Annotated in this window: 198 protein-coding genes, 4 tRNA genes, 6 rRNA genes, 1 pseudogene and 1 riboswitch (2 of these 210 only partly in view); of the genes and pseudogenes, 83 read left to right on the top strand and 126 right to left on the bottom strand. The window is 46.1% G+C overall.

The window, feature by feature from the left end; translation table 11 throughout:
- A protein-coding gene (locus MKS89_RS14340; protein WP_072962368.1) for a YbcC family protein crosses the window boundary here: on the bottom strand, window positions 1–154 show its 5' portion. 2285 nt of this gene lie to the left of the window's left edge; the window shows 154 of its 2439 coding nt (coding positions 1–154); the start codon lies at window positions 152–154; the stop codon falls past the left edge of the window.
- On the bottom strand, window positions 151–1686 hold the full coding sequence (locus MKS89_RS14345; RefSeq protein ID WP_072962365.1) for an NADH-quinone oxidoreductase subunit L: 1536 nt from the start codon (window positions 1684–1686) through the stop codon (window positions 151–153). The genes MKS89_RS14340 and MKS89_RS14345 overlap by 4 nt, the downstream gene beginning before the upstream one ends.
- 114 nt (window positions 1687–1800) lie before the next feature.
- On the opposite strand from MKS89_RS14345, the gene MKS89_RS14350 reads away from it, so the two are divergent.
- The 5 genes from MKS89_RS14350 to purD all read left to right on the top strand — a co-directional run bounded on the left by MKS89_RS14350 (window position 1801) and on the right by purD (window position 9105).
- Entirely contained in the window at window positions 1801–2676 is an 876-nt protein-coding gene (locus tag MKS89_RS14350) for a LysR family transcriptional regulator (protein ID WP_072962363.1), read from the top strand.
- Between the two features lie 169 nt (window positions 2677–2845).
- Window positions 2846–4483, top strand: a complete 1638-nt coding sequence (locus tag MKS89_RS14355; protein WP_072962360.1) for a methyl-accepting chemotaxis protein — start codon at window positions 2846–2848, stop codon at window positions 4481–4483.
- Between the two features lie 217 nt (window positions 4484–4700).
- The gene (gene manA / locus MKS89_RS14360) at window positions 4701–5906 is read left to right on the top strand and encodes a mannose-6-phosphate isomerase, class I (protein WP_072962357.1); all 1206 of its coding nucleotides are present in this window, start codon (window positions 4701–4703) and stop codon (window positions 5904–5906) included.
- A 223-nt stretch (window positions 5907–6129) separates the two neighbouring features.
- Entirely contained in the window at window positions 6130–7722 is a 1593-nt protein-coding gene (purH, locus tag MKS89_RS14365; protein WP_072962354.1) for a bifunctional phosphoribosylaminoimidazolecarboxamide formyltransferase/IMP cyclohydrolase, read from the top strand.
- Window positions 7723–7818: 96 nt separating this feature from the next.
- Window positions 7819–9105 carry a phosphoribosylamine--glycine ligase gene (purD, locus tag MKS89_RS14370; RefSeq protein WP_072962351.1) on the top strand — a complete coding sequence of 429 codons (1287 nt, stop codon included), beginning with the start codon at window positions 7819–7821 and terminating at the stop codon, window positions 9103–9105.
- Window positions 9106–9222: 117 nt separating this feature from the next.
- Here the strand turns inward: purD and MKS89_RS14375 are convergent, their stop codons facing one another.
- Window positions 9223–10890 carry a methyl-accepting chemotaxis protein gene (locus MKS89_RS14375; protein WP_072962349.1) on the bottom strand — a complete coding sequence of 556 codons (1668 nt, stop codon included), beginning with the start codon at window positions 10888–10890 and terminating at the stop codon, window positions 9223–9225.
- A 305-nt stretch (window positions 10891–11195) separates the two neighbouring features.
- Between MKS89_RS14375 and greB the strand changes: the two genes are divergently transcribed.
- Both greB and MKS89_RS14385 read left to right on the top strand, forming a co-directional pair.
- Window positions 11196–11675, top strand: coding sequence for a transcription elongation factor GreB (gene greB / locus MKS89_RS14380; RefSeq protein WP_072962346.1), 480 nt, complete (start codon window positions 11196–11198; stop codon window positions 11673–11675).
- A 24-nt stretch (window positions 11676–11699) separates the two neighbouring features.
- Window positions 11700–14009, top strand: a complete 2310-nt coding sequence (locus MKS89_RS14385) for a Tex family protein (RefSeq protein ID WP_072962343.1) — start codon at window positions 11700–11702, stop codon at window positions 14007–14009.
- A 100-nt stretch (window positions 14010–14109) separates the two neighbouring features.
- Here the strand turns inward: MKS89_RS14385 and MKS89_RS14390 are convergent, their stop codons facing one another.
- Window positions 14110–14586 carry an ATP-dependent Lon protease gene (locus tag MKS89_RS14390; protein ID WP_072962442.1) on the bottom strand — a complete coding sequence of 159 codons (477 nt, stop codon included), beginning with the start codon at window positions 14584–14586 and terminating at the stop codon, window positions 14110–14112.
- A 150-nt stretch (window positions 14587–14736) separates the two neighbouring features.
- Window positions 14737–15501, bottom strand: a complete 765-nt coding sequence (gene bioH / locus MKS89_RS14395) for a pimeloyl-ACP methyl ester esterase BioH (RefSeq protein WP_072962340.1) — start codon at window positions 15499–15501, stop codon at window positions 14737–14739.
- Between the two features lie 90 nt (window positions 15502–15591).
- On the opposite strand from bioH, the gene MKS89_RS14400 reads away from it, so the two are divergent.
- The 4 genes from MKS89_RS14400 to cysQ all read left to right on the top strand — a co-directional run bounded on the left by MKS89_RS14400 (window position 15592) and on the right by cysQ (window position 18524).
- Entirely contained in the window at window positions 15592–16293 is a 702-nt protein-coding gene (locus tag MKS89_RS14400) for a phosphoribosyltransferase family protein (protein ID WP_072962337.1), read from the top strand.
- An 83-nt stretch (window positions 16294–16376) separates the two neighbouring features.
- Complete coding sequence (gene nfuA / locus MKS89_RS14405; protein ID WP_021021692.1) at window positions 16377–16964, top strand: Fe-S biogenesis protein NfuA; 588 nt, start codon at window positions 16377–16379, stop codon at window positions 16962–16964.
- A gap of 163 nt (window positions 16965–17127) precedes the next feature.
- Window positions 17128–17706 carry an ADP compounds hydrolase NudE gene (nudE, locus tag MKS89_RS14410; protein ID WP_072962334.1) on the top strand — a complete coding sequence of 193 codons (579 nt, stop codon included), beginning with the start codon at window positions 17128–17130 and terminating at the stop codon, window positions 17704–17706.
- Window positions 17703–18524, top strand: coding sequence for a 3'(2'),5'-bisphosphate nucleotidase CysQ (gene cysQ, locus MKS89_RS14415; RefSeq protein WP_072962331.1), 822 nt, complete (start codon window positions 17703–17705; stop codon window positions 18522–18524). Before nudE ends, cysQ begins: the two co-directional genes overlap by 4 nt.
- Before the next feature lie 66 nt (window positions 18525–18590).
- Here cysQ and MKS89_RS14420 read toward each other — a convergent pair whose 3' ends face one another.
- From MKS89_RS14420 to gspC, 12 genes are read right to left on the bottom strand one after another with little or no spacing between them, the layout of a single operon-like run.
- Complete coding sequence (locus tag MKS89_RS14420; RefSeq protein WP_131814939.1) at window positions 18591–19361, bottom strand: type II secretion system protein N; 771 nt, start codon at window positions 19359–19361, stop codon at window positions 18591–18593.
- A gap of 5 nt (window positions 19362–19366) precedes the next feature.
- Window positions 19367–19858 carry a type II secretion system protein M gene (locus MKS89_RS14425; RefSeq protein ID WP_072962439.1) on the bottom strand — a complete coding sequence of 164 codons (492 nt, stop codon included), beginning with the start codon at window positions 19856–19858 and terminating at the stop codon, window positions 19367–19369.
- 9 nt (window positions 19859–19867) lie between these two features.
- Complete coding sequence (gene gspL, locus MKS89_RS14430; RefSeq protein WP_072962327.1) at window positions 19868–21079, bottom strand: type II secretion system protein GspL; 1212 nt, start codon at window positions 21077–21079, stop codon at window positions 19868–19870.
- Window positions 21048–22076, bottom strand: coding sequence for a type II secretion system minor pseudopilin GspK (gene gspK, locus MKS89_RS14435; RefSeq protein ID WP_072962325.1), 1029 nt, complete (start codon window positions 22074–22076; stop codon window positions 21048–21050). Before gspK ends, gspL begins: the two co-directional genes overlap by 32 nt.
- Window positions 22063–22701, bottom strand: coding sequence for a type II secretion system minor pseudopilin GspJ (gspJ, locus tag MKS89_RS14440; protein WP_072962322.1), 639 nt, complete (start codon window positions 22699–22701; stop codon window positions 22063–22065). Before gspJ ends, gspK begins: the two co-directional genes overlap by 14 nt.
- Window positions 22679–23041 (bottom strand): type II secretion system minor pseudopilin GspI, encoded by a 363-nt coding sequence (gene gspI, locus MKS89_RS14445; RefSeq protein WP_072962319.1) that lies wholly within the window; start codon window positions 23039–23041, stop codon window positions 22679–22681. Before gspI ends, gspJ begins: the two co-directional genes overlap by 23 nt.
- Window positions 23028–23615, bottom strand: coding sequence for a type II secretion system minor pseudopilin GspH (gspH, locus tag MKS89_RS14450; RefSeq protein WP_072962318.1), 588 nt, complete (start codon window positions 23613–23615; stop codon window positions 23028–23030). The genes gspI and gspH overlap by 14 nt, the downstream gene beginning before the upstream one ends.
- Before the next feature lie 24 nt (window positions 23616–23639).
- Complete coding sequence (gspG, locus tag MKS89_RS14455) at window positions 23640–24089, bottom strand: type II secretion system major pseudopilin GspG (protein ID WP_072962315.1); 450 nt, start codon at window positions 24087–24089, stop codon at window positions 23640–23642.
- A 47-nt stretch (window positions 24090–24136) separates the two neighbouring features.
- Complete coding sequence (gene gspF / locus MKS89_RS14460; RefSeq protein ID WP_072962313.1) at window positions 24137–25360, bottom strand: type II secretion system inner membrane protein GspF; 1224 nt, start codon at window positions 25358–25360, stop codon at window positions 24137–24139.
- Window positions 25360–26832: a type II secretion system ATPase GspE gene (gene gspE / locus MKS89_RS14465; protein ID WP_077316251.1), complete on the bottom strand. Its 1473-nt coding sequence runs from the start codon at window positions 26830–26832 to the stop codon at window positions 25360–25362. The genes gspF and gspE overlap by 1 nt, the downstream gene beginning before the upstream one ends.
- Window positions 26833–26836: 4 nt before the next feature.
- A complete protein-coding gene (gspD, locus tag MKS89_RS14470; protein WP_072962309.1) occupies window positions 26837–28870 on the bottom strand; it encodes a type II secretion system secretin GspD in 2034 nt (677 codons plus the stop codon).
- A gap of 33 nt (window positions 28871–28903) precedes the next feature.
- Entirely contained in the window at window positions 28904–29848 is a 945-nt protein-coding gene (gene gspC / locus MKS89_RS14475; RefSeq protein WP_131814937.1) for a type II secretion system protein GspC, read from the bottom strand.
- 205 nt (window positions 29849–30053) lie between these two features.
- On the opposite strand from gspC, the gene hslR reads away from it, so the two are divergent.
- The 4 genes from hslR (at window position 30054) to MKS89_RS14495 (ending at window position 35362) form a co-directional block, all read left to right on the top strand.
- A complete protein-coding gene (gene hslR, locus MKS89_RS14480) occupies window positions 30054–30440 on the top strand; it encodes a ribosome-associated heat shock protein Hsp15 (RefSeq protein WP_072962304.1) in 387 nt (128 codons plus the stop codon).
- Window positions 30441–30463: 23 nt separating this feature from the next.
- Window positions 30464–31339 carry an Hsp33 family molecular chaperone HslO gene (gene hslO / locus MKS89_RS14485; protein WP_072962301.1) on the top strand — a complete coding sequence of 292 codons (876 nt, stop codon included), beginning with the start codon at window positions 30464–30466 and terminating at the stop codon, window positions 31337–31339.
- Between the two features lie 341 nt (window positions 31340–31680).
- Window positions 31681–33312 carry a phosphoenolpyruvate carboxykinase (ATP) gene (pckA, locus tag MKS89_RS14490; protein ID WP_072962299.1) on the top strand — a complete coding sequence of 544 codons (1632 nt, stop codon included), beginning with the start codon at window positions 31681–31683 and terminating at the stop codon, window positions 33310–33312.
- 121 nt (window positions 33313–33433) lie between these two features.
- A complete protein-coding gene (locus MKS89_RS14495) occupies window positions 33434–35362 on the top strand; it encodes an AsmA family protein (protein ID WP_072962297.1) in 1929 nt (642 codons plus the stop codon).
- Here the strand turns inward: MKS89_RS14495 and MKS89_RS14500 are convergent.
- From MKS89_RS14500 to typA, 4 genes are all read right to left on the bottom strand, one after another.
- Complete coding sequence (locus MKS89_RS14500) at window positions 35348–36265, bottom strand: bifunctional GNAT family N-acetyltransferase/hotdog fold thioesterase (protein WP_072962295.1); 918 nt, start codon at window positions 36263–36265, stop codon at window positions 35348–35350. The two genes, MKS89_RS14495 and MKS89_RS14500, sit on opposite strands and share 15 nt — an antisense overlap.
- 21 nt (window positions 36266–36286) lie before the next feature.
- Window positions 36287–36721, bottom strand: coding sequence for a D-aminoacyl-tRNA deacylase (gene dtd / locus MKS89_RS14505; RefSeq protein ID WP_072962293.1), 435 nt, complete (start codon window positions 36719–36721; stop codon window positions 36287–36289).
- Window positions 36693–37604 carry a virulence factor BrkB family protein gene (locus tag MKS89_RS14510; protein WP_072962437.1) on the bottom strand — a complete coding sequence of 304 codons (912 nt, stop codon included), beginning with the start codon at window positions 37602–37604 and terminating at the stop codon, window positions 36693–36695. The genes dtd and MKS89_RS14510 overlap by 29 nt, the downstream gene beginning before the upstream one ends.
- A 224-nt stretch (window positions 37605–37828) precedes the next feature.
- On the bottom strand, window positions 37829–39658 hold the full coding sequence (gene typA / locus MKS89_RS14515; protein WP_072962291.1) for a translational GTPase TypA: 1830 nt from the start codon (window positions 39656–39658) through the stop codon (window positions 37829–37831).
- Window positions 39659–40200: 542 nt separating this feature from the next.
- Between typA and glnA the strand changes: the two genes are divergently transcribed.
- The 3 genes from glnA to glnG all read left to right on the top strand — a co-directional run bounded on the left by glnA (window position 40201) and on the right by glnG (window position 44483).
- Window positions 40201–41610: a glutamate--ammonia ligase gene (glnA, locus tag MKS89_RS14520; protein ID WP_072962288.1), complete on the top strand. Its 1410-nt coding sequence runs from the start codon at window positions 40201–40203 to the stop codon at window positions 41608–41610.
- A gap of 314 nt (window positions 41611–41924) precedes the next feature.
- Window positions 41925–42974 carry a nitrogen regulation protein NR(II) gene (gene glnL, locus MKS89_RS14525; RefSeq protein WP_072962285.1) on the top strand — a complete coding sequence of 350 codons (1050 nt, stop codon included), beginning with the start codon at window positions 41925–41927 and terminating at the stop codon, window positions 42972–42974.
- A gap of 105 nt (window positions 42975–43079) precedes the next feature.
- Window positions 43080–44483: a nitrogen regulation protein NR(I) gene (glnG, locus tag MKS89_RS14530; protein ID WP_072962283.1), complete on the top strand. Its 1404-nt coding sequence runs from the start codon at window positions 43080–43082 to the stop codon at window positions 44481–44483.
- Between the two features lie 372 nt (window positions 44484–44855).
- On the opposite strand, the gene MKS89_RS14535 is transcribed toward glnG, so the two are convergent.
- From MKS89_RS14535 to MKS89_RS14585, 11 genes are all read right to left on the bottom strand, one after another.
- Window positions 44856–45882, bottom strand: a protein-coding gene (locus tag MKS89_RS14535) for an IS630 family transposase (RefSeq protein ID WP_252518332.1) whose coding sequence is annotated in 2 segments (ribosomal slippage) — window positions 44856–45431 and window positions 45433–45882 — 1026 coding nt in all. Because the reading frame shifts where the segments join, the coding sequence is not laid out codon by codon here.
- 117 nt (window positions 45883–45999) lie between these two features.
- Window positions 46000–46076 (bottom strand) — tRNA-Asp (locus MKS89_RS14540).
- A 28-nt stretch (window positions 46077–46104) separates the two neighbouring features.
- Window positions 46105–46220, bottom strand: a 5S ribosomal RNA gene (rrf, locus tag MKS89_RS14545).
- Window positions 46221–46302: 82 nt separating this feature from the next.
- Window positions 46303–49192, bottom strand: a 23S ribosomal RNA gene (locus MKS89_RS14550).
- A 299-nt stretch (window positions 49193–49491) separates the two neighbouring features.
- A tRNA-Ala gene (locus tag MKS89_RS14555) sits at window positions 49492–49567 on the bottom strand.
- 63 nt (window positions 49568–49630) lie between these two features.
- Window positions 49631–51172, bottom strand: a 16S ribosomal RNA gene (locus MKS89_RS14560).
- A 375-nt stretch (window positions 51173–51547) separates the two neighbouring features.
- Window positions 51548–51663: ribosomal RNA gene (gene rrf / locus MKS89_RS14565) — 5S ribosomal RNA — on the bottom strand.
- Window positions 51664–51745: 82 nt separating this feature from the next.
- Window positions 51746–54635, bottom strand: a 23S ribosomal RNA gene (locus MKS89_RS14570).
- Window positions 54636–54933: 298 nt separating this feature from the next.
- Window positions 54934–55009 (bottom strand) — tRNA-Ala (locus tag MKS89_RS14575).
- Window positions 55010–55104: 95 nt separating this feature from the next.
- Window positions 55105–55181 (bottom strand) — tRNA-Ile (locus MKS89_RS14580).
- A gap of 62 nt (window positions 55182–55243) precedes the next feature.
- Window positions 55244–56785 (bottom strand): 16S ribosomal RNA (locus MKS89_RS14585).
- Together the 16S, 23S and 5S rRNA genes with 4 tRNA genes alongside form the textbook arrangement of a ribosomal RNA operon.
- 603 nt (window positions 56786–57388) lie before the next feature.
- Here MKS89_RS14585 and MKS89_RS14590 point away from each other — a divergent pair.
- Entirely contained in the window at window positions 57389–57841 is a 453-nt protein-coding gene (locus MKS89_RS14590; RefSeq protein WP_072963565.1) for an RNA recognition motif domain-containing protein, read from the top strand.
- On the opposite strand, the gene murI is transcribed toward MKS89_RS14590, so the two are convergent.
- Window positions 57780–58643 (bottom strand): glutamate racemase, encoded by an 864-nt coding sequence (gene murI, locus MKS89_RS14595; RefSeq protein WP_077316562.1) that lies wholly within the window; start codon window positions 58641–58643, stop codon window positions 57780–57782. The genes MKS89_RS14590 and murI overlap by 62 nt on opposite strands.
- 72 nt (window positions 58644–58715) lie before the next feature.
- Window positions 58716–60542: a TonB-dependent receptor domain-containing protein gene (locus tag MKS89_RS14600; RefSeq protein ID WP_072963562.1), complete on the bottom strand. Its 1827-nt coding sequence runs from the start codon at window positions 60540–60542 to the stop codon at window positions 58716–58718.
- A gap of 40 nt (window positions 60543–60582) precedes the next feature.
- Window positions 60583–60805, bottom strand: a riboswitch (cobalamin riboswitch).
- A gap of 138 nt (window positions 60806–60943) precedes the next feature.
- Here MKS89_RS14600 and trmA point away from each other — a divergent pair.
- From trmA to MKS89_RS14645, 9 genes are all read left to right on the top strand, one after another.
- Window positions 60944–62053: a tRNA (uridine(54)-C5)-methyltransferase TrmA gene (gene trmA, locus MKS89_RS14605; protein WP_072963559.1), complete on the top strand. Its 1110-nt coding sequence runs from the start codon at window positions 60944–60946 to the stop codon at window positions 62051–62053.
- A gap of 687 nt (window positions 62054–62740) precedes the next feature.
- On the top strand, window positions 62741–64180 hold the full coding sequence (locus MKS89_RS14610; protein WP_072963556.1) for a 4-hydroxyphenylacetate 3-hydroxylase family protein: 1440 nt from the start codon (window positions 62741–62743) through the stop codon (window positions 64178–64180).
- A 105-nt stretch (window positions 64181–64285) separates the two neighbouring features.
- The gene (locus MKS89_RS14615) at window positions 64286–65491 is read left to right on the top strand and encodes a M24 family metallopeptidase (RefSeq protein ID WP_072963553.1); all 1206 of its coding nucleotides are present in this window, start codon (window positions 64286–64288) and stop codon (window positions 65489–65491) included.
- Between the two features lie 3 nt (window positions 65492–65494).
- The gene (locus MKS89_RS14620; protein WP_072963551.1) at window positions 65495–66526 is read left to right on the top strand and encodes a pyridoxal-phosphate dependent enzyme; all 1032 of its coding nucleotides are present in this window, start codon (window positions 65495–65497) and stop codon (window positions 66524–66526) included.
- Entirely contained in the window at window positions 66516–67559 is a 1044-nt protein-coding gene (locus MKS89_RS14625; RefSeq protein WP_072963547.1) for a quinone-dependent dihydroorotate dehydrogenase, read from the top strand. Before MKS89_RS14620 ends, MKS89_RS14625 begins: the two co-directional genes overlap by 11 nt.
- Window positions 67552–68199 (top strand): orotate phosphoribosyltransferase, encoded by a 648-nt coding sequence (gene pyrE, locus MKS89_RS14630; protein WP_021021881.1) that lies wholly within the window; start codon window positions 67552–67554, stop codon window positions 68197–68199. Before MKS89_RS14625 ends, pyrE begins: the two co-directional genes overlap by 8 nt.
- A gap of 124 nt (window positions 68200–68323) precedes the next feature.
- Window positions 68324–68776 carry a DMT family transporter gene (locus MKS89_RS14635; RefSeq protein WP_072963544.1) on the top strand — a complete coding sequence of 151 codons (453 nt, stop codon included), beginning with the start codon at window positions 68324–68326 and terminating at the stop codon, window positions 68774–68776.
- 110 nt (window positions 68777–68886) lie between these two features.
- Entirely contained in the window at window positions 68887–69471 is a 585-nt protein-coding gene (locus tag MKS89_RS14640; RefSeq protein WP_072963542.1) for an LOG family protein, read from the top strand.
- A gap of 56 nt (window positions 69472–69527) precedes the next feature.
- Complete coding sequence (locus MKS89_RS14645) at window positions 69528–69917, top strand: NUDIX hydrolase (RefSeq protein ID WP_072963539.1); 390 nt, start codon at window positions 69528–69530, stop codon at window positions 69915–69917.
- A 31-nt stretch (window positions 69918–69948) separates the two neighbouring features.
- Here MKS89_RS14645 and MKS89_RS14650 read toward each other — a convergent pair whose 3' ends face one another.
- The 6 genes from MKS89_RS14650 to MKS89_RS14675 all read right to left on the bottom strand — a co-directional run bounded on the left by MKS89_RS14650 (window position 69949) and on the right by MKS89_RS14675 (window position 75520).
- Window positions 69949–70950: a CobW family GTP-binding protein gene (locus MKS89_RS14650; protein ID WP_072963537.1), complete on the bottom strand. Its 1002-nt coding sequence runs from the start codon at window positions 70948–70950 to the stop codon at window positions 69949–69951.
- Between the two features lie 379 nt (window positions 70951–71329).
- On the bottom strand, window positions 71330–71809 hold the full coding sequence (locus MKS89_RS14655) for a Fur family transcriptional regulator (protein ID WP_072963534.1): 480 nt from the start codon (window positions 71807–71809) through the stop codon (window positions 71330–71332).
- 6 nt (window positions 71810–71815) lie between these two features.
- A complete protein-coding gene (locus MKS89_RS14660; protein WP_072963531.1) occupies window positions 71816–72484 on the bottom strand; it encodes a DUF1826 domain-containing protein in 669 nt (222 codons plus the stop codon).
- Window positions 72484–73686 (bottom strand): zinc metallochaperone GTPase ZigA, encoded by a 1203-nt coding sequence (gene zigA, locus MKS89_RS14665; protein ID WP_072963529.1) that lies wholly within the window; start codon window positions 73684–73686, stop codon window positions 72484–72486. Before zigA ends, MKS89_RS14660 begins: the two co-directional genes overlap by 1 nt.
- Window positions 73687–73986: 300 nt before the next feature.
- A complete protein-coding gene (locus tag MKS89_RS14670) occupies window positions 73987–74799 on the bottom strand; it encodes a metal ABC transporter permease (RefSeq protein ID WP_072963526.1) in 813 nt (270 codons plus the stop codon).
- Window positions 74789–75520, bottom strand: coding sequence for an ATP-binding cassette domain-containing protein (locus MKS89_RS14675; protein ID WP_072963523.1), 732 nt, complete (start codon window positions 75518–75520; stop codon window positions 74789–74791). The genes MKS89_RS14670 and MKS89_RS14675 overlap by 11 nt, the downstream gene beginning before the upstream one ends.
- 147 nt (window positions 75521–75667) lie before the next feature.
- Here MKS89_RS14675 and MKS89_RS14680 point away from each other — a divergent pair, with 147 nt between their 5' ends.
- From MKS89_RS14680 to MKS89_RS14720, 9 genes are all read left to right on the top strand, one after another.
- Window positions 75668–76612, top strand: coding sequence for a zinc ABC transporter substrate-binding protein (locus MKS89_RS14680; RefSeq protein WP_072963521.1), 945 nt, complete (start codon window positions 75668–75670; stop codon window positions 76610–76612).
- A gap of 342 nt (window positions 76613–76954) precedes the next feature.
- Window positions 76955–78577, top strand: coding sequence for an ATP-binding cassette domain-containing protein (locus tag MKS89_RS14685; protein WP_072963519.1), 1623 nt, complete (start codon window positions 76955–76957; stop codon window positions 78575–78577).
- A gap of 5 nt (window positions 78578–78582) precedes the next feature.
- On the top strand, window positions 78583–80187 hold the full coding sequence (locus MKS89_RS14690) for an ABC transporter ATP-binding protein (RefSeq protein WP_072963517.1): 1605 nt from the start codon (window positions 78583–78585) through the stop codon (window positions 80185–80187).
- Window positions 80188–80306: 119 nt separating this feature from the next.
- Window positions 80307–80930 (top strand): TetR/AcrR family transcriptional regulator, encoded by a 624-nt coding sequence (locus MKS89_RS14695; RefSeq protein ID WP_072963514.1) that lies wholly within the window; start codon window positions 80307–80309, stop codon window positions 80928–80930.
- Window positions 80931–81206: 276 nt separating this feature from the next.
- Window positions 81207–81725 carry an Hcp family type VI secretion system effector gene (locus MKS89_RS14700; protein ID WP_077316288.1) on the top strand — a complete coding sequence of 173 codons (519 nt, stop codon included), beginning with the start codon at window positions 81207–81209 and terminating at the stop codon, window positions 81723–81725.
- Window positions 81726–82161: 436 nt separating this feature from the next.
- Window positions 82162–84312, top strand: a complete 2151-nt coding sequence (locus MKS89_RS14705) for a type VI secretion system Vgr family protein (protein ID WP_072959555.1) — start codon at window positions 82162–82164, stop codon at window positions 84310–84312.
- A gap of 3 nt (window positions 84313–84315) precedes the next feature.
- Complete coding sequence (locus MKS89_RS14710; RefSeq protein ID WP_072959553.1) at window positions 84316–84882, top strand: DUF4123 domain-containing protein; 567 nt, start codon at window positions 84316–84318, stop codon at window positions 84880–84882.
- Window positions 84875–88927 carry a LysM peptidoglycan-binding domain-containing protein gene (locus MKS89_RS14715; RefSeq protein WP_072959551.1) on the top strand — a complete coding sequence of 1351 codons (4053 nt, stop codon included), beginning with the start codon at window positions 84875–84877 and terminating at the stop codon, window positions 88925–88927. The genes MKS89_RS14710 and MKS89_RS14715 overlap by 8 nt, the downstream gene beginning before the upstream one ends.
- A 3-nt stretch (window positions 88928–88930) precedes the next feature.
- Window positions 88931–90067, top strand: a complete 1137-nt coding sequence (locus tag MKS89_RS14720) for a tetratricopeptide repeat protein (protein WP_072959548.1) — start codon at window positions 88931–88933, stop codon at window positions 90065–90067.
- Window positions 90068–90113: 46 nt separating this feature from the next.
- Here the strand turns inward: MKS89_RS14720 and MKS89_RS14725 are convergent, their stop codons facing one another.
- Entirely contained in the window at window positions 90114–90299 is a 186-nt protein-coding gene (locus MKS89_RS14725; RefSeq protein ID WP_072959545.1) for a hypothetical protein, read from the bottom strand.
- 823 nt (window positions 90300–91122) lie between these two features.
- On the opposite strand from MKS89_RS14725, the gene MKS89_RS14730 reads away from it, so the two are divergent.
- On the top strand, window positions 91123–92286 hold the full coding sequence (locus MKS89_RS14730; protein WP_072959543.1) for a tetratricopeptide repeat protein: 1164 nt from the start codon (window positions 91123–91125) through the stop codon (window positions 92284–92286).
- A 45-nt stretch (window positions 92287–92331) separates the two neighbouring features.
- On the opposite strand, the gene MKS89_RS14735 is transcribed toward MKS89_RS14730, so the two are convergent.
- Window positions 92332–92508 carry a hypothetical protein gene (locus tag MKS89_RS14735; RefSeq protein ID WP_159439578.1) on the bottom strand — a complete coding sequence of 59 codons (177 nt, stop codon included), beginning with the start codon at window positions 92506–92508 and terminating at the stop codon, window positions 92332–92334.
- A gap of 820 nt (window positions 92509–93328) precedes the next feature.
- On the opposite strand from MKS89_RS14735, the gene MKS89_RS14740 reads away from it, so the two are divergent.
- Window positions 93329–94465 (top strand): tetratricopeptide repeat protein, encoded by a 1137-nt coding sequence (locus MKS89_RS14740; RefSeq protein WP_072959540.1) that lies wholly within the window; start codon window positions 93329–93331, stop codon window positions 94463–94465.
- Between the two features lie 44 nt (window positions 94466–94509).
- Here MKS89_RS14740 and MKS89_RS14745 read toward each other — a convergent pair whose 3' ends face one another.
- From MKS89_RS14745 to yihU, 9 genes are all read right to left on the bottom strand, one after another.
- Window positions 94510–94704, bottom strand: coding sequence for a hypothetical protein (locus MKS89_RS14745; RefSeq protein ID WP_072959538.1), 195 nt, complete (start codon window positions 94702–94704; stop codon window positions 94510–94512).
- An 804-nt stretch (window positions 94705–95508) separates the two neighbouring features.
- On the bottom strand, window positions 95509–95739 hold the full coding sequence (locus MKS89_RS14750) for a hypothetical protein (RefSeq protein ID WP_072959537.1): 231 nt from the start codon (window positions 95737–95739) through the stop codon (window positions 95509–95511).
- A 304-nt stretch (window positions 95740–96043) separates the two neighbouring features.
- Complete coding sequence (locus tag MKS89_RS14755; RefSeq protein WP_072959535.1) at window positions 96044–97426, bottom strand: carbohydrate porin; 1383 nt, start codon at window positions 97424–97426, stop codon at window positions 96044–96046.
- 300 nt (window positions 97427–97726) lie between these two features.
- Window positions 97727–98977: an AGE family epimerase/isomerase gene (locus MKS89_RS14760; protein WP_072959532.1), complete on the bottom strand. Its 1251-nt coding sequence runs from the start codon at window positions 98975–98977 to the stop codon at window positions 97727–97729.
- Between the two features lie 57 nt (window positions 98978–99034).
- The gene (locus MKS89_RS14765; RefSeq protein ID WP_021021123.1) at window positions 99035–99307 is read right to left on the bottom strand and encodes a PTS sugar transporter subunit IIB; all 273 of its coding nucleotides are present in this window, start codon (window positions 99305–99307) and stop codon (window positions 99035–99037) included.
- 48 nt (window positions 99308–99355) lie between these two features.
- Window positions 99356–100645, bottom strand: a complete 1290-nt coding sequence (locus MKS89_RS14770; protein ID WP_072959530.1) for a TRAP transporter large permease — start codon at window positions 100643–100645, stop codon at window positions 99356–99358.
- Window positions 100646–100661: 16 nt separating this feature from the next.
- Window positions 100662–101279: a TRAP transporter small permease gene (locus tag MKS89_RS14775; RefSeq protein ID WP_072959527.1), complete on the bottom strand. Its 618-nt coding sequence runs from the start codon at window positions 101277–101279 to the stop codon at window positions 100662–100664.
- Between the two features lie 76 nt (window positions 101280–101355).
- Window positions 101356–102219, bottom strand: coding sequence for a class II fructose-bisphosphate aldolase (locus MKS89_RS14780; protein WP_072959524.1), 864 nt, complete (start codon window positions 102217–102219; stop codon window positions 101356–101358).
- 536 nt (window positions 102220–102755) lie between these two features.
- Complete coding sequence (gene yihU / locus MKS89_RS14785; RefSeq protein WP_072959522.1) at window positions 102756–103649, bottom strand: sulfolactaldehyde 3-reductase; 894 nt, start codon at window positions 103647–103649, stop codon at window positions 102756–102758.
- A 209-nt stretch (window positions 103650–103858) separates the two neighbouring features.
- Here yihU and MKS89_RS14790 point away from each other — a divergent pair, with 209 nt between their 5' ends.
- The gene (locus MKS89_RS14790) at window positions 103859–104746 is read left to right on the top strand and encodes a PfkB family carbohydrate kinase (protein ID WP_072959519.1); all 888 of its coding nucleotides are present in this window, start codon (window positions 103859–103861) and stop codon (window positions 104744–104746) included.
- Between the two features lie 18 nt (window positions 104747–104764).
- Window positions 104765–105523 carry a DeoR/GlpR family DNA-binding transcription regulator gene (locus MKS89_RS14795; protein WP_021021129.1) on the top strand — a complete coding sequence of 253 codons (759 nt, stop codon included), beginning with the start codon at window positions 104765–104767 and terminating at the stop codon, window positions 105521–105523.
- Between the two features lie 219 nt (window positions 105524–105742).
- Here MKS89_RS14795 and MKS89_RS14800 read toward each other — a convergent pair whose 3' ends face one another.
- Window positions 105743–106804, bottom strand: a complete 1062-nt coding sequence (locus tag MKS89_RS14800; RefSeq protein WP_072959516.1) for an aldose epimerase family protein — start codon at window positions 106802–106804, stop codon at window positions 105743–105745.
- A gap of 270 nt (window positions 106805–107074) precedes the next feature.
- On the opposite strand from MKS89_RS14800, the gene MKS89_RS14805 reads away from it, so the two are divergent.
- Window positions 107075–107815 carry a sulfite exporter TauE/SafE family protein gene (locus tag MKS89_RS14805; protein ID WP_072959515.1) on the top strand — a complete coding sequence of 247 codons (741 nt, stop codon included), beginning with the start codon at window positions 107075–107077 and terminating at the stop codon, window positions 107813–107815.
- A 96-nt stretch (window positions 107816–107911) separates the two neighbouring features.
- Here the strand turns inward: MKS89_RS14805 and MKS89_RS14810 are convergent, their stop codons facing one another.
- The 4 genes from MKS89_RS14810 to MKS89_RS14825 all read right to left on the bottom strand — a co-directional run bounded on the left by MKS89_RS14810 (window position 107912) and on the right by MKS89_RS14825 (window position 113965).
- Window positions 107912–108994, bottom strand: coding sequence for a glycerol dehydrogenase (locus tag MKS89_RS14810; protein WP_072959512.1), 1083 nt, complete (start codon window positions 108992–108994; stop codon window positions 107912–107914).
- Window positions 108995–109052: 58 nt separating this feature from the next.
- On the bottom strand, window positions 109053–110690 hold the full coding sequence (locus tag MKS89_RS14815; protein WP_072959510.1) for a dihydroxyacetone kinase subunit DhaK: 1638 nt from the start codon (window positions 110688–110690) through the stop codon (window positions 109053–109055).
- A 122-nt stretch (window positions 110691–110812) separates the two neighbouring features.
- Window positions 110813–112819 (bottom strand): alpha-glucosidase, encoded by a 2007-nt coding sequence (locus MKS89_RS14820; protein ID WP_072959507.1) that lies wholly within the window; start codon window positions 112817–112819, stop codon window positions 110813–110815.
- A 96-nt stretch (window positions 112820–112915) separates the two neighbouring features.
- Window positions 112916–113965 carry a TRAP transporter substrate-binding protein gene (locus MKS89_RS14825; protein WP_072959504.1) on the bottom strand — a complete coding sequence of 350 codons (1050 nt, stop codon included), beginning with the start codon at window positions 113963–113965 and terminating at the stop codon, window positions 112916–112918.
- 617 nt (window positions 113966–114582) lie between these two features.
- On the opposite strand from MKS89_RS14825, the gene MKS89_RS14830 reads away from it, so the two are divergent.
- Complete coding sequence (locus MKS89_RS14830) at window positions 114583–115461, top strand: LysR family transcriptional regulator (protein ID WP_072959501.1); 879 nt, start codon at window positions 114583–114585, stop codon at window positions 115459–115461.
- A 157-nt stretch (window positions 115462–115618) separates the two neighbouring features.
- Here the strand turns inward: MKS89_RS14830 and MKS89_RS14835 are convergent, their stop codons facing one another.
- Together MKS89_RS14835 and fabR are read right to left on the bottom strand one after the other, a co-directional pair.
- Window positions 115619–115972, bottom strand: a complete 354-nt coding sequence (locus MKS89_RS14835) for a YijD family membrane protein (protein ID WP_072959499.1) — start codon at window positions 115970–115972, stop codon at window positions 115619–115621.
- Window positions 115972–116601 (bottom strand): HTH-type transcriptional repressor FabR, encoded by a 630-nt coding sequence (gene fabR, locus MKS89_RS14840; RefSeq protein WP_072959496.1) that lies wholly within the window; start codon window positions 116599–116601, stop codon window positions 115972–115974. The genes MKS89_RS14835 and fabR overlap by 1 nt, the downstream gene beginning before the upstream one ends.
- Window positions 116602–116851: 250 nt before the next feature.
- On the opposite strand from fabR, the gene sthA reads away from it, so the two are divergent.
- On the top strand, window positions 116852–118252 hold the full coding sequence (sthA, locus tag MKS89_RS14845) for a Si-specific NAD(P)(+) transhydrogenase (RefSeq protein ID WP_072959596.1): 1401 nt from the start codon (window positions 116852–116854) through the stop codon (window positions 118250–118252).
- 137 nt (window positions 118253–118389) lie between these two features.
- On the opposite strand, the gene MKS89_RS14850 is transcribed toward sthA, so the two are convergent.
- The 3 genes from MKS89_RS14850 to MKS89_RS14860 all read right to left on the bottom strand — a co-directional run bounded on the left by MKS89_RS14850 (window position 118390) and on the right by MKS89_RS14860 (window position 120404).
- Window positions 118390–119202 (bottom strand): class I SAM-dependent methyltransferase, encoded by an 813-nt coding sequence (locus MKS89_RS14850; protein WP_072959495.1) that lies wholly within the window; start codon window positions 119200–119202, stop codon window positions 118390–118392.
- Between the two features lie 123 nt (window positions 119203–119325).
- The gene (lexA, locus tag MKS89_RS14855) at window positions 119326–119949 is read right to left on the bottom strand and encodes a transcriptional repressor LexA (RefSeq protein WP_072959492.1); all 624 of its coding nucleotides are present in this window, start codon (window positions 119947–119949) and stop codon (window positions 119326–119328) included.
- 92 nt (window positions 119950–120041) lie between these two features.
- Window positions 120042–120404: a diacylglycerol kinase gene (locus MKS89_RS14860; protein WP_072959489.1), complete on the bottom strand. Its 363-nt coding sequence runs from the start codon at window positions 120402–120404 to the stop codon at window positions 120042–120044.
- Between the two features lie 229 nt (window positions 120405–120633).
- Here MKS89_RS14860 and plsB point away from each other — a divergent pair, with 229 nt between their 5' ends.
- Window positions 120634–123057: a glycerol-3-phosphate 1-O-acyltransferase PlsB gene (plsB, locus tag MKS89_RS14865; protein ID WP_072959487.1), complete on the top strand. Its 2424-nt coding sequence runs from the start codon at window positions 120634–120636 to the stop codon at window positions 123055–123057.
- A 120-nt stretch (window positions 123058–123177) separates the two neighbouring features.
- On the opposite strand, the gene ubiA is transcribed toward plsB, so the two are convergent.
- A complete protein-coding gene (ubiA, locus tag MKS89_RS14870; RefSeq protein ID WP_072959484.1) occupies window positions 123178–124038 on the bottom strand; it encodes a 4-hydroxybenzoate octaprenyltransferase in 861 nt (286 codons plus the stop codon).
- Window positions 124035–124616: a chorismate lyase gene (locus tag MKS89_RS14875; protein WP_306345690.1), complete on the bottom strand. Its 582-nt coding sequence runs from the start codon at window positions 124614–124616 to the stop codon at window positions 124035–124037. The genes ubiA and MKS89_RS14875 overlap by 4 nt, the downstream gene beginning before the upstream one ends.
- Before the next feature lie 131 nt (window positions 124617–124747).
- On the opposite strand from MKS89_RS14875, the gene MKS89_RS14880 reads away from it, so the two are divergent.
- Window positions 124748–125158, top strand: coding sequence for a flagellar basal body-associated protein FliL (locus MKS89_RS14880; RefSeq protein ID WP_072959482.1), 411 nt, complete (start codon window positions 124748–124750; stop codon window positions 125156–125158).
- 79 nt (window positions 125159–125237) lie between these two features.
- On the opposite strand, the gene glpG is transcribed toward MKS89_RS14880, so the two are convergent.
- The 6 genes from glpG to ftsY all read right to left on the bottom strand — a co-directional run bounded on the left by glpG (window position 125238) and on the right by ftsY (window position 130944).
- Window positions 125238–126074 carry a rhomboid family intramembrane serine protease GlpG gene (gene glpG / locus MKS89_RS14885; RefSeq protein WP_072959480.1) on the bottom strand — a complete coding sequence of 279 codons (837 nt, stop codon included), beginning with the start codon at window positions 126072–126074 and terminating at the stop codon, window positions 125238–125240.
- 92 nt (window positions 126075–126166) lie between these two features.
- Window positions 126167–126490 carry a thiosulfate sulfurtransferase GlpE gene (glpE, locus tag MKS89_RS14890; protein WP_072959478.1) on the bottom strand — a complete coding sequence of 108 codons (324 nt, stop codon included), beginning with the start codon at window positions 126488–126490 and terminating at the stop codon, window positions 126167–126169.
- 397 nt (window positions 126491–126887) lie between these two features.
- Window positions 126888–127742, bottom strand: a complete 855-nt coding sequence (gene rpoH, locus MKS89_RS14895; protein WP_072959476.1) for an RNA polymerase sigma factor RpoH — start codon at window positions 127740–127742, stop codon at window positions 126888–126890.
- A 171-nt stretch (window positions 127743–127913) separates the two neighbouring features.
- Window positions 127914–128894: a permease-like cell division protein FtsX gene (gene ftsX / locus MKS89_RS14900; RefSeq protein WP_072959474.1), complete on the bottom strand. Its 981-nt coding sequence runs from the start codon at window positions 128892–128894 to the stop codon at window positions 127914–127916.
- Window positions 128884–129558: a cell division ATP-binding protein FtsE gene (gene ftsE, locus MKS89_RS14905; RefSeq protein WP_021021152.1), complete on the bottom strand. Its 675-nt coding sequence runs from the start codon at window positions 129556–129558 to the stop codon at window positions 128884–128886. Before ftsE ends, ftsX begins: the two co-directional genes overlap by 11 nt.
- Before the next feature lie 153 nt (window positions 129559–129711).
- Window positions 129712–130944 (bottom strand): signal recognition particle-docking protein FtsY, encoded by a 1233-nt coding sequence (ftsY, locus tag MKS89_RS14910; protein ID WP_072959471.1) that lies wholly within the window; start codon window positions 130942–130944, stop codon window positions 129712–129714.
- Between the two features lie 242 nt (window positions 130945–131186).
- On the opposite strand from ftsY, the gene rsmD reads away from it, so the two are divergent.
- The gene (gene rsmD / locus MKS89_RS14915) at window positions 131187–131789 is read left to right on the top strand and encodes a 16S rRNA (guanine(966)-N(2))-methyltransferase RsmD (RefSeq protein WP_072959469.1); all 603 of its coding nucleotides are present in this window, start codon (window positions 131187–131189) and stop codon (window positions 131787–131789) included.
- Between the two features lie 35 nt (window positions 131790–131824).
- Here rsmD and MKS89_RS14920 read toward each other — a convergent pair whose 3' ends face one another.
- The 4 genes from MKS89_RS14920 to MKS89_RS14935 all read right to left on the bottom strand — a co-directional run bounded on the left by MKS89_RS14920 (window position 131825) and on the right by MKS89_RS14935 (window position 135432).
- On the bottom strand, window positions 131825–132412 hold the full coding sequence (locus MKS89_RS14920) for a YhgN family NAAT transporter (protein ID WP_072959466.1): 588 nt from the start codon (window positions 132410–132412) through the stop codon (window positions 131825–131827).
- Between the two features lie 133 nt (window positions 132413–132545).
- Window positions 132546–133139, bottom strand: a complete 594-nt coding sequence (locus tag MKS89_RS14925) for a lysoplasmalogenase family protein (RefSeq protein WP_072959464.1) — start codon at window positions 133137–133139, stop codon at window positions 132546–132548.
- 866 nt (window positions 133140–134005) lie between these two features.
- Window positions 134006–134377, bottom strand: coding sequence for a DUF4145 domain-containing protein (locus tag MKS89_RS14930; protein ID WP_072959462.1), 372 nt, complete (start codon window positions 134375–134377; stop codon window positions 134006–134008).
- A 50-nt stretch (window positions 134378–134427) separates the two neighbouring features.
- A complete protein-coding gene (locus tag MKS89_RS14935) occupies window positions 134428–135432 on the bottom strand; it encodes an acyltransferase (RefSeq protein WP_072959459.1) in 1005 nt (334 codons plus the stop codon).
- A 213-nt stretch (window positions 135433–135645) separates the two neighbouring features.
- Between MKS89_RS14935 and MKS89_RS14940 the strand changes: the two genes are divergently transcribed.
- A complete protein-coding gene (locus MKS89_RS14940) occupies window positions 135646–136116 on the top strand; it encodes a Dps family protein (protein WP_072959457.1) in 471 nt (156 codons plus the stop codon).
- Between the two features lie 66 nt (window positions 136117–136182).
- Here the strand turns inward: MKS89_RS14940 and MKS89_RS14945 are convergent, their stop codons facing one another.
- Together MKS89_RS14945 and rhtB are read right to left on the bottom strand one after the other, a co-directional pair.
- Window positions 136183–137409, bottom strand: coding sequence for an EAL and HDOD domain-containing protein (locus MKS89_RS14945; RefSeq protein ID WP_072959454.1), 1227 nt, complete (start codon window positions 137407–137409; stop codon window positions 136183–136185).
- A 9-nt stretch (window positions 137410–137418) separates the two neighbouring features.
- Window positions 137419–138036: a homoserine/homoserine lactone efflux protein gene (rhtB, locus tag MKS89_RS14950; RefSeq protein ID WP_072959452.1), complete on the bottom strand. Its 618-nt coding sequence runs from the start codon at window positions 138034–138036 to the stop codon at window positions 137419–137421.
- A 72-nt stretch (window positions 138037–138108) separates the two neighbouring features.
- Between rhtB and MKS89_RS14955 the strand changes: the two genes are divergently transcribed.
- Window positions 138109–139107, top strand: a complete 999-nt coding sequence (locus tag MKS89_RS14955; RefSeq protein WP_072959447.1) for an alpha/beta fold hydrolase — start codon at window positions 138109–138111, stop codon at window positions 139105–139107.
- A gap of 152 nt (window positions 139108–139259) precedes the next feature.
- Window positions 139260–140081 carry a Cof-type HAD-IIB family hydrolase gene (locus tag MKS89_RS14960; protein ID WP_072959445.1) on the top strand — a complete coding sequence of 274 codons (822 nt, stop codon included), beginning with the start codon at window positions 139260–139262 and terminating at the stop codon, window positions 140079–140081.
- A 122-nt stretch (window positions 140082–140203) separates the two neighbouring features.
- Here the strand turns inward: MKS89_RS14960 and MKS89_RS14965 are convergent, their stop codons facing one another.
- From MKS89_RS14965 to MKS89_RS14980, 4 genes are all read right to left on the bottom strand, one after another.
- Window positions 140204–143689 carry a non-ribosomal peptide synthetase gene (locus tag MKS89_RS14965; protein WP_072959443.1) on the bottom strand — a complete coding sequence of 1162 codons (3486 nt, stop codon included), beginning with the start codon at window positions 143687–143689 and terminating at the stop codon, window positions 140204–140206.
- 13 nt (window positions 143690–143702) lie between these two features.
- On the bottom strand, window positions 143703–143915 hold the full coding sequence (locus MKS89_RS14970) for an MbtH family protein (RefSeq protein WP_072959440.1): 213 nt from the start codon (window positions 143913–143915) through the stop codon (window positions 143703–143705).
- A gap of 51 nt (window positions 143916–143966) precedes the next feature.
- Entirely contained in the window at window positions 143967–144656 is a 690-nt protein-coding gene (locus tag MKS89_RS14975) for a 4'-phosphopantetheinyl transferase family protein (protein ID WP_072959437.1), read from the bottom strand.
- 421 nt (window positions 144657–145077) lie between these two features.
- Entirely contained in the window at window positions 145078–145530 is a 453-nt protein-coding gene (locus MKS89_RS14980) for an EVE domain-containing protein (protein WP_072959591.1), read from the bottom strand.
- A 55-nt stretch (window positions 145531–145585) separates the two neighbouring features.
- On the opposite strand from MKS89_RS14980, the gene MKS89_RS14985 reads away from it, so the two are divergent.
- Window positions 145586–146599, top strand: a complete 1014-nt coding sequence (locus MKS89_RS14985; RefSeq protein WP_072959435.1) for a COG3650 family protein — start codon at window positions 145586–145588, stop codon at window positions 146597–146599.
- Window positions 146596–147276, top strand: coding sequence for a tRNA-uridine aminocarboxypropyltransferase (locus MKS89_RS14990; protein WP_072959432.1), 681 nt, complete (start codon window positions 146596–146598; stop codon window positions 147274–147276). The genes MKS89_RS14985 and MKS89_RS14990 overlap by 4 nt, the downstream gene beginning before the upstream one ends.
- A 22-nt stretch (window positions 147277–147298) precedes the next feature.
- Here MKS89_RS14990 and yigB read toward each other — a convergent pair whose 3' ends face one another.
- The 6 genes from yigB to lptM are packed head-to-tail and all read right to left on the bottom strand — an operon-like array spanning window position 147299 to window position 151957.
- Window positions 147299–148015: a 5-amino-6-(5-phospho-D-ribitylamino)uracil phosphatase YigB gene (gene yigB / locus MKS89_RS14995; protein WP_072959429.1), complete on the bottom strand. Its 717-nt coding sequence runs from the start codon at window positions 148013–148015 to the stop codon at window positions 147299–147301.
- 3 nt (window positions 148016–148018) lie between these two features.
- Window positions 148019–148948, bottom strand: a complete 930-nt coding sequence (gene xerC / locus MKS89_RS15000) for a tyrosine recombinase XerC (protein ID WP_072959427.1) — start codon at window positions 148946–148948, stop codon at window positions 148019–148021.
- A gap of 37 nt (window positions 148949–148985) precedes the next feature.
- On the bottom strand, window positions 148986–149672 hold the full coding sequence (locus MKS89_RS15005; protein WP_072959424.1) for a DUF484 family protein: 687 nt from the start codon (window positions 149670–149672) through the stop codon (window positions 148986–148988).
- Window positions 149673–149714: 42 nt separating this feature from the next.
- Window positions 149715–150545, bottom strand: a complete 831-nt coding sequence (dapF, locus tag MKS89_RS15010) for a diaminopimelate epimerase (protein ID WP_072959421.1) — start codon at window positions 150543–150545, stop codon at window positions 149715–149717.
- Window positions 150546–150553: 8 nt separating this feature from the next.
- Window positions 150554–151807, bottom strand: a complete 1254-nt coding sequence (lysA, locus tag MKS89_RS15015) for a diaminopimelate decarboxylase (protein WP_072959419.1) — start codon at window positions 151805–151807, stop codon at window positions 150554–150556.
- Between the two features lie 30 nt (window positions 151808–151837).
- Entirely contained in the window at window positions 151838–151957 is a 120-nt protein-coding gene (gene lptM, locus MKS89_RS15020; protein WP_072959588.1) for an LPS translocon maturation chaperone LptM, read from the bottom strand.
- A 76-nt stretch (window positions 151958–152033) separates the two neighbouring features.
- Between lptM and cyaY the strand changes: the two genes are divergently transcribed.
- On the top strand, window positions 152034–152348 hold the full coding sequence (gene cyaY / locus MKS89_RS15025) for an iron donor protein CyaY (RefSeq protein ID WP_072959416.1): 315 nt from the start codon (window positions 152034–152036) through the stop codon (window positions 152346–152348).
- Window positions 152349–152479: 131 nt separating this feature from the next.
- On the opposite strand, the gene MKS89_RS15030 is transcribed toward cyaY, so the two are convergent.
- Window positions 152480–155014 (bottom strand): class I adenylate cyclase, encoded by a 2535-nt coding sequence (locus MKS89_RS15030; protein ID WP_072959413.1) that lies wholly within the window; start codon window positions 155012–155014, stop codon window positions 152480–152482.
- A gap of 405 nt (window positions 155015–155419) precedes the next feature.
- Here MKS89_RS15030 and hemC point away from each other — a divergent pair, with 405 nt between their 5' ends.
- The 4 genes from hemC to MKS89_RS15050 are packed head-to-tail and all read left to right on the top strand — an operon-like array spanning window position 155420 to window position 159448.
- A complete protein-coding gene (gene hemC, locus MKS89_RS15035) occupies window positions 155420–156358 on the top strand; it encodes a hydroxymethylbilane synthase (protein ID WP_072959410.1) in 939 nt (312 codons plus the stop codon).
- Between the two features lie 2 nt (window positions 156359–156360).
- Window positions 156361–157113, top strand: a complete 753-nt coding sequence (locus tag MKS89_RS15040; RefSeq protein WP_072959408.1) for a uroporphyrinogen-III synthase — start codon at window positions 156361–156363, stop codon at window positions 157111–157113.
- Entirely contained in the window at window positions 157110–158264 is a 1155-nt protein-coding gene (locus MKS89_RS15045; RefSeq protein ID WP_072959405.1) for a uroporphyrinogen-III C-methyltransferase, read from the top strand. Before MKS89_RS15040 ends, MKS89_RS15045 begins: the two co-directional genes overlap by 4 nt.
- Window positions 158264–159448 carry a heme biosynthesis HemY N-terminal domain-containing protein gene (locus tag MKS89_RS15050; RefSeq protein ID WP_072959402.1) on the top strand — a complete coding sequence of 395 codons (1185 nt, stop codon included), beginning with the start codon at window positions 158264–158266 and terminating at the stop codon, window positions 159446–159448. The genes MKS89_RS15045 and MKS89_RS15050 overlap by 1 nt, the downstream gene beginning before the upstream one ends.
- 143 nt (window positions 159449–159591) lie before the next feature.
- Here the strand turns inward: MKS89_RS15050 and hemN are convergent, their stop codons facing one another.
- The 4 genes from hemN to MKS89_RS15070 all read right to left on the bottom strand — a co-directional run bounded on the left by hemN (window position 159592) and on the right by MKS89_RS15070 (window position 162803).
- Window positions 159592–160977, bottom strand: coding sequence for an oxygen-independent coproporphyrinogen III oxidase (gene hemN / locus MKS89_RS15055; RefSeq protein WP_072959400.1), 1386 nt, complete (start codon window positions 160975–160977; stop codon window positions 159592–159594).
- Window positions 160978–161118: 141 nt separating this feature from the next.
- Window positions 161119–161607, bottom strand: coding sequence for a DUF2489 domain-containing protein (locus MKS89_RS15060; protein WP_072959397.1), 489 nt, complete (start codon window positions 161605–161607; stop codon window positions 161119–161121).
- Window positions 161608–161619: 12 nt separating this feature from the next.
- On the bottom strand, window positions 161620–162165 hold the full coding sequence (gene yihI, locus MKS89_RS15065; RefSeq protein WP_072959394.1) for a Der GTPase-activating protein YihI: 546 nt from the start codon (window positions 162163–162165) through the stop codon (window positions 161620–161622).
- Complete coding sequence (locus MKS89_RS15070; RefSeq protein WP_072959391.1) at window positions 162165–162803, bottom strand: class I SAM-dependent methyltransferase; 639 nt, start codon at window positions 162801–162803, stop codon at window positions 162165–162167. Before MKS89_RS15070 ends, yihI begins: the two co-directional genes overlap by 1 nt.
- On the opposite strand from MKS89_RS15070, the gene MKS89_RS15075 reads away from it, so the two are divergent.
- Both MKS89_RS15075 and yihA read left to right on the top strand, forming a co-directional pair.
- Window positions 162804–163124, top strand: a complete 321-nt coding sequence (locus MKS89_RS15075; RefSeq protein ID WP_072959389.1) for a hypothetical protein — start codon at window positions 162804–162806, stop codon at window positions 163122–163124.
- Window positions 163125–163661: 537 nt separating this feature from the next.
- A complete protein-coding gene (gene yihA / locus MKS89_RS15080; RefSeq protein WP_027694312.1) occupies window positions 163662–164315 on the top strand; it encodes a ribosome biogenesis GTP-binding protein YihA/YsxC in 654 nt (217 codons plus the stop codon).
- A 491-nt stretch (window positions 164316–164806) separates the two neighbouring features.
- Here the strand turns inward: yihA and spfP are convergent.
- From spfP to hemB, 3 genes and pseudogenes are all read right to left on the bottom strand, one after another.
- Window positions 164807–164851 (bottom strand): annotated as a pseudogene (gene spfP / locus MKS89_RS21070) (small protein SpfP); the annotation flags it as partial.
- A gap of 195 nt (window positions 164852–165046) precedes the next feature.
- The gene (gene polA / locus MKS89_RS15085) at window positions 165047–167818 is read right to left on the bottom strand and encodes a DNA polymerase I (protein WP_072959388.1); all 2772 of its coding nucleotides are present in this window, start codon (window positions 167816–167818) and stop codon (window positions 165047–165049) included.
- Between the two features lie 705 nt (window positions 167819–168523).
- Window positions 168524–169570, bottom strand: a complete 1047-nt coding sequence (hemB, locus tag MKS89_RS15090) for a porphobilinogen synthase (protein WP_072959385.1) — start codon at window positions 169568–169570, stop codon at window positions 168524–168526.
- Window positions 169571–169905: 335 nt separating this feature from the next.
- Between hemB and MKS89_RS15095 the strand changes: the two genes are divergently transcribed.
- Window positions 169906–170670, top strand: a complete 765-nt coding sequence (locus tag MKS89_RS15095) for a TatD family hydrolase (protein ID WP_072959382.1) — start codon at window positions 169906–169908, stop codon at window positions 170668–170670.
- A gap of 92 nt (window positions 170671–170762) precedes the next feature.
- On the opposite strand, the gene tatC is transcribed toward MKS89_RS15095, so the two are convergent.
- The 8 genes from tatC to MKS89_RS15135 all read right to left on the bottom strand — a co-directional run bounded on the left by tatC (window position 170763) and on the right by MKS89_RS15135 (window position 177268).
- Window positions 170763–171512 carry a twin-arginine translocase subunit TatC gene (tatC, locus tag MKS89_RS15100; RefSeq protein ID WP_072959379.1) on the bottom strand — a complete coding sequence of 250 codons (750 nt, stop codon included), beginning with the start codon at window positions 171510–171512 and terminating at the stop codon, window positions 170763–170765.
- A 99-nt stretch (window positions 171513–171611) separates the two neighbouring features.
- Window positions 171612–171935 (bottom strand): Sec-independent protein translocase protein TatB, encoded by a 324-nt coding sequence (tatB, locus tag MKS89_RS15105; protein ID WP_072959376.1) that lies wholly within the window; start codon window positions 171933–171935, stop codon window positions 171612–171614.
- Between the two features lie 6 nt (window positions 171936–171941).
- Entirely contained in the window at window positions 171942–172166 is a 225-nt protein-coding gene (gene tatA / locus MKS89_RS15110; RefSeq protein WP_072959374.1) for a twin-arginine translocase TatA/TatE family subunit, read from the bottom strand.
- Between the two features lie 44 nt (window positions 172167–172210).
- Window positions 172211–173848, bottom strand: coding sequence for a ubiquinone biosynthesis regulatory protein kinase UbiB (ubiB, locus tag MKS89_RS15115; protein WP_072959372.1), 1638 nt, complete (start codon window positions 173846–173848; stop codon window positions 172211–172213).
- Window positions 173845–174450 carry a ubiquinone biosynthesis accessory factor UbiJ gene (locus MKS89_RS15120; RefSeq protein ID WP_072959369.1) on the bottom strand — a complete coding sequence of 202 codons (606 nt, stop codon included), beginning with the start codon at window positions 174448–174450 and terminating at the stop codon, window positions 173845–173847. The genes ubiB and MKS89_RS15120 overlap by 4 nt, the downstream gene beginning before the upstream one ends.
- 13 nt (window positions 174451–174463) lie before the next feature.
- Window positions 174464–175216 (bottom strand): bifunctional demethylmenaquinone methyltransferase/2-methoxy-6-polyprenyl-1,4-benzoquinol methylase UbiE, encoded by a 753-nt coding sequence (gene ubiE, locus MKS89_RS15125; RefSeq protein WP_072959585.1) that lies wholly within the window; start codon window positions 175214–175216, stop codon window positions 174464–174466.
- 156 nt (window positions 175217–175372) lie between these two features.
- The gene (rmuC, locus tag MKS89_RS15130; RefSeq protein WP_072959366.1) at window positions 175373–176938 is read right to left on the bottom strand and encodes a DNA recombination protein RmuC; all 1566 of its coding nucleotides are present in this window, start codon (window positions 176936–176938) and stop codon (window positions 175373–175375) included.
- A 96-nt stretch (window positions 176939–177034) separates the two neighbouring features.
- Window positions 177035–177268 (bottom strand): hypothetical protein, encoded by a 234-nt coding sequence (locus tag MKS89_RS15135; RefSeq protein ID WP_072959363.1) that lies wholly within the window; start codon window positions 177266–177268, stop codon window positions 177035–177037.
- Window positions 177269–177527: 259 nt separating this feature from the next.
- On the opposite strand from MKS89_RS15135, the gene MKS89_RS15140 reads away from it, so the two are divergent.
- Window positions 177528–178436 carry a DMT family transporter gene (locus MKS89_RS15140; protein WP_072959583.1) on the top strand — a complete coding sequence of 303 codons (909 nt, stop codon included), beginning with the start codon at window positions 177528–177530 and terminating at the stop codon, window positions 178434–178436.
- A gap of 52 nt (window positions 178437–178488) precedes the next feature.
- On the opposite strand, the gene araC is transcribed toward MKS89_RS15140, so the two are convergent.
- From araC to MKS89_RS15165, 5 genes are all read right to left on the bottom strand, one after another.
- Complete coding sequence (gene araC, locus MKS89_RS15145) at window positions 178489–179325, bottom strand: arabinose operon transcriptional regulator AraC (protein WP_072959361.1); 837 nt, start codon at window positions 179323–179325, stop codon at window positions 178489–178491.
- Window positions 179326–179485: 160 nt separating this feature from the next.
- The gene (locus MKS89_RS15150) at window positions 179486–180010 is read right to left on the bottom strand and encodes a hypothetical protein (RefSeq protein ID WP_235862462.1); all 525 of its coding nucleotides are present in this window, start codon (window positions 180008–180010) and stop codon (window positions 179486–179488) included.
- Between the two features lie 45 nt (window positions 180011–180055).
- The gene (araA, locus tag MKS89_RS15155) at window positions 180056–181558 is read right to left on the bottom strand and encodes an L-arabinose isomerase (protein ID WP_072959359.1); all 1503 of its coding nucleotides are present in this window, start codon (window positions 181556–181558) and stop codon (window positions 180056–180058) included.
- 9 nt (window positions 181559–181567) lie between these two features.
- Window positions 181568–182269, bottom strand: coding sequence for an L-ribulose-5-phosphate 4-epimerase (locus MKS89_RS15160; RefSeq protein WP_106406967.1), 702 nt, complete (start codon window positions 182267–182269; stop codon window positions 181568–181570).
- 56 nt (window positions 182270–182325) lie between these two features.
- On the bottom strand, window positions 182326–184044 hold the full coding sequence (locus tag MKS89_RS15165; protein WP_072959353.1) for a ribulokinase: 1719 nt from the start codon (window positions 184042–184044) through the stop codon (window positions 182326–182328).
- A gap of 499 nt (window positions 184045–184543) precedes the next feature.
- Between MKS89_RS15165 and MKS89_RS15170 the strand changes: the two genes are divergently transcribed.
- From MKS89_RS15170 to araH, 3 genes are read left to right on the top strand one after another with little or no spacing between them, the layout of a single operon-like run.
- On the top strand, window positions 184544–185548 hold the full coding sequence (locus MKS89_RS15170) for an arabinose ABC transporter substrate-binding protein (RefSeq protein ID WP_072959350.1): 1005 nt from the start codon (window positions 184544–184546) through the stop codon (window positions 185546–185548).
- A 54-nt stretch (window positions 185549–185602) separates the two neighbouring features.
- On the top strand, window positions 185603–187120 hold the full coding sequence (gene araG, locus MKS89_RS15175; RefSeq protein ID WP_072959347.1) for an L-arabinose ABC transporter ATP-binding protein AraG: 1518 nt from the start codon (window positions 185603–185605) through the stop codon (window positions 187118–187120).
- A gap of 12 nt (window positions 187121–187132) precedes the next feature.
- Window positions 187133–188122 (top strand): L-arabinose ABC transporter permease AraH, encoded by a 990-nt coding sequence (araH, locus tag MKS89_RS15180; RefSeq protein ID WP_106406965.1) that lies wholly within the window; start codon window positions 187133–187135, stop codon window positions 188120–188122.
- Between the two features lie 21 nt (window positions 188123–188143).
- Here araH and MKS89_RS15185 read toward each other — a convergent pair whose 3' ends face one another.
- Entirely contained in the window at window positions 188144–188350 is a 207-nt protein-coding gene (locus tag MKS89_RS15185; RefSeq protein WP_072959345.1) for a hypothetical protein, read from the bottom strand.
- Between the two features lie 89 nt (window positions 188351–188439).
- On the opposite strand from MKS89_RS15185, the gene MKS89_RS15190 reads away from it, so the two are divergent.
- Window positions 188440–188787, top strand: a complete 348-nt coding sequence (locus MKS89_RS15190; protein ID WP_072959342.1) for a GFA family protein — start codon at window positions 188440–188442, stop codon at window positions 188785–188787.
- A gap of 94 nt (window positions 188788–188881) precedes the next feature.
- Here the strand turns inward: MKS89_RS15190 and MKS89_RS15195 are convergent, their stop codons facing one another.
- Window positions 188882–189157 (bottom strand): hypothetical protein, encoded by a 276-nt coding sequence (locus MKS89_RS15195; RefSeq protein WP_072959575.1) that lies wholly within the window; start codon window positions 189155–189157, stop codon window positions 188882–188884.
- 175 nt (window positions 189158–189332) lie between these two features.
- Between MKS89_RS15195 and MKS89_RS15200 the strand changes: the two genes are divergently transcribed.
- Together MKS89_RS15200 and catB are read left to right on the top strand one after the other, a co-directional pair.
- Window positions 189333–189653, top strand: coding sequence for an antibiotic biosynthesis monooxygenase family protein (locus tag MKS89_RS15200; RefSeq protein ID WP_072959340.1), 321 nt, complete (start codon window positions 189333–189335; stop codon window positions 189651–189653).
- 94 nt (window positions 189654–189747) lie between these two features.
- The gene (gene catB / locus MKS89_RS15205) at window positions 189748–190380 is read left to right on the top strand and encodes a type B chloramphenicol O-acetyltransferase (RefSeq protein WP_072959337.1); all 633 of its coding nucleotides are present in this window, start codon (window positions 189748–189750) and stop codon (window positions 190378–190380) included.
- A 337-nt stretch (window positions 190381–190717) separates the two neighbouring features.
- Here catB and MKS89_RS15210 read toward each other — a convergent pair whose 3' ends face one another.
- Complete coding sequence (locus MKS89_RS15210) at window positions 190718–191596, bottom strand: LysR family transcriptional regulator (RefSeq protein WP_072959335.1); 879 nt, start codon at window positions 191594–191596, stop codon at window positions 190718–190720.
- Between the two features lie 125 nt (window positions 191597–191721).
- Between MKS89_RS15210 and MKS89_RS15215 the strand changes: the two genes are divergently transcribed.
- The gene (locus tag MKS89_RS15215) at window positions 191722–192930 is read left to right on the top strand and encodes a tetratricopeptide repeat protein (protein WP_072959332.1); all 1209 of its coding nucleotides are present in this window, start codon (window positions 191722–191724) and stop codon (window positions 192928–192930) included.
- Window positions 192931–192936: 6 nt separating this feature from the next.
- Window positions 192937–193926 carry a DMT family transporter gene (locus tag MKS89_RS15220; RefSeq protein WP_077316239.1) on the top strand — a complete coding sequence of 330 codons (990 nt, stop codon included), beginning with the start codon at window positions 192937–192939 and terminating at the stop codon, window positions 193924–193926.
- Window positions 193927–194044: 118 nt separating this feature from the next.
- Here the strand turns inward: MKS89_RS15220 and MKS89_RS15225 are convergent, their stop codons facing one another.
- The 5 genes from MKS89_RS15225 to MKS89_RS15245 all read right to left on the bottom strand — a co-directional run bounded on the left by MKS89_RS15225 (window position 194045) and on the right by MKS89_RS15245 (window position 206926).
- Window positions 194045–202090 carry a non-ribosomal peptide synthetase gene (locus tag MKS89_RS15225; protein ID WP_072959330.1) on the bottom strand — a complete coding sequence of 2682 codons (8046 nt, stop codon included), beginning with the start codon at window positions 202088–202090 and terminating at the stop codon, window positions 194045–194047.
- 706 nt (window positions 202091–202796) lie between these two features.
- A complete protein-coding gene (locus tag MKS89_RS15230) occupies window positions 202797–204371 on the bottom strand; it encodes an acetolactate synthase large subunit (protein WP_205409108.1) in 1575 nt (524 codons plus the stop codon).
- A 264-nt stretch (window positions 204372–204635) separates the two neighbouring features.
- Window positions 204636–205457, bottom strand: coding sequence for an NADPH-dependent 7-cyano-7-deazaguanine reductase QueF (gene queF, locus MKS89_RS15235; protein ID WP_072959328.1), 822 nt, complete (start codon window positions 205455–205457; stop codon window positions 204636–204638).
- Window positions 205458–205479: 22 nt separating this feature from the next.
- Window positions 205480–206334: a queuosine precursor transporter gene (locus tag MKS89_RS15240; RefSeq protein ID WP_072959325.1), complete on the bottom strand. Its 855-nt coding sequence runs from the start codon at window positions 206332–206334 to the stop codon at window positions 205480–205482.
- Window positions 206324–206926, bottom strand: a complete 603-nt coding sequence (locus MKS89_RS15245) for a helix-turn-helix domain-containing protein (protein ID WP_072959568.1) — start codon at window positions 206924–206926, stop codon at window positions 206324–206326. Before MKS89_RS15245 ends, MKS89_RS15240 begins: the two co-directional genes overlap by 11 nt.
- A gap of 285 nt (window positions 206927–207211) precedes the next feature.
- Here MKS89_RS15245 and MKS89_RS15250 point away from each other — a divergent pair, with 285 nt between their 5' ends.
- Window positions 207212–207424, top strand: a complete 213-nt coding sequence (locus MKS89_RS15250) for a hypothetical protein (protein WP_072959323.1) — start codon at window positions 207212–207214, stop codon at window positions 207422–207424.
- A gap of 176 nt (window positions 207425–207600) precedes the next feature.
- On the opposite strand, the gene MKS89_RS15255 is transcribed toward MKS89_RS15250, so the two are convergent.
- The 4 genes from MKS89_RS15255 to MKS89_RS15270 form a co-directional block, all read right to left on the bottom strand.
- The gene (locus MKS89_RS15255) at window positions 207601–208776 is read right to left on the bottom strand and encodes a LysM peptidoglycan-binding domain-containing protein (RefSeq protein WP_072959320.1); all 1176 of its coding nucleotides are present in this window, start codon (window positions 208774–208776) and stop codon (window positions 207601–207603) included.
- A gap of 253 nt (window positions 208777–209029) precedes the next feature.
- The gene (locus MKS89_RS15260) at window positions 209030–209503 is read right to left on the bottom strand and encodes an EVE domain-containing protein (protein WP_072959317.1); all 474 of its coding nucleotides are present in this window, start codon (window positions 209501–209503) and stop codon (window positions 209030–209032) included.
- A complete protein-coding gene (locus tag MKS89_RS15265; RefSeq protein WP_072959314.1) occupies window positions 209500–209883 on the bottom strand; it encodes a VOC family protein in 384 nt (127 codons plus the stop codon). Before MKS89_RS15265 ends, MKS89_RS15260 begins: the two co-directional genes overlap by 4 nt.
- 106 nt (window positions 209884–209989) lie before the next feature.
- Complete coding sequence (locus tag MKS89_RS15270) at window positions 209990–210691, bottom strand: helix-turn-helix transcriptional regulator (RefSeq protein WP_072959312.1); 702 nt, start codon at window positions 210689–210691, stop codon at window positions 209990–209992.
- A gap of 314 nt (window positions 210692–211005) precedes the next feature.
- Between MKS89_RS15270 and MKS89_RS15275 the strand changes: the two genes are divergently transcribed.
- Window positions 211006–211656: a Rossmann-fold NAD(P)-binding domain-containing protein gene (locus MKS89_RS15275; protein WP_072959309.1), complete on the top strand. Its 651-nt coding sequence runs from the start codon at window positions 211006–211008 to the stop codon at window positions 211654–211656.
- An 87-nt stretch (window positions 211657–211743) separates the two neighbouring features.
- Here the strand turns inward: MKS89_RS15275 and MKS89_RS15280 are convergent, their stop codons facing one another.
- Complete coding sequence (locus MKS89_RS15280) at window positions 211744–212184, bottom strand: hypothetical protein (RefSeq protein ID WP_072959306.1); 441 nt, start codon at window positions 212182–212184, stop codon at window positions 211744–211746.
- 824 nt (window positions 212185–213008) lie between these two features.
- The gene (locus MKS89_RS15285) at window positions 213009–213725 is read right to left on the bottom strand and encodes a GntR family transcriptional regulator (RefSeq protein ID WP_072959304.1); all 717 of its coding nucleotides are present in this window, start codon (window positions 213723–213725) and stop codon (window positions 213009–213011) included.
- 251 nt (window positions 213726–213976) lie between these two features.
- On the opposite strand from MKS89_RS15285, the gene MKS89_RS15290 reads away from it, so the two are divergent.
- The 5 genes from MKS89_RS15290 to MKS89_RS15310 are packed head-to-tail and all read left to right on the top strand — an operon-like array spanning window position 213977 to window position 218374.
- Window positions 213977–215464 (top strand): FGGY-family carbohydrate kinase, encoded by a 1488-nt coding sequence (locus tag MKS89_RS15290; protein WP_072959301.1) that lies wholly within the window; start codon window positions 213977–213979, stop codon window positions 215462–215464.
- Entirely contained in the window at window positions 215464–216489 is a 1026-nt protein-coding gene (locus tag MKS89_RS15295; RefSeq protein ID WP_072959297.1) for a 2-hydroxyacid dehydrogenase, read from the top strand. Before MKS89_RS15290 ends, MKS89_RS15295 begins: the two co-directional genes overlap by 1 nt.
- 49 nt (window positions 216490–216538) lie before the next feature.
- A complete protein-coding gene (locus MKS89_RS15300) occupies window positions 216539–217189 on the top strand; it encodes an L-fuculose-phosphate aldolase (protein ID WP_205409132.1) in 651 nt (216 codons plus the stop codon).
- Window positions 217190–217249: 60 nt separating this feature from the next.
- Window positions 217250–217819: a PTS glucitol/sorbitol transporter subunit IIC gene (gene srlA / locus MKS89_RS15305; RefSeq protein WP_072959296.1), complete on the top strand. Its 570-nt coding sequence runs from the start codon at window positions 217250–217252 to the stop codon at window positions 217817–217819.
- Between the two features lie 12 nt (window positions 217820–217831).
- A complete protein-coding gene (locus MKS89_RS15310) occupies window positions 217832–218374 on the top strand; it encodes a PTS glucitol/sorbitol transporter subunit IIB (RefSeq protein ID WP_072959293.1) in 543 nt (180 codons plus the stop codon).
- A 154-nt stretch (window positions 218375–218528) separates the two neighbouring features.
- Here MKS89_RS15310 and MKS89_RS15315 read toward each other — a convergent pair whose 3' ends face one another.
- The 3 genes from MKS89_RS15315 to ftnA all read right to left on the bottom strand — a co-directional run bounded on the left by MKS89_RS15315 (window position 218529) and on the right by ftnA (window position 220787).
- Window positions 218529–219716 (bottom strand): BaiN/RdsA family NAD(P)/FAD-dependent oxidoreductase, encoded by a 1188-nt coding sequence (locus tag MKS89_RS15315; RefSeq protein WP_072959290.1) that lies wholly within the window; start codon window positions 219714–219716, stop codon window positions 218529–218531.
- Window positions 219717–219869: 153 nt separating this feature from the next.
- Complete coding sequence (gene uspB, locus MKS89_RS15320) at window positions 219870–220193, bottom strand: universal stress protein UspB (RefSeq protein ID WP_072959287.1); 324 nt, start codon at window positions 220191–220193, stop codon at window positions 219870–219872.
- Window positions 220194–220259: 66 nt separating this feature from the next.
- On the bottom strand, window positions 220260–220787 hold the full coding sequence (gene ftnA, locus MKS89_RS15325; protein WP_072959284.1) for a non-heme ferritin: 528 nt from the start codon (window positions 220785–220787) through the stop codon (window positions 220260–220262).
- Between the two features lie 158 nt (window positions 220788–220945).
- Between ftnA and uspA the strand changes: the two genes are divergently transcribed.
- Together uspA and MKS89_RS15335 are read left to right on the top strand one after the other, a co-directional pair.
- Complete coding sequence (uspA, locus tag MKS89_RS15330) at window positions 220946–221371, top strand: universal stress protein UspA (RefSeq protein WP_072959282.1); 426 nt, start codon at window positions 220946–220948, stop codon at window positions 221369–221371.
- A 58-nt stretch (window positions 221372–221429) separates the two neighbouring features.
- Window positions 221430–222302, top strand: coding sequence for a carboxylate/amino acid/amine transporter (locus MKS89_RS15335; protein ID WP_072959279.1), 873 nt, complete (start codon window positions 221430–221432; stop codon window positions 222300–222302).
- 84 nt (window positions 222303–222386) lie between these two features.
- Here the strand turns inward: MKS89_RS15335 and MKS89_RS15340 are convergent, their stop codons facing one another.
- The gene (locus tag MKS89_RS15340; RefSeq protein WP_077316327.1) at window positions 222387–222752 is read right to left on the bottom strand and encodes a hypothetical protein; all 366 of its coding nucleotides are present in this window, start codon (window positions 222750–222752) and stop codon (window positions 222387–222389) included.
- Between the two features lie 114 nt (window positions 222753–222866).
- The gene (locus MKS89_RS15345; RefSeq protein ID WP_072959563.1) at window positions 222867–223646 is read right to left on the bottom strand and encodes a class I SAM-dependent methyltransferase; all 780 of its coding nucleotides are present in this window, start codon (window positions 223644–223646) and stop codon (window positions 222867–222869) included.
- A 208-nt stretch (window positions 223647–223854) separates the two neighbouring features.
- Here MKS89_RS15345 and asnC point away from each other — a divergent pair, with 208 nt between their 5' ends.
- Complete coding sequence (asnC, locus tag MKS89_RS15350) at window positions 223855–224319, top strand: transcriptional regulator AsnC (protein WP_072959275.1); 465 nt, start codon at window positions 223855–223857, stop codon at window positions 224317–224319.
- A gap of 45 nt (window positions 224320–224364) precedes the next feature.
- Here the strand turns inward: asnC and tsrA are convergent, their stop codons facing one another.
- Window positions 224365–224649 (bottom strand): H-NS-like global regulator TsrA, encoded by a 285-nt coding sequence (gene tsrA, locus MKS89_RS15355; protein ID WP_021021251.1) that lies wholly within the window; start codon window positions 224647–224649, stop codon window positions 224365–224367.
- 251 nt (window positions 224650–224900) lie between these two features.
- Here tsrA and MKS89_RS15360 point away from each other — a divergent pair, with 251 nt between their 5' ends.
- The 4 genes from MKS89_RS15360 to betA form a co-directional block, all read left to right on the top strand.
- Window positions 224901–226697, top strand: a complete 1797-nt coding sequence (locus MKS89_RS15360) for an aminopeptidase P family protein (protein WP_072959273.1) — start codon at window positions 224901–224903, stop codon at window positions 226695–226697.
- A 265-nt stretch (window positions 226698–226962) separates the two neighbouring features.
- Window positions 226963–227577 (top strand): transcriptional regulator BetI, encoded by a 615-nt coding sequence (gene betI / locus MKS89_RS15365; RefSeq protein ID WP_072959269.1) that lies wholly within the window; start codon window positions 226963–226965, stop codon window positions 227575–227577.
- A complete protein-coding gene (betB, locus tag MKS89_RS15370; RefSeq protein ID WP_072959266.1) occupies window positions 227574–229058 on the top strand; it encodes a betaine-aldehyde dehydrogenase in 1485 nt (494 codons plus the stop codon). Before betI ends, betB begins: the two co-directional genes overlap by 4 nt.
- Window positions 229042–230686, top strand: the 5' portion of a protein-coding gene (gene betA, locus MKS89_RS15375) for a choline dehydrogenase (protein ID WP_072959264.1). 59 nt of this gene lie beyond the right edge of the window; only the first 1645 of its 1704 coding nucleotides appear in the window; the start codon lies at window positions 229042–229044; its stop codon lies off the right edge, out of view. Before betB ends, betA begins: the two co-directional genes overlap by 17 nt.

Raw genomic sequence — 230686 nt, forward strand, 5'->3', positions numbered from 1 at the left:
CCTCGGCAAAAGGGCGATCAATCCATGACCAATATGGGTTCACAGCAATCATCCGATCAAGCGGCCAGTTAGGCGCAATACTGTCACATGCCGCCTCAATTGCAGCATTCAGCAGCGTCGCGGTGTTGATATAATGGCGAGACAAGGCGGTCATACAGATTCTCCGGCAGTTGAATGATTGCGATTAACCTGCGTCTGAGCTTGCTCAAGCGTCAGTTTTGCCGGCCAGACTTTGAAAGTGAAACGGGTAAATGTCTCATCGAGATAAAATCCGTTATATGCCCAAGGATAGAGACGTTTCACCACCCTGTAGTGCGGGTAACAACGGATCCCCACTTGACCGAGATACAACAGGATAAACACCACGCAGACAAATCCGAGTAACCCGACCTGTTCCGGACCGGTTGAAGGAGCGATGTGCGCAAATGTACTGTGCCATAGCAGATACAGATGTAAGACCACACCACTTCGCAACACTCCGGTCACTAAACCCGAGCGTACGGCGTTTGTTGCACGCCAAAACAGCGGTGCACAGCCCAAGATCAGAATCACACTGGCGGAAAGCGGTAACGACAGGTTCACTAACCACTGCTGCCATAACATCGGCACGCCGAGAACCACGACGGCAGAGCACAATACCGAGCCGAACACCCCGTGAATTCGAACCGCTGGAGGGAAATAGTCCTGATGGATCGTCTGCGCAACGACCTCACCTGCACTCAGAAAGTGATACGCTTTGTACACGGAATGGGCTATCAGGTGAAGCAGCGCCAATTCGTATAGTCCAAGACCGATTTCCATCAGCATAAATCCCATTTGGGCGCAGGTTGACCACGCCAAACGCACTTTAATACTGATACGTGTCATCATCACCCATCCGGCCAGTAAAGCGGTGGTACTGCCGACAATCACCAAGACCGATTGTGCCAGGGGAGCAAGATTGAGCAGCGCTGCCAGTGAAATCATCACGAATCCGCCCATATTGACCACCCCGGCATGCAGTAACGCCGATACCGGAGTCGGTGCCTCCATCACCTGAATTAACCAACCATGCAATGGTAACTGTGCGGTTTTAAGAATCGCAGCAACCGCAAACAATAAAGCGGCAATATTTAATTCCGGTGAGAGGATGGTCATCTGCCCAAGTTGTTGATTGAGGACCGGCAACGAGAAGCTTCCCAGCGCTTGGTAAACCAGAAACAACGCAGTAATCAAACAGACATCTGCCATTCGGCTGACCAGAAATTTTTTATGCGCCACGATTCTAGCTGCTTTACGCTCCCGGTAATGGGTGAGCAGAAAATGAAGGCTGAGACTACTCACACTCCATGCCAGCATCATCACCAACAGATTGTCACTCTTCACCAGCAAGGCGACCAAACCGAGCGTAAACAGAATCGCACGGATAAACCGACGCTGACCCGGATCACCTTCCAGATAACGAGAGGCATAATCAATGATCACCCAACCGAGTAACGTAATCAGTAACCCCATCATGGTCGGTAACACAGGCGGCAACGTCGCGGTCAGCAATCCTGATCCCAAAGGAACAACAAGACTCACGAATAACGCAAGGCGTGACGTGAGACCAGCGATAGCCCACTCATAACTACGGGCAACAAGACAGAGTAAGAAACCGAGTCCATACAGGGCGGCAACATAATGACCTCCCAGCGTCAAATCCATCAAACAATCTCTCCTAAAAATGTGCATCAATTGGAGACGTATTGTTGCAGCAAGCCAAATGAGATGTAAAATAGATAGATATTCACAAAACGTTCTTTTAAAGTGAACAATAGAATGAGAAACCTCAACTTTCATCACCTGCGCTATTTCTGGACTGTCGCGAAAGAAGGACATCTGACCCGGGCAGCCCAAAAACTCAATGTCTCCCAATCAGCCCTCTCCTCCCAGATCAAACAGTTAGAAGAACAACTCGGTCATCACCTGTTCCATCGTCAAGGACGCTCATTATTGCTGACGGATGTCGGCCATCTGGTACTTGAATATGCGGAAGGTATTTTTAATCTCGGCAGTGAATTACTGTCGGTGATGGAAAGTGGTGAACACCATCATGTCCAACAGCTACGAATCGGGGCGGTAGCCACGTTATCCCGGAACTTTCAGGAGAACTTTCTGCTCCCGGTGATTGGTCAGGACAACGTCAAGCTAGCGCTGTGCTCTTCCAATTTTGACGATCTGCTTGAACAGCTTCGCGTGCATAAACTGGACTTAATTCTCTCCAATCGTCCGGTTGCCTCAGATTCAACAACCCCGTGGCGATGTAAGTTAATTGCCCAACAAGGGGTCTGTCTCGTCGGTCCCAATACGCGTGAATTCGAGACATTGCGTTTCCCACAAGATTTAACACGCACCAAATTATTGTTACCGGGGCCGGACAGTGAGATTCGCACCCAATTTGATTTATATTGCGAACAACATAGGTTGTCGGTGACCCCCTATGCAGAGGTCGATGATATGGCAATGTTGCGGCTGTTAACCCGGGATACCGGTGCTATCGCTGTACTCCCGGAGGTTGTCGTACAGGATGAAATTTCGGCCGGCACGCTGAAAAGTTATGCCAAATTAGATTCTGTCATTGAAAGCTTTTATGCCATTACAGCCAAACGACATGTGGAATTACCGATCCTGAAAAAGTTATTTAAAATTCTTTAAAGCGCCGCCGGTGATATCGCGATGAAGAGGTTAAATCAACTTAAATGTATCAAAGTGAATCAGTTAGCTACCTGCTTAACAAAAAAGCAATTCATTTACATTTATACAACAATTTTCTGATATACCTAAGTTGGAACACTATTTCTATAACTAGAGAGGAATTGTTGTTATGTTTTTCAGCCTACGTCAGACCAAAATAAGAACGCGCCTGTATCTACTGCTCCTCGCAAATATTTTATTAATCATGATGTTATTCACCAAACTATTAATAGAATATAAGCATGATCTCATGGAAGAGAAACAAATTAAGACACAGCATCTAATTGAAAGCACCTATAGCCTGCTCTCTTACTATCATCAATTAGAAACTGAGGGAACGCTAACCCGTCAAGGCGCACAACAACAAGCACAGCAAGCCATCAAACATCTTCGCTATGGCAAAAATGATTACTTCTGGATCAACGACCTCACTCCCACAATGATCATGCATCCCTTTAAACCGCAACTGGATGGCAAAAACCTTTCTAAGGTCAAAGATCCGACCGGAAAAGCGCTCTTTTTAGAGATGGTACAAGTTGCCAAGAATCAAGGCGGTGGCGTCGTCCATTACATGTGGTCCAAACCCGGTTCAGAGACCGATGTAGCAAAGGTTTCTTACGTAAAACTATTCAAACCTTGGGGATGGATCATTGGTTCAGGGATTTATGTGGATGATGTCGACCAACTGGTTGCAGAGAGAACAACAATGGCCTTATGGTCTGGATTGCTGATTGTGTTGATCCTGAGCGCATTATCAGCATTGATCATCCGCAGTATCACGCGCCCCTGCGATACAACCCGTCAAGCCCTGAATGATATTTCTCAGGGAGAAGGTGATTTAACCCGTCAGCTCCCCGTCAATGGCAAAGACGAGTTTGCCCAGATTGCAACCGCATTCAACCGCTTTACCGTTAAAATTTGCGACGCGATCCGAAACATTAAACCAATTTCTACCAATCTCACCCATTCCGCAAGAGACCTCAACGCGGTTGCCAAACAGTCTATCGAAAAATCGGAACAGCAATTACAAGCAGCCAATTCCGCGGCCTCTGCAATGAACCAGTTGCAGTCCAGCACACAAGATGTTGCAACAGCAGCCGATGAAGCAGCCCGCTCCGCTCAAATTTCCCATCAAAAGAGCCAAGATAGTAGTCAAGTTCTCATCAACGCCTCCCAATATATGACTTCCTTGTCTGAATTACTGACTGAAACCGAACAAGATACCCAATATCTGGCTAAAGATGCGGATAATGTCGGTGAAGTGTTGAATGTCATTCGTGGTGTCGCTGAACAGACCAATCTCCTAGCACTCAATGCTGCAATTGAAGCGGCTCGCGCAGGCGAACAAGGACGAGGATTTGCCGTCGTCGCAGACGAAGTGCGAACCCTTGCAACCCGAACGCAAAAGAGTACCGATGAAATTGAAGAAATCATTACAACCTTACAGGAACGAGCAAAACATTTAAGTTCGTCCATGGTTCAAACCAAACAACAGTCGCTCGAAACGCAACAAGCAACCTGTAAAGCCCAAGAGATGCTCAATGACATCAATGAGCAAATCCATACGATTCAAGCACTCAACGAAAATATTGCAACAGCCTGTCTGCAGCAATCTTCGGCAAGTCAGAATATCAGTCATAACATAACCGATTTAGCCGAGCACAGCCGACAAATCACAGAAAGCGCACGGGAGATTGGCAACACCAGCCAGAGACTGCTCCAAGACAGCCAATCCTTAAGTCAGAGCTTTAGTGTTTTCAGAACCTAACCATTCCCGGCGGTCAAGGGGCAAAACATTCAGTATTGAATCGGCCAATCATCAACTGAAACCGAGTACAATTGATGTGCTAATGGCCTGTTCTGATATCTCACACCCAAAATGTCTCTGCCACTGATTGGCATACATTTGATATAAGTACAAAGTCAGATACCATAAATATGATTCAATATTGATTATCTAACCGAATCGCATACGCAGGATGACCATGAACGATACAACCATACTCCCCTTCTATTTAATGCAAAATGTGATTCAACACTATGCGTGGGGAAGTACACAATCCATCAACAACCTATTTGATATTCCCAACCCTGAACATTTGCCTCAGGCTGAAATCTGGATGGGCGCGCATCCGGGCGGATGCTCTCAGCTCATCACCGATAATCAACATGATTCTCTTGCCGAGTTCATTCAGCGTCATCCGTCTTCATGTTTATCAGCCCAAACCCATCAGACGTATGGTGAGTTGCCATTTTTGTTTAAAGTGCTTGCGGCAGACAAAGCGCTGTCGATTCAGGTTCATCCATGTAAAGCCGATGCCGAAACAGGCTATGTCCGCGAAAATCAACTGCACATCCCACTCAATGCACCCGAGCGTAATTACAAAGATCCAAACCATAAACCCGAGCTGGTGTATGCTTTAACGCCTTATCATGCATTGAATGGGTTCCGTCCGTTAGATGACATCATCCAGACGTTGACGAAAATGAATCTTCAGCCGATTGAATCACTGGTCAATCAGCTTCGTGCAGACAAAACCGCCGCCGGATTCCAGTTATTCTTTATCCGTTTACTGTCTCTATCCGGAGAACAGAAATCACAAGCGATTCAGGCGTTACTGGCTTACGCACAACAGGCGCAGCAAGACGAGCCGCTCGCTCAGTTGATCCTCGATTTGGCGCAAGATTATCCCGAAGACATCGGGCTGTTTTCTGCGATTCTGCTGCATTATGTGGTTTTACAACCGGGCGAAGCGATGTATCTGGATGCCAAAACCCCTCACGCTTATCTGAAAGGCACCGGTTTAGAAGTGATGGCCAGCTCAGATAATGTCCTCAGAGCGGGACTGACGCCGAAACACATTGACGTTGAGGAATTGGCCAAATGTACATCATTCACGCCGAAACCATCAGAGACACTGCTGATTGCACCAGAAGAAGAAACCGAGGTTGCTTATCATTATCCAGTCCCGGTCAATGACTTTAAATTCTCAATCTATCCGGCGCCGGACGATGTCACCCTCACCGCCACCAGTGCTGAAATCGTTTTTGCGATTGATGCTGATGTCCATCTGCAACATAAAAGTGGTCTGACGCTCACTTTACACAAGGGTCAGTCTGCGTTTATTCCTGCCGCTGCCGATACCTATCAGCTCAATTCATCCGGTCGAGTTGCGCGAGTGTATAACTAGCCGGATCCACGTTTTTTCCTTATCTTTTCATGGCATCAATTGGTTTAAAATTCGATGCCATTGTTCAGATTCATTTCCAGAAAAAAGAACGAATTGATAATTAATTTGCTTATGCCAAACGATTGCGCGAGCTTTTTGGTGATTAATTCGCTAGAATGTGCGCCACAAAATTTAACATCTATTTCGTTCAATTAACTCTGTGAATTTGAGGAAGAAGGAAGCAATGAATAACGCTCGCCCTATTCGCCGTGCGCTTATCAGCGTATCAGACAAAACTGGTATTGTAGAGTTTGCCAAAGCATTGGCTGACCGTGGCGTTGACATTCTGTCAACCGGTGGCACTGCCCGCCTTTTAGCCGAACAAGGTATCTCTGTGACTGAAGTTTCCGACTACACCGGATTTCCTGAAATGATGGATGGTCGTGTCAAAACCCTTCACCCCAAAGTTCATGGCGGGGTTTTAGGGCGTCGGGGACAAGATGACGAGATCATGGCTCAACATGGTATCCAGCCAATCGATATGGTGGTGGTCAACCTGTATCCGTTTGCTGCCACGGTTGCCAAAGCAGACTGTTCACTGGCTGACGCAGTTGAAAATATTGATATCGGGGGCCCGACAATGGTGCGTTCCGCAGCGAAAAACCATAAAGATGTCAGCATTATCGTCAATGCCTCCGATTATCAACGCGTGCTCACAGAGATGGATACCAACAGTGGTTCACTCACGCTGGAAACTCGCTTTGATCTCGCAATTGCAGCTTTCGAGCATACCGCCGCTTACGACGGTATGATTGCCAACTACTTTGGCAAAATGGTTCCTTCTTATGGTGAAAACAAAGAAGGCGATGCCGATTCGAAGTTCCCTCGGACATTCAATATGCAGTTCGAGAAAAAACAAGACATGCGCTACGGTGAGAACAGTCACCAGTCTGCGGCTTTTTATGTAGAAAACCATCCTGAAGAAGCATCTGTCGCGACCGCGCGCCAGATTCAGGGCAAAGCGCTCTCTTACAATAATATTGCAGATACAGACGCTGCTTTAGAGTGTGTGAAAGAATTTTCCGAGCCCGCTTGTGTCATCGTCAAACACGCTAACCCATGTGGTGTCGCTTTAGGCGATTCGATCCTCGATGCTTATAACCGCGCTTATCAGACTGACCCAACCTCTGCTTTCGGCGGGATCATCGCATTCAACCGTGAACTGGATGCCGCCACGGCACAAGCAATTGTCGAACGTCAGTTTGTTGAAGTGATTATTGCCCCGACAGTGGCCGATGACGCGATTGAAGTTGTCGCCGCGAAGAAAAATGTCCGCTTGTTGGTTTGTGGTCAATGGCAAGATAAAACCACCGGTTATGATTTCAAACGCGTCAATGGTGGTCTGCTGGTTCAGGATCGTGATCAGGGCATGGTCAGTGTCGATGACCTGACGGTCGTTTCAAAACGCCAACCTTCTGAAGCTGAACTGAAAGATGCCCTATTCTGCTGGAAAGTCGCGAAGTACGTGAAATCAAATGCGATTGTCTACGCGAAAGGCGATATGACGATTGGTGTCGGTGCCGGTCAAATGAGCCGCGTTTACTCGGCGAAAATTGCAGGTATTAAGGCCGCGGACGAAAATCTGAAAGTCGAAGGAACCGTGATGGCTTCCGACGCATTTTTCCCATTCCGAGATGGTATTGATGCAGCGGCCGAAGCCGGTGTTACTTGTGTGATTCAACCGGGTGGTTCGATGCGTGATAATGAAGTCATTGCTGCCGCTGATGAACACGGCATGACCATGATTTTCACAGGTATGCGTCATTTCAGACACTAATCTGAGTAAGTGCCCGATATCAGGGCACTCAATCACATCTTCTCAACGTGCTGTCTCTGATGGAGACAAACAACTTGAATACAGGAATTCATCTTTATGAACGTACTTGTTATCGGTTCTGGTGGACGTGAACATGCACTCTCCTGGAAAATCGCGCAAAACCCACAAGTCAAAACGGTCTTTGTCGCTCCCGGTAATGCCGGAACGGCGCTGGAATACAAAGTCAAAAATGTCAGTATTGACGTTGAAGATATCGATGGCTTAGTCGCTTTCGCACAGCAAAATGCCATCGACTTAACCATTGTCGGTCCCGAAGCGCCGTTAGTGATTGGTGTCGTTGATGCATTCCGTGCTGCCGACCTGCCGATTTTTGGCCCAACGAAAGGCGCGGCACAGCTCGAAGGCTCAAAAGCGTTTACCAAAGACTTTCTGGCACGTCACCAGATTCCGACGGCTGATTATGCCAACTTTACCGACATCGAGCCGGCACTGGCCTATGTTCGGCAAAAAGGGGCACCAATCGTGGTTAAAGCGGATGGTCTCGCTGCCGGAAAAGGCGTCATCGTTGCAATGACACTGCAAGAAGCAGAAGATGCAATTCAAGATATGCTGGCTGGCAATGCATTTGGTCATGCCGGTAGCCGGGTTGTGATCGAAGAGTTTCTTGACGGTGAAGAAGCCAGTTTCATCGTGATGGTTGACGGTAAAAACGTCTTGCCAATGGCAACCAGTCAGGATCATAAACGTGTGGGTGATAAAGATACCGGGCCAAACACCGGTGGCATGGGAGCATACTCTCCGGCACCGGTTGTCACCCAAGAGCTCCATAACCGCATCATGGAGCAGGTGATTTATCCGACTGTAGAAGGAATGGCGGCAGAAGGTCACCCATACACTGGATTTCTGTATGCCGGTCTGATGATCGACAGTCAGGGAAATCCGAAAGTCATTGAGTACAACTGTCGCTTTGGTGATCCGGAAACGCAACCGATCATGATGCGTCTTCAGTCGGATTTAGTTGAACTGTGCCAAACCGCAATTGCTGGCAAGCTAGACCAAGCCGAATCCAAATGGGATCCACGCGCATCGATTGGGATTGTTTTAGCCGCCGGTGGCTACCCCGGTAATTACAACAAAGGGGATGTCATTTCAGGCTTGCCGCAAGCAGACACGGAAGGTGAGAAAGTCTTCCATGCCGGCACCGGCGAAAAAGACGGCCACGTCGTGACCAGCGGCGGACGCGTCCTTTGTGCCACGGCCTTAGGCAACACAGTCTCCGAAGCTCAGCAACGTGCTTATGCATTGGCTAAGCAAATTCAATGGGATGGTGTTTTCTACCGCAGCGACATCGGCTATCGAGCGATTGCCCGAGAGCAGAAATAGTCACGTTCGTATCGAGAAAACGACAACCACCGCCTTTAAGGCGGTGGTTTTGTTTAGGCACAAAAAAATCGGCCTGTTCAGCAGACCGATTGGGGTGATTTCGTATCTACCGGTGCACTAAACCGTAAATCGGTCCACCAGCGCTTTCAGTTCTTGCGTTTGCTCTTGTAAATCCCGACTGCCTTTACGGTTTTCATCCGTAACATCCGCCACTTGTAAGCTTTGCTCGGAAATAATCACAACACGTTCAGAAATATTTTGTCCCACCTGACTTTGCTCTTCAGTGGCCGTCGCAATCAGTGTGTTCATATCCATAATCATACTGACAGAATCGAGGATCTCTACCAATGCATCACTTGCTTGATGTGCTTTTGCCACGGTATCTTCACTTTGAGTACGACTATCCAGCATCGACTGAACTGCTTCTTGGGTCGCCCCTTTCAATTGTTCAATGATGTGCTGAATATCTCCGGTACTTTGTTGGGTCCGGCTGGCGAGTTTTCTGACTTCATCAGCAACAACCGCAAATCCGCGTCCCTGCTCACCGGCTCGGGCCGCTTCAATCGCAGCATTCAGCGCCAGTAAGTTAGTCTGTTCGGCAATATCCTGAATTACATTCAATGAAGAAGAGATGTTGCTGACATTGCTTTCGAGCTTATCCATCACCATGTTGGCAAATTCAATTTTCTTGGCTAAAACAGCAACAGAGTCAACTGCCGAATCAACCGTCGCCATCGCCTCTTTTGCTTTCTCATCAGCAGACTGTGCAGCCGCAGCAGCGCTCGAAGCATTCTGAGAAATATCATGTGCAGTCGCGGTCATTTCTGTCACCGCTGTCGCCACTTGTTCCGTTTCTTCCCGTTGTGTGTTCGATAACTGATCGACTTGATTAGAACGCTCCAGCATATGCCCGGTTTCATCACTAATCACATCACTGTTCGTTCTCAACTGGCGAATAATATTCTGCAGATTTTCGACAAAATTATTAAAGTTCCGGCTTAGAGAGGCATATTCAGGAATATGATAAGCTTCCATGCGAGCGGTTAAATCAGCGTCCCCAGTGGCAAACCGGGCAATCGACTGATCAAATCGTTGCAATGGCCTTAAGATGCCACGACTAAACAAGATCGTAAACACCGACACCAGGCACAACATGCCGACGCCAATCGACATCATCCACACAAAACTCCGCTTCATTTCATGCTCGGACTTCGTTGCCATCTGAGATGTAATCGCTTCAACGTCGTCAATATAAAAACCAATGCCGATGATCATGTCCCACTGAGATTCATAGATTGAATAACTGAGTTTTTCAGAGGCGACTTTCTCTCCGGGTTTCGGGAAAAAATAGCTCGAAAATCCACCACCATCCTTGCCCTGTTTAATTAAGTTCTGAATTAGAAAGTTACCTTTGCTATCTTTCAAATCCCAGAAATTTTTACCAATCCCCTTCCCGGTATCTCCCAGGAAAAGGCGGTTGCCTTTACTGTCATAACCGAAGACATAACCACTGTCACCAAAATGAATCTGGGAAAGCTTTTCAATCACATCTTGTCGGTCGGCGTTGCTCGCTTTCAAAGCGGTTAAAGAAGAATCAATAATATCGATATACGCTTTCAATTCGGAGCGTTTTTGTTCAGAAAGGTATTGGTGAATCAATTGTTGCTGGGTGTGATTCAAGTTAGACATTTGCGTATATGAGATGAAAATCATCCCAAAACTAATCAGTAACAAGGGGAGTATAGACAGTGCATAAACACGTGATTTAATGGTCAATTTTGACATGATGCTTTCCTCAGTATTATCGCTGACAAAAGCCGATGACGTTGGATATTATTTTATATTCAAATAATACTACACTAAATTTATGTCATGTATGAATATTTCTTCACCAATATCGCCCTTCAATCATGAGGGGAAACAACGCGTGAAAAGACATATCACCACAATTGCAATACATCTCTTTGGCGAGGAAAAACGCCAAGCGTGTAAAGCTTTCGTCATCCCAGAGAAACAACCATTAACCTTTCTGCTATTTTTCGCTAAGGTATAGCCCATAAATGCACATTATCTGCGATGAATAACCACTGATGAAAACCAACCTGATTACCCGGGAAGGCTATAATCGCCTCAAACAAGAGCTCGACTTTCTCTGGCTGCAAGAACGCCCAGAGGTCACCAAGAAAGTGACTTGGGCCGCGAGTCTCGGCGATCGTAGTGAAAATGCGGATTACCAGTACAACAAAAAGCGCCTGCGGGAAATTGACCGTCGTGTCCGTTACCTGCGTAAACGTATGGAACAAGTCAAGATCATTGATTACTCACCTCAGCAAGACGGGAAAGTCTTCTTCGGTGCGTGGGTCGAAATTGAAAATGACGAAGGTGAGACAAGATATTTTCGCATCGTCGGCCCGGATGAGATCTATGGAGATGCGAAAAACTACATTTCTATCGATTCACCCATGGCCCGCGCGCTGCTCAAAAAAGAACCCGATGATGAACTCACCGTTGAAACGCCTCAAGGGCCAAAAACGTGGTTCATTAACCGAATCGAATATAGACCAGACTAACGACATCGAGAGAGAAAAATACGGATGAGCCAAGCTATCTGTCATACGATTGCTTCAGAGCTGAATGTTCGCCCTGAACAAGTTATTGCCGCGGTAAACCTGATTGACGACGGCAGCACCGTTCCCTTTATTGCCCGTTACCGCAAAGAAGTCACGGGCGGGCTGGACGACACCCAATTACGGACGCTGGACTCACGTCTTTCCTATTTACGAGAGATGGATAGCCGTCGTCAGACGATTTTGAAATCGATTCAAGACCAAGGGAAACTGACTGCCGAGCTGGAACAGGAAATTCTTCAGGCTGACAGTAAAACCCGCCTGGAAGATCTCTATCTGCCTTACAAACCCAAACGTCGCACCAAAGGACAGATTGCCATTGAAGCCGGATTGACACCACTCGCAGATCAACTGTGGGAACAACCGCAAACCGAGCCAGAGCAGGCAGCACAAGCTTATCTTAATCCTGAGCAGGGGATTGCTGACATCAAAGCCGCTTTAGATGGTGCCCGTGCCATTATCATGGAGCGAATTGCTGAAGATGCCAACCTACTGGAAAAGCTGCGCCATTATCTGCTCAAACATGCCGTTCTTGTTTCGACAGTCATCGATGGAAAAGCGCAAGAAGGTGAAAAATTCAAAGACTATTTCGAGCACCAAGAACCGATCAGTAAAGTCCCTTCTCACCGTGCACTGGCGATGTTACGTGGCCGCAACGAGGGTATTTTGTCACTGGCACTCAATGCCGACCCGGAGCAAGAAGTCGGCCGTCGGGGTTCTTATTGCGAAACGTTGATCGCACAACACTACGGACTTCATCTGAGTGATGCACCGGCTGATGCATGGCGTCAGCAAGTCATCAGTTGGGCGTGGCGGATTAAAGTCTCTATGCATATGGAGACCGAACTGATGTCCGCGATGAAAGAACGGGCAGAGATTGAAGCCATTGATGTCTTCGCCACCAATTTGAAAGATCTGCTGATGGCAGCGCCCGCCGGACCACGAGCCACACTAGGGCTGGACCCCGGCTTGCGTACCGGTTGTAAAGTCGCAGTCGTCGATGCCACGGGTAAGGTACTGGCAACCGCGGTTATTTACCCGCATCCACCGCAAAAACAGTATGAAAAATCCATTGAGGTCATTGGCGGGCTGGTGCGCAAATTCAATGTAGATTTGATTGCGATCGGCAACGGCACCGCTTCTCGTGAGACCGATCTGTTTGCCGCAGATTTGATCAAACGGGGGAATCTGAAAACGCAAAAAATTGTCGTCAGTGAAGCGGGTGCATCGGTCTATTCGGCATCCGAGCTGGCGGCAAAAGAGTTTCCGGATATGGATGTATCACTGCGGGGCGCGGTTTCAATTGCCCGGCGTTTACAGGATCCGTTGGCAGAGTTGGTTAAAATTGATCCGAAATCGATCGGCGTTGGTCAATACCAGCATGATGTCAATCAGTCACTCCTTGCCAAACGTCTGGACGCTGTCGTAGAAGACTGTGTCAACGCGGTCGGTGTGGATGTGAATACCGCCTCTCCGGCACTCCTGACCCGCGTTGCCGGACTCTCGACAACGCTGGCAGATAATATTGTGGCTTTCCGTAATGAACATGGCCGCTTTGAAAGCCGCACCACCTTGAAGAAAGTCCCTCGTCTCGGGCCAAAAGCTTTTGAGCAGAGTGCCGGCTTTTTAAGAGTCATGGACGGCAAAAACCCGCTGGATGCTTCGGCTGTTCACCCGGAAGCCTATCCGGTGGTTTCTGCGATCGCAAAAAACAATCAGCAAGAGATGAAATCATTGATTGGTAATAGTGAATTTCTTAAAAGCCTGAATGCCAGAGATTACACTGACGATCACTTTGGCTTGCCAACGGTTACCGATATTATCAAAGAGCTCGATAAGCCGGGGCGCGATCCTCGTCCTGAATTTAAAACGGCCACGTTTGCCGACGATATCCACGAAATCTCGGATCTGGAACCCGGCATGATACTCGAAGGGGTGGTCTCCAATGTTGCCAATTTTGGTGCGTTTGTCGATATCGGCGTTCATCAAGACGGATTGGTTCATATTTCCGCGCTGACTGATCGATTTGTGTCGGATCCGAGAGAAGTGGTCAAAGCCGGTGATATCGTCAAAGTCAAAGTCATGGAAGTTGATGCCGCAAGGAAGAGAATCGGCCTCTCAATGCGCCTGTCTGATGAACCGGGTCAAGCCAATCGTCCCACAGCGCGTAACCAGACTTCACGTCCGGCTCAAAAGAAACCGCAACGTAATACTGCTGCCACCAATAACGCTATGGGTGGAGCATTTGCCGCGGCCTTTGCGAAAGCGAAAAAGTAATTCAGGCGCTCAACTCAATCCAGCCATAAAAAAAACCCTCACTTCAGTTGAAGTGAGGGAATTCCATAGCTGCAATATCTTTCCTCGGTAACGATGAGGTTTACAATATTGCGATGACCTCCGAAGGTGTGTTTGGTGCGATGGCATGTCCATAATGATATTTTATGACCGTTCGCCTTCGCGCCATTTGCCCTTCGGTTATCGCTGCATCAATGATGTGTTTTGGTAACCGGAACCGTATTGTATAACCTTTGCCCTGATCTTTACTGTAGGTCGATAAGGCTAACAATTTGAAAAGCCGCTCAAGCTCACTTGGTGTTTCTTCCTCATAGGAAGAAGCTATTTCCTGTTCCTGCTCAGAATCAATCTCATACTGAGGATGATCTGCTGCATCCCAAGACGCTCGCTTACGCTGCTTATCATCGGATTTCAACCGCCGCTCTGCGTTGGTTTTTTCCAGTTGCACGGTTGGTACGACAGGTGCTCTGACACGATTATCATGCTCTGCCTGTTCCGTCGGCACATTCACCGATGGGGCGATAAGTGGCACACTGATATTATTTGGTGACACAATCATTGCCGAAACCTCCTTCAGCATCGCCCAGCCCATTCAATGTTCAAACACTGATGAGTTAGAACCTATATCGACCCAACCGTTCAAATATTTAACAAAAAAAGCTGATATTTTAAACAATGTGACAAAAAACTGACAATCGTCAAACATCAACTACTGTGCAAACCCGCGCACCTGCTGGCAAAACAGTTCAATTTCGGTCATAAATGGCGCATGAGATGATTGCGTAAAAATATAACAATGGCTATCCGGGGCCATTTTGTCCAATTGCGCAGCAATCTGCACAGGCACTAAACCATCAAGCCGACCGTAAAGACGCAGCATCGGTACCGAGATCTGAGCAATATAATCACGAAAATCAACATTCGCGAGCATGTTTAATCCCGCCATCAAGGCTTGCGGCTGTGGTGCCGGACGAGAAAACACCATTTGTTTTAATTGCTTCACATCTTGTCGGGCTGTCGGACTACCCATCGCTTGAAGCGCCATAAAACGCTCAATGGTCAGTTGAAAATCATCGACCAGTTGCGCCGTAAACGCAGACAAAACCTGTGGCTGAATTCCCTTCCATCCCTTTTCGGCAGCAAACTTAGGAGAACTGGCGACCGTGATCAACTGACTGACATAATCAGCATGATGCAACGCCATATGCGTCGCGACCAATCCCCCGAGTGACCAACCGACCCAAACGGCATCTTTCGGTGCTTGCAGAATCAAGAGTTGAGCGATCTCTTCCAAAGTTTCCGCCTGAATATCGGCACTATGTCCATATCCGGGTAAATCAACAACATGCACCCGGAAGTTCTGTTTAAGCACTTCAACGGTATTATGCCAAACGCCCCCGTTCATCCCCCAGCCATGAACCAATACGAGATCTTTTCCGCGACCTTCAACTTGCCAATACAAAGATGCCACCATGTTCACGTTATCTCCTACAAAACTCATACTTTCGCCGCCTTGATCACCAATACAATATAACGCCTTCCTTGATAACCGGAGAAGCACCACATGTTATTGCAACGCATTCAACACTCTTTCCGTCACCATATTCCCCGATTATGCGCGCTCTGTGAGCTGCCGTTAACCAATCAGGAACACCACTGGTGTGCCAGTTGCCTGACCTATTTTCAATCAACCCCCCGTTGTACACGATGCGGCTTATCGATGCCATTCCCAACCGGCCGATGCGGAACTTGCCTTCAGTCACCGCCACTGTGGAACGCCCTCTATTGCCTTGGTGATTATGCCTATCCGCTGGCCCCCATGATTCACCAAATCAAATACGGACGCCAGTTCTGGCACATACCGCCTCTTGCCGCACTTTTGGCGCAGGTCATCCCTTCTCCTGCGCCACTGTTACTTCCGGTTCCCCTACACTGGCGACGATATCTTTATCGCGGGTTCAATCAGAGTGATTTACTGGCGCACCATCTCAGTCAGGCGCTGGCAGTCTCCTATCAAACCAAACTGCTGCAACGGACTCGTTCAACACCACCGCAAGAAGGTCTGCATAAAAATGAAAGAGAACAGAATCTGAGAAAAGCGTTTATGTTACGCAACCGCCCCTCGACCAATCATATTGCGATCGTTGATGATGTCGTGACAACAGGCAGTACCATCAGTCAATTATGCCAATTATTGCTTGAAGTCGGTGTCGAATACATTGATATTTATTGCTTATGCAGAACTCCTGAATATCACAACCAATAATTACCGTAAAAAGGATTGGATCTCTGATTTCTCAGGAGTAAAATGGTGAATTAATAGCCTACAAAATTACTCAGGTATTCGTCGTGTCAAATTCTATTACTATTACTGAATCCGCTCAGGAACATTTCGCAAAACTTCTCGATCAACAGCCGGAAGGGACTAACATTCGGGTTTTTGTTGTCAATCCAGGCACTCAGAACGCTGAGTGTGGCGTCTCTTACTGCCCGCCTGAAGCAGTAGAAAGTGCTGATACTAAAATCCCGTTTCAAGCGTTCTCTGCTTATGTTGATGAATTGAGCCTTCCCTTTCTCGAAGACGCTGTGATCGACTATGTAACCGATAAAATGGGCGCACAGCTTACACTCAAAGCACCCAACGCAAAAATGCGTAAAGTTGCGGATGATGCGCCGCTGCTCGAACGTGTCGAGTATGCCATTCAAACGCAAGTCAATCCTCAGTTAGCCAGTCACGGTGGTCATATTCAACTGCTGGAAATTACAGATGACGGTGTTGCCATTATCCAATTTGGTGGCGGGTGTAATGGTTGCTCGATGGTCGATGTCACACTGAAAGACGGCATCGAAAAAGAGCTGCTCGAGCAATTTTCCGGGGAGCTGAATGCGGTCAAAGACCTGACCGAGCATGATCGCGGAGAGCACTCATACTACTAAATGGGCCAACCCAAGTCTGTCAACAGAAGTCGATGTTCCTGCATCGACTTTCTATTACGTGACTCTTGTTGGTAAAACTATTGTGAATATCGTCAGACATGTGTTTTCATCCCCATCAGTTTTTTCATATAGTTAAGCTATAGATATCACGGAGGAGTTCAGCATGACGTCTAAACAAAACCCAGAGATCCTAAATATCACGACGGTTGCTCAATCGCGTCTTTTTACAGTGGAAGCTCTGGATTTGCGTTTTTCCAACGGTGAACAGCGCACGTATGAACGGATGCGCCCCAGTGGACGCCATGCTGTGATGATGGTTCCAGTGACCGCTCAGGGAGATATTCTGCTGGTTCGTGAATTTGCAGCAGGCACACAGCGCTACGAATTGGGCTTTCCGAAAGGATTGATTGACCCTGGAGAAAGTCCTGAAGAAGCCGCTGTACGCGAGCTCAAAGAAGAAGTGGGATTTGGTGCAAAGCAGCTCATTCATCTCAAAGATCTGATTCTTGCTCCCTCTTATTTTTCAGGACAAATGTCTCTGTTTATCGCTCAGGACCTATACCCGGAGCAACTCGTTGGCGATGAGCCCGAGCCCCTTGAAATCATTCGCTGGCCGTTAAATCAGGCAGAAGAACTGTTAACTCATCTCGATTTTGGTGAAGCCCGCAGTGTGGCAGCGCTTCTTCTCACCTTAAATTATATGAAGCAGCATCCGCTGCTACCAGAGGTGAATCCATTATGAAACAGGATCATTCACACCTGTTACCCCAACTGATTGGCATTGCCCGTTCAGCCGGGCAACTGATTTTGGACTATTACCAGACTAAATCCTACGAATCATTTACCAAATCAGATCAAACACCAGTGACGAGCGCTGATTTAGCAGCCCATAAACTCATTACCGAGATGCTCACCGCACTGACGCCCGACATTCCGGTCCTATCGGAGGAAGATGCCGATATCAGTCTGGAAAAACGTTCAGAATGGTCTCGCTACTGGTTAGTCGATCCCCTTGATGGTACGCAGGAGTTCATCGCACGCAGTGGAGATTTTGCGACAATCATCGCACTGGTAGAAGACAATCAACCCGTGATCGGGGTGGTTTACGGCCCAGTATCAGGCGTTACCTACTATGCCTGTCGTGGGAAAGGGGCTTGGAAGATCCCTGATTTATCGGACAGCTTACGGATTCATACCCACCAGCATGAATTTCCCGGTCAGTCGATTTCGATTGCCATCAGTCGCCGCCAAAATATCAACCTGATCACCAACCGGCTGAGTACAGAGTGGAATTACGATTTAGTGCCGCTCGGTTCTGCAGCACTGAAAGCTTGCTTGGTTGCCGAAGGTGCCGTTGACTGTTATTTGCGGCTGGGTCCAACCGGAGAATGGGACACTGCAGCAACGCAGTGTATTGTGGAAGAGGCCGGCGGAAAGCTCCTTAGTACGAAACTGTCACCGCTCTCTTATAATCTCAGAGAAACATTGGAAAACCCGAATTTTATCGTCATCGGTGATCCAACACTTCCCTGGCAAGAAATCCTTTCCCACAAAGGCTAACGCGCCTCACACAATCAGTTAGGCGCGCTATCGGTCAGGGGCACATCAATGTGTATGTGCATCTAGTCAGTTGGGGAGTGTCAGTGTACCGTTCGACTGAAATGAGTACCGTCCCTGAGCATCGGTCGATGCATAGGTCTGAATCCATTGGTTGAACATTTTAGGTAAACGTTCACCCGGTTTTACCCAACCTTGAACTTGATACTGATCCTGTGGTGTCAACACCATCGAATACTCACTTTGCAGTGCATCCGATAACTGTTGGCCTTTCAGACTAATCTGGCCATTTTCACAAGCGAGTCGGGCTGAGACTTTTTCTAATGGGACCGATTGAGAGAGCATCGAAATTTGTGCATTTGTCCAAGTAATTTCCCCTTCTCCCTCAGCACAAAATGGTGCCTGGTATCGATAATTATCAATAACCAGTCTGAATGCGCCATCAGCACTCACCGGAAGCGGTAAATGCATATTTTCGGCAACAAACCGAGCCGGTGCCGTCAGTGACAGGTTGCGAACATAGACCCCAGAAAAGTCGACACCGACCTCCCCCTTTCCTCGAAGAGCCACCTCATGACGTTTGCCTAAAGCAATATCGGCAGCGATCCGCCCCTTAAATAGAGAGAATGGACGCAAATTCCAAACCAGTGAGCCCAAATCATAATTCATCCATTTGGCAGACTGAACTTCACCGTGCCATATAGTCCCGCCAACCCCACCCAGCAATAGCTCTCGGGGCTGAGGAATAAATTTTAAAGCCATATTTGCAGGTAAGTGGACCAGCACACTGACCACAAACACAAAAAACAAACCAACGACGTACATAATTTTTTTCTTCACTTTATTTAACCTCGAACTAATTCCAGGCGTTTTATATCAATCATGCCATTTTTTTCAGCCTTATCGATATCCATCATCATCACCTGAATACCATACTGCTGCCGTAAAAAAGCCAACCAGTCGATAAACTGATTAAACGCTAGCGGTTCCACCCAAATTTGTAAGCCTTCACCTTTGGGTTGCATTCGAATTAATCGAACACCAAATTTGCCAGTAGAACCCGCAACAGCTTGGTTCATCGGCTCATTTGAAACGGGACCATCCCCATGCTTTCTAAGCTGAGTTAACGTATCGGCTTTTTCTGTGACCCATGCATATAAATTTTTCTCTGCGGTCAATCTATTCTGCGTCAGAACACGCTGTTCCTGAATAGGGCGAATAATACCACCATACAAGAGAGCCAAAACACTAAAACCGACGGTCACCAGTAACAATCGTTGCTCTCTGGAGGACAATGTCTTCCACCAAGTATAGCCACGATTCATCCATTGATTCATATCGTTCACCTACTGATTCTTTAAGATGAAAGACCCTGAGACCTGATTATTATCTCGGTTGAGAGGTCCTTGCTGTACATCAAACTTCTGGGACAGTTTCTTACGCGTTGCTTCAAATGCCTGAAAATCAGCACCTCGCACGTCGATACGAATATCACCTCGTGCTCTATCATAGTGAATACGTTGCAACTGTATGCCTGAAGTACTGCCAATCGTCTCCGCCAAAGACGTGAATAACGACAATGCAGAATCTTGACTTTCACCACCGGACAGCTTCTGAATCGCACTGGTAAACTGGCCTTTCAGATAACTGACTGTCGGGATTTTGTGCCGCTCCGGAAATATCGTTCTGAAAATATGTTCACTTTCTGTTCTCAGAGCTGTGGCCTCTTGAGACATCCGGCGAATATCAACCGCATGATGAATCAACAGCAAGGTGATCAACGCCACCAAAGCAATGAGACTGCCTCGCCAGGCCTGCCAGTACTTCATCACCGAAGAAGACTTCTTAAATGGGCCGGTCAATAACGTGATCGGACTACTTAATGCCCCGCGGTACAGCAACAAGTCTATAGAATCAACGAGCTTCTCGGTCCAGACTTGTGAACTCGAATCATTCAATTCCGGTGCCTGACTGTAAGACGTAATCTCAAGTGCCGGACTCTGCTCTTCATCTTCATTCATCTGGGTCAGTATGGGCAGCCACGAATGTTCAACACAAACACCACTGAATGGCCCCTGACGAATGAGCCATTCATGGCCCAATTGAACCGCCGTCGCATGCTCTTCCGTCGGTAATGCCAGCACATCCGGCAAAACATTTTCTACTTGGAGTCCACAGGCTTCGAACTGCTCCAGAATACAACTCAGCCAATTCCGATCCACCGCAACGGTATAAACCTGATCCTCTTGCTTCGCCAATACGGAAAAATGCAATCCATCCACATCCTGTGCGAGTTCATCTTCCACTAAGTACGGCAGCATTTTTTCATACTGACGGGCACCACCAGTCGGCAATGAAACGGTCTTCATCACCACATCAGCACCAGAAAGTAAGACGATCACAGATCGCCCCTCAGCATGAGGCACTAACTCATCTATATTGGTCCAGGATGCTATCTCTCCTGACTTTTCAATCGTTGTCGCATGCTCAGCACCGACCCACCAATGCCCTTTGGCTTGGGGTTGCTTACTCAGCCGGACGAGCAGATATTCGCTCACGCTCTCCTCCATAGCGACGGCGAATGACCGTCACAGTTTTTCTATCTTTACTAAACATTAGACTCCGAACCCTCACCCGGGCATCATCGACCATGACCTGAGCATCCAATTCAAAATAATTGCTATCAATCCCAAGAAAAGCGGTGGCGTCTGATTTGATAGTCTCATCAATCCCACTCAACTCACCTTGTGCCCAAAAATCATCGAGACTATCCCAACCGGAATAAGGTCGATCCTCAATCAACTGTACGGCTGCGGACGAACTGAGATAGGGATAGAACATCGCAACTAAAATATTTGCCTGTTTGACCGAAACGGTATTGATGTTCAAGCGCCATTCTTTGGTCGGCAGAGCACATAAACTCGGCATACTTTTCATCATGATTTCACCACTGACGCCCTGCACTGCCCGAATCTCTGAGGCATCGGCCAATAAACTGTCGGGCGCATCATAAGTCGGTGACATCGACTCATAAAAACTGTCTTCGACTCCACTGACCGAATTAATGGAACGATTCGAATCAATAAATTCCCAAATCGAATTAGCAGCGACTTCAGCCTGATAATTATCAATGTCTTCCGCTTCAAACAGATGCTGTAATACCTGGACTAAATAAGGCGTCCCGGTGTCTGCCGGATTCCAGTTAATTCCAGCCAATGCGTTGATATTCATGCAAGACTGCATGTCTTGAATATTCCCTTCCACCGTGCCGTAATCCAGTGGGTATTGTTTATCTTTTACCGCCCAAGGCTGACTCAAATTGACAGCATCATCATTATCTTCATAACTCTGTTTTATAGCCGATTTAGCCAGCGCTTCAACACCGAGGCTATACCAATATGCCTGTTGATATCTGAGTTGGTTTCCTGAGCGATGATACTGGGTAAACAAACGCTCTGACATTGTCGCCGCGATGGAAACCATCATTGCCAATATCAGCAGCACCAGAATCAGGGCAACGCCACGCTGTCTTTGCAACGGTCTACTTGGATACATTGGACACACTCAACTCACTACCAGAAACCAGATAAATCCGTTCAATCTCCCCATAATCTTTCAGTGTGAGTTTCACACTGATGGCTTCCGGCAGAACGCCTTTGTCTTCCCATCGGTCAACCCATTGATGATGACGATATAAACGAAAGCTGATTGACTCAACCTGTGTCAATAACGGCCGAACAATACCATTATCACCGGCAACCGTATCGGGATAACGCCACCATACTCTTTCCAGACGTTCTCCCGTTAAACGGTATCCGACTTTAATGATATCCCCTCGGGGGAACTGCATTTGCGGGTTGACCCAACCGTGTCGTGTAAAAAGAATGCCGACACTATCTGACGATAATAATCCGTCCTGCATCCATAACAATTGAGAGCCGGGGTCTTCTCCCTGATTACGGAACTGGCGGGACGCCATCTGGCGAAAATCACTATCCATAATCGCCAACGCCTTCTGAATTTCACCCAGCCGTTTTTCACTCTCCTGACTGACAACGTTACTCCGCTGAACTTGGTTCAGAACCTGATACGCAGCAATCGTCAGACTCGCCAGAATCGCCAGCGCAACCAACACTTCAATTAAAGTGAATCCCCGACTATGACGCTTCATTTGCAACATAACTTCTCACGATCACCACTGACGGGCCGGATTTACTTTGGGAAACGCTCACATCAAAGGCTTTCAGCACATCATTGCTTGTTTCAACCAAAGACACTTTCCAATACCAAGTCGTTCCAGCCATCTCTTCCGTTCCTTCTTGGTTAGACAAGGTCTCCGGCGCCAGCATGATTCGAGCCATTTGATTATCAACGACCATCGCAGCAAACATCTTCTCTTCGAGTGTGTGCACTGTATTGACATGTTGGCTGACCGCCTTAATCACACTGATCGATGCCGTTGCAAATATGGCCAATGCAATCAGCACCTCCAGTAATGTCATTCCCTTAATTTGCTTCATCGTCTTGATCCGAGGGAGTCCGAATATGCAGAATGCCGTCTTCGGAGGTTTCCACTAACCACAATGAATCCGGTGTAGAATCCGCCCAAAACTGGATAGAAAATGGTGTAATATCACCACTAGAGAGAATAAACACCTGCGGTGTCGGGATTGGCTTCTCATCTTCGTTTTGGTCAGGAAAATCCATATCTTCAAACAAAGATTCCTGACTGAACAAACGCTCCGGATTATTCCAAACCCCGCCGCCGAGTTCAAAACGGAAAGCCGTTCCTTCATCGGTCGTCAGCTCACCTTTGATGGATGACGCAGATTCAAGGTCTTTCCAGCCCTCATCCGATAACCTCAAAAAGCGAAACTCATGCTTTTTTTCATCGATATAAAGACCATAGGTCCGTCCACTGAAAATCGCATCCTCACTCAAAAGCTGTAAACGCTGATAAAGCCGTTCAGCCGTTTGTTGCACCTCATCCTGAGATCTGTCGGGCAGGGACATGACGACGACCATACTGCCCAGCGAAATCACCACCAGAACCAACATAATTTCCAGCAGTGTAAAACCACGGTGGTATTTCATGAGCAGTATTCATCCATTCCTCGATTACTGGAAGTCAAGCAAGTTCCAGTTACCGATGTCGCTGTTATTCCCTTCACCGCCTTCCTGACCATCAGCACCATAGCTAAAAACATCAATTTTACCTTTATCGCCAGGGCTCATATATTGATAGTCATTTCCCCAAGGGTCCTGTGGTAACCGCTTGATATAACCGCCTTCGCGATAGTTACGAGGTTCAGGATTGGACGGTTTGGTGACCAATGCTTCCAACCCTTGATCCGTGGTTGGATAAGCATTGTTATCTAATCGGTACATATCCAATGCATTTTCCAGAGAGACAATATCGGCAATCGCTTTCTTCTGATCGGCTTTCTCTTTATTGCCCAATAGATTCGGGACAACAAAGCTCGCCAAAAGCCCAAGGATGACAATCACGACCATCACTTCTAACAGCGTAAAACCACCTTGTTTGCTTACTTGATTTTTTATTTTCATTCCTACTCCACCAACATTCACGTTTCCTAACCAATGAACAGCTAAGACTAGCGCGTCATTAAATTGTTCATTTCTAAAATCGGCATCAGGGTTGCCATCACAATAAATAAAACCAACCCGGCCATTAATGCAATCAGCATGGGCGTAAACAGACCCAAAGCAATATTTACCGTTGCTTCAAACTGCTCATCCTGATTGTCTGCGGCACTAATGAGCATGTTCTCCAATTCACCACTTTGCTCACCACTGGCAATCATATGAAGCATCATCGGAGGAAAAAGCTTCGTTTGCTGCAAAGACTTACGAATGCTTGCCCCTTCACGGACGGATTCAGCCGCTTCCTGTACTTTCTGTTTCATGTATGTGTTTTCCACAACATCTTTGGCAACAAGCATTGCATCGAGAATCGGAATACTACTCGAAGAACATATCGCCAGTGTTCGTGCAAAACGAGAGGTATTCAAACCTCGAACAATTTTACCAATCATGGGCACTTTCATCAGTTGACGATGAAATGCAAAGCGGATATGTGGCCGTTTTAAAGCCGACTGGATGAATGCCCATCCACCTAACGCCAACAGTAGAACCAGCCAACCCCACTCCTGAACAAAATGGCTCATATTTAACAAAATCTGCGTTGATGTCGGCAGGGTTTGCCCCATTTGGATAAATTGACCCACAATTTTGGGTACTACGGCAGCTAAAAGAAAAGCGACAATCGTGATTGCAAAAACAACCAGAACAATGGGATAAATCAACGCCTGTAAAAGCTTTGAGCGCATCTTCTGTCGATTTTCGGTATAACTTGCCAATCGATTGAGAATCATATCCAAATGCCCGGACTTTTCACCGGCCGCAATCATAGAACGAAACAAACCATCAAAAATATGTGGGTAATCGGCCATACTATCAGCGAGGGAAAAACCTTCCGTCACTTTTGACCGAACACGGGTGAGAACACTGCGAATCCGTGGTTTTTCTGTCTGTTCAATCACCGCTTGCAGACATGCCTCCAGCGGCATTCCCGACTGGAGTAATGTCGACATTTGCCGAGTTAACAGTGCAAGGTCCGTTGCCCCAATTCCTCTTTTCCACGAACTGGTGCCGCCTTGTGTTTGATTATTTTTCTGGACTTGCGTGGCCTGAACAGCAATCGGAGTCAGTCCTTGCTCTTTCAAGCGTTGGCGAACATGACGGGCACTATCCCCCTCGATCACACCTTTTTTGCGTTTTCCTTTGAGATCAAGCGCCTGATATTCAAATGCAGCCATCAGACCTCCTCAGTGACCCGCAACACTTCTTCAAGTGTCGTGATCCCCGCCTGAACCTTACTCAGTCCATCCATACGAATGCTTGGGCATGACTCGCGAACTTGATGCTCAACGGCCTGCTCACCAGCTTCGGTATGGATCAGTGATTTGACTTTCTCATCAATCACTAATAACTCATGAATCCCTGTCCGTCCCCGGTAACCTTTGTAATGGCATTTCTCACACCCTTTCGGTGCATAAAGCGTCAGAGGCTCATCCTCTTGAATATCGAATAGCTCACGCTGTTCTTTATCGGCCTCAAATGGCTGCTTACAATCGGGACATAATGTCCGAACCAACCGCTGAGCCAGTACACCAACGAGAGAAGATGACACCAGAAAAGATTCAATCCCCATATCTCTCAAACGGGTGACCGCACCAATCGCGGTATTCGTATGCAGTGTCGAAAGAACCAAGTGCCCGGTGAGAGATGCTTGTACTGCAATTTGTGCCGTTTCCAAATCCCGGATTTCTCCGACCATCACGACATCGGGGTCCTGACGCAGAATCGCTCTCAACCCTCGGGCAAAAGTCATATCGACTTTTGGATTTACCTGTGTCTGACCAATACCGTCAATATCAAACTCAATCGGGTCTTCAACCGTCAGAATATTTTTCTCATTCCGATCCAATTCTTGTAAGCCGGCATAGAGCGTCGTTGATTTACCGGAACCAGTCGGCCCCGTCACCAATAAGATGCCATGTGGTCGCTGAAGCAGTTCTCGGAACCGAACGAAAATTGTCTCGGTCATTCCCAGACTGTAGAGATCCATCTGAGTCGCATTTTTATCCAAAATACGCATAACGACCCGCTCTCCATGAGAAGAAGGCATGGTAGAAACACGAACATCAACGGCCCGCCCACCGATTCTCAGCGAGATACGTCCATCTTGAGGTACCCGTTTTTCAGCAATATCCAGCTTTGCCATGACCTTCACACGCGAGACCAATAAAGGCGCAAGTTTACGGCTGGGCGATAAAACCTCACGAAGCATGCCATCGACCCGAAAACGGATCGATAAAGATGTTTCAAAGGTTTCAATATGGATATCGGAAGCTTCTTCTTTGATGGCTTCACTCAACATGGCGTTAATCAGCTTGATGATCGGTGCATCATCATCTGAGTCCAACAAATCTTGGTTATTCGGCAGTTCCTCTGCGAGGGCAAAGAAATCATCGTTATCTGCACCGAGATCTTCCATCAACTGGCGAGTTTCGGACGTATCACGCTGATAGACTTTCGTCAGCCTAGCATCGAACTCGGCTTCAGGAAGCGCCACCAGCTCAAATGACTTTTGCAACACCCGCTTGGCCTCAACCAAAGCCGTAATAGATACCGGCTCCACATAATAAAGATAGGGGGTCTCATCTTCATGTGAGGCGTCAAATACGAGCTTATACCGGTTTGCGAAACTAAAAGGTAAACGCTGCACAACGCTACTCCTGATCCTGGCCCTTAGGAATCTGCTCGATAAATGCCTGTAATTCTTCCGGATAATGGCCTTGTAAATTAAATGCGGGTATCACTGGCGTTTTCTTGTCACCCATCAATTTCAAGCCTTTCTCGGCTTTCACAAGCTGCTCAGCACGAATGAAGTTATACTTCCGCTGAGTCACACCATCCGCGGTCATACCATCACGAATGATCGTTGGCTTAATAAAGACCATTAGATTTCGTTTCTCAACTTTGGTACTGGTTGAACGGAATAGGTAACCTAGCAAAGGAATATCCCCAAGAATGGGAACTTTGGAGTCGCTCTCCTGAGTGCGTTCGTCGATCATACCGCCCAAGACTAGCATTTGACCATCTTTGACCATAACCGAGGTATTCAACTGTCGTTTGGCAAAACGAACATCGACAGCACCGTCAGCGGCCAGAACATTCGATACTTCCTGCTCGATCTTAAGCATCACCGAATCCCCTTCATTGATTTGGGGAACAACCTTTAACTTAATCCCAACTTCTTTCCGATCCACGGTTTGGAAAGGGTTATCATTCCCAGAGCTTGACGTCGCTCCAGTCAGTACGGGAACCTCTTCACCAACTACAAATGAGGCTTCACCGTTATCCATGACGGTAATACTCGGTGACGACAGAATATTTGAGCTGGAGTCTTTAGAAACCGCACTGATCAGAGATGTCCAATCGCCCATCACGATACTGACTGCAGCACCTTCTACACCACTCAATGCATCAGACAACGACTTATAGTCACCAGATTTTGAGGTCGTATAAGGCCGACGATTACCATTATTATCGGTGTAATATTCAGTGCTGACCTGATCTTTCGCTTCTTCCAGACCGACCATAACCTTACCGATAGAAGCACCGCTATTCCCAAACTGGATTTCCGATCCACTTTCAATCGAGCCCCATTGCACCCCGAGGTTAATCCCTTCACCTTCGGACATTTCGACAATCAGGGCTTCAATCAGTACCTGAGCCCGACGAATATCCAATTGGCTAATCACATCCAGTAAAGGTTTCATAATATCTTGTGGTGCACTGAGAATCAGAGAGTTGGTATCCTTGTGTGCGGCAATCGTGACGTCAGCCCGGCCCGAAGGAGCCGACTTTTGCTCACCTTGCTTTTCCGACTGAATATTATCAGAAACGCCTTTCAACACATCGACCAAATCTTCCGCTTTGGCATACTTCAGATAAACAACCCGATGGTTACTTTTGGTCGCCATTTCAATATCAAGCCGTTTAATTAACCGGACGATCCGTTTTCTGACTTTCGGATCACCAGAGATCAAAATTGAATTGGTCCGATCATCTGCAACCACTTGTGGCTGGAGAATCTGAGGCAGACTTCTCGTCTCTTTACTGGTATCGAGCGCACTGACAATCCGCACAATTTCCGGTGCCGAAGCATTATTCAGTGTCACGACATCAATGTCCGTGTTTCCTGCTTGGTCAACGCGATCAATAATCTGAGCCAGACGGTCAACGACCGCAGCACGTCCGGTCAACAAAATAATATTCGCAGGTTCATAATGAACCACGTTACCGGAACCCGCATTGTTCACTAACTGACGCAACAATGGAGATAATTCTTTAACGGAAACATTGTGAACAGAAACAACCCGGGTAATAACACTGTCAGCATTTGTGTGACCGGAAGAGTCCAATACAGGAATTGCCGAGGTTTTTGCATCTTTGGATTTAATGACTTTCAGAACACCGTTGTCCATTTCAACCACGGCAAACCCGTAGACTTCCAAAACATTCAGAAAGAAACCGTAGTACTGGTCATCACTGAGCGTGTCATAACTCCGTACATCAATTTTCCCTCGCACAGAAGGATCAACAATAATTGTTTTATGTAAGTTACGACCGACGATGTTAATAAATTCCTGAATATCAGTGCCTTTAAAATTGACGCTGTACTCGTTCGCCAAAGCTGCCGGAGAAAGCATCATACTTCCTAGTAACAACCACATGCTTTTTTTTAGCCAATACTTCACGTCTTCACTCCCTCAATGCCTAGCGACGCTGCATTAAAATTGAATATATATATCATGAGTCTGTCCATCTCTCTCTACTGTGATTTTTACATTCGAAAGGTCTGATAACACAGAGGCAATATCTGACATTGCACTTTCCTTCCTTAAATCGACATCATTCAATGCAACGGCAATATCACCACTCTTTAATCCGACAGATTGAAATAACTCCGGTGAACGTCCGGGACTCAAACGGTAACCGAGAATATCATTGTCACGTTTCATTTGAGATAAACGAACATACTGAAATAAAGTCTGCGGATTCTCCGCAATTTCATGTTTGATTTCAGTCAATCGTTCCTTCTGGGTACTGACTTCCCCGGTATCATAATTGACAAAGTCATCCGGAGATGGAGCCTTCAGCATGGAATGAGGCTGAGTCTTCATACTTCCCAGACGACTGTATTCCACATCTTCCAACATAAGCGTTTCACTTCTGCCGGCATTACGGATAATCACTCGATCATTCAGCACCGACTCCAGTGTCACTCGAGTCCCTGCAATTCGTTCCTTCAATCCATAAGTTGCCTGAACACCTTGATAATCAATAATGGCAAGATCTTCAGTATTGTTATCACTCACAACAACACCAACAAGCTTCAGATTTAATTTCGTTTTCGGGGCATTAACGACATGCTCTTGAACAACTGGCTTATCATTCTGCTTTTGTAACTGGCCAAAAAGTTGTTTTTCTTTCACAAATGCGCTGTCGAAGCTATTTGTTGAACCTCGCACTTCATTTGAAGCAGGGGGAGTCCATGACTGAATCTGCATCGTCTCAAATGGCGCCCAGACCAGCTGACCGAATATCCAAACAGCAACCAACCATATTCCTGCTGAAATAATGGTGCTGAACAATGATTGATAGTGAATGAAAGAACGCAATAAAGACATGAATAACGCAGGTACTGAGTTCTTTAGTGTGTCAACGTGTGGCAATCTCTAACCCTTTGAATTTATCCCTGATTAATCGGTGTAATTAGTTGTATCACACCATATTAAGACCCTGACTAATATAACATACCCATTTTACTATCCACTGTTTTATACTCAAATTTCATCATTTTCTTGAAAACCTAGGTATAAACCACCATTTATCCTTTTATTATTGAGTAAACCAACATATTCAGAGGACGATTTTGCGATGAGTTCTAGCGAAGAACCGGTACGGTTAGATAAATGGCTCTGGGCTGCGCGATTTTATAAAACCCGTTCGATTGCCAGAAATATGGTTGACGGTGGCAAAGTCCACTATAATGGGCAACGGTCTAAACCAAGTAAAGTCGTAGAAGTCGGAGCAACTGTCACGCTTAGACAAGGGCAAGAAGAAAAAGTTGTCATTATTGACAAAATATCGGGGCAACGCAGAGGTGCACCCGAAGCTCAGACCTTGTATACAGAAACAGCGGCAAGCATTCAAAAACGTGAAGCAAATGCGATGCAACGCAAATTGAATGCACATAACCCGAGTCCGGATAAGCGTCCCGATAAAAAGCAACGACGCGATATCATCAAATTTAAACATCAATAAAGAACAAAGCTGGAGTTTCCTTCATGGCAAGCAATATGTTAAATCGCTACCTGTTTGACGAGTTATCAGTACGTGGCGAACTGGTACAACTGGATGACGTCTACCAACAAGTCGTGTCCAGTCAGGAATATCCGGCACCGATTCAATCTCTGCTGGGAGAGTTACTTGTTGCAACCTCTCTTCTAACTGCAACCCTCAAATTTGAAGGCTCAATCACCTTGCAGATTCAGGGAAACGGCCCAGTCTCTCTCGCTGTTCTCAATGGCGATCACGAACAAAATGTCCGTGGCGTTGCCCGTTGGAAGGGTGACATCCCTGAGGATGCAACCCTGCATCAATTAATGGGAGATGGGCACTTAGTGATTACCATCGACCCAGACAAGGGGGAACGATATCAAGGGATTGTTGCTTTAGACGGTGATTGTTTAGCTAATGTTCTAGAAACTTATTTTGCACAGTCAGAACAGTTGAAAACCCGGTTATGGATCAAAACAGGACGATTAGAAGAGAAGCTCTGCGCGGCAGGAATGCTCCTACAAATTATGCCGGATGGCACCGGCTCACCAGACGATTTCGAACATCTTGAACAGTTAACAAACACGGTCACTGATGAGGAATTGTTCTCTCTGGAAGCAAATGAATTGCTCTACCGCCTATACAATCAGGAAACCGTGCGACTGTTTGAACCACAGCCGATTACTTTCCACTGCGGCTGCTCTCGCCAACGCTGTGGTGCAGCGATCATTACCCTTCCTGAAAATGAAGTACAGGAAATGCTCGCTGAAAACCCCACGATTTCTCTTCATTGTGAATACTGTGGCACCGACTACCAATTTGATGAAAATGATATCAAAGAGTTACGCTACAGCTCACTGGTACAAAACAAAACCATTCATTAATTTTCATTACTTATTAAGCGTTTTTCTCATACCTAAGGCCAGTTGAAATACTGGCCTTATTGCTTATCCTTCAACACAAAAAGCCATTTCTTTCATAAAAACCAACATTTTATCAACACTTAATTTGCATAAATTAATAATTTTCACCACCTAGTCTAAACTAGTCTCTATACGTTAGAATAACTTACCCTGATATGTGATGAGGCGCTTAAATACTCATGGGAAATGTGGGTGTTTTTTGAACCATCTCCCTGTTTTCGATGGTTCTCGTTGCTAGCATGGTGTACAGATTACATAAAAAATTCTTACAAAATCTCTACAATTCCTACGAAGGAGCACCTATGACCGTAATGGAACAAATAAAGGCTGCAAATATGGATCTAACCTCTTATGGCATCACCGATGTCACCGAAGTTATTCATAACCCAAGTTATGAGCAGTTATTCGACGAAGAGACCGCACCTCACTTAGAGGGTTATGAGAAAGGTATCATAACCGAACTAGGCGCCGTTGCTGTTGACACCGGTATTTTTACCGGTCGTTCGCCGAAAGATAAGTACATTGTGAAAGATGACACCACCAAAGATAATTTTTGGTGGACGTCAGACACAGTAAAAAATGATAACAAACCCATCACTCAGGCAGTTTGGGATGATCTGAAACAGCTCGTCACCAAACAGCTTTCTGGGAAACGGTTGTTTGTGGTCGATGGTTACTGTGGGGCCAATCCCGATACTCGTCTTTGTGTTCGTTTTATCACGGAAGTTGCTTGGCAGGCGCACTTCGTGAAAAACATGTTCATCCGTCCCAGTGATGAAGAGCTAGCAACATTCGAACCCAGTTTTGTGGTGATGAATGGTGCAAAATGTACCAATCCTGACTGGCAAGCGCATGGCCTGAACTCAGAAAACTTTACGGTCTTTAATCTGACAGAGAAAATGCAGCTGATTGGCGGTACTTGGTACGGTGGCGAAATGAAAAAAGGTATTTTCGCCATGATGAATTATTTCTTGCCACTCAAAGGCATTGCAGCAATGCACTGCTCTGCCAATAGAGGGAAAGATGGCGATGTCGCAGTTTTCTTCGGTCTATCCGGTACAGGGAAAACGACATTATCAACGGATCCTAAACGAGCACTGATTGGCGATGACGAACATGGCTGGGATGATGATGGTGTCTTCAACTTTGAAGGCGGATGTTATGCAAAAACCATCAAACTCTCCAAAGAAGCCGAACCTGATATTTACCATGCTATCCGTAGAGATGCATTGCTTGAAAACGTCACCGTGCGTGCTGATGGCACGGTTGATTTCGACGATGGTTCCAAAACCGAGAATACCCGTGTTTCTTATCCGATTTATCATATTGATAATATCGTTAAACCTGTATCAAAAGGCGGACATGCAAGCAAAGTCATCTTCCTGTCTGCTGATGCGTTCGGTGTCCTGCCTCCGGTTTCTAAACTAACGCCTGAGCAGACCAAATATCACTTCCTCTCCGGCTTTACCGCAAAATTAGCGGGAACAGAACAAGGCATCACGGAACCAACACCGACGTTCTCCGCTTGTTTCGGTGCGGCATTCCTGACATTGCATCCAACCAAATATGCGGAAGTGCTCGTCAAGCGTATGGAAGCAGCTGGTGCTGAAGCATACCTTGTCAATACAGGTTGGAATGGCACAGGAAAACGGATTTCAATCCAAGATACCCGGGCAATTATTGATGCTATCCTTGATGGTTCGATTGAAGATGCACCGACTAAAACTGTCCCGATCTTTAACCTTGAAGTCCCAACGTCATTACCGAACGTGAATCCTGAAATTCTCGATCCTCGGGATACATATGTCGATGAGCTGCAATGGGAAAGCAAAGCCAAAGACCTCGCTTCTCGTTTCGTGAAAAACTTTGATAAGTATACCGATAACGATGAAGGTAAAGCGCTCATTTCTGCCGGACCACAAATCGACGCATAAGCCGTTTAAAATATCAGTAAGCCCCTATTTCAGGGGCTTTTTTTTGATCGTACGAATTTAGTTGAAGCAAAGCGATTTTTGTTCCAATCTGTTAGACCGAATGAACCAATGGTCCTAAAAAATGAAAACAGGTATTATCCGGGTATTCCTTATATCTCTTCTACTCATCCTGATAGGGATCACCGCTGGAATCGTGATTGTCCAGTCTCGCTATATCACACCTGTTGCCCAATGGATGATTCAACAAATAGGGCTCCCTGAGTTCCATGCTCAGAAAATCAGCTACCAATATCCATTCCATCTAAAATTTGAACATGTCACTCTGTCTCAACAATTGGCACCGATCCAAACGGTGGATATTTGGCTCAACCCTTATCAAAGCACTCTCAATCAACTTATGTTCGATAGTGTGCTCATTGATGGTCTCACACTAGACAATGAGCAAGCATCTCTACCAACGCCATTAGAGACAGTAAAAATCAACCAGCTTGCTATTCGCAACCTTGCTGTGGAAACCACAGACAATCTAATGATTCACGGTCTCAATGTTCAAATTCAAAACCCGACTTGGAATGAGACAAGTACCTATCTGCCTTATGGTGACATTCAGCTTTACGCGTCTCAGGTCATGTGGCAAGGAGAAACACTCACCGATCTGCTCATCACTGGCAGTCATCAAGCACAACATAGTCAGATTAATAGCCTGACCGCAACATGGCGCGGCGCTTCATTTTCCTTGCAAGGCAAAACCGATGGACAACGCTGGTCAATAGAAAACCTAACCACAGACAAATTGAATTTGTCTCTGTCCCAGTTTCAGCAACTGTCTGATAAATTCAAAGATCTGATTGCACAACACATCGCGCAAATTGATCGACTAGATCTGTTAAACAGCCAGCTCAATATGCCGCATGTTCAGCTCAATAATTTTGATTTATCGCTCACTGATTTTCATCCGACCGCATCTGAATCGCTTTGGAAACAGGCTCATGCAGTACTCTCATTGGATGCGGAAAGTCTTGTCCTTGATGATATGATGTTGGTAGAACCCAGTATCAATCTCATCCTGACACCCGGTCAGTTAGATATAGATGACTTTAGCTCAACACTCATGGACGGCCAAATCCATGCGTCCGGCTCAATTACACCGGAGACGGTGACCATTCGGGATTTACAAATACAAAGCATGAAAATGTTTATCGAGTCAGGATCTGAACCAGACTTCACTTGGCTTGCATCACTCATACCATCATTCCGACAAGTAAATGTCGAACAGCTGAAAATTCGAAATAGCCAGATTATCCAACTCGCCCACCAGCCCTATTGGCAATTATCAGGGATCAATACAGATATCGATCATGCACAACTGATCGATGCTCAACGGTGGGGATTATGGCAAGGCACGGCAAGAATGTCCGTCAATAATCTCAGCTATGGTCAGTTCGTCGTATCCCAAGGATTAGTCGAAATGCACAGTCAAGAGAATAACTGGGTACTGGATCGACTCTTTCTTCCGTTCTCCAAAGGATACCTAGCTGCCAAAGGACAATGGCAATATGGCTTGAAAGGAGCCCCATGGCAATTTTCAATTGATGCGGATAGTCTCCCCCTGAACCTGTTCAAACACCTGCCACTCCAGATGAAAGGACTTGCTGACCTGTCAGGTTCAGCGCAGGGGCTTTCCGGGGATTCGGTGATTATCAATCACACGTTAAGTGGCTTATTGAATCTGGATATCAGAAATGGCCAACTTCAGCTCCCCGATAACCATGCTCAACCAAAAGATTTTATGCTGAACGCCATGGAAATCACCGGAGATCGGGGAAAAATCACCGTCCCTGAAATTCATCTCAAATCCAACGATCTCAATGCGACCATCAGTGGTCGTTGGGATTTGACTCAGTCTGATAAAGGCTCGCTAACTCTCTCGGTGACATCAGGGGAAAAGCAAACCCATTACAACTTACTGGAACCATCGCAAGCCGTGCCACCAGCCTCTCAGACTAAAACAGGCCCCATACAAGAAACACCGGATTCATCGGCCAATTAAAGACTTATAATTCGGGATCAACATGTATGTCCCGACAAACTGAACGGCAGGTTTATCACCACTTTTGATGGTCACATTGACGATGATCCGAGCTTTACGCCCAGATTCAAGACGATCCAGATCACCACTAATATCATCTAATGAGGTCACTGCAAGCGGGTTATCACAAATGGGCAGCCGATAACGAATGTGACTATCGGCCATCACAATATCTCCATAAAGATTGCGTTCCCGCATGAGTAACCATGCCATTCCCCACCCTGTCAATGTCGCCAAGGTGAAAGCGGAACCGGCAAACATTGTGTTATGCGGATTGATATTGGGATTCATCGGGGCGTAACACTCGAACTGATAACCAGTGTACTGATTAATCTTGATCCCCATTTTTTCACTGATCGGGATCTGGTTTTCCCAACGTTCCTGCAACTCTGAACACCACTGCGGCTTACGCTGAACATTCGCCATCGGATCCAGTGTTTTCACCATCTGTTGATGCCGGACAGGCCCGCGTTCATCACTCAGTTCACCGCGACGCTCAAACCCGTTTTTCTCATAAAAAGCAATGGCATCTTCTCTGGCATTACATACCAAGCGTTTCGCGCCTTCTTGACGGGCAAGCGATTCTAACGTCACCAAGAGCAGTGACCCCATTCCTCGACTCCGGCGATTGGCTTTTACCGCCATATAACGAATCTGTCCTTCACAATCAGGGGTAATGTACAATCGGCCGACTGCCATAGGGCGCCCCCGACTATCAACAATCATCCGATGATGACTCATTGGATCATATTCGTCCCGTTCTGATCCCAACGGTAAATGCCATGGTTCACGTAGCATTTGCCAGCGAAATAAATAGTATTTACTCAGCTGGTTCTCCGTCTGAGGACTAATAATCTTAAACATGAACTGTCCCTATCTTATTGATTAAACCTGTAACCAGAAGGTCACCGGCCCATCATTGACCAACGCCACTTTCATATCCGCGGCAAAGCGTCCTCTCTCCGTAGGAAGAACGCTTGTACATTGCTCAGCGAAATAATCGTACAAACGCTCAGCATCGGCTGGTGCCGCACCACGAGAAAACCCAGCGCGTGTTCCCTTTTTCGTATCTGCCGGTAATGTAAATTGTGAAACCACTAAAACTTTGCCCCCGATTTGTTGAACATTGAGATTCATTTTCCCCTGTTCATCTTCAAATACCCGGTAGGTCGTCACCCGTTCAACCAGACGTTTAGCCTTAGCTTCATCATCATCTTTTTCAACGCCCAGCAATACCAACAATCCTTGCCCAATATTTCCCACAACCGAGCCATCCACAGTGACGGATGCTTCACTTACTCTCTGAATCAGTGCGATCACAATGTCTTCCTTTTTCTCCACCATTATCAGCCGATTGTTCGGATTTTAGCATATCTGCTTGCCAAGATTCATATTCACCCAGCGCGGCTGTTACTTCCGCGCCCAATAAGACAATCAACCAAGAAAAATATACCCAGATAAAGAGAATCGGAATCGCGGCTAATGCCCCGTATATGAGCTGATAAGATGGAAAGTGTGTAATATAGGCAGCAAACCCCGCTTTACTGATTTCAAACAGTAACGCGGCAACCAGCGCCCCTGACAGAGCATGACCCAACTTCACTTTTTTATTCGGAACAAGGACGTACAACCCGGTAAATGCAGCAAACGAGAGTAAGAATGGCAGCCTTCTGAGTACCCACTGAGAAAATCCATGAAAGGTTTCATTGGAAACCAAGTTCAATGACGTAATGTAGGATGTCACAGCAAGACTCGCCCCAACCAGAAGCGGGCCTAACGTTAAAACCATCCAATACATTGAAAAAGAGAAAACCCAGCGACGCTTCTGATCAACCCGCCAGATGTAATTCAACATTTTATCAATATTAGAAATCAACGTTAGTGCAACGACAAATAGGAATAATCCCCCCAACGCTGTCATTTTGCTCGTATTCGATACAAAATCATGCAACGCCTGATTGACAGCTTCACCAGCAGCCGGCAAGAAATGAGTAATAACAAACGTTTGAATGACTTCCCCGGCATCATTAAAAGCAGAGAACGCAGATAAGACTGAGAGTAAAACCGCCACCATCGGAACGAAGGACAACAACGAGATATATGCCAGATATCCCGCATTGACCTGAATACGATCATGAATCACCCGACGCCATAAATATCGGGAAAAAACAACGCCAGTATCGATGATTTGTTTTGTATTCAACACAGAGACCTCATCAGCACGCGTAGTTTTATAGATAACAACATTGTTGTTTTAAAGATGATATATGAGTCAAAGGCATAATTTTATCCCTTTCTTATATCAATTGAGCAAGAATATGCATTTAGATTAGCAGGATATTCACTGAGTGACTATCTCATCGCACTGATAAAAAAGGCGGAAACAATGTTCCGCCTTTATTACATCATCAGTCTGTCTATAAAGACTTACTTTCCACCGCGATACGCTCTTTTACGATCATTTTCAGTAAGATGTCTCTTACGAATTCGGATGCTCGCAGGCGTCACTTCAACCAGCTCATCATCATCGATAAATTCTATCGCTTGCTCTAGTGTGAATTTAATCGCAGGAGATAGAACCTGCGCTTCATCAGTACCAGAAGCACGAACGTTGGTCAGTTGCTTACCTTTCAAACAGTTTACAGTTAAATCATTCGAACGGTTATGAATACCAATAATTTGCCCTTCATAAACTTCATCAGCGTGTTCAGCGAATAGACGTCCACGTTCCTGCAAGTTAAACAATGCGTAAGTAAGCGCTTTACCCGTCGCATTAGAGATCAACACGCCATTGTTACGTTGACCAATAGTGCCACCTTTGTGTGGACCATAATGATCAAAAGTATGGTAAAGCAGACCTGAACCGGAAGTCAGCGTCATAAACTCTGTTTGGAAACCGATTAAGCCACGAGAAGGCATCGCAAAGTCCATCCGAACACGACCTTTGCCGTCCGGAGACATATCTTTCAATTCACCTTTACGCATGCCAATATTTTCCATGATGCCACCTTGATGCTCTTCCATCACATCAATAGTCACCACTTCAAAAGGTTCAAGTAACTGGCCATTCTCTTCTTTCAGAATAACTTCAGGACGAGAAACCGCGAGTTCAAAGCCTTCACGACGCATATTTTCGATCAAAATCGATAGATGCAATTCACCACGACCGGACACTCTGAATTTGTCTGGATCGTCAGTTTGTTCAACGCGTAGTGCCACATTATGAACCAACTCTTTTTCCAGACGCTCCAAAATATTACGAGATGTAACATATTTCCCTTCTTTACCGGCAAACGGTGAAGTATTCACTTGGAAAGTCATCGTGACTGTCGGCTCATCAACCGAAAGTGCCGGCAATGCTTCCACGTTATTTACATCACAAATCGTGTCTGAAATTTTCAGCTCACCCAAACCAGTAATCGCAACGATGTCACCAGCAGTCGCCCGCTCAACTTCGTGTCGCTCAAGCCCTAGATACCCCAGAACCGTCCCGACTTTACCGTTTCTCTTCTTACCATCTGCACCAATAACACTCACTTGCTGGTTCGCTTTGACAGTTCCGCGAGAGACTCGGCCAACACCGATAACACCAACATAAGAGCTATAATCCAGCTGGGAAATTTGCATCTGCAACGCCCCATCAAGATCAACATTCGGAGAATCGACATTATCAACAATGGTTTGGAAAAGGGGTTCCATATTTTCGCCCGTTTCGCCTTCTTCTAGCGAAGCCCAACCATTCAGTGCCGATGCGTAAACCACTTGGAAGTCCAACTGCTCATCCGATGCACCTAGATTATCAAACAGGTCAAATACTTGATCCATTACCCAATCAGGGCGAGCGCCCGGTCGGTCAATCTTGTTGATAACCACAATCGGTTTCAAACCATGTGCAAAGGCTTTTTGAGTAACGAAACGAGTTTGTGGCATTGGGCCATCAACGGCATCAACAATAAGCAGAACAGAGTCAACCATAGACATAATACGTTCAACTTCACCACCGAAATCCGCGTGTCCGGGGGTGTCAACGATATTGATATGGTAATCGTGCCAGTTAATCGCTGTATTCTTAGCTAGGATTGTAATTCCACGCTCTTTCTCAATATCATTCGAGTCCATGACTCGTTCTTCAACTTCACCGCGAGACTGTAAAGTTCCGGATTGTTGTAATAGCTTATCAACCAAGGTCGTTTTACCGTGGTCAACGTGCGCAATGATCGCAATATTTCTTAGTTTATCAATCTGTGGTGTTGTCATGGATTCATCATCATTGTAAAAGTTCAATTCCCGTTCTTTGATGTAGCTGGATTTCGGGATAAAAAAAACGCTCAATAATGTACCAGATTTTGAAGAAATGCCCAGAAATATGTGATCTAAAACAGGCTTATTTCTTCTATTCGTACATTAAGTCACTCTTCTAGAGTTTAGTCTTTGGAATCCATCACGTTCAAAAATAGTGGTGATCACAACTTTTCACGACCAGAAAGCAGAAAAAACCATCAAATGCAGTTTGACAAATTGCCTATTCATAGGGCTGAATAGAGAGGCGGTTGACAACTATTGGTGCAACTGAAATCCAAACGCACCATATTAGTGCAATGCGCAAATCATTTTAGTGCAATGATTGATAACTGAAAGCTCATTATCTTATTAATGCATTGAATTAAAAGGATTTTTAATCATGGCACGATTTTGGCTAGTAAAGTTTTAGCTTTAGTTAACGTGATAAACACAAAGTTAATTGATGCTTAAACCAAGTCGAGCTTTTACCGATTTTTTAACACTGGAGGTTGTCCAAGATGTCAGTAGAAAATGTTCTATCGCTGATCCAAGAAAACGAAGTTAAGTTTGTTGATTTACGCTTTACAGATACAAAGGGTAAAGAGCAACACGTTTCTATTCCTGCTCACCAAATCGATGCTGACTTCTTCGAAGAAGGTAAAATGTTTGATGGTTCATCTATTGCCGGCTGGAAAGGAATTAACGAATCTGACATGGTCCTGATGCCAGATGCCTCAACTGCTGTTTTAGACCCATTTACAGAAGACTCCACATTAAATATCCGTTGTGACATTTTAGAGCCGGCAACCATGCAAGGCTACGACCGTGACCCACGTTCGATTGCACAACGCGCTGAAGAATACATGCGCTCTACAGGTATTGCGGACACCGTGCTATTCGGTCCTGAACCAGAATTCTTCCTGTTTGACGATGTAAAATACTCAACTAGCATGTCCGGTTCTTTCTACAAAATCGATGACATAGAAGCTGCATGGAACACGGGTTCAGAAATCGAAGGTGGAAACAAAGGTCACCGTCCGGGTATTAAAGGGGGTTACTTCCCTGTTGCTCCAGTTGACTCATCTCAGGATATCCGTAGTGCTATGTGTCTGATCATGGAAGAGATGGGACTGGTTGTTGAAGCACACCACCACGAAGTCGCAACCGCCGGTCAGAACGAAATCGCTTGTCGTTTCAACACCATGACACAGAAAGCAGATGAGATCCAAATCTATAAGTATGTTGTTCATAACGTTGCTCATGCATTTGGTAAGACTGCGACTTTCATGCCGAAACCGCTTGTCGGCGACAACGGTTCTGGTATGCACTGTCACCAATCTCTGGCAAAAGATGGTGTTAACCTATTTGCTGGTGATAAGTACGGCGGTTTGTCTGAAACAGCCTTGTTCTACATCGGTGGTATCATCAAACATGCTCGTGCAATCAACGCATTCGCGAATGCTTCAACAAACTCATACAAACGTTTGGTTCCAGGATTCGAAGCGCCAGTTATGCTTGCTTACTCTGCTCGTAACCGCAGTGCATCGATCCGTATTCCTGTTGTGCCAAGCCCTAAGGGACGTCGTATCGAAGTTCGATTCCCAGACCCAACAGCGAACCCATATCTGGCTTTTGCTGCGATGCTGATGGCTGGTCTAGACGGAATTAAGAACAAGATTCACCCTGGAGATTCAGCAGATAAAGACCTGTATGATCTGCCTGCAGAAGAAGCCGCACAAATCCCAACTGTTGCAGAGTCTTTCCAACAAGCATTGGAAGCTTTGGATGCGGATCGTGAATTCTTGACTGCGGGTGGTGTGTTCTCTGATGATTTCATCGATTCTTACATTACTCTGAAATCAGATGATGTAACTCGTATCAATATGACAACTCACCCACTTGAATTCGACATGTACTACTCTGTATAAGTTCACAATTCATATCTATATTATTAGGCCCGCCTCTGGCGGGCTTTTTTACACCAAGTGAAGATTACTTATTGAAATATCATCATAAATCTTTTCGCAAACCTCACAAACAAAGAGCATATCAGGCAAGATAATTGCATTCATATCTAATGTAATAAACCATGGCTACAGTTGTCGTGAAATTGGACCAAAGTGCTGTTGAACTGACTGATTTCAAAGAAGAGAGACTTGTATTTATCCCTTAGTTAGCCATACTCATTCTATTAACGCACCATTTGTGTGCAATGCGTCATTTTGGAACATGGTGACCACTCATGAGTAGTGAACTTAGTACAACAATATTGAACAATATTGTGACATCCACACTGATACTGGATGAGTCTTTATGTGTCCGCTATGCGAATCCTTCAGCAGAGCAGCTATTCTCACAAAGTGCCAAGCGGATTATTAATCAACCCTTATCCAACCTAATTCAACATGCATCTCTTGATCTCGCGCTCCTCTCACAACCATTGCAGAGCGGCCAAAGTATTACCGACAGTGACGTAACATTTGTAGTCGATGGTAAACCCCTGATGCTAGAGGTCACGGTTAGCCCGTTAACTTGGCAAAAAAAATTAATGTTGTTAGTTGAGATGAGGAAAATCGGTCAACAACGTCGTTTGAGTCAGGAATTAAACCAACATGCCCAACAACAGGCCGCAAAGTTACTCGTACGAGGATTGGCCCATGAGATTAAGAATCCACTGGGGGGATTACGAGGGGCTGCGCAATTATTAGAAAGGATGCTCCCAAATCAGAGTCTGACAGAATACACACAAATTATTATTGAACAGGCTGACCGACTTCGATCTTTGGTTGATCGGCTCCTTGGGCCTCAAAAACCAGGGAAAAAACAGTCTGAAAATTTGCACTTAATTCTAGAGAAAGTCCGTCAATTGATCGAACTCGATGCCCGTTCTCATCTTGTGATTGAACGCGATTATGACCCAAGTTTGCCCAATATCATAATGGATATGGATCAAATTGAGCAGGCACTACTGAATATTGTCAGTAATGCTGCACAAATTTTGTCATCACAACAACATGGAAAAATTACGCTTCGCACCAGAACAGTGCATCAAGCGAATATACATGGACAACGACACAAACTTGCGGCCCGAATTGAAATTATCGATAACGGACCGGGGATTCCAAACGAGTTGCAAGATACGCTTTTCTATCCAATGGTCAGCGGAAGAGAAGGGGGTAGCGGGCTGGGATTATCGATTTCTCAAAATTTAATTGATCAACATAATGGCAAGATCGAGGTTGAAAGCTGGCCGGGACGGACCATTTTTACCATCTATCTACCGATAAATTAATGATGATCCGTTCAATGATAGAACCAATGAACGAACCATTAACGGAACAAAAATTTTAACGCTTAGCGAACGTTAGTGACAGATGCTGTTTAAGGAATACTGATTATGAGTAAAGGATACGTATGGGTTGTCGATGACGATAGCTCTATTCGATGGGTGATGGAAAAAACCCTGTCTTCAGCCAACATTAAATGTGAAACTTTCTCCGATGCAGAGAGTGTTCTGATGGCTCTGGAAAGAGAATCTCCTGACGTATTAGTATCCGACATACGCATGCCTGGTATTGATGGTATCGAGCTATTACATCAAGTCCACTCTCGTTCACCAGAGCTCCCTGTAATCATTATGACGGCTCATTCTGATCTAGATGCCGCAGTAAACGCCTATCAAAAAGGCGCCTTTGAATACCTCCCCAAGCCTTTTGATGTTGATGAAACACTCACACTAGTTGAACGCGCCATTGCTCATGGTCAAGAGCAGCGAAAAGATCAGTCGGGTCATCTGATACATACAGATAATACCCCAGAGATTCTTGGAGAGGCACCGGCTATGCAAGAAGTCTTCAGGGCCATTGGACGTCTTTCACGTTCTTCAATTTCCGTATTAATCAATGGTGAATCAGGAACAGGGAAAGAGCTGGTCGCCCATGCTTTACATCGGCATAGTCCACGCGTGCAAAAGCCGTTTATTGCCTTAAATATGGCTGCCATTCCGAAAGACTTGATTGAGTCAGAGTTATTCGGGCATGAAAAGGGAGCATTTACCGGTGCAAACAATGTCAGACAAGGTCGATTTGAACAAGCGAATGGCGGAACGCTATTTCTAGATGAGATAGGTGACATGCCGCTCGATATTCAAACTCGATTGCTGCGCGTGCTGGCTGATGGGCAGTTTTATCGTGTTGGTGGGCATTCAGCAATCAAAGTAGATGTTCGAATCGTTGCTGCAACGCATCAGAACCTTGAGAAACTTGTCCATCAAGGTAAGTTCCGAGAAGATCTGTTTCACCGCTTAAACGTCATCAGAATTCAAATTCCTGCACTCAGAGAGCGTCGTCAGGACATCGAAAAGCTGGCTAAACATTTCTTAGCACTTGCGGCCAAGGAGCTCGGTGTTGAAATGAAAACACTGCATCCAAAATCATTGGAGATTCTCAATCGTCTTGATTGGCCGGGTAATGTACGGCAGTTAGAAAACATGTGTCGTTGGCTAACGGTCATGGCAAGTGGTACAGAAGTCCTTCCTAATGACTTACCCTCAGAACTGTTATCAGAAAAGAAAAATGTTGAATTCGATAATGATTCCAGCTGGCAGAAACAATTAGACGCGTGGGCAAGAACGGCACTGTCTGCCGGTGAAACGGATCTCTTATCCTATGCTTTACCTGAATTTGAGCGAATCCTTTTAGAAGCGGCATTAAACCATACCAATGGACATAAACAAGATGCAGCAAAAGTGTTAGGGTGGGGGCGAAATACATTGACTCGAAAATTAAAGGAACTCTACTAAACCTCACCTATTCTTGTTGAAAATAAAAAGTCTGCTTCAGTGGCTATATTGCTATTTCTCTATCCAATAGCAATATAGCCACTGTTTACCACAACTCAACGATGAGTCATATATTGCAAAAAGCGGTTTAGGACATCACTATATGCTTAAACGAAAGTACTGATTCGCTTATGTTGTAAGTTGTAAACAAGGCTATAACGGACAAAAGGGAGTTGGTGAAGTAGCTTTCTCTTCACGGATAAGCGGACGGGACTCGAACCCGCGATTGCCTCACGGCAGCGTGACAGGCCGCTGTTTTTAAAAAGAAAGGCTAACCCACTGAACGACCGCGCAACTCGGACTGTCGATGAAACGTAATACCAATCGCACTAATTAATTGGTCAACATGGTCCAATCTCTAAAGCAGAGTGAAATGACTCTGCTTTTGTCTGCACAAAAACGATTCCAAGCACTACACAGCTTGTCGACAATATCGTCATAACATTCAAAACACCTATTGGCTATTTCGTTCTGACGTAACCAACTCCATACCTGCTCTATTGGATTCAGTTCCGGTGAATAGGACGGTATATGAATGATAGTCACGTTCTTGAATGAATCGGCAAGATAACTTTGATGCCAACTGGCTTGATCCATGATGACGACAGCATGTTTGTCCGTGGGTGTTGATTGAGAAATGAGCCTGAGTTGCTCTTTCATTGCTTCCATGTTGCTCATCGGCACAACAATAGCTTCAGTTTCTCCGGTATTAACGCACACCGCTCCAAAGAGGTACGCATACTCAAATTGCTGTTGTTGTACCGCTCTGGGGCGAGTCCCTTTTTCTGCCCATATTCGGGTGGTTGTGTTGCGCTGGCCAAATCTGGCTTCATCTTGAAACCAGATTTGAACATCTTTTAAAGCCACATGTCCTGGGATCTTAAGGATCGTTTCGATTTGGAATTTTTTTAAAAGCTTCTTGCGCTTCTACAGATTGCTTTGGGTGCTTTGAACGCGTTGTTATCCAAACTAAATCAAGCTTTCTCAATATTTTATAGATACCTGATAAGCTGTACGATAGGCCAAATTCCTCATGTATGAATTCAATAATATCTGTTCCCTGTAGTCTTCCACCTTCAGGCTTAATCGCATTGGAAGTTATGTACAGCTTTAACTGAGATAGCTGGTCTTCAGTCAGTCGTGGAGGACGGCCTGTATGCTGCTTTTCTACTAAGCCTTCAACACCGTTCTTCAAATAAGTCACCACCCAGTTATTGACACTGGTACGACTGACTTTTAAATATTTGGCGATCTGAGTGCGGCTTTTTCCATCCACGAAATGAGATATAGCAAGAAGTCTCGTACGCATCCTAGCATCAGATGTTTCACGAATAAGTTTTGGGAAGTCAGAGGTCATCATATCAGCTCCTATTGAAGTTGACATTAGATCATAAAATTAGTGCGATTGGTATAAGAATGGGACTCTATCCGCCAGACACAAAAAACCCTGACATCGCTATCAGGGTTTCAAAATAAGTGGCGGAGCGGACGGGACTCGAACCCGCGACCCCCGGCGTGACAGGCCGGTATTCTAACCAACTGAACTACCGCTCCGCATTGGTTAGCTTGGTGCTAAATTAAAGCCTGGCGATGTCCTACTCTCACATGGGGAGACCCCACACTACCATCGGCGCTGTTTCGTTTCACGACTGAGTTCGGCATGGAGTCAGGTGGGTCCAAAATGCTATCGTCGCCAAGCAAATTCTTTCAATTCGAAAAGCTGATTCTCTCTCTACACAATCAAGTCTCTTAATGAGCCCTAAAACCCCTTCGGTGTTGTATGGTTAAGTCTCACGGGCAATTAGTACAGGTTAGCTCAACGCCTCACAGCGCTTACACACCCTGCCTATCAACGTTCTAGTCTCGAACAACCCTTCAGGACGCTTTAAGCGCCAGGGAGAACTCATCTCAAGGCTCGCTTCCCGCTTAGATGCTTTCAGCGGTTATCGATTCCGAACTTAGCTACCGGGCAATGCGATTGGCATCACAACCCGAACACCAGAGGTTCGTCCACTCCGGTCCTCTCGTACTAGGAGCAGCCCCTTTCAATTCTCCAACGCCCACGGCAGATAGGGACCGAACTGTCTCACGACGTTCTAAACCCAGCTCGCGTACCACTTTAAATGGCGAACAGCCATACCCTTGGGACCGACTTCAGCCCCAGGATGTGATGAGCCGACATCGAGGTGCCAAACACCGCCGTCGATATGAACTCTTGGGCGGTATCAGCCTGTTATCCCCGGAGTACCTTTTATCCGTTGAGCGATGGCCCTTCCATTCAGAACCACCGGATCACTATGACCTGCTTTCGCACCTGCTCGAGCCGTCACTCTCGCAGTTAAGCGGGCTTATGCCATTGCACTAACCTCACGATGTCCAACCGTGATTAGCCCACCTTCGTGCTCCTCCGTTACTCTTTGGGAGGAGACCGCCCCAGTCAAACTACCCACCAGGCACTGTCCTCACCCCAGATAATGGGGCCAAGTTAGAACATCAAACATACAAGGGTGGTATTTCAAGGTCGGCTCCACAATCACTAGCGTGACTGCTTCAAAGCCTCCCACCTATCCTACACATGTAGGCTCAATGTTCAGTGCCAAGCTGTAGTAAAGGTTCACGGGGTCTTTCCGTCTAGCCGCGGGTACACTGCATCTTCACAGCGATTTCAATTTCACTGAGTCTCGGGTGGAGACAGCGTGGCCATCATTACGCCATTCGTGCAGGTCGGAACTTACCCGACAAGGAATTTCGCTACCTTAGGACCGTTATAGTTACGGCCGCCGTTTACCGGGGCTTCGATCAAGAGCTTCGACCGTAGTCTAACCCCATCAATTAACCTTCCGGCACCGGGCAGGCGTCACACCGTATACGTCATCTTACGATTTTGCACAGTGCTGTGTTTTTAATAAACAGTTGCAGCCACCTGGTATCTGCGACTCTCATCAGCTCCATCCGCAAGGGACTTCACCGTCAAGAGCGTACCTTCTCCCGAAGTTACGGTACCATTTTGCCTAGTTCCTTCACCCGAGTTCTCTCAAGCGCCTTGGTATTCTCTACCCGACCACCTGTGTCGGTTTGGGGTACGATTTCTTGTGAACTGAAGCTTAGAGGCTTTTCCCGGAAGCATGGCATCAATGACTTCACATCCGTAGATGCTCGACATCGTGTCTCAGCCTATTGTAGAGCCGGATTTGCCTAACTCTACAGCCTACGCACTTGAACCTGGACGACCGTCGCCAGGCCCACCTAGCCTTCTCCGTCCCCCCATCGCATTCACAACAAGTACGGGAATATTAACCCGTTTCCCATCGACTACGCTTTTCAGCCTCGCCTTAGGGGTCGACTTACCCTGCCCCGATTAACGTTGGACAGGAACCCTTGGTCTTCCGGCGGGGAGGTTTTTCACCCCCCTTGTCGTTACTCATGTCAGCATTCGCACTTCTGATACCTCCAGCATGCTTTACAACACACCTTCAACGGCTTACAGAACGCTCCCCTACCCAATGCGATAAATCGCATTGCCGCAGCTTCGGTTTACAGCTTAGCCCCGTTACATCTTCCGCGCAGGCCGACTCGACTAGTGAGCTATTACGCTTTCTTTAAATGATGGCTGCTTCTAAGCCAACATCCTAGCTGTCTGAGCCTTCCCACATCGTTTCCCACTTAGCTGTAATTTGGGACCTTAGCTGGCGGTCTGGGTTGTTTCCCTCTCCACGACGGACGTTAGCACCCGCCGTGTGTCTCCCGGATAGTACTTACTGGTATTCGGAGTTTGCAAAGGGTTGGTAAGTCGGGATGACCCCCTAGCCTTAACAGTGCTCTACCCCCAGTAGTATTCGTCCGAGGCGCTACCTAAATAGCTTTCGGGGAGAACCAGCTATCTCCGAGTTTGATTGGCCTTTCACCCCTAGCCACAAGTCATCCGCTAATTTTTCAACATTAGTCGGTTCGGTCCTCCAGTTGATGTTACTCAACCTTCAACCTGCCCATGGCTAGATCACTCGGTTTCGGGTCTATATCCAGAGACTAAACGCGCAGTTAACACTCGCTTTCGCTACGGCTCCCCTAATCGGTTAACCTTGCCACTGAATATAAGTCGCTGACCCATTATACAAAAGGTACGCAGTCACACCACGAAGGTGCTCCTACTGCTTGTACGTACACGGTTTCAGGTTCTATTTCACTCCCCTCACAGGGGTTCTTTTCGCCTTTCCCTCACGGTACTGGTTCACTATCGGTCAGTCAGGAGTATTTAGCCTTGGAGGATGGTCCCCCCATCTTCAGACAGGATATCACGTGTCCCGCCTTACTCGTTTTCACTTCAACAACGCCTTCGGTTACGGGGCTATCACCCTCTATCGCGTGCCTTTCCAGACACTTCACCTAACGCTGTAAAAGCTTAAGGGCTACTCCGATTTCGCTCGCCGCTACTGTCGGAATCTCGGTTGATTTCTTTTCCTCGGGGTACTTAGATGTTTCAGTTCTCCCGGTTCGCCTCATCAGGCTATGTATTCACCTGATGATACATGCTGCTGCATGTGGGTTTCCCCATTCGGAAATCGTAGATTCAAGTGGCTCTTACTGCCTCATCTACGCTTATCGCAAGTTAGTACGTCCTTCATCGCCTCTGACTGCCAAGGCATCCACCGTGTACGCTTAGTCACTTAACCATACAACCCGAAGAAGTTTCGAGCTGCATTATCAGTAACCTAGGTGTCTCTCATTATTTTACATGAGCGAGAGACTGGTTTTGCCGGACTCAATTGAATAGACACTAAATTGTGTCATTCCAAGAACACTTGATTGTGTTGGTCTTTCTCTTTCGAGAAAGGATTGAGAACTTTTACAAATAATCGTCTGTTTCCAAAGAAACACACATTATTTTGTCAGCTTTCCAAATTGTTAAAGAGCAAAGATTTTGTATATTACAAAACCATTTTTAAAGATTCTGTCTAAAAACCCTTAAAGATGGTGGAGCTATGCGGGATCGAACCGCAGACCTCTTGCATGCCATGCAAGCGCTCTCCCAGCTGAGCTATAGCCCCATAACTCTCTTTGCTTATAAACCAAATCAATCTGTGTGGACACTCATCTAAAATATCTCTTCGTAAGGAGGTGATCCAGCGCCAGGTTCCCCTAGCGCTACCTTGTTACGACTTCACCCCAGTCATGAACCACAAAGTGGCAAGCGTCCTCCCGAAGGTTAAACTACCTGCTTCTTTTGCAGCCCACTCCCATGGTGTGACGGGCGGTGTGTACAAGGCCCGGGAACGTATTCACCGTGGCATTCTGATCCACGATTACTAGCGATTCCGACTTCATGGAGTCGAGTTGCAGACTCCAATCCGGACTACGACGTACTTTTTGGGATTCGCTCACTTTCGCAAGTTGGCAACCCTCTGTATACGCCATTGTAGCACGTGTGTAGCCCTACTCGTAAGGGCCATGATGACTTGACGTCGTCCCCACCTTCCTCCGGTTTATCACCGGCAGTCTCCCTGAAGTTCCCACCCGAAGTGCTGGCAATCAAGGATAAGGGTTGCGCTCGTTGCGGGACTTAACCCAACATTTCACAACACGAGCTGACGACAGCCATGCAGCACCTGTCTCTCAGTTCCCGAAGGCACAAGACTGTCTCCAGTCTCTTCTGAGGATGTCAAGAGTAGGTAAGGTTCTTCGCGTTGCATCGAATTAAACCACATGCTCCACCGCTTGTGCGGGCCCCCGTCAATTCATTTGAGTTTTAATCTTGCGACCGTACTCCCCAGGCGGTCTACTTAACGCGTTAGCTCCGAAAGCCACGGCTCAAGGCCACAACCTCCAAGTAGACATCGTTTACGGCGTGGACTACCAGGGTATCTAATCCTGTTTGCTCCCCACGCTTTCGCATCTGAGTGTCAGTATCTGTCCAGGGGGCCGCCTTCGCCACCGGTATTCCTTCAGATCTCTACGCATTTCACCGCTACACCTGAAATTCTACCCCCCTCTACAGTACTCTAGCCTCCCAGTTTCAAATGCAACTCCGGGGTTAAGCCCCGGGCTTTCACATCTGACTTAAAAAACCACCTGCATGCGCTTTACGCCCAGTAATTCCGATTAACGCTCGCACCCTCCGTATTACCGCGGCTGCTGGCACGGAGTTAGCCGGTGCTTCTTCTGCAGCTAACGTCAAAATATAACTCTATTAAAGCTATATCCTTCCTCACTGCTGAAAGTACTTTACAACCCGAAGGCCTTCTTCATACACGCGGCATGGCTGCATCAGGCTTGCGCCCATTGTGCAATATTCCCCACTGCTGCCTCCCGTAGGAGTCTGGACCGTGTCTCAGTTCCAGTGTGGCTGATCATCCTCTCAGACCAGCTAGAGATCGTCGCCTTGGTGAGCCTTTACCTCACCAACTAGCTAATCCCACCTGGGCATATCCCGACGCGAGAGGCCCGAAGGTCCCCCTCTTTGGTCCGTAGACATTATGCGGTATTAGCCATCGTTTCCAATGGTTATCCCCCACATCAGGGCAATTTCCCAGGCTTTACTCACCCGTCCGCCGCTCGTCAGCAAAGAAGCAAGCTTCTTTCTGTTACCGCTCGACTTGCATGTGTTAGGCCTGCCGCCAGCGTTCAATCTGAGCCATGATCAAACTCTTCAATTAAAGTTTTTGTGACACCGAAGTGTCGGCTCAATGAATACTGCTTTTCGTCTCCGCTTTTTTAAAAAAAAGCAGAAGCAAAAAGTCACATTACATATGTAATGTTGAATTGACTGTGCTCTTGTCAGATAACAGTAAACTGCTTTCCAACTTGATATTGGTCACTCGGTTCATTGATAAAATCTTATTGGATATTTATCGACGAGTGCCCACACAGATTGATTGGTCTATATTGTTAAAGAGCTTTGCTTTCAGTGCGTTAGCACTTAGGCAGGACGCGTATAATACGCCACCTACTTTGAAAGTCAACATAAAACTTTCATCTTCTGAAAAGCTTTATGGTGACTTGCTTCTGTTGAAGCAAGTAACAAAATTAAAGCCTGGCGATGTCCTACTCTCACATGGGGAGACCCCACACTACCATCGGCGCTGTTTCGTTTCACGACTGAGTTCGGCATGGGATCAGGTGGGTCCAAAACGCTATCGTCGCCAAGCAAATTCTTTCAATTCGAAAAGCTGATTCTCTCTCTACACAATCAAGTCTCTTACTGAGCCCTAAAACCCCTTCGGTGTTGTATGGTTAAGTCTCACGGGCAATTAGTACAGGTTAGCTCAACGCCTCACAGCGCTTACACACCCTGCCTATCAACGTTCTAGTCTCGAACAACCCTTCAGGACGCTTTAAGCGCCAGGGAGAACTCATCTCAAGGCTCGCTTCCCGCTTAGATGCTTTCAGCGGTTATCGATTCCGAACTTAGCTACCGGGCAATGCGATTGGCATCACAACCCGAACACCAGAGGTTCGTCCACTCCGGTCCTCTCGTACTAGGAGCAGCCCCTTTCAATTCTCCAACGCCCACGGCAGATAGGGACCGAACTGTCTCACGACGTTCTAAACCCAGCTCGCGTACCACTTTAAATGGCGAACAGCCATACCCTTGGGACCGACTTCAGCCCCAGGATGTGATGAGCCGACATCGAGGTGCCAAACACCGCCGTCGATATGAACTCTTGGGCGGTATCAGCCTGTTATCCCCGGAGTACCTTTTATCCGTTGAGCGATGGCCCTTCCATTCAGAACCACCGGATCACTATGACCTGCTTTCGCACCTGCTCGAGCCGTCACTCTCGCAGTTAAGCGGGCTTATGCCATTGCACTAACCTCACGATGTCCAACCGTGATTAGCCCACCTTCGTGCTCCTCCGTTACTCTTTGGGAGGAGACCGCCCCAGTCAAACTACCCACCAGGCACTGTCCTCACCCCAGATAATGGGGCCAAGTTAGAACATCAAACATACAAGGGTGGTATTTCAAGGTCGGCTCCACAATCACTAGCGTGACTGCTTCAAAGCCTCCCACCTATCCTACACATGTAGGCTCAATGTTCAGTGCCAAGCTGTAGTAAAGGTTCACGGGGTCTTTCCGTCTAGCCGCGGGTACACTGCATCTTCACAGCGATTTCAATTTCACTGAGTCTCGGGTGGAGACAGCGTGGCCATCATTACGCCATTCGTGCAGGTCGGAACTTACCCGACAAGGAATTTCGCTACCTTAGGACCGTTATAGTTACGGCCGCCGTTTACCGGGGCTTCGATCAAGAGCTTCGACCGTAGTCTAACCCCATCAATTAACCTTCCGGCACCGGGCAGGCGTCACACCGTATACGTCATCTTACGATTTTGCACAGTGCTGTGTTTTTAATAAACAGTTGCAGCCACCTGGTATCTGCGACTCTCATCAGCTCCATCCGCAAGGGACTTCACCGTCAAGAGCGTACCTTCTCCCGAAGTTACGGTACCATTTTGCCTAGTTCCTTCACCCGAGTTCTCTCAAGCGCCTTGGTATTCTCTACCCGACCACCTGTGTCGGTTTGGGGTACGATTTCTTGTGAACTGAAGCTTAGAGGCTTTTCCCGGAAGCATGGCATCAATGACTTCACATCCGTAGATGCTCGACATCGTGTCTCAGCCTATTGTAGAGCCGGATTTGCCTAACTCTACAGCCTACGCACTTGAACCTGGACGACCGTCGCCAGGCCCACCTAGCCTTCTCCGTCCCCCCATCGCATTCACAACAAGTACGGGAATATTAACCCGTTTCCCATCGACTACGCTTTTCAGCCTCGCCTTAGGGGTCGACTTACCCTGCCCCGATTAACGTTGGACAGGAACCCTTGGTCTTCCGGCGGGGAGGTTTTTCACCCCCCTTGTCGTTACTCATGTCAGCATTCGCACTTCTGATACCTCCAGCATGCTTTACAACACACCTTCAACGGCTTACAGAACGCTCCCCTACCCAATGCGATAAATCGCATTGCCGCAGCTTCGGTTTACAGCTTAGCCCCGTTACATCTTCCGCGCAGGCCGACTCGACTAGTGAGCTATTACGCTTTCTTTAAATGATGGCTGCTTCTAAGCCAACATCCTAGCTGTCTGAGCCTTCCCACATCGTTTCCCACTTAGCTGTAATTTGGGACCTTAGCTGGCGGTCTGGGTTGTTTCCCTCTCCACGACGGACGTTAGCACCCGCCGTGTGTCTCCCGGATAGTACTTACTGGTATTCGGAGTTTGCAAAGGGTTGGTAAGTCGGGATGACCCCCTAGCCTTAACAGTGCTCTACCCCCAGTAGTATTCGTCCGAGGCGCTACCTAAATAGCTTTCGGGGAGAACCAGCTATCTCCGAGTTTGATTGGCCTTTCACCCCTAGCCACAAGTCATCCGCTAATTTTTCAACATTAGTCGGTTCGGTCCTCCAGTTGATGTTACTCAACCTTCAACCTGCCCATGGCTAGATCACTCGGTTTCGGGTCTATATCCAGAGACTAAACGCGCAGTTAACACTCGCTTTCGCTACGGCTCCCCTAATCGGTTAACCTTGCCACTGAATATAAGTCGCTGACCCATTATACAAAAGGTACGCAGTCACACCACGAAGGTGCTCCTACTGCTTGTACGTACACGGTTTCAGGTTCTATTTCACTCCCCTCACAGGGGTTCTTTTCGCCTTTCCCTCACGGTACTGGTTCACTATCGGTCAGTCAGGAGTATTTAGCCTTGGAGGATGGTCCCCCCATCTTCAGACAGGATATCACGTGTCCCGCCTTACTCGTTTTCACTTCAACAACGCCTTCGGTTACGGGGCTATCACCCTCTATCGCGTGCCTTTCCAGACACTTCACCTAACGCTGTAAAAGCTTAAGGGCTACTCCGATTTCGCTCGCCGCTACTGTCGGAATCTCGGTTGATTTCTTTTCCTCGGGGTACTTAGATGTTTCAGTTCTCCCGGTTCGCCTCATCAGGCTATGTATTCACCTGATGATACATGCTGCTGCATGTGGGTTTCCCCATTCGGAAATCGTAGATTCAAGTGGCTCTTACTGCCTCATCTACGCTTATCGCAAGTTAGTACGTCCTTCATCGCCTCTGACTGCCAAGGCATCCACCGTGTACGCTTAGTCACTTAACCATACAACCCGAAGAAGTTTCGAGCTGCATATCAGTAACCTAGGTGTCTCTCATTATTTTACATGAGCGAGAGACTGGTTTTGCCGGACTCAATTGAATAGACACTAAATTGTGTCATTCCAAGAACACTTGATTGTGTTGGTCTTTCTCTTTCGAGAAAGTATTGAGAACTTTTACAAATAATCGTCTGTTTCCAAAGAAACACACATTATTTTGTCAGCTTTCCAAATTGTTAAAGAGCAAAGATTTTGTATATTACAAAACCATTTTTAAAGATTCTGTCTAAAAACCCTTAAAGATGGTGGAGCTATGCGGGATCGAACCGCAGACCTCCTGCGTGCAAGGCAGGCGCTCTCCCAGCTGAGCTATAGCCCCATCTTTAGAGATAAATCATTGAAGAGCAAGGCAGTTTTCGAGGACGTGTATCGTTTATACACGACGAGGAAACTAACGCCGCTATTCGAAGATTTTGGTGGGTCTGAGTGGACTTGAACCACCGACCTCTCGCTTATCAGGCGAACGCTCTAACCACCTGAGCTACAGACCCAAACTCTCTTTGCTTATAAACCAAATCAATCTGTGTGGACACTCATCCAAAATATCTCTTCGTAAGGAGGTGATCCAGCGCCAGGTTCCCCTAGCGCTACCTTGTTACGACTTCACCCCAGTCATGAACCACAAAGTGGCAAGCGTCCTCCCGAAGGTTAAACTACCTGCTTCTTTTGCAGCCCACTCCCATGGTGTGACGGGCGGTGTGTACAAGGCCCGGGAACGTATTCACCGTGGCATTCTGATCCACGATTACTAGCGATTCCGACTTCATGGAGTCGAGTTGCAGACTCCAATCCGGACTACGACGTACTTTTTGGGATTCGCTCACTTTCGCAAGTTGGCAACCCTCTGTATACGCCATTGTAGCACGTGTGTAGCCCTACTCGTAAGGGCCATGATGACTTGACGTCGTCCCCACCTTCCTCCGGTTTATCACCGGCAGTCTCCCTGAAGTTCCCACCCGAAGTGCTGGCAATCAAGGATAAGGGTTGCGCTCGTTGCGGGACTTAACCCAACATTTCACAACACGAGCTGACGACAGCCATGCAGCACCTGTCTCTCAGTTCCCGAAGGCACAAGACTGTCTCCAGTCTCTTCTGAGGATGTCAAGAGTAGGTAAGGTTCTTCGCGTTGCATCGAATTAAACCACATGCTCCACCGCTTGTGCGGGCCCCCGTCAATTCATTTGAGTTTTAATCTTGCGACCGTACTCCCCAGGCGGTCTACTTAACGCGTTAGCTCCGAAAGCCACGGCTCAAGGCCACAACCTCCAAGTAGACATCGTTTACGGCGTGGACTACCAGGGTATCTAATCCTGTTTGCTCCCCACGCTTTCGCATCTGAGTGTCAGTATCTGTCCAGGGGGCCGCCTTCGCCACCGGTATTCCTTCAGATCTCTACGCATTTCACCGCTACACCTGAAATTCTACCCCCCTCTACAGTACTCTAGCCTCCCAGTTTCAAATGCAACTCCGGGGTTAAGCCCCGGGCTTTCACATCTGACTTAAAAAACCACCTGCATGCGCTTTACGCCCAGTAATTCCGATTAACGCTCGCACCCTCCGTATTACCGCGGCTGCTGGCACGGAGTTAGCCGGTGCTTCTTCTGCAGCTAACGTCAAAATATAACTCTATTAAAGCTATATCCTTCCTCACTGCTGAAAGTACTTTACAACCCGAAGGCCTTCTTCATACACGCGGCATGGCTGCATCAGGCTTGCGCCCATTGTGCAATATTCCCCACTGCTGCCTCCCGTAGGAGTCTGGACCGTGTCTCAGTTCCAGTGTGGCTGATCATCCTCTCAGACCAGCTAGAGATCGTCGCCTTGGTGAGCCTTTACCTCACCAACTAGCTAATCCCACCTGGGCATATCCCGACGCGAGAGGCCCGAAGGTCCCCCTCTTTGGTCCGTAGACATTATGCGGTATTAGCCATCGTTTCCAATGGTTATCCCCCACATCAGGGCAATTTCCCAGGCTTTACTCACCCGTCCGCCGCTCGTCAGCAAAGAAGCAAGCTTCTTTCTGTTACCGCTCGACTTGCATGTGTTAGGCCTGCCGCCAGCGTTCAATCTGAGCCATGATCAAACTCTTCAATTAAAGTTTTTGTGACACCGAAGTGTCGGCTCAATGAATACTGCTTTTCGTCTCCGCTTTTTTAAAAAAAGCAGAAGCAAAAAGTCACATTACTTTCGTAATGCTGAATTGACTGTGCTCTTGTCAGATAACAGTAAACTGCTTTCCAACTTGATATTGGTCACTCGGTTCATTGATAAAATCTTATTGGATATTTATCGACGAGTGCCCACACAGATTGATTGGTCTATATTGTTAAAGAGCACCTAGTGTCTGGCTTGTCGCCTTGGCTAGGGGTGCGTATCTTACGCTTTTCGAAAATCAAGTCAACAGATATTTGCTAACAATTTTAAGGATTTTCTTTCACCTTGAGTTTGTCGTTTTCAGACACTCTCTGTCGGTGAGGCGGCATTATAGGGAACAAATAACTTGTAGCAAGTGATTTTTTTACTTTTTTTTCCGTTTGCTCAAAAAGAAATCAGAAACGTTATAAATAATGTTACAACCTTTGAAGATTATCACAGCAATAGGTTGGAAAAACCCCGGACATAAACGTAAGATTCATTTATCTGTTCTATTTTATTTATGTATTCATCTTTCTTATTAATTGATAAGTAGTATTCCAATATGAATTTAACTAAATATTTTTTGTGGCTTGCCACGTTTGCTGTATTAGGTGTCATTGCACTTTCTCAGCTCGCAATTCCCTCGGTGGTTGCTTTCCTGGTCGGATTGGCAGGAGCAACACTTGTTTTTCTTCTCACTTCACAAAATTCGTCTTCTCAACAGCAATCACAGATGGCGACAACAACATTATATGTCGGCAACCTCCCTTACAAAGCCAATGAATCGAATGTGAAAAGCCTATTTGCAGATTATGGTGAAGTCTTCGCTGTGCGTTTAATGAAAGACAAACGGACTGGCAAGCGACGTGGATTTGGCTTTGTGGTCATGCCGGAGGCTGACGCACAAAAAGCAATTACAGAACTCAATGAGTCTAGTTATATGGATCGGACTCTTAAAGTTCGGGTTGCGAATGATCCGAAAAATCCTGAATCGGATAGTTCTCAATTTGATTAAATCCCCAATCGGATAAAACTTGTGTCAGTGCTTCGCTATCATATGGCGAAGTGCTGGCAAAAACCCGAGGTGTTTTTGGGGCATGTCTACACATTGTTTCAGAAATCAAGCTCTCCACCCTTCGGGCAATCGCTTTGCCAGAATCCACCAGAATGACCTTGCTTCCTAATACCTGCTGAATCTCATCTCTCAATAGCGGGAAATGTGTGCAGCCGAGTACCGCAACATCGATTTTCCCCTGAATCGGTTGAAGAATGCTTGCCAGTTCAAACATGTTCACTGTAACGCCACGTAATTTACGCTCAGCCATATCGACCAACGCTGTTGAGCCAAGCAGACAGATATCTTTATCAGATGAGAAGTCCCGAATCAGCTCATGCGTATAAGGCCGCTTGATGGTTGCGGGAGTCGCAATAAGGCCGACACATTGCTGGGCCAAATTACACGCAGGCTTAATCGCAGGCACAACCCCAACGACAGGAATATCTAAGCGCTTTCGTAAGGAAGGCAAAACAATCGTGCTCGCGGTATTACAAGCAATCACAACGATATCAATCGCCATTTTCTTAACGATAGATGTGACTAAGGCTTCAACCCGGTGGAGTAGTTCCTGTTGTGGTAGCTCTCCATATGGATAGCCTTCATTATCGAACAGATAGAAGTAGTTATGATCAGGCAGTCGCTGAATAATTTCCCGATAAACCGAGAGGCCACCGACACCGGAGTCAAAGATTAGGATATTAGAAACTTGTGAAGACACGATAAAAATATGGTACGTCAGAAAGGAGAAAATAAGCTGCATCATACGCTTTCAATGCTTTTTAGCAATAGCATTGAACCAATGGAAGAGCCGCCAAACGGCGGCTCTGATGCATTACAAATCATATGAGATATTTAGATAGTACTCTCTATCTGCCGTATTGTAACCAAGTGCGGTCTGATATTCCCTATCAAGTAAATTAGCAACTCTACCACCGACTTTAACACCATTATCGAACATATAAGAAGTTGCCAAATCAACTAAACCATATCCTCCTAGGACTTTTTGGTTTCTTGTATCTTCGTATCTTTTCCCTTGAAATAAATAACTCAACTTAACTTGCCATGCTCCATATAGATATTCAGTATCCCATTTGACACTATGTCTTGCTCTACGTCTGAGCTGCTTATCTGTTGAACTATTTTTAGCATCCAGAAAATCGTATACGACGGTGTGATACAAACTCCCTGTTTCAAATTTTGAGACAAACTCCATCCCTTGTATATCGACTCTATCCACATTTTCATTTGAGAGACTATCGATCATATCTTTCACGCGGCTTCGATAGGCTGCCAGACGAAGCTCCGCCCCATAATAAGTCCCTTCAAATGCTAATTCACTCGTCTTTGTTTTTTCAGGAACAAGAGATGGATTCCCGGAGTAGCAACCACCGGATCCAAAACATTGGGTCGGCCAATAAAGTTGATTAAAGGTTGGCGCTTTAAAGGATTCCCCATAACTCATCGTAATACGCAGATCATCCGATAAACGATATGCCGAGGCAATTTGGTTAGTCGTTACATAACCGTAAGCACTATTTTTATCCCGTCTAATATTTCCTTCAGCAGAAAAGTCTCCTAAAGATAAATATCCGCCAAGATAGCCAGCAGTATTTCTTCGTTTATCACTGAGGTACTCAATCGAACCATTGTCAACACGATCACGATACCAGTCGAAACCACCAGTAACGACAAGCACTTGATTTAACTTATATCGATTATCCCATGAAAATGAGTCTCGGTTGGTACTAATCGTATTTGGTGTTGCTCCTTGCCCATGGAATTCAGCCGAATCCTGATTCGTTGCTACCGTCAAGTGACTTTGATAACTAGGATCTACTTTATACTCTGTAATCAAGCCGACATTATATAAATCACTATCTGTCTGATCAGCTCCATTCGATGATTGTCCATAATCATAATCTGAGTTTTTACGCTGGTAATACCCATTCAATTTTAGGGTTAATGAGTCTGATAGTTTTCTCCCCACATCAGCCAATATATATTGTGAGAGAACCCCATCATTATCTGAATCATGAATATTTGGACTATTCGTCTTTACATCAAAACCATCATTCTGTTGATGAGTTACAGACATGTTTAACCAACTAACATCATCCGCCACAGAAAAATAAGCATTTGTATCAAAGTATTTATTACTTCCTACCGATGCTGATACGCCTGAACGGTTGCTCGGCGATGCTGTTGTAATCAGATTAACAACACCACTGACTGCATCGGAGCCATAAACGGCAGCTCGAGGGCCTCGAAGTACCTCTATCCTCTCAATACCTTTCAGTGGAATTGCAGATAGATCTGTTGATCCAGAGGTGGCACTACCGATCCTAATACCATTTAAAAGGAACAAGGTATTACTAGATGAACGTCCTTGTAAATAAAGTTCAGCGCTTTGCCCAAGCCCTCCTTGATTTGCAATCTGGACACCAGGTAGATGTTTTAGTACATCTACCAACGATGTTGCTTGAATAGCATTAATATCTTGTTTAGTAATAACTTCTACTGGTTCAATAGTTTCTTTTATTTTTTGCTCAAACCGATTCGCTGTCACCACCATCGTGTCAGCATTTGAACTGTCTGCATAAGAATAGAAAGCACAAGGGAGCTGCGATACCACTGCTATCGCTAAAACTGTTTTTTTCATTTTTATATCCTGAATTCGCGTTAATCTGACTGGGATACCTGTCTTCTCCCAGTTGCTGGCAGGTCTTCGGACTTAAGAATATGATTACCCTGAGATAACCGCCAAAATCTCGACTTCCCACACATCTGGTGCAGTGTCTTTTGAGATCTTGTCTTCTATTTACCGCTGCGCGTCAGTTCTGGATTTTCACCAGATTCCCTTTTCAACACCCCAGCAAATGCATACTCGTTGTCACTGGGGGTACCAACTGGCACGATAGTATTGGCCTACCTAACCCTTGTCCAGATGATATTTACGGTATGTATGAAAAAAATTCTTGCGGATCGGCGAACAGACTGGACATCATGATGGAATCGAATAAAATCTGCGCTCTTTAACTGTTCGCTCTGTAAGGTAATACGATGGCTACTCTTGATGTAAATCCCGAACGCTACCAGAATCAACTAAAAGAGAAAGTCACTCGGCTTACTGAGATGTTCTCTGAATTTCAAATGCCAGAACTGACCGTGTTTGAATCACCGGAACAACACTATCGGATGCGTGCGGAGTTTCGTGTCTGGCATGAAGGGAATGACCTCTACTACATCATGTTCGATCAGGAAACTCGCCAGAAATATCGGGTCGATCAGTTTCCGGCAGCAAGCCAACTGATCAATCAACTGATGCCAGCTTTGCTCGAACAGATTCGTGATAACGATATCCTGCGCCATAAGCTGTTTCAGGTTGATTTTTTATCATCACTCAGCGGCGAAATTCTTGTCTCACTACTCTACCATCGTCAGATTGACGAACAGTGGCAGCAAGCCGCACAAACCTTGAAAGAGACATTACGTCAACAAGGGTTCAACCTGAATTTAATTGGCCGGGCGCGAAAAATAAAGATGGTCTTAGATCGCGATTACGTGGTTGAAAAACTGTCCGTCCATGGTCAAACCTACACCTACCAGCAAGTTGAAAACAGTTTCACTCAGCCCAACGGACGTATTGCGGAAAAAATGTTGGCGTGGGCGGTTGACTGCACCCGTGACAGTCAGGGCGATCTGTTAGAACTCTACTGCGGGAATGGCAATTTCTCTCTCGCTCTGGCGCAAAATTTCAACCGTGTGCTGGCAACAGAACTGGCGAAACCTTCGGTCGACTCTGCGCAATACAATATTGCTGCCAACCATATCGATAATGTACAAATCATCCGGATGTCCGCGGAAGAATTTACTCAAGCTATGGAAGGAAAGCGTGAGTTCCGCCGCCTGAAAGATGCTGGCGTTGATCTCAGTAGCTACCAATGCAACACGATTTTTGTCGATCCACCGCGCTCAGGTATGGATATCGATACTTGTAAGATGGTGCAGAAATATCCTCGAATTCTTTATATTTCTTGTAACCCGGAAACCCTCAAGGAAAATCTGGCCGTTCTGAGTGAAACGCACCGCATTACTCGCTTCGCGCTGTTCGACCAGTTCCCCTACACCCACCATATGGAAGCAGGTGTGATGTTAGAGCGCATTAAATAAGGACTTAAAGGATTTTTTGTTATGGTAAGAATCGCCTATGGTACGGCTTGGGGTACGGGAAGGTTTTAACTCTCTGTATCCCGCTAACTATTAAACATAAGGTTTTAATGGACTTAAGGGAATGTACAGATATAACCAGTACTGAATGCATACTTACTAATAGCAAAAAATATAAAAAGAGGCAGCTACATGCTGCCTCTTATCTAAATGAAAAACCACTATCAACAAACCTGCTTAAGATCGGCAACTAGCTCACTTGATCATGTCCACTTCCCCTAAACTGAAATGACGACACTCTATTTACACTAAAATCACTAACGTGGTCACATCTGAAACACAGAATGCAATTTGTATCATAATAGATATTATGTTCCACAAAATTTCAGTATTATCATACACGCATCACATAACTGTAATTCATTTTCTAATTAAATTATTATTTTTTTATATCTTGTTTGCAATCGGTTGCATTATTGTAATATATTTTCACGGCTTTATCTTGTGACCAATTTTTATTTAAATCATAAACAATAGATAATACAAATTAATAATTAGATGTTATATTTGTTATTAAACAATTAAGCATCCATTGTTTAAATTTGCATCTCACAACTCTGGTGTTATTAGCTTTCAGTCAATTACACCAATAACTTAAACAACTAATTTAAAGTTGAAAAAGGAATTTCTATGTTAGGAGAAAATTACTTAAAAAGACTGAAAACCCCAAGATGTGTTTATATTAACTCAAAGTTAGTTACAGATGTAACTACAGAGGATTCGTTTAAAGGGGCCATTGATAGTATTGTTAATTTTTATCAACTCCAAGAGTCACAATCAGACTTGTTCACTTATATGGAAGATGAGAAACAATATCACATAAGTACACTAGCTCCTAAAAACATTGATGATCTAAAGAAGAAACGTGATAGCTATAAGATCGTTGCTGATTTATCTTTTGGAATGCTGGGAAGAACACCTGATTTTATTAATGCAGCTTTAGCAGCTATGGCTGTTAATTCTGACTTCTTAGGAGCGGGAGAGTTTATTGATTTTTCATATAATGCTAAATGTTATTATGAAAAATGCCGTCAGGAAAATCTCTTCGTTGGCCATGGAGCCGTCAATCCCCAGATTGATCGTGCAGTACAATTAGGGATTCAGGAAAATGCATATTGCGGTGTACGAGTTATTTCATCAGATGAAAAGGGCATTATAGTTTCTGGGGCAAAAATGATCGTCACGTTAGCACCTATCGCTGATGAATTATTAATTTTCAATATGCCGGGACTACGTCCTGGTGATGAGGACTTCGCACTGGCTTTTGCCGTGCCGGTAACGGCTCAGGGCCTAAAATTAATATGTCGTAAACCTTTAAACTATAAAAATTATAATTTGTTGGATCACCCAATGGCAAATCAATTTGATGAGTCTGATGCCTATATGATTTTTGATGAAGTGTTTATTCCTTGGAGCGATGTGTTTGTATTTCGCGATGTTGAAAAGTCGAATTCTTTTTATGATAAAACACGGATCCGTAATCACAATGGGCATCAAGGAATTGTTCGTGGACTTGCTAAGGCCGAGCTGTTAACAGGTGTAGCAATTGAACTTGCAGATAAAATGGGCTTGGATACTTTCCTCAATGTCCAAGAACAATTAGGTGAGATGACAACGAGTCTTGAATTAGTTAGAGCTGCAATTCTTCTATCTGAACAGGATGCAACATTAGAAAATGATATCTTAAATCCTAGTATTCATGCAATTCAAGCAGTTCGATACCATTTCCCTAAATGGTATCACCGTATGGTAAATATTATCCAATCACTAGCAGCAGGTTCTATGTTAGCAGTACCGCACCATGGTGACTTCGATAATGAAAATGGTGAGACGATTCGTACAACATTGCATAGCGCAACTATGAGTGCTGAGGAGCGAACTTTTCTTTTAAATCTTGCTTGGGATTTAACTGGTGATGGTTTTGGGCAAAGACAGTTGGTATATGAAATTTATCATGCAGGTGACCCTGTAAGAATTGCTGCAACACATTATAAAAATTATCCTAAAAAAAACATCAAACAGCATATAAATAAAATTAAAAAAAGCTTATCCAGATATAGTTTTAGTTAGAATTAATATCAGCGAACACAAACTTAATATTATTAAATTTTTTAGTTTTTCAAACATATTAATATTGACAATTAAATTAACAACAGTCATTTCATAGGAACTATTATGGCGTATAACTTACCTCAAATAGATAAATTATTCTCTAGGATGGATATTGACTTATTGATTGGTACAAGCAAAGAGAGCATTCAATACTTTTCTGGATTTTCACCTGTAATAAAAACATTAAATCCATATTATGGGCAATGTTATGTGATGCTACATCGTAATGCTCCTGACACAATACATATTGTACATTCTATTGGAGAAATTGATCAGATTCTCGATGCGGATACTCCAATTCATCATGTAAAGACATATGGAACATTTTATAGAGAATCTATTGAAAGTGTGGATTTAACACAGGAAGAGGTGAAACTACAGTTACTCAGTCAGGTTGAGCGATCACATCCTTCTCCAGCAGAAGCAGCTAAAGCATTAATTATCGAGCTGAAAAAAGATATAGATATTAAGAGAGTTGGTTATGACAAAGATGGTATGACATTACAATCATTACAATATCTACAACAGGAGTTTCCGGAGCTTTTATGGGTTGAAGTATCGAAGCAGATTCGCTTTTCTCGACAATTCAAGACCTCACATGAGGTTGAGTTGCTCACTCAGTCTGCTCTAATTAATGAATCTGCAATTTATGACACTGCTGCTTTTGCCAAAATTGGGGTGTCAGAAACCGAATTAGCAGGACGATTTAACTGTGCTCTGGTACAAAGAGGGGCTTTCCCTTCTTTAACTATGCTGAAAATCGGTCGTTCAGCTATTGGTGGACAACGTAGACAACGTTCAGACATTTATTTGCAGTCAGGAGATCTACTTTGGTTTGATTCTGACGCGATCTATCAAGGCTTCTGGTCTGATATTGCAAGAGTCTATAGTGTTGGACAACCGACTCCGATCATTCAAAAACGCTACCAAGCACTACAAAATGGAATGTTAGCCGCACTTGACTTTATACGTCCGGGGCTTACTGGTAGAGATGTATATTCAAGAGTCATGGATGTTGTCCATCGTTCAGGTTTTCCTGAATATAATCGCCACCACGTAGGGCATGCAATCGGGCTGGAACCTTATGAAACCCCTATTCTTAGTCCTTCTGATAACAACATTATTGAAGAGGGAATGGTTCTTTCTGTGGAAACACCATATTACGAGTTTGGGATAGGAGCATTGCATATAGAAGATCCTCTTCTAGTCGGTTCACCACATAACCAGTTTTTGACTGCCAATCCTGCCCCTGATTTAGTGAGATTATAAATTATGACGACACATACTATATGTTCTGTAACTGATCTTATCGGTCATACACCTCTCTTTTCGTTACAGCACCCTCTCATTCCTGCCAATAAAAAGTTGCTGCTCAAACTAGAACAGTTTAATCCAAATTTTAGCGTTAAAGATCGGACTGCTCTAGGGTTAATTCAAACAGCAATGAATAGTGGGAAGTTGCATCCTGGAGGGACAGTAATTGAATCAACTTCAGGGAATTTGGGGAAATCACTAGCAATGCTTAGTGCTAGTATGGGGTTTCGTTTGATTGTAGTCGTTGATCCGAAAGTCAGTCACAACTCTCTAAACTGGTTTAAATCTTACGGAGCTGAAGTTGAAGTTGTTAGTACTCCAGATGTAAATGGTGGATACCAAAAAGCTCGAATTGATAGAGTTAAAGCTTTGTTAGAAAAATATCCTGGGGCTTACTGGACGAATCAATATGATAATCCAGATAATCCGAATTACCATGAGATGATTACCTCACAAGAATTTATAAATATACCTGTTGACATGATGCTTGGTTCAGTGAGTACAGGCGGGCACTTTGGTGGTATTGTTAAAGGTGTAAAAAAGGTACATCCAAAAACGCTTTCTATGGCTTGTGATGTGGCAGGCTCTGCTATTTTTGGAGAACCATTTCATCCCTATTTACTCAATGGATTAGGACTAAGTTGGAAAGCACAGAATACGGATCTAGCCATATTTGACTTTCTTAACAATGTTAGTGATCAGGATGCAATCTCTTTGTGTCGGTTATTAGCGCGTGATATTGGGTTGTTGCTTGGAGGTTCTTCAGGCGTTGTTATTTTCTCTGCACTAGTGGCACTACGGTTACCTGAAATTAATTCAGTACTCGCTATCACACCAGACTCCGGTATCAACTATCTTGAGCAATTTTACGATGATGACTGGCTGGTAGAAAAGGGAGTCATACCTTTATCAAAAGAACAGTTGGAAATTCGGTTATCGTGTAACGCAGACAAGTTTTATGAAGAGATGATAATTCACGATGAAATTTAGATTCTATACTACATGTCTACATATTCTTCCCCCAGAAATTGCGCACCATCTCTCTATATGGGGTTTAAGATATTTTTCCCCAAAGCAATCTATAGAAATACCAGCAGGACTAAGTCAAACCCTTTGGAAGAAAAAATTCGCTCATCCGATTGGTTTGGCGGCAGGGTTTGATAAGGATGCAGAAGCCTACAATGCTTTAGGGCGTTTAGGATTTAGTTTTGTGGAAGTTGGATCTATTACCCCAAAAGCACAGCCTGGTCATCCTCGTCCTCGCTTGTTCCGTCTTAAGGATAATCAAGCGATTATCAATCGGTATGGCTTTAACTCAAAGGGTATGAATTATGCTAAACAAATGTTAGAAAATCGGCGTGACAATATGATTCTTGGAATTAATCTAGGGAAAAATAAAGAAACAGTGAATTATCTGGATGATTTTTTGCAAGTCGCAGAAACACTAATACCTTACGCTGATTATCTGACAATTAATCTATCATCACCTAATACCCCTGGACTGAGAGATTTACAGCAGGCAGAAATCATAGAACCTTTATTAAAAAGTCTTGATGTACTTAGGGTAGAAGAGGCTAGCGGTTGTCCTATTTTTATTAAACTATCCCCAGATATCGCGCCATCAGAAGAGACTGAACTACTCTCTTATTTAGCTAGCTCAATTATTGATGGAATAATTGTCAGTAATACGACAATTAGCCGGGATGGTTTGTCACTATCACCAACAAGCAAACAGTCTGGGGGACTATCCGGTAAACCTTTACAGAAAAGAGCGCGAGATATGCTCATAAGGGTTTATTCGACTGTTGGTCGTGATAAACCAATTATTGCATCAGGGGGAATCAATAGTGGCGTAGAAGCCTATGAACGTATCTGTATGGGGGCAAGTCTATGTCAAATCTATACCGCTTTTGTATATGAAGGTCCAGATATTATTTCTCGTATGTTGACAGAAATGGAGCAATGTATGTTACGTGATGGCTATTCTACAATAGAACAAGCAATAGGATCATATTATGTCTAATATTCAGAGTGAATTTGCGGCATTTCTCATTGACAGCAAAGTAATTAATTTTGGTGAATTTAAGCTAAAATCTGGCAGAGTAAGTCCGTACTTTTTTAACTTCGGTCAATTATCTAGTGCTCGACTATTAAACGAAACTGCACATTATTATGCTCGTTTCCTATATGAGCATAAATTAAGGCCTGATGTGATTTTTGGTCCAGCTTATAAAGGCATTCCTTTAGGTGTTGCGACTGCTTTATCATTACAACGTGATTTTGCATATAATGTTCAATTTTCATTCAATAGAAAGGAAGTGAAATCGTATGGGGATGGTGGATTCCTAGTCGGTTCTCAATTGCAAAAAGCTTGTGTGGTAATCATTGATGATGTGATCACTTCAGGTATTACTATTGATGATAGTGTAAAACTAGTCGTAGAAAATGGAGGACAAGTAAAATCATACCTTGTTGCGCTTGATCGCCAAGAGCGTTCGTTCGATTGTGGTAAATCTGCTATACAGGATGCTGAAGAACGTTTAGGACTAAATATTTTTTCAATTACAAATATTCAACATATTCTAGCGCATCTGACGACGATACCAAATTCGCAGTCGAATGTTGAATCTATACTGAATTATCTGAAGAAGTACGGTGTGTAGTAAAATTAAGATAGGTGAAAATTTACATCTGAATAATACGAGGTCACCCTCAATTTTTATTATTATTCATATGTAGATTGATTCGTCAAAAATATCAAATCAAGTAGAACTAAAAGGAGAGACTGTGAATCCAGTCTATATACTCATTGCTATCAGTGTTGGTGTAGCTATTGCTATGCAGTCAGCTGTGAATAATCAACTGAAGAATATCTTAGGTGGCAGCACTATGCTTGCTTCCATGATTTCCTTTATCATCGGCAGTGTATGCCTTGTATGTTTATGTGCAATATCAGGTGAACGTTTTACACAATTAAATCAGTTGCAATATAGCAATAGCTGGCAACTCACAGGAGGAGCTCTCGGTGCATTCTTTGTATTTGGCACGACGTTTCTTGCACCGCGGATAGGTATTGCTGCAATGATTTCGTTAGTTATATTAGGACAAATTGTTACATCCTTAATTTTGGATAAGTATGGTTTTCTTGGGTTACCAATTCGGGATATTTCTCCTACTCGTTTACTGGGAACAGCCTTAGTTTTGGGCGGTGTATTATGTGTAAACTACAGTAGTCGATGATGATATCTTTATTACCCTTTTGATATAAAGTCGAGAGTTGTTGATGGCTTGTCCTTATATAGTTAGTCAATAATATGTTAATTTAATGATTTCTGTTTAAAGGTGAAAAAATGCGTATTGCTGTTTTTTGTGGCTCTAATCATGGAGTCAGCCCCGAATTTATGGAAGAAACGAAAGCACTAGCTCGTGAAATGGCCAAAAGAAATGCTGATTTAGTTTACGGGGGAGGAAAAGTGGGCCTCATGGGAACATTGGCTGATGAAGCAATTTCTTCTGCTGTTCATGTTATTGGCGTTATGCCTCAGTCTTTGGTTGATTATGAATTAGCACACCCAGATATTGACGAATTGATTATTGTCAGTGACATGCATTCTCGAAAAGCATTAATGGCAGAACATGCAGATGCTTTTATTGCTTTACCTGGTGGTACCGGAACGTTAGAAGAAATTTTTGAGGCATGGACGTGGGCTCAATTAGGTTTGCACTCTAAGCCTTGTGGATTTTTAAATATCAATGGTTACTTTGATGAATTGCTAATTTTCTTTGAGAAAATTATTGCTTCAGGATTTATGAAAGAAGAATATGCTAGTATGCTTACTGTATCGGATAATGTCGGAGATTTACTCGACAATATAGTGTCGTACACTCCACCTGTTCCTAAATGGCAACAGGCCTGTATTCCAGAATCTATATAGTAAATGTGTTTGGCAGACAATAATTGGTAATACATACTATGGATAGGAGGTCCCAAATGAATCAACTTATCAGTGTCGGGTGGCTTTACCGAAAAGGAAATAAGCTACTTTGTGTTAAATCTAAAGGTAAAGATAAGTTCTTTATTCCCGGTGGAAAGTTGGAAGTAGGTGAAACATATGAAGAAGGCTTACAACGTGAAATCCGAGAGGAGTTAAATATTGAGCTCATCCCAAACTCTATCCAGTACCTGTTTTCTATCACGGATATTGCGTATGGTCTGGAAAATACACAGTTGACAATGTTTTGTTATATCGCAGATTTTAACGGTGATATTGCACCAAGTTCAGAAATAGAAACAGCGAAGTGGTTTGAACTTTCCCAAATCCACAACTGTGCTCCTGCGGCACAAAAGGCGATGAGTTACGCTTTGGAGCTGCAGGTATGAAATCCCTCTATAGTGTAGTGCTAAGGCATGGTTAATCATGAATACAACGGAGCAGATGCGCTTCAAACGCTTCATCGATTGTCTCCGCAATCAGTTCGATGCGGCTTTCGACACATTCGTCCAGTTCAACTTCGGTCAATCCGTCTTCTGTCAGGTTATAACCAAAAATCCCGCTGTCCGTAATGAATACCGCTTTCATCCGCTCTAGTTGCAACTCAACCAATAATTGCCGTAGCTTCGAGTGTTCAAAAATCTTCTCTGGAGAAAAGCGCCAGCCCGCACTGTGAAAACCTTCCCCTGCATTGACTGCTTTCAGCATACCGCTTTCCGGTATAGGTAACTCAGAAACCAAAGGCTTATTGTGACGATGATGATGGTGGGGGTGCGCCAAATACGCATGTACCGACGTATTTCCCTCGAACTCGGAGAAAGGGATAACGCCATACTCGGCAAAAATTAACTTCGTATCCGGTCTGCCCACTTTGGCAACATAGTCTTGTAACGCTTGTACATCACCATCTTGATAGAGATCGCGTTTGTTCCCCACCACGGTATCTGCAATTTCAATCTGCTGATTAAACGTTTCATGGTCGGTGTAACGAGAATCCGATAGCTTGCGTGCATCAACTAAAGTGATGTTCTTTTGCAACGACAAGAGCTGACGGTAATACGCTGTCGATAACACCTGCAAGACTTCCTTGGGGTGCCCAAGTCCGGTGGGTTCTATCAGTAAACGATCCGGTTTTGCTTCCGACAACAGTTGGTTGAGTGCGATTTGCATAGGCAGACCTGCCGCACAACACATACAACCACCTGGCACCTCTCGAATGAAAACGTTGCCTTTTGGCACCTGTTGTCCCTGCAATAAGCTCCCATCAATGCCTATTTCACCGAACTCATTGACCAAAATCGCCCAGCGTTCATTGCTCGGTTTGGCAGCGATTAAATTCAAAATCGCCGAGGTTTTTCCTACGCCCAAAAACCCGGTAATCATATGGGTCGGAACCCCTAACATTGGTTGTTCAGATCTCATTGGCAATTCTCTTGTTGTTTTGTACAAATTCGGGGGGCACAACAACCACTGACTCCGACAGATAAACAGCAATACATGAACGGTTACGAAAACCTCATAACACAACGCTCAAAGATTGAGTGTTTAGGGGTTGTTGACCTTTCGTGGTTGAATTTTGTTCAATCTGAACGGGTATTAATCGCGGCGCGGGGCATGCCGCTTAGCTATCCTAAGCAAATGACCCGCAACAAAGAGCAAGACACGTTCAGATGAACCCTCTGGGCAGCATTTGTCGCTCATTTATCCAGCGTTAGGTCATAGTTCATGTAGATCGCTACACTTCACATGACCTGCCTTGACTCAATGCACGACAAATTGCTGCAAAAACTATCAAGAAAGGTCAACAGCCTCTAGCGTTTGACAATAATTTCTCAGCACATTCATCGCACACACAACTGATTTCGAACTGAGGACTCATCACGGTAAAACCTGCTTGCCTAGCATCTGTACGGATGCTGGAAATCACCTTCGGTTCAATCGTCAGCTCACTGACCTTACCGCACTCAGAACAGATCAAAAATTGAGGACACCCATGGTCTTGATTACAACGAATATGGGAACAGACGATGAACTTATTCGACATATTCAGCTTATGGGCGAAATGCTCTCCCTCAAGAAAATCTAAAATACGATAAACCGACATCGCCTGAATGTTCTGCGCAAAATATTGATGGCAGTAATCGACGATTTCATAGGCAGAAAGAGGCTTATTGGCATGCAGCAAAGCATGCAATACCAACTTTCTCTTTGCGGTAAGGTGTTTACCCCGGGTCAGGCAAATTTTTTCTGCCTGTGCCATGATGGCATCGGTATTTCGCATTTGAGGTTATATGAAATCAAGTGTGAGTAATAAGCGCCTTTCATTCGATATCAATTCAGGAGAACGATGTACCAAGCCCGTCTGTTCGTTCCCTTCCCAGCCACCACCTTTCAATAAGGCGACATCACCGGATTGCATCTGATTGATACGCTGCTCATTATCAAATAAACCAGACAAATGATCGGCCATGCCCTGAGCACCCGCTCCCAGTTTCCGGCGATCAACATCGTCGTTACTTAACCACTCCGTCGCAGAACCAACATAAGTCGTCACAAGGCGACAAGGTATTTGATCCACATGAAATTTAGGACACATTGGTTTATCCAAAGCCGTCAAGCGCAGACCCACTTGCTGTAAATCGAAAAGACAGCAGAACATATCAACAATCAAACCTATATCTTCACCCAGTGCATCTGCACATTCGTAATCCGATAACCGATTGCGAATCCACTCAGCTGCATTTGCGGGCGTCACGCTTTGTACCAACGCTAAAGGCTGCCCCTCTTGCAGCATATTTTTAATATGTGCGGTCATCTCGGAAGATAATGGTCGCTGCCAGATCGCAATGTTGTTTTCCGGTTGATAAATATCGCTCAGGATACTCGGCATCGTCGATCTCGGAGCGACCGATGCTCCCCGCACCATCTCTGCAGGCATCGCCATGTCAACACTCATTATTCTTCCTCCCAGGCTGGAAATGGATCCGGTAACGCTTGCCACAAGGGCTCACCCGCCAACATTTCCTCTTCGGTGAGTAAACATTCATCAAGCGCATGTATCATTGCCGCTTTATCTAACCGCTGCCCAATGAACACTAGTTCCTGACGCATATCACCAAATGGCTCAACCCAATTGTTTTCAATCTCTGCTAAGTATTCTGGCTCCGTTGGCCATTGCGCTTTCGGGATCGCTTTCCAAAACATACCGGCAAAACCGTAGTAAGCCATACCACCGGCTTGGTTCCACTGCCCGGCAAAATCTGGACGAGATGCGAGCCAGAAATACCCTTTCGAGCGAATCAACTTCCCGTAGCATGTCGTATTGTGTAGCAACCGATAAAATTTTTCCGGATGGAACGGACGACGCGCCTGATAACAAAAGCTGCTAATGCCATACTCTTCGGTTTCCGGAATATGCTCACCTCGCAGCTCTTTTAACCATCCCGGAGCCTGTTGCGCCCGCTCAAAATCGAACAGACCCGTGTCCAGCACCTCAGAGACATTCACTTGCCCATTTTGAATCGCAATAATGCGCGCATGTGTATTTAAGGTTTTGAGAATCGCTTTTAATCGCTCGACGTCGTCTGCGCTGGCAATATCGGTCTTACTGATCAAAATGACATCCGCAAACTCCACTTGCTCAATCAATAGATCAGAAACACTGCGCTCGTCTTCTTCCCCCAAATGTTCCCCGGTTTCCTGAAGAGACTGAGCCGCTTCGTAATCACGTAAAAAATTCACCGCATCAACCACCGTGACCATGGTGTCTAACGTCGCTACATCGGAGAGCGATACGCCATCGTCATCCGCAAACGTAAATGTCTCTGCAACCGGTAGGGGCTCTGCAATACCGGTCGATTCGATCACTAAGTTGTCAAAACGCCCCTCTTTCGCCAATTGAGCCACTTCCACCAGCAGATCTTCGCGCAATGTACAACAAATACAGCCGTTACTCATTTCCACCAGTTTTTCTTCTTTGTGATTCAGGGAAACTTCGTTTTTGACGGTCGCTGAATCGATATTGATTTCACTCATATCGTTCACGATAACCGCGACTCGCTTGCCTTCACGATTATTGAGAATGTGGCTAAGAACCGTGGTTTTACCAGCGCCCAAAAACCCTGATAACACCGTAACCACAATTTTTTTCTGACTCATTGTCCTCACTCCAAAACTCTTTTATGTATACCCAAATGACCTCAAGATGCAGTTTCAGCGAGAATCACTGGACTCAGAGGCAAGGCAGAGATTTGAGTCATAGCCATTCTATGGCGATAATCTCTAACACAGTCTCTGAGTTCAGTGAACTCGCCCTTCGGGAGTGCTTCAATCGGCGCCTTTCTGCGTCAAATGTCATTGAAATGGGAAGACCATTCCTGCCGACATTTTCCTTGAATGACGCCGATTGAAGACACTCTGAATCCTGCATCTTGAGGTTACTTGGGTATATATTTCCAGTTAACTCTGCGAGTCGGCTTGCATCTTCAGCCGAACTTTCCAAATTACACTCGACGCGATAAATAACCCGGCGGCAATACAAACCATTGTGGGGCCAGTCGGCGTATCCAAAAGGTAGGAAGTGCGTAAGCCAATCACACTGGCACTACAACCAATCACTGCGGCAAGCATCACCATCATTTCCGGTGTCTGACTAAATGGTCGGGCTGTCGCCGCAGGAATAATCAGCATCGCCACAATCAGCAGTACACCAACAACTTTAATGGCAACAGCGACCACGACAGCAAGCGCAATGGTGAGAATGAGTTGTTCCCGTTTAGGCGAAAAGCCACTAGCCAGTGCTAAATCTTTATTCAGCGTTGATAACAGCAGCCCAGACCAACGAAAACGAATCAGCCCGATCACAAACAAAGTTCCCACCCAAATAACCAGCAGATCCATTTTGCTGACGGCCAGAATGTCACCAAATAAGTACGCCATGAGATCCAGTCGAATACCGGAGAGAAATGACACCGCCACAAGACCCGCTGCCAGAGCAGAATGCGCCATCACGCCCAACAGCGTATCCATGGCATACCCTCGCCCGGAAAACGAAGACACCGTGATAGCCATGAGCAACGCAATAAACAATACGCCAGGGAAAATTGGCAGAGAAAAAGAGAGCGATAAGGCAACACCCAACATGGAGGCATGCGCCGTAGCATCGCCAAAATAAGCCATACGACGCCATACAATAAAGCACCCCAGAGGGGCCGCGGCTAAAGTCACACCAATGCCGGCAAAAGCGGCACGCCAAAGAAAATCATCCAGCATTTAATGATCCCCGATGTATGTAATGAGAGGAATCTTGATGCCGATACACGCCTAAAACATCATCGTCATCAAGACCAAACAGTGATTTATATTCCGGAGACTGACTGACCGTTTCCGGAACACCTTCACAGCAGATATGGCCATTTAGGCAGATAACACGATCCGTTCGTCTCATCACCACATGCAGGTCATGACTGACCATCATCACCGCACACCCGGTTTCTTGCCGGATCGCATCAATCTGTTGATAGAAATCCACAGTGCCACGTTGGTCGAGCCCTTGTGTTGCTTCATCCAACAGAAGCAATGAGGGTTCTTCCAACAATGCCCGGGCCAAGAGAACCCGTTGCAGTTGTCCGCCGGACAAGGACATCACCTGCTGTTTTTCCATGCCCGCAACACCAGCACGCGCTAAAGCCTGCCTAATCGCTTCTTTTGAGTGACGCTGTGGAAGCGTCAAAAACCGGTTAACCGTCATCGGTAGCGTTTCATCAATATGGAGCCGTTGCGGCACGTAGCCGATCTTCAGGTCGGCAGATCGAATCACTTGACCACTCGTCGGAGACACCGCACCTATCAACGTTTTTAATAACGTTGACTTACCAGAACCATTCGGGCCGACAATCGTAACGATTTCACCCCGACTCACCGAAATATTGACGCGATCCAAAATCGTGTTATGACCAAACTTAACGGACAACGCTTGTGAAGAAATCAACATCTACTTTCTCCCAATGGTGTGACGATATCGGACAAGTTTTTAAATAAAGACCGACAGATAAGATACCCAAACTAAAAGTTATGTTATAACATAACAATTCAATTTGCCACTCTGACAATTTTTATTACATACGATCAGGAGAATATCATGCTCAAAAAAGCCATATCCGGTATTGCTATCGTTTTGGCAACCGTCTCGCAAGCTTACGCTCAAGCCCCTCATGTCGCCGTTGACATCGCACCATTACATTCACTGGTCGCGCAAGTGATGGATGGTGTCGGTCAACCGGATCTACTCATCCGCGCGGGAGCTTCCCCTCACGAATATCATTTGCGCCCTTCTGAGGCGCAGGCACTCTCACAAGCAGATATCGTGTTTTGGATTGGTGAAGGATTAACCCCTTGGCTTGAAAAACCACTTTCAAGTTTAGCGAGTTCTGCCGTTAAGGTTGAGATGGCAGAAGTGAAGGGAACGACCCTGTATGACTTCCGTCAAGGCGCAACATTCGAAGCCCATGAACATCATGGAGAACATCATGATGGAGCCCATGATCATCATGAAGGGCATCATCACGAAGGACATGACCCTCATATGTGGCTGGATCCCCAGAATGCCGAAGTTTGGGTCACAGCGATTGCTAACACATTGTCGAATGCAGACAGTGAACATACGCAGCTTTATCAACAAAATGCCAAAGCAACGATTATTCGTTTACATCGGCTTAGCGATAAAATTGCGCAGCAAGCCCAAACCCTCAAAGGGATTAAATTCATCGTATTTCATGATGCTTACCAATATTTTGAGCGCCGGTTCCATCTGTTGGCTTCTGGGGCGATTTCCATTTCTGATGCATCGAAACCAAGCCCGGCCCGAATTGCAAAAATTCGCAAAACAGTCAAAGATTTGGGGGTGACCTGTGTGTTTACCGAACCGCAATTCAACCCTGAATTAGTTCATGCGGTCTTTGCAAACTCAGCCATCACAACCATCGGCACCATGGATCCCATTGGTGCGAACATTCCGGTTGGCAAAGATCATTACCGAGCGCTGTTAGCCGCGATGATCGACAGCCTGAAACAGTGTCATCGTTAATATCAATACCACTGAGCCTCTTCTTACCATGCATAGACTGACCATGCTTAGAGAGAGGCTCTTTGCTTCCAACTCCCCCCACAGCCAGCTCGCTAGTACCTAGTCTAGTACCTAGCACCTAGCACCGCCTTAAAGCATCCTCCCTGCCAGCACGAAAATTTCAGCGCATCGATCTTATTTTTCAATTGAGTTTTGTCGAACTTTTGATCAATAATGACCAAAAGTCATTAGCAATTAATAATCATTATCATTTAAAATTAAATGAGAAATAAGAGTACATGAGAGACAGATACGCCATGTTGTACGACTGCCAACGACATCCGCAGGCATAAGGAATCATCAATGAACAAAGGACAACACCAAACATACCTTTTTGACCCTTTATTGAGACCGGCTCTCAAACCCGTATTACCACAGCTCGGTTTAGGCATACTCGCAGAGGGAATCGCCGGTTTAGCGACACTCGCTGCACTCTGGTGCCTCATTCACCTGATAGCGGATCTATCCATCATTTGGGTACTCTATGCCTGTGCCTGTTGGAGTGTCGGAGCGATTTGTTCATCAAGTGCGTCATGGATTTCCCATCAGGCCGAAGCCGGTTTTTCCTCAAAACTACGCCGTCAGGTTGCTACTCACTTAACACAACTCCCGACCCGGACGTTAGCGCGCTACGATGACAACGCACTGCGGCGATTAGTGTCTGAAGATATTGCCGCCCTGCACCACATGGTCGCTCACTTACCCGCAGAAATCGCGACGTTTATCATTGTCCCTGCCGCTTCGGTGATCATGCTGCTTATGATGTCCGGGCCAATCTCTTTGCTCGCTTTACTCCCCGGATGCATCGCTGCCATGTATTACCTGATCTTCGTCCCACGTTATTCAATGCGTTTTAATGTTGAACGGGTGGCAGCCATGGAGACCATCGTCACCGCGATTAACAACTATGTCCGTGGGATCCGCATTCATCGCCTTTTCAATGCACAATCCGGTGCGCTTGCGGATTACCATGACGCTACCAATCGCTTCACACAGGGTATGGTCACGTGGGTAAGTCATGTGGCAACCGCCGCCGCGATTGCCACCGCGTTATTACAGGCGGTGGCAACATTTGCCATCGCATATTGGGTCTCTTATGAACTCAGCCCCGTCGCGCTCGCAGCGACAATGTTTTTCGGGCTGGCAATCGTCACCCCGTCATTGCGCCTCGGACATGGTCTCGACTACCTTTCCTCCGGCCGCGTTGCAGGCCAGCGCATCGCTGAATTGCTGCGTGAAACAACACTTCCCAAAGGCAATGCTTCTCTTCAGGGGGATGACGCAAAACTCACCGCCCAAGCCATCAGTATTCATACCGAGAACGGAGCGCTGATTGAGCATTTTTCTCACCAATTTCCCCCCGGAAAACTCACGGTCATCATGGGGCCAAGCGGCAGTGGCAAAACAACCCTACTCCGGATACTTGCAGGGTTTGAGCAATCAGGCAGTGGTGCGGTTTGTCTGGGGAACCAAAGTATTGTGGCGCTCGATGAGCAAGTCCGTCATCAGATGATTCAGTTGCTACCGCAAACAAACCCCGTGCTCAATGCCACGGTCCGGGAGAATTTATGGCTGACCGCACCGGATGCCAGTGATCAACAACTCCATGATGCGCTGACGCATGCCCAACTGGAGATCGACTTAGATGTCGATGCAACAATACTGTCTGGCGGAGAACAGCAAAGAGTCGGACTGGCACGCTTATTCTTGAGCCCGGCAACGATCCTACTGCTGGATGAACCCACCAGTGCTTTGGACCACGCGAATGCGCATCAGCTCATGGCGGCATTGTTACATTTGACGCATAGCCAAAATAAAACGCTGATCATGGTGACTCATGATCCCGCTCTGGCCGCTCAAGCTGACCAACACATTGATCTCAAAAAATCGCTACAACTCAAAGCATCATCACAACACAAGGAATGAACGGTATGACTTTAGCGAGCCACATCCCATCCGGTGCCACGTCGTCAAAATGGCCCTTACATGCCAAGCGTCGACTGATTTGGATTAGTCTCAGTTGGTGTTTGGTCGCCGCGCTGGAAGCCATGGCCTATACAGTGCTGGCACAAGCTATCACACACCAACAATCTCCGGTTTGGGTCTTACTCACCGCCTGCGTTGCGATACTCATGACAATCTTGACGACACGTGCAGGTTTTTTCTGCGGTGTTCGATTGTCCGGTGATTTATTCGAAACATTGGGCCAAGCGATCGCCCGAGCCAAACTTTCATGGTTGACCGATACACGCCGAGCCCAACTCGCCATGTTAGCTTCTCAAGGTATTCCCGGATTCATGAGTGTGCCGGCCCACCAGATACAAACTTTCCTGCATGCGCCATTGCTGCCCCTGTTTCTGGTCTGCGGCATTGCATGGTTGTCAGGGCCAGCCGTCGCATTGCTCACCGCGGGCACGCTTGCTCTGTCACTGTTCCTGCAATTTAAAGCCCAAATGGCACTGATTGAGAGTGATAAAACAAGGCATACTGCCAATATCGGGACTGCAAACGCGACCATCGAATTCGTTGACCATTTGGAGCTGTTGCGCACCACCGCGGGGCCAACAAGGGCAATCGGGCGAATCGAACAACAATGGCAAACCCAAGAACAGGTTCTGGCCAATACCAACCGCGCTGCTGCCAAAGCAACATTACTCTCAGCGGTCGCCAAATTTTTGCCGTTAGCCTGCATCAGTGCTTACCTCACCATCACAACTATCAGCACACCCATTATGACTCTGGCGCTGTTGGTGTTAGTCACCCGTGCAGCCGCTCCGCTCGGTGAACTGGCATTGGCAGGTTTGGGAATTAATCAATTACGTGCAGCAGTGAACGACTATCTCCAAAGTACCTTGGTTCCGACCTTACCTGAACCAGAAGCAACTCAAGCTTTAGTGCCGGATGGACACCATCTCTCCCTGAAGAACATCTGCCAGCCCCCCGTTCTCAACCAGATCAGCGCTGAGATTGAACCGGGCGCGCATGTCATCATTTCCGGGCCGAGTGGTAGCGGGAAAAGTACCTTACTTGAACTACTCATACGCTTTGATGATCCCCAAAGCGGGGCGATCACCTTTGGTGGTGTGCCTTTGCATCAGATGCGCTACGCTGAACTGACCTCACATATCGCTTATGTTGCACAGGATCCGGTCGTGTTCACTGGCACCTTAGCCGAAAATATCCGTTTAGGTCGTGCAGGGGCAAGTCGTGCTGACGTCGAAATCGCAGCACGACACGCGATGCTGGGGCATGTGATCGACCGCTCCCCCGACGGGATTGATCAGCCTGTCGGTCATCAAGGCAGTGCACTTTCTGGCGGAGAAAGACAACGGATCGTCATCGCGCGCGCGCTCCTCAAAGCGGCGCCGGTGCTTATTCTCGATGAAGCAACCGCAGCACTCGATGAAGAGACCGAACGACAGATTGCAGCATACGTGAGCACGCTACCTGCGACGCTGATTATCGTCACTCACAGAGACCCGACGATTTGGCAGCCGACCAAAATCATCACACTGACTGAACCGACACAGATATAAAAACGCATGGTTCAATATAATCAGTATTTGAATCATAATGAAAACAGCGGTAGCACGCGATTTACAGACTCGCGCTCTACCTGCAATCATTGTGTTTTGGGCGAATCATGAGCGAGGCAATGGATAAAAGTACCGATATCAAAACAACGCAGTTACATCGACGGACGCGATCACCGCACACCAGACGCACAGCGTTGATGGATGCCGCTGAACATTTATTTTTAACCAAGGGGCTCCATGAAACCCGAATCGAAGATATTACCGCTGCGGCTCACGTCGCCAAAGGGACCTTTTACATTTACTTTCATTCCCGCGATAGCCTGTTACACGCCTTACAGCAGCGTTTTATGACCAGCTTTTGCGTGCGGATTGATACCGCGCTTGCCCAATGTCGACCCGATGATTGGCAATCACAACTGCGCACTTGGTTCACAACCGCAGTCGACGGATTACTCGATCAGATGATGGTTCACGATATGCTCTTTCAGGATATCCATCCAAAGCAAGGGCGAAGTCTGATGAGCGAAAATCCGGTTATTGAGCAGTTATGTGCCTTACTACAACAAGGTGCTCAGGCGAATGCATGGCAAGTGCCTGCGCCCGACATGATGGCACTGATGATGTTTCATGCCATGCATGGATTAGTCGATGACGCACTAGCACGGGGAGAGATTGACCATCGCTCATCTTTAGTCAGCATATTAACCGAGACCTTTAGCAAAGCACTCGGGCAATCAGCTTAAACACTTTCGGCGATGACGACGCTTACATATTCTTAAAAATAAGACACTTCTGTGATACTTATTCCACTTCTTTCAGGCAACTTTTTGCTCACCGGGCAACTTCTTGCTCGCCTCTGGGCAAGATCTTGCTTGTATCTATATTTGTATCTTTATAACCGATTGATTTTATTAATATATGTAAGTTGGCACACCCCTTGCTCTTACAGTACAAGAGCCTAAAGGTTCTATGTGTATTAAAAACATGAACTTATTATAGATAATTGAAGGAATTTCAGAATGCCAACTCCATGTTATATCTCTATCGAAGGTGAAACTCAGGGGCTTATCACGTCAGGCGCTTGTACTGCTGATTCTATCGGTGACTCTTTTGTTGAAGGTCACGAAGATGAAATGATGGTTCAACAGTTCGACCACGTTGTCACTGTTCCGACTGATCCTCAGTCTGGTCAGCCTGCTGGTCAACGTGTTCACAAGCCTTTCCAATTCACTGTGAACCTGAACAAAGCTGTTCCTCTGCTATATAACGCATTGGCTTCAGGTGAAAAAATGTCTTCTGTTACTTTGAAGTGGTACCGCACTTCAATCGAAGGTAAACAAGAAAACTTCTTCACCACAACACTTGAAAACGCAACGATCGTTAATATCGAGTGTGCAATGCCACATTGCCAAAACCCAGCAGACGCTGATTTCACTCAGAACCTGACGGTATCAATGTCTTACCGTAAGATCACTTGGGATCACGTTAACGCGGGTACTTCAGGTGCTGACGACTGGCGTAAGCCTGTCGAAGCTTAATTGTCTGATGGACAGGCACCTGATGTACCTGTCCGACAATGCTTTGATGGTCATGTTGCTCACCTTTGGTGGGCAACATTATTTTCGTTCAATACATCGTATTGAACTTCTAATCAATAAGACAATATACCTGAACAACTTTAATCAGAAGATACTCGCTTCAGAGGTTGCTCAGGTATATGTGTTGTTAGGCAAGATGGCTGGGGTACAGTTTAAAACTGAGAGACTCCTTCAGGAAAATTGCTTTCTCGTTGATTTCCCCGCCAATTTTTCATTTTCATCAAGACTCATATATTCATCCGGTTATAATCGAAAACCGGGCCGAACCCATGTCATTCACGGCGGCGAAGATCCTTAAGGACGCGCTGATTTCACAGGTGACAAAATCAATGGGTATGTGAAAACTCAGTCAACTCAACAATGTCAGGTAAAAACTATGGGGACTTTGAACTTCCGTCTTGTCAGTGGTGTCGGTGAAGCGTTGGTGGTTCGTGACTATCAGGGACATGAATCGGTTTCTGATTCACGCGATGCACAGGGCAACCCGGTCTATGGCTTTCGCTACCAAATCGAACTGGCCAGCCGCAATTCAAGCATCAGTGCCGAGCAACTGGTCGATACGACCGCTGTCTTAGAAGTCATCCGCGATGGTGAAGTCGTGCAACAAGTCCATGGTATTGTGCGCAGCTTCAGCCGGGGTGATACCGGCCATCATCACACCTATTACTCCCTGACACTGGTGCCCGCCCTTGAGCGACTGTCCCTGCGCCACAACAGCCGGATTTTCCAACATAAAACCGTCCCTGAGATTCTGGCGATTCTCCTTGAGGAAATGAACATCACCGACTACGCCTTTTCCGTCAAACGGGAATGTGCACCGCGGGAGTTCTGCGTTCAGTATCGGGAGACGGATTTAGCCTTCTTCCATCGGTTGGCGGCAGAAGAAGGGTTGATGTACACCTTCAGCCATGAAGCCGAAAAACACACGTTAGTCGTCACTGATAACAGTGCCGGATTTACCCAACTGGGCGGCACCGTCCCCTATAACGTGCTGTCCGGTGGGGTCGCCGAAACCCCCTATGTTTCCGCCATCAGTGAGACCAAACAATCCGAGGTGACGGAAGTTGCCATGCGGGATTACAGCTTTAAAAAGCCCGACTACAACTTTAAACAGTCCGTCCTTGGCAGTGACATGGCCTATCAACTGCCGGACTACCAACACTACGATGCACCGGGGCGCTATAAAGATGATGCCAGCGGCAAAGCCTTCAGTCAGATTCGCCTCGAATCACTGCGCCGGGCAAGCCACACCGCATCGGGTAAAAGTAACCAAGCCAAGCTTCAGGCCGGCGTGGTATTCACTCTGGCCGACCACCTTGACAGCACTATGAATCGCCCCTGGCTGATTGTCGGGATTGACCATCAGGGCAGTCAGCCGCAAGCACTGGAAGAATCCGGTGGCAGCGGTGCGACCACATACAGCAACCAGTTTGTTGTCATTCCGAATGAAACGCTGTGGCGCATGCAGCCACACCCCAAACCACAAGTGGACGGCCCGATGGTCGCCACCGTGGTCGGGCCGCAAGGCGAAGAAATCTACTGTGATGAACACGGCCGGGTGAAGCTCTCCTTCCCGTGGGACCGTTACAGCAATGAAGATGAGTACAGCTCTTGTTGGGTTCGCGTCGCCCAAGGCTGGGCAGGCGCCCAGTACGGGATGGTCGCCCTCCCCCGTGTCGGCCACGAAGTGATTGTTACTTTCCTCAATGGTGACCCGGACCAACCGCTAGTGACCGGTCGCACCTATCATGCGACCAACACGCCCCCTTATTCCCTGCCGGATAACAAAACCAAAACCGTCATTCGCACCCAAACCCATCAGGGCACCGGTTTTAACGAATTAAGTTTTGAAGACCAGTCCGGCAGCGAGAAGATTTACCTCCACGCGCAGAAAGACTACGAAGCGCTGGTTGAAAACGACTGCACCACCCAGATTAAACATGACCGCCATCTCACGGTTGAAAACGACCGTTACAGCCATGTGCAGGTCAACGACCACCTGAGCATCGACGGTGAGCAGCGTACCGCCATCAAACAAAACCTCACCCTTGCAACCGATGCCTCGCTGCACCAGAAAGTCGGCCAGAAAACCATTGTCGATTCAGGCAGCGAAGTGCATCTCAAGGCCGGTAAGGCCGTCGTCCTCGATGCCGGTAATGAAATCACCGTCAAAGTCGGTGGCAGCTTTATCAAAGTCGATGCCGGCGGTGTGCATGTGGTCAGCGGTGCCATCAACCTCAACTCCGGCGGCAGTGCCGGCAGCGGCTCAGGTTACGGCGGACAGCCAGCCACCATGCCGAATATCCTCAAAGCACTGACACCACCGGCGCAGGCGCAGGCACCCAATATCACCGCCACACAAACACCGGCATCACCAGAGATTTACACACTGGCTTCACCGAAAAATATTCAAGCGGAAGCATTTGAACAAGTATCGATGCAAAACACACCGATGTCGAAAATGTGTCAGCGACAACCGGACGGCAGTTGTCCTCGTTCAGACTGCCCTTGCACAGGGAAGGCATAACCGATGAAGATTTTCCCAGAATTACAGGACAGCGCATTAACCCACTGGCTGGTGGTCGATTCGGTCCGAGTACCGGATATTACCCAACTCGTTTATCAGTATGAGAAAAACGTTGAGTTATATCGTCTGTTTGCGAATACACCATTCGATCATTTAATTGAGCAGAGTCCGGTTGCTTTTCGTTATAGCGGCGTGACAGAAATCGAACGCCAACTGAAAGATGATTTTGCACTACGCACCAGCAGTGTATTGTTTTCCTGCGAGGCATCAGTGCCGACTGAAGCGGTTATTCAACATCTACAGGCACTCCTCTATGTTGTTGTCGATGAATCACCGATTCTGTTCCGTTATTACGCAAGTCCAATATGGCATGAGATTGAATCTGAATTATCCGCAGCGGATCGCTGCACACTGCTTGGCCCTTGTCAGGCCATGAGTTGGATAGATAGTCAGCAAACCGGTCACACCCTCAGACAAGCGCCTGTCGCTGATGTCGAGGCCGACCTTCAGTTACCGTACCATTTAAACTCCCCCGTATTTAAAGCATTGGTAGAACAACGTTATGGCTAATACAACCGACACGCCTAAAACTTATACAATAAAACCCGACGACTGCTTAAGTCTGCTTGCTGTACGCTTTGGCACATCACCAGAGGCGCTTAAAAAGCTGAATAGTGATCTGATTGATGATATTGATCTGATCTATGCCGGGGACGACATTCTTCTGCCCGGAGAAGATGCTGAAACAGCGATTGATAACAAGCCCGGCAGCCGGGATGAAATCCCCAAGCCCCCGGAAAAATCAGCTTGTGCAGGCGATCTCTGCTCCGGGAAGGATACGCCGTTTACCGATATCTTGTATGTGCCGTCGCATCCGACCAAAAATCAAAAGCAGTTTTATGCCATTACCGATGAAGTCAAACAAGCGATTCAGGCAGAACACCAACTATTAGCAAAATCGATCGTTGAAGATCAAACCGAGACCATCCAAAACCTCAATCGCCTCGGTATTCTGTCGCGTTTTTATACCAGCCCGCATGAGATGTTTCTTGAATCAGAAGATAATCTGAATCGTTACCGCTTTCTGTTCCATGCACGCAAGACCATTCGCTCCGGTGCGGCGAAAGATTATCAACACGGTGGCGAAAATGGGTTTATCGTCAGCCTTGCCGAACAAGAAGGCCTTGATACCCAGAAACTACTTGAGCGTTATACCACTTGGGAAAAGGTCAAATACTGGATACTTGTCGGTGTCATATGGACCAGCCCAGCAGCTCGGACACTACTGCTCTCCAACGACAATATGAAAGACTATTTCAAGGAAGCCAGTGAAGAGGCCTATCATCTCGAGCAAGCTCGAAAGCATTTAAAAGAAACCTTACAAGATCATCTCGACGATGAGATCGAAAAACTGGATAAAGTCGCAGAACTTACCGCAAAAAACAAAAAGGCCGATGACGGCTCTTCTTATGTTTATGACAAAAAGCGGAGCTACTTCACCAGTGACTATGAAAAAGAAATAGAAAATTCGGTCAAAATGCTGCTCCGAGAGCGAAAAATGTGGGGAACGGATACCAAATTAGCGCTTGATTCCCATGAACAAGCAACGCAACTGATCGAAAATTTATGGGATCGTGAAGTCAAGTATGCCGACGAGTTTATCCAAAAATGTACCGCTGCCCGAGAGGCCGATGAGGATGAAAGACTGGTCACTGCCGGTCCATATTCCCACAATAACCCACCGTATGCATGGAACTTTACCCGAACTCTGAATGCATTAAACCTACGTGGCTACGTGGTGAAAGAGCAATGCCTGACCATGGCTGAGCTGGAAGGCACCAGTCCGGTACACCTCGGGCCACAAACACTCGAGAAGAACTTTTCAGAATGGCGGAGTAACAAGTTCCTCACAGATGACGGGCTGCCGGTCAAAATTACCGAAGGGACACAACTGGTTAACGACTTGCTGAACGAACTCCAAGTCAATAAAGCTGACCTGCACGCCAAAAATATCGACGGTACCCGCAAACAGACCGAAGAAGAACTCGTTAAATCACTGCTCAGTCAGGGCTGTGCAGGGCAATGGGCCTATTACCCTTGTCTGGCGCTGGTCAAACTGGTCGATGCGACAATCACCAAATGGATAGCCGACTTAGACGAACTGCTGGGCCTTGATAAAGATGAGCAATATAAACGGATGCCGGCACCGGATATGTTCGGTGACCTGCTCTGGCTGAAAAAGCTTGCCATGGCGCGGATTGATGCGCTGAAAACTTTGGCGGAGTCGAGAGCCCAAAAAGGCGCTGACTCGCTGAGAAACTTCTACCTTAGCGGTGATAAAATCCCAACCAGCTACCTGCTGCTCTGGGAAGAAAAAGAATATAAACCGAAAGAGAAAAAGACCAAAGTCTTCCACAAAGAAACAGGCAAAGCCGACCTTCAGGTAGTTGAATGTGTGTTGATGTCTGAAGGAACGCTGGGCTGGGTGCGCGGCCCGGCGTGGTATTTGCCTAAAGATGAAAAAGACACCCTGCTGGCAAAAGGCCACCTCAAAGATATTACCACTAAAGTCGCGCTGGTCAGCCCGGCGGCTGACGGTAAAACACCGGGAAACATTAAGACCGAAGCCAGTGCATTTCCGACCCTGTCTGAGGCAATGAAAACCATCCGCACATCCATCAAAACGGATGGCGTTAAGGCATTGAAAACCAGTATGCTGAATGGCAAGTTCCTGCTCAACCCATTCAACTTAGCCGCAGAGAAAAAATCAGAAGTATCGGCATTCTGGTCAGACAGCTATCACTGGGAAGATGGGCTCGGGCCGGACGGCAAATCCTCTCAATATGTGGTCGATGCTTCGGCACAATTTATGCGCTTATCTTCTAGTGTGAAAACCAACCTCAATCTGCCGTTAAGCGAATACAATAATCTCGCGGTCAATCGCGATACCACTGCCGGGGGGGCTCTCAGCCTCAGTGCCGATTTATTCCGCGCCCAGTTAACAGCGAAGGCATGGTTCCCACTTCAACCTGAAAATGATGACAATAAAGACAAACGCCAGTTCAAAGGGAAACCCCTAAAAATCCATTATCTGAAAAACGTCGATGGGCAAGATAAAAAGGACATTTATGATGCCGGTGAGATGTTTATGCGCGTCTCCGCCACGATTTATGGGTTAGCAGCCGCCAGTGTCAGTATCGCCGGGAATCTGTGCTTCGGCCCAGCTACAACTGAGACCGGGCAACTCGGTGTGCGGGGTAAGGCGATTACCACTGCCGACTACAATGCCGGTGAAATCAGACAACTCCGCGCCGCCCCGCCGCAACCCCTGCCCCAATCCGAGCAATCCGTCGGGCAAAGAGCACTCGGCAAACTCAAAAAGAACTCAGCCGCACAAGCAGGGATAACCGTCGATGCCTTTGCCGGGGTTGAAGTCGGGGGTGAGCTGAGCGGTGAGGTCTACTGGCGGCCACCGACAATTGACATCTCCAATAGCGCGGAGCGCGGTAAGATGATGCGCTTAGGGAGTTTAGCGGTTCAGGCTGCCGTCAGTTACGGGGTCGGTTTATCGGCTCAGTTCAGTATTACCTTCCACCGCGGGGCCTTATATGTGATTGCCGCTGCAAAAATGGTGTGCGGCCCCGGGGCATCAGGCAAAGTCGCCATCGCCCTTGATGCGCTCAACGTTGACCGTTTTATTCAATGCCTGCTCGCCATGCTCCATGAATCCGGCTTCAAACGCATCGAAGCATTCGGCGAAGTCGATGAACAAGGCCGCAATGAAGACTTTGAAGAACTCAACCGCCGCCTGACCGTCGCGGTCGCACTCGGCCTGACTTTAGGTGAAGCCCTGCTGCTGCCAGCCAAAGCCCTGTCATTTATCCACAAAGACGGCTTGCAGGAAGATTATGCACCACTGATTGCCAGACGGATCATTAAAAAAGATGAAGGCAAAGCGGGTAAAAATAAAGTTCAGAGCTGGGTTTCCGATTTACCACCGGAGACACTATGTAACCTATTGGATTGTTTAAGCAATAAAAATGAAAGTGCTTGGTTTGAAAACGACGAAGAGAAAGTCGCCCGACAAAGTCAAGAAGTCGATAAGGCTTTAGCCATTGTGCAGATCTTAGAATGGATATCCCCCAAAACCGGTGCCAGTGAAGCGTATATTGAGAAGAAACGACTGCAATTTGAGAAGACACTGATCCGCATGGGGGGCAACTATGAATCGGCCCGACTCCCGATGGAACAATGGCGACGCTTTACCCAAAGTTGGATGCAATTGGCAGAGTTTATAAACCAAATCAATTTCCCATTACAGAATGGACTGAATGTCAATGATATAAGAAATGACTTTATCAGATATAGTCAATTACTATGTGGCAATATGAGACGCTATCACTATGAAGCAGAAGAGCACTCGGATGCAATTGCTCATTTTGTCGATGGCGAATATGACTATTTAACCATTCGGGTTGCCAAAGACGGTGACAAGCCACAAGTGGTTGCAGACCGCAAGCATCTTGAAGAGACGATTCAAGCGACCGAAGACAAAGGTTATTTCTGGAACAAAACCACCTACAACCCGTGGAAAGAACAAAGCTGGACACTTTAAAGCATGAGTATCAATAAAAAACTGATTTACAAAACACTGCTGACCATCGTTGGTGTGATTATTTTAGCGGCTGGCGGACTGATGGCCTACTTGGTGATCCCTTCCGGCTTTCAGTCCCGGCAGGCAGAAGGCCCCAAGGTACTGACTGAGCTGCTAAAAATGGCTCAGAAAAGCCAATCATTTAACCCCGACCCGTATATCTCCAGCACCTATCGCCCCGGAGATCCACTGTATGAGCCATTACTGTATATTCAAAGACATCGGCAGGGAAAAGCCGAAGAGCTATTAAAGCCATTAGTCGAGCAAGGTAACCCAGATGCCATGTATTGGTTGGCTCAAATCACCTATGACGATAGCTACTACTCCAGCGGCCCGGCAGCGAAATTATTCCAGAAGTCAGCCGAGCTGGGGAATCCCTATGCCGCACTCCGATTAGATAGCAACAATCGTGAATGCCAGATGTTTATGAGCGGTTACTGTGATCAAAAGTGGGGAAAACTCGGGCGAAAACTACTGCAAGAGCGGGCAGCTCAAGGTGATAAAAAAGCAGAGTATTATCTGCTTCAGTATGATGAAAATAGCTCAGAAGAGGTGCATAAAGAGCTGGAACGACTTGTCACTGAAAATGCCAAGAATCATTATTATCAACCATTAATGAATTTAATCTATGATTATTATAATGGAAGCTATTTGACTTTCTTTAAAAAAGGAAGAACACCAACAGAAGAAGATAAAAAAACACTTATTAAAATTGCATTAATACCTGCTCACAATAACTTCCCCCCTGCTATATTCAATGTTATTTACAGCATGATTCAATTAATACCTGATAATGATGCTTTAAATATAATAAAACACAATATATATACAGATAGTAATTCATATGTCTGTCGAAGTTATTATTCAGAAATAAACAATAAAATCAGGGATAATATTATTAGAGGTGCTGCATGTGCAATAGAAGAAGACATGTTTATTAATGACCATTTAAATATGGATAGATATACATTTTCTCTTAAACAAAAAAACATTAAACCTCTTACAACAGAAGAGTTGGATAAAGCTAAATATATTGCTAATGAAATACTAAAAAATAAAAAAACTGTTATCTACATTGATGAAATGAACACAAGACCATAAAAACTACAAAAAGAGGGATCAGCAATCTGATCCCTCTTTATATTCCTTAAATCCCTTCGACGTCTTCTTTAATCAAATTCATCTCATCAAAGGTAATCAGATTATTGAGAAATAACAGCACTTCACGCAGTTCATTTTGGTTAACGAAAGGTGCGGTATTCATGACGAGAAAATCAATCAGATAACCGCGAGCAGTCAGGTGTAGATCATAATTAGGTTGTGAGTTCAGCATTGTAGCCTCCTGTAGTTTGTCGAAAATCACCACCGGAGGTCCGAATCTCAGAGGTGGTGAACTGGGAGGGTTCGAACTACCGCACCACAGGTTGCAGCCTGACTGAGTCAGCCCAACCCAGCTCACCATTATAGGAGTGAGTAGAGGCTACACACAAAGGCTCATCTGTACAAGATAAGGCAGTCTGTGCATCTGTGGTTTAGACGGTGTTCGAATCCCGACACCGGTTTTATCGGTGCGAATTCAGGGTAAGCAGTGTCGGGTTTGTTGGCGAGGCGCGCTAAAATAAAGCGCGTGTGACAAAGCAAAATCCCATACTTTGCTCACACTCAGTTCATCATTATTTTGCGAGTAATTTCACAGAGTTGTCGAGGAACAAGCCGTTCATCAGGATTCATATCTGGATTAAGGTATAATCTCCATTCACTCAAATGAGTTTATTAGAATCATTAAAATGAAGCTTAAATCAACGTCGGCTCTGTACAATGACGCACCATCAGTTTGAGTGGTTTCAGAAACACTTGCCTATGTATAGTCAAGCGATGGGCTCAGGGAAAAAGTTCAGGACGAACTTTTTAGCTTTTCATGAGCAGGATGCGAATAAAAGCGCCCCTGATAATATGCTCTGAAGCTGATACAGGCCTTTTGGGATACTTTTGGGGCCAAGCCAAAAGTATCTGATGCGCAGACGCGGCAGTGACTGAGATCGAAAATATTCAGCGCATCATACAATGCTCGAAACAGAGACGAGAAAGGACAAGGTTACTTGTGGAACAAAACTACCTACAACCCGTGGAAAGAACAAAGCTGGACACTTTAAAGCATGAAGATCAATAAAAAACTGATTTACAAAACACTACTGACCATCGCTGGTGTGATTATTTTAGCGGCCGGCGGACTGATGGCCTACTTGGTGATCCCTTCCGGCTTTCAGTCCCGCCAAGCGGAAGGCCCCAAGGTGTTGACGGAACTGCTAAACATGGCTGAAAAAAGCCAGCCATTTAACCCAGACCCGTATATCTCCAGCACCTATCGCCCCGGAGACCCGCTGTATGAACCTGTACTCGCTATTCAGCGGGATCGCTGGGATATAGCCAAAAAACTCCTGCAACCCTTAGTCGAACAAGGCAATGCTGACGCAATGTACTGGCTGGCTCATATCTCCGGGGGTAGTATCTACGCAGGCAAAGAAATTGCTCGGTTATTCCGGAAATCCGCTGAATTAGGCAACCCTTATGCAGCTCTTCGTTTGGATGTCAGCAGTGAAGATTGCAGCCTTTATCTTCGTGGCTACTGTGACCCCAAATGGGGAAAACTCGGGCGAAAACTCCTGCAAGAGCGGGCAGCTCAAGGTGATAAAAAAGCGGAATACTATCTGCTTCAGTATGATGAAAACAGCTCAGAAGAGGTGCATAAAAAGCTGGAACGACTAGTCACTGAAAATGCCAAAAATCATTATTATCAACCATTAATGAATATGATTATTGATTATTCAGTTCAGTATTATCTAAATTATTTTCAAAAGAAAAATGAACTACCTCTAGAGTATAAGAAAGATATCAACAAACTATCTATTTTGATGGCAAAAAATAACTTCTCACCTGCGATTGGTAATATTTTTTATACAAATAACATTAAAGAACCCAATAAATATATACACCATTATTTTAAGATTGGTGGCAACTGGTCTACATGTGAAAGTTATTATAAGAAAATAATAGGGGAAAATAGAGATAATGTGATAGATGCAGTGACATGTATTATCATTGGTAACATCTTTAAGAAAGCCACCAACAATTGGACTTCTTATGACATAAAAGAAGCAGAGAATGATTGGAGCATTCAGTTTATTAATGAGGATCTAGAAAAAAATGGTAAAGATTCATTAAGTGAAAAAGAAATGGATTTAATTAGAAAAAGAGTAATAAAAATAGTTAAAGAAATGACACCAATGATTTATATCGACGAAATGAATCCAAGACCATAAAAACCACAATAAAGGGATCAGAAATCTGATCCCTCTTTATATTCCTTAAATCCCTTCGACGTCTTCTTTCATCAAATTTATTTCATCAAAGGTAATCAGATTATTGAGAAACAACAGCACTTCACGCAATTCCTGTTGGTCAACGGAAGGTGCAGTGTTAGTGACGAGAAAGTCAATCAGATAACCGCGAGCAGTCAGGTGTAGATCAAGATGATTAGACATAATAGTCTCCTAGTGAAATTTTTAGAAAATGACCACCAAGAGGTTCGAATCTCGGAGGTGGTGAACTGAACAAGGTTCGAACAACCATTCACTAGGACACGGCCTGACCAAAGTCAGCCTCATTCAGCTCACCATTATCCAGATGAGCAAAGGCTACATATAAATACAGACCAAGACAAGCGTCGCTTTATATGCCTAGTGATGTCAGTTGGGGTTCGAATCCCGACACCGAGTTTTATCGGTGCGAATTCAGGGTAAGCAGTGTCGGGTTTGTTGGCGAGGTACAAGAAAATAAAGCGCGTGTGACAAAGCAAAATCCCATACTTTGTTCACACTTGGTTCATCATTATTTTGCGAGTAATTTCACAGTGTTGTCGAGGAACAAGCCGTTCATCAGGATTCATATCTGAATTAAGGTATAATCTCCATTCACTCAAATGAGTTTATTAAAATCATTAAAATGAAGCTTAATCAACGTCGGCTCTACGCACCATCAGTTTGAGTGGTTTCAGAAACACTTGCCTATGTATAGTCAAGCGATGAGCTCAGGGAAAAAGTTCAGGACGAACTTTTTAGCTTTTCATGAGCAGGATGCGAATAAAAGCGCCCCTGATAATATGCTCTGAAGCTGATACAGGCCTTTTGGGATACTTTTGGGGCCAAGCCAAAAGTATCTGATGCGCAGACGCGGCAGTGACTGAGATCGAAAATATTCAGCGCATCATACAATGCTCGAAACAGAGACGAGAAAGGACAAGGTTATTTGTGGAACAAAACTACCTACAACCCGTGGAAAGAACAAAGCTGGACACTTTAAAGCATGAGTATCAATAAAAAACTGATTTACAAAACACTGCTGACCATCTCTGGTGTGATTATTTTAGCGGCCGGCGGACTGATGGCCTATCTGGCGATCCCTTCCGGCTTTCAGTCCCGCCAAGCGGAAGGCCCCAAGGTGTTGACTGAGCTGCTAAACATGGCTGAAAAAAGCCAGCCATTTAATCCCGACCCGTATATCTCCAGCACCTATCGTCCCGGAGATCCGCTGTATGAGCCATTACTGTATATCCAAAGACATCGGCAGGGAAAAGCCGAAGAGCTATTAAAGCCATTAGTCGAGCAAGGTAACCCAGATGCCATGTATTGGCTGGCTCAAATCACCTATGACGATAGTTACTACTCCAGTGGCCCGGCAGCGAAATTATTCCAGAAATCAGCGGAGCTGGGTAACCCGTATGCCGCATTACGGTTAGATATCAATGACCGTGAGTGTCAGATGTTTATGGGCGGTTACTGTGATAAAAAATGGGGTGAACTCGGGCGTAAGCTACTGCAAGAGCGCGCTGAGCAAGGTGATAAAAAAGCAGCATATTATCTGCTTCAGTATGATGAAAATAGCTCAGAAGAGGTACATAAGAAGTTAGAGAAACTCGTTACAGAGAATGCTAAGAATCATTATTACCAGCCATTGATGAGACTTATGAAGAGTTATAAAGATAGAATGTATTTAACTTTTTTCAATAGAAGGGAGACTATTTCTTCTGAAGAAAACAAGTATATATCTGAGCTAGCATTCCTTCCAGTCAATAACAACTTCCCACCAGCAATGACAAACATTGTTTTTTTCAATAGAAACTTCTATAAAAAACCATATTTATTAAAAGTAATCAAGCAAAGTATAATGATAAATACAGAACCATTCCTATGTATAAGATACTATACAGAAGTTGACAATATTGACAGAAATCATATTATAGATAGTGCAGCATGTGCTATTGCTTCAGATCAATTAGAGAACAGAGATGATAACTTAAGAAGGTTTAATTATATTCTTAAAGAAAACAACTTAAATCCTTTGACTAAATTAGAATTTAATAATTCTCATAATAAAGCACAAGAAATAATAAATAATATGACTCCTGTTATCTATATCGATGAAATGAATCCAAAACCATAAATGACGATTTTTACACAGGGAGCAGTGATCTGCTCCCTTTTTTATCATCTCAATACAACCCCTTCTGCGTCTTCCTTCATTAAATTCATTTCATCAAAGGTAATCAGATTATTGAGAAACAACAGCACTTCACGCAATTCGTGTTGGTCAACGGAAGGTGCAGTATTGGTGGCGAGAAAATCAATCAGATAACCGCGAGCAGTCAGGTGTAGATCATAATTAGGGTGTGAGTTCGGCATTGTAGCCTCCTGTAGATTTTCAAAAAATCACCACCAGAGGTTCCAATCTCAGAGGTGGTGAACTGAGCAAGGTTTGGAACTACCGCACCACAGGTTGCAGCCTGACAAAGTCAGCCCTATACCCAGCTCACCATAATAGGAGTGAGTAAAGGCTACACACAAAGGCTCATCTGTACAAGATAAGGCAATTTGTGCGTCTGTGGTTTAGACGGTGTTCCAATCCCGACACCGGTTTTATCGGTGCGAATTCAGGGTAAGCAGTGTCGGGTTTGTTGGCGAGGTACAAGAAAATAAAGCGCGTGTGATAGAGCAAAATCCCATACTTTGCTCACACTCGGTTCGTCATAATTTTGCGAGTAATTTCACAGTGTTGTCGAGGAATAAGCCGTTCATCAGGATTCATATCTGGATTAAGGTATAATCTCCATTCACTCAAATGAGTTTATTAGAATCATTAAAATGAAGCTTAAATCAACATCGGCTCTACGCACCATCAGTTTGAGTGATTTCAGAAACATTGACGTCATATTTACCTATGTATATTGAAGCGATGAACTCAGGGAAAAAGTTCAGGACGAACTTTTTAGCTTTTCATGAGCAGGATGCGAATAAAAGCGCCCCTGATAATATGCTCTGAAGCCGAAAACAAGCCTTTTGGGATACTTTTGGGGCCAAGCCAAAAGTATCTGATGCGCAGACGCGGCAGTGACAGAAATCGAAAACATTCAGCGCATCATACAATGTTCGGAAACAGAGACATAACAGGCAAAGGCGAGTGATATCATAGTATTCGGGTACAACCGGCTATTCCTGTTTTAACTGTTTCAGTTTTTTTATATAGGCTGACAGTTTGACACAAGCCGTGCTCACCCCGATAAACAAAAGCGCATAGCATACCGCCACGCCGTCAAACTCCAATAAACTAAGTTTATTCACTAACAGCGAAAGCAGCCCGCCACAAATCAATGTCAGGATCCAATAGTTTGCTTTCGCATGAATGAGTTTATCTTGTAATTGGTCATGATCTAATTTCACGGCAACCTCAATGATTAAAACACAGTTTATTTTTCATAAATATATTGAACCACGTTGACTCAAAGCTTATAAATGTTGCCCTGCACCGATGATTTATTATCTTATTATGTTTACTGCTCATATCGGTGCGTATGGTTTTATATCCATTGCCATGAATATAATTCAGCAATCATTGATTAATCAGCAAAAATAGCCCATACAGAAATAATAAAAATATAAATAACAAAAATAAAGTAAGGAGAATCTCTCCTTACTTTAGTCAGAGATAACTTGAATCAATCATTAAACTTCGGGATTTATTGGGCTAGAACCAGATCTCAGCCTGAGCACCAAAGGTAAAGCTATCATCATCATTTTTGTTATAGCCATCTAGGCTAGAAGCATTATAGTCACCGGTGAATTTTGCATACGTTGCATAAAAACGAATTTCAGGACGACTAAAGAAGGCTTTTTTCAGCTTGAGGGTCGGCGCAAATGTAAACGTTGCGAGGCCACCTTCTTCTTTTGTTATTGCACTGGAATAGCTGCTGCCGTTGTAACCTGCTTCAAACTGGAGTGCAAAATTGTCGTTAAGATAATAGGCACTACGGGCACCAAGCGTCCACCACGTATTTTCACTGCCATCGAAATCGACATCTTCCTTATGTTGGAATAATGCGATGGTATTGATTTCCCACTGATCAAATGTGGCTAAACCATCAACGAACACACGGTAATTTTGCCCGTCATCATTTGACTGGTTTGTGTCGCCATTACGTCCCAAAAAGGCGGCCGAAGTCCCGGTTGCATATTGCGCAACGTATTTGACTCGCCCATCGGTTAACCCAAAATACGATGGCTGGGTGTAACGAGCCATCACATGGGCACCGGCTGTTGCAGCTTTCCCGGTATAAGAGCCGGTGATGCCATTAATCGTTTTGGTTACCGAATAGCGGCTGTCATCACTGTTTGTCTGCAAACTACCGGCAAACCACCATTGCCCGGTACGATATTCAACCCCCAATGTATGGGTTCTGGGTCTGGCCCCATCATCGTAAGTGACCGTTGTGCCATTCTCATCCGTATAGGTTTTATCACTATCACTATCGTGAGAAGTCACGAACAGATCCATTTTGCCATCACCGAGGTTAATGCCTTTAACACCAATACCGGGCGAACGGATTTCATAGTATTTACGGTCAAGGATATGAATATCATCAGACCAGTTAACCCGACCGGCCCAGAATGTGACGTCTGGGGCGAATGATAGATTCCCCATTTCGACATAGGCTTTATCCATGAAAATAGTTTTATCTTGCGTATCAAAAACCCAGCGTCTGGCATCACGGTCTTCGTATACCAAGCCAAAATATGCTTTGGCCCATGCCCCGTTGACGTCGAATTTCCGGCTTAAAGCCGTCGCAGCATAGTTACTTTCACCACCACCAAGCCGGTAGAACCCGCCTGAGTTCGGTGCTTTTATGGTTGTATTTCCGGAGCCCGAACCATTTTCATTCGAAGTAAATCCGGCACGGAAATAACCATTCCATTGCACCGCTTCTTCTTTTTGGGTATCAAGCTGCTCTTGCATTTTGGCAATGGCCGCAGCATTGGCTTGGCTTAAATCTTCTGCATGGGTATTTGCCGACATGACGACCAAGCCCGCACACATGATATGTGTAATATTTAAAGGGATTATCTTTTTCATTGAATTAATCCTGAGTGTAGGGTTTATCATATTATTAGAAATTTAGGACATGACTATTCGGCCCTGATTCATACGCATTGAATAAGGGAATTCATTGAATAACCACCAGCATGTTCATGTTATCTAAATTCAGTCACTGAATAACTCAGCAATTTATTTTATTGAATATAACGTCTCCTATTTAAAGTGATGAATAAAAAATAGATACTTCAATATTCATGAGGCTTTTAATTAATATTTTTGACTGACGGGCAACCCGGTATGAATTGCCCCGTAAACGTCAGCCAGTGCAATCGGTGGCTATTTCAGGTTCGTATCCAGTAATCCCTCAGCCAGCGCAGGTGCCAGACCCGGAGTTAAAGGCAGGCGCGGAATCACCAAACAGTGCATTAAGTGATAAATATCTTGCTTGCCATCCCAAACTTTACTGCCCCCTGCCCGGTTATTGGCATCAAGCTCCTGCCACCATGAACAGCCTTCGTAATCGATAAAGTATGTGCGGCAGTAGTCCCACCAAGTGCGATACCACGCTTCATACTTGTCATCACCGGTCACGGTGTATAGCGCATACGCGGTGCCAATGGCTTCGACGGGGATCCAGCGGATCCGTTCGCGCACTACGGGTTGACCCTCCCAATCGACAGAGTAAACAAATCCGGGAGCACCATCAGCAGCCCACGCATCACGTACTGTCGCATCGAATAAACTGATGGCATCTTCTAATAACCAGTCAGGGCAATCTGCACCGATTTTCAATAGGGTGGCACGCAGGTGACAAATCAGACGTCCCCACTCGATCCAATGGCCCGGTGTACCGCCATAAGCCCGAAAGTGGCTGGCCGGGGTTTCTTTGTTGTAATCCGGTAATGGATTCCAGTCAGTATCAAAATGCTCGTTGACCCGATAATTGAGCCCTTTCGCTGTTTTATGAATCATGAACTCGGTGATATTCAACGCACGATCGAGCCATTTACGGTCTTGGGTGACATCGTAAACAATCAGAAATGCTTCGACAGAGTGCATTGCCATATTGCCACCGCGGTAATCTTCGGTCTCGGTAAATGCTTCATCCCAAGACTCGTAGCACATTTGTTTCTCTTCGACCCAGAAGTGTTGTTCATAGACATTGATCGCTTCATCTAACAGTGCCTGAGCCCGAGGATGGCCGGTTGTGACGGCGCTTGCCGCACCAAGCAGAACAAATGCATGTTGGTAGCCTTGCTTCGATGCATCAAGAATATCTTGCCCTGCATTGGCAATGGTTGCGTACCATCCCCCGTATTGCTGATCTTTCAACGGGCCTTCAAGCGCTTTGATACCGTGTTCAACCAATTCGTAAGCACCCGGACGCCCCATATGAGCCGCCAGCGCATAGCTATGTAACATCCGTGCCGTGATCCAAAGACAGGTGCCCATCTCTTCACGCACTTTGCCGTTGTTGCCAATCCAGCCGAAACCGTTCGGCACCACCGCATGACGACCAAATTCAAAAATCCGATCAGTCTCTGTCTCGAGCCACGAATGGTGAGACCGCGTATTAATCCATTTCATTTCAACCTTACCTTTCAGTTAAATAATTTATCTTGCAAACCTGTATCGCGGGGGGATTTACCCATGTTCAGCCACTTGTTTTCTTAATTCGTCCGCTAACTTATGCACATCAAAAAACACCACCTGAATTTGATTATTCGGTAAGTGGATAAACCCTAATGCCCCTTGTCGGCGCAGCAGCTTTTCATCCACGGATCCCATATCTTTGACCTGAATCCGTAACCGGGTCGCACAGTTATCAATATTTTTAGCTTCAATATTGTCGACCCCGCCCAATGCGGTCAGTATCTTCTGTGCTTTTGCCTGCAAATTGCCTTTGTCATTGATCATTTGTTGTCTCCTGCTGAAATAAGCCTGTACCTGAGTGACGTATACCCCTTACATAATGCCGACCAGTTTCGGCAGACCAATCACCAATTGAGGGAAGCAGGAGATGACAAAAATCAACACCACTTCGACGAAAAGGAACGGAATAATTTTCTTGGAAATTTCCGAAACCGAAACTTTCGATACTCCGGATGCAACAAACAGCACAAGCCCCATTGGTGGCGTTGCCAATCCAATCGATAAGTTGGCACACATCACCACCCCGAAGTGAACCGGGTCGATACCGGCATTGACCATAATCGGCGCAAAAATCGGTGCGAAGATTAAAATCGCAGGGCCGGCATCAAGGAACATCCCGATGATAAACAGCAACACATTGATGATGGCGAACAACAAGTAAGGGTTTTCAGTAATGCCGTTCATGAAATTGGCAACCATGTTCGACACACCCGACAAACTGATCAACGATGCAAAACCACTGGCCGCAGCCACAATGATTAAAATCGATGCAGCATTGACCGCGACCTTGGCAAACAAGGCGTAAGTCGTTTTCACGTTGGTGACTTTAATGATGAACAGAGAGACCGCAATGGCGTAAGCAACCGCAACTGCTGCCGCTTCTGTCGGCGTAAAGATGCCGCCGTAAATCCCGCCCAGAATAATCACCGGTGTTAATAGTGGAATGATTGCGAGTCTGAACGCTTGTTTACGCTCCATCGCAGGGGCTCGCTCCATCGGATGAACATCCGGGTATTTTCTAATCTGAATGCGGTTCATGATCATCAGACCGATACAGAAAATAAGCCCAGGCGTCACGCCAGCCAGGAACATGGCTGCAACCGAGGTGTTCATCACAAACGCATAAAGCAGCATAATACCTGACGGTGGAATAATATTCCCCAAAACGGTGGCAGCGGCCGTCAGCGCGGCTGAATACCCCGCATCATATTTGTACTTCTTCATTTCCGGAATCAGCATACCGCCGATCGCAGAGGTTGCAGCAACCGCTGAACCTGTCAGGGCACCAAAGATCGTTGCAGCCAAGATAACAACATGACCGAGCCCCCCGCGCAGGTGCTGTACCATCGTCTGCGCGAAAGCGATAATCCGTGGGGTGATCCCTCCTGCGGTCATACACTCCCCTGCCAGCATAAAAAACGGCAGCGCAAGCAGCAGAAAACTATCAAGACCAGAATACAAACGCTGATACAGCATATTGGCAAACAGCATCTGATCATTCTGGAACAGCGTAATCACAGGTGATAAGCCCAAGGTAAACAGTACCGGCACACCAATAACCAAAAGAATCAAAAAGTAGAGTAAAAAAATTGGAGAAACCATTGTCGTACTATCCTCATTAAGCCGTCTTCGAGCAGATCGGCTGAGTTGGCTGTTGATCATGAGTTGCATCTTCGTCATCTTCCGACGCTTCAAACAGTGCAGCGGTCAGTGCTGTTTGAGAGATATCTTCAAAATCACCGAGCATGTTCCGTAAAGACGAAACACACTTTTGCAGCGCGAATAAGAGCGTGACACTCATCATCACCGGAGGAATGATATAGATGTAATACATGGGAATGGGCAGACTGTCCGCCATCACCGAACCGGTATGGAAGAAGTTCCAGCCAAATTTAATCCAGACGACAAAGACGAATATTGCCGAGATATGAGCCAGTAACGCGAGGAAAGCAAACAGCCGAGGGGTTTTCTTTTCCAGAATTTCAGTCACAAAGGTCATGGCAATATTTTTATCGGTCAGATAAACAAACGGCAAACACAAATACGTCATGTAAATCATCAGGAAGCGGGAAGATTCATCCGTCCAACTTAACGGAATATTGAGGATGTAGCGGAACAACACTTGGATAACCACGATAGTCGTCATAACAAGTAGCAAAATACCGCCCATATGACGGAGTATCTTCGACAGAGGCGTCGTCACATTGTTTAGTGCTTTTTCGATGGCTCTTAACATAGAATCACCATTATTGAATGAGAAAATGATCGGGAGCGTTGATGCTCAGCCCCCGAAACAGGCTGCTGTATTGTTATTATTTTGCTTTACCATTTGAGCCAAACAGACGGATCTTGTGTTGTACAACTTCTTTCATACTGGTAATGCCTTTGTTCATGACATCAGCCAGAATGTAGTCTTTCTCATTGGCTTTCCAATGCGCCTGTACACCGAGGATAAACGCCTGACGCAGCTCAGTATCGACGTTAATCTTCGCGACCCCGCGCTTCACAGCTTCAACGACCTGATCATCCGGTACTCCGGAACCGCCGTGCAGGACAATCGGTTTTTGTACGGCCTGTTTAATTTCAGAGAGTCGGTCAAATTTCAGCTCTGGCGTGGTTTTATACACCCCATGCGCTGTACCGATAGAGACGGCGAGATAATCGACACCGGTACGCTCAGAGAAATCTAATGCTTCTGCGACCGTGGTGATCATCGCATCTTTCTCGTCAACGGTGATGTCATCTTCGGTGCCGCCAATTTTACCAATCTCCCCTTCAGCACCGAGCCCTAAAGCATTTGCGACTTCGACAACCGCTTTGGTAATACGAATATTGTCTTCAAAAGGCAGTGCAGACCCATCAAACATCAGTGATTGAAAATGACGAGTTGCCGCTTCCATGCACTGTTCAAACTGACGGCTATGGTCTAAATGAACACACACCGGCACGCTGATATGATGATATTCAATCAGAGAGTCAATAGCGTCCCGGAGCGGTTTCATTCCCATTTCATTAATCGCTTTCTGACCAATTTGAATCATGATTGGTGACTGCTCTTCTTCAGCAGCAAGGAGTACAGCTTTAATTGTTTCTAGGTTATGCGCGGTAAAAGCGCCGATGGCGTAACCATTTTCCCACGCTTCCTGAATCATTGTTTTACCAGATACATACGACATTTATCGTGTTCCCTTATCATTAATTGAGTCTTTAAGACGGTGGTTTGTTGAGAACAATCTACCAATCGAATCTGTCAATTTCTGTTACCCACATAACAAATATGTCCATAAAATGACATTTAACACCAAAAAACTACACGAGATCACATAGGAATGAATCATAATGCTCATGGTGTCGTTTCACATATAACCGGTGATCAGTAGTCGCCCCAGCAGGATTCCGGCACGAAGTCACTGGTTTATAGATGAACCAAAAATCAAAACAAATCAATTATTATCAATTATTTATTTAGATATAATTATTATTATCACTTTATCGGGAATCACGGAGCGATACAGAAAGCATGATAGATAGCACGGGGAATAAGCAGCCTTTCTACTCTGAATATGTCAAGAAAGGCTTTTAGCGGCGGGGAACAGCATCAATCAACGGATGAATAATCATCCATTGATTGTGCTTGAGTGTCAAAAAATGTCAGATAATAATCATTTGCAGTGAAACAACGTTTATCAAGTTCGATGTCATGCTTCAACAGCTACTTCACTTTAGCCGCTAAACCAGAAGTCACACGCAGTTGTTCAAGAACCGCAGTCCAGTCTTGACGTCCGCGTCCGGCAGCCCGGGCTGCACTGTATAATTCGCGAGAGGCCGCCCCACAAGGCATCGGCACATGTACCTGATTCGCCAGATCGAGCGCAATCCCTAAATCTTTATGGGCCAGATCAATCATGAATACCGGCGAGAGATCACCGGCAAGCACTTTACCCGGCCATGTGGTGGTAAAATGGCCTTTGCCGGCAGGCGTACCACTCATGACTTGCATGGCGGTATCCCAGTCTAATCCAATCGCTTCAGCCAGTGTTGCTGCCTCTGCTGAGAGCGCATTCAGCGCAATACTCATGTAGTTATTAATAATTTTAACGCGGATACCTTTTCCCGCACCACCGGCGTCAATCGTTTCAGACCCCATGCAGTCGAATAGCGGTTGCGCCCGCTCGATTTGTGCTTTGGTCCCCCCGGCCATAATCAGAAGTTCACCCCGAACTGCGTGCTCTGACGTACGGCCAACCGGCGCTTCCATCATGGCAAACCCTTGGTCGAACATGGTTTGAATCAGTGCATCCGTTTCCAGTGGATGAATGGTTGACATATCAATCACGAGCGCGTTTTTATCTAAAGTCGAGACCACACCGTCCTCACCAAAGAGAACATTTTTCACCAAGGTACCATTTGGCAACATCGTCACCACAAATTCAGCATTCAAAGCCGCATCAGCAGGTGATGTCGCTGCGGTAGCCCCTTGCGTAACTAATTGCCGGACGGCCGCCTCATTGATATCGAAGACTTTGAGAGAATGCCCCCCTTTGAGCAGATTCAGCGCCATGGGCATCCCCATCTGACCTAAACCAATAAAACCAATTGCCGACATACTGTTATTCCTTCACATAGGTAGATAAGTGAAAAACAATATAAAACATTTATGCTGACTCTCACCACAACAAATGTCACATTTTGTCCACTTTTGTTTGTTTTAGTTATTTTGTGATAAAAATCCCAGCCAAATGTCAAAAAATAATTATACTTCGCTATCATCACGGTGGCTGTATCAGCCAACCATAACGGACCAAGAGAAGAACGATGACGATTGCATGTGTAGGTATTACGGTACTCGACCGAATTCAACAGGTAGAAAGCTTACCGTCCGGGGGTGGGAAATATATTGCCAAAGATTACTTTGAGGTCGGAGGCGGTCCGGCGGCAACAGCCGCTGTTGCCGTTGCAAAATTAGGTCATGCCGTCGATTTTATTGGCCGCGTGGGTCAAGATAGTGTCGCAGAAACGCTACTGACAGAACTGAACAAATACGGCGTCAATACAGACAAAACAATACACATTGATGCAGCATCATCCGCATTTTCAGTGATATTGGTTGATAACCAAGGTGAGCGAATCATCGTCAACTATCAGGATCCCTCACTCAGCCGGGATCCAAGCCCGCTGAAAAATATCGACTTCTCCCGATACACCACGATCCTCACCGATGTACGCTGGCCTGAAGGCACAGAGTATGCCCTACAACAAGCAAAAAACTATGGGATTCCGTCGGTTTTGGATGCGGATATGTCTCCGGATCCAATTGATTCACTGGTCAAACTTGCCGACCACGTCGCATTTTCTGAACCTGGGTTAGAGAAATTTACCGGTTGCGCCGACCCGATAGAAGGGCTCAAAATAGCTCAAAAACAAACATCGGGAAAAGTCTATGTTACAGTAGGCTCTCAAGGTTGTTACTGGCTTGAAAACCAAGATGTATGCCACGAGCCCGTCATCAAAGTTAATGTTGTTGATACCACGGGGGCCGGGGATGTATTCCATGGTGCGTTGGCCGTTGCCGTCGCAGAGGCTAAACAAAGCCGTGAAAGTATTGTATTCTCAAATACCGTAGCAGCGTTAAAGTGCACCAAAAGGGGCGGTCGAGAAGGAATCCCGACCCGGGTTGAAGTGGATCAAAAACTACAAAAATGAACAAAGCGAAGGGTTAATGTGACTAATCCCAGACAAGATAAGTTAATTCAGTTAGTCAACGAAAAAGGGTATTACGGGGTCGAAGAACTCGCTGAGCTGTTGGAAGTATCAACGCAGACGATTCGCCGTGACATTAAAAAACTCAGTCATGAGCGACTGGTCATTCGCCACCATGGTGGTGCCAGCTCTCCGGCCACCAAGAATAACCTTGATTATGAAGTCCGTAAGGTCTCCGGCACTGCCCAAAAACATGCTATCGGCAAAGCCATTGCGGATTTGATTCCTGATCATTCAACTGTTTTTATTACAATCGGCACAACGGCTGAAGTGATTGCCAGTTATTTGGCACAGAAGAATAATTTACAGGTGATTACCAACAGCCTTCGCGTTGCCAATGTACTGCATACCAACGCTTCTATCGATGTGCTGATCCCGAGCGGAAAGATTAAAGCGTTTAACGGTGGCATTGTTGGCACAGAAGCGATTGATTTTATTTCTAATTTCCGCTTCGATTATCTGATAACCAGCGCAGCATCGATTGATTTGGACGGCACATTGCTTGAGTACGACCTCAACGAAACAATGATCACTCAGATGGTGATGAAATCGGCACGGCATGTCTTAGTCGCGATGGATTCGAGTAAATTTATCCCACGCGGATCAATCACTTTAGCCAACATCAAAGATGTCGGTTACTTCTTTACCGATACCCAGCCGAGCCCCACCATTGAAGCCGTGGCAAAACAAAATGATACCGAGCTGGTGATCTGTCCGTAATGACGACCCGGCACGGTTTGCGACGAAACATGGTTTGCCACGAAATACGGTGTTCTACAAAGCGACACCGTGTTCTTCAAATACAGTGGTTCTTCAAATACAGTGTTCTTCAAATATGTATAGCAACGCATCAAAAACAGGCAGAGTCATTCTCTGCCTTAAAACCGTTGCTCATATAAACCCTGCGGGTATATCACCACAACCGCTCTCACCGAATCATCACTTGGTTGCAAAACGGTAGATCGTTTTCTCTTCGAAAATCTCACCTGGATTCAAACGTGTTGTCGGGAAATGGGCATGATTCGGACTATCGGGGTAATGTTGCGTTTCGAGACACAAGCCATGGTTGGACTCGTAACGCTGACCATGACGACCAATCCAATGTTGATTCGATAACTTAAATCCATTGTAGAACTGAACGGCAGGTTGCGTGGTCAGCACCGTCATTAACCGACCACTGCTCGGCTCATACAACTCTGCGGCATAGTGGTATTCCCCCTCTTTCTTGACCCCCTCTAAGATAAAATTATGGTCAAATCCCGCCTCGCCTAACCGGGACTGATTGTCGCCAATCCGTGTTGCAACCGTAAAATCTAACCCTGACCCCGCCACCGCACGAATTTCACCGGTTGGGAGCATCTGCTCGGTCACGGGGGTATAGAAGCGGGAAAATAGTTTTAACTCATGGTGGTCTGTTGTCCCTGCATCGTGTCCCGCAAGGTTGTAATAACTATGGTTTGTCAGATTAACGACCGTCGGACTGTCCGTGGTCGCCTGAAAGTTGAAATGGACTTGATTCCGTTCATCCAACCCGATGGTATGTCGCACATGCAATGTTCCCCCATACCCTGATTCTCCGTTCGGTGAGATGCGACCAAAATGGATAAAGATCGCATCGTCTTGCGTTTCTACAGCAAAGTCCCACACGTATTTATCAAACCCTTGTCGTCCGCCATGTAAATGCTGTTGCGTTGCCAGCTCGTTTCTTTCCAGTTGAAAGACCTGACCATCAATGGCGTAGCATCCGTCTTTTATCCGGTTGGCATATCTCCCTGCCAGCGCACCAAAAAATGGATGTCCCTGTAGATACTTGTCCAAACATTCGTATCCCAGGACAACATCAGCATGATTACCATAACGATCCGGTGTTTCCATCGATGTCACAATACAGCCATAGTTGGTCACGCGCAGGGTCATTCCCTGACTGTTTTGCAGCGTGATTAACTTCACCGCTACATGTTGTCCTTCTATCTGTCCCCAATTTTCAATCTTCGATTTCACGTGATTATCTCTTTGTTATTGGTTCATATTCGTTATCGGGTAATCCGTTTTCAATGCGACAAATCCAGACACAGAGCCGGGTATTTTAACCATGCAGAAAAGCCCGAAAGCAGTAAATGAATTATACAAAACCGATCATGACCATCTGCGTTATTTGTCACAAAATGAAAATAACCAAACACATTCAGACAAAATGTGACAAAAATAATGGTATTTTTTTTTGATAAATCTATAGTGTCATGACACTCACTTAGTTCAAACACAGGACATATGGACACCATCACACTATATATTTCGCTGATTATCGCGCTGGCTGGCTTTACCCAAGGTCTGACAGGATTCGGGGCGGCTTTAGTTTCCGTACCGTTACTTTCTCTCCTTGTCTCAGCCCAGACGGCTGTACCGATTGCCGGCATTTTTGGCTGGTTAGTCACCTTCCCTGTCGTATGGAAAATGCGCCACTCCATCCAGCGCCAGACGGGGCTTATTCTTTTTGTCGGCTCAATTCCGGCATCATTTGTCGGGGCAAAATTACTGGCAAATATGCCATCTCAATACATTCTGATCACCATGGGCGTGGTCTTGATCGTCTCCAGTATTCACTCCATGACATCGAAGAAACCATTGTTTAAAAAGACTTCTGTGCCGATCACTATCGGGGCTGGTTTTACATCCGGGGTATTGGGGGCGAGTGTCGGAGAATCAGGTCCACCGGTGATTGCATACACGTCGATGCAACCGTGGACAGCCGATCAAACCAAATCAACGCTGGCGTTTTTCTTCATGCTACAAATGATCGGTGCCATCATCGGTTTCTGGCGAGAAAAGCTAATCACCGAAACCGTCATCTCGCATGTGCTTTCGGCCATGCCGGCTTTTGTAATTGGCCTGACCGGTGGCATGGTGGGTTATCACTTACTCCAGAAATATAAAGTCAATTATCACCGGATTGTGCATATTTTTCTTTTGGTCATCGGTTGTGCGCTTGTGTTTAAAAATGTCAGTTTTTAAACATATAAAGTAATTTTCAATCCGATAAAAAAGGCGGCTTTCTCAAGAAAGCCGCCTTATCGTTTGAGTCCGGTTTAGTTTCAAACCAAGTTCAGTTTACAAACCAAGCTGATGTGCCGTCAGAATTGCGGCATACACAGCATCAGCCGTGACCGGGAATGGCATATTATGGATGGTTTCACCTTCCGCGCATGATGCTTTGGCAACGTCCATCAGTTTCTCATGATTCAGTTCTTGAACGCCCATTTCATGAAGGTTGGTCGGTAAACCGACTGTACGACAGAAACACAGAACTTCATCAATCTCTGATTGTGGCGCGTTCTCAAGCACCAACTGAGTCAACGTACCAAAGGCGACTTTCTCTCCGTGCAACAGGTGATGACACTCTTCCAGCTTCGTCAGACCATTATGAATCGCATGGGCAGCCGCCAGACCTGAACTTTCAAATCCGATACCGGAAAGATAGGTGTTCGCTTCAATAATATTTTCGACCGCTTTGGTCACAACACCATTTTCAACTGCAACTTTGGCTTTTTCACCATCGGCAATTAAAGTGTCATAACATAACTTCGCCAGCGTCTGAGCCGCCCGTGTCGGCAAGCCTCCCGCCATCGTCGCTTGACCAGACAGACCATTCGCACGCGCTTCAAAGTAGGTTGACATTGCATCACCCATCCCGGAAACCAATGTACGAACCGGAGCAGCCGCGATGATACCGGTATCCATAATCACCATATTCGGATTTGACGGGAACATCAGATATTCACTGAACTCCCCTTCTGGCGTATAGATCACCGCCAATGCAGAGGTCGGTGCATCGGTTGATGCAATGGTTGGCACTATCACGACCGGGATTTTCAAGTAATACGCGACCGATTTGGCGGTATCCAGTGTTTTTCCGCCACCGATACCAATGATCACATCGTTTTCTTGAGCACGGCATACATCAACCAGACGCTCAATTTCAACCCGGGAACATTCACCGCCAAACAGATCAAAACCGACCTTGAGATTTTCACCTGCACAGCTTGCGGCAACGCGCTCACGCGTTAACCCCATGACGAAGTTATCCGCAATCGCTAATGGTCTCTGACCAAACACCGAAACATATTGACCAATATTATCCAGTGCACCGTTGCCCTGAATGTATTTACTTGGGGAGATAATAATCGTGTCCATAACTGAATCCTTTTCTTATGCTTAATTTTATAGGCTCGTTCGACCACCCGGCCATCGCCTATTTGGATGAAAACTGACGAAAGACAACTTCAACGGCAAAAGCACCGGGATCTTTGTTACCAGACAGGTTGTCACTGTTCAGATAAGATGAGCGACCGGCTTTCGCATGTGTCATCGCAACCGTCGCTTCGGCACCGGCTTTAGCGGCATCACTCGCCGCGGTAATACCATCCTGTTCCCAAGCATTCAGCGCCGGAAAAAGCGCATCGATCATGGTACGATCACCGGGTTTTGCTCCCCCATAAGCCATCATCTGATGAAGTCCCGCTTGTAGCGCTTTGGGAAGAGAACCATGCTGTTCATAATCGCGACCAGCCGCTGTGAACATGATAGAAAGTAACACACCTGATGATCCTCCCATGACAGATGTCAGACAGTCTGCGATGGTGGTCATTAATTTGGCTTTATCTTCTAACGGCAGTTGTTTTGCTGCCAACTGCGCTAATATCTGACGGGCACCGGCGGCAAATGTCGAACCCGTGTCACCATCCCCGACAATCGCATCCAGATGATTCAGCTCGGCTTCGATATCAATGATCGCCTGGCAGACTTGCTGTAAAGTTACTGCCGTTGCTTCATCGTAAGAGGGCTCAAACGTTTGCTTGGCAATCTGGTTATCACACGGCGTCACTGGCAATTCACGACAGCGAGCTACCCCCGGCCAGCCAGCCGTTTCCACTTCAAATGAGAGGGCTTTGGTAATTTCGTCTGTCAGTTGAATGGTTGAAAGCGAGAAACCTTTCATATCAACGGCGGTCATTAATGCGCCGGTGATGATCAATTTCGCCTGTTGGCCAAGCGCTGTCGCCATCACTTCGTTAGCCACGATGTTCATCTCAATCGGTGACAGACCACCAAGGTTATTGAGTAAAATCGCATTCTCGGTAATGGGCTTCGCCGCCATTAATTTGCTGACCATTGTTGCAACGAGATCTTTGGCTTTCGGTAAGTCAATGGTCTCAATACCGGCTTCACCATGAATCCCCAAACCCAGCTCAGCTTTGCCTGATGCAATACGCTCTGCTCGGCCGGTGTCCCCCGGTAAAGAACAGCTGGTTAACGCCACACCAATCGAGGCGATGTTTTGATGCGCCTCCTGAGCAGCCCGTTTGACTTGCTCAAGAGTGCCACCGTTTTCAGCCACATATCCTGCCACTTTCTGCACGAGGAGCGTTCCGGCAATGCCGCGCGGCTGGGGGTTTTCCGGAATAGAGATATCATCACCGACCACAATCAGATCAACGTGGCGTCCCATCTCTTTGGCTTTTTCAACAGCAAGCCCGAAATTGAGACGATCTCCAGTGTAATTTTTGATGATCACTAAACATCCGGCCTCTCCCGTTACATGCAAAATAGCATTCAGAACGGCATCGACACTTGGGGCGGCAAATAAATCACCACACACAGCAGCGGTAAGCATTCCTCTGCCGACAAAGCCGGCATGGGCCGGTTCATGACCGGAACCACCGCCACAAATCAGCGCAACTTTATCTTTGTGCCAGTCATTGCGCGCGACGACTTTGATACCGTTATCAAAATCAAGCAGGGTTAAATTATCACGGCAAGCGGTGTACAGCGTGCCCCGAATCGAATCCATGACGAAAGATTCTTTATGATTAAAAATTAGCTCAGACATAGCGTTCCACTTTTCTTTAAATAAGTAGGGATCGTCCCTCCGGCTTCCGGAGGGACACATACATTTCATGTCAGGTTTAAAATCATACGGAGACTGACGAGCGTCAGTCATATGACAGACAGCTAGTAGCGGCTGATCTCAGCCAGCAATCGGGCATCTTTTGACTGTTGACGATAGAACACTGGGGGTTGCCCGATCGGTGCATCGACTTCAACCCAGCCACCTGTAAACGTTTTACCGGACCAAACATGAACCCACTCATCCTCTGGCAGATAGACCCGTTTTACAGTTTCCCCTTGGTTATAAACCGGTGCGACCAGCAAATCACGCCCAAACAGATATTGATACTGAATATGATAAGCTTCGCTATCCTGCTCATAATGCATGAACAGCGGACGCTGCACTGGCATACCTTTTGTTGCGTTCTCAGTAACCGCAGACTGAATATATGGCTTAAGGTGCTTGTAGATTTTTGTCATACGCGCTAAATGAGCCATCGTCTCTGTATCAGTATCATATTGATGGTTGTCATCAGGACGATTGCCTTCATGGCTACGCATAATCGGCGTAAAGGCGGCCATTTCAGCCCAACGTTGGAACAACTCTTTCGAACGTTGATTACCATGTAGGGTCGTATAACCGCCAATGTCACTATGGCTGATACCGTTGCCCATCAGCCCCGCAGATAACGCCGCCGGAATGACCGAGGCTAAGCCATCATCTTTTTCCCAGATAACCGACTGATCACCCGCCCATAAGGCATGACAATACCCCTGAATCCCTGTCCCACCGGCACGCATAAAGAACAGAATATCATTCGTTTTACCGGCTTCTGCGATGGCTTCATGCTGCACTTTTGCCCAGCGATAAGGCCATTTGTTGTGCTCTATTTCTGCGCTCTCACCGTTGAATAAAGTACAATCCGTCGGTAAATATTCACCGAAGTCACCCATCCAGCCGTCAAGTCCAAAATCAATCATGTTGTGACGAATGATATCTTTGTACCATGCGCACGCATCCGGATTGGTGAAGTCAACCACACCGCAATAAAACTCACCAAAATCCACGAGGTATTTCGAGCCATCACGCTGCGTTGCCAGATAACCTTGACGCTGCGCTTCGTGATAAAGCGGAAAGTCTTGCAATACATAGGGATTGATATAACCGAGGAAACGAACCCCCTGCTGTTTCAATTGATGGATTTTGCTATCCAATCCCGGATAAAGTTCAGCGTTCCACTGCCAGTCCCATTGCAAGCGCTTACCAAATGAGGTCATTTTGATCCCTTGCCAGTCCTGACACCAAACGCCCGCGACTTCAATCCCCATCTCTTTTGCCGCAGCAATTTTATTCAAGGTAATTTCCGTGCCGCCCTGAATCCCCAAAATGACGCCGTTATATACCCATTCGGGTAATTCGGGTTGGCGGCCAAATACACCGGTTATATTGGTCATTAATTCAGGGAATGAATCCTCGGCGTCGAATAACAAATATTCAGGAATATTCCAGCACTGTAGTTCATGATATGACGTATGAGTAAAATCAAAATCAGCGTAGGCCGTCGTTTCTAAATGGCAGAAATATTTTTTATCTGACACAAAAGTCGGCTGCGGATAGTTGGTATTGTAATAATTCCCGCCCGCTTTATCTTTCACATCTGCTTGCCATGTGGTGTAGGTATTTTTGTTGCGGCCAACGCCCGGTTCTGAACTCCACAACGGGAAGTTTTTGCCGCGTAAATTAAAATAACTCAACTGCTCACCGCACCCGTAGACGGCTTCACCTTCTGTCGCAGCAATACGAATCCAGAAACGGTTATACGTTTCATCAAGTGAGATAAATTCTATTTTCAGTCGTTTTTCTGCGGTTTCAAACACACGAACCTTGAGAGCTTCTTGCCCATTGAGGCTCAAGGTAATGACACTATCGCCGGCATTTTCAACCACCGTAAATTGTTTGAGTGGCAAACGCTCGCTGAGATAATCTTTAATATCAAAATTCCCACGATACATATCAAAGGTACTTTGACCCACACCTAAATAAAATGCAGGGCTTATTTCTGTGTGCTCTAAAACTACTCGACCCTTATGGGTAATTTTAAAACCAGTATGACTAGAGGTCAGTTCCATAATGGCGGCTTCCAAAATTTTGCGAAAATAAAGGTGCACTCATAATAAAAGTGCACCTGATTGTTTTTTGAATATTTTCAGGATATAGCTATGAAATTAATTGAGCTGAAGTTTGTATTCTGCTTTTAGTTTCATTTCGCATGTATTAATTTCCTTCTCGAAACGCTGTAACCATTTTTTACCTTCAGCACCATTTTCCTTCAAAAATTCAGTTTCAACCGGTTCGGCAGCAACTTTAAATGCTTCTTTCTCTTTTGCTGTCGGGTTATAAATAACGCCACCAGCTTTTTTAAATTCTTCGTAAGCTGAGTATTCCTTATGTTTGGGATAGGCACGTAAATATTGGTTTTGGGCAGCAATGCCATCAACAATGACCTGTTTCAGATCATCCGGAAATGCTTTGAATTTTTTGTCATTAAAGACCCAAGCGCCACCCATGTAACCGTGTCCATCCAAAATCATGTAACGGAGACTTTCATGGAATTTGTTCATGATGATATCAACAATGCCGTTCTTTGTGCCGTCGACCATACCGGTTGACAGTGCCGTATACACTTCAGGCCATGCAATCGGTGTTGGCGCCCCACCGAGGGCTTTGACTAAATCCTGCTGAGTTTTGGCCGGAACAGTACGCAACTTCAGCCCTTTGACATCTTCAGGTGTTTTCACCTGCTTTTTCGTGGTGGCAATATTACGCCAACCACCGGAGTTTGATACCGCCATCAAGCGAACGTTCGGTGCATGTTTCAGAATCTCTTTACGGACATCACTAATGAGCTGTTCATCGTCATAGACACATTCTGCTACGCGGTCATTTGGTAAGAGATAAGGCAAGTCGAATGCACCAATCGGCTTCCAAAAATTACCCAGCTCAGGAATTGTGGTTTGGAAGTAGTCAAACATCCCGGCCTGTACACCGGCAATACACTCTTTTGCATTGGAGCACAACTGGCCTGAAGGGTAGATATCAACTTTGATTTGGCCGTTTGAGCGTGATTCAACATAGTTTTTAAATACCAGCAATGACTGGTGATTATAACCATCTGTGGATGTGACATGAGGGACGGTTAATTTGTATGTTTCAGCGTTGGCAGCCCCGGCAAGCGCAAATGATGCAATCGCCAGGCTCAGTAATGTCTTCTTCATATGTTTTCCCTTTTACATTATTGGATTATTGATTCCGACTCTTCTTATTATTGCTTTATTCAGTCGAAGAGCAGTTTGTATAATTTTTAGATAACTCACCGGGATTAGGCTCGTCATAGCCTTATTTTTTAATCATCGTGAAAAATATAATCCATTGAGCAATTCACAACGGAATAATCATTCACAATAAAATAATCGTTCATAATAAAGTGATAATGCGCTGTCTATTAACCCCAGAGTGATTAATTCCAATGCATATCATTCAGTCAGCTCTCAATAATATGCACCTCAATACACAATAAGACGTAATCATAAATAACCGATACAACCTCAAGCAACCCATCTTGTTGTATTCAATATCACAACAAAATAGCAAAGAAGCATGAACCAAAAGCAACTACTTGAATATGAAAGCTGACACATCAAAAGAGCCAGCAAACAATGTTACACCGCCAACACAAGGGCGCTAAAATCAGATAAACCTAAAAATAAAGCCAGCGGAAAATATCAATGCGCCCATTTTCGTTCCCACATGTTTTGTTCCCACATGCTTGACTATAAAAAACCTGATCGATTAGTTATAATGAAAAAAATTCAGGTTTTGAGTCCAAAACGGAATGGATATAGATTTACTTCGCACTTTCTGTCAGCTTGCAGATGATAAGAACTATCGTATCGCCTCAGAGCACCTTTACATCACGCAGTCTGCACTCACAAAAAAGATCAAGCGGCTGGAAGAACAACTCAATGTGGTATTATTTGATCGTGGTCGCCATGGTGCGATACTGACCCCGATGGGGAGCGTCCTACTGCCGGAAGCCCGACGTGTGCTGAAAGGATTTGAGTCATTCAAGACGCTGGCTGCATTTGTCGCTGAAGGCACATCAGGGCATTTAAACATTGGTTATGGTATCTCTTCATTTCATGAAGCTCCCGAATATATCGCTCGCTTCAAACAGAACTATCCGGATGTTCATGTCACCCTGAATGATTACCCATCGCACAAACTGGTCGAAGAACTTCTGAGCGGCAACCTACAACTGGGGTTTGATCGTCTCCCTGTCGAGCCACCGTTAACCGCAATACCGCTCTTCTCTGACCGACTATCCATCGCCATTCATCAAGAAGAAAACATCGATGAACAACATTTATGGCAGTCATTGAGCCATCATCATTATCTGGCACTGAGTCGGGATAAAAACCCGACGATGAACAAACATATCACCACTTATCTGTGGGAAACGCAGCAAAGACCGAATGTTGTTGAAGAAGCAGACGACATTATTACCTTGCTCGCTTTAGTCTCTGCCCGTTTGGGTTACACCATTATTCCGGCAAGTGTGGCACGCATCAGTCAGCCGCAGATCCGCTTTATTCCATTAGAAGGCGATCATGCAAAATGGTCGGTGGGTTTATTATGGAATGCTGACTTTTCCGACCCTGTACGACGCGCGTTTATTCAGAAAGTGGAAGAAGATACCGACACAACGCGGTGAAATCGGAAACCGCCCAGCCCCCGGATACGCTTATCACAACAAGCGTATCCGGGGGCTGGTGAAAGTATTGCTGAAATGGATCAAGCCGGAGCGCATCACGTGAGGTCACGCAAAGAAAGAAGCTGCTCAAGTAAAAAGGCATCCGACGATTAATCGCTTAATGTTTACCCCAGTAGCCCATTTTGCGGGCAATCCAGACCATTAACAATAACACCACGACGATCGCGAAAAAGTTTGAACCGGCTTCGGGATACTGCGCTTTGACAAAGGCCGAATGACCAAAAGCACCGACAAAAAAACAGGCGAGCCCGACCAGCGGAAAATCTTCTGAGACCGGCTGACGCAGATATTCCTGATAAAGCGCCTGAACCGCGAGAATTAACGCTATCCAAGGGAAAATAGAAAAAGTGATTTCACTCATGGTCATCGAAGACAGAATGGCATCACCACATACGCCGACAATAAAAGCAAGAATCAAATTCTTGCGCTCTGAACTATTTTGACTCGACATTAATCAACTCCATCTCTCTGTTGATGTTTACGTGCAGCCCGATAACTTGCCGCACCTTTGGCAATCATTCTTAACTGAACAATTAATCGTTCTGCCAGTTCGTCCCGCTCACCCTTATCCATATCCATCGCTTCTGCACCGGAGCTAAACACCAAAGTCACTGAGGCTTCTGCCTGAGGTGCTGCGATTTCTCGCGCTAAGCCATTCAGGACAAGGTATTCGGTCAGTTCGGCAGAAAAATGTTGGATCTCTCTGGCCACGGCGGCCCGAAAGTCATAAGACGTTCCGGAGCGTTCTCTCAGCAATAGACGAAACACATTGGGACTGTTTTCGATAAACTCCATGAAGGTCTCGACCGAGGTGCGAATCACACTGCCTTTGGTCGCAATACGCTGTCGTGCTTGGCGCATCAGTTGCCGCAGTAATAATCCCCCTTCATCAACCATCGTCAGCCCTAACTCATTCATATCATCAAAATGGCGATAAAATGAAGTCGGGGCAATACCGGCTTCTCTGGCGACCTCTCTCAGGCTCAAACTGGAAAAACTCTGTTGTGCGCTCAATTGGCGAAATGCAGCATCAATTAATGAACGACGGGTTTTTTCTTTCTGTTGAGCACGGATTCCCATGGCGTACAATTCCTAAATCACAGCTAAAAACGATCTACTATAACGCGAATTATTTTTTTATCGATAAACAATATCTCATCCCGCGCAAAATTGTCTATTCAAACTAATTTCATAGCGGTATCAGCGATCATTATCACTGCTCACTTAGCAGAACGGAGACACAGGCAAAGAATCCGTTACAATGATCCGTTACAATAATGCGTTACAATATCATCATCAAAAAACCAACGAATATTCATCAGGAAGTCATATGTCAGAGACTCATCATTTCGATGCGATTGTCATCGGCAGTGGTCCCGGCGGTGAAGGTGCCGCGATGGGACTGACCAAAGCAGGGCTGAATGTCGCCATCGTTGAAAAAGAGCAAAGTGTCGGTGGCGGATGTACCCATTGGGGGACGATTCCATCAAAAGCCTTAAGACATGCCGTCAGCCGTATCATCGAATTCAACAGCAATCCGCTGTTTTGCCATAACAACACCAGCCTCCACGCCACATTCCCCAACATTCTGTTACATGCCAAATCTGTCATCGATAAACAGACGCGATTACGACAGGGGTTTTATGATCGCAACAAGTGTACGTTACTGTTTGGTGTTGCCCAGTTTATTGATAGCCACACGATTGAAATTCTTCAGTCTGATGGTAGCAAAGAGCGTTATACCGCGGATAAATTTGTAATCGCCACGGGTTCACGTCCTTATCAGCCGGATGATGTCGATTTCAATCATCCCCGAATCTACGATAGTGACTCGATCCTCAACCTCGAACACGATCCACGCCATATCCTCATCTATGGTGCAGGCGTCATCGGCTGTGAATATGCGTCAATCTTCCGTGGACTTGGGGTGAAAGTTGACCTGATTAATACCCGTGACCGTTTATTATCTTTTCTGGATAATGAGGTCTCAGATGCACTGTCATACCACTTCTGGAATAACGGGGTAGTGATTCGTAATGATGAAACCTATCAGAGTATTGAAATTTGCCAGGACGGGGTGATTGTTCACCTGAAATCAGGCAAGAAAATGAAGGCTGACTGTCTGCTCTATGCGAATGGCAGAACGGGCAACACCGATCGGTTAAATCTGGAAGCATTGGGATTAGCCGCTGACTCTCGTGGTCAACTGGCAGTCAACCGGAGTTACCAAACCGAGGTGGCACATATTTATGCCGTCGGTGATGTGATTGGCTACCCTAGCCTCGCCAGCGCTGCTTATGACCAAGGCCGATTCGTCGCACAAATCATCGCATTCGGGGCAAGTAACAGTCAGCTGATTGAAGATATTCCGACCGGGATATACACCATTCCTGAAATCAGTTCCGTCGGTAAAACCGAGCAGGAGTTGACCAATGCTAAAATCCCTTATGAGGTGGGCCGTTCGTCTTTTAAACATCTGGCTCGCGCGCAAATCGCAGGCACCGATGTAGGGAGTTTGAAGATTCTGTTCCACCGGGAAACCAAAGAGATCCTTGGGATTCACTGTTTCGGTGAACGGGCTGCGGAAATCATTCATATCGGTCAAGCCATCATGGAACAGAAAGGCGCAGCCAATACCATTGAATATTTCGTCAATACGACCTTTAACTATCCGACAATGGCGGAAGCCTATCGGGTTGCGGCATTAAACGGGTTGAACCGCCTGTTCTAATCGAGGGGTAAGCCACTTGCAGATTTGCAAGAGGGGTTGTTTTCCGTCTGCGATGCTTGGTTTTGTCTCATTGCAGGTTTTGTTTTACACACAAAGCCTGCATACGATACGAGCAATCCAGTATTACCAATCACAATTTACCAATAACAACGAATCACGACGGGTGTGTAACGGAATTGGCAGCTCGTCAGGCGACAAACCAAGCGCTGCCATATTTTCCAACGCCGACAAGGATAATTTAACGGTGAGAAGCGCTGCACATCTTTGACCCACGGCAAGCAGTTCAATACCGCGTGCTCTGGTGCAGCAAAGCCATGTTGGTAAGTACCGGAACCCAACCGTTGCCCTAAACGCGTACCGGTTTTATCGCCGGCCAGCAGTAAACACGCATGAGCATGAGGGAAGGTCAGCCCAAGCGTTCTGATAAAGGCGGCTACATGCTCTGACTGCGTTTCAAGCAAAGCATGTTCACAAAGAATCAAGACCGGAACAGACTCTGAAATATTGATGGTTTTTAACCATGTCAATGAAGTAACGCTACCACTGATATGCTGATAACGTTCACTGGGATGGAATAGTCGCTGTCGCCAGATCAAATGCTCAGACACATCCACTTCCAGCCAATGGCAACGACCATTATCAACCCGATAAAACCGGGTATCTAAGCCGGCACCGACGTTGATCACCCAAGCATCAGGATAGGTAGAAAGAAACTCACGAACTTGTTGATCACAGATCTGAGTCAGTGTGACATGTAACAACTGCTTTTGATCAATATTACTACTCCGACAATCGGGAGCGACTTGACAGGATAAACAGGCTTGGGCAGCAATCGGATCATAGATCAGGCCATTGTCTGCTAAGCTTTCCCGGCTTCGAAACCAAAGCGGCTCAATGAGATGTGCGGGAATTTGATAGTGTTCTCGATGCTTCCGGCAATAATATGACATTGTCATTATCCTCTAAAGTCGATTTAGATGATAATGAATATCAATTACATTAGCAAGTTATTGAGAGCAGTTCTCAATAACTTACACTGTCAGATGTTTTACCATCTGTTTCACCATCGTCGCTTACATCCAATCGGTATTACGGATTATTCCGACGGCGACCCCTTCAATCGTCAATTCCTGAGAAGTGAGATCGACCTCGATAGGAGTAAAGTCTTCATTTTCCGCATGTAACAACACTTTGGCCCCTTGGCGATCAAGACGTTTTACCGTGACATCATCTTCAACACGGGCAACCACAATCTGACCATTTCTGACATCCTGCGTTTTATGCACTGCCAGCAAATCGCCATCCATGATACCAATATTTTTCATACTTTCACCGTGGACTCGCAGCAGAAAATCAGCTTGGGGTTTGAACATCGCCGGATCGACCTGATAGTGTGCTTCAACATGTTCCTGCGCCAGAATCGGTTCACCCGCGGCAACGCGGCCAATCAGTGGCAGACCTTCTTCAACCGGGTCATGCGCAGAATTGAGCAGAATACGTATGCCTCGAGAAGCGCCCGGAACAATTTCAATCACTTGTTTACGCGCAAGTGCTTTCAAATGTTCTTCAGCCGCATTGGCAGAACGGAACCCCAATTCTTTCGCAATTTCAGCGCGAGTCGGTGGCATTCCGGAATCTTCAATCCGGCTTTTGATCAAATCAAAGACCTGTTGTTGGCGTGGTGTTAAAGGCTTCATAATTCACCTGTCTTTTTATACAGTTAACTGTGAGTATATCCAGTATTCTGATAAATGAAAAGTGAATCTTTCAAACCCAGTCTTTGAAAGACTTAGAATATAAAAATATCGACCCAGATATAAAGTGACATAAGAATCGAGAGTAACACGGCGGCAGACCCCATATCCTTGGCCTGTCCCGCCAGTTGGTGGTGCTCAAGCCCGATACGATCGACAACAGCCTCAATCGCACTATTCAAAAGCTCAACGATCAAAACCACCAGCAATGAACCAATGAGCAGTAAGCGCTCGATTTGGGTGACATCTGCGAACAAAGCGATCGGTATCAGGATAAGACACACAATCAACTCTTCCCGAAAAGCCGCTTCACCAATGATCGCGGCACGAATGCCCTGATAGGAATATTTTGCAGCGTTCAATATACGTGTTAAACCTTGCGCTGGTTTCTGTTGCATAGATTTTTCCGATTAATGAGTGTGAATAAGAGACATATGGACAAGCCGAAAGAATCCTATCACGACGGTGGCAGAGAACAGTAGTAGTACACAAAAATAGTCGTGAATAGTAAAAGGTTACCCCTGTTTCTGTTATTCTAAACCACATTCCGGTGACCAGATCGATGTAATTGATATTGTGACAATCTGGTTCCTATTTCGTTATTTATTCTTGAGAGTCCGAGCTTTTATGTCAGTCCGACAATCAGTATCACGTTCGCTATTCACTATCCCTGTTTCTGTTTTGACCAAGAGTACGGTTGTTCCAGCCGATCCCATCGCCGATCACCATATTGATCTGGAAAAACCCATCGTCTATGCGCTCCCGTTTCAATCGACCGTCGATCTGCTGACTTTAAAACAGCAAACAGAGAAGCTAGGACTGCCGGATCCGTTTCAACCTTTAGAAATCGATGGTAAAAAACTCACGCGTTATATTTTTATTGCCTCCCGGCCAACCCTGATTCGCAGCGATGACAATGTGCCTTACGGCTCCGTCACTCAGTTCACTGAATTACTTGCATTACATCAAGCCAATCCTGAGCTTGATATTCAGTTACTGCCGACATCCGTCCTGTGGGGCAGAAAACCCGGCAAAGAAAACCAGAGTAAAGCTTATCTGGAACCGATGAACGGTCCACAAAAGGCCAAGGCGGTATTACTGTCCGGCAGAGACTGCTTGGTGCGTTTCAGTCCGGTGGTTTCTCTACGCTATATGGCAGACAGCCACGGCACGGATGCAGCCATCGCCCATAAAGTTGCACGGGTCGCCAGGATTCATTTTTCACGCCAGAAACTGGCCGCCTCAGGGCCGCAACTGCCGGAGCGGGAAGTATTATTGCAACGGTTGATGCAATCCCAAGCCATTCGCCATGCGATCAATGACGAAGTCAAAACCAAAAATATTTCGCAGAAAAAAGCACAGAAAGAAGCACTGAAAATATTAGACGAGATTGCAGCAAACTTTTCTTATTCTCTCGTGCGCAAAAGTGATCGCTTGCTGAAATGGCTCTGGAACCGGATTTATCAAGGGATCAATGTGCACAATGCGGCGCGTGTCCGCCGTCTGGCTCAAGATGGTCATGAAATTGTGTATGTGCCCTGCCACCGGAGTCACATGGACTATCTGTTATTGTCTTATGTGCTTTATCATGAAGGAATGGTGCCTCCCCACATCGCTGCGGGTCTGAATCTGAACTTTTTCCCGGCGGGTCCGTTGTTCCGGCGCGGCGGGGCATTTTTTATCCGCCGCAGTTTTAAAGGCAATAAGCTTTATTCGACGATTTTCCGTGAATATCTGGCTGACTTGTTCGCGAAAGGATATTCCGTTGAGTATTTCAGTGAAGGGGGACGCTCGCGGACCGGACGCTTGCTTCCCGCCAAAACGGGGATGCTGGCAATGACGATCCAAGCGATGTTAAGAGGTCTCAACCGCCCTGTCACCTTGGTCCCCGTGTACATTGGCTATGAACATGTCATGGAAGTCTCGACCTATGCCAAAGAGCTGCGCGGCAAGCAGAAAGAAAAAGAAAATGCCGGTCTGGTGATCCGCACAATTCGTAAACTGAAGAACTTCGGTCAAGGGTATGTCAACTTTGGCGAACCTATCTTGCTCAATCAGTTTTTGAATGAGCAAGTCCCTGACTGGACCAAAGATATCGATCGGATCGGGAACAGTCGTCCTCAGTGGATCACACCGCTTGTCAATCAACTGGCAACCAAAGTGATGACCCGTGTCAATGATGCTGCGGCAGCAAATGCCATGACGTTATGTGCGACTGCCCTGCTTGCTTCTCGTCAGCGTGCACTTGCCCGGGAAAACTTGATCAAACAGATCGACTGTTATCTTGATCTATTGCGCAATGTGCCTTATTCAGAAACGATGACCGTTCCGCTAGATAGTGCGAAGGCATTGGTGGAGCATGCGACATCGCTCGATAAGTTTTTGATCGAATCCGACAGTATTGGTGAAATCATCTCTCTGGATCGTCACCAATCGATTCTGATGACTTACTATCGTAACAATATTATTCATCTGTTGGCATTGCCGTCACTGATTGCCCAGATACTGGTGAGTCATCAATCGCTATCGCTCGATACGCTGCGCAATTATGTGGCGCTTATCTATCCATTCATCCAGCAAGAGCTGTTCCTGAGTTTTCAGCCGGAAGCACTCGACGATCATATTGATGCTTATCTGCGCGAATTGCAGCGTCAGGAATTAATCCAATGTGAAAATGACACGGTGTCGATCAATCCAGCCAGAACACAGGTGTTAATCTTACTCGGCAGAACAATTTCCGAAACACTACAGCGTTATGCGATTACGTTAAATTTACTGGTCTCGACACCGGATATGACGAAAAGCGAGCTCGAAAAGAATAGTCAGGAAATCGCCCGTCGTCTGGGACGACTCCATGGGATTAATGCGCCGGAGTTTTTTGATAAGGGTGTATTTACGGCCTTAATGACCACGCTGAAACAGCAAAACTATCTCAATCATGATCAGCAACTCTGTGCGGATAAATGTCAGCAATTGTCTGAACTGATGTTCACCTTGCTCTATCCTGAAATCCGCTTAACGATCAGAGAGAGTATTTATCTGATTGAGTAGTGCTTATCCCTGCTTTGTTGGGCAAACAGCGTTGAATTAAACACAGCGGCTCTGGTTTATTCAGGCAAAAAGAAACGGCATCATTTGATGCCGTTTTTCTTGCCACGCTGCGTTCACTGCTTAATGGGACCACATGGAAACCAGCAACCCCGCAGTAATCACCATGCCGACATAGTTGTTGTTCAAGAATGCTTGTAGACACTGGGTTCGCTGACGGTGCCGAATTAAATGCTGTTGATAAACAAATAATCCACTCACAATCAGCACACTCCAATAAAATATAGCGCTCAACTGATACATTACACCCACGCCAATCAGCATCAGCAACGTGATCAGTTGGAGTGCGCCAATGATCAGCTTATCAAAGCGGCCAAACAAAACCGCAGTCGACTTTACGCCGATCTTCAAATCATCTTCCCGATCGGTCATCGCATATTGTGTATCATAAGCGACTGTCCAGACCGAATTAATCAGAAAAATAAACCATACCACGCCCGGTAAGCTATTTGACTGTGCTGCCCAAGCCATTGGAATCGCCCAGCTAAAAGCCAGTGCTAAAAAAACCTGAGGTAAATGTGTATAACGTTTCATGAAAGGATAAATAAACGCCAACACAATCGCAGCAAAAGAGAGCTGAATGGTGAGTTTGTTCATCGTCAGAACCAGCGCAAACGAGAACAACGACAAAATAAGAAATAAGCCGACCGCCTCTTTCTCGGTCACGAGGCCAGCCGGTAAGGGGCGCATTTGTGTTCGTTGAACATGCCCGTCAACATGACGATCCGCAAAGTCGTTAATCACACAGCCGGCAGACCGCATGAAGACCACCCCAAGTACAAAAACAAACAGAACGTTCAGATCAGGAATGCCTTCGGCAGCAAGAATCAATGCCCATAACGTCGGCCATAACAACAGCAAAGAGCCAATGGGGCGATCCATCCGCATCAATTGCCAGTATGCTTTTGCCTTTGATACAGTCATTCTTTGTTCTCCTTCACATACACGGGGGCGTCTGGTAAAAATAGTTCTGTGACAAGCATCGGTTGACGTGCCATCCATAGCCTTGAGCGACGCGCCCACAATACGCCATCTTCAGTGTCCACTTTTGCGACCTGTAACGCATCTCGTTGAACATCCTCAGATTGAAACACGAAATCCCCCAGTGAACAGGCTCCCAATCGAAAGAGACGATTCGACAAGTCACTCTTGTCCAGCTGCGGAATCAACGTATGACCAATCACCCATGGTGTGTTATCTCCCGACAGTAACACCTGACGCACCAGACATCGTTGAGGAGAAGACAACAAGTTTTGCTCTTGCGCAGAAAACCAGCCAGTATCTTCCCAATCATGCCGGAGTACATCAACGGATAGAGACTGGCAATAGTTTTTCATCAACAGGGAAAGCGATCCCTGTTCTTGTAACCATTGTCTAATCTTTGGCGTCGGAAAATAAAAATTTTCGCATTCTTGCCAGATTATCTGGTTTAATAGCGATAGATAAGGCGAAACTGATCGATGCATACTACTATTTTTATGTGAATGCCTTTGTGATTGCATAATATCCTGATTAGGATATTGTTTTGAAGCGAATGTCGAAGGCTGTCAGCTTTGTTATCAATGGGTAAACTATTGTAACAAGATCAGAGCGATTCGAATATCATCAACCTTTGTCAGATTATAACATTATTATGCTGAAACGTTATTTAGCCCTCATCATTCTCATGACAGGCCTGTTCTCTGTCTCACTTAGCTATGCGGCTGAGGATTCAGGTGCACCTAAGCTTGCCTATTTTACGCTGGAACCCGATCTAACCACCAATTTCTTTACCAAAGGGAAAGAGCTTGGCTACATTCAAGTTCGTATCGAGATTATGGTTGCCAGTGCTTCAGATCTGCCGATCATCGAAAAACATCAGCCACTGATTCGCGATACAGTCGTCGAGCTGATGGGGAAACAGACTGCGGATACAATTCGCTCTCTTGCGGGCAGAGAAGATCTGAGAAAGATGTTGGTGAAAAAAATCAATGATTTGCTTTTACCGGAAACGGGGCGCTCCATCGTCGCTGATTTGCTATTTACTAAATATATTTATCAGTAACCTAAAAAAGGTCGTCTGCTAACAAGAAACAGCCTGCCTGTTCGGCACAAGGTTCCGGGTTGTTCGCCTATCGAGTTGTTTATGCGTTTGCCGGAGCTCGTTTCGCTTCGTACAGTCCGAGTCCCATCCCGATCAACAATCCAGCCACGTGTGCACTATTGGCAATTGGCATAAAGGGTTGCACAAAAGCAATGACTAACCAGATCAGCATGAAACCGAGTAACGGTTTCTGAATGGATAATCCAAGTTCAGGCCGCTTCCAGCCAATCATCCAAATAAAACCGACCAACGCATAAACCACACCGGACAAACCACCAAACCCCGGGCCATCACTCCAATATTGTACGATGCCTGATCCGGCTGAAGACAACACCAGTAGATTCGCCAATTTCCAAGCGCCCAGACGTTTTTCGAGATCGCCCCCCAGATACCACCACCACAACAGGTTAAAAATGATATGGAGTATCGAAAAATGCAGAAAAGCCGGTGTAACCCAACGCCAAATTTGCCAAGCTCCGGTTTGAGAGGTGGGAAAATGGAGCAGATTAAACATTGTTTGCTGCAATCCAAACACCTGCAGTACAAAAACAACAATACACAGTAAGCACACGCCCAATGTCATATAACCGGCTTTGGCGTAAAACAGCTGTAAAACACTGGGTGAGCGGTAACGAAATAAGGGTTTTTGCTTACCGTCGGTCTGCCAAGATGCTGCACGGTATTTCGGATCTTCCGGATGTGCTAAAAACTGTTTCAGTTCGATTTCGGCTTCATGCAGGTTTTCATCTTTGACTAACCATAAACAGAACATTGCTTCTAAGTCCGGTGACATCACAATTTCTATATGCTTTAAAGCCATATAGTCAATGAATGCCTGCCCCAAACGAGGATTATCGATCGTAATCAGACGTATCATATCTCTGTCTCTTCTTCGTCGAATAGTGGGAAACATTGGATGATTCACAACGTCATGTCATGCGCTCACAATAACCGTAGGATGCACTGATATTATGACAACGATGAAGTCGGTAAATTCGCTCGATGCCAAGCTTCAAAACCACCATCAATGCTATATACCGCTTCAAATCCCTGATTAATTAAATACTGTGCTGCGCCCTGACTGCTGATACCGTGATAACACATCACAAGCACTGGGGTCTCATAATCAACGTCGTCCATAAACTGATTGATTGTACCGTTGGTCAAGTGAAACGCAGATTCAGCATGTGCCACGGCAAACGACTGAGGATCGCGAATATCGACTAACGTTGCGCCCTGCTCTTGCATCATGTTCAGCGCCCCCTGAACATCAATATGTTGAAATTGCTCCATGATTTATCACTCCCGCACTCTATCGGTGAACACTATTGTAACCTATTCAGGACCTATCAATACAATCGAATCACAGGGGCCACCCATGTTTGATCATTTTTTCACCATCAGTGGATAAAGCTGTGAATTGTGTTGATAAAGTAGTCAGAGTGAAAATGATCCACAATATGTAGTAATGATCTTTATTTTATTGTGTGTAAATCTTTTGATATCCCCAAGCTGAACAATCTGTTCAGCGCTTGGTAATGACGTCTCATACACCGAAAGTCAATCATTTAAACACAGACTTATCCACAGGTCGAAATTGACAGCGCTGCACTGGTTTGGATCAAAAATAAAAACCGGGATCGCTGGGATCCCGGTTTCTGAATTTGTTCTCGCTGAGAAAAATGGATGCCTACATTTCTCCGACTGCATCCTTGAGTTTCTTCATGGCATTTTTTTCTAGCTGACGAATACGCTCAGCGGATACACCATAATTATCGGCTAAATCTTGTAACGTTGCTTTGGGTTCATTCAACCAACGAGACCGGACAATATGTTGGCTACGCTCATCCAAACTCGATATCGCTAACGATAGACGATGATTGGTATGCTGTTCCCAGTTGGTGCTTTCCAGATTTTCAGCAACATCAGAGTTTTTATCTTCGAGATAAAGGACCGGTGCTGACACTGCATTTCCTTCGTCGTCATCAACAGACATATCAAAGGTCGCATCCTGAGCTGCCAAACGAGATTCCATCTCCCGGACATCTGACGGCTCAACACCTAACTCTTTCGCAACCGTTTCAACTTCACTATGGTTGAACCAACCAAGACGCTTTTTCGATTTTCTTAAATTAAAGAAAAGTTTCCGTTGCGCTTTCGTTGTCGCGATTTTAACAATACGCCAGTTGCGAAGGACGTATTCATGAATTTCAGCTTTAATCCAGTGCACAGCAAAGGAGACTAGACGAACACCAACTTCAGGATTGAAACGCTTGACCGCTTTCATCAAGCCGATATTGCCTTCCTGAACCAGATCTGCCATTGGCAATCCATAACCGGAATAACCACGAGCAATATGAACAACGAAACGAAGATGCGACAGAATTAACCCTTTCGCGGCTTCAATTTCACCTTTGTAATGTAATCGTTCCGCAAGCTCATGTTCTTCTTCTGCACTCAGCATCGGATAACTATTCACAGAACGGATATAGCTGTCCAGGCTATCTTGTGTCACAACTGCCATTGGATACGTATGGTTTGTCATTCAATTCCTCATCAATTTCTGATTAAGAGTGTACTCAACCTATTTATGTGGGACTCTATCATCTTGTTGCTTACGAGTTGAGTCCAACAGATACAGATAAACAATTTTCCATCGGAAGTCAAGATCCCATTTTTACTCGCTGCAAGCTTCAGGAGATAAGACACATCTTTTCTACACAGGTTCAATTTCTTTCAAATGTCGTTGTGCAGATAACTTGGCTGCGATACAGCTAAGTAATGTACCGACCATCAGAAGTAGTAAAGATTCATCCCAGCCGAGTCCTAAAAGACGGAACTGACTATCGTAAAGTGTTGCCAACTGACTCACTGCACCATTAAACAATATAGTCAGAAAAGCCGTAAATAACCATGCGCTGAGTGAACCGAGCAAACCAAACCACATGCCGGCGTATAGATAAGGACGCAGAATAAACACATCTGTCGCCCCGATGAGTTTCATCGTTTGAATTTCTTCTTTATTGGCTAACACATTAAAACGTAGCGTATTCCCGACAATTAAGAAAACAGCAGCAAACATCAACAATGACAAGCTCACGACAACCATTACCGCCAGATGTTCGATCGCATCCAAGCGTGTCAGCCAATCTTCGTCAAGGCGCACATCCGTCACATTCTGCTCATGCTGAAGACTTTCAGCTAACTGCTTCACTTCTGACTGGTTGGTCACCGCGGGCGTAATCACGATTACTCCGGGTAATGCATAATCATCCAGCAGGCTGATCGCTTGCTCAAATCCCGCGTGTTGGCTCATCTCAGCCAACCCTTGTTGCGGAGAAATGTATTCAACCTTCTGAACACTCGGGCGCACTTCTATTTCATCTTTCAGCACCATCACCCGGGCTTCGGGTGTGCCTTCTTCAAGATAAACGCTGATTTGCGAAGGCGTGGCAACATGGCTGGCAACCGAGGCGACATTTTTACTTAACAAGTACAGACAGGTAGGCATGGTTAACGCCATCGAAATCACTGCCAATGTCAGTAGGTTTCCCATCGGGCGCTGCTGCCAAAGGGCCAGAAAAGACAACTTCGCTTGCTTGTAATGTATTGCCAGAAAGTGATCGCGAGGCGGACGCTTTTGTTCTCGTTTTTTCTTTGAGTTGGAGGTGCGTTTGTTTTTCGGCTTAGTGGCCATAATCTTCAACCTCACTTAAGAAACCCTGATTTAACTCGAGATGACGATACATCGGACGGGAATTGACCAGATTGATATCATGCGTAGCAAGCAAGATTGTCACACCGGCACGGTTGAACTCCTCAAACAAGCGAAGAATCCGATTGGATAAATCCGGATCAAGATTACCGGTTGGTTCATCAGCCAATAACAATGTCGGTCGATTCACCACTGCCCTTGCGATACCGACACGCTGCTGCTCCCCTCCGGAAAGCTGACTCGGTAGGCAACGCGTTTTATCTAGGAGCCCGGTTTTATCCAAAGCCGCTGAGACGCGTCTTTTGATCTCATTTTCAGAGATCGATTCAATACGCATCGGGAGTGCCACGTTATCGAACACACTACGATCCATCAACAGCCGATGCTCTTGAAAGACAATCCCGATATTACGCCGTAAAAACGGAATATCGGGATTCGGAATACGTGTGATATCGTGTCCGTTAAAATGGATCCGCCCGTCAGTCGGCCGTTCGATAGCACAAATCAATTTCAGTAATGTGCTTTTCCCAGCACCTGAATGCCCACCGACAAATGCCATTTCCCCTCGACGAAGGTGGAAGTCGACTTTTTGTAAGGCTTGTCGTCCCCCTCGATAGGCTTTACTCACTTGCTGAAATCTGATCACTCGCTATCCCCTTCCTCAAGCATAATCCGTGTTTATTGCCCGTCTGTATACTGTCTTTACTACGGTCTGTTTTGCAGCATTGTCAGCTTTGAATCCCGTCAATTTCACGATCATTGTTCGCGGGCGTCACCCGAACGATTGATCTCACTGCAACTATTCATCCCGACTGAACAACGCTTCGATAAACTCTTCAGTTTGGAAAGGTCGTAAATCATCAATGCCTTCTCCGACACCAATAAAGCGAATCGGGATTTTAAACTGATCAGCAATCGCAAAAATCACCCCGCCTTTGGCTGTTCCATCAAGTTTTGTCAGGGTAATCCCCGTCACCGGTGCAACCTCACTGAAGAGTTTGGCTTGGCTGATCGCATTCTGGCCGGTACCGGCATCTAAAGTCAGCATGATCTCATGAGGCGCCGATTCATCAAGCTTCTTCATGACGCGTACAATTTTGCGCAACTCTTCCATCAGGTTGCCTTTATTTTGTAATCGTCCGGCAGTATCAGCAATAACCACATCGATACCCCGCGCCTTGGCGGCCTCAATGGTATCGTAAATCACGGAGGCGCTGTCAGCACCGGTATGCTGGGCAATCACTGGCACTTGATTACGTTCTCCCCAGATTTGCAGCTGCTCAACGGCAGCGGCTCGGAATGTATCACCGGCAGCAAGCATGACCTTTTTACCTTGCATCTGATATTGTTTCGCCAGCTTACCGATTGTGGTGGTTTTCCCCACCCCATTCACACCGACCATCAGAATCACGTAAGGGGTTTTCTGCTCATCAATCACTAAAGGCTGCTCGACATGAGAGAGAATCTCTCCCATTTCCTCTTTCAGCAAGCCGTATAGTGCTTCACCGTCTTTTAACTGTTGGCGATTGGCTTTTTCTGTCAGGTTGTTAATGATCTTAACCGTTGTATCCATACCGACATCGGCGACTAACAACTGTTCTTCAAGTTCTTCGAAAAGATCTTCATCGATCTTTTTCCCTTTGAATAAACCAAAAAATCCGGCACCGATGTTTGCCTTGGTCCGGCTCAGGCTTCTTTTTAAACGTGCAAAAAATCCTTCGGTCGGTTTTTCCTGTTCGGCGACTCTCACGGGTTGAGGCGCTTCCGGGACTGGCTCTGCGTGACTCGCTTCACTCGATTCCGGGATACGATCCGTTTCAACCTCAGTTTGATGCTCAGGCAATTCCGCCGCTTCACTTGCCGCGTTTTCCTCTGTCGGCGCAGCGTCAGCCACAGACTCATCCACTTCAGGGATATCTTCACCGACATCGTTGTCTGTCGATGTTTCAGTCAGATCATTTTTTTCCTTGGGAGTCTCATCATCACCAAAACCAAGCCATGACAGCAGGCCACGCTTCTTTTTTTCTGTCATCTGGAAATATCCTAGATTTATTCATCGCTTCAAAACGTTATAATACCAGTTCTACTGATGACGTCATTGGTATCATACTTTTCTCAGAATATTGATATGCTCAAGAAAAGAAAAATGACAAAGCCGTGAAAAATCTAAACTCAGGCTGTTAAACTTCATCATACTTCAATTCGTACCTTCACCCGTCTGCAACAAAACAGGCCGGGCGGCTATATTAACACTTTATTTTCGGTCAAAAAATCATGGGAAAACATCGTCAGCCAAACCAGTCACAAAAAAGAGACAAATCAGGCTTTATTCGGATTATTAGTGGATTGTGGAAAGGCCGAAAACTGCCGGTTCATGATGCTGAAGGTCTCAGACCCACCACAGACAGAGTCAAAGAAACCCTGTTTAACTGGCTGGCGACCGATATCCCTCAGGCTCGTTGTCTCGATCTGTTTGCCGGTTCAGGAAGCCTAGGCTTCGAAGCGGCATCACGTCAGGCTGAACAGGTGACCATGATCGAGAAAAACCCAGCCGCATTTCAGCAACTCAAGAAAAATCAGCAGGCGCTGTCAGCGACACAACTCCAAATCATTCAAAGCGATGCGCTGCTTTATCTCGCTCAAACGCCACCAGAAGGAACCTATGATATTGTGTTTATCGACCCACCGTTCCGACAAGGGTTACTGGAGGAAACGCTCCACTTACTGGAGAGCAACCAATGGTTGCACGAACAGGCAATGATTTATATCGAGAGTGAAAAAGAATGGCCAGTCACAGCCATCCCTGCATCGTGGCAACTTTACCGAGAAAAAGTTGCCGGACAAGTTTGTTATCGCTTATATCAAAAAGCCCCTTAAATCGGGGCTTCTCCAATGACGGGCCTGACACAGACTCAGCCTGCCACATAACTTTTGATACCATCCAAAAACATCTGCGTTGAAACCATCACCAAAAGTAGTCCCATTAAACGCTCGGCTGCTCTCAAACCTTTTTCTCCTAAAATCCGGTGGAAAAAGTCATAAAACATCAAAATAATCGATGTGCCGGACCATGCCAGAAAAACAGCCAATGCCAACTCTGGTAAGTCGTTTGGCGACTGTGTAGAAAATACCAATAACGATGCGATCAAAGACGGACCGGCAATCATCGGAACGGCCATCGGTACGATAAAGGGTTCTTCGCCAGCAGCCAGCCCCGTAATTGAACCGGCACTTGGAAAGATCATCTTAATGGCAATAATAAACAGAATCACACCGCCGGATATGCTCAACGTCTCCGGGGCAACTTTCAGGAAACCAAGGATATTTTTACCGGCAAACAGGAAAATCATCAAAATGAGCAGTGCAAAACACAACTCCCGAATTAACACGATACGTCGTCGTTTCGGGTCGAGGTGTTTTAATATCGCAAGCACGATAGGGAGGTTACCAAGCGGATCCATAATCAAAAACATCATGGTCGCGACGGAAATAATTTCCATATTTACATCTCAGACGGTTCAATAAAAAACGAAGTATAACAACCCACAAGCAAGATTTCGACGTCCGAATAAGCTCGTCGGAGAGCGCTATGTTCAAGCACTGCCATCCATCGGAAACGCCAAAAGAATCAACTTAGAGATGCAATGGTAATATCGCAACAACAAGTAAACATAAAGCCACTAAAAACCCGCTGGTCGTGACTAAAGAGAGTTGATTCACCTTTTCTTGTCCGGGGTAGACCATGACCCGAAAAAACACGACAAACCATAGCACAGCACCGATAGAGGCTTCTAGAGCACTCCAACTGCGAGTCTGAAGCCACCAGCCACTGGCAGACCAAATCAACCCGAGTAGTCCTGTACCTAAAACAGCAACGACCGTCATCCGTTTATCGATATGAGGCAGAAAAAGCAGATAGAGAACAATACCGAGCGCAATCAGAGTGATCGGCAACCACCACTGGATCGGATACAAAATATGTTGCCAGAAGGCCAAGCTGAAAGCGATACAACTCAACAGGAAAGCGGAAAAAGATAGACGAAATTTGGTTTGCCCGACAAAGGACCACGTAAAAATCAGACAGCAACATAATGCGACTGAACTCCAGACGGTTGAAGCACGCCATTCTGACGTAAGGCTCCACATCAAGACCAATAATACGATGGTACAAATGAGCCCCAAATAAAAAGAGAGTCTGTTTTGGTGACCGACATGGCTTTCTTGCATACAAGCTACCTTCGTGTTGAACAGCTGCTAGTTTATAGTCGTTTTATGAGAAATCCACCGATGACGTCAAAAACTTGGATCTGAGTAAAGAAGTAAAGCTGCACCGTATAAAAACAGTAAAAACCCACCAAAACATCATAAAATTAACAGTAAATGAATGAACCCTGATTTTTAGCCAAAAAACCAAAATACAAGTGAACGTTTAATCAGTTTCAAATGGCGTAAATGATGCTTGTCAAAAAACAAATAACTTTAAAAAAACAATATATTAAATAACAAAAATCAATAAAAACAAAAATGAGTTAAAACTCAATCATGATAGACAAAAGAACACGTCAGACCACTAAAAATTGACATTCGTGATGTTCAATTTGAGAACTATTGTCAAATGCATCGATATACAGGTCAGTTATTGCTTAAAACCCCACATAAAAACTACTGAGCTACTTAAACAACCAAAACCAATAAGGCTATATAACAATCACTCTTTACAACAATAAAAATAAATTTAAATCAAACAGTTAAATAAAAAATATCACTAAAAATCAATATAGGATAAATAACAAACAACCAAAAACAACATCAAAAACCAACCTCAGACGACTTATAACGCAGCATAAACATAGTTTTTCAAAGATTTTACAAAATAAATTTGATCAATCATGAAAAAATGATACTCTGTATAAATATTGACAAATAAATTCTAGGAGCAGTGTGTTATGATTACGCCATCTCAAAAGCAGGGACTCGTCATGATTGCGGTTATTCTCGGCCTTATGACACTGCCTCTGTTTTATTGACACCTTGATAAACAAAAAAGGGACGCTAAAAGCGTCCCTTTTTTGTTTATCAAGGTGTCAAATCATTCATTCAAATAATTTCGCTGATACGAATTCCCAATGGATGTAATAAACAGCGAGAGCAATTATCGTTATCACCATCATCACAGAGATAGCTGCGCGCCAGATAAAACGACCACTCCTTGGCATTAACTCTTTCATACACTCATCATAAGCATCCAAAAATGCTTCACAATCGTCTAGTTGATAATCGGTTTCATGCAGTAACTTGTTGCGAACCGTCGCAATATATCGCAGTTTTTTGATGACATTGTGCGGTAAGCGGTTTTCACAACTCGAGATCAGTTGATGCAACCCTCGTCCTTCTGCGTGATATTGAACACGAAGGAGATGTTCCAGTTTTCGTGTTCTGATAACAACTTTTTCAATCTCTGACATGGCTATCCCCTCGATTTATCCTGATGCCCAGATAACCTATGATGCTGATATTATGGCAACAACCAGCGTGTCAATCGGAAACGAGCACATATCCAACTCATCACCAAAGCACCGATATAACTCATTATAATCCATAATGGAATCACCCAAAGTGGGTGCCCCGAGAAATTTAGCTCAAAATGATGCATGGGCCATAAAACCAACGGATGAAGGATGTATATTCCCAAACTATAGCGGCTGGTAAAGCGTATCACCTTTTGCCACATCGGAGATAAGTGCTCCCCCCAGTGTCGGCACAGGACAAAAATCATCCCTGCAATCACAACGGTATTGATCGTTTTGTAGGAAAGCCAGCGCTTGACTGTATATTCCCCCGCCCCCACGCTCAGATGAATCACCATATAAGCGGTTACCATCAAGCCGATACTTCCCAGCAGCCCCCAAAGCCAGACATGACTCGCTTCTCGGGACAAATAATATCCGAGCAACAGATAGCCGGAATAAAGCCACAATGAATAAGACCAGACCCCATTCCAGTAAAACAAATACGCGACGGAGCTGAAAAGCCATAGCAACAGATAACTTGGTGTAAACCATTCATATCGTCTGACGGCCCAATGAAAGAAAGGGACTAAAGCATATAGCGGGATAAAATAATAAAAGAATCCAAGATGATAATAGGTCGCTTCATGGGGCATCTCGGAGAGTCGTTCCTTGACATTACCCCAATCAAAACCCGTCGTATCCCAACCCGATAAATAAGCATAAAAAACGGACCAGATCAGAAACGGAATCACCACTTTCATGACTCTGCGCTGAAGATAGTATTTCCCGTCGAAAGGACGGGCATCACGAATAAGCAGCGCACCGGAAACCATGATAAAAACCGGAACGGCCCATCGGCTGATGCTATTCAATCCGACAGCAACGAGCCAGTGATCAAAATGAATTACACCATATTGATGACGAAATGGTCCCAAGACATGAATACCGACAACAAACAGTGCAGCCAGAGAACGCAATAAATCGAAATATAAAACCCGACTGGGACTCATCTTGAATCTCCTCTTATCTTGTCGATGACTCTAGCGAGATCGCCCTGTCAGATACAACATTCTATGGTTATCTTTTATTCAAGCTTATGTCAGAAATTCAGATTGATAGGAATTACCAATTAATAAAATCAGCTCAACCGAATTCATTTCATTACTTAGCTGACGTATGATGTACAGGAATTGAACAGAACTCAGTAATAGATGGAGTGTCTTATGAAAACGAATGTCATCGGCTTAGACAGTACAACGAGCCAAAAACTCGCAACATCTTTAAATCAACTCCTTGCCAACTATCAGGTATTTTACATGAATGTCAGGGGTTACCACTGGAACATCAAAGGACCAGAGTTTTTTGAACTTCATACCAAGTTTGAAGAAATCTATACCGATCTATTGACTAAAATCGATGAAGTCGCCGAGCGCATCCTGACATTAGGCAGCACACCGCTGCATACCTTCAGTGATTATGTGGCATGCTCTGAAATTAAGGAGCATAAGCAAGCTTCTCAGGCAAAAACAACGGTTGAAGGTTTAGTTCAGGGATTCGGAACGCTGGTAAAACAACAACGAGAAATTTTAGGGATTGCTGGTGATGCAAGCGACGAAGGCACCGCAGCATTGATGAGCGATTACATCAGAGAACAAGAAAAACAAATCTGGATGTTTAACGCTTGGCTACAGTAAAGTGATTGGTTTTCAAAAACGCGTATCACAATTCTGAGAACGTTCTATGACTATCGGTCTGAGGGGTCACACGATATATTGAGCATTGTTACTCCAACATAATGCGTCATGAAGTGATTGACTGACTTCCTCAACCGATAGACCGATTTTTACGCTCTCCGTTTCAATGCCGTGCCAGTCACCTCGTTCAAAATGCTCCTGAATCGTCAGTAGGTCGCCAAAAACACCTTTGCGCTTCGCCAGGGCTTCTTTCGCGACTTCAGGTAATGGTAACTGCTCCATTAAATCATCAATGGAAACATCCAGAATGGCATCGAGCACAGAAAACAGACCGATCATAAATGCCTGCCCTTTCAACTCATGAAAAACATCATGGGATGACATCAGCTGACAAAAATGAGCGCGCTGTAACGATAATCGATAGAGTTCTTTCGGCTTATCCACAGCAATGTAAGATGCAACGGTCAGAGACACAAAAGACTTGAGCCGGTCTTGACCTAAATAGATGAGTGCTTGGCGGAACGAGGAGATGCTGACACAAAGACGATCTGAAAGTGCATTGACAAAACGGAGTAATTTATAAGATAAAGTGACATCTTGTGAGAGGATCTCTTCGACTCGTTCAAAGTCCACCTCAGGCCGACAGACTTCAATAAATAAATTCATTGCAGTCAGGTATTCTGGAACCACATAGCGCTTTTTCGTCACCTGTGGCTTTCTAAAATAATAACCTTGAAAAAAGGAGAATCCGGCAGCTTTGGTTTGCAGAAACTCTTCTTCCGTTTCTACCCGCTCCGCAAGAAACCGACACTGATATTTATCGGCAATTTTTTCTTGGACAAACTGGCAAGCCTCATCCACACCCAAAGCCATGATATCCAATTTAACAATATGAACATAAGGGAGAAAGCGTTCCCACGCTGGCGAATAGACGAAATCATCCAATGCCAGTAAATAGCCGTGGCGATGTAAATCACGGATAACGTAGTATAACTCATCCGTCGGTTCACAAGTTTCCAACACCTCGACGACAATCCTGTGCTTGGGCAGCGTAAAGGGAAGCCGACGAATCAGGCTTTTATAGGGAAAATTGATAAAACAACGTGCCGACCGTCGATCAGATGTGCAACCAACCGTCAGAAAGTTTTCAGCAATTAAACGATAGGTTGCCCGCTCTGAACTAATGTGAGATGGAAAAGCATTCATTTCTCCATCACGAAAAAGTAACTCGTAGCCTAACGTGACACCTTTTGCATTAAGGATTGGCTGACGAGCAACATATGTATATCGCATTTTTCGAACCTAGGCTTTTGCCACAGCCAATAAAGCGCCACAACCCAAAAATGCAGATCCAAACACCTTATTTAAACGACGCATCATAAACTCCGAGCGCATATATCGCCTGAGTTTCGCTGCAAGTGAAGTATATGTCAGCATCACCAGTGTATCGATGGTCATGGTCGTGACACCTAAAATAATGAGTTGAATCATCTGAGGGCCTTCCGGTTGAATAAATTGAGGAAAAAGAGCCACCAGAAAAACAATTGATTTCGGATTAGTTAAATTGATCAACATCGATTTGCGCAGCATAACCCAAGGTTGATGAAAAGTCTGTGATTCAGTCGTAAAAGACGTGCTAGTATCGCGCCATTTCTGGATTCCCAACCATATAAGGTAAACAACGCCAATCCATTTAATGATACTAAACGCAAGCACTGACTGAGCTACCAAAGCACCGACACCCACCCCGACCAACAAGATGTGAAAGCATAATCCCAACTGAAGCCCTGCAATCGCAAACAGAGACCTGCGGACACCGTAACTGAGACCATTACTGATAGAATTCACAGTGCCAGAACCGGGAGCCAAACTGAAAATAATTGCCGTGGCGACATAAGCAAGCCAGACGTGTAGTTCCATGGGAATTCCTCTATAATAAAGACACTTAACGCAATACAAATAGTTCTCATACTATCAGCAATCAGTTGGATTATGAATCAACATGAAATACTGACCTCCCCTTATACGCAAGAGTTTCTCTTTGAGCAAGCCGTCAGCAATGATATTTCGACTTTCTGGCAGGAGAGACAGGAAGGGATACTCCGTACATATGATAAAAAGCGACTCTACTGGTGCCGCTTTACTCACCCCGATCATGACCAAATGATATTGATTGCAAACGGACGCATAGAGTCCGTGTGGAAATATCAGGAGCTACTCTACGACTTATTCCGCCAAGGATATGATATTTATACATATGACCACCGTGGACAAGGGCTGTCTGAGCGACTTTGTACTGACAAACAAATTGGCCATGTCGGCGAGTTTCATGACTATGTGCGTGATATGGAAAGCATCCTCGCACAAACCTTAGCAACCAAAACTTACCGGGCCCGTTTTCTACTCGCCCACTCGATGGGAGGGGCAGTCGTCACACGCTATATTCAGACCCATCCAGAGCATGGCTTTGATGCCATGGCATTAACCGCACCGATGTTCGGGGTTCACATCCCCTATCTACTGCGTCCGATTGCGATCCCTCTAACTCAGATTTTGTCGGCACTGACATCTGAGCCGAAATATGCACCGGGCTATCAAGGATACTTGTCTAAACCGTTTGAAAATAATCCGTTGACACATAGCCAGACAAGATATCGTTGGTTCAGACAGCTGTATGAGAATCATCCTGAATTAAAATTAGGCGGGCCTAGTGCACAGTGGGTCTGGCAAAGTCTCATGGCAATCAAACAATGTCATCAACTGACGCGGCAAGTCACGCTGCCCACACTGATCGTACAAGCAGGAGAAGAAAAGATCGTCAGTAATCATGCCCAGAATTTGTTCTGTCACAAAGTTGCTAAAACCAATCCACACTGCACCTGTCTTAAGATTGAAGGTGCAAATCATGAGTTGTTATTTGAAAGTGATCAATATCGAATCCCAACTCTGGATGCGATCCTCCGGCACTTTTCCTCCCATCGTTCAACCTGACACATCTGATTGATAAACGGTTTGGTAACAAACGGACAAAAATAAAAGAGGAAAGTGGACAAGATGGATTTTACCCTCTTTTTCCCCTTTATTTTTTAGTAAAATAGTCAGTAACACATCTCTGTATTTCATTTCTATCAAATGAGGATTTTATGACGCTGATCAGCAAAGATATTCGAATTGTTGCTTCTGATCTTGATGGTACATTACTCGCTCCAAATCATAAGTTAAGCCCGTTTACCAAGAGCACACTGAAAGACCTCCATCAGAAAGGGTATACATTTATCTTTGCAACCGGACGTCATCATGTTGATGTAGCAGGTATCCGTGAAATTGCAGGTATCCCTGCATTCATGATTACCTCGAATGGCGCCCGTATCCACAGCCCGGATAATAAGCTGATGTTTAGCCGTAATGTGCCAAAAGATTTGGTGCAAAGCCTGATTGATCTCTGTAAAAATGATTCGGATATCTTCATTCATATGTACCACGATGATCAATGGCGACTCAGCGCGATCGATGAAACGATTCAACAATATCACAACGAATCTCAATTCACGTTTCAGATGTTTGATCCGGAAAATCCACCGTTGGATAATGTGGCAAAAATTTTCTTCACTCACAGACAGTCCAGCCACGATGCGCTGGTACGCTATGAGGATATCCTCAATCAACGCTTCTCAGGAGAAGTAACGATCGCATTCTCCAGCCCGACGTGCCTTGAAGTGATGGGACCCGAGATATCAAAAGGTCATGCATTACAAGTGGTTGCCAATTCACTCAATCAAACATTAGACCACTGTATCGCATTTGGTGACGGGATGAATGATATTGAAATGTTGTCGATGGCTGGTCGAGGGCTGGTCATGGAAACTGCGCATGAGAAAGTCTTCTCAGCTTTGCCGCAGACTGAACGTATCGGTAGCCATGCGGATGATGCCGTCGCCCACTATCTGCATCAACACTTACTTTAATTCACACGCAACTCTTCCTTCGATCATCAGTTTTCTATCCTATCCACCAGCAATCGATATTCGATAGTGCTGGTGGTGGATACCCAACCGTTGGGATTCAATATGACGACTGACCAACCCACTCAGTTGACTGATATCGGTATTGTCGCTTGCACAAAGTGACTTGCGTCAACAGATGACGCTCGGTTTTCGAGACCAATAGTCGGTGGCTCGGTTGGCACAGCGAAGTCAGGCGCCAAAGTATAGTGTTTCAGCGCCACCATCGGTTGCTCAATGATCTGAACCAGCAACTGTTCAAACCATCTTGCCAGACGCTGAGGTACATATCGGGTTGACCGATACGCAATCAGCACTTCCAAAGATTCACCGGGTGTCACAAAAACGGTCAGTGGCAAATGGGTATAGCCCCGGTTTTCCATCGCTGTCAGTTTCATGCCATGGTAATCAATGCTAAACCAATGATCATAATTTGGATAATTATCAACAGATAACATGGTGTCAAACCAACACGCCTCTCCCGTCATCTGCTCGATTTCATCCAACCCCAACATATCGTGTTCACATAGATGAATCTGTTCCAATTGAACGTCTTTCAGTTGTTCAATCAATGAGCGATTGGGCTGGAGTCGCATCCGGACGGGAATCGTATTGGTAAACAGGCCAACATAAGATTCGATGCCTTCGATATCACAAAAACGTCCCGAGACCGGTGAACCAAAAATAACATCTTCACATCCGGAGAGCTCACGTAAAATGATTCCCCACACGCCTTGCATCAATGAATTGACGGTTAAACCGTTTTGTTGGCAAAGCGTCATCAGCTTCTGCGTCATCAGGGACGATAACTGAAAAGATGTATCCTTGACCTGTGCTGACGGTGATTCACCTTGATAGATCAGCGTTGGTTGCGCGCCAGCCAATGCCTGTGACCACACTTGTCTGGCAACAGATTTATCTCGTGAAGCTAACTGTCTAATCACGCTGGCATAGCGATCCGGATTTTGCGGTGTTGCCAACCCCGCAGCCTGAACATAAGCCTGAAGTAGATCGCGTAACAAAATCGGCATTGACCATCCGTCAATGACCAAATGGTGTTCAGATAAAAACAGCGTATGCTGATTGTCATGGTGATGCACCAATACGGCATAAAGTAATGGCTGGCGGGTATCGTCCATATCAAAGGGACGTGAAATCTCCCGGGACTCAATGGTAGCCAGCATGGCCTCTTGCTCCTCACTCGGTAATCCATTGAGAGAACAAGTTTCCAGCGGCCATAAACGACTTTCTTGGTTCACAGGATCGACCGTGACTTGAGGCAGCACTTGAACTGCTTGATCCAAAATATGAATATCAAAACGGGCCAGTAACTGTGGATGACGTAATACAACACAATCGAGCGCTTGCTGTAGGCGTTGCACATCCATATCACCGACAAACTGCATCTTTGTCAGGGCGTTATAGTTGCTCTGCTGACCGCTGGCACGGACATAAGACAGCAGACCATTCTGAACCGGTAAAGTCGGAATAATGTCACGAATCGCACCATATTCAGCCGTAAATTGTGCCCGGACATCATCACTTATCAGGATATGCTCTGCGGAAGCATCCGTATGCGGTACTTCAGTGTGCTGATGATAGTCAATTTGCAACGCAATTTTTTCCAGTGTCTTCTCCACAAAGATATCTTTGACCTTCAAAATGTATCCTTGCTGACGTATCCGGTTGACCAAAGCCATTGCCGAGATGCTATCACCACCGAGTGAGAAAAAGTCATCTTCCGCAGAGATCACCGAGACTCCGAATAATGATTGCGCTTCCTGACACAGAAGTCGTTCGATATCGGTCCGCGGCGAGCGACCAATCTGCCGGGTCACCGACAGCGGCATTGCAGCCAACGCTTTACGATCAATCTTACCGCTCGCATTAATTGGCATCTCATCCATAATCTCAATCACCGAAGGCACCATATAATCAGGTAGGACTTGCGCCACAGCAGCCGATAAATGCTTTCCACTAAGTTGACTGGCATAGTCAGGCGTCAGTACACAAAACCCGATCAAGCGGTGCGTACCAGCAAAAGGTGGGGCGACAACGACAGCCTGAGCGACACCTGGCTGCACTGATAATGCATTTTCAACCTCTCCCAGCTCGATCCGATACCCACGGATTTTCACCTGATCATCACAACGTCCGATAAAAGCAAGTTGCCCCTTTTCAGACCACCGCACTAAGTCGCCGGTCCGGTACATCACATCACCGGCAACAAATGGATCCGCCACAAAGCGTTCTGCGGTCATCCCGGGTTGATTGAGATATCCCTGTGCCATTCCCGCTCCGGCGAGATAAAGCTCTCCGACACACCCTATCGGTACGGGTGTCAGTGTTTCGTCTAATACATAGGTGCGCGTATTGGCGATGGGTCGCCCGATCACAGGGGTATCATCCACTTTAAAACTGGCACTGACCGCATCAACCGTATATTCCGTTGGCCCATAGAAGTTTTCAACCATCAGCGTGGGGTACTCACTTACCTTCTGCCACAACTTATGTGGTATCGCCTCACTTCCGACCAAAACAAGCGTCGGCACATGCGACATGGTCATCAGTCCGGCTTCCAGCATCTGATAGAACAACGAAGGAGACAGATCCAAAGCGTCAATGTGATCTTGTTCAACCAGTCGGGTCAGTTCAAATGCATCCCGACGTTGTTCATTTGAATAGAGATACAGTGTATGCCCGTGAATCATCCATAAAATTTGTTCCCAAGAGGCATCGAAAGAAAAAGAGGTGGTATGCGCGGCTCGAACTATGGGGCAGTCACGCACCTGCTTCAACTGCGACAAAGCCCGCTCAAAAATTGTCTGTCGATGAGACAGCGCAAGATTCAGTAACGCACCATGATGGTTTAAAACCCCTTTCGGCTTGCCGGTCGAACCGGATGTAAAAATAATATAAGCCGTATCCTCTCTTTGCGGTGAAGGATAATCCGAGGGAAAATCGGCATCGGTACACAGCAATGTTTCGAGTTGCCACTGTGGTGTGGTGACATGCTGCATTGCTTGTTGCAAACCACACGGTGGATATTCATCAATCAGTACACCACGGGGACATGCCTGTTCCAAAATGGCCTCAATTCGTTCTTGAGGATAATCCGGATCAATCGGAAGATACACGGCACCACATTTCATCACGGCCAAAAGCGTAATCACCGCAATCCCTGTTCTCGGTAACGCAACGCCAATGACATCGCCATGTCGGACACCAGCTCGCAGGATGTTCGCAGCAAGTGTATTGACCTGCTCATTCAATTGCGCGAATGTCCATGATGTCTGTCTGTCGCACAATGCCAGTCGCGCCGGCCATGATTCAACTTGCTGTCCCAGCAGATCCAGAATGGTTTGGTATTCTGTGGGAAGCGCAAATACAGCACCGGTAGACCAGGGCGGCATATCGTGTTTCGCCTGCGGAGTGCGTGATGCGAGGTCACTAACCGGGCTCAATGGCAATGTGCCTGACTCCGCATCTTTGACAAAATCAAGATCTTCAGACGCTCTTGCGGCCTGTGACCATCGTGACATCGACTCATCGATAATATTGCTCATAGACATAGCGATAATTCCTTCATGAATGAAGCCCGGAGAGATGAATATGTTGCCAGTTTTGTTCGACATAACTGAGACAATCGGATTTATCTTCCGGACCGAAAATCGCTTGCCAACCTTGAGGAACCGGACTGAATTCCGGCCACAAACTGTACTGACCACGGTCATTGGTCAGGACGAGAAATCGATGATTCACATCATCAAATGGATTGGTATATTTTTTATCATTCATTATTTTTAAGCCACCCTGCCAACTAAGGGAAATATTGATACTTTGTTTACATCAGGCATCCCGTTCAATCTGTATCAATGTCACGAGTGCGTCTTCCAGAAACAGATAATGTCCATGACAAAACTGTATTCCGGTCTGTTGCTGGAGTATTGGGGAAAGTTCAAATGTGAAATGTGAATGCTGCGGCTCAAGGGATATTAATTGCGCATCATGGAAGTCAAGGTAACGTTTTACTAAAGGATAAAGCGCCTTAAACAAGCTCTCTTTGGCCGAAAACATCAGTGACATAAACGGTGCTTTATACCAACCGGTGACATCCTGAAGTTTGATTTCCTCAGACGTGACAATCATTCTTCCTATCGACTCGCAGAGCGTTTCATCCATGATGTTTTCGACATCAACCCCGATGGATAACCGCTCCGCTTTCGTCGCTACAGTAGAGATAGCCGTGTCGTCCGTATGTGAGATGGAGCCGATAAATCCGTCAGGCCACACCGGAGAACGATGTTCTCCGATTCCGACCCAAGGTTCAGATGCACCGCGGTGCAGCAAAGCATATTTTGCGGCAACTCTGCCGGCAACAAACTCTGCTTTTCTTTTAGTGACCGCCCCGAGCAGGGACTCAGGTAAGGTGATGCCTTCTTGTGCCGCGCCAGCCGTATACTTATCACGCACATAGCGATTCATAAAAAGCGTCTGTCCACCCAAGCATAATTGCTTTTGCCAGATCAGAAATGTCATCACTTATCTTCCCTAAACTCGTTCATCATATGTGCAAATCAATTGAAAATAGGTCTCAAGCAATGAAGTAAGCCGTCCCCATCCGAGCTCTCAACCTTGTCTGCCAAAACAAACATTCATAATTATTTTTCTGAATCTTTCGCGAATACTTGCTTCACCGTTGCACTGCAACAGCAGTTATTAGCATACAACCAATGCACGTATAAACTCCAATATAAATCCTCTGAACTCGCTGCGAAGATCGCATTATTTCCTATATTTCTGACTCATATAGTGTTAATTCTCATGATAACAGACCGTTATCAAACGGTTAGCTCATCCATAAGCAAAGTGATGAATAAGAACTATCAAACGTCGATTTATTGAGGCCGACACATCATGAATAGACAGGCGGTGAGAACCGCCTGTGGGTGATAGGATTTCAACGCAGGGAAAGTATTGCCAACCACTCCGCTTCAGTAACAGGCATAATTGAAAGTCGGTTGCCGCGCTTCACCAGAGGCATCTGCGCCAATTCGGGCATTGCTTTCATCACAGAAAGAGGAATAATCCGCTCCATTTTGCTGACAAAAGCAACATCAACCATCACCCAACGCGGATTTTCCGGGGTTGATTTGGCGTCGAAAACCTCGCTACCGGGGTCAAACGCAAAGTGATCAGGATAGGCTTCACGGACTACCTCAGCGATACCGGCCACCCCAACCTGTTTACAGGATGAGTGGTAGATCAGAACCTGATCCCCGAGACGAACTTGATCGCGCATCATATTGCGCGCTTGATAGTTTCTGACGCCTTCCCAACAAGCACGCTGCTGAACGCGTAAAGTATCAATTGAAAAAGTATCGGGCTCTGTTTTAAATAACCAATATGCCATAATGTTATGCTGTGCGAGATGATGTCTAATCAGGTTAAGGTAAGGAAGATATACCATGAAGCCCTTAAAAATTCTAATATCCAGCTCATTGATGATACTCCTGCAAGCCTGCACATCATCAATGGTGTCTTCTCCTTCCGATCACGTTGCTCTGGGGCAATCGGCAGAGATTCAGATCCCGCGAATCATGTTCCGGGGCCAGATCGTGATCGGCCCTCAGACCAGCTCATTCACCCCCTGCAACAGCAACCAACAATTTCTATTGACGCTATCGGCACAACAGTATCAGACACTCAGTCAACAGGTCGCCTCTCCTTATCAATCAATCTATGGCGAAATCATTGGTTTCCTCACTGCGCCAAGTCAGACAGGTTACAACGCGGACTTCAGAGCACGACTGATGACCCATCAGATTAACTATGTCTCACAAGATGGTGTCAAAGGTTGTAGTCAGCCCGTACAAAGCACCGAGGCTCAGGGACAGAAACCGCACTGGCGTGTTCGGATGACGTCACCGGATACTTTGGATGTTAAATTTGGCAAGTCATCACCTCAGCAGTGGCCCGTCAAACTGATGAACCACACCGAAGAACATCGGGTGTATAAAACACCTCAGGGAACATTGACGCTGTCACCATCATCCTGCCAACTGAGTCATCAGTCTTTATACGGTTGGATGGCAACCTTCAACACTCAGAAAGGCAGATATCGGGGTTGTGCCCGACTCGGCAATCAGGACCCGTCCACACCATGGATTGCGACCTATTATGCGAGCTCAACCCGACAAGACAACTTTTCTGTGACATTAACACTGAAAGCTGCTCACACTGCTCAAACACTTTATCGTTATCAAAACGATCCGGTCCCCATTGTCGAAACCGGCTTTTGGCAGGTACTCAATGCCGATCAAATTCAGGTCGTCATGACCCAGCATCAACAGCAATACCTGCTTTCCCAACGGATTTTCACCCGCGAGGGCGACCGGCTTCACGCCCCCAAAGAACAAGTCGGTCAGCAGATCTACAATATTAATGAGGGCGGGTTAACCTTGTACCGGAGTAAGCCATGAATGTGAGTCAACAGCCGGAAGAGTCACCGCGCCCATGCCCCGACTGTGGTTTGGTCTATCAATGTATTTGTCAGGCCATTCCCCGTTGTACAAGTGGCATCAAGCTGTCCTTACTGATTCATGAGCGGGAGATAAACCGGGCCACCAATACCGGACGCTGGCTTGTCCATGCACTGCCGCAGTGTCAGCCATACCTCTGGCAACGCAAACAACCCGATGTGCAATTCCAGCAACAGTTGGATGATCCCCGATTCTTTCCGGTGCTGCTATTTCCGGCCCCTCACGCGCTTACAGTAGATGAACTTTGCGCTCAAATACACTCGGAACACAAACATCAGACTCAGCCGCACAATCATCAAACACAGCAACACCAACTCGTGCCACATTTTATTTTGCTCGACGGAACTTGGCAGGAAGCGCGGAAAATGGAAAGAAAGAGTGCTTGGCTGGCAACGCTGCCTCGCGTACAGATTACGCCCAATGCGGCCTCATCTTATCGGCTGAGACGCAACCAACAACCTGACTCACTCTGTACATTGGAAGTGGTCGCCACGCTGCTCGAACAACGCGGTGAGACCAAAGATGCTCAGGCATTAAAAGATTTTTTACATCTATTTATGGATGCCTTGCAGGCTGATAAAAACCGGACTCCGGGACGCTGGGACAGTAATCGCTGAACACGCAGACCATCACATCACGTTACACTAGTTCTAACAAACTTGATAACTGCTCAATCTCGACATCCGGCAGTAACATCGCTGCCGGTTCAGTGCGAATATTTCGATATTGGTCATTCAACCAGCAGGCCGCGAATCCATTCATTTTGGCACCATAAACGTCGGTATTCAGATGATCGCCGACATGTAGAATTTGGTAAGCCGGCAGATCGAGTGCGCGTTGCGCTTTGATAAACAGATCGGGATAAGGTTTGGAAAAACCATCAGGACCGGCTTGCAACGTTTGCTGAAAATAGTGTCCCAACCCTATTTTATTCGGGTCGACATTACCATTGGTCACTGCAATTAACGGGAGTTGTTGACTCAATAAAGTCAGCACACGATGTGTTTCTTCCGGTACTTCTATCTGGTGACGCCAGTAGAACATTTCATTGATTGCATCTTCAGCAGCTTTACGCGCATCATCGGTCGAATATCCCAACTGTACCAACCCCTGCATGACCTGCGTATAGCGCCATTGCGTCACATCATGCGCTAACTCCGGAGATTGCTGTACAACGTTGGTTTTCAATTGTTTCCACCACTCAATCGGATGCAACGCACTGACCGGATGATTCAAATGCATCCAATCCAACATTTTACGTTCCAGTTGTCGAATCACGGGGACGTTATCGTAGAGCGTATCGTCCAAATCAAAGGTCATTGCCTGGATCTCAGGGAGAGAGCGGTAATAAAACATGCGCTATGGTTTCCGTTTCTTCTTCGCGCGAGGATGAGCTTGATCATAAGCCTGCGCTAAATGCTGAAAATCGAGATGGGTATATATCTGAGTGGTTGAAATATTTTCATGCCCCAAGAGTTCCTGAACCGCACGCAAATTGTGGCTGGATTCAAGAATATGAGTGGCAAAAGAGTGACGTAATTTGTGAGGGCTGATATGACTGGCGACCGACTGCTTCATTCCCCATTCTGACATCCGTTTCTGGACATTGCGATGCGAAATTCTTCCGCCGCGATTGGAAACAAACAGAGCAGGCTCATCGGCATGAGCAAGCTGCCCGCGAACGGCCATCCATTTTTTCACCCACGTCACAGCCTGACCGCTAAACGGGACTTTACGTTCTTTGTTACCTTTCCCGATCACGCGGAGTTCTCCCAGACCGAGGTGAATATCTTTCAGATTGACGCTCACCATTTCCGCCAAACGCAGACCGGCACCATACATCAATTCCATCATGGCCCGATCACGAATCGCGAGCGGATCATCTTCATTCACTTCAAGTAACTGAGCAACTTCATCTACATCTAAATTTTTCGGCAAAGGTCGCTTCTTCTTCGGTGCAGAAACCCCCTTGGCCGGATTTGCGGTTAAGTCACCCCTTAATACCAGAAAGTCCAGAAAGCTACGCAATGCAGATAAACGCGTCGCTAAACTACTGGCCTTGATGCCGTCACGCATCCCTTTTGCTGCCAGTTGTCTGACCCATGCCGAATCCAATTGTGGCCAGCGTGTCACACCATTGTCAGCCAGATAAGCCGCCATCTGAGTCAGTTGTTGCTGATAGTTCTGACGCGTATATAGACTCAACCCCTTCTCACTTCTCAAATATTCATAGAAGCGTTGAAGGGGCTGCTGTAATTCATCCGGTAATCTCAGACTTTCACTATTCATACGACGAATTTATTTATCTCTATATGACTGACTCATATTATGTGCGTTGCCATGGCAGTACATGTAATAAATGGGTCAACACCTCTGCCAGATAACGTAAAAACAGCGTATCCATATTTGGCTGGAAATGACCGCCATCTTCACTGGAGAAAGCCAGAAGACCATGCGTGTCGGTACTTCTGATCGGTAACACCACGTACGAGCCAAACTCTGGCGCGCCAGCATGTTCACCAAACAGGCCATCGCGATCCGCTTTACGCATTCGGCCTAAATAAGCCGAGTTCCCGTTAAAATTGTTGGTGGCAAAACGCTGCCAATAGGCCAGATCCAAAGCATACGGTGTCGGGATGCCGGATAAACGGATATGCGCTTTCAGCGACATTTGCTCCGCTTTCTGTTCAATCGCATCAATCACCTGACTCAATTCATCACACCGCAACATCTGTTCTTGCAGATCCATAAATGTATGCAACGTTCGGTCATTACTTGCTGCCAGAGACATGAAGGCAGTGATTTCTTCTTCAAGCTCTTCGATCCGGTGTCTTTGCCGATTCAGCTGAATATGAACCAAAGACACCGCGCCAAGTTGCTGGTGTGGTAGCGCAAGGCGATCAACCAACGCCGGACGATTTATAAAGAAATCCGGGTGATTTTGTAAATAATCAGCCACCACTTCGGCGGTTAACGCATCATTTTCATTAATTTCAGTTTCAGTGTTTGACACAACAACCCTTTCTACAACGTTCTTCAATGATTTCAGCGGTTCTCAGCACGCAATCTGACCATCATAAATATGAGTGGCAGGTCCGGTCATATAGAGCGGTTGTCCCGGCCCCTTCCAACTAATTTTCAAGTCACCACCCGGCAAATGTACAGTAACATTCTCTGCCAACTGCTCTTGAATAATCCCCACAGCAACTGCGGCACAAGCACCACTGCCGCACGCCTGTGTTTCACCCGCCCCGCGTTCATAAACCCGTAACCGGATTTCATTGGGGTTCACGACCTGCATAAAGCCGGCATTGACGCGTTCAGGAAAACGTTCATGGGATTCCAGTAATGGCCCAAGGCGATCCACATCTGCGATATCGACATCCTCAACCGTTGTCACCACATGAGGATTACCCATGCTTACCGCGCCACAAAACAGTGTCTGTTCAGCAATGCGTAAAATATAGGTCTTTTCTGACTGCTTCGCCTTAAACGGAATTTTTGCGGGTTCGAATACTGGCAACCCCATATTCACGGTAATCTGATTGTCTTCTTCGACATTCAGAATCATCTTCCCTTTCTTGGTGCTGACATGAACGCTGTATTTATTCGTCAAACCTTTAAGTCGAACAAAGCGTGCAAAACAACGAGCACCATTTCCACACTGTTCAACTTCACTGCCATCCGCATTGAAGATCCGATAGTGAAAATCTGTTTCCGGATCATAAGGCGCTTCAACCAATAACAGTTGGTCAAAACCGACACCCGTGTGTCGGTTTGCTAAGCGACGAATCAAATCCGGTGAGAAGAAAATATTCTGGGTAATACAATCAACGACCATGAAGTCATTACCCAAACCGTGCATTTTAGAAAAATGAAAATGCATAGGTTTCTTTACTCCGGTAAAACATTTTCCAAAGCCCACAAACTACTGAGAGGCTCGCGCTGGCGTACCAGATGAACCTGTTCTCCATCAACCATGACCTCAGCGGCGCGTGAACGCGTATTATAGTTTGATGACATAGCAAATCCGTAAGCACCTGCCGAACGAACCGCCAGAAGATCACCTTCCTCAAGCACCAGTTCGCGATCTTTGCCGATAAAATCACTGGTTTCACAAATAGGACCCACTAAATCATAAACCTGCGCCGTCCCTTCCCGAGGCGTCACAGGGACAATTTTCTGCCATGCTTGATACAAAACCGGACGTATAAGGTCATTCATCGCTGCATCAACAATTGCAAAATTCTTATACTCGGTATGCTTCAAGAATTCGACTTTGGTCAGCAGGATTCCGGCATTCGCAGCAATCGCCCGCCCCGGTTCGAATACCAGCTCCAAATCTTGATGATTTCCCAGACGCGAGAGTAATGCTTTGGCATATTCTGCCGGCTGTGGTGGCGTTTCTGCATCATAGACAACACCCAAACCACCACCGACATCTAGATGGCGAATGTGGATGCCTTCCGCTTTGAGCGCATCGATAAGCGCCAGAAGCCGATCCGTTGCATCAATAAAGGGATCGATTTGAGTCAACTGTGAACCGATATGGCAATCAATCCCATGAACGTCCAGATGCTCCAATTGATGAGCTAAACGATAGACTTCGCGCGCGCGGTCAAAAGCAATCCCGAATTTATTGTCACGTAGTCCTGTCGAGATATATGGATGTGTTTTGGCATCAACATCCGGATTAATCCGCAGAGACACCGGTGCCTTCACACCGAGAGACTGAGCCACACGATTCAAACGGTGCAATTCGGATTCAGATTCAACGTTGAAGCACTTAATCTTCAATTCGAGTGCACGTTTCATTTCCGCTTCAGTTTTACCCACACCGGAAAACACAATTTTCTCGGGATTTCCACCAGCAGCTAAAACCCGCTCCAGCTCCCCTCCGGATACAATATCAAATCCAGAGCCTAGTCGCGCCAAAACACTCAACACACCTAAATTGGAGTTTGCTTTCACGGCATAACAAACCAGATGTGAATGTGTGCCCACAGCCTGATCAAATGCATTCCAATGGCGTTCTAACGTCGCTTTTGAATAAACATAAAGTGGTGTGCCGTAGTCCTTTGCCAGTTCAGCGAGACGAACCCCTTCAGCACATAGCTGTCCATCGTTCTGGTAATTAAAATAATCCAAAATACTTTCCTAATTATCAATGACTAAGGATTAAGGTTGTGATTGGTTTTGCGGTGTATTGTCCTGAGGCATATACAACGGTCCTGTCTGTCCACAACCTGCCAACGCTAACACGCACAGCACTAAAAGTGCAGTAAACTTTTTATTCATTTTGCATATATCGTGATTATTCATTCAATGCCCCCTATAATCGCACCAGATTCAGGAAAAGCAATAGGATGTGAGGATGAACGATACTGAATTCCACCAACTTGTTGATCAAATGCTAGAACAGATTGAGCAAATGATTGATGACTCAGGTGCCGACATTGACTACGAGACAACAGGCAATGTCATGACACTGGATTTTGAAGATCGCAGTCAGATTGTGATCAACCGTCAGGAGCCGATGCATGAAATTTGGCTAGCATCCAAATCCGGCGGTTTCCACTTCCAGTACACTGATCAACAATGGATCTGCTCGAAAACCGGTCTGGAACTGCTGACCTTAGTCCGTCAGGAATGTGAAAAACATGCCGGAGAGTCAATTGATTGGGATTGAGATAAGCGATACCCGTCACATCAATTGACGTTAGAGTCCCGCGGATAAATCTAATCTCGGGGCTCTGATGACAAACCGGATTCAGGAATAATCAGATACTAAAAAATAAAGAAACGCGTGATCAGCCTCGTTTAGGCGTTCACCGCTTTGGTCGGCACAGTCCCTGAAGATCGGTCACTGCGGTAAGGCATGATACAAGTGCTGCCATCATCCGCATGGATGATCTGATAATACTGCGGCAAATTAAAGTTAATCAGTTTCGATGCCACTTTGTTTTCATCCAACATCGATGAATAAAAACCATTGAGGCTATAAATCATCTCATTCTTACTACCACTAAATTGATGGTAGACCTCGACACGATTCGATTCATCAAGAACATAGATATTAAAGCCCGTCTCACTATCTTCGAAGAAAAACTGGATGAGCCCTTCACTGGCAAAGCCATCAATCGCTTCAGGCAAGTGATAATCCTGCTCCCGATCAATCATCATCAATGGCGAGCCTTTGAGTTTATTGGTTGAGATACTGCGATAAAAATCGACTGAATTTTCCAAACGCTGAACGGACACGCCCCGTCGTTCAAAAAACAGCCCATACATTTGACAGCCGACCCGCAATGCTTTGAAACGGCGCCGCTTTTCCAGCTCGATTTCAACCGGTTTCAACCGTAAATCAATACATTCAGCCAATAACTGATAAATGGCATTGCGGATTAATCCCCGCAAATTTTTACTGTAGCAAAACACGTCCACTGACTCTGGTGGTAACGCATCCTGATGCATCTTGCACAACACCGTTTTGAGCGCATCGAGAACCGCCCCTTCGCCTTCGAAATGAAGCGTTCTGACTTCATGCCACGAATTACGATAAACCAGATCAATACTACCGACGAGGCAGCGCTGTTCCGGCCCGAAACTTAAAATATCGACCGTTTTTAAATCGACGCGAAGCGATTTTCCCGACACCGCATAAGTTGGATCTTGTTCAAAATTAATGAACATCGCCAACTGATTAATTTCACAAGGGCTGCCAAGCGCGTGCATGGTTGGACGACGTTTATGCAAGGAGAAGGTATTCCGCAAGTCACCAACCATCTGATAAAACTTATCAATATCGAGTTGAGCGTCCTGAACAACGGCATGGAGCCTTGTTGATTCCGTGATCAAACCATTAAAAAATGCCCAAGCGACTAACTTACTCAGATATTCATTATGTTCCAGATAATGCTGCCCCATCATCCGACGCGGCACTAATGGTTGTTTGTAGAGATACCAGCCAGCAGGGTTACTCCGGTTCTGTTGCACTTCAATAAAGGTCAGATCAGACTCATGCAAGTCAGGAGAAATCTGCGGATTCAGCAGTGTTACTTTTCCCGGAAGAATTTCAAAAGCAGCATATAGTTTACGGGAAAGAATCGAAATATCCTGAGGACTAATGGACGATGTAATATCATTGCGCCGGGCGAATTGAATAAGATTGCGGTAACTCTGCATTAAAGCATCCAAGAGCCCCGTATGCATGAAGGAAACTTGTTCGACTTTCCAGTTTCGTCGATTATCCAGTTCAGCGATGATACCTGCCGACCACTGCCAGATTTGCGTCAATTCTTTCAATACCATCCGTCGCCATGGCACGGAGCCGGCACCGGGTTCACGAGATAATTTCTCATGCGTCTTCAGATAAAAGCAACGCCGTACCAAATCCAACCGAGGCTGATCATTAATCCGTTCTAAATAACGAGTCACTTTTTCCAGCATCAGATAATAGGCATCCATCCCATACAGATCGGGCTCATGGGTAAAGAAACGCCGCTTGGTATCGATACTTAAGAGTTGTGTAAATGGATATTCCCAGGAATACGCTTCGAGTAAGATAGCTTTGAGCACGGATTTATACGGAGAATCGATACTCTTATACAACTGCCATAAACTGGCACCGAAATACTCTTCTGCCGGAATATGATTGAGCCGACCGAAATCAAACCATTCATTACAGTTGATATAAGAATGACGACACAAATGGCTGACATATTCGTCATAACACTCTTCCATCTCCGGTGGCACGATTTGCCACAAAAGACGTTTTCCACCCATTCGCACCGCAGAACGGTAGAATTCATCCAGTAATAACAAGTGTTGCGAGGAACCACAGTTTTCACCGGTCATTTCATCGGACTGTTTACATCGGAACCGCTGCTCATCCATGATAAAAAAGTTGGCTTCAACACCTTGTGTCTTTGCCCAGTCCGTCAACAACAAACATTTATTGGACAGTTTTTCCCGACGGCAGGCACTCATCAGCGAAGAGACACACACCCAAATATCGAGATCACTGGAGGTACTCTGCCCGATCGATGACGTACTCCCCATGGTGTACAGGCCCTGAATTTCAGGCTCGCTTGCAATCGGCAGTGACTGCCCCAATGCGAGTTCTGTATCGTCAATAAACTGTTGTTGTTCGTCATCCGCCTCAAAACCCCATACCCCGAAAGGTACGTCTTGGGCATAATAACCGGGAATTAATGGATGGTTGAATTGAAAAAATGCAGGAATTAAATGAAAAACACGACGACTTTGTAAATCCATTAACGCCAGCGCACGTTCGGTACGCTGCCGATTCAGATTATCTAATCTTTTGATTAAAGTCTCGGTGTATGTCTGCAAGGGAGTATCCTTGGTTGGCTCAAAACTCAACGAACTGATTGCCCTTTGTGCAAAATCGCCGTCAAAACGTGATCAATTTAACACTTTATCTACCGATGGTAAAGATATCTCTCCCGAACACCCATGTGGGTAATCCAGAGAATTTAGGGGTATATTTTCGTTGATACATATCTCACTCATATTATCTAACTATCATAGCTCAAACTATAAACAAGAGCTACATCACATATTTTAAATTAGACTATGGTCGTATATCTCAAAATTTACAAGTTTTCCTATGCACTTTTTCATTCACATCCGTTGTTGCACCAAGTGCTATTTTTCAACAGGTTAGGTGAACTTGGGGATCGAAAAGAACAGTGATAGGATGTGAGCTATCATTTTTCTCTGACCGACGCATAATCTATGACTGATTCATCTCCGATTCGTATTGCTACCCGTAAAAGTCCGCTAGCCCTGTGGCAGGCTCATTATGTAAAGGATGCACTTCAGGCTGCTCATCCGGGTCTGGCTGTTGAACTGGTCACGATGGTGACGAAAGGAGATGTGATTCTGGATACCCCGCTGGCGAAAGTGGGCGGAAAAGGACTCTTCGTCAAAGAACTTGAAATGGCAATGCTCGAAGGCCGGGCCGACCTCGCGGTTCATTCAATGAAAGACGTCCCGGTTGAATTTCCACAAGGATTGGGGCTCGTCACGATCTGTGAACGGGAGGATCCGCGTGATGCTTTCGTCTCCAACCATTATACGGACTTCGATGAACTACCCGAGGGCGCCATCGTCGGGACTTGTAGTTTAAGACGCCAGTGCCAATTAAAAGCGGCCCGTCCGGATATCGTCATCAAAGAGCTCCGTGGTAATGTCGGCACACGACTCGGCAAGCTGGATGCCGGAGAATATGATGCAATTATTCTTGCTGCTGCCGGTCTCAAGCGCCTCGAGCTTGAAAGCCGAATCCGGAGCTACCTAACACCGGAGCAATCGCTGCCGGCAGTTGGTCAGGGAGCCGTTGGGATTGAATGCCGTCTAGATGATGAGCGATTGATTGAATTATTGAAACCACTGAGTCATCAGGAAACCACGGATCGGGTGCTTTGTGAACGCGCAATGAATACTACTCTTCAAGGCGGTTGTCAGGTGCCAATCGGTAGTTACGCGCTATTGGAGAATGATCAACTCTGGTTACGGGCTCTGGTCGGTGAACCGGACGGCAGTCAAATCGTTCGCGGGGAGATCAGAGGGAATCGCAACGATGCAGAACAACTGGGAGAAACGCTCGCCCAACAACTCTTACAGCGTGGTGCCCAAGAGATACTCGCCAACCTTTACCATGAGCATGACTAATCATGTCGGTACTGGTGACCCGCCCCGGTCAACCGGGAGAAGCACTCTGCCGTCAACTTCGGGCCGTTGGTATCCAAGCGGTTCATCATCCTTTAATTGGTTTTCATGCCGGTTCAGAACTTGAACAACTTCCGGCCCGACTAAAACAGTGTGATCTGGTGATCGCGGTTAGCCAGCAAGCGGTCTTTTATAGTCAGGAATATCTCAACCTACACGGCTTTTCATGGCCGTCTGACATTCGATATCTTGCCATCGGTCAAAAAACCGCACAGCTTCTAAGTAATTTTACCCAACAAACGGTAAACTACCCTGCGATAAGTGATAGTGAAAATTTTCTCTCTCTCCCCGAGCTTAGCGCGCCTGTTGGGTTACGTGTTGAAATACTAAGAGGCAATGGCGGCCGAGATTTAATCGCCCGACAATTAACGTCTCAGGGAGCGGTGGTCAATTATTGCGAAGTTTATCAGCGAGAAATGCTCCCTTTTAACACCCGGGTTGCAGTTTCCGAATGGCAAAGAGCAGCGATAGATTGCGTTATCATCACCAGTGGGCAACAACTCCGGTTTTTCGTCACGCAGATCGCTGAACACAATATGCCATGGTTATTAAATCAAACATTTTATGTCCCCAGTGAACGGATTGCACATGATGCACAGTCGTTGGGAATCAAGCATACCATTGCTGTGGGTAGTGCCAGCAATTCAGACTTAGTGGCCGCAATTCTGGCCGAGAAGAATGACAGGAATCATGAATGACTGATACAAAAAAAGCCGTTACCCCAACCTCAGAAGATAAGCAAAAATCAGCCACATCTTCTTCCGCATCAGCATCTAAGCCTGAAGCAACTGCGCCTTCTAGCGCGAAATCAAAGCAAAAAACGCCCGCATCGGGTGCAAGGCTCAGTAAAATTGCTATTGTTCTGACCTTACTCACCGGTGGCGGAATTGCCGCTTATGTTCAACACACCATGCACGGCTATCAACAACAAATCACACAACTTCAGCAACAACTGAGTCAATCAGTGAGCCAAGTTGAAACACAAGTGACGCAACTCAATCAAGACGTCGATAAAAAAACGGCCGCAGTCATCAATCAGGTTGATACGCATTTGGATCAACAGCAAAAAAGCATCGATAGTCTGCAACGTGCGCTTGCTGATATCAAAGGACGTCGTCCGAGTGACTGGCTGTTAGCCGAATCTGATTATCTGGTCAAACTTGCTGGTCGGAAACTATTCCTCGAGCACGATGTGCTGACTGCGACTCATTTGATGGAAAGTGCCGATGAGCGAATCGCAGCGCTCAATGATCCGAGTCTGGTCTCTCTGCGTCAGGCTATGGCAAATGACATCACCACACTGAAGTCGCTCCCTTTGATCGATAAAGATGGTTTGGTTTTGCGTCTCACCAGTCTGGAGCAGCTCATCGATAAACTGCCGCTGGCCAACGCCATTCTTCCTGATGCCCCCCAAGAACAAAAACCACAAGTCAGCGAAGACATCAGCCATTGGCAAGATAATCTGCTCACATCACTGAAGAATTTCTCTGAACAGTTCATCACGTTCAGAACCCGGGATGGCAACGTCATTCCGTTACTGTCTCCGGAACAAGATTTTTACCTGAGAGAGAACCTGAAAGCCAAAATCGAAACAGCAATCAGAGCAATCTACGACGAAAATCAGGACATTTATACAACAGCTTTAACCACAGCAAATCAATGGTCGGTCTCGTTCTTGAATCCTGATAATGCTCAGGTCAAACAGTTTAACCAAGCCACTCAATCCCTGAGTCAGAAGAAAATTACCATTCAATATCCGACAAAACTGGCATCCCAACAACCACTCACTGATCTGATTCATGAGCGTTTGCGTAAACAAGTTTCCGGTTTGATGAAGGAGGAAGAGTAATGATTCGAGCCATTTTTCTCTTTGCAGTCCTCGGTATCGGATTATATGTCGGCACCCAATATTCCGGTCAACAAGGATACGTTCTGATTTCAATTGCTAACAAGACCATTGAGATGAGCGTCACCACGTTGATTTTGCTGGTTATTGCTTTACTGGCAGTCTTGTTCGGTATCGAATTTTTGATCAAAAAAGCGCTACATATTAGTAGCAGCACTTGGAACTGGTTTGGCTCACGAAAACTGAAACAGTCTCGTCGGGATACCAACGAAGGTATCGTGAAACTCATCGAGGGAGACTGGAAACAGGCCGAAAAGAAAGTCACCCGACTGGCAAAAAATCACGATATGCCACTTCTGTGTTATCTCATTGCATCTGAAGCAGCGCTCGAACAAGGCAACCAAGAAAAACGGGATCACTACCTGTCTCTTGCCGCTAAACAAGAGAATTCAACGCTCGCCGTCAAACTCACCAAGGCAAGACAGTTCACCAAAGAGCAACGTTATCAGGATGCACTCAACGTGTTGAGTGACGTCGCTATCCAACATCCGGACAACCCTGTGGTCGTCAGCCTGCTGAAAACGACATATCACCATCTCCGCCAATGGCAACCACTACTCGGTCTGATGCCGCAACTCAGAAAACTCAAACTGGCCGGAGAAGAGGAAATCATCCGTCTGGAAATCGAATCCCGCAGCCATCTCATGGAACAAGCCGCAGCGATCCGAGGAAAAGAGACACTGACCGAATACTGGAAAGATCTGCCCAAGCGCCTGAAAAACACGCCGGAACTCATGGTGTGCTATGTGCAGTTACTTTTGAAACATCAAGGTGATGAAGAAGCATTTTCGCTCCTGAAAGAGCATATCAAGAAGCATCCGAATTCAAACAGTTATCCACTACTGCCTGAAATCAATCTCGAGAGTCGCCAGCCGATAATCAAACTGCTGCAAAATGTGATTCGTAAAGACGAGCAACATGCCGAAGCGCACAGCGCATTAGGGCAGCTCTATTTTCAGGAGAAAAAGTTACCATTGGCACAAGGGCATCTGGAAAAAGCACTACAAATCAGAAACAGCATCTCAGACTATCAACTGCTTGCCCAAGTTCTGGAACAGCAAGATATGTCTCAGGCAGCCCATCATGTCAGTAAAAAAGCGCTATCACTGATTGAGCCGACTTCTTAACCATATTGGCAGTTCTAGCGAAGCCAATAACAAAAAAGCCAGCTTCTGTTCCGCTGGCTTTTTTTGTACTGTAATATCAGCGGTACCGGGGTATCAGCACCGAGAGCAGTGTGACGCAGACACCACCGCAACACGACATGAAATCATATCACCCGGGAAAACTGCTGCTGTCTTGCTCTTTCTCGCAGATAACGGTCAAAGCACATACAAATATTACGAATCAACAGACGACCTTTAGGCGTCACCGTCAACTGCTTATCACTGACTAAAACCAACCCGTCTGCGATGAAATGTTCCAGTAGTGCTAAATCTGATTGGAAATACCGATCAAAATCGAGTTGATGAGCACGCTCGATCTGAGTTTTATCGAGAGTAAAGTTACACATCAATTGCTTAATCACATCCCGCCGGGCCATATCGTCTTTATCCAATGCGACCCCTTTCCATAACGCATGGCGCTGATGTTCCACTTGCTGATAGTATTTCTTCAACTCTTTCTGGTTCTGAGCATAAGCATCACCCACCATCGATATCGCTGACACCCCAAAACCGATCAGATCACAATCACCATAAGTGGTGTACCCCTGAAAATTACGATGGAGGCAACCTTCTCTTTGCGCAATCGCAAGATCATCATCAGGCAATGCAAAATGATCCATGCCGATAAACTGATAGCCCGCATCCGTCAACGTACCAATGGTCATCTGCAAAATGTCCATCTTCTCTTGCGCTGTCGGCAGAAAATCTTCTTTAATCTTCCGCTGTGCAGCAAACAATTGCGGCATATGCGCGTAATTGAAAATAGATAACCGGCCCGGTTTCATTTCCAGCACCCGGTTTAACGTCCGTGCAAATGAACTCGGTGTCTGCTTGGGCAAACCATAAATCAGGTCAAGGTTGGTCGAACGGAACCCCAATTCCCGGGCACGCTCTGCCAAAGCGAAGATGAATGTCTCATCCTGAATCCGATTGATGAGTAGCTGAACTTCTTTATTGAAATCCTGAACCCCGATACTTAAGCGGTTAAAACCTTCTTGATAAAGATGGTCCAAGATATCCAGTTCTATCTCGCGCGGATCGACTTCAATACTGATTTCAGCCTCAGGCTCAAAATCAAATTCCTGCCTGATCAGTGTCATCAAACGCGTGATTTGGGGAGCGGTCAGAAATGTCGGCGTACCGCCACCGAAATGAAGCTGAACCACACGACGACTAGCTAACAGCGAGGCACGCTGACGAATCTCAAGCTCCAGCATATCCAAATACTCATCCGCTTTATGAGAATGACGCGTGACCACCTTGTTACAACCGCAGTAGTAACAAAGCTTATGACAAAAAGGAATGTGGACATAAAGAGAAAGCGGACGCTCCGGATACTTGGCACAAGCCATATCAAAGTCCGCAATCGTAAATGCTTCATGGAATTCAACGGCTGTCGGATAGGAGGTATAGCGGGGTCCGGAGTAATTATATTTATCCAACATTGCCTGATCCCAGACAACCTGCTGACGAGATACCTGCTGAAACATATTTATCTTTCCGAATGGGGCGATGAATCTCTATTTTGCCACACTGCGATACTGACAACTCGGGCAGCAAAATAGAAATCCATGATTATTGTGTGAAAGTGCTACAGAGATCACCGAATGAACCGCTGTAAGACCGGAGATTTAAACCATCTGAACCTGAATCTGTTGGTTTAATGGCTGAATCATACCCTTCAGCGTGGTCAGCTCTCGGACAATATCATCTTCCAGCCGACTCTCAGCCTTCATCCGCTCCAGATTTTGCTGCATCCTTTCTTTTTTAGGCATCTCTTGTCGCGACTCGCCACGAGGCATATCTTTAACGATATGATAAAGCTCTGAAATTGCCGGGAATTTTTTGTCAAAATCAATACGCTGTTCACCCTGAACATAGTCCATGATGCAATAAACACGAATACTGATTTCCGACAGATCACACTGTCCTTGAACCCCGACCATACAGAGTGTGTTCACATTCTCGAAGATATTTGCGTTTCTCTTCTCAATCGCCAACTCACGATGCTTGGCAACCAACGCTTTCTGCTGCTTTAATTTCACCAGCAAATACCCGGCATAAATCGCCAAACCGGCGACAATCAGACACCCAACAATCATGAGTACAGTCAGATTCATATGTCACTCCTATTACTGAAAATCATCCGAATTCAATCCGGTAAATTTCTCCAGAAGTTCATCATCTGATGCGCCTTGCTTTGATTTCACCGCCGGAGACTCAGAGGATACCTCTTCATCACTCTCTTCATCAAATAGCCCAAGCTGTATCATCAGTTGTTCAATTCGATTCAGCTTTTCATCAACATACTGCTGCAAGCCTGCACCCAGCTTTTCTCCCTTATCTAACCGAGCAAGCAAAGCATGAAGCTGCACATCATTTTCAAGCAAAGCCAGCTCTTGTTCTGCTTGGTTTTGCCGTTTCTCAGCGATGGCTTTTGGCTGAGTTTCTACGACCAGCGGAATTTTTTTCTTACTCCCCAAACGAGGATCCTGCGCTTGCGAAGTATTCAATCGACGTGTATTGCCGGATTCTTCTGAATGGCGGCTGCCGGTTTTCAAGCCTTTTCTCTTCTTCAGCTTCTTGCGCAAACGCCCTTCGATATCTGCCTGAGAACGCTGACGGACGACAACGACGTCTGTATTCCCAGATGATCTTACTTTCTTGTTACGGCTCATTACTGGCTCTTCCTCAGTAAAATTACATCACTACCGATAAATTCAATTTCGAGAGCATCTCGTTCTGCTAGAAAACAAAATGTCTCTCGGCTAAAAAAGCTTACATGGGTGAGATCATTCTTATAATGCCACCGTGTAAACGCGTCCAAATTTTTGACTAATTTGGTCATAATTCCGATATATCCTCCCGGCTTTACCAATGTTAACCACTGCTGCCATACTTGGCCCGGAGAATATAAGTGTTCAATCACTTCTGTTGCGGTAATAAAATCATAGCTTGATTCTAACACCGACTTCTGTGGGAAATAAAAGACATCGTATACAGCCATCCGAAATCCTTGCTCTTCCATCATTAAAGAGAGCGTCGGTCCGGGGCCACATCCAAAATCTAACCCATGAGAATCAGGGGCAATCCGCGCCGCCAAAGGCACCGTCAGGCGAGACAAAAATCGCCGATATCCCGTATCAGATGGATGATTCTCATGCAGATCATAGATGGATTTTTCTGATTCTGCATCCAGATGGAATGCAGGCGCGACACTCACCAAATGGCATTGGTGGCATTGCCAATAGTCGCGATGTTTATCCCGATGATAAACCCCCAGCGATTCAGCACCGCATAGTGGACATGAGATCATATGGACTCCTTGTTACGGGATGCGCAACATACCAGAAACTCACCCGATAGTGGAGTATTTAAGCTTATTTTTTCTTCAGCTTTTTATTCAGCGGATAGACTGATTCAGCGAATAGACGCGATAACTTTCAGCTTAACCAAAAATAAAAAAAGCGACAGAATGATCTGTCGCTTTCTAAACAGTCACCGTAGTGACGGAAACTATCTGGCACATAGCGATGCGCACAATATTCCTTTTGTTGTTCGTGCTTTCCTTGCAAAAACATTGTTGTTCGTCATCGATCCTGATGAATTTTCACTATCCCTGAAAACATCATTGTAACGAAGCACTTCCGTGGCTTGGTTCCATTACATCCCCACTCCGTAGGGCCAAGCAGACCATCCTTATCAGACAAACATCCTGTTTGTCAGTCACTTCAGCATGAGCGATTCATCCTTAAAGCAACGCAATCACTTTACCCTTTCCCCCGCCAGACACAACCCATCAAAAAATGATTCTGATCACATTCCATCCGCAATATTAAAAATAATAGTAAAATCATAAAATTAAAATCATTCCCAATGTAATCATCAGCTTATCTATAGCAGATCTCGCACAATCTATATAGAAAAAAAGGAACACCCCCGAGCCAGAGTCAGTCTGTGCCGATCAAACCAATTATTCGCGACGCCATCACTTACGAACTTCCGCCCATTGAGCTGTGATAATGTTCCAGATTCTGATAGGAGTCGTGTATAATCGCCAGTCCCATGAATCGGGGGAGCGTTTCGCAGAGACCGTATTTAAGGTTATGGCTGTGATACCATTGCATTCCGGCACATGATTCATCAACAGCAGACAGTTACCATGGAGTCTACCTTGAGTGTAAAAATCCACTATCAAAATACGCATTTTATTACCAGTGCCCCGGATATCCGCCACTTGCCGGAAGATGAAGGCATCGAGATCGCGTTTGCCGGACGCTCCAATGCAGGAAAATCCAGTGCTTTAAATCGCTTGGCCAATCAAAAAAGCTTAGCCAAAACCAGTAAGACCCCGGGACGAACTCAGTTAATCAACCTCTTCCAGGTCACTGATGGCTGTCATATTGTCGATCTACCGGGATATGGATTTGCTCAGGTTCCACCGGAACTCAAGAAGAAATGGCAAAAAGCACTCGGCGAGTATCTGCAAGCACGTCAGTGTTTAAAAGGACTCGTGGTATTGATGGACATTCGCCATCCCATGAAAGATCTGGACCAACAGCTAATCTATTGGGCTGTGGAAAGCAATATTCCGGTCCAGGTTCTGCTGACGAAAGCCGATAAACTTAAAAGTGGTGCAAGAAAAGCACAAGTGCTGAAAATTCGCGAAGCATCTATGGCATTTTGTGGTGATGTCAGTGTTGATGCGTTTTCCTCAACTTCAGGACTGGGCGTGGATGTTCTGCGCCAAAAACTCGATAGCTGGTATGCACCGGCATTTGCCCCTCAGGATGAACAAGACAGTGACGCGAACAGCGAGTCTGATTGATAACTCCGGTGCCCGGAGCTCCGGAAGAGATAGCGAAACCATCATGCTTTTCTTCCGGACATAAAAAACCCCGCCTTCCTGGCAGGGTAATGGGAGAGATAATGAACTTCTTCTAATTGTTTTGTTTTTGTGCCCTTATAGCATCGTTGAATTCATCTACTTTTTCAATCCTTTCACACCCATACGCCATCGGCCTCAAAACCAATATAATATTTTGAAATATAAGAATATTAACTAAAATTTAACACTTCGTTTCTTTGATGAAATAACTATTTTGTGACGGGTAATTAATTACAGAATCGTTACATTACTTCATTTAAAAATGTTGACGAACCAGAAGAAAAACTAAGATTTTTATCAATGATTTGTAGAATAGACGTCGAAACGTAACGACTGAATGCGGATGGGGATTCTAATTTTATTGATGCATAACATATATTTAACACAATAAAAAACGCCCCAGTCAAAAACTGACTGGGGCGGCTGAAACAGCCTAATCCAATAACGTGAAACAAAAGGTCTGAAAGATAGAACATCTTACCTCTGTACCCTACGTCATTAAATGTACAATAAACTGATGAAAAAGAAAACCCATTTTGTAGTTTTTTTTCACTCATATTAAATCAGACAACATAAGAAACTGATATTTTGTTACTTTTTTTATGTAAAAAAAAAGCTGACACTTGTGCGCCAGCTCATAAAAATTAGACTATATTGGCAAAAAAAGCCGATTAATGGGCTTGTTCCCAACTATCACCCCGCCCAACATCTGCAACTAAAGGCACACGAAGCGTTGCTGCGGATTCCATGAGTTTTTGTATTTTACTTTCAATTTCGGTCAGAGATGACTCTTGGATTTCAAAAACCAGCTCATCGTGCACCTGCATCAACAACCGGACTCTCCCCTGACCTTCTTGCTCGATCCACGCATCCACTAATAGCATCGCTTTTTTGATGATATCAGCGGCAGTTCCCTGCATCGGTGCATTGATCGCAGCACGTTCCGCAGCTTTTCTTCGCATACCATTACCGGAGCGAATTTCCGGTAAATGTAAGCGACGGCCAAATAGGGTTTCTACATATCCCTGCTCGCTTGCTTGCGCACGCGTATCTTCCATGTACTGCATCACGCCGGGATAACGCTCGAAGTATCTCTCCATATACGATTGCGCTTCGCTCCGAGGAATACCAAGCTGTTTCGCCAAACCAAATGCACTCATGCCATAGATCAAACCAAAGTTAACGGCTTTGGCACGACGACGCTGTTCGCTGGAAACTTGCTCAAGCGAAGTCCCTAAAATTTCAGCAGCCGTGGCGGCATGAATATCTTTCCCTTGCTGGAAAGCATCTAACAAAGACTGATCACCTGACAGATGTGCCATAATTCTCAACTCAATCTGAGAATAGTCGATCGCGACAATCTTCCAACCGGGTTCAGTGACAAATGCCTGACGAATCCGCCGTCCTTCTTCATTCCGTACCGGAATATTCTGTAAATTCGGATCGGTTGATGACAGCCGTCCGGTTGCGGTCACCGCTTGATGATAAGAGGTATGTACGCGTCCTGTGACCGGATTAATCATTTTGGGTAACTTATCGGTGTAAGTCGATTTCAGTTTCGCCAGACCACGATGCTCCAGAATCACTTTCGGCAACGGATAATCGAGTGCCAGCTCCTGTAAAACCTCTTCATTGGTTGATGGTGTCCCGGAAGGTGTTTTTTTCACGACCGGCAGCCCCATTTTTTCAAAGAAGATATGTTGTAGCTGCTTCGGAGAATTCAAGTTAAATGACTCTCCGGCAATCTCAAATGCCTTGCTTTCCAATTCTTCTAGTCGCTGAGCAATTTCCTGAGACTGAACATTCAAACGCATATCATCGATATGAACACCGGTTCTCTCCATCCTTGACAGCACGGGAACCAATGGCACTTCAATCTCTTGATAGACACGCAACAGTGCTTCATTCTGCGCCAAATTATCCATCAAACGATGGTGCAACCGGAGCGTGACATCCGCATCTTCAGCCGCGTAAACACCTGCTTGTTCCAGATCAATCTGGTTAAATGTCAGCTGATTTTTACCTTTGCCGGCAATTTGTTCGAACGAAATACAACTATGTTGCAGAAAACGAAGTGCCAGACTATCCATATCATGCCGTCCGCCCACACTGTCATATACGTAAGAAGCCAGCATGGTATCGTGCTGAATCCCACGTAATTCAATGTCATAACGGGCCAGAATACTCATGTCAAACTTCAGGTTCTGTCCGACTTTATGGCTGTGCTCATTTTCCAGAATCGGCTTAAGCTGGGCCAATACCCAATCGCGATCCAACTGCTCCGGTGCATCCATATAATCATGCGCAACCGGCACATAGGCCGCTTCACCTTCATTGATTGCAAATGACACTCCAACGAGATTGGCTGTCATATAGTCCAATCCATCCGTTTCGGTATCAAAAGCAAACAGAGATGAGTTTTTTAGCTTGTCTAGCCAAGCCATAAAATCAGATTCATTCAAAACGGTCTGATACTGGCTACGATCAATATTGACCGCCGATGTATCCATCGTTACCGAAGCCGCATCTGATGCCTGATTTATTTCAGGGCTTCCCGCAGGGCTTTCAATCAGTTCATTCAGCCAAGATTTAAATGTCAGTTGCCCGTACTGCTGAATCAGTTCTTCTCGATCAGCAGGACGCTTGACCAACGTATCCAGAGTGTCTTCCAGTTCAACATCCAGTTTAATCGTCGCGAGTTGGTAAGAAAGCCATGCATTGTCTTTATTCTCTTCCAACTTCTTCGCCATTGTCTTGGAGCCCCGGAATCCCAAATCAGCAATTTTATCGAGATTCTGATAGAGCGCTTCCAGACCGCCGATTCCCTGAAGCAATGCAGTCGCTGTCTTTTCACCGACACCCGGCACGCCCGGAATGTTATCAACTTTATCGCCCATCAACGCCAGATAGTCGATGATGAGTTCCGGAGGTATCCCGAACTTCTCTATCACGCCTTCGCGATCCATCACGACATTCGTCATGGTGTTGATCAAGGTCACCTTATCGTTCACCAATTGCGCCATATCTTTATCACCCGTGCTAATCAGCACCGGAACGTCGGCATTGGTTGCTTGCATCGCAATCGTCCCGATCACATCGTCGGCTTCCACACCTTCGATTGCGATTAACGGTAATCCCATAGAGCGGATAATTTTATGCAGCGGCTCAATCTGGCAACGTAATTCATCCGGCATTGGTGGGCGATTGGCTTTATATTCTGCGTACATCTCATCACGGAACGTTTTGCCTTTCGCATCAAACACGACGGCAATCCGCTCCGAAGGATACTGACGCATCATGCTACGGATCATATTAATGACACCATAAACGGCATTGGTAGGGATTTCACCATTACTCATGGTGCTTGGATAGGCATGGAATGCACGATAAAGATAAGAAGAACCGTCAATCAGAATGAGCGGGTTATCAGGAATATGGGCCATAGTTTTTTGGTATCCGGATGTGGAGGTCTCAACATTATCTGCTTAGAATGCCATGAGTTCCCTGAGGATTCCACGTTCTACCGAGTTTTTACCGAAATCCAAAACGACTGGAATCCACAGAAAAGATTGGATATTGTGGATAAGTCTGTTCATAGTTTTATTTCCACTCATATACAATCAGTAAAAACAACCAAAAACACATATATAAATATTTGATTTTAAATTATTAAATAAAAGATCTGTGTAAAAAAACATGATCTTTTTGGGATCAATCATTGTGGAAAAGTATATCGTTCTGTTAACAAAAACAATCTGACTAAAAAAGAAAAAGCGACACCCAAAGGATGTCGCCTAGCATAATCAAGAAAGTGATACGTGTGACCAAATCGCTTTCTTATAAAGCTATAAATACACTGGAAGCAATGTGAGCAATGTCGTGTCAAAAAGAAGAGTGCAAGCCTGTAAACACCATCGCATCGAGTAGCCAAAATAATCGAGCTACATCTAAGCGCTGTGGTGAACTCCCTCATTCCCTAAGACGGTAATAATAATAATTATTCTCATTTAAAAGATCAAGCATTAAATGAGAAAAAGTCTCATTTGCCTTTAATGCCAGACGTAACTTATTCAGAAATAAAATAATAAAGGCTGACAATTGTCAGCCTTGGATAAATTCTTCACTCGATGAGATTACTGATATTAATATCACTGATGTTTTTTCAGTGCGGCAACCCGCTCCGCTTGCTCTTCAGCAAGCCACTGCGCAACATCTTTCGCGAAATAGGTCAGAATGCCATCCGCACCTGCCCGTTTAAAACAAAGTAACGATTCGATGACCGTCTCTTTTTCTTTCAACCAGCCATTGATGAAAGCAGCTTTATGCATCGCATATTCGCCGGAAACCTGATAAGCAAACGTTGGCACCTGTAACTCAGATTTCACCCGACGGACAACATCCAAATACGGCATCCCCGGTTTCACCATCACCATATCAGCGCCTTCACCAACATCTAACGCCACTTCTTGTAAGGCTTCATCAGTATTCGCCGGATCCATCTGATAGGTTTTTTTATTACCGCCTTTCAGATTGCTTGCTGAACCAATCGCATCACGGAAAGGACCATAATAACTCGATGCATATTTCGCCGAGTAAGCCATAATCTGCGTGTGAATATATCCCGATTCTTCGAGCGCATCACGGATCAAGCCAATCCGGCCATCCATCATATCTGACGGGGCAACCACATCAGCGCCGGCTTCAGCATGAGACAAGGCTTGCTTCATCAGCACTTCCGTTGTCACATCATTGATCACATATCCCTCTTCATCGATGATGCCATCCTGACCATGGGTGGTATATGGATCTAATGCCACATCGGTAATGACGCCGATTTCAGGCACATGCTCTTTCAAAGAACGAACCGCCCGTTGAATCAAACCTTCAGGATTATAAGCCTCGGCAGCATCAAGACTTTTTACATCCTGATTCACAGAAGGAAACAGTGCAATGGCTGGCACACCGAGACTCGCAAGATACTGCGCTTCTTCAAGAAGAACATCGATCGATAAACGATCCACACCCGGCATCGACTCAACCGGCTCACGGCGATCTTTGCCCATCAACACAAATATCGGATAAATCAGGTCACTGACTGATAGCTGATTTTCGGCAACCAAGCGACGGCTAAAATCATGTTTACGCACACGACGCATACGACGACCGGGAAACTGACCTACGATAGAAACTGACACATGTAACTCCTTCTCTGATGTGGGTTGCAAATAGCATCAAGCCCTGCCACACCCTGTACCTATCACGCACGATTCTGCTTATGAGCCGTTCTGAAAACGGAAAGCACCGATAAAAAGTACACGGCGACAAAAACCTGTTGCTCTCACAACACTAATATGACCTTCTCATCTGACAATACGGTGGTTGAGAAGACGCAGTATTGTCACTGGAGGTGAGCTGAAATCATATCACTGTCCAACTGACACACCATGCCTATTGAAGTAAAAATTCAAAAAATGATCTCAAGGCGACGATCTTTTATAATGCTTCATTCAACCCATGACCGGAAAATACCATGATTGATACGCACGCCCATGTTTATGCCCGTGAATTTGACCATGATCGAGAAGATGTGATTCAACGAGCTCTGGCACAAGGTGTCGATATGATCTGTATGCCGAATATCGATCTCGACTCTATCGGTCCAATGCTGGCAACCGAGGCCGCCTATCCTGAAATATGTCGTTCAATGATGGGATTACATCCTTGCTACGTCGATCAAAATGTTCATCAGACGCTGGATATCATTCATGCATGGTTTGATCAACATCAGTTCATTGCCGTCGGTGAAATTGGCATCGACCTATACTGGGATACCACCTATCAAGCACAACAAGAGGAAGCTTTTCTCACCCAACTGAACTGGGCAAAAGAGGAGCAGCTCCCGGTCGTGATTCACACCCGCAACTCAATGCAAGAAACGATTCAACTACTCAGCCAGGCCCAAGACGGTTCTCTGCAAGGGGTTTTTCACTGTTTTGGTGGCAGTGTTGAAGAAGCCAAAGCGATTCAGGATTTAGGCTTTCATCTTGGCTTAGGCGGCGTGACGACGTTTAAAAATGGTGGGATGGATCAAGTCGTTCCGCATCTGGATATCCGGCAAATCATCTTGGAAACAGACTGCCCTTATCTGGCCCCGGTACCTCACCGCGGGAAACGCAATGAACCGGCCTACACTCACCTTGTCGCCCAACGAATTGCCGCACTGAAAGAGATGTCGCTTGACGATGTGGACAGACTAACCACGGATAATGCGAAGCAATTATTTGGCCTGTCCTGAGATAACACAACAGCATAGCCGGAGTATCGTTGCGCAAGGGGAAATTATCCATCCCCTTGTCGGTACTGGTACGCGACCAACACAGGTCTTCGCTACGAATCCTGTTCCTCTTTTTCCGGTACTTTTTTGCTATAGAAACGGGCACAAAAAACACCAATTTCAAACAACAGACAGATAGGAACAGCCAGCAGCGTCTGAGAGATAATATCCGGTGGGGTCAGCAACATCCCGACCACAAATGCGCCGACAATAATGTAAGGTCGTTTTTGCTGAAGTGCTTTTGGTGTTGTTGCACCCGTCCAACAAAGCAGCATGATGGCAACCGGCACTTCAAACGCAATTCCGAATGCTAAAAATAGCGCCAGGACAAAATCAAGATAGCTGGTAATGTCAGTCGCAAAAGCAACCCCTCCGAGAGAAATCGCTGTGAAGAAACCGAACACTAAAGGAAAAACCACAAAATAAGCGAATGCAACCCCACAATAAAATAAGACCGAACTCGACAATATCAGGGGCATCACCAGCTTGCGTTCATGCTGATACAGACCCGGTGCAACAAAGGCCCAGATTTGATAGAGCAGATATGGAACCGTGATGAACAGCGCAACAATCAGTGTCAGCTTAAGCGGGGTAAAGAATGGTGAAGCGACGTCGGTGGCAATCATGGTTGCGCCTGCGGGTAACCGCTCAACCAGCGGCCGGGCAACAAACTCGTAAATATGATTGGCAAAATAGACCAAACCAAGAAATACAACGATAACGGCCACAATGCAACGCAGCAATCGATCACGTAATTCCAGTAAGTGACGAATTAAAGGTTGAGTTTGCTCAACAGACGACATATTGACTCCATATCACGTCAGGAACAGATGACGTCAGAAAAAACAAGCCGAAACAACACGCGCAATGCTGAATACATCGCAACAGTTATCTCACAACCGTTATTTAGACGATTTCTCTGCGCTTTCATCATGCGTTGAAGGTTGCTCAACGTCACGAATGGGAGTATCCACGGATTCATGTGATTGGTGTAATTCAGGAAATGGATCGTTCGCTTTCATTTGCTCAGCTTGCTGATGATTGTCTTTGAGTTCCTGTATCTGCAACTCTTGAGACAGTTCATGCTGGACATGATTGGCGATCTTCTTCACGGACGCAATAAATCGGGCGAGGCTTCGAATCGCCTGAGGCAAGCGCTCCGGCCCCAGAACAACCAGCGCAATCACCGAAATTAATACCAGCTCCCAAAAACCGATATCAAACACCGGGATCTACTCTTTGTCTTGATGGTTGTTCTGTGCAGAAGAAGCGGATTTCTGTGGTGTTTCATCCGGCTTTTCTCGCTTCGCTTCAGCAGGATCTTCATCCATCGCTTTTCTAAAGCCTTTCACGGCACTGCCCAGGTCGCTGCCCATGCTCCGCAATTTTTTAGTGCCAAACAGTAACACCACAATAGCCGCAATAATCAGTAATTCCGTAACCCCAATGCCACCCATATCACAATCCTTTTATGCTTCGTCAAACCGCTCAGCAGATATGCTTACCGTCGGTAGAACATCCAACTGATTAACCAAGACATCCCACCGATCACAGCGGTACTGATTGACAGATGCGGCTCTTGCCCATTCGCCAAAAAGACGGCTGAACAAATCAGTGCAGTAGCCCCAATCCCTAAGAAAAATTTTCCTCGGGCCTGATCCCGTTTCACCTGACGGTAATCCTGATACATCGCATTGACCCGCTGATTCATCACGCGCCCTTGCTTAAGACTTTCGTAGACCAGTTCTGGTAATTCCGGTAGTTTTTCTACCCAGAATGGCGCCTTCTCACGGATAGAACGCAATACAGCACCCGGCCCAACCTGATCAAGCATCCAACGTTCCAAAAACGGTTTGGCCGTTTTCCATAGGTCGAGTTGAGGATATAACTGTCGTCCTAAACCTTCCACATAAAGTAACGTTTTTTGCAGTAAGACCAGTTGCGGCTGCACTTCCATATTGAAGCGACGGGCCGTATTAAATAAATTCAACAACACGTGACCAAATGAAATCTCACACAGTGGCTTAGCAAAAATAGGTTCGCACACGACCCGAATCGCACTCTCGAATGCATCAAGATTCGTATCATATGGTACCCAGCCGGACTCGACATGGAGTTCTGCAACGCGCCGATAATCACGATTAAAAAATGCCAGAAAATTTTCCGCCAGATAGCGTTTATCTTCTTTATTCAGCGTTCCGACAATCCCACAATCCAACCCAATCCACTGCGGGTTCTCCGGATGAGCAGGCTGAACAAACACATTGCCCGGATGCATGTCGGCATGGAAGAAACTGTCTCGGAAGACTTGCGTAAAGAAAACACTGACGCCACGTTCCGCCAACAACTGCATATCGGTGCCGTTTGCCTGTAGCGCATCAATATCCGAGACTTGAATCCCGTAGATACGTTCCGATACCATTACGGTTTCATTACTGTATTCCGAGATCACCTCAGGAATGTAGAGCTCTTCACTGCCCTCAAAATTACGTCGCAACTGAATCGCATTCGCGGCTTCTCGTCGTAAGTCTAGTTCATCCCGCAACGTTTTCTCATATTCCCGAACTACTTCAACCGGCTTTAACCGACGTGTTTCAGGCAGCGCTTTGGCAACAAGACGAGCCATCCGATACATCAATTTAATATCCGCGGCAATCACCGGCCGGATATCAGGACGAATCACTTTGAGCACCACCTCACGGCCGTTGGATTTCAATGTTGCAGTATGTACCTGAGCAATCGATGCTGAGGCCAGCGGTTCAACCGAAAAATCATCAAACCAGGTCTCAACCGCACCGCCCAACGCTTTTTCAATCTGTTGCTTCGCTAAGTGACCGTCAAATGGTGAGACTTTATCCTGTAGCAGCGCCAGTTGATCAGCGATATGCGGGGGGAATAGATCCCGGCGGGTGGACATCATCTGACCAAACTTAATCCAGACCGGACCAAGATCCTGAAGTGCCAGACGCAGACGCTCACCTAATGGTTTCTCAGGATAACGATTCTGCAGCCAGAAGAGTGCTTTTCTCGCGAGTAATGGCGCTCGGAGCAAGTGATGATCAGGGAGAAATTCATCAAGACCATATTCCAGCTGTACCTTGATGATACGGTACAAGCGCTTGATTTCTGTTGGGGTCATAGTTTCTCCGCCAGAGACTGAATCCGGCTTTCAAGTCGGGATAGCTGACTGTGTACTTCATCCACTTGATCACAAAAATCAGCCACTGCGAGGGGTCCCGGAACGATTTGCCACTCTTCCGTTAAAACCTGAGCAATATGGGATTGGTGACGCTGATGTTGTGTTTGCAGAAAATGACTAAAATCTTTGGCGGCTTGCGTCACTGTATGGGCGACGACATCGCCACTCAGACGTGATAACCACTCTTCCCAATCCGGTTTACAGTCCGTCATCAGTTGAGAAAACTTCTGAGCCAGTTGGATATCACCTTCCAGTATCAACTTATCCTGTTTGATCAATTGCGTGATATTGGCCTGCTCCCGTAACTGCGGCAGCGTCGATAATGTCAGAGACAGATAACAATCCGGTGTCCCTTCATACCGTGCTAACACATCAATTTGTTGGCTGAAAACAAACGTCAGCGTTTGATTCAGCTCTTTCAGATGAACCTGAATCACATGACCTTTCAGGCGGGCAAGCTGACGAATCAGTACCGGATCATCCTGAATCAGTCGGTTCAGGATGGTTTCAATCGTTGCGGTCAGTAAAGGTGCGAATGGCATAGACACCGCCTTGTCAGAATTTATAACCACGGTGAAGCGCCACAATACCCGCGGTCAGATTGTAATAACTTACTTGCTCAAAACCAGCATCGACCATCATCTCTTTTAACGTTTCCTGATTCGGATGCATCCGGATCGACTCGGCAAGATAACGATAACTGTCAGCGTCGTTGGCAATGAGCTGCCCCATCTTCGGCAGAAGATGGAATGAATATGTATCATAAATTTTGGATAACGGTTCAAACACTGGTTTCGAAAATTCCAGCACCAACAGACGTCCGCCGGGCTTCAAAACCCGAAACATCGAGCGTAACGCTTGCTCTTTGTCGGTGACATTGCGCAGGCAAAAGCTGATTGTAATACAGTCAAAATAATTATCGGGGAATGGCAGCTCTTCCGCATTCGCCTGAACATAATGTACATTGCCGATAATGCCATTATCACGCAGCTTATCCCGACCGACACATAGCATTGAATTGTTGATATCCGCCAGCACGACATGTCCAGTGTCACCGACCATCCGGGAAAACTTGGCCGTCAGGTCTCCTGTACCACCGCCCAGATCCAGAATTCTCTGTCCGGCACGGACACCGCTGCAATCAATCGTAAATCGTTTCCACAATCGGTGAATACCACCGGACATCAAGTCATTCATGATGTCGTACTTCGCTGCGACAGAATGAAAAACTTCTGCCACTTTATGCGCTTTCTCCGCTTTGGCGACGGTTTCAAAACCAAAATGGGTTGTTTCTTGATTTTCTGCCATTTTTTCAGATTGCACGCCTTTACCTACCTTGCATGATCGAATAGAAGCCACACGTCACATTACCACATCATCCATAATGCTTAATAAACAGATTGTTGATAAACCAATGTGACTGACTGATTGCGCTAGTTTACTGTATCCCCTGTCGGATGTCTTTCAGCAATCGGCAGATTTTGTGCCGATGTATGCGCTGTCATTTTGTCTATTCTCTTCCGATAAAACCGCCTCAGACGAACCGGCATCAGCCCCCTCCCTCTGCGACGCCTCAACCCACCGAGAAGCAATCGAACGTTTCACTTCAACGCCCAGTTGCTTAAAACTTTCCGCCTGTCGAATTGCGTTACCACGCCCACTCGACAGCTTATTCATGGCATTCTGATAACTCAGCCCGGCCTTATCTATGGCATGACCCAACGCGTCCATATCGTCAACAAATAAGCGTAATTTGTCGTAGAGTTTTCCGGCTTTCTCCGCAATGTGTTGGGCATTTTGATTCTGATATTCATTGCGCCATAAATTATCGACGGTTCGTAAAGCCACCAGTAATGTGGTTGGACTGACAATAATGATGTTTTGTTCCATCGCATCTTTGACTAAAGCGGGATCCGCCTGTATTGCCAATTGGAATGCCGGTTCGACCGGAATAAACATCAAGACATAATCGAGTGTCCGGATACCTTGCAACTGCTGATAGTCTTTCTTACTCAGTCCTTTGATATGAGCGCGAATCGCAAGTAAATGTTCACCAAGAGCTTTATCACGCTCAACGTCACTCTCGGCATGGAAATAACGTTCATAGGCGACCAGTGCCATTTTTGAATCGATCACCACTTGCTTCTCATTCGGCAGATTGACGATCACATCCGGTTGATAGCGCTTACCCGCTTCATTTTGCAAACTGACCTGTGTCTGATACTCATGCCCTTCGCGTAACCCTGACTCCGCCAGAACCCGGGCCAACACCACTTCTCCCCAGTTGCCCTGTTGTTTATTATCGCCTTTGAGTGCCTGCGTCAGGTTCAACGCTTCTTTCGCCATCTGTTCATTGAGACGTTGTAGATTTTTCAACTCATGGACCAGTGTATGACGCTCCTTGGCTTCTTGGCTGAAACTGTCATTGACCTGTTTTTTGAATCCTTCCAATTGTAACTTCAACGGATTCAGCAATCCTTCCAGACTCTGTTTGTTCTGCTGATCAACCTTCGCTGTTTTGACATCAAACAGGTGATTCGCCAACTGTTCAAATTGCTGCTTCAAGCGCTCTTCAGCACGTTCCAGCAGCTGTAACTTTTCTTGACTGGCAACCATCTGGGCTTGATGGCGCGCTTCCTGCTCACGCAGTTGCCCTTGCAATTGCGCGTGCTGTTCCCGTAACTGCACCAGCTCGACATTCAACTGCGTTCGTTCTTGCTGCAAGGTCGCCATTTGCCCCAGTTTTTCAGTCGCTGCCATATACTGCCCATGCAACTGTTTCAGCTCAGCCATTGCCAGATCATGGGCATCTTCTGATTCATGCAGATCAGCCTGTGTTTGTCGCAATTGCGTGGTGACCTGATCCAACACTTGTTCGTGGAGTTGCTGTTGACTCGCCAGTTGTTGCTGCAACTGACTCAATTGCAGTTGCATTCTTTGCTTCATCCACCAGCCCGTGATGCCGGCAGAGCCAACAATACAGGCGGCAGACATCAACAGTAGGGATTGGTATTCAATAATCCATTGCATCATGGGGATCAATTCTGTTTTTCAGCATATAGAACTAAAAATGGTATTGCCGGACTGGATCAATGTCCAGTAGATTTGCGGTACAAACCGGTCAACCTAACCCCGGATGTCTGGCGGTGTGAGCTGAGCATATGCGGTTGTGACCGATTCCAGCGATTCATCGGGAACATGCACTACCTGCTGACATTGCTTGCACGTCGTGACGGCAATGCCCATCACCATGCCGGTTTGCCCCAACAGGTGCACGTTTCTCAACTGAGAGCGCAGTTCCACCGGACCACATAACGGACAGATCCCCCAAATCTTTCCACCGGATTGCTTCTCCGTCATCCTCTTTTCCTTATCAACTATGCTGATCAACGAGAGCGAAAGTACGAATCTTCGCCCGAAAACCTTACCTTGAGATCGCAGTCAATTCGAATCACGTCACTTAGTCATGCGAGCAACATCTCACCAACTCATCATGTTGTAACACTTGGATTTATTGTTTATATGACACAAATAACATGGTTAACGGGAGCTTATGTTATGCTCAGGCCACGAGTGGCGGATAGAAATACATGGCTTATCCAAAATGAATAACAACCTGATCAATGAAAAACAAGCCTTGCTCTTCGGTCTGACAGCGGTCTTATTGTGGTCAACGGTCGCAACAGCATTCAAACTCACACTGGCACAACTGACACCCATTCAGATGCTGGCTGTCGCTTGCGTCGTTTCAGTCATTTCGTTACTGATGATTTGTGCCTATCAGCGTCAACTGGGGCAAATCCTGCCGACATTTGCTGCCAATCCCAAATATTTCATCATTTCCGGATTGATTAACCCACTCTGTTATTATCTGATTCTGTTTCAGGCCTATCGCCTGCTTCCCGCCTCTCAGGCACAATCGATCAACTATAGCTGGGCCATGACGTTAACCATCATGGCGGCTATTTTTCTGAAACAAACGATCCGTAAGCAAGACTATCTGGCGGCGGCGCTGTGTTATTTGGGGGTGTTGGTGATAGCGACCCGAGGCAATTTGCTGGCGCTGGATTTCGCTAGCCCTGTGGGTGTCGGGCTCGCCCTATTATCCACACTGCTGTGGGCCGGTTACTGGATTCTCAATACCCGTAACACGGCGGATCCAGTCGTTAGCCTGCTATTAGGATTCCTCGTTGCTCTCCCTTGTACACTCATCCTGTCACTCTACGAAGGTGCCGACTGGTCTCATATCACAGCACAAGGCTGGCTCAGTGCCGTTTATGTTGGGTTGTTTGAAATGGGTATCACCTTTTTCCTCTGGCTGAACGCACTGAAACGTACCCGTCACACTGCCAGAATCAGTAACCTGATTTTTATCTCTCCGTTTATTTCACTACTGCTGTTAGCAGTGATCATTCAAGAGCAGATTCATCCGACAACGCTCATTGGACTGGTTTGTATTATCACCGGGCTGACGATTCAGCAGCTCAAGCCAAAACGTACCAGCCCACCTCAAGAAACCAAACAATAGCTTCAGGGACTTTTCCTGAAGCTTGATTGCAAGATGGGGCAAGGTTTTGCGCTTAGGTAATTTGCTCCCGATAGCGTTTGGGGCTGACGCCCGACTTACGTTTGAACACCCGGGAAAAATAGAGGGGATCGGTATAGCCGACAATGCGACCGATTTGGTTCACCGAATAGTTGGTTGTGACCAGCAACTGTTTGGCACGGCTGATACGCTGATCATCACGCCACTGTGTAATGGTCATCGACATCTCCTCACGGAACAAGTGCCCTAACCGCGACGGAGACAGGCAGATATGCGAGGCAACCATTTCCATGGTGAAATCCTGATTGAGGTTCTGCGTCATATAATTCATCGCCTCGATCACGCGCGGATCGAGTGGTTTACTCACCACATCCGGTTGCAAACTCTTACAACGAATCAGCAGTTGTTCCAGCAGATTGATCGATAAATCACTCCGATAAGGTTCATCGGATTTGGCGGTATACTCGATATCAATGAATAAACGTTCCAGATGATGAATGGTAGTTTGGTCCAACCCTCGGGTGATATACACCCCGTGTTGCTCTTCCTGCCAGCTCAGCCAGTCATGCCAGAAGGCTCGGGGACGAAAATAAACCCAGCGATGAAACCAGCAGACACTGTCTGCTTTACGATGATAATAGTGAGCCGCTGTCGGGGGAAACAGTAGTAAATCGCCGGGGCCGACATCAATTGCCTGATCACCGGCAAAAAGCGTGCCCTCACCTTTACTCGTCAGGTTGATAATATACCCTTTCATACCATTGGGGCGGTCAATGGTAAAATCCAATTCATCTCCTTCAATAATCGGCGTCAGCCCTGCCACCAAATGTGCATCGAAGTTATACCCAGGTTTGAGCGGATCGTCTTGCATCCTACATCCTATACTACTTTCCTTTAACGACCGAGTGTACGCTAACTCTCCGATTTCATACGATTTATGACTTCACAGTTTCGTATAAAACTTGTTACACCCTTTTGTTCTCAAGGCGCTCTATGCTCGCAAAAATATGACGTAAAACTAAAACCATAAGCTATGACAAGAAAATCCACTGTGTGGCAGAGAATGCCTCTCTGAAATGTTGATTCCCGGATTCAACCAGATAATCACTGGGTCGCTCATTATTCTGGCGCTGTAACTGATCCACCCGACCCTTCATATCGGCCACGGATCGCGGTTCAGAACCATGCTCCGTCTGAATCGCCTGAATATTGTGTCGTATATCCAAACGGGTCGGCACACGGTTTCGTGCCATATATTCGATCACCAACGCATCCGGCTGAAACGAATAAGTAATACCAAGTGAGAGGGTTTCTCCGAGCTGCACGTTACACCATTGCTCAATCCGGTCATTTTTGATCCGAAAGCGCCAGTGAAAACCTTCGGTACTGACCACCTCATCATTGTTGATCAGCTCCAACTGGCCACTAAAAAACAATTTACGGCGGGAGAACAACTGAAATACTACCGGTGTATGTGACGCGATTTCCAATTGCCAGTGATCATGAGATAACTGTGCCCGATCCGACACCTGAAATTCATCCGGGTCTATCTTCACATTGGCTCCTTATGAGGTGCCTACCCAAGCAGGCACCATCCGATTTTATATCTGACCATTGAGTCGATAGTACAAACTGTTATGTTTCAAATCCTGTTTATACTGACGTAAATGAGTCTGCTGATCGATCAGCGCCATTTCAATACCTGTAATCTCAGCATAATCTGCAAGCATATCGACGGAGACTGACTGGCTATAGACTGTATGGTGAGCACCTCCACCATAAATCCAAGCACTTGCAGCGATTTCAAGGCTTGGATGCGGTTCCCACAACGCATGAGCAACCGGTAGATTCGGCAACCCTTGAGGCGGAGTGACAGCATCAACAGTATTCACCAGCATCCGGAAGCGATCTCCTAAATCAATCACAGAAACATTCAGGGCCGGGCCGGGTTTACCGGTGAAAATCATCCGGGCAATCGGGCAATCACAACCGATCGTATGCCGATGAATTTCAATTTTTGGCCGTGCCGCAGCAATCGACGGACACACTTCCAGCATATGCGCACCCAGAACCTGACTACGCTCACTAAAGTTATAGGTGTAATCTTCCATAAAGGATGTTCCGCCGGGCTTGCCTTGTCCCATGACTTTCATCATCCGGACCATGGCTGCGGTTTTCCAGTCGCCCTCACCGCCATAACCGTACCCTTTTTCCATCAAACGTTGTGTCGCCAACCCGGGTAGGTTCGTCAGGCCAGTCAGATTTTCAAAGGTATTGGCAAATGCATGTGCACCGTGCTCAATCAAAAACTGCTCCATCCCCAGTTCAAGACGGGCTTCTTGTTGGAGGATTGCCAGTGAATCCCGATCAGTGAGTAAGCCGGGGGCAACCTCATAGGTTGAGGCATATTCATCAATCAAAGCAGACACATCGTTGTCAGCAACGGCATTGACCCGTTCGCTCAGATCACCCAAACCATAGGCATGAACTTCATAACCGAATTGAATCTGTGCTGAGACTTTATTACCTTCGGTCACAGCGACTTGGCGCATGTTGTCACCAAAACGGGCTACTTTGAGTTGCTGTGCTTCAGCAACCCCGACCGCCGCGCGACACCAATCATCAATTTGACGATGCACCGCAACATTTTTCCAATGTCCGGTAATCACTTTCCGGTTGAGATTCAACCGTGTCCCGATAAAACCAAATTCCCGACAACCATGTGCACTTTGGTTGAGGTTCATAAAGTCCATATCAATCTCTTGCCACGGGAGTTCCGCATTAAACTGCGTGTGTAAATGCAAGAATGGCTTGTTGAGCTGGCTCAAACCGCCAATCCACATTTTAGCGGGAGAAAATGTGTGCATCCATAACACCAGGCCGACACAATCCGGATCATTATTCGCTCTGCGACACACTTCAAGAATTTCATCCGGCGTTTTCACCACTTCCTGCTCAACCACTGCAACAGAAATATCAGCCGCCGTATTCAGTCCGGCAACGATTTCATGGCTATCGGCAGCAACACGCTGCAAGACCTTTGGTCCGTACAAATGCTGGGAACCCGTGACAAACCAGATCTGTTTCTTATCGAAAATTTTCATCGTGTATCCTTATTTTTCGTGATGTTCCTGCTGTCCGTAATAAGCATTCTTACCGTGTTTACGCAGGTAATGCTTATCCAGCAATGTTTGATTGATCGCCTCAACTCCGGCATTGATTTGCAGCGTTTTCAATGCCATCTCGGCCACTGTTTCGAGTACCACAGCATTGTGTACAGCCTGATCGGGCGTTTTACCCCAACTAAACGGGCCATGTTCTTTGATAATGATGCCCGGCACGGCAAGTGGTTCTTGCGTTCCTATCGTCTCAACAATCACTCTGCCGGTATTGAGTTCATAATCCTGTTGGATTTCAGCATCGGAGAGCGAACGGGTGCACGGCACATGACCATAGAAATAATCCGCATGTGTGGTGCCTAAAGGTGGGATCGACTTCCCAGCCTGAGCCCAAGAGGTCGCATTCATCGAGTGGGTATGTACCACCCCTCCGATTTCAGGGTAAGCCCGATATAACTCCAGATGCGTTTCCGTATCTGAAGATGGATTCAAATCGCCTTCGACGCGCTGACCGGCCAAATTCACCACAACCATATTTGCGGGAGAAAGGTCTTCATAAGCGACGCCGCTTGGCTTAATCACCACCAGGCCGGACTCCCGGTCAACACCGGAAACGTTACCCCATGTAAAGGTCACAAGATTATGCTTCTGCAAATCCATATTGGCTTTCCAGACCTGTTCCCGTAACACATCCATCCGGGCTTTCCATGCCGAATTAACCACAAAGTCCGGCGTGAAAGAAACATCGATATTCATGCATCCTCCTTTGACAACGATGATGCTGCATCGTCTAAACGATCCTGAGATAACTGTTCAAGTGACTGGCCTAGGTGGCAATACATGTCGTAGCGCGTTGCTCGAATATTCGCGACAGCAGAGGTTGGTGTATAAGTTCGGCTGATCGGACTCGCCATTTGCGTCTGAGCCTCTTGGGTCGTTGCATAGACACCCGCAGCAACGGCTGCAAAAATTGCCGCGCCCAACGCACAACATTGTTCAGATTCAGCGACGACAATTTCCCGACCAATCACATTGGCACAGGTCTGCATGACATAGGGTGATTTTTGCGAAATCCCACCAATGGCAATGAGTCGGTTCACATCTACACCCTGACTGACAAAACAGTCCACAATTGCTTTCGCGCCATGTGCAGTGGCTTCAACCAGCCCGGCAAACAAATCGACAGCGGTCGAGCCAAGGTTCAATTCCGCGATCGCCCCTTTCAGACGTTGATTGGCATTCGGTGTCCGGCGGCCATTATGCCAGTCCACAGCCAGCGCCTGATTACCGCCCTCTTCCAAGGTCGCAGCCGCTTGGGCCAATTGTGGAATTAGTGCGTTTTCAAACTCAGCCAGATCAAAGTTAACGTCGGGATGGTCACGCAGATATTGCTCAACCGGCCAGACCAACAACCGTTTATACCAAGCATAAATATCCCCGAACGCAGACTGCCCGGCTTCCAGCGCAGTCATATTCGGCAGCGAGCTGCCCAACACCTGACCACAGATACCGGCAATCGCCTTGTCCGCAACCTGCTGCGGATCGACCATCAAAATGTCACAGGTCGATGTGCCAATCACTTTGACCAAATCATGGGCTCCGGCTCCGGCACCGACGGCGCCCATGTGACAATCAAATTCACCGACTGCAATCGCAATACCAGCAGGTAAACCAAGCTGAGCTGCCCATTCATCCGTCAAATGTCCAGCGACCTGATCCGCGGTATAAACCTCGTGATACATCCGATCCCGCAAACCGGCTAAAGTCGGGGAAACCGCGGTCAAAAATGCTTCTGAAGGGAGTCCGTCCCATGACTCATGCCACATGACTTTGTGCCCGGCGGCACAAACACCCCGACGCAACACATCCGGATGTTGGTGACCACTCAGCACAGCGGGTACCCAGTCACACAATTCAACCCAGCTATAGGCGTGTTGTGCAACCGCAGCGTCTTGCTCACTGACCCAAGCCGCTTTCGCCCAGAACCATTCCGAAGAATAAATCCCGCCGACATAGCGGGTATAATCAGGAAAGTCACCGCTGTGTGCCAGTTGGTTAATCCGTTCGGCCATAGAGACTGATGTATGATCCTTCCAGAGAATAAACATGGCGTTCGGGTTATCGGCAAATTCTGGTCGTAGTGCTAATACCTGCCCATCGGCATCAATCGGTGCCGGTGTTGAACCGGTTGAATCCACCCCGATCCCGACGACCGATTGGGCGATCTCCGTGCTCACCTGAGCCACGGCATCTTGTATGGCTTGTGTCATTGACTCCAAATAGTCCTTTGGATGATGACGGAACTGCGATTGTGCCGGTTGACAGTATTTGCCCTCTTTCCATCTGGGATACTCTGCAACCCCGGATGACAGCTCAGCACCGGTACGAGCATTGACCAATAAAGCCCGGACTGAATCTGAACCAAAATCCAGACCAATCACATAAGGCTCACTCTTCTGCCTATTCTCCATAACTATCCCCATATTCAAGTCACTCGCACCATGCAACGCTTATCACCATCGACAAGCGACTGGCATCGGCAAGCCATCATCACGAACCGTTCATAACCACCGATAAATCGTCGTCATCATGAGACGGTATCGCGCACTCACAGTTAATATTCACTGTTGTCAGTTATAACGGTGGAATGAAGAAGGGAACATGAACGCCACAGCTAAAAATATGGATAAAAACGTTACGACTGTTTTTTTGAGGTTTCGCTTAAAAAATATGCTTATTTAGGATTTATCACGAAATGAGTCATAAAAAATCGTATGCTTAAGGATAAAAGGCTATTTAAATCGTGGATAATATTATTTTGAGAGCTGAGTCATGTTGTCTCACGCTATATGCATGGACAAAAACGCTACCTTTCATTGCTGTGATTTTCATCACTTCAATCCGAAGCGGCTTGTACGAATAATGTGCCCGAAACACCTCCCTACAACAACCAGTGGATGGAATAGCAAAATGAAGACGATAAGAAAAAAACTCGCTGTCGCCGCTTTAGCAGGAACTGCATTACTCAGTGCCTCTGCTCATGCTTTCTTTGGTAACGATGATGACACGCTTAAACTCGGTTATCTGGTAAAACAACCTGAAGAACCTTGGTTCCAAACTGAATGGAATTTTGCGGAAAAAGCCGGCAAAGAGTATGGCTTCGACGTGATTAAAATGGCGGTCCCCGATGGAGAAAAAACCCTCAATGCGATCGATACCCTCGCCGCGAGTGGTGCCAAAGGTTTTGTCATTTGTACTCCTGACCCTAAACTCGGGCCAGCTATTATGGCAAAAGCCAAGAGTTATGGTCTCAAAGTCATCACCGTTGACGATCAGTTCCTCAATGCGAAAGGCAAACCGATGACCAATGTACCATTGGTGATGATGGCCGCCAGTCAAATCGGTCAACGTCAGGGACAAGAGCTGTATAAAGAAATGACCAAACGCGGATGGAACCCGGCAGACAGTGCCGTCATGGCGATTACCGCAGATGAACTCGATACCGCCCGCCGCCGGGTCAATGGTTCAATCTCGGCACTGAAAGAAGCAGGCTTTCCAGCGGATCAGATCTATCGCGTTCCAACCAAAACCAACGACATTCCCGGTGCATTGGATGCCGCCAACTCGCTGCTAGTGCAATATCCGACTGTCAAACACTGGCTGGTCGTCGGCATGAACGACAACACTGTGTTGGGTGGTATTCGAGCAACTGAAGGACAAGGTTTTGATGCACAAAACGTGATTGGTATTGGTATCAACGGTGTGGATGCCGTCAACGAGTTGGCTAAATCCAAACCAACCGGCTTCTACGGGTCTTTACTCCCAAGTCCGGACGTTCATGGCTTTAAGAGTATCGAATCGCTGTACAAATGGGTTAAAGATGGTGTCGAACCGAAGAAATTCGTTGAAGTCACTGATGTTGTTCTGATTACCCGCGATAACTACAAAGCAGAATTGAAGAAAAAAGGACTGTAATTCCCGGCAGGTGGCACAATGTTGTGCCACCTTCTGAACCCACAGGAGGCCACTATGGCAGCATTGCCCTCTTCTTTAGAGTTTAGTCAGATTTCTAAGCACTTTCCGGGCGTAAAAGCGCTCTCGAATATTAATTTTCGTGTCCAAAGCAGCAGTATTCATGCGCTGATGGGAGAAAATGGTGCCGGGAAATCAACCTTGCTGAAAATTCTCAGCGGACTCTATCAACCCACAGAAGGACAATTGATCATTGATGGTCAGTCCGCTGTATTTTCCTCAACCGTTGATGCACTCGATCACGGTATTGCGATTATTTATCAGGAGCTGAATCTGGTACCGGAACTCAGTGTTGCTGAAAATATTTATCTGGGCCAGTTGCCGACGAAAAATGGATCGGTTGATCGGGAAACCCTTCACCGTAATGCACGAGAACAGTTAATCCGACTCGGGGAAGACTTTGACCCCTCCCGCCCACTGAAAGAATTCTCGATTGGTCAGTGGCAAATGGTTGAAATCGCGAAAGCCCTCAGTCGCAATGCACGCATCATTGCCTTTGACGAACCGACCAGTAGTTTGTCACAACGGGAAATCGAGAATTTATTTAAAGTCATTCGTGAATTGCGTGATGACGGCAAAATCATTCTTTATGTGTCACACCGAATGGAAGAAATTTTCGAGCTGTGTGATGCCATTACCATTTTCAAAGACGGTACCCACGTCCAGACTTTCGATACATTGACTGATCTCACCAATGACCGACTCGTCGAACTGATGGTCGGACGAGAAATCAATGATATCTATCATTACCGCGGCCGCGAATACGGTAAAAGCGGACTTAAAATTGACGAACTGATGGGGCCGGGGATTACTCAGCCAGTTTCTCTCGACATTCGTTGCGGAGAAATTCTCGGACTCTTCGGTCTGGTTGGTGCTGGTCGCACTGAACTGACACGGCTGATTTTCGGGGCAGATAAAGCAACTTCCGGCACGATCACTATCCAAGGTGAAACCGTCCGGATCCACTCCCCCAGTGAAGCAATTCGGGCCGGCGTAACCCTCTGTCCGGAAGATCGTAAAGCTGACGGTATCGTGCCGATTCTTTCCGTCCGGGAAAATACCAATATCAGTGCCCGGCCAGACTTTCTCAAGCCAGGCGGGTGCATTGATTTTCGCTGGGAAGAGAAAAATGCCCAATTACAGTGCGAAGCACTGAACGTGAAAGCTGCCTCCCTTGACCAACTTATCGGTGAGCTCTCAGGCGGCAACCAGCAAAAAGTGATTCTTGCCCGTTGGCTCTCAACGGACATGAAAGTCATCCTACTCGACGAACCGACGCGGGGAATCGATGTCGGTGCAAAATCTGAAATTTATGAATTGATCTTCAAATTGGCAGAGAACGGTGTCGCGGTACTCGTGGTATCCAGTGACCTGCCAGAAGTGTTGGGGATCTCCGATCGATTACTGGTCATGAAAGACGGTGCAATCTCCGGAGAGCTACAACGTGAACAGTTTGATGAACAAACCGCATTACGTCTAGCGATGTTAGGTACAAGCAACCCTGTCGCAGCATAGAGGAAATCAGTAATGGCCATTACAACCACCAAACCGAACACCAATGAGCCGAAGAAACCGGGCATCGATTTCTCCCACATCTGGGACAAATTCGGGATGCTCATTGTATTTGCAGGGCTATTTCTGCTCTGCGCTTTTTTCGTGCCCTATTTCGCCACCTTTATCAATATGAAAGGATTGGGACTGGCGATCTCCATGAGCGGCATGGTCGCTTGCGCAATGTTATTCTGCCTTGCCTGTGGTGACCTTGACCTCTCGGTTGCCTCAGTGATTGCCTGCTCCGGCGTTGTTACCGCTGTCGCAATCAATGCCACCAGTAGCGTCACCCTCGGCATCATTGCCGGATTATTGTCCGGAGTATTCTTTGGTCTGATCAATGGCTTCGTCATCGCCAAACTACAGGTCAATGCCCTGATCACCACACTGGCGACCATGCAGATTGCACGCGGACTGGGCTACATTATCTCTGATGGGAAAGCCGTCGGTATCACCGAAGAAAGCTTTTTCGCCATGGGTAACTCTTCAGTTCTGGGGATTCCGACACCTATCTGGCTGACAGTTATCACGTTTATTGTCTTCGCATTCCTGCTCAATCGGACGGTTTACGGCCGCAATACGCTCGCCATCGGAGGCAACGAAGAAGCAGCGCGACTGGCTGGGGTAAACGTGGTGAAGACCAAACTGATTATCTTCACAGTATCCGGATTTATTTCTGCGCTGGCCGGTGTAATTCTCGCAGCACGGATGACCAGTGGACAGCCGATGACTTCCGTCGGTTTCGAACTGGTCGTTATCTCAGCCTGTGTTCTGGGTGGCGTGTCACTGAAAGGCGGGATCGGCAAAGTCTCTTACGTGATTGCAGGGGTACTGATTCTGGGCACCGTCGAGAATGCAATGAACCTGCTGAATATGTCTCCGTTCGCACAGTATGTGGTTCGCGGTTCGATTCTGTTAGCAGCCGTCATTTTTGACCGCTACAAACAAAAATCCAGAAAGGTTTAAGTTATATCGGTACTTTGATATTTAACAGCGGATAATGACTCCCCCCCAAAGCCCTCGGCAGATTTCCCTGTCCGGGGGCTTTGCATATTTTAAGGCGAGGTCTTGCTTGGGGGAGATGACGGTGCCGTAAATGTTTACGCTGAGTGCATCGATCACGTTAGCTTTTAAAAAGGTTTCACCGAATTCAAATAACCCGACGAGACGAATGGAGTAATCATTTATTGCCATCAGAAGTCATGTTATACAGAACAATTGAAGAATGTTATACGGCAGGAAGCGGTCTAACAACGGTTAGGTGAATACAGGGGAATGATCGAATGGAATTAAAGTGTCACTGTGGAAACGTTAGCTTAATATTGAGTTCTCTCCCTAAAGAAGTTGGTGAGTGTAACTGTTCTATTTGTCGTCGTTATGCTGCGGCTTGGGCGTACTATTCTCCTGAGCAGGTCCAAATAAACATGAATGAGAAAACGGCTTTTTATTGTTGGGGTGACAAAGAAGTCGAGTTTCATCGTTGCAACATATGTGGCTGCTTAACGCATTACATTACAACACAGAAGTGCTCTGAAGATATCTTGGCGGTTAATATGAGAATGGCTGAGAATGAAGTGCTTTCAAATATTCCTGTCCGCAAGATCGACGGTGCGTCGTACTCATTCACCTAACAAGTTGCAGCTAGAGTTTGGGGCTCACCTTACCCGATTTAGAGTGCTGATTCTTCATACAAACTATTTCAGACGGACTGCCAACACACGAAACCTACAAAATATTATTACGTACCAGCCCTCTTTTGACGTTCGTGCAAAGCTTTCCAAATCGCCGAATGTCATCAAAGTTAGGCACAGACCCTCGTGATAGATTATGCTCCCAGTAAGAAAGTTCTGACTCTACCAGTTCCATCAGTTTTTTGGGGCAGCCAATGCAATTGGATTCCGTACCACAACGGAAAGTGTCGCTGTCATAAAGCGGTAACTCTCGTTTAGCTTGGTCAATAATCAACTGCATCGCAGTGACTCTATCAGGTTTCATGGTCATTTTGTGGTGTGATTTGATGAGGGGTGGAGCGTTCATTTTATCGCTTTGACATCCTTTGTAAATTACCTTTAAGAGATATTGTATCGCCAAGTATTCAACCATACTAAATGACGATGAATGGTTGAAGTTCTGTCAACAACCGACATAGCCGCATGAAATATTAAAAGGATGAAATATGTCCCTCATCGCTAACACACCGAAACCGCCTTACTACGCGGTGATTTTCACTTCTCACCGAACGGAAGGTGATAACGGTTACGACCAGATGGCCGACCGGATGGTTGAATTAGCTTCAAAACAACCGGGATTTCTAGGCATCGAGTCCGCAAGAGAAGATGTTGGAATAACCGTTTCATATTGGACTGATCTTGAGTCCATCAAGCAGTGGAAAGCCAATGCAGCGCATCAAGAAGCCCAAAGGCTTGGCCATGAAAAATGGTATTCATCATTCAGAACTCGGATATCGAAGGTCGAACGAGACTACGGCATTGAATAAGCTTAAACACTCAGAACAAATATCAGAAATTGATGCTTCGATGTAAACGAAAAGACGCAGGCACTCAATTCAAGAATTTTGGTGTAAACATTAAATGAAAAATTATTTTGAAAGCCCGTTTAAGGGAAAACCGCTGACAGAACAAGTCAAGAACCCAAATATCAAAGTCGGCCGTTATAGCTATTATTCAGGCTACTATCATGGACACTCATTTGATGAGTGCGCTCGCTACCTCCTGTCCGATCGCGATGATGTGGATAAACTGATTATCGGCAGCTTTTGTTCTATCGGCACAGGCACCTCCTTTATCATGGCCGGAAATCAAGGTCATCGATATGATTGGGTAACGTCATTTCCTTTCTTCTATATGGATGAAGAGCCTGCATTTTCGGAATCAGTCAATGCTTACCAGAGTGCCGGAGATACCGTGATAGGCAGCGATGTGTGGATTGGCTCTGAAGCGATGATCATGGCTGGCGTAAAAGTCGGTCATGGTGCAGTCATTGGTAGCCGGGCTTTGGTGACCAAAGATGTCGAACCCTACACCATTGTTGGCGGTAATCCCGCAAAAACGATAAGAAAACGCTTTTCAGAACCGGAAATTGCAATGTTGCTGGAGATGCAGTGGTGGGATTGGCCGTTGGAACAGATTAAACAAGCAATGCCGTTGTTGTGTTCGTCTGATATTGCCGGTCTTTTCCAGCAGTGGCAGCGCTCAAAATCCTGATCAACTGCTGCTGTCTCCCTCTTCAGAAGACGCGGCTTATCGCCTATATCAGGATCAGTGTCATGCTGTAACGCAGCGGTTGATGCCGAAGCTTTCATTAAAGCTGGATAGCATGCAGGTGTTAGGACTTTGAATTACATCGCATTTTTCTGAGCAACATGTACAAAGTCGGGGGCAATGATGTTCTTTGTTCGCCCCTTCTTTTATGCTGCATCATCAAGGCATAAATAAAAATCGATAGAAACAATACAAATACAAGGGAAATCGTTACAAATGACCTTTTACTCATATCAATGTACCACCTGATATCATTGACCTTCCGGAATAGGACACCCAGTCACGCTCCCACCGAATGCAACTGTTGAGCAAGGGTAATAAATGCCTTGACTGCGGGGCTGGCCTGATGGCTGTCCAATACCGCCAAACCGATACGCCGCTTGATCGGTGGTGATAATGGCCGACAGACATAGCGGTCCGAATCACGCTCCGGTAGCGACGACTCCGCCACAACGGAAATCGCATCACCACTTTCAACGAGTGACAAAATACTGAGTAACTGCGACGTGCGATAGCGAATCTGCGGCTGTAGCTTTGCGGCATGAAACAGGCGAATGACCCACTCACCGGATCCCGCCCCGGTCAAGATAAACGGGTCATAACACAGTGACGATAACGTCACTGACTCAAGCCGACTCAGTGGATGTGCCGCAGGCAGTAAAGCCACCATCTGATCGTCTAATAACGGGAACACATCCAGATCATTTTCCGGCAAAACCACAAAACACACATCGACGCGACGCTCTCTCAACCACTGAACCACCTGCATATCCGGCCCTTCATCGATATAGACTTCGATCCCCGGAAATTTTTTCTGATACTGGTGAATCATATGCGGCAACAAACGGACGGACGAAGTCGTCCCGAATGAACCGATACGCAACATGCCTTGCTTCATTCCCTGTGCATCGGTCGCTTCTTGACGCATTGTTTCTGCAACGCCCAGCAAGGTCCGTGAGCGCGCTAACAACCGAGTCCCGATATCGGTCAGCTCGACGCGACTTTGGTGACGGTGGAACAGTTTTACCCCAAACTCATCTTCTAATGCTTTGATCGCATGTGACACCCCCGATTGAGAAATGCCAAGCCGCTGGGCCGCAATCGTGAAATGCAGGCTATCTGATAAAACCGAAAATATTTCCAACTGCGTAAATGTCATACCCACCTCATGAGTAAATCCTCATTTCCTTATGAGTGATCATATCGATCATCATATAAAACCATATGAATCAAATCTTTTCTATGGTCTACACCATAAAACAACAATGGCAAAGGAGTGGCAGTATGGTTCATCAGTCACAACGCTCAACAGATGGCGTTTCATCTTTATGGCCGGAAATTAACGGCTATTTTTTATCTTTTCAGGAAATTCCTGCACATTGTCAGCCCCACAATAAAACACACCAGACGTTCTATCAGCTCTTGGCCGGATTTGACGGCACCACCAGTTGTGAAATTCGCGAGTTTTATCGGTTTAACTTACACCTTGCCCAAATGAACTGGCGTGAAATCCAAAGACCAGAATTCAAACTCATCTACCAGGCTTGTGAAGCCTGGGCACGGTTCCAGTATGAGCAGGCTTATACACTGATGAGAGTTCACTTAAAGCGCTTTCCGACCGATGTGATTGCGCTGTATATTTTACATATGTTTGAGTTCTGTACCGGTCGAACCACGCGGTTACTCGATGTATTGAAACATTGTGAAGCGGCTTTGCCCCGCACCCATGCGCTCTACCCTTTCTATCTCGCGATCAAGTCTTTCGTGCTGTGTGAATGTCAGCAATACGAACCCGCTTTAGCCGCTGGCTGGGATTCTATCGAAAACTGTCCTGACAATGTTTACGGTATTCACGCGATTGTCCACACGTTGCACGAAACCGGACAATGGGAACAAATCATCGCGTTCTTAAATCACCGGGCCTCATCATGGATAAATAATCCCGGAATGAAAATTCATATCTGCTGGCATCTTGTCATTGCTTATGAACAAAATCATATGCCGGAAGCTGCCTTAGATACCTTCCACACCTTGTGTAATATGAAAGAAACACCGTTTGCGAAACAGGACCTCGATGCCGTCGGGTTTCTGTGGCGGCTTCACCTGAAGCAGACCGATCATGCGTTTCAGAAGCAGTGGCAGAAGCTTGCAACACTCTGGACAGGCGTGATTGAAAACTCAGTTTCTTATCTTCACAAGCTCCACGCCGCGTTGTCATTTTCTGCGACCCAACAGCCGTTTCTGATTGAAAAGCTCATCGCTGAATGTGACGGCTTCGGGATTGACCCGCAAACACACCGTACTGGGGTGGCCATTTTAAGAGCGATTCATCAGTTCACGCTCGGACAGTATCAAACCTGTTTATCGGAACTGGAACAGAGCCAGCAGTCTTGGCATCTCATCGGTGGCAGCCATGCACAGCGCGATATCCTCCATCTGACCAAAGCGTATGCGGCGCAACACGCACAGTACGCTCTCAATATAGCGAGTTAATCAAATATGCGTCATACAACTGAACGTTCTTCTCAGCTAAGTGATAGCCGCGCCCGTCATCCCGGCATCTATCTCAAACTCGCCTTGGTTTCTGTCATTTGGGGCGGAACTTTTGTTGCCGGACGGGCGATCAATCCGGAAATCCCGCCACTTGTTTCTGCAACATTGCGGTTCTTGCTGGCCGGTGCAACACTGGTGCTGGTGTTAGCCTTGAGCGGAAAAGGCTTTGTCCGCATCACGAAAAAACAAGTCTGTGTCCTGTTTGGGCTCGGTTTCTGTGGTATCTACACCTATAACCTGTTTTTCTTTTATGGATTACAACATATCAGTGCTTCCCGAGCCTCACTGATCGTCGCCGCTAATCCGGCCATGATTGCTATCGCATCTTTTCTGTTCCACAAAGAACGGTTTTCACTCACCCGACTATGCGGCATTACCCTTTGTATCGTTGGAGCGGCGATGGTGATTATCAGTAAATCCCCACAATCCGTGTTTCAGGCTCACACCTCAATCATCGGTGATCTCATGATTGTCGGCTGCGTACTGAGTTGGGTAGCCTATAGCGTGTTCGGCAAGCACACCGTACAAACCATCGGGCCACTGCATACGGTGACTTACTCGGTTTTAGCCGGTGCCGCCATGCTCACACTGACCACTCTGTTCAGCGGTCAATTTCATCTCGGGGTACTGGAATCGATTCATGTTCAGGACTTCATGAGCCTCAGTTATTTGGGGATTGTCGGATCAGCGCTTGCTTATATCTGGTACTACAGTGGCATTGAAAAGATCGGGGCAACCCGGGCCGGTGCTTTTATCGCTCTCAATCCAATTGCGGCCGTTTCTCTGGGCGCGCTCCTACTTGATGAGCGTCTCAGCGTGTTAATGGGCGTGGGTGGCTTGCTGGCCATTGTGGGGATTTTACTCTGTAACCGACCGGAGAAATTGAAGCCGGGTCAGGTCACACCGGATCCGTTACTGGCGACTCAAGGGCGCTAATCCGGGATACCAGAAGATCCGTGATTTGAGCTATAAATAATCACTGATAATTCACTCACAAAAAATTGCCCACCAGACGGTGGGCAATTTCTTTTATGACACATCACCAAACTTTCATTCAGATATCGGTCACTAATGTGCGGAATGTCGGCTGCATAATTTCAGCAATCAAATAGACGAAAGGCGGTCTGAGCAGACTGAAATGATCAGCACGACTTTCAATGCAATGCAGATTCAGTGACTGCGCCTGCCAAGCCTCTTTGACACCGGCTTTCATATCCTGAGTAAACACCAGATTGACCAAAGCCTTCGGCTGTACGGCAGGTTGATAATGCGTTCGGATGTTGGTCGCAAAGACAGAGAAAATACCATCCAAATCATCCACACTGGTATTGCCCGTCAGCACGCCTTGTTCAACCAAATAACCATACACCAACGTCAACCGCTCTCTGTGGCTGAAGCCTTTCAGGTCTTGCTCAGTCAGGCCTAAAGCTGCACCTTGTCTTTCAAACTGCTCGATGAGCAACATCAGTGCCGACAAATCACTGTATTCTCGAGGCGTCGCATCCGGTGCTTCAGAATCCGCAACCGTCAGTGAGGCGACCTGAATCCCTTCCGCTTCAAGCAATGCGGCCAGCTCCAAGGCAACCCAACCCCCGAACGAGTGTCCGACAAGATGCACAGGCCCGACACAAGATCTTGATTCCAGTGCTTTCAGATAGAAAGCGGCGGCTGCCTGAACCGTGGTATGCGGAATATCATTGCCTTCCAGACCACGCGGTTGGAAACCAAGAACCGTCCAGTCAGATGCAATGGACTGCACCAACCCCATGAAGGCACAGACATTCACACCGGCACCGGGAATACACAAGACGGTCGGTCCGTGACCATGACCTTCCTGAAGGGTCACCAGTGGATCATAGTCAGCATTACGCATGACTTTACCACTCGCATAGTCTTTCTCCCGATCATGGAGATCGTTTGAGATCGCCTGACCGACATAGCCAATATATGGCTCAACAATTAAGTGATAATGCGTCGTCCCCGGAATCGTCGTCGGACGAATCGATGTTTCAGGTAAAAAGCGATCCCAACGCAGATATGGCACAATATCGTCTTCTTCACCTTGAGGACGCAGCTCCGCAACATAAAGATCGATATCGACCGGTAGATTTTGGTACTCATATTCCGCTCGAATCAACGCCTCGCGGTGCAACATCCAGTTCATGAAGTACGTGTCTGTCCAGCCAGCCGGTAACATCCCCATATCTTTGGCCATCCGGTAGTGATCTTTCCACGTCATCCCCGCTTCCAGGGTACTTTCCGATTCGGCCAGACCATAGATGTCATACGCAAGACCGTCGTAAATCTCTTTACTCATCAGCAGAATTTTCTGCTCTTCGGTCAGGTGCTCTTCACCCACATGGCGCGGCACAAAGGCTTTCTCGGCCCTCGTATCAATCACACCGACGTATTCAATCTCCTGATCTTGCCCGAGCAGTTGTCTCGCGACTTCATAAGCCAGAGTGCCGCCGAGCGAAATGCCTGTCATTCGATACGGCCCTTCCGGTTGGGTTTCACGGATGATTCTGACATAACGTGCCGCAGCGCCCTGAATGGTGTAGAACGGTGGTGTATTACGTGCCGGAGCCACCAAACCATACACCGCAATATCTTTATCGATATAAGAGGTCAGCAGGGGTGAATACAGCATCTCTCCGCTGGCTTCCGGCACAATAAACAGTGGCCGCTGATCACCGGTTGCAGGACGAAGAGCCACAGCATGTTCAATTAACACCTCAGAACTGCGCTGAATATAATCGGCAATATCGGCGAGTCGCGATGCAGAGAACAACGTCGAAAGTGTCAGCTCATAGCCATGTTGACGGGCTTCGTTGAGGAACTGTACCGCCACCAGTGAGTGACCGCCCAATTCAAAGAAACTATCGTTGCGCCCGACTTTTTCAACCCCGAGCAATCGCTGCCAAATCGCAGCAATCGTTTCTTCCACTTCACCTTCCGGCGGAATATAAACTTGCGTGACAAAGTCAGCGGCTTCCGGCTCTGGCAGTGATTTACGATCAACTTTGCCGTTCGGTGTCAGCGGAATCTGGTCGAGTTTGACATAAGCCACAGGCACCATGTAATCCGGCAGACGTGCAGACAAATAAGCACGCAGCGGTGCTGTCTGAGCATGACCGACATAGTAAGCCAGCAAGCGCTGATCATTATTCTGTGTTTTCGCCGCAATCACGACCGCTTCAGCAACCCCATGATGGGTACTCATACAGGCACTGATTTCTCCCAGCTCGATTCGGAAACCCCGTATTTTAACTTGGCTGTCATTCCGGCCAAGGTATTCAATTGTCCCATCGGCAGTCCAACGGCCTAAATCACCACTGCGATACATCCGAGCACCGAATTCGTAAGAATACGGATCATCGAGGAAACGTTTTTCCGTCATATCGGGACGGTTGAGATAACCTCTGGCGACACTCTTACCACCGATATAAATTTCCCCTTTGACACCGATGGGAACCAACTGCTGATACTCATCCAGAATATAGATACTGGTATTATCGACTGGCGAACCGATATGCAATAAATCGTCTGTCGGCTGAATCACACCTGACGTTGCAACCACGGTGGTTTCGGTTGGTCCGTAGTTATTGACCAGCGTAAATGAGCTCTCCGGATGCGGATGATGATTCAATCGATCCCCACCGACTAACAACGTCCGCAGCGTCGGGTGCTCAAGTTGTCTTGACAGCACCAGTTCAGCAATCGGTGTGGATAAGAAGCCGACTTCAATCGGTTGTGATATCCACCAAGCCAGTAACTGCTCCGGATCGCGAGAAATTTCAAGCGCCGGCAACATGACATGTGCCCCGGTACACAATGGCGGCCAGACTTCCCAGACGGTTGCGTCAAAACCAACCCCTGCCACACTGGAAACACAAGTACCCGCCTGAATCTCAAACGCCCGATTGTGCCAATGCACCAGGTTCGCCAGATTGCGGTGTTCAACCATCACCCCTTTGGGTTGCCCGGTTGAGCCTGATGTGTAAATGACATAAGCCAAATGATTCGGTCGAATGTGCTCAGATTGCGGATTGGTTGCCGGATAATCACGCCACATGAACATCTCTGTACTGACGTTAATCACACGGATTCCCGCATTGCCGACAATCGTTTCTGTATCGAGGATGCCGTCAGATAAAATCAATGTTGGCTGACTGTCCGACACCATGTATTGCAAACGATCGGCCGGATAAGTCGGATCCATCGGGATATAACATCCCCCGGCCTTCAATGTCGCCAGCATCGCAACCATGAGATCGGTGTTACGGTCACAACAGAGGCCAACTCGCTGATCAGGAGAGACCCCCTGAGCCCGCAGATAATACGCCAGACGGTTCGCTTGCCGGTTCAATTCGCGGTACGTCAGTTTCTGAGTGTCACTCATCACTGCCATCACATCCGGATATTTGTCAGCCTGTTGTTCAAACAGGGTATGGACACAGATATCAGTGACAGCGGCAGTGCGTGTTGCATTCAGTTGGTTAATCACTTGCCGATATTCATCTTTCGGCAAGATGTTCAACGAATGAATCAACCGTTTGGGCTCATATTCCAGCGCGGAGATCAACTCGCGTAAAGCGCGCGTGACCATAGCACCGACACGTTCGCAACCGATACTTGCATCCACTTGAATATCTAAAGAAAACCCTTGGGTGGGATTGTCATTGACCGACAACGTGATCGGATAGTTGGTTCGCTCTTCGGTAAACAGCAGGTTCATCGATCCGGTGTCAATCCCTGTCTGACTGTTGCCCCCATCATAACGATAGTTGAGCAAGCTGCTAAACAAAGGTGTTTGTGGCGCTACACCACTACACTGCTGAGCCAGAGACAACGAACCATGCTCATACTCAAGCATTTCTGCCAGATGCCGATGCGTATACTGAACGGCTTCCGTGACCGTTTCATGGGCAAGTGACAAACGCAACGGTAATGTATTGAGGAACATCCCCAGCACACGGTCAGCCCCTTCACCACCGGCCATTCGGCCAAACAGTACCGTGCCGAACACCACATCATCACTGCCAGTCGTCGCACGAACCACCAGCCCCCAAGCCAAATGGAACAGGCTGGCGGCACTGACCCCCTGACGACGAGCGTGTTCACGGAGCAACTGAGACAGATCATCATCAACCGGTAAATGCAGTTCATGAATTTCGTGACCATCACCTTGCACATTGAGTAAACCGAATGGTGCAGAAGGCTCATCAATATCACCGAGACGTGCAGAGAAGTAAGCACTCTCTTTTTCCGGATCGCTATCCAACCGACTCTCAAACACAAAGTTTCGGAATGGGAGTGGCGTTGGCAGTTGTTCTACCCGATTGAGCAGATGCGCCTGCACTTCTTCCATCATCAACTCCAATGTGGTGTGATCCAGACAGAAATGATGCATCAGTAAGCAGAGTAACCATCGTCCTTCGGCGGCATCTTCAACCTGATAGGCTTCAATCATCGGTGCCCGATGAACATCCAGACGGGTATGACTTGGATCGAATCGCTGCTGAATCGCCTTGACCATGTTCGAACCGTCAAGCGTCAGTGGCGTCAGCGGCAACACGGCATCACGCCATACCACCTGAACCGGCACGTCCAACTGATCCCAGACGAGGCTGGTTCTGAGAATATCATGACGTTTCACGACTGCCTGAAGCGCATCGACAAACTGTTGCAACGCATCCTGACTGGCGAAAGCTTTAATCGCCCGCGTCACGTAAGGGTCGCCTTTTTCTTCCAACAAATGGTGGAATAAAATCCCTTCCTGTAACGGTGCCAGCGGATAGATATCCTGAATGTTTGCTGCACCACCGGGAACGGAGGCCGTAATGGTGTCGATCTGAGACTGACTCAGTTCCACCAGTGACAGCATGTCCGGGGTAATTTGCGTACATCCTTCGGGAATCAGCTTCGCTGGAACCTGACGCTCACTCTTCGATGACTGACTCAAGGTTTGCGCCAGCTCTGCCAGCGTCGGTGTGGTGAACAACGATTTGATCGCCAGATGGTAATAATGATGTCTCAGGCGTTCGATCAACTGTACCGCCAGCAGTGAGTGTCCGCCCAGTTCAAAGAAATTATCATGCCGTCCCACTTGCTCAACATGCAACAAGGATTGCCAAATCGAGGCCAGTAACTGCTCTACGTTGCCGCGTGGCGCTGCATAACTCCGGTGCACAAATGCATCCGCATCGGGTTCGGGTAATGCTCGGTAATCGACTTTGCCGTTTGCTGTCAGCGGAATCGCATCCAACCCGACAAATGCCGCTGGTACCATGTAGCTGGGCAGAGATTCACTCAGTCGTTGTTTCAACGCTTCAATCTCAATTGATGTCTTGTGTTGACGGGTGTAGTACGCGACCAAACGCTCGGATGATTCATCGGCGTGTAACACCGTGACGACGGCGCTCTGAACGCCCGGACAAGCCTGCAAAGCCGTTGCAATTTCACCCAGCTCGATCCGGAAACCCCGAATTTTGACCTGACTATCATTGCGGCCCTGATATTCAATCGTCCCATCTAAACGCCAACGCGCGAGATCTCCCGTGCGATACATTTTGCTCTCTTGCTGATCGGAGAAAGGGTCGGCTAAAAAACGTTCAGCGGTCATCTTCGGACGGTTCAAATACCCACGGCTGACACTATTCCCGCCGATATAGACTTCACCGGTCACCCCAAGTGGGACGGGGCGTAAGAATTCATCGAGGATATAGATGCGAGTATTCGCAATCGGGCTACCGATATGCAGCATATCATCCGCTGCCCGAATCGCGCCCGATGTCGCAACAACCGCAGTTTCCGTCGGACCGTAATTGTTCACCAAAGTATAAGAAACCGATTTATCCGGTTGACGCGTCAGCCGGTCACCACCGACCAACAGATACCGTAACGTCTTCGGTGCAACCTGACGTGCAAATGCCAGTTCAGCAATCGGGGTCGGTAAGAAACCGACTTCTATCGGTTGTTCACCCCACCAATGAAGCAGTTGCTCAGGATCACGCGAAGCTTCCAGCGATGGCATCGTCAATGTCGCACCGGCACTTAATGGCGGCCACACTTCCCAGACAACCGCATCAAACCCGAGCCCGGCAACACTTGACACACACGTTCCTTGCTGAACATGAAATGCGCGGTTATGCCAGTTGACCAAATTCAGCAATTGACGATGTTCAACCATGACGCCTTTCGGCTGACCGGTTGAGCCGGAGGTATAGATAATGTAAGCGAGGTTTTCAGGGCCGAGATCTCTGACCATAGGGTCTGACGATGGTTGCTCAAACCATAAGCCACGATCTTGCTGGGTATGAATCAGCCGTGATTCGGGCAATGTTTCTGCCATCAGGCCGCTGAAATCGATCACTCCGTCGGTCAGCACCACGGTCGGCGCACTGTCGGCAAGCATGTACTGCAAACGTTCTGCCGGATACGCGGGATCAATCGGCACATATCCCCCACCGGCTTTTAGTGTTGCCAACATCGCGATCAACAAGTCAGGCCCTCGGCCACAACAGATTGCAACTCGGCTTTCCGGACCAACCCCGAGAGACCGCAAGTAATGAGCGAGGCGGTTGGCACGAATGTTCAGCCCACCGTAATTGACGCTTTCTCCGGCACACGTGAATGCAATATGCTCCGGCTCTTCACTCACCCGCCGTTCAAACAGTTCATGAACATATTGTGCCGGCGGAAATGCAATTTGCGTCTGATTCCATGCATCAATCATCGACGCTTCTTCCGGCATTTGCAGATGATAATGATTCACTGCCGTGAGTGCCGGTTCACTCGCTGCACAGGAGAAGAAGTACATCAGGCGATAGAAATGAGAGGCCAGTGTCATTTCACTATACAAAGCAGCATTAGCATCGATACATAGCTCCAGCCCCTGTTGAGGGCCACGATCACAAATGTTGATCGAGAGGTCGTCAATGGGTCCCAGAGTCAGGTTATTCACATTGACGGGCGCGTCACCAAACTTCATTTCATATTCAAACGGCAAGATATTAATATCGGTCGAGAACAGTTGTTCACTCTCGGTCAGAATCCCAAGATCGGACGCCAGATCTTCACCGCGGTAACATTGGTGACGTACGGCACCGAGAATACGGCGTTTTACCTGAGAGACAATATCGACGAGCGTGTCCTCAGTACCGATATTGACCCGCAAGGGCAGCACATTGGAAACCATACCGGGGAATTGACGCAGTCTCTTATTGGTTCGCGCGACCATCGGGCACCCGACAACCAGATCATCTTCTCCGGTGACACGGTGCAGATAAATCGCGATTAAAGCGATCAGCAGTTGTGGCACCTGACTTTTACATTCCACCGCCAGTTCTCTTAACATCCGGTTAGTGGATGCCGGTAAGTACATCTGTTTACGAATAATATTCGTGCAGGGGGCCTGTCTATCCGACAAACTCACAGGCGCAGGCCGATCTTTCAGGACCTCTTGCCAATACGCTTTGTCGCGAAGGTAGTGCTTCGATGCTTTGTATTCTTGCTCAATCTCGATCGCTTCAGCCAACGAAATGAACTGACAGGCCGGCGGTTCTTCTCCTGCCACCAGTGCAGAATAAATTTCAGCCACACGACTGGATAACAGAACCCCGCCAAAACCGTCCAACACCAAATGGTGAACACAGGCGTAATACCAAAAACGCTCAGGGCCGAGTTGTAACAACGCAAAAGAAAACGGAGGGCCCTGCTCTAGGTCAAAAGGGCGGGCCAAGTCGGCATCAAGCCATGCTTTGGCAGCGCGTTGGGGATCGGATTCCGCCTGAAAATCGAGAATGGGTAGTTCCCAGTGAGGATCGACACCAAACCGCTGCTTCGGTCCTTGAGGCGTCAGCTCAAAAACCTGTTGAAAGGATTCAATCTCTCTGGCAGTCCTGCGGATAGCCACTTCAAAAAGATCCGGCTGAACCACACCAGATATTTCCAGATATTCGGTAATTTTAAAGAATTTGCCATGAGCATCGGGCTTGAGCTCTTGCGCAAACCAGATTCCCCGTTGAGCCGATGATAATGGAAGCGCCAAATGACTTTTTCGCTCTAATTGAATAGAGGATTTATGGTTATCGTTCATATTGATATTCACTCACATATTCTGATAAATAAAATTCAAACACACAGATAAAATAACAAAGCCAATAAAGTGACAATCTTATTAAGATGAAATCGTTTTACTTTGTATAATAAAACAGTATTCAATTCAATCATGAGCAACTGACCAATATATCCAATAAACTGATGAGTAATGAATAAGAAAAGTAATCAAAAACAACCGATAAAGCGCGAAATAGAGTAGAAAGACAATATAAATAATTTCCAGAAAGACAGATTGTTTTTTCTCTTTTTTGGTAAGAAATCAAATTTAAATTTAAATTAATTGATAACAGACATATTTATATAATTGTCCAAAAAAACAGAATCAAAAGAAAACAAAAATAAAACCAACAAAAACAATAAACTATAGAGGAATAGCATGATCTATGGAGATGAAGAATAATCAGAAGAGCAAGGATAGTTGAAAAAACAAATTGTGGTCTAATTTGTTCAGGTAAACAATACGTGTAACATTGAGAAAATAAGTGGGAAAGTCCGTCATGAAAAACAAACAAAAATAGGCTAAAGCCAAGATTAATTTTTATTAAAAACAAGCCGACGATTACTTAATATAATAATCATCAGCAAAACACCAATAATATACATCCAAATACAACAGTTCTAATATTTCGCAATAAAACCATCATAAATAAAATATAGACAGTCATTCGCTTTAAATTAAACCATCACAACATCACCTCAATTAATTTCGGTCCGGATTCCTGCATCGCCTTTTGAAAAATAAGATCAAATGACTGACGCGTATCAGCCTGAAAAGCAGGAACACCCATCCCCGATGCTAATCCAAGCCAATGAATGGATGGATTTTCCAAACTCATCAGCGAAGCCGCAGATTGCCCCTGATTTTTTGCGCCGACACGTTGGAGTTCATGATTCAGGATACGGTATGAACGATTACTGAATATGATCGTTACAATATCTAAGCTTTCCCTTGCTTGGGTCCAAAGTGCGGGCAACAAATACATAGCACTCCCATCCCCTTGCAAGTTAACCACCTTGCGTCCCGGACACGCAATCGCCGCACCAATCGAAACCGCCATCATGCTGCCCAAAGCACCACCGGTCAAATTCAGATAATCATGTGCTGCAGCGGTTTCGGTAACATCATAATGAGGAAAACCGGATGATGCGGACTCATCGCTGATAATGGCATTGTCCGGTAAATATTTGCCAATGACCTGCATGACAAATTCCGCAGTAATCGGACCATCAAACCCATACGCAGGCACCTGATGTCTGGTGCGGTATGGCTCAATGTTCTCGGCTTCGCAAGCTTTGGCTAAATCTTCAAGTGCACGCGTACTATCTTCATGAATCTCAGTTAACCGAGTTAAACGACACCCTTCCGGGGTCAGCCAGCTCGGTTTATCGGGATAGGCAAAAAAGCTGACCGGCGGCTTAGCGCCGACCAAGACAATCAATTCTGTACCAGCCAGAAAATCAGCAGCCTGTTCGGAAAGATAAGGTAAGCGTTCAACCGGAACCCGGCCTGACCCGCGTTGAATACGCGGTGCAAACGTATCACACAATAGGCGGGCACCCGTTTTCGCAGCAATCTTCCCTGCCGCGGTTAATCCCGGTTCTAACAATGCGGAACCTCGCATGAGGATCGCGGTTTTGAGTCCGCTGTTGATCAAACCGGCCACGTGATTAATTTTCTCAGTGGAGACAATGGTCGGTGCAGACGGTGTCAGTGGTGAAGCAACACTCTCGGCGTCATTCCAGGCTGTATCTGCCGGTAGAATCAGTGTTGCAATTTGCCCCGGAGCTTGGGAAGCAACATGGACAGCCCGAGCTGCATCCTCTCCAATTTGTTGCGAACAAGAAGAGGTATAAACCCACTCAGAAACCGGGTTCGCAAATCCATGAATATCAGATGTTAATGGCGCATCGTACTGTAGATGTGTGGTGGCATGGTCACCGACGATATTCACAATCGGAGAGCCGGCTCGTCTGGCATTATGTAAGTTGGCCAGACCGTTGGCCAATCCCGGTCCCAAATGAAGCAATGTACATGCTGGTTTGCCAGTCATGCGCCCATATCCGTCAGCGGCACCCGTTGCCACATTTTCTTGAAGCGCCAAAACCGGACGCATCCCCGGCACGCGATCCAATGCCGCAACGAAATGCATTTCTGACGTCCCCGGATTAGCAAAACAAACTTCAACACCACTTTCGACCAATGTACGCAACAGACTCTCAGCACCATTCATCGAATGGTTTTTTGTTGCATCACTCATTGCTTAAAACCCCTTATTTCTATTCTGCAAGAGAGGAAGGATATTAATTTGCATTGTTATTAAATTTAATACACATGATGCATCTTATTTCATAAATTTGTGTCTTCATACCTATTTTACACTGCTCGGAGCTGCAACCAGTTATTACGCAACGCATTTCAAACCAGTTGTTGATACTCATGATTCAAAAATGCATCAAAGCAGGCACCATAAAAAAGGCCGCCCTATCGAAGGGAGGCCTTTTTATGGCAAGGAGGTAAGTGATTACTGGCGGTATTCTCGTCCGACCAACATGGCTTCCTCAAAATCACTCCGGAATGGATTGATATCCAAACCACCCCGACGGGTATAGCGTGCGAATACGGTGAGTTTCTCGGGATTGCAGCATCGCTTGATATCGGCAAAGATACGTTCAACGCACTGTTCGTGAAATTCATTATGTTCCCGAAAAGAGATGATGTATCGCAACAGTGTTTCCCGATCAATCTCAGCACCTTGATAATGAATATAGACACTCCCCCAGTCTGGCTGATTCGTCACCAGACAATTCGATTTCAGCAGATGCGAACAAAGCTTCTCTTCAACCGTGTTTGCAGAGGTCGCCCCTAACAAACGATCTTCATCATACCCATAACTGTCAATTTCAATATCCAGATCATCAATGCAGGTAAAAGATTTATCCGCACGACTCTCTAACGTTTCATCCACAGGTATCAGCTTCACCTGAACATCGCCCCCTGATGTTGCACTCAAATCCTGAATCAACGTTTCAACCAATTCCTGTTCCGAGACAAAGGCGGTCTGATTGAGGCTGTTCAGGTACAACTTGAAAGATTTAGACTCAATCAAATTCGGGCTGGTACACGGAATCATAAATTCTGCAACGGCCACCATCGGTTTACCTTTCGGGTTCAACCAAGACAGTTCATAACCGGTCCATAAATCGTATCCGGAGAACGCCGCACTATCACATGCTGTAATATTGCCACGCCCCCGAGCCCGGGGAATCGGGTCAAGCAGTTGGGGGGTGTAGGTTGATATATAGTCTGTTTTCTTACCAAGATTTTTAGAATAGGTTGTATCCATAATGATCCACTAACGTTGTCGTTTATCGATTGATATATTTATTGAATAGCGCTCTTGCACCGTATATCGGGCCAACACCGACAATCGCATAGATGCTTTTCACAACCACTTGGCAAATAAACATACTCCATAAGACCGTCGGACTGAGAATATGGCTGAATGCCAGATAGATGAAAATCGCACTATCGATTAACGACGCAAAGAATGTACTGAAAAAGACCCGCACGACCAATCGTCTGCCATTGGTCAGTTGTTTGATTTTCTGCAACAGATACGCATTCACGTTTTCCGAAACAAAGTAAGCAATCATTGAAGCCAGAAAAACCGAGTTAATACTATGAATAATTGATTGATAACTCTCATTCACCATTTGCCAGTCGCTGACTGTCGGAGCGTAACCAGAGAGATTGAGCATCAATAGCAGAAAAGCATTGGTCACAGTTGACAGCAGAATTGCAGCCCGGGCCATGCGTAGCCCATAAAATTCATTGAGGATATCGACCAGAATAAAAGAGATTGGATATAAGAAAATCGCAAAAGGAACAATAAAACCTGAGTTGGCAATCTCAATCGGCTTGACACCCGTGATATTTGACAAGATGAAGACGGCTGAAAGTATCGTGGCGATGATGGCAAATGTAATCCAGTACGATTCTTTGCGATCTTGGATATCGTAAGCCCCTTGAAAGCCTTCGGCACTGTATAACTTGCGACAAATCTCTTTGGTCTCTATCGGACTCAGATCTTCTGCCACCGTACTGTTAAATATTTCAGTGAGAGGGATAGACAACTGTTTGCCCGTCGACAGCACCATAACATTTGCCACATGTTCCGGATGGCGACTGAACCCAATTAATTTATATTTTCTATTCTGCATGTAACCGTTCCTCCCTGATGCATCCAATTAATATCTCTCCCTCTCTGAGCACATAGTTTTCAGGCTCAATTGTTAAAGAGTTTCTGGATGTTAAAATAACAAGATCATCAATATCATTACGTTTAAACCGTTCAATCACCAATAATGAACCAATCTGATACCGATATGTAAATGGCGTTGTAATATTCAAACCGATCATATTGGATTCATCCGAAAAATAATATGTCGTCGGATGAACCACAATTAATTCACCAATATATTTGTCTAGTGAAGCAATTAGCTCTTTCTCATTAACAACTGGTATGCACAGCGGATTTTTATTGCCATCCGGAGAGATCAGTTGATTGCGGTACTCAATGGCTTCCAGATTACTCTCTTCAATGACCCGACACGTCGTACCAAAGAAATTTGCAATTTTTTCAACCGTTTGAGTCTGAATCCGATCAACTTTACCATCCAGAATATTGTAAATGGTTGTTCTGGTTATTCCCGTACGTTCAGAAAAGGATTTCTTACTTTCGTTACGACTTTTAATCGCATAAGAAATATTATTTTTAATATTATCTATTTTTTCTTGTTTACTTAGTTTCATGTACCGCCCAACCATACGCTGCATCATAGATATCAATAAATTGATGCCTATTCAAAGCGAAACAAATTGCGTGATCTAGATCAACATTAGATAACCAAATATTGAACATTTTTGGCTACGTTCTGTAAAATAACTAAAAGATACCGTCTTTAATATGATAAACAGCAAATTTACAACTATTGATTAACTTTTGAATTTATGATCAGTAGCCGTCAAAATCAATATAATATTAATCGTAAATTGCTAATTACATAAATATCAACAGTCAGTGGTTAGGATAATATTATGGGCACAATGTCAGAACTAAAAGAAAATGAAAGTGGTGTGAATGATGTATTATTCTGGTGCCACGTTGTGAGCCTGTGCAGCGTTCCCACATCAGGTGAACTCTCTCCGGCTGAAAAAGATGCACTACACCGAGCCATCATGGCACTACATACAACCACAACACTCTATACCAACAATGTCACTGAGGCCGTCGTGTCTGAAGAAGTTTGAGTCTGTGAAATGACAGAGAAGCGCTGTTAATAACACTTCCTGAACCGGATGGCATTCATGTTTAGTCATCCCCATGATTACACCACAATTGCTCCCGATGAAACGGCTTGATCACATGAACGCCGTTTTCCCTCACATCAGCCTTTGTCTGGCGGTGTAAATATCCTACAAACAAGCTAGCCAAGACGGTTGAGACGCACAACCGGAATATCTTTTCTGACCAAAGCTCGGCTATTAATGGCTTTCATCGTTGTCCCGTTAAGGTAGGACGCCTGATGGGCGTAATAGCTGTTCAGCGGATGATTATAGGTTTGTGGGGCTCTGGGAGGCAGACCAATCAAAGTTTCTGGTCGAGAATTGCTCTTTTGAGACTGAACCGTCAGCACATCGCCTATTTTCAACACCATCGGGTCAGCATGATACTGAGGATTTAAATCCAAGAGATCTTTGGCTGACAAATCATAACGCACCGCAATCTCAAGCCAGCTCTCTCGTCGGTTGGTTCCGGGAATCCGCTGCACGGTATGGAGTGTATCTGCTGCATTTTTCGGCGCATGCTCAACATGCTGCTCCAACGGCCGCAAGACCACCGGTTCACGCGTGATCTCCAGTAATGCCTGCAGATCTAATCTGACGGCATGTTTGTCCAGCCACGTTTCATTCAAAGCATCAAGTTGTGCCCTTGTGATCGGTTTCTTCAGGTAAAGCAGATGTTGGTTGTGCACATCCCGACAACCCATCTTCCAGAACACCAGTAACGCATCGTGGGCACAAGGACAACCTCTCGCCTGATTGAGTTTTTCATGCCGCGACAGCGTGGCATAGAAGCTGCCCGAACCCCCCGGCATCAGATGATATTCCTGCACCAGCCGAGCCTGATGAAAATGGTAAATGTATCCTTCAGTTGGTAACCCCAGATGATCACCAACCTGAATTGCAGGCTGGACCGGAATAAATGCTTCCCGCACAAAACCTGAACCAATCGGTTTGACCTGAATCGGATGCGGAACACTCACTCCCAAAGGACTGAGGTCATTAAAAGCCATAATCCGTTTCGGGTCGTTATAAGCGGTATAGTAGGTATAACGGGTGCCGTACTCTGTCGAATATTGATTCTGCGGGCTGGTCGTCAGCTCAACCTCCTGCCCTTTCAGTGCAAACCCATAACGGAGCATCGAGCGACGAGATTCATCCGAACAAGCAATTTCCAGATGATATTCGAACCTGACATTCGGGATCTGATCCGGACGTTCCGGAAGCGTCGGTGCTGCACTGTGAGAAGATGTGGAAAAGGAAGACTGAGAATAATTCGATTCTGTAAGGATATCGGCACTGATTTTTGACTGAATCATACGGGTTCACTGACGTTTCTTATTGATGAGTACGGTACTATTTTTAACCAATGCGAATGAAACGCGACAAGATGCTTATTCTACACAAAAACAAACCTATGTGTATGCAATGCTCAATTGCAATTTAAAAACCTTGAACCAATGTAGCGATTCTGCGCACTTTCTATAAAACGTATCAATCATAACGTCAAAACGATTGATAAAGTCAAGGTAAAGCAAAATGACAGTAGCACAACGTGAAAAGATGACCGGTTCAGGACATCCCGCGTCCTGAACCAGAAAACAACGCCATTTGCACCGGTGAAGAGAACTGACGCAGCATCGCATGCATAATCGTCTCAAAATCCCCTGGTGAAATCTCGAACAGCCCATAGCGAAACTTCGCTCCCCAGGAACGGCTTCCATCGTGAAAGTGCAAGGCGGGTAACAGCGGGTAAATATCCGTCGGACAAGCATCGAACCACGCCACATCACGACGATATGGAAGAAACCCGTTCCCCATATCTACCTGATATACCCGCCCCTCCCGAACTTGCCCTATTGCGGTGAATTCCTGACATTTTTCCGGGTAACCAAAACGTTGCTTCGGTGAATAGTACACCACACCATCTCCGGGAGAGAGCCGTTTGAGCGGAGCCGACTTACCATGACAAACCTGCATGATTCCCCATTCACGGCCATTCCTGACATGATCGGCCGAAGCGACCGCAATCCAGTAACGAGTCATTTGCCAATCGCATACCGGATCCGATAACCATCCGGGTCTGTGACTGTGAATGCCGTCGCAAAATCCATCACGGCGGGTTCCTGAAGAATAGGAAGCTCATTCAGCAAACAATGTTGATGCATTTGCTGGAAGGCATCCTGATCGTCCACAAACAGACACAACTCTCCCTGATTCTTTGATGGCAATGTTGAATCTGGGGTTATTGTCGGTATAACCGCACTTTGTTTCCAGATACCGAAAGTTAAACCATCATGTACCAGATACAAAACAAACTCACCGGAAGCTTGAACCGGATGACATCCAAACAGCGCATTGTAAAACGCCTGACTTTTTTCTATATCCGCAACGTAAAAAACAACTGTACTTCTTAAAACTGACATCACATCACTCCTGCTCTTTATAAGTTACAAATAGCTTACTCAGGTATGTTGTCAGTTTTTGTCAGTAGTGTTTGGGTCAATAGGATTTTGATCAATCGGGCTGTTTTCAATAGCGAGTTTGTTTATCAGCCACCCCCTGAGTTGCCTGCCATGCTTTTACTAAGTCTCGCTGACGACGGGGATAACGCTGTGCCGTATCATGGAAAGTCCGAATACGATCAACCCGGAAATGGCGGAATGCCTGCCGATTCTCACACCAAGCAACTAACATATAACAAGCTTCAAAAAATCCCAGCAACACCGGCCAAAGTCGGCGAATTGTCAGGTTGCCCTGTTGATCGACATATTCAATTTCAATAATGGACTCCTGACGTATCGCCTGACGTATCAGGGCTAAATCCACCAGTAACGGGGGCTTTTCCAGACCGGGTCCAACCCGAAACGTTTCCCGCTCCAATTGCCATTTCAGCGTATCGGGTAAGATCGCCGAAATCTTCGCAATCGCATGTCGCGCCGCCTGAGTCATGGCCGAATCATCCTGATGGGTTACCCATTCAGCGCCCAGTAACAGTGCTTCCAACTCTTCGTAACTGAACATCAGCGGCGGCAACATAAAATTCGGTTTCAGAAGATAACCCAGTCCTGCTGTCCCTTCAATTTCAGCCCCCTGAGACTGTAAAGTCGCGATATCCCGGTAAATCGTCCGGACACTCACGTTCAGTTCATCTGCCAGTGTCGCAGCAGCAACCGGATATTTGTGGCAGCGAAGCAGTTGGAGTAAATCAAACAATCGTTGGGTTCGGGACATAGCAAAACAGTCTTTCGTAGTTGTCGGTTAGTCACATGCTAACCGACAACCGGTCAAACATAAAAAAATTTAGCGGTGAAAACATCTAAGCGTCAGAACGCTGAAATCGACGCAGAATCAATGTATATACTTCTTTTATGAAACCTAGATCAGCGCTACTTTTTTTCCAAATTTGCGTCCACATTTTTGCTATAGGAAAATCAGCCGATAGAATCATGCGTGGATTGCTTCTACACTCATGTTCAAGGACTTACTGGTTCAAGGATTGACTCAACATCACGACGGAAACCAACGTCACAACAAAGGAGGTACAGATGACAGGCCAACGACATATCGCGATCGCAGGCGCATCAGGTCTGGTTGGCAATGCACTGTTACTCAACGCACTCGATGATCCGTCAATCGGAGCAGTTCATGTGCTCTGCCGTCGCCCCGTGAAAGTCAGTCACCCCAAACTGTTAGAACATCAGGTCGATTTTCAATTGATTCCTCCCTTGCCAGCAATCGATGAAGTGTATCTGGCAGTCGGAACCACCATGCATCAAGCTGGCAGCCGGGCTGCATTTCGAGCGGTTGATTTGGCGATCAATTTAGCAGTCGCGCAAGCAGCGCTTGCTGCCGGTGCCCAACGAATCGGAGTAGTCAGTGCCATGGCGGCCAATCCAAAGTCACGGTTTTTCTACAATCGTGTCAAAGGTGAACTGGAACAAGCCTTAACCGCGCTGTCCCCCGACGGTTTAGTTATTGCTCGCCCGTCGATGCTTCTGGGAGATCGGCAAACGTTGGGACAACCCGTTCGTTTGAGTGAAACGCTCACAAAATATATCAGCCAAGCCGTCAAGCCGCTCATTCCACGAGACTATCGCCCGATTGAGGCACAAAAAGTTGCGCGGGCATTGTTAACTCACGTCCCTACAGCCGATCAAACCATCATTTTGCGTTCCGGTGAGATGCAGACAGCCTGAGGCAACAGATCAATGCCTGCCGGATACTGAAAGGAAAGCTTCAAATCGATGACTCAAAGCTTTTTCCAAGAAAGATAGTTAACGAAATTAATGGCTTATCACTCGAACACCATAAAGTAGCGGGACGTTGTTAGTACGACAAACCGTCATGTAAATCTGCACTTTCTTATTCTGAGCTTGTGCAGTGAGTAACATCGAAGACCACGTCTGAATCCAACCATTAATATCCGCAGTATCATGCACGGCTATTTTTTCAGTTGACGCACATGTAGAAGTGACCGGCAATTCAATTGGTATCTGATAAGTCGCCATCCCTTGATGAACACTGAGTTCTCCCGGCAAAGTACCGACTGTTTCAGTGATAGCGGCAGATTGTGCATATGATGCAGACACAAAAATATTGACTTCTATTCGATTAATGCGCTGAATGGGCTGTCTCCCGATATTGAGGTTCAGCCCCCATAGGATAACGGTCCAAACTTTTTGGTGTGCTCCCGCGAGCCCATCGGCAGATCGGTCAGAGTGCACAATTCAGTATGAAACCTCTGCACGCCTCGTTTAACGCTTTGAATCCAAACCAGAGCCGATGATATAATCAACGCTTGTCTGACGAGATTGGCAATTGGCTGATCCCCCTTGAAAAGGGCCAAAAGAATGAGGTTTTCTATGTATATTTATACAGATCGGCCAAATTGCTTTGCTCAGCCCTTATATATCAAGGCTGTCAGGGGGCGCTATCGGAAGACACTGGCCGAGACAGGCCGTTAAGACTTGTTCATAATTTACTCCTAAGTTGTATAGAATCGGAAGACACTGGCCGAGACAGGCCGTTAAGACTATTGAAGCTGCTCAGGCAGGTGTGAATGGCTAATCGGAAGACACTGGCCGAGACAGGCCGTTAAGACTTTAAATCATTGAGTTCCAACATAACCAGTTAATCGGAAGACACTGGCCGAGACAGGCCGTTAAGACACAAGAATTTTCCCAACATCATCAATTATAAAATATCGGAAGACACTGGCCGAGACAGGCCGTTAAGACATTAGTTTCTATTGGCTCCCCAGATGTATTTTATCGGAAGACACTGGCCGAGACAGGCCGTTAAGACCTCCTAGAGCCCATGGTGAAACTTCATAAAAATCGGAAGACACTGGCCGAGACAGGCCGTTCGTTGGGAGGATTGTACTTTTCTGAGGGAAAGAATAATGGCATCTGACATGCGGTCAGTATTGATGGCAGGTATTGGCTGGCAGTTCACATGCAACAGACTGCCATCCCCAATTGACCTCGATATTGACTGCTATCGGGAGCTTCGATGGAATGGCTAAAACACGAGCGGCTCAAGACCCGCACTATGAGCGTCTGCGAATGATATCGAAGCTAAAGATCTCATCGGAATAGTAGTCTTCGGTATAACAAAAAACTTCGCCTGAATCACTATAATAAGTTTCTTCTAAGAGAATGAAGGGTTCCAGCGCCACGTCCATTTCCGGGATATCTCGCTGTGTCAGAACAACGGATTTTATTTTGGTTTTCGCGTAAGAAATACTTTTACCGGTCTCTTCAAGATAATCGAACAGAGAGCCACAGAGTGCATCATCACTCGCATGTTCAATGGCATGCAGCCTAAAGTGATGAATATTAAACACCGCTATTTTGTCATTGGCATACCTCAATCTTTTGATCTCAACATACTTATCCCCTTCATCAATGTTGAGTTTACTGGCCACTAACTGAGAGGCCGTTTTCACATGCTTATATTTAAGGATGGTTTTTGGAGACAGGCCACAACTTTTGATTGCATCACTGACACTAAATAACTTCGTTAAATCTAAGTTCAGCGATGTCAGACCACGTCGAAGATAAGCCCCTTTTCCCCGAACACGATACACCACCCCTTCTTGGATCAACTGTGCGAGCACTTCCCTAATCGTTGAACGAGAAACTTCCAACATGGAACACAAAGAGAGTTCGGAGGGCAATTTCATATCACCACAACTCTCTGATAATTCACCCATTTTCAAAATCGCATCTTTCACAAAGTCTTTGTTTTTGTGGCTTTTATCCATAACTACTCCAATTCATTCTTATCTGGATTCTACTCTTCATTTTCTTTTTTTATTCTCCTCTATTTCAAAATGAGATTTTAATCACATTAATCCGGCTGGAATTTTAACAACATGACAACGTTGTCAGACAACGATAGATAATAAGAACAAAAAAAAGCCTAATAACGAATAAAAACAAACAATTTAGACCATAGACGTCAGACAGCCAGAGGAATTTAAGATAAAAACAATAACCTTTAGGACCCTACACAATGAAAAACTACTATATCGGGATAGACATAGGCACCACCAACATAAAGTCGGTTTTGTTTGATCGTTCTTTTAATCAGGTGTTTGCCTCATCGATTCCAAATGAAACCATTTATCCACAAGATGGATGGTGTGAGCAGAACATGAACGAGGTTTTCAACAAAACCATTCTGTCACTCAAGAACTTAACCAACGACGCGGGTGTCGACGTAAAAGACATAAAAGCGATTGGTATCAGCGGGCAAGGCGAAGGGGCTTGGCTGGTAGACCAAAATGGCAATCCGGTCAGAAATGCAATTATTTGGAGCGATACACGAGCATCATCCGTTATCAACAAAATTGACCACGATTTAATAAAAGCGTTGGCATGTGAAACAGGCTCGGAGCCCCAACCGGGCAATATGTCGATGATTCTAAAATGGCTGTCAGACAACGAGCCAGAAACATTAGCAAAAGCCAGCTACTCCGTCTTTGCGAAAGATTGGATTCGCTTCGGTCTCACGGGCCGCATGGATTTAGAACTGAGTGATGTCGGCACCTCGATTATAAACCTTAAAACACAATCCTTATCTGATTTAGTATTTGAGCAACTCCATTTGAATGCCTGCTCATCACTGTTCCCTCAAATCAAGAATAGTACGGAGATAGCCGGCAAAATCACAGATGACGTTGCAAGACGAACCGGATTAAGCGCAGAGACTGTTGTGGTCATGGGAGGTGTCGATGTTTCTTGTGCTGCATTAGGTCTGGGGGCATGTGAAGAAGGCGATGTATTTAGCATTCTTGGCACAACCTGTTGTACCGGCGTGATTAGTAAAGTCCCTGACATTAAGGGCGAAGGACTGCGGTGTATTCCCAATGTCGTCTCAGAGTCATTCATTGATTTAATTGCAACGCTTTCAGGAACACCGAATCTGGACTGGGCGATTGAGAACCTGTCTTGTCCTAAAGACTTTAAAGAAATAGAAGCACTCATCTCCAGCGTATCCGTTGGTGCGGGCGGCGTGTGGTATCACCCTTATATTGGGGGGGAGCGCGCTCCGTTTTTAAATACCAATGCCAGAGCTTCTTTCTTCGGCATCAGTCAAGGAACCACTCAGGCACATCTGTTACGAGCCGTCTTTGAAGGCATTAGCTACACCATTAAAGATGCATTGCAAGGACACCCCAAAGGTGAGTTTATTTATTTAGCCGGAGGAGGTTCTAACTCTAAATCGTGGTTACAAATTATTGCCGATATGACCGATCGCACGGTGATTGTTCCCGGTGATAAAGAAATTTCGGCCAAAGGTGCTGCGATGTTAGCCGGAATTGCCGTAGGGGATTTAACAGATATTCATGATGACAAGTATTTTAACTTAGACGAAAAAATAGAACCGATTCAAGCAAATGTCATTGCTTATGAAAGATTGTATTCTTTTTATAAAGAATTCCGAATTAAAGCAAATGACCTATGGAATTTAAGAGCTGATATAAGAAGAGGACATTAATGAAAATTCTATTTACAGCGGAACATGATAATAACCTGGAGAAATTAAAAGAACTTGGTGATGTAATTATATCTGGATGGGCATTAGGAAACCCCAAGCTTACAGAAGATGAATTAATTGAATTAGCGAAAGACTGTGACATCATTATTACATCGTATGATGATATTACCGAAAAAGTAATCATTGCATGTGATCAGTTAAAATTAATTGCTTGTACACGGGCAACCCCTGTAAATGTTGACTGTAAAGCAGCGTCAAAACGAAATATTCCTGTCATTTATACGCCGGGACGAAACTCTGACGCCACCGCAGAATTGACAATCGCTCATATGCTCTGTGTCGCGAGAAATATACCGCAAGCCCATATGGCGTTAAAGAACGGTGAATATACTGACGCAAATCGCGCAGGTGTATCAGCAGATGGTGTTCAAAAAGACGCAATATGGGATGTGACATCAGACAGTCCTTATGAAGTGTTTAAGGGCTTTGAACTCCATGGGAAAACACTGGGGATTATTGGATATGGTTCGATTGGCCGAAGAGTGGGCCGAATCGCCCGGGGGTTCGGCATGGCGCTGGCAATTTATGATCCCTTTTTATCCGCAGTGGATGTCAACGAACCTGGCGTCAAAATTGTGAGTCTCGATGAACTACTCTGTCACTCAGATTTCGTGACTTTGCACTTGAAAGTATCGGAATCAACCATTGGTTTCTTAAATAAGGAACGAATCGGCATGATGAAGCAAAGTGCATTTTTAATTAATACATCAAGAGCGGCTGTTTTAGATGAAGACGCAGTGATTGAAGCATTACGTGAAAATAAAATCAGAGGTGCTGGTTTTGATGTTTATGCACATGAACCCATTTGTGCTGACCACCCTTATATTAACGAACTGAACAATGTGACGATCACGCCACATATTGCCGGCGCAACGGCAGAGGTATTAACCAACCATACCAATATGATTATTGATGATATTAATCGCTTTTTGAAAAATGAGCCGTTGTTACATCAATATAATTAATTTTCCGTTTTTAAAAATCAGATTCAATGAATTCATATTAAGGACATTAATGATGTTAATGAAATACGAACGCGAAGAAATTATTGAAACATGTAAAAAACTAGTTACACATGGTCTTACGATTGGTACCGGCGGGAATATTTCGGTATTTGACCGACAACAGGGACTCATGGCGATTAGTGCATCCGGTGTCGATTATTTCTCCGCCAAACCGGAAGATATCGTTATTTTAGATATGGATGGAAAGATTGTAGATTCACAAAGAAAACCGAGCTCAGAATGGAGCATGCATAAAGTTTTTTATGATCGCCGCGATGACATTAATGCGGTTGTTCACGCTCATTCGACATACGCCACCGTCCTCGCGACCCTCCGTCAGGGGCTGCCGGCATCCAACTACTTAGTTGCATTTTCAGGGCTGGACGTTCGTTGTGCAAACTATGAAACATTCGGCACGCCAGAGCTTGCCGAAGCCGCATACGAAGCCATGATTGACAGAAAAGCAGTGTTACTGGCCAACCACGGTTTATTGGCTGGTTCAGGAACGCTAGATGCAGCATTCAATATTGCTGAGGAAATCGAACACTGCTGCAAAATTCACTGTATTGCTTCTGCAATGGGTAAACCTGTTGTACTTCCTGAAGATGAAATGATTCTGATGCAAGAAAAATTCAAGACCTACGGACAACCACAAAAATAATAACAATAGGCTCTGATTGAACATACAGAGCCTCAGTCCCCTACAAAAAAGGAAATAATAATGGAATACATACAAATATTTATCGGCTTCTTTGGCAAAGCCGGAGAAACATTTATGAGTATGGCCGGCGGCATTATTCCGATGCTAATAGCGCTCCTTATCGTTGTGAATACTTGTTTCCGGTTCATTGGTCAAAAACGCATGGATAAGGTCGCAACATTATTAGGTAAAAATAGGATTCTGGCATACGGCATCCTGCCCCCGATTTCATGGCTGTTAATGTCTTTTCCTGGCGCATTAACAATCGGCAAGTTGTTACCTGAAAAAAACAAACTCGGATACCAAGATGCACTTGTGACGACAGCCCACCCTCTTACATCACTTTTCCCACATGTCTTGCCATCTGAATTATTTATTTGGTTAGGTGTCTCTGCGGGTATCACTCAGCTTGGTTTACCGGTGCAAGATTTAGCGATTCGTTTTATCGCGGCTGCAATATGTATCGGCATTATACGAGGGTTTATGACAGACGCGATTCATGCTGTGCTGAAGAGTCGGGCGCAATCATCGACGCCAGACGAAAGCGAATCACTGGATTCACAGTTATCGCCTGAAGAAACCAAATCATAAGGATTCCATATCATGAATATGAATATATTTTTAAACGTTGTGGAAAAGTTGGGTGGCAATATCGGGACAGTCGTTGGCCATGTATTTGCTGCTGCACAAGATGCCTTTGAATTGGTGATAAAAACGGTACTGCCGTTTATGGCGTTTGTGGCGATTTTGATTACGTTTGTCAAAGAGACAGGGTTAGGCGATCTGATCGCCCATGTATTGACACCACTCGGAGACAGTCTAATTGGCCTGGTCGTTCTTTCGGCGATTTGTGGATTTCCGTTAATTGCCCCAATCCTAAGCCCGGGCGCTGCGGTTGCACAAGTCGTCGGCGTCACGGTTGGCGGACTCATTGGTACGGGTATTATACCGCCGATGTACGCTTTACCAGCCTTATTCGCGATTAATGTCCAAGCGGCAGCGGACTCTATTCCACTGATGCTATCGATGCAAGATGCTAAACCTGAAACCATTAAAACAGGTGTTCCGGCATTATTAATCTCGAGGCAAATTACAGGGCCGATCGCGGTACTGATTGGTTACATTTTTGCGCTTGGTTTATATTGAGATTCAAAAATGTGTCGATTGACTCTCATCAGGTCGTTTGAAATTTGATCGTTTAAAAATATTGCGCCTTTGGGGTGATAACAACGGCTACTCTAAGTAGCCGTTGTTATGTTTCATCCAAGTCACGAGAGACTGACTTTTTGTCGCTGCACACTCACACCCACTGCCCGGCGACCCAGCCGGAAGACCAGCACCACTGGAAGTTATATCCGCCGAGCCAACCGGTTACATCCATGACTTCACCGACGAAGAACAAGCCGGGGACGGATTTGCAAGCCATGGTTTTCGAAGAGATGGTATCCGTATCAACACCTCCCTGAGTGACTTCGGCGGTGCGGTAACCTTCGGTGCCATTGGGCAATATCTGCCAGTGAGTGAGAGTTTCAACCAAGGCGGTCATTTCTTTGCCGTGCAGTTGCTTGAGAGGCTTATCCACTAGCTCGCCCCGCTCAATCAAGACTTCAACCAGACGCTTGGGTAACACTTTCGCAAGGGTATTTTTCACACTTTGATTGGGGTGCTTGGCACAGGAACGGTTCAGCATTTCCCCGATATCTTCATCCGGCACCAAATTCACCGTAACTTTCTCCCCCGGTTGCCAATAGGAAGACAGTTGTAACACAGCCGGCCCTGATAGCCCGCGGTGGGTGAAAAGCAGCGCTTCTTTAAATGATGTCCCATTCTCAGCCGAGAGTACCGCCGGCACGGCGATCCCCGATAGTTCGGCAAACTGCTCTTTCTCTTCTTTATGGAGGGTGAACGGTACCAATGCAGCTCTGGTCGGAATAATCGGCAAACCAAACTGTTCAGCGATTTGATAACCGAAAGGTGTTGCGCCCAGTTTCGGCATCGATAAACCGCCGGTTGCAACCACCAGCGACTGACACTCGATGGTTCCCTGCCCGGTCTGAAGACGAAAGCCTGCTTCCGTTTTTTCAATGGCCTGAATGTCAACCTGATAACGCTGTTCAATATTGGGTAAGTCACACTCTTTGAGCAGTAAATTGACAATCTCTTTGGCACTGTCAAGACAGAACAATTGCCCGTGATCGCGTTCTTCAAACGCAATGCCGTACTGAGAAACCATAGAGATAAAATCCCAGTTGGTATATTGAGACAGTGCGGATTTAACAAAATGTGGATTGCGGCAAAGATAGTGGCTCGCAGAGACATCATAGTTGGTGAAGTTACAGCGTCCGCCACCGGAAATCAGGATTTTCCGCCCCGGCTTTTTCGCATGATCGACAACCAAGACTCGTCGTCCCCGCTTACCAGCCTGCGCAGCACACATCAGCCCTGCGGCTCCGGCTCCGATTACAACGACATCAACCTGTTTGCTCATTCTTATCTCACCAACATCGAACTAAAGCGATCTGTAAACATGAAAGACACGAAAAAAGGATGTGCCAGTCAGCACATCCTTCATCTATTGAAGAATGATTCTAACGTTAAGCGCGTCATTTTACCAATCAAGCGCCCGACGTGGCACTTCTCTTTACAAAATCAGTGAGGTGAGCATCGTGATTCCGACAAGAGAAGATGAGAGTATAAAGAGTTGTCTTACTCGTTCACACTTACCAGTAAACACTGAATCATGATGATGGAGGTACTCTTTACTTTTGATGTAATGAAATAAACGGACCTGTTTATTCATATTACCGTGAGTGGTGAAAAATCCGGGACCGTCTACTTGCTGATACAAGAGAGGATGAGCTTCACGCATGATATAAATCAATGCCCGAAGCGCTGTGAGGTACCGCGCAACATTAACCAGTGTCACTCCCATGAGTGCGAATAAGATCGTATCTTCGCTGATCATCTTTTCCTCCCTACATCTTCATGAGGATCCCAAGGAAAAAGACAATCAGCAGTGATATTTCTGAGATTACCCGGCTTGAGAATCCATTACGGAAGATGAACCTTCATTTACCATGTCTGCTAAATCTTTATCGATGAAGAACAGGGCTTTACCATCTTCACCAACCAGCTCTAACTTGTCTAAAATCCCTTTAAACAGTTTTTCTTCTTCATGCTGCTCAGCCACATACCACTGAAGAAAATTAAAGGTCGAGTAATCTTGAGATGTGAATGCTACATGGGCCAACTTATTAATTTTTTGAGTTATCATTTGCTCATGTTCATATGTTTCGCGGAAAACCTCCCCTAAGCTATCATAGTCATGTTTGGGCGCATCAATCACACCGAGAATAGGTAGCGCTCCTGTTTCACTCACATAAGTAAACAAACGCTGCATGTGCTGCATTTCTTCCTGAGCATGAGAACGAAGAAACATTGCTGCACCTTCAAAGCCTTTATCTTCACACCAAGCACTCATTTGTAAGTATAGATTGGATGAGAAAAATTCGAGATTAATTTGATCATTTAGTTGATCAACCATTGCTTGTGCTAGCATCACTGTGTCTCCTGATTTACTCTCATATTAATTGAAATATAACACCGTCAACACTTTATCATCTTCTGGCAGAGAAGTGGAACTGAGATCGTTCCGACAATTTTTTTTTCAGGGCGATGCTAAAGTGAAACCATCAGATATGAAATGGAGACAGTATAATGAGCTATAAACATATCTTAGTCACAGTCGATTTGTCTGAGGAAAGCCGTGTTCTAGTCGATAAAGCTGTTGCATTGGCAAAACCTCTCGGAGCAAAATTGTCTTTTATTCATATTGATGTGAATTATGCCGAACTGTACACAGGGCTGATCGATATCAATCTGGCAGAGACACAACATCAATCCATGGAAATGTCACAAAAACATTTACAAGAGATTGCAACACATGCCAATTATCCGATTCATCATACCTTGGTCGGCAGTGGTGATTTAGGCCACGAAATTTGTGAAACGATCAGTGAATATGAAATCGATTTGGTTGTCTGTGGGCATCATCAGGATTTCTGGAGCAAACTGCTTTCCTCAACCAAGCTCCTCATCAACTGCTCTCCGGTTGATATGCTGGTCGTGCCACTCAAAGACTGACGAACGGGGAAAACTTCGCTAGACTCTGAGCCATTATTGATCATGTTGAAATTATCATATGGCTTATCTTTCTGCGATTACCCTGTTATGGGCTTTTTCATTCAGCCTGATCGGTGTTTATCTCGCCGGTCAGGTTGATTCTTGGTTCTCCGTCCTCATGCGCATCGCGCTTGCAAGTGTGGTGTTTGTACCCTTTTTGAAATTCCGACAAGTTGCTAAATCTCTGATCATCAAACTGATGGCTATCGGGGGGATTCAACTTGGTTTGATGTATTGCTTTTACTACCAATCCTTTCTGTTGCTCAGTGTCCCTGAAGTGCTGTTATTTACAGTATTTACGCCGATATATGTCACGTTGATTTATGATCTCCTCAAAGGCCGCTTTTCACCTTGGTATCTCGTCACCGCCGTCGTAGCCGTTTTAGGGACAGTCATTATCAAACAGACCGGCGTTCAAGAAGACTTTCTACTGGGATTTTTGGTCGTTCAGGGGGCGAACCTTTGCTTTGCTATCGGTCAGGTTGGTTACAAATATTTGATGGAAAGTCATGACACAAAGCTCCCGCAACACACGGTATTTGGTTATTTCTATCTCGGTGCTTTGATCGTCGCAACCATTGCTTTTCTGCTCTTTGGTCACACGGATAGGTTACCCACCACTTCTCTGCAATGGGGAATATTAGTCTATCTAGGGTTAATCGCTTCAGGGTTGGGCTATTTTATGTGGAATAAAGGGGCTTGCCTGGTCAATGCAGGAGCACTGGCGATCATGAACAATGCGCTTGTCCCGGCCGGTTTGCTTGTAAACCTCTTGATCTGGAACCGGGATGCCAATCTGCCGAAACTGATTCTCGGTGGTGCCATCATCATGTTATCGCTGTGGATCAATGAAACGTGGGTCAAACGTAAAGTTGCGCAGCAGCACTGTTGATAACAAAGCCGGCTGATAACGAAATCAGTTTATATAACGAAAACGAATCATAACAAGAAAAAGTAAGTAATCACTTACAACCGTTCAGCAAGCTATCTTCTCCAGCCTTTTTTGAATTTTCCCGGATTCTTTGCGTAATTTCTTTTGCTGGCGGATTAATTTCTTAATCTGCTTACGGGCTTTCTTGTCTGTCTGCTGTTTCTTGAACTGTTTGAGTGTTTTTTCATCCCACATCGGCAGCGTGATATTCAGCCGTGATGGTGATATTTCCGGAGCGATCGGTTGATGCATCGTGGCGGGAAGTTCCACTGGCTTACATAAACGAGTGCATTGGTTCGCGCTTCTCGCACAAGACAGGCAGACAAACTTTGGGGCACTCACCAAATGGTGAATATCTCCCAGCGTATGGCGGATTTCACGTCGGTCAAATTGACACAGGCGTTTGCTCATGCTTCACCCCAATAAAAATAATAATTATTCTTAATTAGATATACAAAGCAATCGTCCGGGAATCAAGTAAAATGATCAAGTCAAATAGTCATATCACAGGGATTGTTGGGCAAGCTATTCTTTCTCATCCATGGCAGCATTCACATAAACATCAAAGCGGTTTTTCTTGGTTTCTATCACCATGGTTGGTCGCTGTTCATGAAGCCACGGCGCGTAATCAGGACGCTTAACGACGACCCGCTTTTTCGCCAACCGCAGTGCCGGAATTAACAACGCATCAGCATCTTCATCAGCACCAACCAAAGATTGAAAGACCCGCATCTCTTTCTTCACTAATGCCGTTTTCTTCTTATTCACCGGATGAGGATACATTGGGTCGAGATAAACGACGTCTGGCTGTATCGGGTGCTCAAGATGATCCAGCGCCCGATGACTACTCTCATGCAATAGTGTCATCCGTTCACTGACCCATGTGCCAATCTCAGCATCTGCACGAGCTCGTTTCAGTCCGTCTTCCAATAAAGCTGCAACCACAGGGTGACGTTCAACCATCAACACCTGACAGCCTAAAGACGCCAGTACAAAAGCATCACGGCCCAATCCGGCCGTTGCATCAAGCACAACGGGCGTTACACCTTTATTCAGCCCAACCGCTTTTGCAATGGCCTGCCCTTTGCCACCGCCGAATTTACGCCGATGAGCAACCGCGCCGCCGACAAAATCGACATAGATAGCGCCCAATTTAGGCTCATCCAACTGACGCAATTCCAAACGTTCTTCAGTAAGCACTAAAGCAAACGGGCTGGAATCGGTATGTTCAAGCTGCCAACGCTCGGCAATCGCATCTAAGGTTGACTGTTTATCAGGGGACTCTGTTAACAACTGTAGTAACAAAAACATTCTCCTCTGCCCACCGCAGCGATGATATGCATGAAATCGACTTGACGGTATACATCATTTGACTATTTGAATGATAGAATAGCCTGATATGATAGAACTGTAATATCGATATAACCTCTCAACCTCAGGACGTCATGCAAGACATGATGAGGTGTTCTGAGTATTTCCTATAAAAACATAAAAGCTCAAACAAGGAATAATCATGCATCCCAATACGGCCAAGCTAGACGATTTGGATCGTGCCATCCTCAAGAAATTAATGGATGATGCCCGAACGCCCTACGCAGAAATGGCAAAGCAATTTAATGTCAGTCCGGCAACGATCCATGTTCGCATCGAGAAAATGAAAAACGCAGATATCATCCAAAAAACAGAAGTCGTCGTGAACACCAAAAAGCTGGGCTACGATGTCTGTTGTTTTATTGGTATCAATCTGAATGCCGCAAGAGACTACCATTCAGCCTTAGAAAAGCTGAATGCACTCGATGAAGTTGTCGAAGCATATTATACAACGGGAGCATACAATATATTTGCAAAATTAATGTGTCATTCAATTGAAGAACTTCAATACGTACTCATCGATAAATTGCAAAGTATTGATGAGGTTCAATCTACTGAAACATTAATTTCATTACAGAACCCCATCAATCGAAACGTCATCCCATAATGAACGGTATAAAAACCATATAAATATAGTTGACTTTAAATAATGCTATTTTTTACCTAAATAATTCAGTAGCTCTTCTGCAGAAATACCTTGAGCCGCTAAATGTTTTGCCATTGTTTCAACTTGCTCATATTTGCGGGATTCAATTACTTGCTCAAATTGATAAACCAAGTCACGCAGCACAGGAACAGGTACTTGTTTAGCGGCACTACGAATGCGCTCGCTACTCTGGTTGCCCAATTCACTGAGCAACTTGCCAAACATAACCTTCTCAGGTGTTTCATCAAGTTGCTCTAAAATTCGAGCCATTTCATAAGTTGTCATCGACATATGTGATTTCCAAAAAATATTATAATGTTAAAGATATGTCTAAATAATTATCGGGTGCGAACATATAAAATATAAACAGTTTCGCAAACGATGATTGCTATTTATTCATATAGAACATCACATCCAATGTCCTATATGAATAATGATACTTATCATGCAAAATTGCGAGTCAGGTAAAAAAAGCGTAGCTTATTTCACATCACTCACTCACGAGTAGCATTTTACTATCTACTACAAAAGGATAACACCAGATGCAAAATCATATATCTGAACGGATATCAAATATAAGAAGCTGGCTAAAAGAAAACCAACTTGATGCGCTGATTGTTCCTCATGAGGACGAATATCTGGGAGAATATCTACCTGCCCACAATGAACGCCTGCAATGGCTTACAGGTTTTACTGGTTCTGCGGGCGTTGCCGTCGTTACCCAAGAGCATGCCTCAATTTTCGTTGATGGCCGCTATACGGTCCAAGTCACCAAACAAGTACCAGAATCAATATTTGAATATCATCATCTGATTGAAGAACCATTTCTCGATTGGATAATAGACCATCTTTCCCCAAACAGTAAAGTCGGATTCGATCCGCGTCTTCACCGAAGCCTATGGATAACACATGCTCAACAAAAAATCTCGGGGAAATTAACACTCTGTCCGCTGCAAGATAACCCTATTGACCTGTTATGGCAGGACCGTCCAGTACCATTTTTTTCAAAAATGTGGCTCATGGATCTCAAACAATCTGGTCAGAGCAGTGTAGATAAACGACAAGCCATTGCCGATATCCTCAGAAAAAAACAAGCCCACTGTGCACTATTGACGCAATCGGACTCGATTTGCTGGTTACTCAATATTCGCGGACAAGATATCGCTTGCCTCCCGGTACTGCTGACTTATGCCATTATCTATGACGATGCCAGTGTTGATCTGTTCATCGACCCACAACGTGTGATTGAAGCATTTGAGAGCCATGTCGGGCCGGGAGTCAGAATCTGCCCTCCGGAAACACTGGAAGAGTCACTGACAAACTTACAAAGCAAGCAGGTTTTACTGGATCCCGACACCTGCAACGCTTGGTTCAGCCTGACCTTACAAAATGCCGGCGTATCCATCATTCACGGAGCCGATCCTTGTATGCTACCGAAAGCAGCGAAAAACGCCAGTGAAATCGCAGGGATGCAAGCCTGTCATATTCGTGATGGTGCTGCAATGGCAAAATTCTTATCTTGGTTGGATCAGGAAGTTGCTCAAGGTCATATGCACAACGAAGCCACATTATCGGATCAATTGGCTGAATTCAGACAACAGGATCCAACATTACTGGACTTCAGCTTTAGCACCATTTCCGCAGCCGGAAGCAATGCGGCCATGTGCCATTATAATCACCTCAATCAACCGACTCCCGGGCAGTTAACTCCGGATAGTTTCTATCTGGTCGATTCCGGTGGTCAATATACCGATGGGACGACAGATATCACCCGCACCGTCGCGATAGGTACCCCATCGCCCTTGATGAAACAGCAATTTACACTGGTGTTGAAAGGTCATATCGCACTGGCAAGTGCGCGTTTCCCACAGGGAACATCCGGACATCAGCTTGATGCACTGGCGCGTCAGCATCTATGGGCCCACGGTTACGATTTCGACCACGGTACAGGCCATGGTGTCGGCCACTGCCTCAATGTCCATGAAGGGCCACAACGCATCAGTAAAGCGCCGAATACCGTCGCGTTACAGCCAGGCATGGTCGTGTCAAATGAACCCGGTTATTACCGTGCTGACCAGTTTGGTATTCGTATCGAAAATCTGGAATTAGTTACTCCGGTAACAACCGAAGGCGATTTTAATGTGTTGGGATTTGAATCTTTAACACGCTGTCCAATCGACCAGCGCGCAATTGATTTGTCATTACTCAACGATGCAGAAATTCAGTGGCTTAATAGCTATCACCAAAAAGTCTGGGATGAGGTTTCACCACTTGTCACCGGCACGGTAAAAACATGGCTCAAGCAAGCAACTCAGCCAATTTCGTCACCATCATGTTGATCTAACTCTCCCGCCTTATCGAACCATACCAGTCGGTTACTTTGATCGACTGGATTTAACAAACGTATAACCCACCTCCATACTCCCACAAATAAAGATTAGAACCCTAATTATTTCTTTCAATATAACAAGCTGATTTTAAACTAAAAATACCATAATATAATTCAATCAAGACACTTTTTAATCAAAAAAGATTTGAAATCGAAATAATTTCCATGTTAGCTTTTTGTTAATTAATCGTTCAATTAAAAAACATGGAGACTCTATGCCTAAGCTCGGCATGCCAGATATCCGTAAACCGCAACTCGTTCAGGCGACGATGAATGTGATCGAACGAGTCGGATTACACGGTGCAAGTATCTCGCTGATCAGTAAAGAAGCGGGCGTTTCCACTGGCATCATCAATCATTACTTCGGTGGAAAACAAGGATTGCTCGAAGAAACGATGCGCGCCATTTTGCGTGAACATTCCCGAGTGATTACCACAGCTTTAAAACAGCTCCCGCCCGATGCTCATTATGAGCGTATCAACGCCATTATTGATGGCAATTTCAGCGAATTTCAGACCGAGAGTGAAGTGGTCAAAACATGGCTGGCATTCTGGTCTTACGCGATGCATTCCCCCCAGCTCCACAGACTTCAGCGCGTCAATGAAAAACGTTTGATTTCACACCTCAAAATCGAATTGAAAGCCTTAATCCCTCAACCACAAGCATTATCCGTTGCCCATGGCATTGCAGCACTGATTGATGGTATCTGGCTACGAGGCGCATTAAATCCAAAAGGCATTGATGCTGCGTTTGCCAAAACCGTCATTAACGATTATCTGGACAAACAAATTTGGTACCACAACAACAGCAAGGTTAGGGCCCAACAATGAAATCACTGTATATCCATGGAAAACGATGCAACGCCACTTCCGGAAAAACATTTACGTCGTATAACCCAGCAACCGGCGAAGTGCTTGCTGAACTTGGACAAGCCTCTGCGCAGGATATTGAAGCAGCGGTCACATCGGCGAAGCAAGGGTTTGCCCGCTGGTCAGCGATGACTGCGATAGAACGGAGCCGAATTCTGCTTAAAGCCGTCAGGCTCCTCAGAGAAAAAAATGATGCGCTGGCGAAACTGGAAGTGCTCGATACCGGCAAACCATTACAAGAAGCAATTGAAGTCGATATCGTCACCGGTGCTGATGTCATTGAATACTATGCAGGCCTGGCGCCGACTTTAGTCGGTACACAACAACCACTGACACACCATCAGTTTTTCTATACCCGTCAGGAACCGCTGGGTATCTGTGCGGGCATCGGTGCCTGGAACTATCCCATCCAGATTGCCATGTGGAAATCGGCACCGGCTCTTGCGGCTGGTAATGCAATGATATTCAAGCCTTCAGAAGAAACACCGCTGACAGCCCTTGAGCTCGCTGAAATTTATACCGAAGCGGGCGTTCCCGATGGTGTGTTCAATATCGTTCAGGGTGATGGTCAGGTCGGAGAGCAACTGACATCTCACCCTGACATAGCCAAGGTCTCTTTTACCGGCGAGGTCGAAACAGGCAAAAAAGTCATGGCAAACAGCGCCCGGACTCTCAAGTCTGTCACGATGGAACTTGGCGGAAAATCGCCACTGTTGATCTTTGATGATGCCCCACTCACTCAAGCGGTATCAGCGGCAATGGTTGCCAATTTCTACACACAGGGTGAAGTCTGTACCAATGGCACGCGCGTATTCGTCCACGAATCAATCTACGCGGATTTCCTACAACAACTAAAAGCCCGTACAGAGCAACTGATTATCGGCGATCCAATGGATATGGCAACACAAGTCGGCGCACTGATTTCCAAAAAACATTGTCGCCAGGTGATGGCAGCCATTCATGAGGCCCATGACGGTGGCGCGAAACTTCTGACCGGTGGCATTCAACTCACAGAAAACGGCTTGGACAAAGGTAATTTTGTGGCACCAACGGTCTTCTATGACTGCGATGAAACCATGGCACTGGTTCAGCATGAAATCTTCGGCCCGGTCATGGCAGTGATGAAATTCTCAGATGAAGCAGATGTGATTCAACGGGCGAATGATAGCGCTTACGGATTAGCGGCAGGCGTGTTTACCCGTGATATATCACGCGCGCATAGCATCATTCATCAACTTCAGGCCGGTATCTGCTGGATTAACACCTGGGGGAACTCACCGGCGGAAATGCCTGTCGGGGGATACAAAAACTCAGGGATAGGCCGAGAGAATGGCCTCGAGACACTAACTCACTATACACAAACCAAGAGTGTCTTTGTCGAGTTAGGCAACTTTGAAAGCCCTTACCCGTATCAGGATTCTACAGATGAAACAGCAATTTGATTATATCATTGTCGGTGCCGGATCAGCCGGTTGTATTCTGGCTGATCGATTAACCGAATCCGGGGAATACAACGTCTTGCTTCTCGAAGCCGGAGGCAGTGACAAAAGTATCTTCATTCAAATGCCAACGGCACTCTCCTATCCGATGAATACCCCGAAGTATGCTTGGCAATTTGAAACAGTTCCCGAGAAAGGACTGGATGGCCGCCGACTCCACTGCCCCCGAGGTAAGGTTTTGGGTGGCAGTTCGTCAATCAACGGCATGGTTTATGTTCGCGGTCATGCCTGTGATTTTGATGAATGGGAAGCACAAGGTGCAACAGGCTGGAATTATGCCAATTGCCTGCCCTATTTCAAACGTGCCGAATCTTGGTCAGGTGGCGGCGATCAGTACCGTGGTCAAGATGGTCCGGTTGCGACGTGTAACGGCAACGAGATGAAACTTAACCCGCTCTATACTGCATTTATTCAGGCGGGTATCGAAGCGGGTTACCCAAAAACGATTGATTATAACGGCTATCAGCAAGAAGGCTTCGGCCCGATGCATATGACCGTTGATCACGGTGTTCGGGCCTCCACAGCCAATGCTTATCTCAAGCGCGCATTAAAACGCACCAACCTGACCTTGTTGAAGCATGTGGTCGCGAGAAAAATTCTGCTCGAGGGCAAGAAAGCGATCGGAGTTGAATTTGAATACCAAGGCGCTATCCAAAGCGCTTATGCCAATGCCGAAGTGATTTCATCAGCCGGTTCTGTCGGGTCAGTGCAACTGCTGCAATGTTCGGGGATTGGTCCGGGAGGTGTCTTAGAAGCTGCCGGCGTCAAAGTAAATCACGCACTCGCAGGGGTTGGCGAAAATCTTCAGGATCACCTTGAAGTCTATTTTCAGTATCAATGCAAACAACCCATCACCCTCAACAGTAAGTTAGGACTCATCAGCAAAGGATTCATCGGGGCGCAGTGGATCCTCACCCATCAAGGGCTCGGTGCAACCAACCATTTTGAATCTTGTGCTTTTATTCGCTCCAGATCGGGACTGAAGTGGCCGAATATCCAGTATCACTTTCTGCCGGCTGCGATGCGTTATGATGGCCGGGCGGCATTTGCCGGACACGGTTTTCAGGTTCACGTTGGCCCCAACAAACCACAAAGCCGGGGCACGATACGGATTACTACGGCTGATCCGCATATCAAACCGAGGATTGAATTTAACTACCTCTCGACAGCACAAGACCGACAGGACTGGCGTGATTGTATCCGCCTGACCCGGGAGATTATTGCTCAACCGGCATTCGCCGCCTACCGTGGCGATGAGATTCAGCCCGGTATCGATATTGAAAGTGATGCCGCGATTGACCAATGGGTCAGAGAAAATGTCGAAAGTGCTTATCACCCTTCTTGCACCTGCAAAATGGGCAGCACGGATGACCCGATGGCGGTCGTCGATTCTCAGTGCAAAGTAATTGGTATTGACCAGCTACGTATCGTGGACTCGTCAATATTTCCCACCATTACCAACGGCAACTTAAATGCACCCACCATGATGGTTGCAGAACGGGCAGCTGATTTTATTTTAGGCAAAACCCCACTCCCCGCCTCTGACGCTCCGGTATGGATAGCGAAAGACT

The sequence above is a fragment of the Vibrio gazogenes genome (assembly GCF_023920225.1).
GTDB lineage: Bacteria > Pseudomonadota > Gammaproteobacteria > Enterobacterales > Vibrionaceae > Vibrio > Vibrio gazogenes.

Coding starts and splice junctions, on each gene's coding strand:
- MKS89_RS14345 (WP_072962365.1), bottom strand. CDS start 1,686: ATGGATTTGACGCTGGGAGGTCATTATGTTGCCGCCCTGTATGGACTC.
- MKS89_RS14350 (WP_072962363.1), top strand. CDS start 1,801: ATGAGAAACCTCAACTTTCATCACCTGCGCTATTTCTGGACTGTCGCG.
- MKS89_RS14355 (WP_072962360.1), top strand. CDS start 2,846: ATGTTTTTCAGCCTACGTCAGACCAAAATAAGAACGCGCCTGTATCTA.
- manA (WP_072962357.1), top strand. CDS start 4,701: ATGAACGATACAACCATACTCCCCTTCTATTTAATGCAAAATGTGATT.
- purH (WP_072962354.1), top strand. CDS start 6,130: ATGAATAACGCTCGCCCTATTCGCCGTGCGCTTATCAGCGTATCAGAC.
- purD (WP_072962351.1), top strand. CDS start 7,819: ATGAACGTACTTGTTATCGGTTCTGGTGGACGTGAACATGCACTCTCC.
- MKS89_RS14375 (WP_072962349.1), bottom strand. CDS start 10,890: ATGTCAAAATTGACCATTAAATCACGTGTTTATGCACTGTCTATACTC.
- greB (WP_072962346.1), top strand. CDS start 11,196: ATGAAAACCAACCTGATTACCCGGGAAGGCTATAATCGCCTCAAACAA.
- MKS89_RS14385 (WP_072962343.1), top strand. CDS start 11,700: ATGAGCCAAGCTATCTGTCATACGATTGCTTCAGAGCTGAATGTTCGC.
- MKS89_RS14390 (WP_072962442.1), bottom strand. CDS start 14,586: ATGATTGTGTCACCAAATAATATCAGTGTGCCACTTATCGCCCCATCG.
- bioH (WP_072962340.1), bottom strand. CDS start 15,501: ATGGTGGCATCTTTGTATTGGCAAGTTGAAGGTCGCGGAAAAGATCTC.
- MKS89_RS14400 (WP_072962337.1), top strand. CDS start 15,592: ATGTTATTGCAACGCATTCAACACTCTTTCCGTCACCATATTCCCCGA.
- nudE (WP_072962334.1), top strand. CDS start 17,128: ATGACGTCTAAACAAAACCCAGAGATCCTAAATATCACGACGGTTGCT.
- cysQ (WP_072962331.1), top strand. CDS start 17,703: ATGAAACAGGATCATTCACACCTGTTACCCCAACTGATTGGCATTGCC.
- MKS89_RS14425 (WP_072962439.1), bottom strand. CDS start 19,858: ATGAATCAATGGATGAATCGTGGCTATACTTGGTGGAAGACATTGTCC.
- gspK (WP_072962325.1), bottom strand. CDS start 22,076: ATGTATCCAAGTAGACCGTTGCAAAGACAGCGTGGCGTTGCCCTGATT.
- gspJ (WP_072962322.1), bottom strand. CDS start 22,701: ATGTTGCAAATGAAGCGTCATAGTCGGGGATTCACTTTAATTGAAGTG.
- gspI (WP_072962319.1), bottom strand. CDS start 23,041: ATGAAGCAAATTAAGGGAATGACATTACTGGAGGTGCTGATTGCATTG.
- gspH (WP_072962318.1), bottom strand. CDS start 23,615: ATGAAATACCACCGTGGTTTTACACTGCTGGAAATTATGTTGGTTCTG.
- gspG (WP_072962315.1), bottom strand. CDS start 24,089: ATGAAAATAAAAAATCAAGTAAGCAAACAAGGTGGTTTTACGCTGTTA.
- gspF (WP_072962313.1), bottom strand. CDS start 25,360: ATGGCTGCATTTGAATATCAGGCGCTTGATCTCAAAGGAAAACGCAAA.
- hslR (WP_072962304.1), top strand. CDS start 30,054: ATGAGTTCTAGCGAAGAACCGGTACGGTTAGATAAATGGCTCTGGGCT.
- hslO (WP_072962301.1), top strand. CDS start 30,464: ATGGCAAGCAATATGTTAAATCGCTACCTGTTTGACGAGTTATCAGTA.
- pckA (WP_072962299.1), top strand. CDS start 31,681: ATGACCGTAATGGAACAAATAAAGGCTGCAAATATGGATCTAACCTCT.
- MKS89_RS14495 (WP_072962297.1), top strand. CDS start 33,434: ATGAAAACAGGTATTATCCGGGTATTCCTTATATCTCTTCTACTCATC.
- MKS89_RS14500 (WP_072962295.1), bottom strand. CDS start 36,265: ATGTTTAAGATTATTAGTCCTCAGACGGAGAACCAGCTGAGTAAATAC.
- typA (WP_072962291.1), bottom strand. CDS start 39,658: ATGACAACACCACAGATTGATAAACTAAGAAATATTGCGATCATTGCG.
- glnA (WP_072962288.1), top strand. CDS start 40,201: ATGTCAGTAGAAAATGTTCTATCGCTGATCCAAGAAAACGAAGTTAAG.
- glnL (WP_072962285.1), top strand. CDS start 41,925: ATGAGTAGTGAACTTAGTACAACAATATTGAACAATATTGTGACATCC.
- glnG (WP_072962283.1), top strand. CDS start 43,080: ATGAGTAAAGGATACGTATGGGTTGTCGATGACGATAGCTCTATTCGA.
- MKS89_RS14590 (WP_072963565.1), top strand. CDS start 57,389: ATGAATTTAACTAAATATTTTTTGTGGCTTGCCACGTTTGCTGTATTA.
- murI (WP_077316562.1), bottom strand. CDS start 58,643: ATGCAGCTTATTTTCTCCTTTCTGACGTACCATATTTTTATCGTGTCT.
- MKS89_RS14600 (WP_072963562.1), bottom strand. CDS start 60,542: ATGAAAAAAACAGTTTTAGCGATAGCAGTGGTATCGCAGCTCCCTTGT.
- trmA (WP_072963559.1), top strand. CDS start 60,944: ATGGCTACTCTTGATGTAAATCCCGAACGCTACCAGAATCAACTAAAA.
- MKS89_RS14610 (WP_072963556.1), top strand. CDS start 62,741: ATGTTAGGAGAAAATTACTTAAAAAGACTGAAAACCCCAAGATGTGTT.
- MKS89_RS14615 (WP_072963553.1), top strand. CDS start 64,286: ATGGCGTATAACTTACCTCAAATAGATAAATTATTCTCTAGGATGGAT.
- MKS89_RS14620 (WP_072963551.1), top strand. CDS start 65,495: ATGACGACACATACTATATGTTCTGTAACTGATCTTATCGGTCATACA.
- MKS89_RS14625 (WP_072963547.1), top strand. CDS start 66,516: ATGAAATTTAGATTCTATACTACATGTCTACATATTCTTCCCCCAGAA.
- pyrE (WP_021021881.1), top strand. CDS start 67,552: ATGTCTAATATTCAGAGTGAATTTGCGGCATTTCTCATTGACAGCAAA.
- MKS89_RS14640 (WP_072963542.1), top strand. CDS start 68,887: ATGCGTATTGCTGTTTTTTGTGGCTCTAATCATGGAGTCAGCCCCGAA.
- MKS89_RS14645 (WP_072963539.1), top strand. CDS start 69,528: ATGAATCAACTTATCAGTGTCGGGTGGCTTTACCGAAAAGGAAATAAG.
- MKS89_RS14650 (WP_072963537.1), bottom strand. CDS start 70,950: ATGAGATCTGAACAACCAATGTTAGGGGTTCCGACCCATATGATTACC.
- MKS89_RS14655 (WP_072963534.1), bottom strand. CDS start 71,809: ATGCGAAATACCGATGCCATCATGGCACAGGCAGAAAAAATTTGCCTG.
- MKS89_RS14660 (WP_072963531.1), bottom strand. CDS start 72,484: ATGAGTGTTGACATGGCGATGCCTGCAGAGATGGTGCGGGGAGCATCG.
- zigA (WP_072963529.1), bottom strand. CDS start 73,686: ATGAGTCAGAAAAAAATTGTGGTTACGGTGTTATCAGGGTTTTTGGGC.
- MKS89_RS14670 (WP_072963526.1), bottom strand. CDS start 74,799: ATGCTGGATGATTTTCTTTGGCGTGCCGCTTTTGCCGGCATTGGTGTG.
- MKS89_RS14675 (WP_072963523.1), bottom strand. CDS start 75,520: ATGTTGATTTCTTCACAAGCGTTGTCCGTTAAGTTTGGTCATAACACG.
- MKS89_RS14680 (WP_072963521.1), top strand. CDS start 75,668: ATGCTCAAAAAAGCCATATCCGGTATTGCTATCGTTTTGGCAACCGTC.
- MKS89_RS14685 (WP_072963519.1), top strand. CDS start 76,955: ATGAACAAAGGACAACACCAAACATACCTTTTTGACCCTTTATTGAGA.
- MKS89_RS14690 (WP_072963517.1), top strand. CDS start 78,583: ATGACTTTAGCGAGCCACATCCCATCCGGTGCCACGTCGTCAAAATGG.
- MKS89_RS14695 (WP_072963514.1), top strand. CDS start 80,307: ATGGATAAAAGTACCGATATCAAAACAACGCAGTTACATCGACGGACG.
- MKS89_RS14700 (WP_077316288.1), top strand. CDS start 81,207: ATGCCAACTCCATGTTATATCTCTATCGAAGGTGAAACTCAGGGGCTT.
- MKS89_RS14705 (WP_072959555.1), top strand. CDS start 82,162: ATGGGGACTTTGAACTTCCGTCTTGTCAGTGGTGTCGGTGAAGCGTTG.
- MKS89_RS14710 (WP_072959553.1), top strand. CDS start 84,316: ATGAAGATTTTCCCAGAATTACAGGACAGCGCATTAACCCACTGGCTG.
- MKS89_RS14715 (WP_072959551.1), top strand. CDS start 84,875: ATGGCTAATACAACCGACACGCCTAAAACTTATACAATAAAACCCGAC.
- MKS89_RS14720 (WP_072959548.1), top strand. CDS start 88,931: ATGAGTATCAATAAAAAACTGATTTACAAAACACTGCTGACCATCGTT.
- MKS89_RS14725 (WP_072959545.1), bottom strand. CDS start 90,299: ATGCTGAACTCACAACCTAATTATGATCTACACCTGACTGCTCGCGGT.
- MKS89_RS14730 (WP_072959543.1), top strand. CDS start 91,123: ATGAAGATCAATAAAAAACTGATTTACAAAACACTACTGACCATCGCT.
- MKS89_RS14735 (WP_159439578.1), bottom strand. CDS start 92,508: ATGTCTAATCATCTTGATCTACACCTGACTGCTCGCGGTTATCTGATT.
- MKS89_RS14740 (WP_072959540.1), top strand. CDS start 93,329: ATGAGTATCAATAAAAAACTGATTTACAAAACACTGCTGACCATCTCT.
- MKS89_RS14745 (WP_072959538.1), bottom strand. CDS start 94,704: ATGCCGAACTCACACCCTAATTATGATCTACACCTGACTGCTCGCGGT.
- MKS89_RS14755 (WP_072959535.1), bottom strand. CDS start 97,426: ATGAAAAAGATAATCCCTTTAAATATTACACATATCATGTGTGCGGGC.
- MKS89_RS14760 (WP_072959532.1), bottom strand. CDS start 98,977: ATGAAATGGATTAATACGCGGTCTCACCATTCGTGGCTCGAGACAGAG.
- MKS89_RS14765 (WP_021021123.1), bottom strand. CDS start 99,307: ATGATCAATGACAAAGGCAATTTGCAGGCAAAAGCACAGAAGATACTG.
- MKS89_RS14770 (WP_072959530.1), bottom strand. CDS start 100,645: ATGGTTTCTCCAATTTTTTTACTCTACTTTTTGATTCTTTTGGTTATT.
- MKS89_RS14775 (WP_072959527.1), bottom strand. CDS start 101,279: ATGTTAAGAGCCATCGAAAAAGCACTAAACAATGTGACGACGCCTCTG.
- MKS89_RS14780 (WP_072959524.1), bottom strand. CDS start 102,219: ATGTCGTATGTATCTGGTAAAACAATGATTCAGGAAGCGTGGGAAAAT.
- yihU (WP_072959522.1), bottom strand. CDS start 103,649: ATGTCGGCAATTGGTTTTATTGGTTTAGGTCAGATGGGGATGCCCATG.
- MKS89_RS14790 (WP_072959519.1), top strand. CDS start 103,859: ATGACGATTGCATGTGTAGGTATTACGGTACTCGACCGAATTCAACAG.
- MKS89_RS14805 (WP_072959515.1), top strand. CDS start 107,075: ATGGACACCATCACACTATATATTTCGCTGATTATCGCGCTGGCTGGC.
- MKS89_RS14810 (WP_072959512.1), bottom strand. CDS start 108,994: ATGGACACGATTATTATCTCCCCAAGTAAATACATTCAGGGCAACGGT.
- MKS89_RS14815 (WP_072959510.1), bottom strand. CDS start 110,690: ATGTCTGAGCTAATTTTTAATCATAAAGAATCTTTCGTCATGGATTCG.
- MKS89_RS14820 (WP_072959507.1), bottom strand. CDS start 112,819: ATGGAACTGACCTCTAGTCATACTGGTTTTAAAATTACCCATAAGGGT.
- MKS89_RS14825 (WP_072959504.1), bottom strand. CDS start 113,965: ATGAAGAAGACATTACTGAGCCTGGCGATTGCATCATTTGCGCTTGCC.
- MKS89_RS14830 (WP_072959501.1), top strand. CDS start 114,583: ATGGATATAGATTTACTTCGCACTTTCTGTCAGCTTGCAGATGATAAG.
- MKS89_RS14835 (WP_072959499.1), bottom strand. CDS start 115,972: ATGTCGAGTCAAAATAGTTCAGAGCGCAAGAATTTGATTCTTGCTTTT.
- fabR (WP_072959496.1), bottom strand. CDS start 116,601: ATGGGAATCCGTGCTCAACAGAAAGAAAAAACCCGTCGTTCATTAATT.
- sthA (WP_072959596.1), top strand. CDS start 116,852: ATGTCAGAGACTCATCATTTCGATGCGATTGTCATCGGCAGTGGTCCC.
- MKS89_RS14850 (WP_072959495.1), bottom strand. CDS start 119,202: ATGTCATATTATTGCCGGAAGCATCGAGAACACTATCAAATTCCCGCA.
- lexA (WP_072959492.1), bottom strand. CDS start 119,949: ATGAAGCCTTTAACACCACGCCAACAACAGGTCTTTGATTTGATCAAA.
- MKS89_RS14860 (WP_072959489.1), bottom strand. CDS start 120,404: ATGCAACAGAAACCAGCGCAAGGTTTAACACGTATATTGAACGCTGCA.
- plsB (WP_072959487.1), top strand. CDS start 120,634: ATGTCAGTCCGACAATCAGTATCACGTTCGCTATTCACTATCCCTGTT.
- ubiA (WP_072959484.1), bottom strand. CDS start 124,038: ATGACTGTATCAAAGGCAAAAGCATACTGGCAATTGATGCGGATGGAT.
- MKS89_RS14875 (WP_306345690.1), bottom strand. CDS start 124,616: ATGCAATCACAAAGGCATTCACATAAAAATAGTAGTATGCATCGATCA.
- MKS89_RS14880 (WP_072959482.1), top strand. CDS start 124,748: ATGCTGAAACGTTATTTAGCCCTCATCATTCTCATGACAGGCCTGTTC.
- glpG (WP_072959480.1), bottom strand. CDS start 126,074: ATGATACGTCTGATTACGATCGATAATCCTCGTTTGGGGCAGGCATTC.
- glpE (WP_072959478.1), bottom strand. CDS start 126,490: ATGGAGCAATTTCAACATATTGATGTTCAGGGGGCGCTGAACATGATG.
- rpoH (WP_072959476.1), bottom strand. CDS start 127,742: ATGACAAACCATACGTATCCAATGGCAGTTGTGACACAAGATAGCCTG.
- ftsX (WP_072959474.1), bottom strand. CDS start 128,894: ATGGCCACTAAGCCGAAAAACAAACGCACCTCCAACTCAAAGAAAAAA.
- ftsY (WP_072959471.1), bottom strand. CDS start 130,944: ATGACAGAAAAAAAGAAGCGTGGCCTGCTGTCATGGCTTGGTTTTGGT.
- rsmD (WP_072959469.1), top strand. CDS start 131,187: ATGGGAAAACATCGTCAGCCAAACCAGTCACAAAAAAGAGACAAATCA.
- MKS89_RS14920 (WP_072959466.1), bottom strand. CDS start 132,412: ATGGAAATTATTTCCGTCGCGACCATGATGTTTTTGATTATGGATCCG.
- MKS89_RS14925 (WP_072959464.1), bottom strand. CDS start 133,139: ATGCAAGAAAGCCATGTCGGTCACCAAAACAGACTCTCTTTTTATTTG.
- MKS89_RS14930 (WP_072959462.1), bottom strand. CDS start 134,377: ATGTCAGAGATTGAAAAAGTTGTTATCAGAACACGAAAACTGGAACAT.
- MKS89_RS14935 (WP_072959459.1), bottom strand. CDS start 135,432: ATGAGTCCCAGTCGGGTTTTATATTTCGATTTATTGCGTTCTCTGGCT.
- MKS89_RS14940 (WP_072959457.1), top strand. CDS start 135,646: ATGAAAACGAATGTCATCGGCTTAGACAGTACAACGAGCCAAAAACTC.
- MKS89_RS14945 (WP_072959454.1), bottom strand. CDS start 137,409: ATGCGATATACATATGTTGCTCGTCAGCCAATCCTTAATGCAAAAGGT.
- rhtB (WP_072959452.1), bottom strand. CDS start 138,036: ATGGAACTACACGTCTGGCTTGCTTATGTCGCCACGGCAATTATTTTC.
- MKS89_RS14955 (WP_072959447.1), top strand. CDS start 138,109: ATGAATCAACATGAAATACTGACCTCCCCTTATACGCAAGAGTTTCTC.
- MKS89_RS14960 (WP_072959445.1), top strand. CDS start 139,260: ATGACGCTGATCAGCAAAGATATTCGAATTGTTGCTTCTGATCTTGAT.
- MKS89_RS14965 (WP_072959443.1), bottom strand. CDS start 143,689: ATGTCTATGAGCAATATTATCGATGAGTCGATGTCACGATGGTCACAG.
- MKS89_RS14970 (WP_072959440.1), bottom strand. CDS start 143,915: ATGAATGATAAAAAATATACCAATCCATTTGATGATGTGAATCATCGA.
- MKS89_RS14975 (WP_072959437.1), bottom strand. CDS start 144,656: ATGACATTTCTGATCTGGCAAAAGCAATTATGCTTGGGTGGACAGACG.
- MKS89_RS14980 (WP_072959591.1), bottom strand. CDS start 145,530: ATGGCATATTGGTTATTTAAAACAGAGCCCGATACTTTTTCAATTGAT.
- MKS89_RS14985 (WP_072959435.1), top strand. CDS start 145,586: ATGAAGCCCTTAAAAATTCTAATATCCAGCTCATTGATGATACTCCTG.
- MKS89_RS14990 (WP_072959432.1), top strand. CDS start 146,596: ATGAATGTGAGTCAACAGCCGGAAGAGTCACCGCGCCCATGCCCCGAC.
- yigB (WP_072959429.1), bottom strand. CDS start 148,015: ATGTTTTATTACCGCTCTCTCCCTGAGATCCAGGCAATGACCTTTGAT.
- xerC (WP_072959427.1), bottom strand. CDS start 148,948: ATGAATAGTGAAAGTCTGAGATTACCGGATGAATTACAGCAGCCCCTT.
- dapF (WP_072959421.1), bottom strand. CDS start 150,545: ATGCATTTTCATTTTTCTAAAATGCACGGTTTGGGTAATGACTTCATG.
- lptM (WP_072959588.1), bottom strand. CDS start 151,957: ATGAATAAAAAGTTTACTGCACTTTTAGTGCTGTGCGTGTTAGCGTTG.
- cyaY (WP_072959416.1), top strand. CDS start 152,034: ATGAACGATACTGAATTCCACCAACTTGTTGATCAAATGCTAGAACAG.
- hemC (WP_072959410.1), top strand. CDS start 155,420: ATGACTGATTCATCTCCGATTCGTATTGCTACCCGTAAAAGTCCGCTA.
- MKS89_RS15040 (WP_072959408.1), top strand. CDS start 156,361: ATGTCGGTACTGGTGACCCGCCCCGGTCAACCGGGAGAAGCACTCTGC.
- MKS89_RS15045 (WP_072959405.1), top strand. CDS start 157,110: ATGACTGATACAAAAAAAGCCGTTACCCCAACCTCAGAAGATAAGCAA.
- MKS89_RS15050 (WP_072959402.1), top strand. CDS start 158,264: ATGATTCGAGCCATTTTTCTCTTTGCAGTCCTCGGTATCGGATTATAT.
- hemN (WP_072959400.1), bottom strand. CDS start 160,977: ATGTTTCAGCAGGTATCTCGTCAGCAGGTTGTCTGGGATCAGGCAATG.
- MKS89_RS15060 (WP_072959397.1), bottom strand. CDS start 161,607: ATGAATCTGACTGTACTCATGATTGTTGGGTGTCTGATTGTCGCCGGT.
- yihI (WP_072959394.1), bottom strand. CDS start 162,165: ATGAGCCGTAACAAGAAAGTAAGATCATCTGGGAATACAGACGTCGTT.
- MKS89_RS15070 (WP_072959391.1), bottom strand. CDS start 162,803: ATGATCTCATGTCCACTATGCGGTGCTGAATCGCTGGGGGTTTATCAT.
- MKS89_RS15075 (WP_072959389.1), top strand. CDS start 162,804: ATGGACTCCTTGTTACGGGATGCGCAACATACCAGAAACTCACCCGAT.
- polA (WP_072959388.1), bottom strand. CDS start 167,818: ATGGCCCATATTCCTGATAACCCGCTCATTCTGATTGACGGTTCTTCT.
- MKS89_RS15095 (WP_072959382.1), top strand. CDS start 169,906: ATGATTGATACGCACGCCCATGTTTATGCCCGTGAATTTGACCATGAT.
- tatC (WP_072959379.1), bottom strand. CDS start 171,512: ATGTCGTCTGTTGAGCAAACTCAACCTTTAATTCGTCACTTACTGGAA.
- tatA (WP_072959374.1), bottom strand. CDS start 172,166: ATGGGTGGCATTGGGGTTACGGAATTACTGATTATTGCGGCTATTGTG.
- ubiB (WP_072959372.1), bottom strand. CDS start 173,848: ATGACCCCAACAGAAATCAAGCGCTTGTACCGTATCATCAAGGTACAG.
- MKS89_RS15120 (WP_072959369.1), bottom strand. CDS start 174,450: ATGCCATTCGCACCTTTACTGACCGCAACGATTGAAACCATCCTGAAC.
- ubiE (WP_072959585.1), bottom strand. CDS start 175,216: ATGGCAGAAAATCAAGAAACAACCCATTTTGGTTTTGAAACCGTCGCC.
- rmuC (WP_072959366.1), bottom strand. CDS start 176,938: ATGCAATGGATTATTGAATACCAATCCCTACTGTTGATGTCTGCCGCC.
- MKS89_RS15135 (WP_072959363.1), bottom strand. CDS start 177,268: ATGACGGAGAAGCAATCCGGTGGAAAGATTTGGGGGATCTGTCCGTTA.
- araC (WP_072959361.1), bottom strand. CDS start 179,325: ATGCAAGACGATCCGCTCAAACCTGGGTATAACTTCGATGCACATTTG.
- araA (WP_072959359.1), bottom strand. CDS start 181,558: ATGAAAATTTTCGATAAGAAACAGATCTGGTTTGTCACGGGTTCCCAG.
- MKS89_RS15160 (WP_106406967.1), bottom strand. CDS start 182,269: ATGGATGTGTTACGGGAACAGGTCTGGAAAGCCAATATGGATTTGCAG.
- MKS89_RS15165 (WP_072959353.1), bottom strand. CDS start 184,044: ATGGAGAATAGGCAGAAGAGTGAGCCTTATGTGATTGGTCTGGATTTT.
- MKS89_RS15170 (WP_072959350.1), top strand. CDS start 184,544: ATGAAGACGATAAGAAAAAAACTCGCTGTCGCCGCTTTAGCAGGAACT.
- araG (WP_072959347.1), top strand. CDS start 185,603: ATGGCAGCATTGCCCTCTTCTTTAGAGTTTAGTCAGATTTCTAAGCAC.
- araH (WP_106406965.1), top strand. CDS start 187,133: ATGGCCATTACAACCACCAAACCGAACACCAATGAGCCGAAGAAACCG.
- MKS89_RS15185 (WP_072959345.1), bottom strand. CDS start 188,350: ATGGCAATAAATGATTACTCCATTCGTCTCGTCGGGTTATTTGAATTC.
- MKS89_RS15190 (WP_072959342.1), top strand. CDS start 188,440: ATGGAATTAAAGTGTCACTGTGGAAACGTTAGCTTAATATTGAGTTCT.
- MKS89_RS15195 (WP_072959575.1), bottom strand. CDS start 189,157: ATGACCATGAAACCTGATAGAGTCACTGCGATGCAGTTGATTATTGAC.
- MKS89_RS15200 (WP_072959340.1), top strand. CDS start 189,333: ATGTCCCTCATCGCTAACACACCGAAACCGCCTTACTACGCGGTGATT.
- catB (WP_072959337.1), top strand. CDS start 189,748: ATGAAAAATTATTTTGAAAGCCCGTTTAAGGGAAAACCGCTGACAGAA.
- MKS89_RS15210 (WP_072959335.1), bottom strand. CDS start 191,596: ATGACATTTACGCAGTTGGAAATATTTTCGGTTTTATCAGATAGCCTG.
- MKS89_RS15215 (WP_072959332.1), top strand. CDS start 191,722: ATGGTTCATCAGTCACAACGCTCAACAGATGGCGTTTCATCTTTATGG.
- MKS89_RS15220 (WP_077316239.1), top strand. CDS start 192,937: ATGCGTCATACAACTGAACGTTCTTCTCAGCTAAGTGATAGCCGCGCC.
- MKS89_RS15225 (WP_072959330.1), bottom strand. CDS start 202,090: ATGAACGATAACCATAAATCCTCTATTCAATTAGAGCGAAAAAGTCAT.
- MKS89_RS15230 (WP_205409108.1), bottom strand. CDS start 204,371: ATGAGTGATGCAACAAAAAACCATTCGATGAATGGTGCTGAGAGTCTG.
- queF (WP_072959328.1), bottom strand. CDS start 205,457: ATGGATACAACCTATTCTAAAAATCTTGGTAAGAAAACAGACTATATA.
- MKS89_RS15240 (WP_072959325.1), bottom strand. CDS start 206,334: ATGCAGAATAGAAAATATAAATTAATTGGGTTCAGTCGCCATCCGGAA.
- MKS89_RS15245 (WP_072959568.1), bottom strand. CDS start 206,926: ATGAAACTAAGTAAACAAGAAAAAATAGATAATATTAAAAATAATATT.
- MKS89_RS15250 (WP_072959323.1), top strand. CDS start 207,212: ATGGGCACAATGTCAGAACTAAAAGAAAATGAAAGTGGTGTGAATGAT.
- MKS89_RS15255 (WP_072959320.1), bottom strand. CDS start 208,776: ATGATTCAGTCAAAAATCAGTGCCGATATCCTTACAGAATCGAATTAT.
- MKS89_RS15260 (WP_072959317.1), bottom strand. CDS start 209,503: ATGACTCGTTACTGGATTGCGGTCGCTTCGGCCGATCATGTCAGGAAT.
- MKS89_RS15265 (WP_072959314.1), bottom strand. CDS start 209,883: ATGTCAGTTTTAAGAAGTACAGTTGTTTTTTACGTTGCGGATATAGAA.
- MKS89_RS15270 (WP_072959312.1), bottom strand. CDS start 210,691: ATGTCCCGAACCCAACGATTGTTTGATTTACTCCAACTGCTTCGCTGC.
- MKS89_RS15275 (WP_072959309.1), top strand. CDS start 211,006: ATGACAGGCCAACGACATATCGCGATCGCAGGCGCATCAGGTCTGGTT.
- MKS89_RS15285 (WP_072959304.1), bottom strand. CDS start 213,725: ATGGATAAAAGCCACAAAAACAAAGACTTTGTGAAAGATGCGATTTTG.
- MKS89_RS15290 (WP_072959301.1), top strand. CDS start 213,977: ATGAAAAACTACTATATCGGGATAGACATAGGCACCACCAACATAAAG.
- MKS89_RS15295 (WP_072959297.1), top strand. CDS start 215,464: ATGAAAATTCTATTTACAGCGGAACATGATAATAACCTGGAGAAATTA.
- MKS89_RS15300 (WP_205409132.1), top strand. CDS start 216,539: ATGATGTTAATGAAATACGAACGCGAAGAAATTATTGAAACATGTAAA.
- srlA (WP_072959296.1), top strand. CDS start 217,250: ATGGAATACATACAAATATTTATCGGCTTCTTTGGCAAAGCCGGAGAA.
- MKS89_RS15310 (WP_072959293.1), top strand. CDS start 217,832: ATGAATATGAATATATTTTTAAACGTTGTGGAAAAGTTGGGTGGCAAT.
- MKS89_RS15315 (WP_072959290.1), bottom strand. CDS start 219,716: ATGAGCAAACAGGTTGATGTCGTTGTAATCGGAGCCGGAGCCGCAGGG.
- uspB (WP_072959287.1), bottom strand. CDS start 220,193: ATGATCAGCGAAGATACGATCTTATTCGCACTCATGGGAGTGACACTG.
- ftnA (WP_072959284.1), bottom strand. CDS start 220,787: ATGCTAGCACAAGCAATGGTTGATCAACTAAATGATCAAATTAATCTC.
- uspA (WP_072959282.1), top strand. CDS start 220,946: ATGAGCTATAAACATATCTTAGTCACAGTCGATTTGTCTGAGGAAAGC.
- MKS89_RS15335 (WP_072959279.1), top strand. CDS start 221,430: ATGGCTTATCTTTCTGCGATTACCCTGTTATGGGCTTTTTCATTCAGC.
- MKS89_RS15340 (WP_077316327.1), bottom strand. CDS start 222,752: ATGAGCAAACGCCTGTGTCAATTTGACCGACGTGAAATCCGCCATACG.
- asnC (WP_072959275.1), top strand. CDS start 223,855: ATGCATCCCAATACGGCCAAGCTAGACGATTTGGATCGTGCCATCCTC.
- tsrA (WP_021021251.1), bottom strand. CDS start 224,649: ATGTCGATGACAACTTATGAAATGGCTCGAATTTTAGAGCAACTTGAT.
- MKS89_RS15360 (WP_072959273.1), top strand. CDS start 224,901: ATGCAAAATCATATATCTGAACGGATATCAAATATAAGAAGCTGGCTA.
- betI (WP_072959269.1), top strand. CDS start 226,963: ATGCCTAAGCTCGGCATGCCAGATATCCGTAAACCGCAACTCGTTCAG.
- betB (WP_072959266.1), top strand. CDS start 227,574: ATGAAATCACTGTATATCCATGGAAAACGATGCAACGCCACTTCCGGA.